220 protein-coding genes, 1 tRNA gene and 1 pseudogene (2 of these 222 running past the window's edge) are annotated in these 227,399 nt (G+C 64.3%); 107 read left to right on the top strand and 115 right to left on the bottom strand.

All coding sequences use genetic code 11. The annotated features are described in order from the left end of the window. Both BN60_RS04450 and BN60_RS04445 read right to left on the bottom strand, forming a co-directional pair. Nucleotides 1-817: the 5' portion of a glycosyltransferase family 2 protein gene (locus BN60_RS04450; RefSeq protein ID WP_020694794.1), read on the bottom strand. The gene continues 224 nt to the left of window position 1, outside the view; 817 of the gene's 1,041 nt are visible here — the first part of the coding sequence; its start codon is at nt 815-817; its stop codon lies off the left edge, out of view. Continuing rightward, nucleotides 810-1,550, bottom strand: coding sequence for a class I SAM-dependent methyltransferase (locus BN60_RS04445; protein WP_215905880.1), 741 nt, complete (start codon nt 1,548-1,550; stop codon nt 810-812). The genes BN60_RS04450 and BN60_RS04445 overlap by 8 nt, the downstream gene beginning before the upstream one ends. A gap of 60 nt (nt 1,551-1,610) precedes the next feature. Between BN60_RS04445 and BN60_RS04440 the strand changes: the two genes are divergently transcribed. Next, nucleotides 1,611-3,188 carry a hypothetical protein gene (locus BN60_RS04440; protein ID WP_020694792.1) on the top strand — a complete coding sequence of 526 codons (1,578 nt, stop codon included), beginning with the start codon at nt 1,611-1,613 and terminating at the stop codon, nt 3,186-3,188. Nucleotides 3,189-3,194: 6 nt separating this feature from the next. Here BN60_RS04440 and BN60_RS04435 read toward each other — a convergent pair whose 3' ends face one another. The 4 genes from BN60_RS04435 to BN60_RS04420 are packed head-to-tail and all read right to left on the bottom strand — an operon-like array spanning nt 3,195 to nt 5,419. Next, nucleotides 3,195-3,671 carry a PaaI family thioesterase gene (locus BN60_RS04435; protein ID WP_020694791.1) on the bottom strand — a complete coding sequence of 159 codons (477 nt, stop codon included), beginning with the start codon at nt 3,669-3,671 and terminating at the stop codon, nt 3,195-3,197. Further along, nucleotides 3,668-4,111 (bottom strand): acyl-CoA thioesterase, encoded by a 444-nt coding sequence (locus tag BN60_RS04430; protein ID WP_020694790.1) that lies wholly within the window; start codon nt 4,109-4,111, stop codon nt 3,668-3,670. Before BN60_RS04430 ends, BN60_RS04435 begins: the two co-directional genes overlap by 4 nt. 7 nt (nt 4,112-4,118) lie before the next feature. Beyond that, complete coding sequence (locus BN60_RS28560) at nt 4,119-4,964, bottom strand: VOC family protein (protein WP_020694789.1); 846 nt, start codon at nt 4,962-4,964, stop codon at nt 4,119-4,121. Further along, nucleotides 4,961-5,419 carry a MaoC family dehydratase gene (locus tag BN60_RS04420; RefSeq protein ID WP_043284783.1) on the bottom strand — a complete coding sequence of 153 codons (459 nt, stop codon included), beginning with the start codon at nt 5,417-5,419 and terminating at the stop codon, nt 4,961-4,963. Before BN60_RS04420 ends, BN60_RS28560 begins: the two co-directional genes overlap by 4 nt. Nucleotides 5,420-5,506: 87 nt before the next feature. Here BN60_RS04420 and BN60_RS04415 point away from each other — a divergent pair, with 87 nt between their 5' ends. Then, entirely contained in the window at nt 5,507-7,153 is a 1,647-nt protein-coding gene (locus BN60_RS04415) for an adenylate/guanylate cyclase domain-containing protein (protein ID WP_020694787.1), read from the top strand. 7 nt (nt 7,154-7,160) lie between these two features. On the opposite strand, the gene BN60_RS04410 is transcribed toward BN60_RS04415, so the two are convergent. Further along, entirely contained in the window at nt 7,161-8,321 is a 1,161-nt protein-coding gene (locus tag BN60_RS04410; RefSeq protein ID WP_020694786.1) for an acyl-CoA dehydrogenase family protein, read from the bottom strand. 25 nt (nt 8,322-8,346) lie between these two features. Between BN60_RS04410 and BN60_RS04405 the strand changes: the two genes are divergently transcribed. Together BN60_RS04405 and BN60_RS31780 are read left to right on the top strand one after the other, a co-directional pair. Beyond that, complete coding sequence (locus BN60_RS04405) at nt 8,347-8,781, top strand: acyl-CoA thioesterase (protein ID WP_020694785.1); 435 nt, start codon at nt 8,347-8,349, stop codon at nt 8,779-8,781. Between the two features lie 74 nt (nt 8,782-8,855). Then, nucleotides 8,856-9,074 (top strand): (2Fe-2S)-binding protein, encoded by a 219-nt coding sequence (locus BN60_RS31780; RefSeq protein ID WP_215905879.1) that lies wholly within the window; start codon nt 8,856-8,858, stop codon nt 9,072-9,074. 13 nt (nt 9,075-9,087) lie between these two features. On the opposite strand, the gene bfr is transcribed toward BN60_RS31780, so the two are convergent. Then, nucleotides 9,088-9,573, bottom strand: coding sequence for a bacterioferritin (gene bfr / locus BN60_RS04400; RefSeq protein ID WP_020694784.1), 486 nt, complete (start codon nt 9,571-9,573; stop codon nt 9,088-9,090). A gap of 312 nt (nt 9,574-9,885) precedes the next feature. Here bfr and BN60_RS04395 point away from each other — a divergent pair, with 312 nt between their 5' ends. Continuing rightward, nucleotides 9,886-10,500 (top strand): superoxide dismutase, encoded by a 615-nt coding sequence (locus BN60_RS04395; protein ID WP_020694783.1) that lies wholly within the window; start codon nt 9,886-9,888, stop codon nt 10,498-10,500. Nucleotides 10,501-10,561: 61 nt separating this feature from the next. On the opposite strand, the gene BN60_RS04390 is transcribed toward BN60_RS04395, so the two are convergent. Together BN60_RS04390 and BN60_RS04385 are read right to left on the bottom strand one after the other, a co-directional pair. Beyond that, entirely contained in the window at nt 10,562-11,644 is a 1,083-nt protein-coding gene (locus tag BN60_RS04390) for a lipid A deacylase LpxR family protein (protein WP_020694782.1), read from the bottom strand. 35 nt (nt 11,645-11,679) lie between these two features. Continuing rightward, entirely contained in the window at nt 11,680-12,930 is a 1,251-nt protein-coding gene (locus tag BN60_RS04385) for an MFS transporter (RefSeq protein WP_020694781.1), read from the bottom strand. A gap of 297 nt (nt 12,931-13,227) precedes the next feature. Here BN60_RS04385 and BN60_RS04380 point away from each other — a divergent pair, with 297 nt between their 5' ends. Together BN60_RS04380 and BN60_RS04375 are read left to right on the top strand one after the other, a co-directional pair. Beyond that, complete coding sequence (locus BN60_RS04380) at nt 13,228-15,036, top strand: B12-binding domain-containing radical SAM protein (protein WP_020694780.1); 1,809 nt, start codon at nt 13,228-13,230, stop codon at nt 15,034-15,036. 56 nt (nt 15,037-15,092) lie between these two features. After that, complete coding sequence (locus BN60_RS04375) at nt 15,093-16,286, top strand: adenylate/guanylate cyclase domain-containing protein (protein WP_020694779.1); 1,194 nt, start codon at nt 15,093-15,095, stop codon at nt 16,284-16,286. Between the two features lie 7 nt (nt 16,287-16,293). On the opposite strand, the gene BN60_RS04370 is transcribed toward BN60_RS04375, so the two are convergent. Beyond that, entirely contained in the window at nt 16,294-17,172 is an 879-nt protein-coding gene (locus BN60_RS04370) for a TauD/TfdA dioxygenase family protein (RefSeq protein WP_020694778.1), read from the bottom strand. A 102-nt stretch (nt 17,173-17,274) separates the two neighbouring features. Here BN60_RS04370 and BN60_RS04365 point away from each other — a divergent pair, with 102 nt between their 5' ends. Further along, on the top strand, nt 17,275-18,063 hold the full coding sequence (locus BN60_RS04365) for an NAD kinase (RefSeq protein ID WP_043283628.1): 789 nt from the start codon (nt 17,275-17,277) through the stop codon (nt 18,061-18,063). Continuing rightward, entirely contained in the window at nt 18,060-19,148 is a 1,089-nt protein-coding gene (locus BN60_RS04360; RefSeq protein WP_020694776.1) for an AbrB family transcriptional regulator, read from the top strand. The genes BN60_RS04365 and BN60_RS04360 overlap by 4 nt, the downstream gene beginning before the upstream one ends. On the opposite strand, the gene BN60_RS04355 is transcribed toward BN60_RS04360, so the two are convergent. Together BN60_RS04355 and BN60_RS04350 are read right to left on the bottom strand one after the other, a co-directional pair. Beyond that, the gene (locus BN60_RS04355; RefSeq protein WP_020694775.1) at nt 19,145-19,960 is read right to left on the bottom strand and encodes an SDR family NAD(P)-dependent oxidoreductase; all 816 of its coding nucleotides are present in this window, start codon (nt 19,958-19,960) and stop codon (nt 19,145-19,147) included. The two genes, BN60_RS04360 and BN60_RS04355, sit on opposite strands and share 4 nt — an antisense overlap. A gap of 99 nt (nt 19,961-20,059) precedes the next feature. Further along, nucleotides 20,060-20,503, bottom strand: coding sequence for a DUF1801 domain-containing protein (locus BN60_RS04350; protein ID WP_020694774.1), 444 nt, complete (start codon nt 20,501-20,503; stop codon nt 20,060-20,062). Between the two features lie 92 nt (nt 20,504-20,595). On the opposite strand from BN60_RS04350, the gene BN60_RS04345 reads away from it, so the two are divergent. After that, complete coding sequence (locus BN60_RS04345; RefSeq protein WP_020694773.1) at nt 20,596-21,549, top strand: Bug family tripartite tricarboxylate transporter substrate binding protein; 954 nt, start codon at nt 20,596-20,598, stop codon at nt 21,547-21,549. A gap of 14 nt (nt 21,550-21,563) precedes the next feature. Continuing rightward, nucleotides 21,564-22,313 carry a class I SAM-dependent methyltransferase gene (locus BN60_RS04340; RefSeq protein WP_020694772.1) on the top strand — a complete coding sequence of 250 codons (750 nt, stop codon included), beginning with the start codon at nt 21,564-21,566 and terminating at the stop codon, nt 22,311-22,313. Here the strand turns inward: BN60_RS04340 and BN60_RS04335 are convergent. Genes BN60_RS04335 through BN60_RS04325 form a run of 3 tightly spaced genes read right to left on the bottom strand, consistent with a single transcriptional unit; the run spans nt 22,282 to nt 25,887 of the window. Further along, nucleotides 22,282-23,661 (bottom strand): MFS transporter, encoded by a 1,380-nt coding sequence (locus BN60_RS04335; RefSeq protein WP_020694771.1) that lies wholly within the window; start codon nt 23,659-23,661, stop codon nt 22,282-22,284. The genes BN60_RS04340 and BN60_RS04335 overlap by 32 nt on opposite strands. Nucleotides 23,662-23,680: 19 nt before the next feature. Continuing rightward, nucleotides 23,681-24,337, bottom strand: a complete 657-nt coding sequence (locus tag BN60_RS04330) for a dienelactone hydrolase family protein (protein ID WP_020694770.1) — start codon at nt 24,335-24,337, stop codon at nt 23,681-23,683. A 29-nt stretch (nt 24,338-24,366) separates the two neighbouring features. Next, nucleotides 24,367-25,887, bottom strand: coding sequence for an AMP-binding protein (locus BN60_RS04325; RefSeq protein ID WP_020694769.1), 1,521 nt, complete (start codon nt 25,885-25,887; stop codon nt 24,367-24,369). A gap of 63 nt (nt 25,888-25,950) precedes the next feature. Here BN60_RS04325 and BN60_RS04320 point away from each other — a divergent pair, with 63 nt between their 5' ends. After that, nucleotides 25,951-27,084 carry an NAD(P)/FAD-dependent oxidoreductase gene (locus tag BN60_RS04320; protein WP_020694768.1) on the top strand — a complete coding sequence of 378 codons (1,134 nt, stop codon included), beginning with the start codon at nt 25,951-25,953 and terminating at the stop codon, nt 27,082-27,084. Nucleotides 27,085-27,495: 411 nt separating this feature from the next. Here the strand turns inward: BN60_RS04320 and BN60_RS04315 are convergent, their stop codons facing one another. Then, nucleotides 27,496-28,020 carry an L-2-amino-thiazoline-4-carboxylic acid hydrolase gene (locus BN60_RS04315; protein WP_043284773.1) on the bottom strand — a complete coding sequence of 175 codons (525 nt, stop codon included), beginning with the start codon at nt 28,018-28,020 and terminating at the stop codon, nt 27,496-27,498. Between the two features lie 52 nt (nt 28,021-28,072). Further along, nucleotides 28,073-28,954, bottom strand: a complete 882-nt coding sequence (locus BN60_RS04310) for an NAD(P)H-dependent oxidoreductase (protein WP_020694766.1) — start codon at nt 28,952-28,954, stop codon at nt 28,073-28,075. A 252-nt stretch (nt 28,955-29,206) separates the two neighbouring features. On the opposite strand from BN60_RS04310, the gene BN60_RS04305 reads away from it, so the two are divergent. Continuing rightward, the gene (locus BN60_RS04305) at nt 29,207-29,587 is read left to right on the top strand and encodes a winged helix-turn-helix transcriptional regulator (protein WP_051150083.1); all 381 of its coding nucleotides are present in this window, start codon (nt 29,207-29,209) and stop codon (nt 29,585-29,587) included. Between the two features lie 28 nt (nt 29,588-29,615). On the opposite strand, the gene BN60_RS04300 is transcribed toward BN60_RS04305, so the two are convergent. After that, a complete protein-coding gene (locus BN60_RS04300) occupies nt 29,616-29,849 on the bottom strand; it encodes a hypothetical protein (protein ID WP_020694764.1) in 234 nt (77 codons plus the stop codon). 438 nt (nt 29,850-30,287) lie between these two features. Between BN60_RS04300 and BN60_RS04290 the strand changes: the two genes are divergently transcribed. Continuing rightward, nucleotides 30,288-30,375 (top strand) — tRNA-Leu (locus tag BN60_RS04290). A gap of 70 nt (nt 30,376-30,445) precedes the next feature. Here BN60_RS04290 and BN60_RS04285 read toward each other — a convergent pair. The 5 genes from BN60_RS04285 to BN60_RS04265 are packed head-to-tail and all read right to left on the bottom strand — an operon-like array spanning nt 30,446 to nt 36,144. Then, nucleotides 30,446-31,444 (bottom strand): ABC transporter ATP-binding protein, encoded by a 999-nt coding sequence (locus tag BN60_RS04285; RefSeq protein WP_051150082.1) that lies wholly within the window; start codon nt 31,442-31,444, stop codon nt 30,446-30,448. After that, nucleotides 31,432-32,445 carry an ABC transporter ATP-binding protein gene (locus BN60_RS04280; protein WP_020694761.1) on the bottom strand — a complete coding sequence of 338 codons (1,014 nt, stop codon included), beginning with the start codon at nt 32,443-32,445 and terminating at the stop codon, nt 31,432-31,434. The genes BN60_RS04285 and BN60_RS04280 overlap by 13 nt, the downstream gene beginning before the upstream one ends. Then, nucleotides 32,417-33,367 (bottom strand): ABC transporter permease, encoded by a 951-nt coding sequence (locus tag BN60_RS04275; RefSeq protein ID WP_020694760.1) that lies wholly within the window; start codon nt 33,365-33,367, stop codon nt 32,417-32,419. The genes BN60_RS04280 and BN60_RS04275 overlap by 29 nt, the downstream gene beginning before the upstream one ends. Beyond that, on the bottom strand, nt 33,333-34,295 hold the full coding sequence (locus tag BN60_RS04270) for an ABC transporter permease (protein WP_020694759.1): 963 nt from the start codon (nt 34,293-34,295) through the stop codon (nt 33,333-33,335). Before BN60_RS04270 ends, BN60_RS04275 begins: the two co-directional genes overlap by 35 nt. Before the next feature lie 58 nt (nt 34,296-34,353). Further along, complete coding sequence (locus tag BN60_RS04265; protein WP_020694758.1) at nt 34,354-36,144, bottom strand: peptide ABC transporter substrate-binding protein; 1,791 nt, start codon at nt 36,142-36,144, stop codon at nt 34,354-34,356. Nucleotides 36,145-36,276: 132 nt separating this feature from the next. On the opposite strand from BN60_RS04265, the gene BN60_RS04260 reads away from it, so the two are divergent. From BN60_RS04260 to BN60_RS04225, 8 genes are all read left to right on the top strand, one after another. Continuing rightward, nucleotides 36,277-36,594 carry a DMT family transporter gene (locus tag BN60_RS04260; protein ID WP_020694757.1) on the top strand — a complete coding sequence of 106 codons (318 nt, stop codon included), beginning with the start codon at nt 36,277-36,279 and terminating at the stop codon, nt 36,592-36,594. Nucleotides 36,595-36,606: 12 nt separating this feature from the next. Continuing rightward, nucleotides 36,607-37,365 carry an SDR family NAD(P)-dependent oxidoreductase gene (locus BN60_RS04255; protein WP_043283626.1) on the top strand — a complete coding sequence of 253 codons (759 nt, stop codon included), beginning with the start codon at nt 36,607-36,609 and terminating at the stop codon, nt 37,363-37,365. A gap of 1 nt (nt 37,366) precedes the next feature. Further along, nucleotides 37,367-37,972 (top strand): NUDIX hydrolase, encoded by a 606-nt coding sequence (locus BN60_RS04250; protein WP_020694755.1) that lies wholly within the window; start codon nt 37,367-37,369, stop codon nt 37,970-37,972. Between the two features lie 77 nt (nt 37,973-38,049). Further along, the gene (locus BN60_RS04245) at nt 38,050-38,439 is read left to right on the top strand and encodes a DUF2946 family protein (RefSeq protein WP_020694754.1); all 390 of its coding nucleotides are present in this window, start codon (nt 38,050-38,052) and stop codon (nt 38,437-38,439) included. Nucleotides 38,440-38,500: 61 nt separating this feature from the next. Then, complete coding sequence (locus BN60_RS04240) at nt 38,501-40,681, top strand: TonB-dependent receptor (RefSeq protein WP_020694753.1); 2,181 nt, start codon at nt 38,501-38,503, stop codon at nt 40,679-40,681. Beyond that, complete coding sequence (locus BN60_RS04235; RefSeq protein WP_020694752.1) at nt 40,681-41,868, top strand: sialidase family protein; 1,188 nt, start codon at nt 40,681-40,683, stop codon at nt 41,866-41,868. Before BN60_RS04240 ends, BN60_RS04235 begins: the two co-directional genes overlap by 1 nt. Next, entirely contained in the window at nt 41,865-42,350 is a 486-nt protein-coding gene (locus tag BN60_RS04230; protein WP_020694751.1) for a TlpA family protein disulfide reductase, read from the top strand. The genes BN60_RS04235 and BN60_RS04230 overlap by 4 nt, the downstream gene beginning before the upstream one ends. A 54-nt stretch (nt 42,351-42,404) precedes the next feature. Beyond that, on the top strand, nt 42,405-42,875 hold the full coding sequence (locus BN60_RS04225) for a copper chaperone PCu(A)C (protein WP_020694750.1): 471 nt from the start codon (nt 42,405-42,407) through the stop codon (nt 42,873-42,875). A 24-nt stretch (nt 42,876-42,899) separates the two neighbouring features. Here the strand turns inward: BN60_RS04225 and BN60_RS04220 are convergent, their stop codons facing one another. The 6 genes from BN60_RS04220 to BN60_RS04195 form a co-directional block, all read right to left on the bottom strand. Further along, nucleotides 42,900-43,295 carry an MAPEG family protein gene (locus BN60_RS04220; RefSeq protein WP_020694749.1) on the bottom strand — a complete coding sequence of 132 codons (396 nt, stop codon included), beginning with the start codon at nt 43,293-43,295 and terminating at the stop codon, nt 42,900-42,902. A gap of 24 nt (nt 43,296-43,319) precedes the next feature. After that, entirely contained in the window at nt 43,320-43,958 is a 639-nt protein-coding gene (gene upp / locus BN60_RS04215; RefSeq protein ID WP_020694748.1) for a uracil phosphoribosyltransferase, read from the bottom strand. A 15-nt stretch (nt 43,959-43,973) separates the two neighbouring features. Beyond that, nucleotides 43,974-45,149, bottom strand: a complete 1,176-nt coding sequence (locus tag BN60_RS04210; RefSeq protein ID WP_043283625.1) for a URC4/urg3 family protein — start codon at nt 45,147-45,149, stop codon at nt 43,974-43,976. Beyond that, entirely contained in the window at nt 45,146-46,381 is a 1,236-nt protein-coding gene (locus BN60_RS04205) for a GTP cyclohydrolase II (RefSeq protein WP_020694746.1), read from the bottom strand. The genes BN60_RS04210 and BN60_RS04205 overlap by 4 nt, the downstream gene beginning before the upstream one ends. 101 nt (nt 46,382-46,482) lie before the next feature. Continuing rightward, nucleotides 46,483-46,872 (bottom strand): c-type cytochrome, encoded by a 390-nt coding sequence (locus BN60_RS04200; RefSeq protein ID WP_202949782.1) that lies wholly within the window; start codon nt 46,870-46,872, stop codon nt 46,483-46,485. A 3-nt stretch (nt 46,873-46,875) separates the two neighbouring features. Then, nucleotides 46,876-48,051, bottom strand: a complete 1,176-nt coding sequence (locus tag BN60_RS04195) for a molybdopterin-dependent oxidoreductase (RefSeq protein WP_020694744.1) — start codon at nt 48,049-48,051, stop codon at nt 46,876-46,878. A gap of 315 nt (nt 48,052-48,366) precedes the next feature. Between BN60_RS04195 and BN60_RS04190 the strand changes: the two genes are divergently transcribed. The 3 genes from BN60_RS04190 to BN60_RS04180 all read left to right on the top strand — a co-directional run bounded on the left by BN60_RS04190 (nt 48,367) and on the right by BN60_RS04180 (nt 49,558). Further along, the gene (locus tag BN60_RS04190; RefSeq protein ID WP_148283324.1) at nt 48,367-48,675 is read left to right on the top strand and encodes a hypothetical protein; all 309 of its coding nucleotides are present in this window, start codon (nt 48,367-48,369) and stop codon (nt 48,673-48,675) included. A 52-nt stretch (nt 48,676-48,727) separates the two neighbouring features. After that, entirely contained in the window at nt 48,728-49,180 is a 453-nt protein-coding gene (locus BN60_RS04185) for a cupin domain-containing protein (RefSeq protein WP_020694742.1), read from the top strand. Between the two features lie 72 nt (nt 49,181-49,252). Then, on the top strand, nt 49,253-49,558 hold the full coding sequence (locus BN60_RS04180) for a hypothetical protein (protein WP_020694741.1): 306 nt from the start codon (nt 49,253-49,255) through the stop codon (nt 49,556-49,558). 3 nt (nt 49,559-49,561) lie between these two features. Here BN60_RS04180 and BN60_RS04175 read toward each other — a convergent pair whose 3' ends face one another. Together BN60_RS04175 and BN60_RS04170 are read right to left on the bottom strand one after the other, a co-directional pair. Next, entirely contained in the window at nt 49,562-51,259 is a 1,698-nt protein-coding gene (locus tag BN60_RS04175) for an N-acyl-D-amino-acid deacylase family protein (RefSeq protein WP_020694740.1), read from the bottom strand. A gap of 273 nt (nt 51,260-51,532) precedes the next feature. Next, entirely contained in the window at nt 51,533-53,017 is a 1,485-nt protein-coding gene (locus BN60_RS04170) for an SGNH/GDSL hydrolase family protein (protein ID WP_148283323.1), read from the bottom strand. Nucleotides 53,018-53,104: 87 nt separating this feature from the next. Here BN60_RS04170 and BN60_RS04165 point away from each other — a divergent pair, with 87 nt between their 5' ends. Together BN60_RS04165 and BN60_RS04160 are read left to right on the top strand one after the other, a co-directional pair. Further along, entirely contained in the window at nt 53,105-54,169 is a 1,065-nt protein-coding gene (locus BN60_RS04165; RefSeq protein ID WP_043283620.1) for an LLM class flavin-dependent oxidoreductase, read from the top strand. Nucleotides 54,170-54,184: 15 nt separating this feature from the next. After that, nucleotides 54,185-55,156, top strand: a complete 972-nt coding sequence (locus BN60_RS04160) for a polysaccharide deacetylase family protein (RefSeq protein WP_020694737.1) — start codon at nt 54,185-54,187, stop codon at nt 55,154-55,156. Nucleotides 55,157-55,165: 9 nt separating this feature from the next. On the opposite strand, the gene BN60_RS04155 is transcribed toward BN60_RS04160, so the two are convergent. From BN60_RS04155 to BN60_RS30715, 8 genes are all read right to left on the bottom strand, one after another. Beyond that, on the bottom strand, nt 55,166-56,326 hold the full coding sequence (locus BN60_RS04155) for a phytanoyl-CoA dioxygenase family protein (protein WP_020694736.1): 1,161 nt from the start codon (nt 56,324-56,326) through the stop codon (nt 55,166-55,168). Between the two features lie 12 nt (nt 56,327-56,338). Next, a complete protein-coding gene (locus BN60_RS04150) occupies nt 56,339-57,535 on the bottom strand; it encodes an ABC transporter substrate-binding protein (protein WP_020694735.1) in 1,197 nt (398 codons plus the stop codon). 85 nt (nt 57,536-57,620) lie between these two features. Beyond that, nucleotides 57,621-58,826: a hypothetical protein gene (locus BN60_RS04145; RefSeq protein WP_020694734.1), complete on the bottom strand. Its 1,206-nt coding sequence runs from the start codon at nt 58,824-58,826 to the stop codon at nt 57,621-57,623. A gap of 101 nt (nt 58,827-58,927) precedes the next feature. Further along, nucleotides 58,928-60,517, bottom strand: coding sequence for an ABC transporter substrate-binding protein (locus tag BN60_RS04140; protein ID WP_020694733.1), 1,590 nt, complete (start codon nt 60,515-60,517; stop codon nt 58,928-58,930). Nucleotides 60,518-60,649: 132 nt separating this feature from the next. Next, nucleotides 60,650-61,093 carry a DUF3617 domain-containing protein gene (locus BN60_RS04135; RefSeq protein WP_020694732.1) on the bottom strand — a complete coding sequence of 148 codons (444 nt, stop codon included), beginning with the start codon at nt 61,091-61,093 and terminating at the stop codon, nt 60,650-60,652. A 39-nt stretch (nt 61,094-61,132) separates the two neighbouring features. Then, entirely contained in the window at nt 61,133-61,468 is a 336-nt protein-coding gene (locus BN60_RS04130; RefSeq protein ID WP_020694731.1) for an STAS/SEC14 domain-containing protein, read from the bottom strand. Nucleotides 61,469-61,522: 54 nt separating this feature from the next. Further along, nucleotides 61,523-61,897, bottom strand: a complete 375-nt coding sequence (locus BN60_RS04125; RefSeq protein ID WP_020694730.1) for an STAS/SEC14 domain-containing protein — start codon at nt 61,895-61,897, stop codon at nt 61,523-61,525. A gap of 54 nt (nt 61,898-61,951) precedes the next feature. Then, nucleotides 61,952-62,584, bottom strand: a complete 633-nt coding sequence (locus BN60_RS30715) for a creatininase family protein (RefSeq protein WP_020694729.1) — start codon at nt 62,582-62,584, stop codon at nt 61,952-61,954. A gap of 109 nt (nt 62,585-62,693) precedes the next feature. On the opposite strand from BN60_RS30715, the gene BN60_RS30710 reads away from it, so the two are divergent. Next, on the top strand, nt 62,694-63,629 hold the full coding sequence (locus BN60_RS30710) for a hypothetical protein (protein ID WP_020694728.1): 936 nt from the start codon (nt 62,694-62,696) through the stop codon (nt 63,627-63,629). Here BN60_RS30710 and BN60_RS04110 read toward each other — a convergent pair. Genes BN60_RS04110 through BN60_RS04095 form a run of 4 tightly spaced genes read right to left on the bottom strand, consistent with a single transcriptional unit; the run spans nt 63,605 to nt 67,543 of the window. Next, complete coding sequence (locus BN60_RS04110) at nt 63,605-64,291, bottom strand: aspartate/glutamate racemase family protein (protein ID WP_020694727.1); 687 nt, start codon at nt 64,289-64,291, stop codon at nt 63,605-63,607. The genes BN60_RS30710 and BN60_RS04110 overlap by 25 nt on opposite strands. Nucleotides 64,292-64,301: 10 nt before the next feature. Next, nucleotides 64,302-65,690 carry an amidase gene (locus tag BN60_RS04105; RefSeq protein ID WP_020694726.1) on the bottom strand — a complete coding sequence of 463 codons (1,389 nt, stop codon included), beginning with the start codon at nt 65,688-65,690 and terminating at the stop codon, nt 64,302-64,304. Then, nucleotides 65,674-66,777, bottom strand: coding sequence for an AbrB family transcriptional regulator (locus BN60_RS04100; protein WP_020694725.1), 1,104 nt, complete (start codon nt 66,775-66,777; stop codon nt 65,674-65,676). The genes BN60_RS04105 and BN60_RS04100 overlap by 17 nt, the downstream gene beginning before the upstream one ends. 4 nt (nt 66,778-66,781) lie before the next feature. Then, nucleotides 66,782-67,543, bottom strand: a complete 762-nt coding sequence (locus BN60_RS04095) for a competence/damage-inducible protein A (protein WP_020694724.1) — start codon at nt 67,541-67,543, stop codon at nt 66,782-66,784. 113 nt (nt 67,544-67,656) lie between these two features. Between BN60_RS04095 and map the strand changes: the two genes are divergently transcribed. Beyond that, nucleotides 67,657-68,538 carry a type I methionyl aminopeptidase gene (gene map / locus BN60_RS04090; RefSeq protein ID WP_020694723.1) on the top strand — a complete coding sequence of 294 codons (882 nt, stop codon included), beginning with the start codon at nt 67,657-67,659 and terminating at the stop codon, nt 68,536-68,538. 3 nt (nt 68,539-68,541) lie between these two features. Here map and BN60_RS04085 read toward each other — a convergent pair whose 3' ends face one another. Beyond that, nucleotides 68,542-69,954, bottom strand: coding sequence for a serine hydrolase domain-containing protein (locus BN60_RS04085; RefSeq protein WP_020694722.1), 1,413 nt, complete (start codon nt 69,952-69,954; stop codon nt 68,542-68,544). Nucleotides 69,955-70,265: 311 nt separating this feature from the next. Between BN60_RS04085 and radC the strand changes: the two genes are divergently transcribed. Further along, nucleotides 70,266-70,991: a RadC family protein gene (radC, locus tag BN60_RS04080; protein ID WP_043284754.1), complete on the top strand. Its 726-nt coding sequence runs from the start codon at nt 70,266-70,268 to the stop codon at nt 70,989-70,991. Nucleotides 70,992-71,045: 54 nt separating this feature from the next. Here the strand turns inward: radC and BN60_RS04075 are convergent, their stop codons facing one another. Continuing rightward, a complete protein-coding gene (locus BN60_RS04075) occupies nt 71,046-71,945 on the bottom strand; it encodes an HNH endonuclease (RefSeq protein ID WP_020694720.1) in 900 nt (299 codons plus the stop codon). A 204-nt stretch (nt 71,946-72,149) separates the two neighbouring features. Here BN60_RS04075 and BN60_RS04070 point away from each other — a divergent pair, with 204 nt between their 5' ends. Both BN60_RS04070 and BN60_RS30705 read left to right on the top strand, forming a co-directional pair. After that, entirely contained in the window at nt 72,150-72,944 is a 795-nt protein-coding gene (locus BN60_RS04070) for an adenylate/guanylate cyclase domain-containing protein (protein ID WP_020694719.1), read from the top strand. Between the two features lie 124 nt (nt 72,945-73,068). After that, nucleotides 73,069-73,227, top strand: a complete 159-nt coding sequence (locus BN60_RS30705; RefSeq protein WP_020694718.1) for a hypothetical protein — start codon at nt 73,069-73,071, stop codon at nt 73,225-73,227. 63 nt (nt 73,228-73,290) lie between these two features. On the opposite strand, the gene BN60_RS04065 is transcribed toward BN60_RS30705, so the two are convergent. The 3 genes from BN60_RS04065 to BN60_RS04055 all read right to left on the bottom strand — a co-directional run bounded on the left by BN60_RS04065 (nt 73,291) and on the right by BN60_RS04055 (nt 76,679). Next, nucleotides 73,291-73,485 carry a hypothetical protein gene (locus BN60_RS04065; protein WP_020694717.1) on the bottom strand — a complete coding sequence of 65 codons (195 nt, stop codon included), beginning with the start codon at nt 73,483-73,485 and terminating at the stop codon, nt 73,291-73,293. 133 nt (nt 73,486-73,618) lie between these two features. Beyond that, the gene (gene cueR / locus BN60_RS04060; protein ID WP_020694716.1) at nt 73,619-74,110 is read right to left on the bottom strand and encodes a Cu(I)-responsive transcriptional regulator; all 492 of its coding nucleotides are present in this window, start codon (nt 74,108-74,110) and stop codon (nt 73,619-73,621) included. Between the two features lie 22 nt (nt 74,111-74,132). After that, on the bottom strand, nt 74,133-76,679 hold the full coding sequence (locus BN60_RS04055) for a heavy metal translocating P-type ATPase (protein WP_051150081.1): 2,547 nt from the start codon (nt 76,677-76,679) through the stop codon (nt 74,133-74,135). Nucleotides 76,680-76,807: 128 nt separating this feature from the next. On the opposite strand from BN60_RS04055, the gene BN60_RS30700 reads away from it, so the two are divergent. Next, nucleotides 76,808-77,011 carry a heavy-metal-associated domain-containing protein gene (locus tag BN60_RS30700; protein WP_020694714.1) on the top strand — a complete coding sequence of 68 codons (204 nt, stop codon included), beginning with the start codon at nt 76,808-76,810 and terminating at the stop codon, nt 77,009-77,011. A gap of 36 nt (nt 77,012-77,047) precedes the next feature. Here BN60_RS30700 and BN60_RS30695 read toward each other — a convergent pair whose 3' ends face one another. After that, the gene (locus tag BN60_RS30695; protein ID WP_177324759.1) at nt 77,048-77,551 is read right to left on the bottom strand and encodes a GFA family protein; all 504 of its coding nucleotides are present in this window, start codon (nt 77,549-77,551) and stop codon (nt 77,048-77,050) included. 249 nt (nt 77,552-77,800) lie between these two features. Between BN60_RS30695 and BN60_RS04045 the strand changes: the two genes are divergently transcribed. From BN60_RS04045 to BN60_RS04000, 10 genes are all read left to right on the top strand, one after another. Next, a complete protein-coding gene (locus BN60_RS04045) occupies nt 77,801-79,999 on the top strand; it encodes an amylo-alpha-1,6-glucosidase (RefSeq protein ID WP_020694713.1) in 2,199 nt (732 codons plus the stop codon). A 63-nt stretch (nt 80,000-80,062) separates the two neighbouring features. Then, nucleotides 80,063-80,584 (top strand): PRC-barrel domain-containing protein, encoded by a 522-nt coding sequence (locus BN60_RS04040; RefSeq protein ID WP_020694712.1) that lies wholly within the window; start codon nt 80,063-80,065, stop codon nt 80,582-80,584. Nucleotides 80,585-80,602: 18 nt separating this feature from the next. Further along, nucleotides 80,603-81,859 carry an MFS transporter gene (locus BN60_RS04035; RefSeq protein ID WP_020694711.1) on the top strand — a complete coding sequence of 419 codons (1,257 nt, stop codon included), beginning with the start codon at nt 80,603-80,605 and terminating at the stop codon, nt 81,857-81,859. A gap of 64 nt (nt 81,860-81,923) precedes the next feature. Then, entirely contained in the window at nt 81,924-82,898 is a 975-nt protein-coding gene (locus BN60_RS04030) for an NADPH:quinone oxidoreductase family protein (RefSeq protein WP_020694710.1), read from the top strand. A 40-nt stretch (nt 82,899-82,938) separates the two neighbouring features. After that, a complete protein-coding gene (locus tag BN60_RS04025) occupies nt 82,939-83,679 on the top strand; it encodes a DUF72 domain-containing protein (protein ID WP_020694709.1) in 741 nt (246 codons plus the stop codon). A 164-nt stretch (nt 83,680-83,843) separates the two neighbouring features. After that, nucleotides 83,844-84,263, top strand: a complete 420-nt coding sequence (locus BN60_RS29445) for an ArsR/SmtB family transcription factor (protein WP_083855946.1) — start codon at nt 83,844-83,846, stop codon at nt 84,261-84,263. Then, complete coding sequence (locus BN60_RS04015) at nt 84,173-84,604, top strand: SRPBCC family protein (protein ID WP_020694707.1); 432 nt, start codon at nt 84,173-84,175, stop codon at nt 84,602-84,604. The genes BN60_RS29445 and BN60_RS04015 overlap by 91 nt, the downstream gene beginning before the upstream one ends. 85 nt (nt 84,605-84,689) lie before the next feature. Continuing rightward, nucleotides 84,690-85,424: a DUF899 domain-containing protein gene (locus tag BN60_RS04010; RefSeq protein ID WP_020694706.1), complete on the top strand. Its 735-nt coding sequence runs from the start codon at nt 84,690-84,692 to the stop codon at nt 85,422-85,424. 46 nt (nt 85,425-85,470) lie between these two features. Then, nucleotides 85,471-85,920, top strand: a complete 450-nt coding sequence (locus BN60_RS04005) for a VOC family protein (RefSeq protein ID WP_020694705.1) — start codon at nt 85,471-85,473, stop codon at nt 85,918-85,920. Then, the gene (locus BN60_RS04000) at nt 85,917-86,867 is read left to right on the top strand and encodes a dienelactone hydrolase family protein (protein ID WP_020694704.1); all 951 of its coding nucleotides are present in this window, start codon (nt 85,917-85,919) and stop codon (nt 86,865-86,867) included. The genes BN60_RS04005 and BN60_RS04000 overlap by 4 nt, the downstream gene beginning before the upstream one ends. 2 nt (nt 86,868-86,869) lie before the next feature. Here BN60_RS04000 and BN60_RS03995 read toward each other — a convergent pair whose 3' ends face one another. Both BN60_RS03995 and BN60_RS03990 read right to left on the bottom strand, forming a co-directional pair. After that, nucleotides 86,870-87,346: a gamma-glutamylcyclotransferase family protein gene (locus BN60_RS03995; protein ID WP_043284748.1), complete on the bottom strand. Its 477-nt coding sequence runs from the start codon at nt 87,344-87,346 to the stop codon at nt 86,870-86,872. Continuing rightward, complete coding sequence (locus tag BN60_RS03990; protein WP_020694702.1) at nt 87,331-88,614, bottom strand: adenylate/guanylate cyclase domain-containing protein; 1,284 nt, start codon at nt 88,612-88,614, stop codon at nt 87,331-87,333. Before BN60_RS03990 ends, BN60_RS03995 begins: the two co-directional genes overlap by 16 nt. 63 nt (nt 88,615-88,677) lie before the next feature. Here BN60_RS03990 and BN60_RS03985 point away from each other — a divergent pair, with 63 nt between their 5' ends. Both BN60_RS03985 and BN60_RS03980 read left to right on the top strand, forming a co-directional pair. Next, nucleotides 88,678-89,739 (top strand): alpha/beta hydrolase, encoded by a 1,062-nt coding sequence (locus BN60_RS03985; protein ID WP_020694701.1) that lies wholly within the window; start codon nt 88,678-88,680, stop codon nt 89,737-89,739. 12 nt (nt 89,740-89,751) lie between these two features. Beyond that, on the top strand, nt 89,752-90,384 hold the full coding sequence (locus BN60_RS03980; protein ID WP_020694700.1) for a TetR/AcrR family transcriptional regulator: 633 nt from the start codon (nt 89,752-89,754) through the stop codon (nt 90,382-90,384). A gap of 53 nt (nt 90,385-90,437) precedes the next feature. Here BN60_RS03980 and BN60_RS03975 read toward each other — a convergent pair whose 3' ends face one another. Further along, nucleotides 90,438-91,310, bottom strand: a complete 873-nt coding sequence (locus BN60_RS03975) for a fumarylacetoacetate hydrolase family protein (RefSeq protein ID WP_020694699.1) — start codon at nt 91,308-91,310, stop codon at nt 90,438-90,440. A gap of 103 nt (nt 91,311-91,413) precedes the next feature. On the opposite strand from BN60_RS03975, the gene BN60_RS03970 reads away from it, so the two are divergent. After that, nucleotides 91,414-92,049 (top strand): LamG domain-containing protein, encoded by a 636-nt coding sequence (locus BN60_RS03970; protein WP_020694698.1) that lies wholly within the window; start codon nt 91,414-91,416, stop codon nt 92,047-92,049. On the opposite strand, the gene BN60_RS03965 is transcribed toward BN60_RS03970, so the two are convergent. After that, nucleotides 92,046-92,843 carry an HAD-IIB family hydrolase gene (locus BN60_RS03965; RefSeq protein WP_043283616.1) on the bottom strand — a complete coding sequence of 266 codons (798 nt, stop codon included), beginning with the start codon at nt 92,841-92,843 and terminating at the stop codon, nt 92,046-92,048. The genes BN60_RS03970 and BN60_RS03965 overlap by 4 nt on opposite strands. A gap of 85 nt (nt 92,844-92,928) precedes the next feature. Here BN60_RS03965 and purB point away from each other — a divergent pair, with 85 nt between their 5' ends. Next, nucleotides 92,929-94,254, top strand: a complete 1,326-nt coding sequence (gene purB, locus BN60_RS03960; protein WP_020694696.1) for an adenylosuccinate lyase — start codon at nt 92,929-92,931, stop codon at nt 94,252-94,254. Between the two features lie 24 nt (nt 94,255-94,278). Here the strand turns inward: purB and BN60_RS03955 are convergent, their stop codons facing one another. Continuing rightward, nucleotides 94,279-94,605, bottom strand: coding sequence for a DUF1476 domain-containing protein (locus BN60_RS03955; RefSeq protein WP_020694695.1), 327 nt, complete (start codon nt 94,603-94,605; stop codon nt 94,279-94,281). 108 nt (nt 94,606-94,713) lie between these two features. On the opposite strand from BN60_RS03955, the gene BN60_RS03950 reads away from it, so the two are divergent. The 5 genes from BN60_RS03950 (at nt 94,714) to BN60_RS03930 (ending at nt 98,321) form a co-directional block, all read left to right on the top strand. Further along, on the top strand, nt 94,714-95,562 hold the full coding sequence (locus BN60_RS03950) for an HTD2 family dehydratase (RefSeq protein ID WP_020694694.1): 849 nt from the start codon (nt 94,714-94,716) through the stop codon (nt 95,560-95,562). Continuing rightward, complete coding sequence (locus BN60_RS03945; protein ID WP_020694693.1) at nt 95,559-96,104, top strand: hypothetical protein; 546 nt, start codon at nt 95,559-95,561, stop codon at nt 96,102-96,104. Before BN60_RS03950 ends, BN60_RS03945 begins: the two co-directional genes overlap by 4 nt. Before the next feature lie 8 nt (nt 96,105-96,112). Then, nucleotides 96,113-97,150 (top strand): glycosyltransferase family 2 protein, encoded by a 1,038-nt coding sequence (locus BN60_RS03940; protein WP_020694692.1) that lies wholly within the window; start codon nt 96,113-96,115, stop codon nt 97,148-97,150. An 18-nt stretch (nt 97,151-97,168) separates the two neighbouring features. Next, entirely contained in the window at nt 97,169-97,873 is a 705-nt protein-coding gene (locus BN60_RS03935; protein WP_020694691.1) for a methyltransferase domain-containing protein, read from the top strand. A gap of 64 nt (nt 97,874-97,937) precedes the next feature. Further along, entirely contained in the window at nt 97,938-98,321 is a 384-nt protein-coding gene (locus BN60_RS03930; protein WP_020694690.1) for an endonuclease domain-containing protein, read from the top strand. On the opposite strand, the gene BN60_RS03925 is transcribed toward BN60_RS03930, so the two are convergent. Further along, nucleotides 98,318-99,445 carry a ferritin-like domain-containing protein gene (locus tag BN60_RS03925; RefSeq protein WP_020694689.1) on the bottom strand — a complete coding sequence of 376 codons (1,128 nt, stop codon included), beginning with the start codon at nt 99,443-99,445 and terminating at the stop codon, nt 98,318-98,320. The two genes, BN60_RS03930 and BN60_RS03925, sit on opposite strands and share 4 nt — an antisense overlap. Nucleotides 99,446-99,585: 140 nt before the next feature. Here BN60_RS03925 and purC point away from each other — a divergent pair, with 140 nt between their 5' ends. The 6 genes from purC to grxD all read left to right on the top strand — a co-directional run bounded on the left by purC (nt 99,586) and on the right by grxD (nt 104,217). Next, nucleotides 99,586-100,350 carry a phosphoribosylaminoimidazolesuccinocarboxamide synthase gene (gene purC / locus BN60_RS03920; RefSeq protein ID WP_020694688.1) on the top strand — a complete coding sequence of 255 codons (765 nt, stop codon included), beginning with the start codon at nt 99,586-99,588 and terminating at the stop codon, nt 100,348-100,350. 35 nt (nt 100,351-100,385) lie between these two features. Next, nucleotides 100,386-100,628 (top strand): phosphoribosylformylglycinamidine synthase subunit PurS, encoded by a 243-nt coding sequence (gene purS / locus BN60_RS03915; protein WP_043283614.1) that lies wholly within the window; start codon nt 100,386-100,388, stop codon nt 100,626-100,628. Then, nucleotides 100,628-101,317: a phosphoribosylformylglycinamidine synthase subunit PurQ gene (gene purQ, locus BN60_RS03910; protein ID WP_020694686.1), complete on the top strand. Its 690-nt coding sequence runs from the start codon at nt 100,628-100,630 to the stop codon at nt 101,315-101,317. The genes purS and purQ overlap by 1 nt, the downstream gene beginning before the upstream one ends. After that, the gene (purL, locus tag BN60_RS03905) at nt 101,314-103,557 is read left to right on the top strand and encodes a phosphoribosylformylglycinamidine synthase subunit PurL (protein WP_020694685.1); all 2,244 of its coding nucleotides are present in this window, start codon (nt 101,314-101,316) and stop codon (nt 103,555-103,557) included. Before purQ ends, purL begins: the two co-directional genes overlap by 4 nt. Nucleotides 103,558-103,567: 10 nt before the next feature. Then, on the top strand, nt 103,568-103,804 hold the full coding sequence (locus BN60_RS03900; protein WP_020694684.1) for a BolA family protein: 237 nt from the start codon (nt 103,568-103,570) through the stop codon (nt 103,802-103,804). Nucleotides 103,805-103,875: 71 nt separating this feature from the next. Beyond that, complete coding sequence (gene grxD / locus BN60_RS03895; RefSeq protein ID WP_020694683.1) at nt 103,876-104,217, top strand: Grx4 family monothiol glutaredoxin; 342 nt, start codon at nt 103,876-103,878, stop codon at nt 104,215-104,217. Between the two features lie 18 nt (nt 104,218-104,235). Here the strand turns inward: grxD and BN60_RS03890 are convergent, their stop codons facing one another. Next, the gene (locus BN60_RS03890) at nt 104,236-105,000 is read right to left on the bottom strand and encodes a DODA-type extradiol aromatic ring-opening family dioxygenase (protein ID WP_020694682.1); all 765 of its coding nucleotides are present in this window, start codon (nt 104,998-105,000) and stop codon (nt 104,236-104,238) included. A 73-nt stretch (nt 105,001-105,073) separates the two neighbouring features. Between BN60_RS03890 and BN60_RS03885 the strand changes: the two genes are divergently transcribed. The 4 genes from BN60_RS03885 (at nt 105,074) to BN60_RS03870 (ending at nt 109,585) form a co-directional block, all read left to right on the top strand. Then, on the top strand, nt 105,074-106,657 hold the full coding sequence (locus BN60_RS03885; RefSeq protein WP_051150080.1) for an ABC transporter substrate-binding protein: 1,584 nt from the start codon (nt 105,074-105,076) through the stop codon (nt 106,655-106,657). A gap of 147 nt (nt 106,658-106,804) precedes the next feature. Further along, entirely contained in the window at nt 106,805-108,379 is a 1,575-nt protein-coding gene (locus BN60_RS03880) for an ABC transporter substrate-binding protein (RefSeq protein WP_020694680.1), read from the top strand. A gap of 286 nt (nt 108,380-108,665) precedes the next feature. Next, nucleotides 108,666-109,070: a winged helix-turn-helix transcriptional regulator gene (locus tag BN60_RS03875; RefSeq protein ID WP_202949780.1), complete on the top strand. Its 405-nt coding sequence runs from the start codon at nt 108,666-108,668 to the stop codon at nt 109,068-109,070. A 23-nt stretch (nt 109,071-109,093) separates the two neighbouring features. Continuing rightward, the gene (locus BN60_RS03870; RefSeq protein WP_148283322.1) at nt 109,094-109,585 is read left to right on the top strand and encodes a hypothetical protein; all 492 of its coding nucleotides are present in this window, start codon (nt 109,094-109,096) and stop codon (nt 109,583-109,585) included. A 3-nt stretch (nt 109,586-109,588) separates the two neighbouring features. Here BN60_RS03870 and BN60_RS03865 read toward each other — a convergent pair whose 3' ends face one another. The 12 genes from BN60_RS03865 to cimA form a co-directional block, all read right to left on the bottom strand. After that, nucleotides 109,589-111,151 carry an ABC transporter substrate-binding protein gene (locus BN60_RS03865; protein WP_020694677.1) on the bottom strand — a complete coding sequence of 521 codons (1,563 nt, stop codon included), beginning with the start codon at nt 111,149-111,151 and terminating at the stop codon, nt 109,589-109,591. Between the two features lie 138 nt (nt 111,152-111,289). Further along, a complete protein-coding gene (locus tag BN60_RS03860) occupies nt 111,290-112,330 on the bottom strand; it encodes an amidohydrolase family protein (protein WP_020694676.1) in 1,041 nt (346 codons plus the stop codon). 27 nt (nt 112,331-112,357) lie between these two features. Next, nucleotides 112,358-112,777, bottom strand: coding sequence for an AtzH-like domain-containing protein (locus tag BN60_RS03855; protein ID WP_020694675.1), 420 nt, complete (start codon nt 112,775-112,777; stop codon nt 112,358-112,360). An 8-nt stretch (nt 112,778-112,785) separates the two neighbouring features. Next, entirely contained in the window at nt 112,786-113,973 is a 1,188-nt protein-coding gene (locus tag BN60_RS03850; RefSeq protein ID WP_020694674.1) for an amidase, read from the bottom strand. 31 nt (nt 113,974-114,004) lie between these two features. Continuing rightward, nucleotides 114,005-117,127 (bottom strand): efflux RND transporter permease subunit, encoded by a 3,123-nt coding sequence (locus BN60_RS03845; protein WP_083855945.1) that lies wholly within the window; start codon nt 117,125-117,127, stop codon nt 114,005-114,007. Between the two features lie 25 nt (nt 117,128-117,152). Then, nucleotides 117,153-118,388, bottom strand: a complete 1,236-nt coding sequence (locus BN60_RS03840; RefSeq protein ID WP_083855944.1) for an efflux RND transporter periplasmic adaptor subunit — start codon at nt 118,386-118,388, stop codon at nt 117,153-117,155. Nucleotides 118,389-118,537: 149 nt separating this feature from the next. Then, nucleotides 118,538-119,152 carry a 30S ribosomal protein S4 gene (rpsD, locus tag BN60_RS03835; protein ID WP_020694671.1) on the bottom strand — a complete coding sequence of 205 codons (615 nt, stop codon included), beginning with the start codon at nt 119,150-119,152 and terminating at the stop codon, nt 118,538-118,540. Between the two features lie 218 nt (nt 119,153-119,370). Continuing rightward, nucleotides 119,371-119,793 carry an OsmC family protein gene (locus BN60_RS03830; protein ID WP_020694670.1) on the bottom strand — a complete coding sequence of 141 codons (423 nt, stop codon included), beginning with the start codon at nt 119,791-119,793 and terminating at the stop codon, nt 119,371-119,373. 2 nt (nt 119,794-119,795) lie between these two features. Next, entirely contained in the window at nt 119,796-120,560 is a 765-nt protein-coding gene (locus BN60_RS03825; RefSeq protein ID WP_020694669.1) for an RNA methyltransferase, read from the bottom strand. A 17-nt stretch (nt 120,561-120,577) separates the two neighbouring features. Continuing rightward, nucleotides 120,578-122,086 (bottom strand): DHA2 family efflux MFS transporter permease subunit, encoded by a 1,509-nt coding sequence (locus BN60_RS03820; RefSeq protein WP_020694668.1) that lies wholly within the window; start codon nt 122,084-122,086, stop codon nt 120,578-120,580. Nucleotides 122,087-122,090: 4 nt separating this feature from the next. Then, entirely contained in the window at nt 122,091-123,149 is a 1,059-nt protein-coding gene (locus BN60_RS03815) for an HlyD family secretion protein (protein WP_020694667.1), read from the bottom strand. A 200-nt stretch (nt 123,150-123,349) separates the two neighbouring features. Next, entirely contained in the window at nt 123,350-124,957 is a 1,608-nt protein-coding gene (gene cimA, locus BN60_RS03810; RefSeq protein ID WP_020694666.1) for a citramalate synthase, read from the bottom strand. Between the two features lie 44 nt (nt 124,958-125,001). Between cimA and BN60_RS03805 the strand changes: the two genes are divergently transcribed. Beyond that, on the top strand, nt 125,002-126,120 hold the full coding sequence (locus BN60_RS03805; RefSeq protein ID WP_020694665.1) for a mandelate racemase/muconate lactonizing enzyme family protein: 1,119 nt from the start codon (nt 125,002-125,004) through the stop codon (nt 126,118-126,120). Here BN60_RS03805 and BN60_RS03800 read toward each other — a convergent pair. Genes BN60_RS03800 through BN60_RS28555 form a run of 4 tightly spaced genes read right to left on the bottom strand, consistent with a single transcriptional unit; the run spans nt 126,110 to nt 130,052 of the window. Continuing rightward, entirely contained in the window at nt 126,110-126,895 is a 786-nt protein-coding gene (locus BN60_RS03800; RefSeq protein WP_020694664.1) for a class I SAM-dependent methyltransferase, read from the bottom strand. The genes BN60_RS03805 and BN60_RS03800 overlap by 11 nt on opposite strands. Beyond that, nucleotides 126,892-127,752, bottom strand: a complete 861-nt coding sequence (locus tag BN60_RS03795; protein ID WP_020694663.1) for an ATP-grasp domain-containing protein — start codon at nt 127,750-127,752, stop codon at nt 126,892-126,894. The genes BN60_RS03800 and BN60_RS03795 overlap by 4 nt, the downstream gene beginning before the upstream one ends. Nucleotides 127,753-127,755: 3 nt before the next feature. After that, nucleotides 127,756-128,817, bottom strand: a complete 1,062-nt coding sequence (locus BN60_RS03790; protein WP_020694662.1) for a M48 family metallopeptidase — start codon at nt 128,815-128,817, stop codon at nt 127,756-127,758. Between the two features lie 20 nt (nt 128,818-128,837). Next, nucleotides 128,838-130,052, bottom strand: coding sequence for a YjgN family protein (locus tag BN60_RS28555; RefSeq protein WP_177324758.1), 1,215 nt, complete (start codon nt 130,050-130,052; stop codon nt 128,838-128,840). A gap of 102 nt (nt 130,053-130,154) precedes the next feature. Here BN60_RS28555 and BN60_RS03780 point away from each other — a divergent pair, with 102 nt between their 5' ends. Then, entirely contained in the window at nt 130,155-132,179 is a 2,025-nt protein-coding gene (locus BN60_RS03780; RefSeq protein WP_020694660.1) for a protein meaA, read from the top strand. A 209-nt stretch (nt 132,180-132,388) separates the two neighbouring features. Here the strand turns inward: BN60_RS03780 and BN60_RS03775 are convergent, their stop codons facing one another. Beyond that, on the bottom strand, nt 132,389-132,766 hold the full coding sequence (locus BN60_RS03775; protein WP_020694659.1) for a hypothetical protein: 378 nt from the start codon (nt 132,764-132,766) through the stop codon (nt 132,389-132,391). A gap of 30 nt (nt 132,767-132,796) precedes the next feature. Here BN60_RS03775 and BN60_RS03770 point away from each other — a divergent pair, with 30 nt between their 5' ends. Both BN60_RS03770 and BN60_RS03765 read left to right on the top strand, forming a co-directional pair. Then, a complete protein-coding gene (locus tag BN60_RS03770) occupies nt 132,797-133,672 on the top strand; it encodes a DUF4743 domain-containing protein (protein ID WP_020694658.1) in 876 nt (291 codons plus the stop codon). Between the two features lie 70 nt (nt 133,673-133,742). Beyond that, nucleotides 133,743-134,132 (top strand): hypothetical protein, encoded by a 390-nt coding sequence (locus BN60_RS03765; protein WP_020694657.1) that lies wholly within the window; start codon nt 133,743-133,745, stop codon nt 134,130-134,132. A 23-nt stretch (nt 134,133-134,155) separates the two neighbouring features. Here BN60_RS03765 and BN60_RS03760 read toward each other — a convergent pair whose 3' ends face one another. Beyond that, nucleotides 134,156-135,136 (bottom strand): Bug family tripartite tricarboxylate transporter substrate binding protein, encoded by a 981-nt coding sequence (locus BN60_RS03760; RefSeq protein WP_020694656.1) that lies wholly within the window; start codon nt 135,134-135,136, stop codon nt 134,156-134,158. A gap of 84 nt (nt 135,137-135,220) precedes the next feature. Here BN60_RS03760 and BN60_RS03755 point away from each other — a divergent pair, with 84 nt between their 5' ends. From BN60_RS03755 to BN60_RS03740, 4 genes are all read left to right on the top strand, one after another. After that, a complete protein-coding gene (locus tag BN60_RS03755; RefSeq protein WP_148283321.1) occupies nt 135,221-136,630 on the top strand; it encodes a tetratricopeptide repeat protein in 1,410 nt (469 codons plus the stop codon). Continuing rightward, nucleotides 136,627-138,036, top strand: a complete 1,410-nt coding sequence (locus tag BN60_RS03750) for an amidase (protein WP_020694654.1) — start codon at nt 136,627-136,629, stop codon at nt 138,034-138,036. Before BN60_RS03755 ends, BN60_RS03750 begins: the two co-directional genes overlap by 4 nt. Further along, nucleotides 138,036-139,457, top strand: a complete 1,422-nt coding sequence (locus tag BN60_RS03745; protein WP_020694653.1) for an amidase — start codon at nt 138,036-138,038, stop codon at nt 139,455-139,457. The genes BN60_RS03750 and BN60_RS03745 overlap by 1 nt, the downstream gene beginning before the upstream one ends. A 78-nt stretch (nt 139,458-139,535) precedes the next feature. After that, nucleotides 139,536-140,090, top strand: a complete 555-nt coding sequence (locus tag BN60_RS03740; protein ID WP_020694652.1) for a hypothetical protein — start codon at nt 139,536-139,538, stop codon at nt 140,088-140,090. Here the strand turns inward: BN60_RS03740 and BN60_RS03735 are convergent. Genes BN60_RS03735 through gluQRS form a run of 5 tightly spaced genes read right to left on the bottom strand, consistent with a single transcriptional unit; the run spans nt 140,068 to nt 145,238 of the window. Next, nucleotides 140,068-141,234, bottom strand: coding sequence for an MFS transporter (locus BN60_RS03735; protein ID WP_020694651.1), 1,167 nt, complete (start codon nt 141,232-141,234; stop codon nt 140,068-140,070). The genes BN60_RS03740 and BN60_RS03735 overlap by 23 nt on opposite strands. Nucleotides 141,235-141,241: 7 nt before the next feature. After that, nucleotides 141,242-142,438: a 5-methyltetrahydropteroyltriglutamate--homocysteine S-methyltransferase gene (locus BN60_RS03730; protein ID WP_020694650.1), complete on the bottom strand. Its 1,197-nt coding sequence runs from the start codon at nt 142,436-142,438 to the stop codon at nt 141,242-141,244. Next, complete coding sequence (locus BN60_RS03725; RefSeq protein ID WP_202949779.1) at nt 142,435-143,220, bottom strand: SDR family NAD(P)-dependent oxidoreductase; 786 nt, start codon at nt 143,218-143,220, stop codon at nt 142,435-142,437. Before BN60_RS03725 ends, BN60_RS03730 begins: the two co-directional genes overlap by 4 nt. Further along, nucleotides 143,217-144,374 (bottom strand): aromatic ring-hydroxylating oxygenase subunit alpha, encoded by a 1,158-nt coding sequence (locus tag BN60_RS03720; protein ID WP_020694648.1) that lies wholly within the window; start codon nt 144,372-144,374, stop codon nt 143,217-143,219. The genes BN60_RS03725 and BN60_RS03720 overlap by 4 nt, the downstream gene beginning before the upstream one ends. A gap of 9 nt (nt 144,375-144,383) precedes the next feature. Further along, nucleotides 144,384-145,238, bottom strand: coding sequence for a tRNA glutamyl-Q(34) synthetase GluQRS (gluQRS, locus tag BN60_RS03715; RefSeq protein WP_020694647.1), 855 nt, complete (start codon nt 145,236-145,238; stop codon nt 144,384-144,386). Between the two features lie 45 nt (nt 145,239-145,283). Here gluQRS and BN60_RS03710 point away from each other — a divergent pair, with 45 nt between their 5' ends. The 7 genes from BN60_RS03710 to BN60_RS03680 all read left to right on the top strand — a co-directional run bounded on the left by BN60_RS03710 (nt 145,284) and on the right by BN60_RS03680 (nt 152,453). Continuing rightward, nucleotides 145,284-145,958 carry a DNA-3-methyladenine glycosylase family protein gene (locus BN60_RS03710; protein ID WP_020694646.1) on the top strand — a complete coding sequence of 225 codons (675 nt, stop codon included), beginning with the start codon at nt 145,284-145,286 and terminating at the stop codon, nt 145,956-145,958. Then, nucleotides 145,955-146,620: an alpha/beta hydrolase gene (locus tag BN60_RS03705; RefSeq protein WP_020694645.1), complete on the top strand. Its 666-nt coding sequence runs from the start codon at nt 145,955-145,957 to the stop codon at nt 146,618-146,620. The genes BN60_RS03710 and BN60_RS03705 overlap by 4 nt, the downstream gene beginning before the upstream one ends. Next, nucleotides 146,617-147,849 carry a serine hydrolase domain-containing protein gene (locus BN60_RS03700; RefSeq protein WP_020694644.1) on the top strand — a complete coding sequence of 411 codons (1,233 nt, stop codon included), beginning with the start codon at nt 146,617-146,619 and terminating at the stop codon, nt 147,847-147,849. The genes BN60_RS03705 and BN60_RS03700 overlap by 4 nt, the downstream gene beginning before the upstream one ends. A 36-nt stretch (nt 147,850-147,885) precedes the next feature. After that, nucleotides 147,886-149,148, top strand: a complete 1,263-nt coding sequence (locus tag BN60_RS03695) for an MFS transporter (protein ID WP_020694643.1) — start codon at nt 147,886-147,888, stop codon at nt 149,146-149,148. A 103-nt stretch (nt 149,149-149,251) separates the two neighbouring features. Beyond that, complete coding sequence (locus BN60_RS03690) at nt 149,252-150,682, top strand: carotenoid oxygenase family protein (RefSeq protein ID WP_020694642.1); 1,431 nt, start codon at nt 149,252-149,254, stop codon at nt 150,680-150,682. A gap of 33 nt (nt 150,683-150,715) precedes the next feature. Then, nucleotides 150,716-151,381, top strand: a complete 666-nt coding sequence (locus BN60_RS03685; protein WP_020694641.1) for a glutathione S-transferase — start codon at nt 150,716-150,718, stop codon at nt 151,379-151,381. A 70-nt stretch (nt 151,382-151,451) separates the two neighbouring features. Then, entirely contained in the window at nt 151,452-152,453 is a 1,002-nt protein-coding gene (locus tag BN60_RS03680) for an NAD(P)H-dependent flavin oxidoreductase (RefSeq protein ID WP_020694640.1), read from the top strand. A gap of 12 nt (nt 152,454-152,465) precedes the next feature. On the opposite strand, the gene BN60_RS03675 is transcribed toward BN60_RS03680, so the two are convergent. Continuing rightward, complete coding sequence (locus BN60_RS03675) at nt 152,466-153,668, bottom strand: NADH:flavin oxidoreductase/NADH oxidase family protein (protein ID WP_043283609.1); 1,203 nt, start codon at nt 153,666-153,668, stop codon at nt 152,466-152,468. A 48-nt stretch (nt 153,669-153,716) separates the two neighbouring features. Here BN60_RS03675 and BN60_RS03670 point away from each other — a divergent pair, with 48 nt between their 5' ends. Genes BN60_RS03670 through BN60_RS03660 form a run of 3 tightly spaced genes read left to right on the top strand, consistent with a single transcriptional unit; the run spans nt 153,717 to nt 155,378 of the window. Next, the gene (locus BN60_RS03670) at nt 153,717-154,298 is read left to right on the top strand and encodes a YqaA family protein (protein ID WP_020694638.1); all 582 of its coding nucleotides are present in this window, start codon (nt 153,717-153,719) and stop codon (nt 154,296-154,298) included. 10 nt (nt 154,299-154,308) lie between these two features. Then, nucleotides 154,309-154,812 carry a disulfide bond formation protein B gene (locus tag BN60_RS03665; protein WP_020694637.1) on the top strand — a complete coding sequence of 168 codons (504 nt, stop codon included), beginning with the start codon at nt 154,309-154,311 and terminating at the stop codon, nt 154,810-154,812. 2 nt (nt 154,813-154,814) lie between these two features. Next, entirely contained in the window at nt 154,815-155,378 is a 564-nt protein-coding gene (locus BN60_RS03660) for a demethoxyubiquinone hydroxylase family protein (protein ID WP_020694636.1), read from the top strand. Here the strand turns inward: BN60_RS03660 and BN60_RS03655 are convergent, their stop codons facing one another. The 3 genes from BN60_RS03655 to BN60_RS03645 form a co-directional block, all read right to left on the bottom strand. Beyond that, on the bottom strand, nt 155,379-156,155 hold the full coding sequence (locus tag BN60_RS03655; RefSeq protein WP_020694635.1) for an SDR family NAD(P)-dependent oxidoreductase: 777 nt from the start codon (nt 156,153-156,155) through the stop codon (nt 155,379-155,381). A gap of 3 nt (nt 156,156-156,158) precedes the next feature. Next, the gene (locus BN60_RS03650; RefSeq protein WP_020694634.1) at nt 156,159-156,722 is read right to left on the bottom strand and encodes an HNH endonuclease; all 564 of its coding nucleotides are present in this window, start codon (nt 156,720-156,722) and stop codon (nt 156,159-156,161) included. Between the two features lie 140 nt (nt 156,723-156,862). Beyond that, nucleotides 156,863-158,083, bottom strand: a complete 1,221-nt coding sequence (locus BN60_RS03645) for an MFS transporter (protein ID WP_020694633.1) — start codon at nt 158,081-158,083, stop codon at nt 156,863-156,865. Between the two features lie 107 nt (nt 158,084-158,190). Here BN60_RS03645 and BN60_RS03640 point away from each other — a divergent pair, with 107 nt between their 5' ends. Further along, nucleotides 158,191-158,919 carry a hypothetical protein gene (locus tag BN60_RS03640; RefSeq protein ID WP_020694632.1) on the top strand — a complete coding sequence of 243 codons (729 nt, stop codon included), beginning with the start codon at nt 158,191-158,193 and terminating at the stop codon, nt 158,917-158,919. On the opposite strand, the gene BN60_RS03635 is transcribed toward BN60_RS03640, so the two are convergent. After that, nucleotides 158,916-160,445 (bottom strand): hypothetical protein, encoded by a 1,530-nt coding sequence (locus BN60_RS03635; protein WP_020694631.1) that lies wholly within the window; start codon nt 160,443-160,445, stop codon nt 158,916-158,918. The genes BN60_RS03640 and BN60_RS03635 overlap by 4 nt on opposite strands. A gap of 103 nt (nt 160,446-160,548) precedes the next feature. On the opposite strand from BN60_RS03635, the gene selD reads away from it, so the two are divergent. Further along, the gene (selD, locus tag BN60_RS03630; RefSeq protein WP_020694630.1) at nt 160,549-162,780 is read left to right on the top strand and encodes a selenide, water dikinase SelD; all 2,232 of its coding nucleotides are present in this window, start codon (nt 160,549-160,551) and stop codon (nt 162,778-162,780) included. Nucleotides 162,781-162,791: 11 nt separating this feature from the next. Then, nucleotides 162,792-163,187: an OsmC family protein gene (locus BN60_RS03625; RefSeq protein ID WP_020694629.1), complete on the top strand. Its 396-nt coding sequence runs from the start codon at nt 162,792-162,794 to the stop codon at nt 163,185-163,187. A gap of 9 nt (nt 163,188-163,196) precedes the next feature. On the opposite strand, the gene BN60_RS03620 is transcribed toward BN60_RS03625, so the two are convergent. Then, nucleotides 163,197-163,916, bottom strand: coding sequence for a ribonuclease activity regulator RraA (locus BN60_RS03620; RefSeq protein WP_020694628.1), 720 nt, complete (start codon nt 163,914-163,916; stop codon nt 163,197-163,199). 64 nt (nt 163,917-163,980) lie between these two features. On the opposite strand from BN60_RS03620, the gene BN60_RS03615 reads away from it, so the two are divergent. Then, nucleotides 163,981-165,222 carry a CinA family nicotinamide mononucleotide deamidase-related protein gene (locus BN60_RS03615; protein WP_020694627.1) on the top strand — a complete coding sequence of 414 codons (1,242 nt, stop codon included), beginning with the start codon at nt 163,981-163,983 and terminating at the stop codon, nt 165,220-165,222. Nucleotides 165,223-165,382: 160 nt separating this feature from the next. On the opposite strand, the gene BN60_RS03610 is transcribed toward BN60_RS03615, so the two are convergent. The 3 genes from BN60_RS03610 to BN60_RS03600 all read right to left on the bottom strand — a co-directional run bounded on the left by BN60_RS03610 (nt 165,383) and on the right by BN60_RS03600 (nt 167,939). Next, the gene (locus tag BN60_RS03610) at nt 165,383-166,477 is read right to left on the bottom strand and encodes a COG3904 family protein (protein WP_020694626.1); all 1,095 of its coding nucleotides are present in this window, start codon (nt 166,475-166,477) and stop codon (nt 165,383-165,385) included. Nucleotides 166,478-166,560: 83 nt separating this feature from the next. Beyond that, nucleotides 166,561-167,238 carry a CBS domain-containing protein gene (locus BN60_RS03605; RefSeq protein ID WP_020694625.1) on the bottom strand — a complete coding sequence of 226 codons (678 nt, stop codon included), beginning with the start codon at nt 167,236-167,238 and terminating at the stop codon, nt 166,561-166,563. A 173-nt stretch (nt 167,239-167,411) separates the two neighbouring features. After that, nucleotides 167,412-167,939 carry a hypothetical protein gene (locus BN60_RS03600; protein WP_020694624.1) on the bottom strand — a complete coding sequence of 176 codons (528 nt, stop codon included), beginning with the start codon at nt 167,937-167,939 and terminating at the stop codon, nt 167,412-167,414. An 89-nt stretch (nt 167,940-168,028) separates the two neighbouring features. On the opposite strand from BN60_RS03600, the gene BN60_RS03595 reads away from it, so the two are divergent. Next, on the top strand, nt 168,029-168,850 hold the full coding sequence (locus BN60_RS03595) for an alpha/beta fold hydrolase (protein WP_020694623.1): 822 nt from the start codon (nt 168,029-168,031) through the stop codon (nt 168,848-168,850). A gap of 100 nt (nt 168,851-168,950) precedes the next feature. Further along, nucleotides 168,951-169,751, top strand: coding sequence for an enoyl-CoA hydratase/isomerase family protein (locus tag BN60_RS03590; RefSeq protein WP_020694622.1), 801 nt, complete (start codon nt 168,951-168,953; stop codon nt 169,749-169,751). A 10-nt stretch (nt 169,752-169,761) separates the two neighbouring features. Here BN60_RS03590 and BN60_RS31395 read toward each other — a convergent pair whose 3' ends face one another. Both BN60_RS31395 and BN60_RS31775 read right to left on the bottom strand, forming a co-directional pair. Then, nucleotides 169,762-169,947, bottom strand: coding sequence for a hypothetical protein (locus BN60_RS31395; RefSeq protein ID WP_245539807.1), 186 nt, complete (start codon nt 169,945-169,947; stop codon nt 169,762-169,764). A gap of 543 nt (nt 169,948-170,490) precedes the next feature. After that, nucleotides 170,491-170,637 (bottom strand): annotated as a pseudogene (locus BN60_RS31775) (J domain-containing protein); the annotation flags it as partial. 42 nt (nt 170,638-170,679) lie between these two features. Between BN60_RS31775 and BN60_RS03580 the strand changes: the two are divergent. Next, entirely contained in the window at nt 170,680-172,785 is a 2,106-nt protein-coding gene (locus BN60_RS03580) for a hydantoinase/oxoprolinase family protein (RefSeq protein WP_020694620.1), read from the top strand. After that, the gene (locus tag BN60_RS03575) at nt 172,782-174,506 is read left to right on the top strand and encodes a hydantoinase B/oxoprolinase family protein (protein WP_020694619.1); all 1,725 of its coding nucleotides are present in this window, start codon (nt 172,782-172,784) and stop codon (nt 174,504-174,506) included. The genes BN60_RS03580 and BN60_RS03575 overlap by 4 nt, the downstream gene beginning before the upstream one ends. Here BN60_RS03575 and BN60_RS03570 read toward each other — a convergent pair. Genes BN60_RS03570 through BN60_RS03525 form a run of 10 tightly spaced genes read right to left on the bottom strand, consistent with a single transcriptional unit; the run spans nt 174,503 to nt 186,145 of the window. Beyond that, a complete protein-coding gene (locus tag BN60_RS03570) occupies nt 174,503-176,131 on the bottom strand; it encodes a N,N-dimethylformamidase beta subunit family domain-containing protein (protein ID WP_020694618.1) in 1,629 nt (542 codons plus the stop codon). The two genes, BN60_RS03575 and BN60_RS03570, sit on opposite strands and share 4 nt — an antisense overlap. 55 nt (nt 176,132-176,186) lie before the next feature. Next, complete coding sequence (locus BN60_RS03565) at nt 176,187-177,590, bottom strand: amidase (RefSeq protein WP_043283603.1); 1,404 nt, start codon at nt 177,588-177,590, stop codon at nt 176,187-176,189. A gap of 20 nt (nt 177,591-177,610) precedes the next feature. Beyond that, nucleotides 177,611-178,606, bottom strand: a complete 996-nt coding sequence (locus BN60_RS03560; protein WP_020694616.1) for an ABC transporter ATP-binding protein — start codon at nt 178,604-178,606, stop codon at nt 177,611-177,613. Further along, entirely contained in the window at nt 178,603-179,592 is a 990-nt protein-coding gene (locus BN60_RS03555; protein WP_020694615.1) for an ABC transporter ATP-binding protein, read from the bottom strand. Before BN60_RS03555 ends, BN60_RS03560 begins: the two co-directional genes overlap by 4 nt. After that, entirely contained in the window at nt 179,593-180,480 is an 888-nt protein-coding gene (locus BN60_RS03550) for an ABC transporter permease (RefSeq protein ID WP_020694614.1), read from the bottom strand. It lies immediately after the preceding gene. Then, nucleotides 180,473-181,420 carry an ABC transporter permease gene (locus BN60_RS03545; RefSeq protein ID WP_020694613.1) on the bottom strand — a complete coding sequence of 316 codons (948 nt, stop codon included), beginning with the start codon at nt 181,418-181,420 and terminating at the stop codon, nt 180,473-180,475. Before BN60_RS03545 ends, BN60_RS03550 begins: the two co-directional genes overlap by 8 nt. Before the next feature lie 39 nt (nt 181,421-181,459). Beyond that, nucleotides 181,460-183,031, bottom strand: a complete 1,572-nt coding sequence (locus BN60_RS03540; RefSeq protein ID WP_020694612.1) for an ABC transporter substrate-binding protein — start codon at nt 183,029-183,031, stop codon at nt 181,460-181,462. Further along, the gene (locus tag BN60_RS03535) at nt 183,031-184,041 is read right to left on the bottom strand and encodes a transketolase family protein (protein ID WP_020694611.1); all 1,011 of its coding nucleotides are present in this window, start codon (nt 184,039-184,041) and stop codon (nt 183,031-183,033) included. Before BN60_RS03535 ends, BN60_RS03540 begins: the two co-directional genes overlap by 1 nt. Beyond that, nucleotides 184,038-184,901, bottom strand: coding sequence for a transketolase (locus tag BN60_RS03530; protein ID WP_020694610.1), 864 nt, complete (start codon nt 184,899-184,901; stop codon nt 184,038-184,040). The genes BN60_RS03535 and BN60_RS03530 overlap by 4 nt, the downstream gene beginning before the upstream one ends. Then, nucleotides 184,898-186,145 carry an aminotransferase class III-fold pyridoxal phosphate-dependent enzyme gene (locus tag BN60_RS03525; protein WP_020694609.1) on the bottom strand — a complete coding sequence of 416 codons (1,248 nt, stop codon included), beginning with the start codon at nt 186,143-186,145 and terminating at the stop codon, nt 184,898-184,900. The genes BN60_RS03530 and BN60_RS03525 overlap by 4 nt, the downstream gene beginning before the upstream one ends. A 135-nt stretch (nt 186,146-186,280) precedes the next feature. Between BN60_RS03525 and BN60_RS03520 the strand changes: the two genes are divergently transcribed. Then, on the top strand, nt 186,281-187,018 hold the full coding sequence (locus BN60_RS03520; protein WP_020694608.1) for a GntR family transcriptional regulator: 738 nt from the start codon (nt 186,281-186,283) through the stop codon (nt 187,016-187,018). A 146-nt stretch (nt 187,019-187,164) separates the two neighbouring features. Further along, nucleotides 187,165-188,760, top strand: a complete 1,596-nt coding sequence (locus BN60_RS03515; protein WP_043283601.1) for an ABC-F family ATP-binding cassette domain-containing protein — start codon at nt 187,165-187,167, stop codon at nt 188,758-188,760. Here the strand turns inward: BN60_RS03515 and BN60_RS03510 are convergent. Then, nucleotides 188,746-190,800, bottom strand: coding sequence for a molybdopterin-containing oxidoreductase family protein (locus BN60_RS03510; protein ID WP_020694606.1), 2,055 nt, complete (start codon nt 190,798-190,800; stop codon nt 188,746-188,748). The genes BN60_RS03515 and BN60_RS03510 overlap by 15 nt on opposite strands. A 68-nt stretch (nt 190,801-190,868) precedes the next feature. Then, the gene (locus tag BN60_RS03505) at nt 190,869-191,588 is read right to left on the bottom strand and encodes a TetR/AcrR family transcriptional regulator (protein ID WP_148283319.1); all 720 of its coding nucleotides are present in this window, start codon (nt 191,586-191,588) and stop codon (nt 190,869-190,871) included. A 679-nt stretch (nt 191,589-192,267) separates the two neighbouring features. Between BN60_RS03505 and BN60_RS28545 the strand changes: the two genes are divergently transcribed. Beyond that, a complete protein-coding gene (locus BN60_RS28545) occupies nt 192,268-193,338 on the top strand; it encodes a helix-turn-helix transcriptional regulator (protein WP_020694604.1) in 1,071 nt (356 codons plus the stop codon). After that, complete coding sequence (locus tag BN60_RS28540) at nt 193,305-194,510, top strand: helix-turn-helix transcriptional regulator (protein WP_148283318.1); 1,206 nt, start codon at nt 193,305-193,307, stop codon at nt 194,508-194,510. Before BN60_RS28545 ends, BN60_RS28540 begins: the two co-directional genes overlap by 34 nt. Nucleotides 194,511-194,536: 26 nt before the next feature. On the opposite strand, the gene BN60_RS03490 is transcribed toward BN60_RS28540, so the two are convergent. Beyond that, nucleotides 194,537-195,028, bottom strand: coding sequence for an Lrp/AsnC family transcriptional regulator (locus BN60_RS03490; RefSeq protein WP_020694602.1), 492 nt, complete (start codon nt 195,026-195,028; stop codon nt 194,537-194,539). Nucleotides 195,029-195,130: 102 nt separating this feature from the next. Between BN60_RS03490 and BN60_RS03485 the strand changes: the two genes are divergently transcribed. The 11 genes from BN60_RS03485 to leuD all read left to right on the top strand — a co-directional run bounded on the left by BN60_RS03485 (nt 195,131) and on the right by leuD (nt 205,671). Further along, nucleotides 195,131-196,336, top strand: coding sequence for a diaminopropionate ammonia-lyase (locus BN60_RS03485; protein WP_020694601.1), 1,206 nt, complete (start codon nt 195,131-195,133; stop codon nt 196,334-196,336). Nucleotides 196,337-196,352: 16 nt separating this feature from the next. Further along, complete coding sequence (locus tag BN60_RS03480) at nt 196,353-196,916, top strand: hypothetical protein (RefSeq protein ID WP_020694600.1); 564 nt, start codon at nt 196,353-196,355, stop codon at nt 196,914-196,916. A gap of 391 nt (nt 196,917-197,307) precedes the next feature. Next, the gene (locus BN60_RS03475) at nt 197,308-198,363 is read left to right on the top strand and encodes a class I SAM-dependent methyltransferase (RefSeq protein WP_020694599.1); all 1,056 of its coding nucleotides are present in this window, start codon (nt 197,308-197,310) and stop codon (nt 198,361-198,363) included. Between the two features lie 233 nt (nt 198,364-198,596). Beyond that, nucleotides 198,597-199,583 carry an ABC transporter substrate-binding protein gene (locus BN60_RS03470; protein ID WP_020694598.1) on the top strand — a complete coding sequence of 329 codons (987 nt, stop codon included), beginning with the start codon at nt 198,597-198,599 and terminating at the stop codon, nt 199,581-199,583. Then, nucleotides 199,580-200,431, top strand: coding sequence for an ABC transporter ATP-binding protein (locus BN60_RS03465; protein ID WP_020694597.1), 852 nt, complete (start codon nt 199,580-199,582; stop codon nt 200,429-200,431). Before BN60_RS03470 ends, BN60_RS03465 begins: the two co-directional genes overlap by 4 nt. Next, nucleotides 200,428-201,177 carry an ABC transporter permease gene (locus tag BN60_RS03460; protein ID WP_020694596.1) on the top strand — a complete coding sequence of 250 codons (750 nt, stop codon included), beginning with the start codon at nt 200,428-200,430 and terminating at the stop codon, nt 201,175-201,177. The genes BN60_RS03465 and BN60_RS03460 overlap by 4 nt, the downstream gene beginning before the upstream one ends. Nucleotide 201,178: 1 nt before the next feature. Beyond that, nucleotides 201,179-201,952, top strand: a complete 774-nt coding sequence (locus BN60_RS03455) for an ABC transporter permease (RefSeq protein WP_020694595.1) — start codon at nt 201,179-201,181, stop codon at nt 201,950-201,952. A gap of 4 nt (nt 201,953-201,956) precedes the next feature. After that, entirely contained in the window at nt 201,957-202,757 is an 801-nt protein-coding gene (locus BN60_RS03450; RefSeq protein WP_020694594.1) for a GntR family transcriptional regulator, read from the top strand. A gap of 11 nt (nt 202,758-202,768) precedes the next feature. Beyond that, on the top strand, nt 202,769-203,638 hold the full coding sequence (locus tag BN60_RS03445) for an isocitrate lyase/PEP mutase family protein (RefSeq protein WP_020694593.1): 870 nt from the start codon (nt 202,769-202,771) through the stop codon (nt 203,636-203,638). Nucleotides 203,639-203,650: 12 nt separating this feature from the next. Continuing rightward, nucleotides 203,651-205,057: a 3-isopropylmalate dehydratase large subunit gene (gene leuC / locus BN60_RS03440; RefSeq protein ID WP_020694592.1), complete on the top strand. Its 1,407-nt coding sequence runs from the start codon at nt 203,651-203,653 to the stop codon at nt 205,055-205,057. Between the two features lie 11 nt (nt 205,058-205,068). Further along, on the top strand, nt 205,069-205,671 hold the full coding sequence (leuD, locus tag BN60_RS03435; RefSeq protein WP_020694591.1) for a 3-isopropylmalate dehydratase small subunit: 603 nt from the start codon (nt 205,069-205,071) through the stop codon (nt 205,669-205,671). Between the two features lie 268 nt (nt 205,672-205,939). Here the strand turns inward: leuD and treY are convergent, their stop codons facing one another. From treY to BN60_RS03400, 7 genes are read right to left on the bottom strand one after another with little or no spacing between them, the layout of a single operon-like run. After that, on the bottom strand, nt 205,940-208,501 hold the full coding sequence (gene treY, locus BN60_RS03430; RefSeq protein WP_020694590.1) for a malto-oligosyltrehalose synthase: 2,562 nt from the start codon (nt 208,499-208,501) through the stop codon (nt 205,940-205,942). Next, the gene (malQ, locus tag BN60_RS03425; protein ID WP_020694589.1) at nt 208,498-210,528 is read right to left on the bottom strand and encodes a 4-alpha-glucanotransferase; all 2,031 of its coding nucleotides are present in this window, start codon (nt 210,526-210,528) and stop codon (nt 208,498-208,500) included. Before malQ ends, treY begins: the two co-directional genes overlap by 4 nt. After that, nucleotides 210,525-212,291 carry a malto-oligosyltrehalose trehalohydrolase gene (gene treZ, locus BN60_RS03420; RefSeq protein ID WP_020694588.1) on the bottom strand — a complete coding sequence of 589 codons (1,767 nt, stop codon included), beginning with the start codon at nt 212,289-212,291 and terminating at the stop codon, nt 210,525-210,527. The genes malQ and treZ overlap by 4 nt, the downstream gene beginning before the upstream one ends. Further along, nucleotides 212,288-214,423 (bottom strand): glycogen debranching protein GlgX, encoded by a 2,136-nt coding sequence (glgX, locus tag BN60_RS03415; protein WP_020694587.1) that lies wholly within the window; start codon nt 214,421-214,423, stop codon nt 212,288-212,290. The genes treZ and glgX overlap by 4 nt, the downstream gene beginning before the upstream one ends. Nucleotides 214,424-214,425: 2 nt before the next feature. Next, nucleotides 214,426-216,621, bottom strand: coding sequence for a 1,4-alpha-glucan branching protein GlgB (glgB, locus tag BN60_RS03410; RefSeq protein WP_020694586.1), 2,196 nt, complete (start codon nt 216,619-216,621; stop codon nt 214,426-214,428). Further along, nucleotides 216,618-219,899 (bottom strand): maltose alpha-D-glucosyltransferase, encoded by a 3,282-nt coding sequence (gene treS, locus BN60_RS03405; protein ID WP_020694585.1) that lies wholly within the window; start codon nt 219,897-219,899, stop codon nt 216,618-216,620. Before treS ends, glgB begins: the two co-directional genes overlap by 4 nt. Continuing rightward, nucleotides 219,896-222,763 carry an alpha-1,4-glucan--maltose-1-phosphate maltosyltransferase gene (locus tag BN60_RS03400; protein ID WP_177324755.1) on the bottom strand — a complete coding sequence of 956 codons (2,868 nt, stop codon included), beginning with the start codon at nt 222,761-222,763 and terminating at the stop codon, nt 219,896-219,898. Before BN60_RS03400 ends, treS begins: the two co-directional genes overlap by 4 nt. 78 nt (nt 222,764-222,841) lie before the next feature. Here BN60_RS03400 and BN60_RS30690 point away from each other — a divergent pair, with 78 nt between their 5' ends. Beyond that, complete coding sequence (locus tag BN60_RS30690; RefSeq protein ID WP_020694583.1) at nt 222,842-223,099, top strand: hypothetical protein; 258 nt, start codon at nt 222,842-222,844, stop codon at nt 223,097-223,099. Nucleotides 223,100-223,322: 223 nt separating this feature from the next. Here the strand turns inward: BN60_RS30690 and BN60_RS03390 are convergent, their stop codons facing one another. Further along, nucleotides 223,323-223,772, bottom strand: coding sequence for a hypothetical protein (locus BN60_RS03390; protein ID WP_020694582.1), 450 nt, complete (start codon nt 223,770-223,772; stop codon nt 223,323-223,325). A gap of 302 nt (nt 223,773-224,074) precedes the next feature. On the opposite strand from BN60_RS03390, the gene BN60_RS03385 reads away from it, so the two are divergent. Beyond that, nucleotides 224,075-224,467, top strand: a complete 393-nt coding sequence (locus BN60_RS03385; protein ID WP_020694581.1) for a PRC-barrel domain-containing protein — start codon at nt 224,075-224,077, stop codon at nt 224,465-224,467. 2 nt (nt 224,468-224,469) lie between these two features. Further along, the gene (locus BN60_RS03380) at nt 224,470-225,006 is read left to right on the top strand and encodes an MgtC/SapB family protein (RefSeq protein WP_020694580.1); all 537 of its coding nucleotides are present in this window, start codon (nt 224,470-224,472) and stop codon (nt 225,004-225,006) included. A 195-nt stretch (nt 225,007-225,201) separates the two neighbouring features. Here the strand turns inward: BN60_RS03380 and BN60_RS29440 are convergent, their stop codons facing one another. The 3 genes from BN60_RS29440 to BN60_RS03370 all read right to left on the bottom strand — a co-directional run bounded on the left by BN60_RS29440 (nt 225,202) and on the right by BN60_RS03370 (nt 227,182). Then, a complete protein-coding gene (locus BN60_RS29440; protein WP_177324754.1) occupies nt 225,202-225,495 on the bottom strand; it encodes an H-NS histone family protein in 294 nt (97 codons plus the stop codon). A 234-nt stretch (nt 225,496-225,729) separates the two neighbouring features. Next, nucleotides 225,730-226,281 (bottom strand): hypothetical protein, encoded by a 552-nt coding sequence (locus BN60_RS03375; RefSeq protein WP_148283317.1) that lies wholly within the window; start codon nt 226,279-226,281, stop codon nt 225,730-225,732. 253 nt (nt 226,282-226,534) lie between these two features. Further along, nucleotides 226,535-227,182 carry a TetR/AcrR family transcriptional regulator gene (locus BN60_RS03370; RefSeq protein WP_020694578.1) on the bottom strand — a complete coding sequence of 216 codons (648 nt, stop codon included), beginning with the start codon at nt 227,180-227,182 and terminating at the stop codon, nt 226,535-226,537. A gap of 75 nt (nt 227,183-227,257) precedes the next feature. Between BN60_RS03370 and BN60_RS03365 the strand changes: the two genes are divergently transcribed. Next, nucleotides 227,258-227,399, top strand: partial view of a sulfatase family protein gene (locus tag BN60_RS03365; RefSeq protein ID WP_083855938.1) — the beginning only. 1,595 nt of this gene lie beyond the right edge of the window; the window shows 142 of its 1,737 coding nt (coding positions 1-142); the start codon lies at nt 227,258-227,260; its stop codon lies beyond the right edge, outside the window.

Here is a 227,399-nt window from a genome sequence, read left to right as displayed (position 1 = left end):
TCAACGACGCCCAGCCCTGTGGCGGCCTGTCGGAAATGATTGCTTCGACCACGACGATCACGGCCGCCAAAGCACCCAGCGCGCCGAAGCCCAGGCCCAGCAGGGTGGCGAGCCGAAGCGGCATCACCGAGAAGTTCAGGAACATCGAAAGCCACAGCCGGATCAGGCGGCGCAGCGTATAGTTCGAGCGGCCTTCGGCGCGCGGCAGATGGCTGACCTGCAGGCGGCCGACATTCTGCGTCACCTGGAAGACCAGCCCGTCGACGTAAGGATAGGGCCCCTCGTAGCTCGCCGTGATGCGTTCGCGCACGAAGGCCGAGATACAGCGGAAGCTCGACAGGTAGAGCCCCGGTGGTTTGTCGATCAGCCGGTCGGCACACCAGTTGGTGAACCGGCTGCCGAGATTGCGCCACGCTGCATGCTTCTTCTCTTCGTAATAGGTGTAGACCGCATCGTAGCCACCGTCGCGCGCATGCTCGAAGAGACGCTTCACTTCCTCCGGCGGATTCTGCAAGTCGTCATCCATCGTGATGGCGAAGGCGCCACGGGCCCGCGACAGGCCGGCCATGACGGCGTTGTGCTCGCCGAAGTTGCGGCTGAGCGACAGGACGATGACGGGCGCGCCGGGTTCCTGAGCCAGCCTCTTGCAGACGTCGAGGCTGTTGTCGGGGCTGCCATCGACGGCCAGCACGATCTCGAGGCCGCCCTCGATGTCCAGCGCGCGCAACGCCTTGACCAGATCTCCGACCGTTGCCGCACCGTTGTACACCGGCACGACAATCGACAGGGCCGGAGCCGGCAGAGCTGATTCACTCATTGCGCGCCGCCACGACGATCAGGGAACCGCCGAACGGCAGGTTGAGACCCATTCCAATGAGGGCACGCTCAACCGCGAGGGCAGTCGAAAAGATCGCATCGAGCCAGGCCGGATAGTCGCGCACGTCGCTTTCGGCGTCGTCGCGTTCGATCAGTCGATGAAGAAGCATGAGAGGAAACAAGAAGGTGTTCCAGTAGCTCGAACGAAGGACACGGAAACCGTGCGCGGAAAGCAAGGCCCCGACCTGGCCTCGCGTGAAGCGACGGACATTGTGTACGCGCTTGTCATGCGCAGACAACATCCAGCCATAGGCCGGCAAATTGAAGACGGCGATCGCGCCGGGCCGAAGGCAGCGATGCGCCTCTTTCAGGGCACGCCCCGGCTCGACGCCACCATGACACAGCACATCGAGCGAAACGTAGCCGGCCAGCGTGGCATCCCCCAGTGGCATTTCGTTGACCGAACCCGAAGCCACGGGGCGCCCCGCCTTGGCTGCCGCCAGCGATGCAGCGATTGCGTCATATTCCAGCCCGAACGTCGGCCGCCCTCCTGTGGTTGCCCCCAAAACGCGCAACATGCCGCCCGTACCGCATCCCGCATCGAGGACGGGGCCAGCCGCCGCCGAGCGCGCCAGGGCCCGCGCGAGTTCGCTCGCCGCCAGCGCCCGCAGGCCGCGATACCACCACATGCGGTCCTCGACCGCGTGCATGCGCTCGTATTCAGCCCGCTCCACGCCGTGAAGCCCCTCCGGAAGTCTCGTCTTGTCGCCTGCTTATGATATCTTCGCCGGGCCTTGCCAACCGCTACGACCAAACCCCCGACCATTCCGCCGCGCATCGAGAGACTGCTGCTGGCGCCCTTGTTTATCCTGCCAGTGCTGTGGCTGACCGGATATTTCTTCCCGCCGATCAACCACGACGTCGCTGCCATCCTGGACGTGTCGACACGGTGGATCGGCGGCGAAAAGCTCTATGTCGAGGTCCTCGACGAAAACCTGCCGCTGACCTTCGTCATTCATGGCCTGCCGGTCCTGACGGCGAAGATCCTGCCCGGAACGGTGGCTTTCTGGTTCACGGCCTGGGTGGTTGCCGGTATCTTCGCCTCCTTCTGGGCGTGCCGCCGCCTCGTGCATCTGGTGCCTTCGGCGGACCATGCACTCACCGAAGCCCTGCTGCCGCCGGTGCTGCTGTTCTTGTTCTCGGTGCTGCCCAACGAGCATTTTGGCCAGCGCGAACACATCATGTTCGTGGCCTGTGCCCCCTATCTGATTGCCTCGATGGCACGCGCCGAAGGGGTGAGCCCGACCCGAACGGCCAGCATCGCCGTCGGCATCGTCGCCGGCCTGGCACTCGCGATGAAGCCGCACTATCTCGCCATTCCAGCGACGGTGGAGCTCTATCTACTGACACGCCGGGGCTGGCGCGCCACGCTGACTGATCCCATTCCCTGGGCCATCGGCCTGTTGGCGGTGGCGCATCTCGTGTCGATGTACACGCTGTTCCCCGACTTCGGCCGGTTCGTCCTGCCCCTGGCCATAGAGTCCTATGCCCCGATCGGTGAGTCGGGCTGGCGCGAGGTGCTGACCAGCAATGTGCTGGGCCCCACGTTGCTGGCGCTGCTGATCTTCGGCCTGCTAGCCACTCTGTTCACCAAGACTGTCGCAGCCCGCGTGCTGGTCGTCTTCGGCATCGGCGCCGCGCTCTCGGCCATCGGGCAGGCCAAGGGTTGGCCCTATCACGTGCTGCCGGCGCTCTCGGCGGCGATCCTGCTGGCTGCTCTCACCGTCTCGCAGACCGTCGACCGTTACCTCCCGATCAGCCGCAGCGCCCACCGCCTGCCCGTGGCGGTGATCTGCGCCACTCTGATGGTTTTGCTCTACTTCCAGGCCGCGCTCTACACGCCGCCCTTCTACAAGCAGCGGCAGTTCGAGGAGTCGATCGGCGGCCGGCTGCAGCACATCATCGAGCAGAACGCACCGCACCGCACGTTCCTGGTCCTGTCGCCGGGCATCTATCCATTCTGGCCGATGGTGAACTACGTCAACGGCCGCATGACCACGCGGTTTCTCACCATGTGGGTGCTGCAGGGCGTCTACGCGACCTGCGACGACTTCCCTGCCCTTTACAATCCGCCCGATACGATGGGCGATTCCGAAAAGTTCGTGTTCGATACGGTGAGCGAGGATTTCGCCCGCGAGCATCCGGATCTCTTGATCGTCGACCGCATCGCCGGCGTGCCGCGCTGCCAGGGCAAGGAGTTCGACTACCTCGAATACTTTCTGCAGAATCGAGTGTTCGCTGACGCCTTCGAGAACTACGAACACCTCATGGACTTCGACCGTTACCGGATCTACCGGCGGAAGAAGAAATAGCGTCGGTCAGATCTTCCAGGGTGGCGACAGCGCCGCGGTCTGGAACTGCTCGGGGATCTTGTCGACGTCAGGCACTTTGAAGACGCCGGACGACACCAGAACGATCTCGCCACCGCAAACGAGGTCGCAGCTTGCAAAGCAGAAATTGACGGTACGCCGTGCAATGCGCGCCTTGCCTTCCAGCCACTGGCCGAGCTTGGCGCCGCGCACGAATTCGCTGGTGAGCGAAATCGTCGGATGCGGCCAGTAAATCCCCGTGGCGAAGCCCGAGCCCAGCCCCATGACCATGTCGGCCACCGTGACCAGCAGCCCGCCATGAGCCCAGCCCATTGGATTGCCGTGGCGATCCTCCAGCGGCAGGCCGACCCGCAGGCCGTCGGCTTCGGCCTTGACCCAGAGCGGCCCCGCCAGCGCCACAAATTGATCGGGCACCGCGAGCCTGCGGAAGCCCTCTGGAACACCGGCGGGAGCTTCGGCTGTCATGCGGTCAATCCATCCCTGGAGGCGGCGAGCTGGTCGATCATGGCGCGTACCGCCGGCTCGAAGGGCGTGCTGCGATGGGTCTTCTCATCGAGCGACACCATGAGCACGCGTTGGACGGCCGTGCAATTCCCCTCGCCGTCGAACAGTCCCTGCCCAATCACGCACTTGCGCTCGTGCGACTCGATCAAGCGGGCGCAGGCCGTCGCGACGCCCGGGTAGAACATCTGCCGCTTGAAATCGGCTTCGATGCGGCCGACCACCATCCGGAAGCGCGGCAGGCCCGTACGAACGATCTGGCGCAAGTAGGAAACGCGGGCATTCTCAAGCAGTTCGAGAAAGGAGCCATTGTTGATGTGGCCATTGGCATCCACATCGGCGAAGCGGAGATTTTCAGAGGTCGAGAAACCGTAGATGCCGCGATCGGCAAGATCGAACGCCATTGAAAGACTAACGCTCCGCAAATTCGAGAGTGAGATGGGCAGCCTCCGACGGCGGCACAATGAGGCGTCCGGAATCGGGCTTCAGAAATTCGACGCCGTTCTTCTGCAGCAAGGCTTCGCAGGCCGCGAGATTCTCGACCCGCACGCTCAACAGCGCCGGATGGTCGCCGGGCCTGACCGGCGTGATGCCCGGATAGCGCGCCATGTAGTCTTTGCGCGAAAGGTAGTGGATCGGCTGGGTCCCCGTATTGGCCACCAGCCCCTCGCCCTGCCGCTTCGTTGAGCCTTCGCCGAAGTACTTCTCGAGTTCGGGTGCCCACTTGGCAGGCTGCTCGGCGATCACCGTCACGCCCAGGATGCCGCGAGCGCCGTTGGGGTGTTTTGCCCATTCCGGCCGGTAGACGAATTGCGGCGTGAGGTGATCGCAGACGAAAAAGCCGACCACCGGCATGTTGGTCTTGGGTATGCGGACCGTGCGGAACTTGGCAAGCTCCGTCTTGCCGTCGATTTCGACGGCCCGATCAAACGACAGCGGCTCGTCGGGGTTGAGTCCGGCAGCCTTGAAGGCCTCGAACGCGAGATCGGCGCCGTCGGTCGCCAGCGCCACATTGGCAAGCCCGCCGCCGGCCTTCAGCCACTCGCGCCGCTCGGCGTTGAATTCCGTGTCTTCGACGATACCGAGGATCTCGAAATAATCGGTGTCGAAGATCATCAGATGGTTGGCCGTGCCGAGCTTCTTGTGAAAGCCACGTGGCTGAACCTGGAAGCCGAGCTTGGTATAGGCCGCCTCGGCAGCATCGATGCCGTCGACCATCACCACGACATGGTCGAGGCCCTTCACTGGCTGCTTCATGCCGGCCTCCGGCGCACCATGTTGATCCCCTTAGCTGTCATTACCAACTCACCGTTCTGATTAGTGGCGCTCCAATGCTCATGGATGACGCCCATGCTGGGGCGGCTCTTCGACGGTACCTTGGATGCGCATTCGACCCACGCGGTCAGCACGTCGCCGGGCCGTACCGGCTTCAGCCAGCGCAATTCGTCGAGGCCGGGCGAGCCCAGCGCTGTGCGCTTGTCGACGTAATTGTCGACGAACAGCCGCATCAGTTTTGCCGCTACATGCCAGCCCGAGGCCACCAGACCACCGAACAGCGACGCCTTGGCGGCCTCGGCGTCGACATGGAAGCTCTGCGGATCGAACTGGCGAGCGAACTCGACAATTTCGTCGGCTGTGAAGCTGGTCGAGCCCAAGGGATACTTCGTGCCGACGTCGTAATCTTCCCAATAGCGGGGGTTTTCGGACTGCATGGCCCCGGTCTTCGCAGAGCCGCGGCCGCCACGCAAGCATGTCCTCCGCCGCCCGCTGTGGTAGCCTGCGAATGGAGCACAGAACCGATGAGCGATACCAACCTTGTCCGGCGGCTTACCACGATCATTGCGATCGATGTCGTGGCCTTCAGCACCATGTCGGCACGCGACGAGGAGCATGCGCTTGCGCTGCTCGGTGCCCGCATGGATATCGCCGGCATGCTCATCCGACATCATCGTGGCCGCGTCTTCAAGTTGACCGGCGACGGACTGCTTGCCGAATTCGCAAGTCCTGTCGAAGCGGTACGCGCTGCACTCGAGATCCAGGAAGCAATGCGCTCGGCCAATGCGACGGCCGGCGAGGACGAGCAGCTCAACCTGCGCATCGGCATCAATCTCGGCGACATCGTCGAGAGCGGCGACGATCTGATGGGCGATGCAGTCAACGTCGCCGTGCGGCTGGAATCGATCGCCACCACCGGCGGCATCTGCGTATCCTCGTCGGTCTACGAGCAGATCACCGGCAAGCTGATGCTGGGCGCCGAAGACATCGGCGACCAGCACGTCAAGAACATCCCGCGACCGATCCATGCCTACAGGTTGACCCTGGATGGCAGCAAGCCTGCCCCCGCTCATCCCGCGCGAGGGGCGGCCAAGGCAAGCCCGCGCTCGCGCCTGCTGCTCATGAGCGGCATCGTTGCGGCCTTGGCTGTCGCCGCAGTCGGCGGCACCTTCTATCTGCGCCAGGGGCCTGCCTCCGGTGCAGTACAGATAGCCGAGCCGACCTCTGCGACGCCGACCACGTCTCCCCCCGCCGTCGCCGCCGGAGCGGCGCCTCCTGCCGCGACGCCGCCTGCAGCTTCTGCCGCACCTCCAGCGCCGCGGCCGACCGCTCCCGCTCAGCCGCGCCTGTTTGTCCCCAAGGAAGTGCCGTTCGTTCCCGACTTCCGGTCGCGGGCGCTCGAAAACTATGCCAGCGCCGCCGATTCCAAGGCGTTCGCGCTGAATGTCCGCGGCATCTTCGCCATGGCGACACGCCGCATCGACGATGCCACGGCCCGGCGTGTTGCCCTCGAGGAGTGCAACAAGGCCGTGCAGCGCGACGTTCCCCTCGTGCGCGACTATGACCGCTGCATGCTTTACGCCGTCGGCAACAATGTCGTCTGGTCGTTCCGACCGCCGGCCATGCCGCCCGCACCCTACATTCCGGCCCTGCGCCCCAACCCGCCGATCCCCTTCGATCCCACGACGGCGCCATTGCTCCATACGCCGGCACGCAAGAAGCTCGAGGAAAACTATCTGAAATCGGATCGCAGCCGGGCGCTCGTCCTGGGACACGGCCGCTTCGACTGGTGGACGCCGAGCCAGAACAACGAGGATGCCATTCGGCGTAATCTGCAGATCTGCGGCCACCTGACGGGGCGGCCCTGCGTCGTCTACGCCCTGAACAACGAAACGCTCGTACGTACGCCGCAGACGATGCGGCCCGTCAATGTCTTCGTCCCGCAGGATCTCGCGAACATCACGCCCGATCAGCGTCAGGCGCTCGACCAGTATCTGATCGCCAACGACTGGCGGGCCGTCGCGCTTTCGGGCAATGGCCAAGTGGGAATCGTCAGCGGCAAAGAAAGCGAAGGCGAAGCAAAGGCCGAAGCCCTGCGTATCTGTACCCAATCCGGCGGCATCGACTGCGCCATCAGCGCCATCGGGCCGTTCCAGGTCGCCCCGAACTAGACATTCCTCAATCGGCCAGCGCAGCGCCGAAGCGTTTGGCGATCTCTTCCAGCATGACCTCCGAAGCGCCGCCGCCGATCGCCTGGACGCGGGCGTCGCGCGACATGCGTTCGACCGGCGTCTCGCGCACGAAGCCCATGCCGCCGTGGAACTGTACGCAGTCGTAAAGCACCTCGTTCACGAGATCGCCGGCCAGCGCCTTCACCATCGACACCTGCGCGACGCAGTCGGTGCCCTGGGCATCGAGCCAGGCCGTGTGATGGACAAGCTGTCGTGCCGCTTCGACCTCGGCCAGCCGGCGCGACAGGCGTTGACGGATTGCCTGCTTGTCCCAGAGCGGCTTGCCGAAGGCGATGCGCTGGCTGACATGATCGAAGGTCAGGCGAATGGCCTCCCGCGCTTCGGCCATCGCCATCGCGCCGATCACCAGCCGCTCGGTCTGGAAGTTGGCCATGATCGAATAGAAGCCGCGATTCTCCTCGCCCAGCACGTTCTCTGCCGGTACACGGCAATCCTCGAAAATCAGCTCTGCCGTATCGGAGCTGCGCCAGCCGGTCTTGTCGAGCGCGCGACCGACCTTGAAGCCCGGCATGCCTTTCTCGACGATGAAGATGGTGATGGCGCGCGAGCCCTTGGCCTCGGGATCGGTCTTGGCGGCGATGAAGTAGAGATCGCCATGGACGCCGTTGGTGATGAACATCTTGGCGCCGTTCAGGACGTAATGGTTGCCGTCGCGCACGGCGCGGGTGCGGATGCCGGCGACGTCCGATCCGGCGCCGGGTTCGGTGACGCCGACGGCGGTAATCGTCTTCCCGGCGATGATGCCAGGCAGGTACTTTTCGAGCTGCCTCTTGGTGCCGAAGCGGACGAGGTGCGGGCTCGCCATGTCGGTGTGCACCAGCACGGTGATGGCGAAGCCGCCATGGGTCGATCGTCCGACCTCCTCGGCCAGCACCACCGATGCCCGCGCATCGAGGCCCGCTCCGCCCAGCGCCTCGGGGACGCGCAGGCCGAAGAAGCCAAGCTCGCCCATTTGCGCCAACACGTCGCGCGGCACGAACCCCGCCTCTTCCCACTGGGGCCCGTGCGGCTTCACCCGCTCGTCGACGAAGCGCCGCAGCTGGGCGCGGATGAGGTCGTGCTCTTCGGTGAAGATCGGGTGTGCCATGGCGGTGAAATGCTACACTTCGCCTATGTCACGCGACAAACGTTTGCAGGATCGATCGATCTATCCGCACTGGTGCAGCGACACCGTTCGCTTCTCCGACCAGGATGCCGCCGGCCACATCAACAATGTGGCGCTCTGTGCCTATCTCGAAACGGCCAGACTCACCTTCAGCCGCGACATGGGCATGATGCAGCGCGGCGAAGACGGCGTGCGCGGCATCTCGGCCGGCATGACGGTGAGCTTCCTGGCGGAATCGCATTGGCCGGGCCAGATCGCGCTGGGAACAGGTGTCCTGAAAGTCGGCACCAGCTCCGTCACGGTCGCCTCTGCCGCCTTCAAGGACGATCTGTGCATCGTCGCGGCCGAGATGACGATGGTCCGACTCAAGGGCAAGACCCCCCATCCGATCGAGGATGCCTTGCGGGAAAAGCTGGAAAAGTACCGCCTAAAGGGCTTTTAGGCGGCCTTTCCGGGCGGGCTTGACCGGCCCGGGGCGGCACCCTATCTTTGCGCCTGCGAGTAAGTCGCAAGAGCATGGGAACGCCGCCAGGCATGTACATCTGCATCTGCAAGGCCATTCGGGAACGCGAAGTCGACGCTGCTGTCCGGGCGGGAGCCCGTCGCCCCTCCGATGTCTTCCGTGCCTGCGGCAAGAGCCCCCAATGCGGGACCTGCGCCTGCGACATGCGCGAGCGTATTGCCCACACGATCGCCCACGAACGGACGACCCAGACTCTCTTGGCTGCAGACTGACGAGCGCGGCTCGTCAGTCCGGATCCTTGCCTTCGCCGATCTGCGTCTGCAGATAATTCTGCTCGCCCACCTTCTCGAGCAGGCCGATTTCCGTTTCCAGAAAGTCGATATGCTCCTCGGCATCCTCGAGGATGTCGACCACGATCTCGCGGCTGACATAGTCCTTGGCCGTCTCGCAATGAGTTACCGCCGCGACCAGTGCCGTGCGCGCCGCGGTCTCGAGCTTGAGATCGGCCTGCAGGCACTCGGGCACCGTCTCGCCGACCGCCAGCTTTCCGAGGTCCTGCAGATTGGGCAGGCCGTCGAGCAGGAGAATGCGCTGGATCAGCTTGTCGGCGTGCTTCATCTCGCCGATCGACTCTTCGTAGATCTTCTTGCCGAGACGCTCGAAGCCCCAGTGCTTCATCATACGGGCGTGGAGGAAGTACTGATTGATCGCCGTCAGCTCGTTCTTCAGGAGCTTGTTCAGTTCGGCGATGATCTGTGGATTGCCCTTCACGGCGAACCTCCTCTTTGATGAGTAGGTTCTTACAGATACTCATGAAAACAACCGACGCAACCGAAGAGTGCGCAAGTAATAACCGTTCGCTGGAAAAACGGCGCGCGCGCGGATGTACCTGCCGGAGACTGCCCCCGGCCCGGCGAAATTCCGCATAAAACCCGACCCGCAATATGGCAAACGCGACCTTTTCACCCAGGTTGCGGTAAAAACCGCAACGTCATCGCCACCCGCGACGTCTTATGATTCAGAACGTTCATATCGAACGCCGCCCGCCCGGGAGATTCCGGGCTAGCCGTAAGGATACGCGTCATGCCACTCGACAAAGCCAAGCCCAATTTCACCTTGCCGCCGCTGCCCTACGCTGACGACGCACTGGCGCCGGTCGTTTCCGCCAACACCATTTCGTTCCATTACGGCAAGCATCACAAGGCCTATGTCGACAAGCTGAACGAGCTGGCAGCCGGCACGCCCTACGCGGAGATGTCCCTTGAGGACGTCATCAAGAAGTCGGCCAAGGACGAGAAGGGCAAGGCAATTTTCAACAACGCCGCCCAGATCTGGAACCACACCTTCTATTGGGATTCGATGGCGCCCAAGGGCGGCGAGCCCACCGGCAAGATCAAGGCCGCGCTGGACGACAGCTTCGGCGGCCTCGATGCCTTCAAGGCTGCCTTCAAGGCGGCGGCCGTCGGCCAGTTCGGCAGCGGCTGGGCCTGGTTGGTGAAGGGCAAGGACGGCAAGCTCAAGATCGAGACGACGGCCAATGCCGACACGCCGATCGCTCATGGCGGCACGCCGCTCCTCGTCGCCGACGTTTGGGAGCATGCCTACTACCTCGATTTCCAGAACCGTCGCCCCGACCACATCCAGGCTTGGCTCGACAAGCTCGCCAACTGGTCGTTCGCCGAAAAGAACCTCGGCTAACAAGCTGCAGCGCCCGGTCGGTGACCCGCAAGGGGCTCCGACCGGGCTTATTCCTCTAATCTCAGTATCGAAAGGTCAGGTTGAGCGACCCGAACTGCTGGAAGCGGTCGCGTTCGAAGAACTCCGGGGTCCGCAGCACCTGCGTGTAGGACAGGCGCATCCCACGATAGAGAATAGCGAGCCCGAACTGCAGCTCGCCGACGAACGGCCGATGCGAGACACGCAGGCTGTTCCCGTCCGTATTGCCGTCGAGGAAGATGTTCCGGGCAACGGCCGTACCGTCGAACCCGGCAAACAGATACCAGCCGAAACTGCCATCGCCGATGAACGCTTCGGAGCCCGGCAGGGCGGGCCGGGCGCGCGTCGGACCGAAGTCGTCGCGCAGATTCTTGCCGATGCGCGCCGTGCCCCCGACACCGGCGTAGGTAGCGACATTGCCAAGCGACGCGCCGATACGCGGAATGAAATCGACCTCGAGCTTCGGGTCTTCGATCAGCACGGCACGGCCGGTGCGCCAGCGCCGCTCGAAAGTGAGCCCAAGCGTCGGCTCGTTGTGGAGCTGATTGGCCCAGCCGTAGCTCTGCGAAACACCGATCAGGGTGTGGAAGTTGTTCTGCACGAACTCTCCGCCAGCCGCGGGACCAATCACGCCAACGTCGAGCTGCAGGGTGTCGAGCCGGATCGGCTCGTCGACGCCCGTCTTCGAATCGTGCCGCTTGTAGGTGTATTGCAGGGCAAAGCTCGCATAGAGCCAGGCGGCATAGGGCCGATCATTGTAGATCGGCTGCGACGTAAACACGTTCTCGGGCGTATACATCGCCTGGCCGACAGAGAGCGCGAAGCGACGGATTACCGAGTCGGGCTTGGCCTCGCCAAGGAAAGTCGGCACGGTCGTGAGGGCCACGAAGCCTGGCGACATTTCGGTGATCGCAGGAGATAGCCAGCCGACCCGTACGCCGCTCGTGTAGTCGCGATCGGAAGGCCAGAGGCGATTGAAGACGTCGTTCTCGATCTGGATCGTATAGATGCTGCGCCGTTCGTCTTCGGTCGCGGAGGGCGGAATAGACTGGCCAACCGCGGGAGCCGCGGTCGCAGCTAAAGCAACCAGCATTAGCAGCGCGACATTGACGAAATGGCGTTTCATCCCGGGAAAACGCCCCGCAATCCGGCAGGTTGCCCCTACCGTTCGTTCACGGGCGCAGCGCGATCCCAGAGTTCGGCTCGCCAGTAGAAGCCGATGGCCAGGGTGAACACGATGCCGAGCGCACTGTAGAGCGTGCCGGTGACGGCGAAGCCCGCGCGCTCGACGATCGGCCCCGACAGCAGCAGGCCCATCGGCAAGCCATAAACGGCAAGCATACGCACGCCCATGACGCAGCCCCGCAACGCGGGATTGGTGACCCTGAGCAGGATCACCGCCATGGGGATCATGCAAAAGCTCTGCGCGAATCCTGCGACGAAGAGAACCGCCTCACCGGCAAGCGGCGTCGTGGTCCACGAGAAGGCCAGATTGAGCGAAAGCCAGATCACTATGCAGACGAGCATGGTGCGTGCCGGTCTGACGTGAGCGCCATACATCGAGATGGTGATCGAGCCGGCGAGTGCGCCGCCGGCGAAGCTTGCGATCAGCCATCCCAAGCCCGTCTGGTCGAGGCCATAGACGTCCTTCGCGACGTAGGCCAGCAGCGAGCCAACCAAAGGATAGGCCGCAAAGTTCACCAGGAAGGCCAGCAGCATCACCGACCGCACGACCGGCGTCGACCAGACATAGGCGAAGCCTTCGCGCAGGGCACGCAGCGGTGAGAGCATCACCTCGTTCTCTCCGAGGACACGCAGACGCCGGATGCCGACACCGAAGGTGAGCGCAAGGCAGAGCGCATAGACGCCGCAGACCGCGATATAGGCCTTGCCAGAGCCCAGGGCCGCGACCAGGGCCGCACCGGACAGAGCGCCCACGACACGCGCCGAATCCGCCGTGGTGCGGGATACGCCCATGGCGCGCATCAGATAGTCGGCCGGCATGGTCTCCCCGACGATCAGGTTGCGCAGGGTGATATCCGACGGGCGCACCAGCCCCATGATCGTGGCCAGCACGAACACCGGCACCGGACTGGCCAGGTCGGTCAGAAACAGAACCATCAGGGACGATGCCAGCACCAGGTAGGTGAAGCGCATCAGCAACAGGACCGACCGATTGCCGATGCGGTCGCCCGCCATGCCGAACAGGGGCGAAATCAGCGTGCCCAGGAACTGCAGCGAGCCGAACACCGCCAAGGCCAGAACCGAGTCTGTCGCCACCAGGACGAACCAGCCCAAGATGACGGTTTCCATTTCGAAAGCCCAAGAGGCCAGGAGATCGGAAGGCCACTGGAAGCGGAAACTGCGGATCCGGAAAGGCGCCAACGCCGGCACGCGCGCGATGAGGCTCACGTCTTGTTCGTTCCCCTCCCCTGAGCTTTTGTCTTGTGGCCTCGGGGCTAGGGCAGGCTGCGCTTTCAGGTCACAGACTGCAATAATCTCCTCGGTATGCCCCTTAGGCACTAATGGGCAGGCTCAGGGGCCTCATAACCCTAAAGCTAGTGGTTCTATTGAATCACTACTCGGTGTGAAACTGCGTTCTCGCAGTTGCGTTACGAAGCAGCTGAGCGCATTGTGCAACGGGATGCCGTCAAGCGGTAAAAGCGCAAAGTGGACCGCACGCGGGGTTTTGCCTTGGAGAAGTCCGCGATGGGCGGTGTCGTGAAGCGTACTACCTTTCAGCTAATCCTGATCAAGCCGACGCACTACGATGATGATGGCTATCCCATCACGTGGCTGCGGTCGCATATTCCGTCCAACACGTTGGCCGCCCTCTATGGTCTCGGCGACGACTGCCGACGGCGCCAGGTTCTGGGCCCTGATGTCGACATCGTCATCAAACCCTTCGACGAGACCAACACGCGTGTGCGCGCGGATCGCATCATGCGCGATATCGAACGCAGCGGTGACAGGGCCCTGATCTGCCTGGTCGGCGTACAGAGCAACCAGTTCCCGCGCGCAACCGATCTCGCCCGTCAGTTCATCAAGGGCGGCTTCTCGGTCGCCATGGGCGGCTTCCATGCCGCCGGCTGCCTTTCGATGCTCCCCGTCATCCCGCCCGAGATCCAGGCGGCGATGGACATGGGCGTCTCGATCTATGCCGGCGAAGCCGAGGAAAGCCGGCTCGACGAAGTTCTGCGCGACGCCTGGAACGGCACGCTGAAGTCTCTCTACAACTACATGGACGATCTACCGGGCATCGAAGCAGCGCCGACGCCGCATCTGCCGCCGGCGGCGCTGGCGCGCAACGAGGGCCGCAAGTCGAGCTTCGACCTCGGCCGCGGCTGCCCGTTCCAGTGCTCGTTCTGCACCATCATCAACGTGCAGGGCCGCAAGAGCCGCTTCCGGACGCCCGACGACCTCGAGGCGATCGTTCGCGAGAACTACAAGCAGGGCATCACGTCGTTCTTCATCACCGACGACAACATGGCCCGCAACAAGCATTGGGAAGCCTTCTTCGACCGGCTGATCGAGCTGCGCGAGAACGAAGGCATCTGCGTGTCGCTGATCATTCAGGTCGACACCCAGTGCCATCGCATCCCCAACTTCATCCACAAAGCGCGCTGGGCCGGCGTCTATCGTGTGTTCATCGGGCTCGAGAACGTCAACCCGGACAATCTTCTGGCTGCCAAGAAGCGCCAGAACAAGATCACCGAATATCGCAAGATGCTGCAGGCCTGGCACACCAGCGGCGCCTCGACCTGGGCCGGTTACATCCTGGGTTTCCCGGGCGATACGCGCGAATCGATCCTGCGCGACATGGAGATCATCAAGAAGGAGCTGCCGCTCGACATCCTCGAGCTGTTCATGCTCACGCCGCTGCCGGGTTCCGAAGATCACCAGACGCTCTGGAAACAGGGCGTGTGGATGGACCCGGACCTCAACAAGTACGACCTCCACCACCGCGTCGTGCATCATCCGAAGATGAGCGATGCGGAGTACGACCAGACTTATCGCGACGCCTGGCGCACCTACTACACGCCCGAGCACATCGAGACGGTGGCCAAGCGCCATGGCTCGATCCCCGGCCGCAATCCGGCCGAGCCGGCTCAGTTCATGACCATGTTCAAGATCATGTTCGAGGCCGAGGGAATCCACCCGCTCGAAGGCGGCGTGGTCCGCATGAAGTACCGCCGCGACCGCCGCTACGGCATGCCGATCGAGCCTATCGGCGTGTTCCACTGGAAGCTGGCCGTCGAGACCGTGCGGAAGCTCAAGATCTATGGCCGCCTGGCCTGGCAGGGCTGGCGCATCGGTCAGCGCGTCAAGAACGACCCCAAGCGCCACGAGTACACCGACCTCGCGCTGCAGCCTGTCATGGACGACGACATGGACAAGCTCTCGCTGTTCGCCGAGACGGCGGGCGGCGGTGCCGCCGTCAACAAGCGCCGCGGCGAGGATCTGGCTCGCGCCAAGATCGCCGCCCAGCAGAACCAGCGCCTCGCCGCAGCGGAGTAGACTCGGCTCTTCGCCATGCCCGTAGGCCCGCTCTTCGGCGGGCTGTATGATAGGCCATGGACGAAGAGACCCTGTCCCGCGTCTATGACGATCCACTGGCTCACTGGTTCGTCACCGAAGCCTATCGGATATCCGACACAACTGAACTGATCGCCGCCACGGGCGAGCAGATTGTGGCCGCTGGACTGCCGCTCTACCGGCTCGCCTACTTCCAGCGCACGTTGCATCCGGAATTCTCGGGCAAGGGCTATTTCTGGCGACGGGACCGTGGCGTGGAGGTGGGTTCGGTACCGCACGGATTCCAGGACGGAGCCGACTATCTCGACAACCCGCTGCCGGCCGTCTACCAGCACCGCAAGATCGTCCGCGTCCGACTGGAGGGTGAGGAGCTGCAGGCTCCCGTGCTGCGCCAGCTCAAGAGCGAGGGCGCGACGGACTACGTGGCGCTGCCCCTCTTCTTCACCGGCGGCCATATCGACGCGCTCAGCATCGTTTCCGACCGGCCGGGCGGCTTCACCGGCAGCGACCTCGATCGCCTGTACCTGCTGCACTTCGCCTTCACGCGCATCGTCGAGACGCATTCCCTGCGCGACATGGCGACCAACCTGCTCGACGCCTATGTCGGCCGCGCCGCCGGCGAGCGCATCCTCGCCGGCGAGGTGAAGCGCGGCGAAGGTCAGACGATGGAGGCGGTCATCTGGTACTGCGACCTGCGCGGCTTCACGCGCACGTCCGACGTCCTGCCGCGGGACTCCGTCATCTGCCTGCTCAACGACTATTTCGGCGCCATGGGGGCGGCCGTCACGTCGGCCGGCGGCGAGATCCTGAAGTTCATGGGCGACGCCATGCTGGCGATGCTGCCTGTCCCCGATCCTGCCGGGCGGGCAGCGACCGTGGGCCGTGCGGTACATGCAGCCTCCGCGGCCGCGCAATCGATTGCAGCGCTGAACGGCGGCCGAGTCGCCGCCGGCGAGCAGGCCTTGAGGTTCGGCTTGGCGCTCCACCTCGGCGAGGTGATGTTCGGAAATATCGGCGCCAGCCAGCGTCTCGATTTCACGGTGATCGGGCCTGCGGTGAACTACGCCGCGAGACTGGAAAAGATCGCAGCCGTCGCAGGCTGCCCGATCGTGCTGTCGCAGGCGGTCGCGGAGTTGCTGCCCCGCGAGGCCGTTCGGCCGCTTGGGCGGCATCTGCTGAAGGATATCGACCAGCCGCAGATGGTCTATCGGCTGGGCGACACGCCGGACTGAGCCGCCGCTAGTGCATGACCGGCGGCTTCACTTCGCCAAGGCCATCCGCCTCGGTCGCGGAAATGGTGGTGCGCACCATCGAGCGTTCCTTGGTGTAATCCCAAGGCCGGCCGCGATGAAGCATGGCGCGATTGTCCCACATCACGGCATCGCCGGTCCGCCACTTGTGGGTGTAGACGAACTCCGGCCGCGTCGCTTCGTCGAGGAGCTGCGCCAGGAGCTGACGCGCATCGCGATCGTCCATGCCGTCGACTGCATAGGCGTGGCTGGCGACATAGAGCGCGCGCCGGTCGTTGCTCGGGTTGCGCCAGTTCATCCGCCAGCGCACCGGCGGCAGCGCCTTGCGCTCCTCGGTATTGGCGAGGTCGGGATGGATCTGGTCGCGGCTGTTGGCATAGGAATGCGTGGCCACGGCATCCTTGAGCCGGTTCTGCAGATCCGCCGGCAGCCGCTCCCAGGCCAGCCGAGTCGAGGTGAACTCGGTATCGCCATCTTCGCCCGGCAGGACACGTGCCGTCAGAACCGAGGCCAGCGCCGGCGTCTTCTTGAAGGACGAATCGGTGTGCCAGAGGGCATTCGCCTTGGCGACCAGCACCTGGCGATGGTCGAGCGGTACGATCTCGCCCTGCGGCCCGACATTCGTCAGGCGCGAATAGAAGCTGTTGGCGCCCACCGAAGCCACCTTGGTCAGTTCGAGCGGCCCGAAAGCACGGCTGTAGGCCACCTGGATGTCATCGGCGATCGTCTGATTCCGAAACACGAGAAGGGAATGCGTCTCGAAGGCCGCACGCACGGCCTTGTAGGCTTCGGCATCGGTGGCGACATCCAGCAGGCTGACGCCCTTCACCTCAACTCCGAATCCGGGTCCCAGCGGAACCAGTTCCATCGCGTTCCTCCTCGCGGTTATCTTTCTGGCAGGGATTTTATCGCAACGCGCCAACGCCCCGCTATAGTAAGAACTCTGCATCCTAGGCATTGCTGACACCCGATGGCCGTTCGCCCCTCTTCGTCTCCCCCACCCCGTCTCGCCTTCGTCAGCGCTGCCACCCCATCCGCCCGGGAAGCCAAGGCGCGGCTGGAAAAACGCTATGGCAAGGTGACGACGGCCGACGCCGATATCGTCGTGGCGCTGGGCGGCGACGGCCTGATGTTGCAGGCACTGCATCACAACATGCGCCGGTTGAAGCCGATCTACGGCATGAACCTCGGCACGGTCGGCTTCCTGCTCAACACCTTCAGGGAAACCGGCCTCTTGGAGCGCCTGCGGAAAGCGCGGCAGGTGATGCTGAACCCGCTGCGCATGATCGCAGTCGACACGCGCGGCAAGGCCACCGAGGTTACGGCAATCAACGAAGTGTCGTTGTTCCGTTCGAGCCGGCAGACCGCTCGCATCGCGGTCGCCGTCGACGGCAAGAAACGCCTGCCGGAACTCCATTGCGACGGCGTTCTGGTAGCGACACCCGCGGGCTCAACCGCCTACAACCTCTCCGCCCATGGCCCCATCCTGCCGCTGGGCGCGGGCCTGCTGGCGCTGACGCCGATCAACGCCTTCCGGCCGCGGCGCTGGCGGGGGGCGTTGCTGTCGCGCACCAGCCGTGTCGAATTCACCATCCTCGACCCACGCAAGCGGCCGGTCGCCGCCGCCGCGGATTCCGTCGAGATCGCCAATGTCGTCAAGGTTACGGTGACAGAGGCGACCGACATCCGTCTTACCCTGCTGTTCGATCCCGAGCACGACCTCGAGGAGCGCATCCTCAAGGAGCAGTTCGTTCCTTGAGTGCCAAGGACGCTTCCTTCAAGCCGGAAAAAAAGACGACGATCGGCCACGATGGCTATGGCCCGCTGGTCCTGGCCATAGCCATTGGCACAGCAGGCGGCTTCGTGTTCGATTGGCTCAAGATGCCGCTCGCCTGGATGCTGGGAGCCTGCGTCTTTGCGACGATGGCAGCCTTCTTCGGCCTGCAAATCGGCATGAAGGTCCGGCTGCGTCAGGGCATGATCATCGTCCTGGGCGTTCTGCTGGGATCGGGCTTCACACCGGAACTGGTGCAGCGACTGGGCGAGTGGGCGGTCAGCCTCTGCGTGCTCACCGGCATGACCATGACAGGCGCCACGCTCTGTTACGCGTGGCTGCGCCGGACGACCGACTGGGACAAGCCGACCTGCTACTTCGCCGCCATGCCGGGCGGGCTCAACGACATGACGATCATGGGCGGCGCCATGGGCGGCGAGGAGCGCGCCATTGCCCTCGCCCACGCGCTCCGCATCCTGACGGTCGTCCTCACAATCCCCGTCTGGTATCGGCTGGTGAACGGCGCACAAACCAGTGTGCTCACGATGGTGCACGGCCCCAGCGGCAACGACTGGAAGGACTACGCCGTTCTGATCGCCTGCGGTGTCGTGGGCGCCGCCGTGGGCCGCCTGCTGCGCCTGCCGGCGAGCTTCATGATGGGCCCCATGATCGTGAGTGCGCTGGCCCATCTCGGCGGCCTCACCGATTCCCAGCCGCCGGGTTTCCTGGTCGCCGCCGCGCAGGTCGTGGTCGGCACCGCCATCGGCTGCCGCTTCGTCGGCGCAGCGCTGGACCGGCTGCACAAGGAGATGGCGGCCTCGATCGGCGCCGCCCTCATCCTGATCGCTTGCGCCGTGATCTTCGCCAAGATCACCGTGGCGCTAACCGGCCTCAACCTCGACGCCACCGTGCTGAGCTATGCACCCGGCGGCTTCGCGGAAATGAGCCTGATCGGACTGGCTCTGGGCATCGAGATCGCCATGGTGGCGACCCATCACCTGTTCCGCCTGTTCCTGATCATCTTCACCGGCCCGCTGGTCTTCAGGACGTTGCTGAAGCGCGACCATTAGGCCCGCACGGTGATCCCGCCGTCGACGACCAGAAGGTGGCCGTTGACATAGGCCGCCTCGTCGGACGCAAGGAACAACGCGGCATTGGCCGTATCCCATCCCGTGCCCATCTTGCCGGTGGGCGACGCGCGATCGCGGATGGCGATCATCTTGTCGTAGGCCTGATTATGGTCCTTCTCGCCTTTGGCATACTGCTCGGCCAGGAAATCGATCATCGGCGTGTGCATCAAGCCGGGCAGGATCGCGTTGCAGCGGATGCCTTTCTCGGCGTACTGGGACGCGATGGCCAGGGTCAGCGAGTTCACCGCGCCCTTGCTGGCATTGTAGGCGATGTAGGACACGCCCTTGGGGCTGCGGATCGACGCGATCGAGCTCACGTTCACGATCGAGCCCTTGCCCTGCTTCTCCATCACCGGCAGCACATGCTTGGCCGTCAGGAAGAAACTCTTCACGTTGACGTCGAAGACGAGTTGCCACTCATCTTCTGACAGTTCGACCGGACCGCCGGTCGAGCCGATGCCGACATTGTTGTCGAGCACGTCGATGCGGCCCCATTTGGCGACGCAGGCATCGACCATCGCCTTCACGCTGGCATTGCTGGACGCATCCGCCTCGAAGGCCACGGCTTCGCCGCCTTCCTTGGCGATCAGACCAACCGTCTCCTCGGCAGCAGCGCGCTTGCGATCGACGCAGAAAACCTTGGCACCTTCGCGTGCAAAGGTCACGGCCGTGCACTTGCCATTGCCCCAGCCCGGCCCGCTCGACCCTGCGCCGACCACGATCGCGACCTTGTCCTTCAACCTGCCAGCCATTGCATTCACTCCCTTTGTTGCCAACCTAGCATGGGCATTGGCTTCGACATCACCGGCCGAGCGCTCGTCATATCGCCTCACGAACCCACGTTCGGAAGCTCAGCCGGCTAAAGGACGATCGCCGCGATGGGCTTTCTTCTTTCGGGAATGATGGGTGAACGCCAGGCCGACGCAGTGGCGTAGTTCACGCACCGGCAGACGCCGACCGGCGGCGAAATGCAAGGCACGTTCGCCTTCGACGTCGAACTTGCCGGGATAGAGTTCGCGGAACTGACCAACCAGACCGCTCTGGCAATGGAAGTAGACGGCGTAGCCGTCTTCCCTGCCCTTTGCCTGGTCGATGCGCACGGTGGAGCCGCTGCCGGTTTCCTCCGTCAGGTAACTGGGCTGTCCCCACTTCAGCGTCTCTGTGAGCTTGCCGACGCCGGGGGTCGCCGCCGCGACGTCGAACATCAACTCGCGCAATCTCATCAGATCGGATCGCACGGTCGGGGGATAGCTCTTGAAAACGGCCGCCACCCTGGCGTCGTCGAAGCGTCTCATGATCTGAGCCTAACACGCCGCTGGCGGTGTGCGAGCTTGCATGGAATGCTTGGCTCGAAAGACAAGACAAAGAAAAATCAGGAGGAGCGTTCATGCGTCGTCGAGCGTTCACGGCCTCAGCCCTGGCGGCCTTGGCCACACCGGCAATCGCCCAGCAATGGCCGACCAAGCCGCTCCGCCTGGTCATCCCCTACCCACCCGGCGGCCCATCGGACGTTTCCAGCCGCATCGTCATGGAACGCGCGGCGCATATCCTCGGCCAGTCGATCCTGTTCGACAACAAGGCCGGCGCCTCGGGCATGATCGGGGCGGAGTTCGTGAAGAACCAGCCGGTCGACCATCACACGTTCCTGACGACCACGACCGCAATGGTCTGCATCACGCGCCACCTGCAGCCGATCCCCTTCGATCCGGACAAGGACATCGTTCCGGTGTCGCGCATGACGACCTCGTGGGGCGCCTTTGCCGTCCATCCCTCGGTGCCGGCCAACACGGTTGCGGAGTTCGTGGCTTACGCCAAGGCTAACCCCGGCAAGATCAACTACGGTTCGGCCGGGCTTGCCACCATCACCCATCTGTTTGGCGAGATGCTCTGCCTCGAAGCCGGCATCAAGATGACTCATGTACCCTATCGCGGCAGTGCGCCGGCGACCAACGCGCTGCTGGCCGGCGAGATCCAGGCGCAGTTCGACCAGACGACGCTGCCGCATATCAAGGCCGGCAAGCTCAGAGCACTGGCCATGCTCGCCGAGGTGCGCCATCCCGACTTTCCCGATGTGCCGACCTTGCGGGAAACGGGTTATGGCAAGGAAGGTGGCGATTCCTGGTTCGGCATCCTCGCTCCCGCCGGCACCTCGCCCGACGCCATAGCTCGGCTCGACAAGGCCATTGCCGAGGCGCTCCGAGCGCCCGACATCGTCGAGAAGACCCACAAGGGCGGGATGCGCGTGACCTACCTCAATCCAAGCGATTTCCGGTCGCAGATCGGCAGCGAGAGCCGGATGTTCGCCAACATCATCCAGAAGGGCAACATCAAGCTCACCTGAGCCAAGGTCCTGTCATGCCGTCCAAGCCACTGCAACATGCCGAGTACGACGATATCGCCGACGAGTATGCGGCCTCCAAGCAGCTCCCCTTTCGTACCGCCGTCGAAGCACCGACCCTTTTCAATCTGGCGGGCGACGTGCGGGGTCTCGCGGTGCTCGACCTGCCCTGCGGCGACGGCACCTACTCGCGCGCCCTGGCGCGTCGCGGAGCAGCCCCCATCCTTGGCATCGACCTGTCGAGTGCGATGATCGAAAGAGCCAGGGCGGCCGAACGACAAGCTCCGCTTGGCATTTCCTACCGGGTCGGCGACGCAGGCGGTCTGGGCATCGTCGGCGCCTTCGATCTCGTCGTGGCGAGCTACCTCTTCAACTATGCGCAAACCCGAGCACAGCTCCTGGTCTTCGCCCGCGCCATCTACGCCAACCTGAAACCCGGCGGGCGGCTCGTCGGCGTGAACGACAATCCGCGCACATCGCTCGACCGCTATACCTCCTACGCGGCTTACGGTTTCCTGCGCGAGATCGAACGACCGCGGCGCGAAGGTGCCCGAATTCGCTACTCTTTCTTCAGGCCGGACGGCACGAGCTTCGGCTTCGATAATTTCTGGCTGGCGCCGCAAACCTACGAAGAGGTCTTCGCCGAGGCGGGCCTTGCCGGCTTTCGCTTCGTCGACGCCATTGCGTCCTCGTCGAAGGGCGAGGACTGGAGCGAGTTCCTACGCGATTGCCCGATCACCGGGTTCGAGGCGCATCGTCCCGGCTAGACCAGACTCGTGGCCACAGGCAGGACAGCAACAGCGCCACCAGCAGCCCTCCTCCCGCCGCCACGAAGGCGAAGCGATAGCCGGCGAGAAAGCCAGCCATACCGGCAAATCCTTCGGCACCACGGGCCTGCAGCGCCGTCAACACCGAGGCTCCGCCCACGACGCCCAGGGTTCGCGTCAGCAGCGAAAGACTGCCGGCGACACCCCGGTCGCGCGGCGGCAAGGTTGCGGTCACGATGTCCGTGTAGGCGACCGTGAGCAGACCCTGCCCGATCCCTTCGAGCACCAACAGGGATGCCACAAGCAGCACGGGCGTATCGATGCCGGTGAAGCCCAGCGGCAATAGGCCTAGCCCCACAAACGCCACGCCGGCAAAGACGGTGGGGCGCTGGCCGATGCGGCGGACGAGGAAGGCGGACAGGGGTGCGCCGGCTAAGCTGCCGGCAAAGGCCATCGCAAGCACGATGCCGCTGCCCACTGCCGTCAGCTTGAGCACGTTCGTCAGGTAGTAGGGCGTCAGCAGCAGGATCGAAAAGCCCGCCAGATTGGCAAGCACATTGAGCACATTGGGAACGGCAAAGCGCGCGTCGGCGAACAGTGCGGGCCGGATGATCGGCTCGGGCACGCGGCTTGCGTGGCGCACATAGAGGGCCAGCAGGATCAGTGCGATCGCCAGAAGGCCGAGCGCCCAGGCCCCGGCGACTTCGCGGCGCTGCGAGAGCACCAGCGACAGCAGCAGCGTGCTCATGCAGGACGCCAGCAGGACGGCCCCCAATGCATCGAATGGACGTGCATCCAGCTTCGGCGATGGCAATAGGCCGGTCAACGCCAACGTCACGAGCGCAATGGGCACGCGGACCCAGTAGACGGCCGGCCAGCCCCAGACCTCGACCAGTACGCCCCCCAGGAAGGGGCCAACGGCTGCGGCCAGTGCCATGGCACTGGCGAAGCCCGCCAGAGCCTGGGTGCGCTGGCTTTCGGGAAAGAGCGAGGTGGCGAGCGCCGGCGTGCAGGCGAGCGCCAGCGCCGTGCCGATCCCCTGGCCGGCCCGCGCCCACAGGAACAACGGCCAATCGGGCGCCGCGGCGCAGGCCGCGCACCCAACGGCGGAGATGAGGAGACCGATACGGAAGAGCAGCCGGTGACCGAACAGGTCGCCGAGCTTGCCGGCGACCAGCATCAGCGAGCCGTAGACCAGCACGTAGCAGATCACCAGCCACTGCACGTCGCCCAAGGCGAGCTTGAAGTGGCCAGTGATCGCCGGCAGCGCGACGTTGACGGCAATGTCGAGCGGCGCCAGCGAGGCACCGAGCCCGACGATGACCAGGCCGACTTGCGGGCGCGTCACTTTCGACGCGCGCCCGTCATCAGAGATGCTTGCCCAGGAAGGCCAGCATGCGCTCCCACGCGGCGTTGGCCGACTTCACGTCGTAGGCCTCGCTGCGCTCGTTGGAGAAGGCATGGGCGGCGTCGTAGCGGAAGATTTCCGGGTTCTGGCCGGCGCCCTTCATCGTCTTCTCAAGCTCGTTGACCGCGGCCGGTGTGCACCAGTCGTCCTTGTTGGCGAAGTGGCCCTGCAGCGGCACCTTGATCTTGGCGGGATCGGCGAGCTGTCCCGGCGGGATGCCATAGAACGGCACGCCGCAAGAGATGCCGCCGATACGGGCACAGGCCGCAATGGTAAGCGCGCCGCCCATGCAGAACCCCATCACACCGACCTTGCCGCCGAAGCCGGCCAGATGCTTGACCGCTCCGGCGATGTCCTGGTCCGAGGCGCCGACGAAATCGAGGCCGCTCATCATGTGGTTGGCTTCGTCGGGCTTCTGCGTCACGCGGCCCTTGTAGAGGTCCGGCGCCAGCGCATTGTAGCCTGCGCGCGCGAAACGATCGGCGACGCCGCAGATCTGGTCGTTGAGACCCCACCATTCCTGGATCACGACGATGCCGGGCTTGCCCTTACCGGCCTCGGCCAGATAGCCCTTGCAGGTCGAACCGTCGGGCCGCTTGAAGTCGATCATCGCCATGTCTTTTCCTCCTCGCTGAGGCGCAGAGCTTAAAGGAGCTTGCGCAGTTCCGTCTTGAGAATCTTGCCGTAATTGTTCTTCGGCAGGGCTTCAATGAACTTGTAGTCCTTCGGCCGCTTGAAGCGCGCGATGTTGTCGAGGCAGAGCTGGTCCAGCTCGGCCGGCGCCAGCGCCTCCGCTCCACGCTTCACGACGAAGGCCACGACCTCCTCGCCCCATTCGGGATGCGGCCGGCCGACGACCGAGCACTCGGCGACGGCGGGATGGAGGTTCAAGACATCCTCGATCTCGCGCGGATAGATGTTCGACCCGCCGGAGATGATCATGTCCTTGGAACGGTCCTTCAGCGTCAGCAGCCCTTCTTCGTCGAAGGCGCCGACATCGCCGGTCCACAGCCAGCCGTCGCGCAGCGACCGCGCGGTCGCCTCTGGATTGTTCCAGTAGCCCGCCATCACAGGGTCGCCCTTGCAGATGATCTCGCCGACTTCACCGACGGGAAGCTGACGCCCCTCCTCGTCGACCACTCTCACTTCCATGCAGGAATCCGCGCGGCCGGCCGATGCCAGTCGTTGCTCCCAGCGCGGATGCCGGCGGTCCCAGTGATACTCCCTGGAGAGATGCGTGATGGTCATCGGGCTCTCGCCCTGGCCATAGAGCTGCATCAGCTTGTTGCCCAAGAGGTCGAGTGCGCGCTTGAGGTCCGCCACATACATCGGCGCGCCGCCATAGGTGATCAACCGGAGCGCCTGCGGCTGGAGATCGGCGACGCTGCCATGCTCGATCAGGCGCTTCACCATCGTCGGCGCGAGGAAAATACTGCATTCGGGCCAGCGATTCATCAGCTCGACCGTCTCTGGCACTTCGTACTTGCCGCTCTCGGGAAACACCTGGACCGAGCCACGCCCGACCATGGGGAAGTTCCACAGGCCGGAGCCATGGCTGATCGGTGCGGCATGGACGATCGAACCGCCGGGTGGTGGCCGGTCGACATCGGCGTAGTAATTCAACGTCATCGCCAGAAGATTGCGATGCGTGAGCGTCGCGCCCTTGGGCCGCCCCGTCGTGCCCGAGGTATAGAACAGCCAGGCGGGATCGGTCGGCTCGGCCGAGACCAGAGGGCTGGGATCGCCTACTTCCATGAAAGTGTAGGAGCGCGTGGTGACGTCGACGATCTCCTTGAGGTCCGGTGCCTCCTTGGCGGCCTCGGCGATCGTCTCGAACAGATCGGGGGTCACGAAGCAAAGCCTGGCGCCGGAATTCTCCAGGATGAAGGCGAATTCCCGGGCGTGCAGCTTTGCGTTCATGGGCACGGCGCAAAGGCCGGCGTGCCAGACCGCGTACATGACCTCAATCGCTTCGACGCAATTGGCCATGGCGAACGCCACTCGGTCGCCGCGCTTCAGCCCGAACCGGCCGGCGAGATGCGTGCTCATCACCGAGACCTTCCGCCACAGGTCTCGATACGTGAGGTAGGGAGTCGTGCCCCGCGCCAACGCGGGCAGGTCGCGGAATTCCTGCGCAGACCCCAGCAGCAAATGGGCAATATTCATGCAGACTAATCCTCAGGCGCGTGACTATTGCAGGCACGGCAGCAACCTTGCAATGTGCCCCTCATGCAGGATTTCGATTTCGCCATCATCGGCGCCGGCATCGCCGGGGTTTCCGCCGCCTATCATCTCGCGCCCCATGCGAAAGTGATCATTCTCGAGCGCGAGCATGTCGCGGCCTATCACACGACCGGCCGCTCCGCGGCGCTGCACTCGGAGACCTACGGCAGCGTGGAAATCCGGGCCATCACCGTGGCCTCGGGCCGCTTCTATCGCCAGCCCCCGCAAGGCTTCTCGGATCATCCGCTGCTCACGCCGCGGGGCGCGCTGATCGCCGGCCGGGTCGACCAGACGGAAGCCTTGCAGAAGGCCGCAGCCGATTATGCACGGCTGGTGCCGAGCGTGCGCTGGCTCGATCCCGCCGAAGCCACGCGCATTCAGCCGCTGTTCAAGCCCGAGCATGCCGCCGGTGGTGCGATCTTCGAGCCCGAGGCCGACGACATGGACGTCGCCGCCATCCACGGCGGCTTCCTCAAGGGCGCCCGGGCCGCCGGCGGCGTCCTGCGGCTCAATGCCGAAGTCGCAGCGCTCGAGCGCAAAGACGGACGCTGGGCGATCCGTCTCGGCGACGGCGAGACGATTCACGCCGCCAACATCGTGAACGCGTCCGGCGCCTGGGCCGATGTCGTCGCCGGTCTTGCCGGTGCGAAGCCTGTCGGCTTGGTACCGAAGCGGCGCACCGCCTTTACCTTCGATGCGCCGCAGGGGCTCGATCTGACGAAGCTGCCGATGGCCATCGACTTCGACGAGACCTGGTACATCAAGCCCGAGGTCGGACAGTTCCTTGCCTCGCCGGCCGACGAAACGCCGTCGGAACCTTGCGATGCGCAGCCCGAGGAGCTGGATATCGCCATCGCCGTCGATCGCATCGAGACGGCGACCTCGCTGCAGATCCGTCGCATCAAGAACAAGTGGGCGGGGCTCAGGAGCTTCGTCGCCGACAAGAATCTCGTTGCCGGCTACGACCCCAAGGTCGAAGGCTTCTTCTGGCTGGCCGGCCAGGGCGGCTACGGCATCCAGACCGGCTATGCCGCCGGCCAGCTCGCTGGCAGCCTGGCGCTCGGCAAGGGCCTGCCCTCCAGCGTCGCCGAACTCGGCGTGACCGAAGCGGCTCTTTCGCCCGCGAGGTTCGCCGCTTAAGGTCGCGCCCGCGATGCCCGCTTGATGGAATTGATAGATACGGGACTTAGGATCCGATCTCGTTGCCTTTCAAAACATCAATCAGTACTGGCTGATCTTACGGTCTTGGAGACCCGCACATGATAGCCTCCTGTTAGAAAGGAGTTTGGCGACCAACAAGGCCGGCGACGGTCACAAGCGGATTGCGGCCTGTTCCACGACTTCGACGAGCTGCCAGTGGCGGAACGTGTCAATGATGGCCTGAGCCTCAGGCTCTCTCAGATACCTTTCACGCGCCTCGCCTTCTCATTCGCGCTCAATGGAGGGCTTCCTGGGAATCGCTTCGATACCCTCCGCGTACTTGAGCATCTTCTCGTTATGTAATCATTTCGCTATGAATTCTTGCGATTCCATCAGGGATCGCCATGGCTGCTACTCTTCACGTGTAACTTTCTCATCATCTGCGACGCTAAACTGATAGCGAAAATCGCAGCAGCGCCCACCCTGCATGAGGGTCTGCGTGCGCGTGAATTTTACCTCATCGGCTCCGGCCGCAGCGACATCGATATCGGCTGAACAAAGCAGCAACGCACCGAGCTCCGGCTCACCTAGTGCGTGGAAAAACTCAGCGTACTTGCAAGACGTGACGTCAAACTCCAGTCCGCCGGGATCATTGCGGAGCGTTTTCGCAACAACCTTGGGAATCGCCGCTGCGACAAGTCCACCATGCATAGCAGACCATTTCTGCCGCGGCGTGCCATCGATCCTAGCCCCGATCGTCGAAAACAACCCGGCCGACCAGGCGCGAAGTGCGCTCCGCACGAGATTGTTGGCCTTAGCCTCGCCGAGCTCGGTACGAAGCGCGCGTACCACCGGCACCAGCACCTGCGCCTGAATATTGACTTTGGTCAGCAGGTCGACTGAAGGATCAACCAGATAAGCGTCGACTGCAGTCATGTTGATACTCCCAGCGCGCATTGGTTCGAAAAAGCGCCTATTTCTACCGTTACTATTCCGCGAGCCTCGCTGCTTGGCGATTGTCTACGATACCTTTGTCCCGAGATTCGCTATCGCATCCGGCGCGGTCTCGCTCCCGACCTCCAGCGGTTCGAGCTGATCGGATGTGCATCGCGAAACCCCGAGAATGATCATCGAGACCTGGCTTTAGCGTCAGCGCCGGAAGCTCATAGTCGCCACCGTTTTGCGTTCGATAGGCAATGGGTTCCGTGGTGGCCAGCGTGAGTAGCCGTTGCTGAAGCTGCGCGGTGAGAGCCGCATAGCGCTCGGCATTGGTGCGGTGCGCCTTGTAAACAACAAACGGCGGCAGAACATCCATACCTGGGTAATAGAGAATGCCGTGCTGAATCGGGAACAACAGATCGTCGATTGGTCCGTCGATCCCGCGTGGGCTGTAGTGGGACTCGTGACTGCCAACCGTGACAAGCAGCATACTCCGCTTGCCCTTCAGCATGCCCTCTCCGTAACGGTCGCCATAACGCTGTTCATTATGTTCGCCGACGCCGTACGCAAACCCGTAAGCAAACACGCGATCTATCCATCCTTTGAGAATGGCCGGCACCGAAAACCACCATAGCGGAAACTGAAACAACACAACGTCAGCCCGCTTGATTTTTTCCTGCTCTGCGGCGACGTCAGGCGCCTGTGTGCCGGTGGCGTATGCCTCGCCCGAGGCGGCTGCATAGACAAGACGCTCCGCCTGATCTCGCTGAGGAAAATCAAAACCGTCGGCGATGGATTTCCATCCCATTTCATACAGATCAGAAACGACGACCTCATGTCCTGCGCGCTTGAGCACGCCAACCGAGACATCTTTGAGGGAACCGTTCAGAGACCGAGGTTCAGGATGAGCGTAAACGATCAGGATGTTCATGCTGCCACAATGTCCTTTGATTCAACTTGGTCGACCCAGCTCGCTGGTCACAGCGCTGAATGAAGCCCAACGGTAGACATCTGCGAGAAAAATAGAAGTACTAATAATAATATGATATAGTATGTATTTTCATACTTAGGCACTTCTTGGATTTCTCGACCCAAGAATGGTGCTGATCTCTGAAGCTTGATCGGATCGGGGTACTAGTGATTCTACGATGTAGTATGCTTGATCATCCCAAGAGGACTGGCGATGCTTGAACTCACGCGCCCAGATGGCAAGACGGTAACGTTCAATTGTCCTGTCGAAGCTTCACTTTCGGTAGTCGCCGGAAAGTGGAAGCTCGTGATCTTGTGGTATCTGCGGAGTAGCATCTTGCGATTTAGTGAACTCCGCAGGGCAATGCCCGATGTCACGCAACAGATGCTGACAGCACAACTGCGCGAGCTTGAGGCCGATGGAGTGGTTAAGCGCAGGGTCTATCCCCAAGTACCGCCGAAGGTAGAGTATTCGATAACGGAGTTCGGGCGGACGCTCGACCCGCTAGTGGATGAGATGTATCGATGGGGTGGGGTATACATCGCACATATGCGCGGACATGCCGAGAAGCGCTCACGGCGCCAAAAGCGATAAATTGCTTTGGGAAATGCTCTGCGATTGGTCAAACCAGAAATATAGCCGCTCCGGCGATCTCGTCGGGCTCGCCAATTCGTCGGTGTGGCACGTGAGAATTGGTTTCTTTCAAGGTTCCCGGTTTGCCCGCAATGCGCTTGGGCACTGAGGCGAGGAGCATTTCATCCAAGATGTCTACAGCGTACTTCATAGCGATATCGCCCGCCAACTGCAGCACTGCGTTGAGAGCAGCGTGATCCGAGCGGACGTACAGCGGCGGCAATCAATCGCTATTGGATGCCCTCGCTTCTTGAAAGTCTGAGTGCCGCGCCAGCCAGAACACCCTTGAGAGCCAGGGCGGCCGATACCTCAGGCTCCAGCAAGTGCGGGAATTTGATAGCGATGGCCTTGCGGGTTGGCTCTCCGGCCAAGAAGGGGCCATAAATGCACTCACCCCCTCAGCCGCCGCCTCAACCTTCCCCACCATCAAACGCGCTGAATACGGCGCTTCGTCTTCTGTATCTCGGCTCTTAGCCTTGGCGATCTCTGCCTTTAGCTTCTCAGCACTAGCCCGGATCATATCTTTCTCCAGAGCATACTGGCGCTTCATAGGATCGTTTACGATCTCCACGTGTTCTCCTAATGCGGGACTAAGTCCGCGTGTGTTATTGGGTGCCCGACTGTGTGATAGAAGGCGTGACAGATCGCGCCAAACGTGACTGTCGGGCTGGCGGAACTGGTAGACGCATGGGGCTTAAAACCCCAAGTTTCATTGAAACGTGAGGGTTCGAGCCCCTCGCCCGACACCATTCAGGCCGGACTTGGAATCCTGAGGCCACAAGGCCGTGCCTGTTCGAGTCCGGTAGCGGGTACCAACCTTTAGCCTCTGTAGTGACAGGACACCCAATGGCCGGGCTTGCTCTCGCGCAGCTCGGGCACGCGCTGGGCGCAGTCAGGCTTGGCGATCGGACAGCGCGTGTGGAAGTGGCAGCCCGAGGGCGGCCGGATCGGATTGGGCACGTCCCCCTCCAGCATGATGCGCTTGCGCTTCACCGTCGGATCGGGGATCGGCACGGCCGAGAGCAGCGCTTCGGTATAGGGATGCAGCGGGTTGTCGTAGAGGTCGCGCGACGGCGCGATCTCGACGACGCGGCCGAGATACATCACCGCCACGCGCGTAGAGATGTGCTCCACCACGCTGAGATCGTGGGCGATGAACAGATAGGTGAGGCCGAACTGCTCCTGCAGGTCCTCGAGCAGGTTGATGACCTGCGCCTGGATCGACACGTCGAGCGCGGAGACCGGCTCGTCGCAGATCACCAGCTTGGGTTCGACGGCCAGCGCACGGGCGATGCCGATGCGCTGGCGCTGGCCGCCCGAGAATTCGTGCGGGAAGCGCCGCATGTGGTCCGGCTGCAGCCCCACCGTCTCCAGAAGCTGCACGACACGATCCTCGAGCGCCTGCCGCGACGCCGCGAGGTTATGGATGATGAGCGCCTCGCCGATGATCGCGCCGACCGTCAGACGTGGATTGAGGGACGCATAGGGATCCTGGAAAATGATCTGCATGTCGCGCCGCAGAGCGCGCAACGCATCGGTCTTCATCTTGGTGACGTCGGCGCCCTGAAACAGCACCTCGCCCGAGCTGGGCTCGATCAGGCGCAGGATACAGCGGCCGGTCGTCGACTTGCCGCAGCCGGATTCGCCCACCAGACCCAGCGTCTCGCCAGGGGCAATATCGAAGCTGACACCGTCGACGGCATGGACCTTGTCGACGACGCGCGAGAATACGCCACCCGTAATCGCGAAGTGCTTGCGCAGATCGCGGACCGACAGCAGCGTCTCGCCGCTGGGCTGCGGGCCGCTCACAGCACGCACCGTACGAAGTGGCCCGGCCCGACTTCCTTGAGGGGCGGCATCGCCCGGGTACAGACCTCCATGGCGTGCTTGCAGCGCGAGGCAAAGCGACAACCCGGCGGCGGATCGAGCAGGCTCGGCACCGTGCCCGCGATCGCTTCCAGACGCTGCTTCTTCTCGGCCGCCCGGTCGACGCGCGGAATCGAGCGGATCAGGCCCTGCGTGTAGGGATGCCGCGGATTGCCGAACAGCGCTTCGACCGGCGCTTCCTCGACCACCTTGCCGGCGTACATCACCGTCACCCTCTGGCAGGTCTCGGCCACCACGCCCATGGCGTGGGTGATCAGCATGATCGCCATACCGAACTTGTCCTTCATCTCCTGCATCAGCTCCAGGATCTGCGCCTGGATGGTGACGTCGAGTGCCGTCGTCGGCTCGTCGGCGATCAGGAGCTTGGGCTGGCAGGAAAGCGCCATGGCGATCATCACCCGCTGGCGCATGCCGCCGGAGAACTGGTGGGGATAATCGTGCACCCGGCGCTGCGGATGCGGGATGTTGACCAGACGCAGCATATCCGCGGCGCCAACCAGCGCCTGCTTGCGCGACAGTTTCTGGTGCAGCTCGATCACCTCGGCGATCTGGTCGCCGACGGTGTAGACCGGGTTGAGCGAGGTCATCGGCTCCTGGAAGATGATCGCGATTTCCCGGGCGCGGATCTTGTTCATCTCCGTCTGATCGAGGGGGATCAGGTTCCTGCCCCGCCACAGAATTTCGCCGCCCTCGAAGCGGCCCGGCGGCATGTCGATCAGCTTCAGCACGGAGCGTGCCGTCACCGTCTTGCCGCACCCCGACTCGCCTACGACGCCCAGCGTCTCGCCGCGATCGATATGGAGATCGACGCCATCGACGGCACGCACCATGCCGTCATCGGTCTTGAACCAGGTCTTGAGACCGCGGATATCCAGCAGAGGTTCAGCCACGCATACGCTCGCGTCAGAGGACTCGGCGCGGGTCGAGCGCATCGCGCAAGCCGTCACCGATGAAGTTGATGGCAAGCACGGCCAGGAAGATGGCGGCGCCGGGGAACAGCGCCCAATGCGGCGCGATATCGAGATAATCCTTGGCGTCGCGCAACACACTGCCCCAGGTCGGCACGTCGGACGGGAAGCCGAGGCCGAGAAACGACAGTGTGGATTCGGCGATGATGGCGGCGGCGACGTCGATGGTGCCGGCCACGATCACCGGCCCCAGAGCGTTGGGCAGGATGTGCTGGACGACCTGACGCGTCTTGGAGGCACCTAGCGCGCGGGCAGCCTCGACGAACTCTTTTTCGCGCAAGGAGAGGAACTGCGCACGCACCAGACGCGCTACCGGCATCCAGCGCAGGCCTCCGATCACCACCACGATCAGGATGAAGGCGCCGCCCTCGACACCGAAAATCCCTTTCATCGTGTCGCGGAAGAGGTAGATCACCAGCAGCAGCAACGGCAGCTGCGGCAGCGACAGGAAGAGGTCGGTAAGCCACATCAACACGGCATCGACCCGTCCGCTCGACATGCCGGCCAGCGCACCGACCAGGATACCGACGACGACGGCGACGACCATGGCCGCCAGCCCGACGGCCAGCGAGATGCGGCCGCCATAGAGGAGCCGCGCCAGAAGATCCTGGCCGAGATCGTCCGTGCCCAGCGGATGGGCCCAGGACGGCCCCTGCAGCTTCGCGGCAAAGTCGATGTCGTTGATCGGCACCGGCCAGATGACCGGCCCGAGCGCCACGGCCGCGAACATGACGATCAGCACGATGCCGCTCACCACGGCGAGCCTGTGCCGGCGGAAACGCCGCCATGCCTCGCGGGCCGGCGTAACGGGCCGGCTCTTGCGAGCGGCTGCCGCGGCGACGCGCGGTGCTTCAGCGGAAAGCGATGCGGGGGTCGAGCCAGCCATAAAGGATATCGGCGATAAGGTTGAAGAGGACAACGAGACAGGCGAACACGAAAGTCACGCCCATGACGACGGGCGTGTCGTTGGCGAGCATGGCCGAGATCAGCAGCGAGCCGATGCCGGGAACGCGGAAGATCTGTTCCGTGACGATAGCGCCGCCGAACACGATCGGCATCTGCAGCGCCACTAGGGTCACGACTGGGATCAGCGCATTGCGCACGACATGCTTGGTAATCACCTTGCGCTCGCCGATGCCCTTGGAGCGCGCAGTGGTCACATAGTCCAACCGGATGACGTCGAGCACCGAGGAGCGTACGTAGCGTACCAGCGAGGCGCCCTGGAACAGGCCCAGCACCGCCACCGGCATGATCGATTGTTTTATGTGCTCCCAGTAGAACAGCCAGCCTTTGGCTTCTATGTCGGTGCGATAGACGAAGGGCAGCCAGTCGAGCTGGATCGAAAACACCAGGATCAGCAGCAGGCCGGTGAAGAAGGTCGGCAGCGAAAAGCCGATGAAGGCCAGCGTATTGGCGATCTGGTCGAACACCGAATAGGGCCGGGTCGCGGCCAGCACGCCGACCGGCAGCGCCACCAAGATGGCGAGAATCTGCGAGGAGCCGATCACGATCAGCGTCACCGGCAGACGTTGCAGGATCAGCTGGTCGACATCCATGCGGCTGGCGAAGGAAAAGCCCCAGTCGCCCTGCAGCATGGCGGCGAGCCAGTGCAGGTAGCGCGTCCAGATCGGGTCATCGAGACCGAACTTGGCCCGCAACGCCATGCGGACCTCGGGCGGCACCGCAGGGTTGGTGGCAAGTTCCTCGAAGGGATCGCCCGGCGCCATGGCGAGCACGGCGAACAGGACGACGCTGATCCCGAGCAGACTAGGGATGGCGATCAGCAGGCGACGGATAATGTACTGACGAGACATTGGCGGGCCTTACGCCCCTCCCCCACAGAGCGAGGGAGGGGTCCTAACTGGCTGTGTCTCAGGCTTCCTTGAACCAATCCGACAGGTCGGATGTATTGTTGTCCCAGCCGCTGATCTGTGCCTTGAGTTTGAGCGCCTGCGCAGAGACCGTCGGCCGCTGCACGACGCCCAACACGATGTGATTCTGAATCGCCAGGTCGTTCATCTTGATGAACATCGCGGCCCGCTTGACGGGATCGAGTTCCGACTCCGATTCCCGATAGAGCTTCTCACACTCCGGACTCTGCCAGCGCGTGATGTTGCGGCCCTGCCACTTGTTGTCCTTGGAAGCGGCCTCCCAGGGGACGAACTGAAGCATGTGCAGCGCGGGATCCGGCTGCGTCATGGTCGTCGTGTACATCTCAAGGTCTGTATAGAACTTGGTGTAGGTGTCCGGATTGGCGACGTCGGACGAGAAGAAGACCGATGCCGTCACCGATTTCAGTTCGATATCGATGCCGGCCTTCTGGGCAGCCTGCTTCACGATCGCCTGCGTCTTCTGACGCGGCTGGTTGATCGAAGTCTGGTAGACGAACTTCAGCTTCTTGCCATCCTTGGCACGAATGCCATCGGGCCCCTTCTTCCAGCCGGCTTTCTCGAGAATGTCGTTCGCCTTGTCGACATTGAACTCGATCGGATTGTTCTTGGAACGGAAGCGTTCCGGATTGTAGAGGAAGTCGCGGGTCGCCGGGCCGGTACGCCCGTAGATGTGCTGCTCGATCGACTTGTTGTCGACTAACAGCGCCATCGCCTTGCGCACTTCCGGATCGCTGAGCGTCGGGTGCTTGGTCTTGAGGCTCGACCGCTCGCCGTCGACCTCGGTCCACGGATCGGTCTGGTTCATCAAGAAGAACTCGATGTTGCCGCCCGGCGTGACCTGGACGCGGCCCTTGCCGCCCTTCTCCAGTCGCGACAGAATCTCGTCTTCGACCTGCATGTTCCAGGCGAAGTCGTATTCGCCGGTCTGCAACACCGCACGCGCCGCCGACACCGCATCGCCGCCGCCCTTCATTTCGATCGCATCGAAATAGGGCTTGTTGGCCTGGTGGTAGTTCGGATTGATCACGCCGGAAACCATGTCGCCCGGCTTGAAATCCTTGAACATGTAGGGGCCGGTGCCGACCGGCTTCAGATTGGTGGGAGCGTCGCGCGACTTGGCGCCGATGTAGTCGGCAAACAGATGCTTGGGGATGAGCTGTCCGCGCGCACCGACGAACGCATCGGCCCAGAACGGCGTCGGCTTCTTGAACTTCACGACCACGGTGTACTGGTCAACCTTTTCGGCAACGACGTCCTGATAGGAGCCGATCGTGTAAGCTGCCGTCGCCGGGTCCTTGGCGTACTCCCAATTGAAGATGACGTCGTCGGCCGTGAACGGCTTGCCGTCATGCCAGGTGACGCCCTGCTTCAGCTTCCAAGTGACCGACTTGCCGTCGGCGGCGACGCCGCCATTCTCGCGGGTCGGGATCTCGGCTGCCAGTTTGGGCTTGAGATTGCCTTCCGTATCCCAGGCAGCCAGCGGCTCATAGAAGAGGCGCGAGCCGTCTTGATCCTTGGTGCCGACCGCGAAATGTGGGTTCAGAAGGGTAGGCCCCTGCCACCACAGGACCTTCAGCGTGCCACCGCCGCCGCGCTTCGTCGGTTTGTAAGTCGATGGGCTCTGCGCCATCGCAACGCCCGACTGCATCAGAAGCAGGCTGGCCGTCGGTGCGGCAATGCCAACCGCCATCATGCTCCGGACGAAGCCTCGTCGCGACAGCTTGCCGGCCTTCACCTTCCCAATGAGGCCACGCAATTCACGTTCGTTCATCGTTACGCTCCCAAGTCTTGGATGTCCGTCCCCGAGCCGCCCTCGCTATGCTGCAAGATGCGTGCAATTCTCTGATCGTTACAGGCTGTCACGCTGCAGTCAATGACAGCTCGAATTCTTGGGGGAGATTCCATGGCATGGCTTTATCTGGTTTTGGCAGGGATTTGCGAGATCGGCTGGCCGGTCGGCCTCAAGCTCGGCTGGACCGACGAAGGCGCCCGTCCTTGGTGGATCGTATTCGCGATCGTCGCCATGGCAGCCAGTGGCGCGCTGCTTTTGTGGGCACAGCGGGTCATTCCGATGGGCACCGCCTATGCGGTCTGGACCGGCATTGGTGCCGTCGGCGCCTTCACGGTCGGCATCCTGGCGTTCGGTGATGCCGTGTCGACCATGCGGATCGTCTCGATTGGCCTTATCGTCGCCGGCATCATCGGCCTCAAGCTCGCGTAAGGATGCGTACCCATGCGTATGAAAGGGAAAGTCGCACTGATAACGGGTGCGGCGAGCGGCATGGGTGCCGCAACCGCCCGTTTGCTGGCGCGTGAAGGCGCCAAGGCCGTGGTGCTCGCCGATGTCCTCGACAAGGAAGGCGAGGCCGCCGCTGCCGAGATCACGAAGGCAGGCGGCACGGCACATTATGTCCATCTTGACGTCACCAACGAAGATCAGTGGCAGAAGGTGATCGACGGAATTGTCGCCGCCCATGGTGGCCTGGACGTGCTGGTGAACAATGCCGGGATCTCCGGGTCGGCCGAGCAGGACCTCTACGATACGGATGCCTGGAACCGGCTGATGGGCATCAATGCGACCGGCGTCTTCCTCGGAATGAAGCACGGCATCGCGGCGATGCAGAAAGGTAAACGCCACGGCTCGGTGATCAACCTGTCCTCGATCTCGGGCATCGTCGGCCAAGCCTACATCCATGTCGGCTACAACGCCTCCAAGGGTGCCGTACGACTCCTAACCAAGGCAGCCGCCGCACAACACGGCAAGGAAGGCATCCGGGTCAACTCGGTACATCCGGGCCTGATGCCGCCGATGCGCACGTCGGGGCGTACGGCCGATCCCGAGCAGCGGGCCAAGACCCTGAAGGGCGTGCCGCTCGGCCGCGCTGGGGAGGTCGACGAAGTGGCCTATGCCATTCTCTTCCTGGCTTCCGATGAATCCTCGTATGTCACCGGCGCCGAGCTGGTGGTCGACGGCGGCTGGACGGCGGTCTGACATGAAAGACGAGAAGCAGGGCGCCACGGTCGCTCCCTGGAAAGTGCTGGAGTCCCGGTACGCTTACCGCGACCGTTGGATCGCTCTCCGGTCGGACAAGGTGGAGTTGCCCAACGGCCACGTCCTCGCGCCCTATCATGTCATCGAGCAACCCGACTGGGTGACGGCCCTGGCTCTGACGCACGACGGCAACATCATCCTGATCGAGGAATATCGCCACGGTTGCCAGCAGACCGTCGTCGAACTGCCGAGCGGCATCCACGACAAGCCGGATGAGCCGACTATCGAGGCAATGAAACGCGAGCTTCTCGAAGAGACGGGCTTTGCCTCCGAGGAATGGCATCCCCTGGGCACGTTCTTCGCCAATGCACCGCGGCTCAACAACCGCGTTCACTGCTTCCTGGCGCTGGATGCTCGCAAGGTGGCCGATCCCAAGCTCGACGATGGCGAGGTACTGGTGCCGCGCCAGGTCCCCTTCGCCGAATACATCGCCGATTTGCGTGAAGGACGACGTACGCTGCACGGCTTCCAGGGCGGCGCGATGTGGCTGCTGCATCTCCATGCCGCGAAAACCGGCGACCCGCGGCTTGCCCCTTTGCGCTTCTGACTCCTGCAACCCTGCTGCGACACTATGAGAAACAGCGTCGGCTTGTGATTGGCCGACGGGCCTGCCAAAAATTCACCATGATCCGCAAACGTCCCGATTCGGGTTGGCGCGCATCGGCATTTGCCGTTGCGTTGTTTGCGATCACGCTCAACTTCCTGCAGCCGATGGCACACGCTGCCATGCTGCGCGATGCGGGTCCGCTCGCTGCCGCCAAGATGTGGGGCGCTTTCTGCCTACCCAGTGCAGGCCAAGACGACTCCCCGTCGTCCACGCCGGCGGAAACCCAGAACCACGAATGCTGCCTTGGCCTCGCTCACGCGCCGGTGCTGGCCGAGCCCTCCGCCGCATTCATTCGTATCGAGCCTGTCGTCACGACGATCCGCGTCGTGGCCGCAGTCGATGCACACTCTCCCGTCGGCATTCGCGACGGGCCCAGTCAACCCCGCGCGCCACCTTCCCTCGTCTGACTCCTGAAGCCGCGACGCGCTCACCCGCGTCGCGTTCGTTTGTCATTCGTGGGGAGAGTTCATGTTTTCCGTTCGCGCGGCGACGTTTGCCGCCTTTACAGCCTTGGGGCTGGCTCCTGTACTGGCCAAGGCGCAGGTCTCATCGACAGCGGACCCTCCGGCAGCACCACCGGCGGCGACCATCAATCTGCCGCCGATCACCGTCAGCGCCGGCCGCGGTTCCGACCTCGAGAAGCTCGATGTCAGCACGACCGTAGTCACGCGAGAGCAGATCGAGGCCATGCCGGAGACCGGCGTCGACCAGATCGTGAACCGCATCCCCGGCGTCTGGCTGCCGACGATCCCGACCGGCCAGCTTCATCCGACGGCCCAGCCGGTCAACATTCGCGGCTTCGGCACCACCACGACCATCAACACGCTGGTGATGGTGGACGGCGTGCCGATCAACGACCCCTATTTCAGGACCATCAACTGGAGCGCGATCCCGAAGAATTCGGTCGACCGGATCGAGGTCATCCGCGGCGGCGGGGCGACCAGCCTGTGGGGCAACATGGCCATGGGCGGCGTCATCAACATCGTGACCCGCGAGCCCACCAAGACTGGCGTGGCGGCCGACGTGAGCTACGGCAGCTTCAACACCTCGACCGCCGAGATCTCGACCAGCCTCGCGGTGAACGACAAGCTGAAGGTCGGTCTTTCCTACAACCACACCCAGAGTGCGGGTTACAACACGACGCCCGCCCAGTATCGCAACGTCAACCTCGTCCCGACCGCGTCGAAGGCCGACAATGTCGCCTTCTCCGCCTTCCTGACACCCAGCGAGAGTCTCAAGCTCTACGCAAAGGCCTACTTCAACCAGACCTACGAAGATGGCCTGACCTGGGCCTACGCCCATAACAACTGGTCGACCTATCGGCTGCTGCTGGGCGGCTCCTATCGGCTCGACGAGAAATCCTCGATCAACTTCAACGCCTGGGCTGGCGGCGGCTCGTTCGGCACCATCAACGTGGCGAGCGGCGCCTATACGCTGAACAACACCAGCGCCACGAACCAGTTCGTCAGCCAGATCGAGACGGCACCCAATTCCGAGCAGGGTGGCTCGATCTTCTACGAGGCGAACTTCGGACCGATCCGCGACGTCAAGATCGGCGTCGACGCACGCCGTATCGTCATCTCCGACTACAACAACCTCTACGCCAGCGCGACCGCCGCCCCCACCAGCTTCGTCGCCAATGGCGAGCACCGGCTGCAGGGCATCTTCGCGCAGGGCACCTATCGCGTGCCGGGCATTCCGCTCGATGTCACGATCGGCCTACGCGGCGACTTCTGGCAGGCGCTGAATGCCAATGTGTTGACCGTCAATTCCGGTACCAACAATCCGGTCGCCAACTCCAGCGCCTCGAGCTTCGATCCGCGGCTCGGACTGAAATTCCATGTTACCGACGAGCTGGTGCTGCGTGGCGCGATCTATCGCAACTTCTCTGCGCCGGGCATGAACCAGATGTACCGCAGCTTCGCCAGCGGCACGTCCTACACGGCCATCAATCCCAACCTGCAGCCCATGACCAACTTCGGCCAGGAGATCGGCTTCGACTTCCAGTGGCGCGAGTTCAACCTGTCGGGAACCCTCTTCAACAACAACCTCGACAACTTCATCGACTTCGTCACGGTCTGCAATGCCAGTGCGGCGTGCGCTGCTCCCTTCGTCTCGGCGGCAGGGCTCAGTCCGGCCTTCACGACGGTGCGGCAGTACCAGAATGTCGGCAACGCCACCTTCCGAGGCGTCGAGATCATCGGCGGCTGGCAGCCGACCAAGGAACTGAAATTTGGCGCGAGCTTCGTCGCCACCTCGGCCTATCTCACCAGTTCCAACTTCCCGACCCTGATCCGGACCGGCGTACAGCTCGGGCAGGTACCGACCACGATGGTGACCGCCAGCGCCGAATGGCGGCCGATTTCGGAGCTGGTGCTGACGGCGTCCTTGAAGTCCTTCCCCGCCTACTGGAACGACACGGGCCACACCCAGCTCAACGAGGGGGCAACCCTGATCGATCTCGGCCTGACCTATTCGCCGGTCAAGGATGTCGACATCTACGCCAGCGTGCAGAACCTCACGAACGTGCAGTATCTCGCGTCGGGCTATACCCTGACCTCGTTCGAGGGTTCGACGGTCAACGCCTCGGCTATTCCCGCCCTGGGGATGCCGCTCACCGCCACCGCCGGCCTGCGAGTGAGGTTCTGATGCGCCTGTTCCTTGCCTTCCTGGCGACCCTTCTGCTGGCTGGCCCCGCTGCCGCCCAGCACCACAATCACGGCAAGCCGGGCGCTGCGCCTGAAGCCTTCACTGCCACACCGGCCTTCGGTCCCGACGGTACGCTATGGCTGGTGCGCGCGTCGGCCGACAAGATCGCCGTGGTGAAATCGACCGATCTCGGCAAGACCTTCTCCGAGCCCGTCGCGGTGACGCCCGAGGCGATGAACCTCGACTGGGGTCCCGATGCGCGCGCGCGTATCGCGGTCGATCCAAAGGGTGGGGTTATCGTCACCTTCGCCATCTTCCAGGACAAGAACTTCAACGGCCGCGCCTTCTTCGCCCGCTCCAACGACAACGGGGCGAGCTTCACACCGCCGCGGCCAATCACTACCGACAAGACCAGCCAGCGTTTCGAGACGGTGGCCGTCGATCCCTCGTCGGGTCGCGTCTTCGCGGCCTGGCTCGACAAGCGCAACGGCCCCAGGGCGCGCGCCGCAGGCAAGCCCTATCCTGGCGCCGCCCTGGCCTATGCCTGGGAGGATGGCGACACCGGCTTCGGCAAGACGGAGATCGCGCTCGACAACACCTGCGAATGCTGCCGGCTGGGCGTCGCCTTCGCAAGATCGGGCCGGCCTGCGATCGTGTTCCGCAATATCTTTCCCGGTTCGGTGCGCGACCATGCCGTCGTCACCTTCACGGACGCGACGACACCCGGTCCGCTGCGCCGGGTCAGTGCCGACGACTGGAAGATCGAGGCCTGCCCGCATCATGGCCCCACCATCGCCATTGCGCCGGACGGGTCCTATCACGTCGCCTGGTTTACCGATGCGCCGTCGCGCAAGGGCCTGTTCTATGCCCGCGCCGATAATGGCAACGTTCCCTTCAGCGCACCGCGTGCCCTGTCCTCTCCCAACCGCCAGCCGGCCCGGCCCTATCTTCTATCGGACGGTCAGGCCCTGCATCTGGTGTGGAAGGAATTCGACGGCACGAAGTCGGTGGTGCGTTGGCAAGTGAGCCGCGACAGCGGCCGCCAATGGACCGACGCCCGTACGATTGCCGAAACCGCCGATGCCTCGGACCATCCGCTGCTCGTCGCCCATGGTGGCCACGCCTATCTCTCGTGGCTGACCAGGGTCGAGGGCTATCGGCTGATCCCGCTGGAGAACCAGCCATGAGAAAGACCGCCATCCTTGCCCTGCTGCTGGCGCTGGGACCCTTTGGCCAGGCCCACGCCGCCGATCCGCAGCCGTTCGAGCGGGGCAGCTGGTCGAGGCTCATGGCTGCCCATGAAGGCCAGCCGACGATCGTACATCTCTGGGGGCTCACCTGCGCGCCCTGCCTGACCGAGCTGCCGCATTGGGCCAAACTTCAGAAGGAGCGTCCGGACATGCGGCTGGTGCTGCTGGCCGCCGACCCCGTGCCGCAGCCGCCGGCGCGCGTCGAGGAAATGCTAACCCGCACGGGCCTCGGCGAGACAGAAAGCTGGAGCTTCGCCGACCGCTTCAACGAACGCCTGCGCTATGAGATCGATCCCTCCTGGTCCGGCGAACTGCCGCGCACCCTGATGATCGACCGCGAGGGCAAGGTAACGACCCTGCTGGGCGTTGCCGATCTTGCCGAGGTCAAAGCCTGGCTCGACCGACAGCGCCAACGTTGAAGCTGGCTTCTGCTCCGACCATATCCACCCCAACTCCTTGAAAGGAATAAAACCATGACTCTCCGTCGCTGGCTCGTTGCCACCGTCATCGCGATCTTCGCCCTGCCGGCGTTCGCACAGGACTACAAGGTCGGCTCCCTCGAGATCGTCAATCCCTGGACACGCGCGACGCCGCCCTCGGCACAGAGCGGCGGCGGCTTCCTCACCATCACCAACAAGGGCACGACGCCCGACCGGCTCGTCGCCGTGCGCAGCGCAGCTGCCAACAAGGCCGAAATTCACGAAATGAAGATGGACGGCAACGTGATGCGCATGCGCGAGCTGGAAAAGGGACTGGAGATCGCGCCCGGCGCCACCGTCGAACTGAAGCCCGGCAGCTATCACCTGATGTTCATGGAGTTGAAGGCGCCCTTCGCCAAGGACGCCAAGATCCCGGCCACGCTGGTCTTCGAAAAAGCTGGTTCGGTCGATGTCGAGCTGAGCGTCGCCGCGATGGGTGCCGCATCGCCCGCCATGAAACACTGAGGCGGGCGACGCGACGATGAGGAGCTATATCGCCTTCAGGAGTTCCCAGGCGATCATGGCCATGCCGATCACGGACACGAACCAGGCGAGCGTACGCAGCCAGGCGATGCCGGCGACATAGATCACGGCATAAGCGAGCCGAGCCCAGAAGAAGATCATGGCGCCCATCGCCGTCATGGCGCTGGCCTTGCCGGCCACTGCTGTGATCAGGACCAGGGCCGCGAACAGCACCATGTTCTCGATCATGTTGAGGTGGGCACGCTTGGCGCGGCCCGCCCAACCGGGAATCTCGCCAAGGCCCTCGCGGTTACCGGCGAGCGTGTTGAGACCGACCGCTTGGTTGGCGCCGATTGCCGCCACCAGCACTTGCACGAACGTCAGGATCGTAGAGAAGAGGAGGTATTTCAGGTCCGGAGACATTGCGTTGCTCCTGCGCTTCTTGGGCTATTTGGTCCCGAAGAGACGGTCGCCCGCATCGCCGAGCCCAGGAACAATATACCCGTGATCGTTGAGTTTTGCATCGATTGCTGCCGCGAACACTTGCACATCTGGATGAACTTCGGCGAAGGCTCGTGCGCCCTGCTCCGAACCCAGAATGCAGATGAACTTGATCCTTTTGGCACCTGACTCCTTCAAGCGGTCGACGGCGGCGATCGCGGAGTGCGCAGTGGCGAGCATGGGATCGCAGACAATGACGTCGCGGTCCGAGATGTCCTGCGGGATCTTGAAGTAATACTCGACCGCCTGAAGCGTGCGTGGATCGCGATAGAGACCGACATGGCCCATGCGTGCCAGCGGCACGAGGTCGATAATGCCCTCGGCAAGCCCGAGGCCCGCGCGCAGGATCGGCACCACCACCAGCTTCTTGCCGTCGAGCAGCGGCGCTTTCATCGCTTCAATCGGCGTTTCGATGTCGCGCTCGACCAAGGGCAGGTCACGCGTGGCGTCGTAGCCCAGCAGCAAGCCCATCTCGCGCAGCAGCCGGCGGAAATTCGTGCTCGACGTCTCCTTGTCGCGCATCTTGCTGAGCTTGTGCTGCACCAGCGGGTGGCTCACGACATGGATCGAATGCGGCAATGACATTGATGAAGACTCCCCTCAAAACACCGTGCCGTCGCTTTCTATGGCGATCGGCGGCCCCCCGCCCGGGCGACGCTCCGCCGCGAGCCTGCGTCCGGCAAACCAGGTACCGGCCTCCAGCACTTTGACCAACGGCAGACGAGCGGCATCGAGGCCGAGATGGCCGCGCACATGCTCGGCGATGCGGTCGAGCAGCATCACCGTCAGCGCCCGCCATTCGACAATGGCCTCGTCGCCGGGCTTGAACGCCTTTTCCAACAGCGCGCGCTGTTTGGGGCGCAAGGCACCGGCATCGACCAGGAGCCCGCCGTTGCGATACTCGGGCAGGCCGGTCAACGCATCGAGCGCGACGACGCGCAGTCCCGCGCCTTCGATCGGCTCGACCAGCGAATAGCTCATCCATTGCGAGAGCTTATGGAATGGGACCAGCCCCGCGGCTGGATGCTCCCAGACGTCACCGAGCTTGGTCGGCCAGATCGGCGAGAGCTTGTCGAGGACCGCCGCCAGAATCGATTCGGCCTTCACCTCGCTGCTGCCCGCGACGATATCGAACAGCGCGCCCGGCCGTTCGAGCCCCGTGCCGCCCAGCTTGCGCAGCAGCTCGGCGCGACCTTCCAGGCCGAGCAGCGGATTGTGCGCCTTTACCTGAAAGCCCATGGCGATATCCATGGGCGTCAACGCCGCGAGACGCTCGGCATCGACCCGCAGAGGGTCGCCCTTGGCGTCGCGGCTGAAAGCGCCATGGGCGAACATGTGCAGGCTCGCCACGCCGAGCCCTTCGGAGCGCGCGTAGGTTTCACCCGTGCCCGGCTCGCGATAGCTCCAGGCGGTGCCGGCACCGGCGTCGAGCAGCACCGACACGACCGCGAGGTCGATGCGGCGACGCGCGATCTCTTCGGGCGGCAACCCCTTCAGTCGCTCAGCCAACGCGCTCCAGCGATCGCGGCCGCCGACTTCAAAATGCCGCCAGCGCGAATGGAAAGGGATGGCTGCCGGATTGGGAAAGCGCTCCCGCGTCACGGCAAGCGTCGCCTGTACCGCCGCTTCCAGCCCGTCGCCCGACAGGGAAAACCAATGCGACTGCCCGTCCTCGACATGCTTCAGCACCCTGGCCGACCGCTCGCGAATGGCCGCTGGTGTGCGGAGGTAGGCAATCGAGTCAGTCGTTGGACGAGTGCGCCCCAATGACGTCATTCGTCCAACCCCCTGCCCTTGGGCCTAGCCAGCTCCTCGACGGCAGGCTTCTTCGGCGTGAAGTAGCCGGCGGCCTTCTTGGCATCCATTTCGACCTGGGCGTCTGCAGGAATCAGTTCATCGGGAATCGGCACCTGTTCGACCACCTCGATCCCCTGTTCACGCAAGGCATCGGACTTCATGTTGCTCATCGACGCAAAGCGGTCGATCCGCGCGATGCCCAGCCAATGGAACAGGTCGGGCATCAGCTCCTGAAAACGCATGTCCTGTACGCCGGCGACGCATTCGGTGCGGTTGAAGTACTGCGCCGCAGAATCGCCGCCCGGCTGGCGCTTGCGCGCGTTGTAGACCAGGAACTTGGTCACCTCGCCCAGCGCCCGGCCCTCCTTGCGATTGTAGATGACCACGCCAACGCCGCCCTTCTGCGCCATCTCGATGCAGATCTCGATGCCATGCGCGAGGTAGGGCCGGCAGGTGCAGATGTCGGAACCGAACACGTCGGAGCCGTTGCACTCGTCGTGGAGGCGGCAGGCGATTTTGGTTTCCGGCTTGCCGAGCTTCCGCACGTCGCCGAAGAAATAGATCGTAGATCCACCGATGGGCGGCAGGAAGAGTTCGAGATCCATGCGCGTGACGAGCTCGGTGTACATGCCGCCGGTCTGCTCGAACAGGGTGCGGCGCAGATCGGTTTCCTTGACGCCGAAACGCTCTGCGATCCCGGGCAGCCACCATACCGGCTCGACCGCAGCCTTGGTGACCTTCACATCGCCCGACGAACTCAGGATGTCGTTGTCGGGTTTCAGCCGCCCGGCCGCGATGGCATCGCGGATTTCCGGCATGTGCACATGCGCCTTGGTGACGGCGATGGTCGGGCGGATGTCCCAGCCCGCCGCCAGCTTGTCGGCGAATACTTCGGCCACCATGTGGCCCCAGGGATCGAGCGACACGATCTTCTTCGGGTCGAACCAGCTTTCGAACGGGCCGATAGGCTCGGCAGGCGACGTATTGGTAAAGTCAGGCCGATGTCCGGCCTTCAGCTCCTGCGCCGCGATCGCCAAAGCGCGATAGATGCCGTAGCTGCCGGAATGCACGCCGATGGCATTGCGCCGTGCAGGATCCGCCACCGTGCCCACGACGGGGCCGCGAATTGCCGGATCGCGCGCGCCCCAGACGACCGGAGGCGCGGCCTGGCCGCCCTGGCTGGGATGGGTATTCAGTCTGATATGAGCCATGTGCCTTCCAGATCCCTCGGAGCGGGAAAGCGAGGCAGTGTAGTCCCTGTGGATTACGAAGGAAAGAATCTCAGGAAGGGCGGAAAGTCGGGGAAATCCAACTACTTGGCGCCCCTGGTCGCCTGCAGATAGTCGACGATGGCCGCGACATCGGCCTCTGCTACCGGCGCCTTGTAGGCATGGATCATCTTCTCGACGATGTCCGTCCACACGGCCCGGGTGAGGTCGGGCTGGGTCAGCACCATGCCGGCGGAGTGGCAGGACAGGCAGTTGGCGGCAACCGCATCCGCCTTCGCGCCGCCGGGGAAGGCCACGTCGCTGACCGGCAGCTCTACGGACACCGACTTCAAAACAAAGCCCGCGGCCGGCGACGTAGAGGCGGCGACCACAGGCGGCGGCGGAAGCTGGACTGCGGGATGGCCGATCAAGGCAAGCACCAGACCCGCCAGGATCGGAACGGCAAAGCCAACCACGCCCATGGAGATTTTCATCGGTCAGGCCACCTTCGCGCGCACCGTCTCGATGCCATTGTGCATGAACCCGCTGGGATTCCAGTTGTTCGCCCGCGGTTGAGCGAGCCCGTCGTCGTTGGTGCAGCGGACCATCAGTGCGAGATCGCCGGCGGCCGGCGTCACCTCGGCCTGCCATTGCCGGAAGCTGTACTTGCCTTCGTCGCGGCCGAGAACCGTCGGCAACCAGGTGGTGCCGCCATCCATCGAAAGATCGACCGACCTGACCCCGGTCGCACCGCCGAAGGCGATGCCACGCACTAGGTTCTTCAGGCCGGCCTTCAAAGGCTCGCCAGCCCTGATGTTGGTAATGAAGGAGCGCGGCACCATTTTCGTGATTGGCACCATCGCAACGCCAGTCTGGCCCGGCTTCATGTCCGCAGCTGGCGTATCGGGGATCAGGTACGCGCTCTTGGTCCAGAAGTTCTCATCAGGTGTCGACAGCACTTCGATGCGGTCGAGCATCTTCACCCAATAGGTCGAGTACCAGCCCGGCACCACGAGGCGCAGGGGAAAGCCATTCAACAGCGGAAGCTGTTCGCCGTTCATGGCGTAGGCGATCATCACTTCGCCGTCGCGCGCATGATCCAGCGAGAGCGACTTCATGAACTTCGGCGCGTCACCCACCACGGGCTCGTCGAGCCCAGCGAAGCGCACGGCGACGGCGCCGGGCTTGATGCCGGCACGATCCAGCACGTCGCGAAGCTTCACGCCCATCCACTTGGCGTTGCCCATGGCGCCGTTGGCCCACTGCGCGCCGGCAACACGCGGCTCTGTAAAGCCGCGCGAATTGCCCGAGCATTGGTTGACCGCCGCCAATTCCACGCGTGGCAGGCCGTCGACGATCTCCTTCAACGACAGCGACAGTTCTTTGTCGACATGGCCCTGCACGGAGAGCCGGAAGGTGTCGACGCCGATCTCGGTCGGAATGACCGCCCAGTGCCAACGCACGTAGAAGGCATCGTTGGGCGTAAAGACGCCGCGGTCGAAGACTTCGAACGGTGTTTCGAGCAGCGGCGGGCGGGTCCGCTGCAGGATCATCGGTCCCTTCTGGGGAAAGGCCTTGGTGACAACCCGCTTGTCAGGACCGCCCGGCAAAGGCAGTGCAATCGTGGTCGGAGTCGCCGGACTTTGCGCCCAGGTGGCGCCCGACACGAGCATGAGGCCGCCCGTTCCGGCTTGCGCCAGAAAGGCCCGTCTCGATGATGTTTTGCTATTCACGGCGCCCTTTTGGACGATTGGGAGTCAATCCGAAAGCTAATTGGATATATCGCAATATAACTGCACCTTTTTAGTTGCGCTGTTTCGCCTCGGCTGCACTCCCGAAATCGTGTTCGCGTTTCCACTGCAGTAATGTGTATATATCATGACGTGTGTGGGAAGGAGCTCCTGCTGGCGGACTGCTTTTGGGGAGCATCTGTCAGGCGGGAGATCTCCGTTGCTGTTGTCCGATGGACGCTTCGATGGGGTTCTAAGATGAAGTCGTTGGGTGTGGGTCTTCTACTGGTTGCGATGGCCGCGGGACTGGCCTGGGCCCAGCAGGCGGCGGCACCGCCGCCTGCTCAACAGCTGCCTTCGAAGATTTGTCTCTCGCAGTACACGCCGATGCCTGGCCAGTCGGCCGCGGGGCTGATCACAGCAGGCTATGACATCAAGGCGGCCGTGCCGGGCGGTCTATGGGTGCAGAAGGATCGCGAGGTCTACTACTGCAACTCCGGACGACCGCTTGAGACCGAACCGCTATGCTGGCGTCTGCGCGAGCCGAGCGCCGGCAACTTCTGCTGACCGGGGGACTTAATAAGGGCATGCTCGCGTCCAACGTCAGACGGAGGATGGCATGCCTGACCTGTTCCCCACGACCGAAGAGGTCACGCAGGAGAAACTGAAAGACGATGCCGCCACGGGTGGGCCGAGCATCGTCAATCACGTCGGACCGGACTCGTTCAAGAAGGACGGACTGCGACCGTTCTTCGAGTACCGTCCGCTCGGCCTCAAAGAACTGACCGGCGGTAAAGTCGGCGCACACGTGATCCGTGCGGTTCCCGGCCAGCACCCCGACGCCCCCCGTCACAGCCACGCGCTCGAATTTCAGTTCGTCTATGTGCTGAAAGGTTGGGCAATATTCGAGTACGAAGGGTACGGCCAGCATAAGCTGGTTGCGGGTTCGACCGTCTATCAGCCGGCGGGCGTGAAGCATAAGGAGATCGACCATTCGGACGATCTCGAACTGATTGAAATCACAATGCCTGCAGACTTCGAGACGTCGATCGAAGACGAGGCTTCTTCCTGAAGACCACCCCGGAGTCGTTGCACCGGAATCGCCATTCCCCTAAGTTTCCCTGCGCTTTTTTGGGGGAAACTCATGAAATTGCTAGGCACTCTCGGCCTGGCCTGCCTGGCGTCAGGGGTTGCTTTCGCGCAGCAGCCCGGTGGTCCTCCGTCTACCGGATCCAAGCCCGCCTCCTGCCAGTCGCAGTATGCTGAAGCCCCTGCCTATTCGTCGGCTCTGCTCCTCAGCACCGGCTTCGAGATCAAGGCCGCAGTTCCCGGTGGCCTGTGGCTGCAAAAGCAGAAGGATGTTTACTTCTGCAACTCCGGCCGCGCTGCCGACGGCGAGATATTGTGCTGGAAACTGCGCGTGCCGGTGAAGGGCCAGCCCTGCCAGTAACCTCTAGGCGCCGTGCCGCAACAGCCGGCCCGAATGCGTATTGGTCGGCTTGTCGTCGCGCATCGTCACCTGGCCGTTGACCAGGATGTACTTGTAGCCTGAGGCGCGCTGCACGCGACGCCATTCGCCGCCCGGCAGGTCATGCGCGATCTCGTCGGGCAGCACTTTCAACCCGTCATAATCGTAGATCACGATATCGGCCGGTGCGCCCTTCTTCAGAACGCCGCGGCCGCGGAAACCCGCCACTTCCGCCGGCAATGCCGACAAGCGCCAATGCACGTCCTCCAGGCTCAACATCCCGTGCTGACGCACGACCTTGCAGATCGTTTCCGTGGGATAGCGACCAGCCGTCAGGAACTTCGTGTGCGCGCCACCGTCGGAAACGCCGAACAGGATGTAGGGGTCGTCGACTAGTTCCTTCAGATACTCGATGCTGCCGTTGGGCGGCGCGGCGAAGAACTCCGTTTCGAGATTCTCCTCCACGGCCATGTCGAGCATCACGTCGACCGGATGCTTGCCCATCCTCTCGCCGGCATGGGCCAGCGTGTAGTCGAGCCACTTCTTGTTCTTCTCGAGCTTGGGCCCAACGATCGCGATCTGCGGCAACGGACCCGTCGCTGTGATCGGCAGGTTGTCGCGCAAGGCCTGGCGGCGTGCCGGATCAGCCAGCTTGGCCAGGCGCTCCGCGCGCGTGCCGGTCGTGGCATCGCACCAGGCCTGCGAATCGTCGAACAGGTTCCAGTCTTCGAAGGTGAAGGTGAAGCCGGCATCGGTGGTGAGCCCCTGCCCCACGACACGGATACCGCGCTCACGACAGCTCTTCAGCCACGCCAGTTGACGGCGATGAATCTCCGGCCGGTGATCGAAGGCCTGGATCACGTTCATGATCATCGGCCGCCCACTGATGCTGGACAGTTCCTCGTAGAAGGTGCGATCGCGGGCGTTGTCGCCCGAGATCAGCAGCATCTGCATGAAGCCCTCGTTGCGCTGGGCAAGTACGCGGGCGAATTCGCGGCAGGTTTCGTCGTGCATGACGTCCGTCGGCATCGGCGTGCCGTCATAGTCGCGTTGCACCGCGGAGGGGCCGGTCGGCAGCATCCGCTGGGCCGACCAGCCGCAGGCGCCGGCATCCATGGCCTCGTGCAGCAGGCGCTTCAGCTCCGCGTGCTGCTCGGGCGTCGGCAACTCGCCGGCCTTGGCGGCTTCGAAGCCCATTACCCAGATCAGCAAGGGCGAGACCGGCACGTAGGGCAGGATGTTCACGGCCTTGGGCGTGGCGTCGACGCTGTCGAGGAATTCCGGGAAGGTCACCCAGTTCCACGGCATGCCTTCCTTCATTGAGGCCATCGGGATCGCCTCGACCCGGGTCATCGACATCATGGCGCGCTCGCGCTCTGCCGGACGCACCGGCGCGAAGCCGAAGCCGCAGTTTCCAATGACCACCGAGGTGATGCCGTGCCACGACGAAAGCGTGCAGTAGGGATCCCAGAAGAGCTGCGCGTCGTAGTGGGTGTGCAGATCGACGAATCCCGGCGCCACGATCAGGCCGCCCGCGTCGATCACTTCGTCGGCCTCACCGGCGCCGATCTGGCCGATCTCGGCGATCACGCCGTCCTTGATGCCGATGTCGCCGCGGAAACGTGGCAGTCGGCTGCCATCAACGACCATGCCTCCCCGGATTACGCGATCGAAACGCGCCATGCTTCCTCCACTACGCTTTTGCTTCTGTTGCAAAAAGCGTGGGCGGCGCACGAAAACCTGTCAACGCCGACGCCACCGCGTCGCAAAACCACGACTGCTGGCTGGCTTCTGTTCACAGGACCGCAGCTCTAGTGCTTGCGCTTATGCTGCAACTTGACTATGACGCAAGCGTCAGTTGTGGCGCTGGGCAGAACCTCGGGGGAGAGTTCTCGGACTGCGACCGCTGGCTTGTGGTGGGTGTGTGGAGTGCCGGCGGCTTCTCGCCGCCGGCACTCAACCCGCCTTCTTCTTGCAGTCAAATGTAATCTGGCGTGGCTTGAAAGGCTGAACCGCGGGCGCTGGTGGAAAGTCCTTTTTGGGCCACGCGCCATCCGCAAGGTGGTGCTCGATCAGCGGGACCAGAAGCTGGAACATGACCCAGCCGCGCAGGCGCACCCCTTCAGGCGTGCCGTGGATCGCGTCGATGAACAGGTTAGGGTCCCGCGGCATCCATTTCGAGACATCGAGAAAGGCGAGCCTGTGCTCGGCGGCATACTTGGCGAACACGCGATTCTGGAAAGTGGCGAGCCGCTCCAAGTCGCGATAACGGTACGGCGAGTATCCGACATTCAGATACTCGAGAATGCCCCGGTGGCGCTCCGGATCGAGCACCATGCCGTCCGACACAAGCCACACGAATGACGAGAGCGCGAGCTCGCCGCCCAGTCCTGCGGTCACTCCGCGAACGATGTCGAGATCATGCAGAATGGTGGGCAGGTTTACGGGCAGGTCGGTGCGGGACAGGTCTGGATCACGTTCGTCGAGCCCGCTGGGCCAGACGAGCTTGTATTCGGGCTTGGCCCATTCGCCGCCGTCCTTCTTGGCCTCGCGCGAGGCCAGCAAGGCCTGCAGCCGCCGCGCCAATGCAGAGCTGTAGGCGAGGTCGGTCAGGGCGCGCTCGAAGGCAGTCGGCTGCTTCTTTTCCATCAGCTCCGCATAGGACGGCTGCGGCGGCAGGTTCGGCACGAGCGAGCGCAGATTGAACTGGTTGGCGCCTTCGTAATAGACGACCAGATCGGGCGCGAGCGGTGCCACTTCGCCGCGCATGATGGCGGCAATATCGGTCGAGTTGATGCTCTCGCGGCCGGCGTTCAACACCTCGAAACGCACGTCGAATTTCTTGGCCGCCGCCCACTGATTCAACCAGTGCCAGACATACTCCGGATAGGAATACGGAAAATTGTGCGACGCCACCGTCGTCGAGGCACCGACGAAAGCAATGCGAATGGTCTTGGGCTGACGCGCGACCGGCACAGGTGGACCGCGGAAACCGTAGGCATTGGTCACCAGGCCATTCGGCGTCGTCGCGTCGGGCAGGAAGCGGTAAGGCGGCCGCGGCGAACCATCCGGCGGGTCGTAAACAAAGAGACGCCCCGGAGCCTCCTTCAGATAAGGATGCTGGCAGGGATCGCCCACGAAAACGCTGTTCCAGGCCTTGAAGGCATCGGCACGGCGGGTCGCGCCGCTAACGCCGCTCAGGTCGATCTCGCGGTCGAGAGCGCGCCACTCCGCCGGGACGGCATGGCGGTTTGGCAGCGGCGGCGGGTCCTGGGTGAACCACGCGCGCTCGACGCCCGGTGCCAACGGAATCCTGTCGAGATACTGCCGCGCCGACTGATCGTCGCCCGCTTCCAGCCATCGCACCATGGCCTCGGCCGCCGCCGTGCACAGCACGACGGTGACGATAACCAGCAGAGAGTTCTTCAGCACGTTACGCACGTCTGCCTAGTTAGTCCGTCCTACCTCACGATGCCAGACCGCATGCTATAGAAACACGGACCATGCCGAGAGTTCATGGAGAATTCGATGCAGTTTGGTTGGTTGACGCTTGCCATGTCCCCTTCTCCCGACGAAGACGGGGCCCGCATAGATCAGATCGTTGCCCAGGCCTGCGAAGCCGAACGCCTGGGATTCTCCGACGTCTGGCTGACCGAGCACTACTTCACCGGCGAAAGCGTCTACTGCGACTCGCTCATGTTCGCCGCCGCACTGGCGATGAAAACAGAGAAAGTCCGGCTTGGCTTCGCCGTGGTGCAGACGCCCTTCCATCATCCGGTGCGGCTGGCCGTACAACTCGCCCTGCTCGACAATCTCAGCAAAGGCCGCATCGACGTCGGAATCGGCAAGGGGACAGCCTACAACGAATACGAGTTCGTCGGTCACGGCCTGCGCAGCAACGACAGCCGCGAGCGCATGGAGGAAGCTGTCGACATCCTGCAGCGCGCCTGGCGGGAAGCGCCGCTCGACTACGATGGCCGCTTCCACAAGCTGCATGTTCCGGCGATCCGGCCCAAGCCCGTCCAGCTCCCCGGCCCGCCCCTGTGGCGCAGCGTGATCTCGCCGGGCTCTTTCAAGGAATGCGGCAAGCTCGGCGTACCGATCCTGACGGCACGCCTGCCGGTGGAGCGCATCAAGGAGCGCTGGGCGACTTATGCGGCCGGCATCGACGAAGGCGGTCACGACGAACAGACGCGCGCGACGCTGCTCGCCAAGAGCGCACTGTGGCGCAACGTCTATGTCGCGGAATCCGACGCCGAAGCCGAGGATGCGCTGGCCGGCCTGCTGGTCGAGACACGCGCGCACATGATGCATGTGCGTGAAGCGCACAATCCGGCCGATTTCGAGCCCGATCCGGCGGCCCTCAATGCCTGGACCGACCCCAAGGTGCCGGACTCCGAGGCGATCCCCTTCGTGCTGCGCACCGGCTCGCTCTATGGCTCCCCCAAGCGCGTGCGCGAACAGGTGGCCGAACTGCGCGATGTCGGCGTGCGGCACCTGCTTTGCCAGACCGGCTTCGGCGCCATGAACCATGCGCAGAACCTCGCATCGATGCGGCGCTTCGGCGAGCAGGTCATGCCGGCATTCGCGTAACGGGAGGAAAAATCGATGGCCGAGCCCATTTCACCGAACGGACCGATCCGGCTTGCCATCAGCATGGATGACCTTCTGCTGTGGCCGGACATGCCGTTGGCGTCGGGCTACACGCATCTCGGCATCGCGCAGGCGATGACCGACGCCATGAAGCGGCACAAGGTCGCTGGCACCTACGCTTTTTCGGCCACCAGTCCGGCCGAAGGACGGCCCGACCTCCTCCGTACCTTCGATCATTGGGTAGAAGCCGGGCATCACATCGCCAATCACACCCATCATCACGCGAACCTGAACTGGGTGACCGTGCCCAAGTATCTCGCCGACATCGAGCGCACCGAGACCGTGATCCAACCCTGGTCAAGCCGCGTGCCCACGCGGTACTTCCGTTATTGCATGGATAATTGGGGCAACACGCCCGAGAAGCACGAAGGGGTGAAGGCTTACCTCGATCGTCACGGCTTCACGCCCGCGCCGATCAGCATCTGGTTCTACGATACAGAATTCCTGGCGCCGCATTGGCGAGCGTCGAAAGCCGGCGACACCGACGGGTTGAAACTGGTTCGTCGCCTGTTCGTCGAAACGGCCGTGCAGCAGCTTCGCGTACAGGCCGCTGCGGCGCGCGCGATGTTCGGGCGGGACCCGGCACATATCTGGCTGATCCACGGCACACCGTTGGCCGCCGACTGCCTCAGCGAGATCCTCGACCGCTTTCAGGCGGCCGGAGTCGAGTTCATTTCGCTCGAAGTGGCGATGACCGATCCGTTCAACTGCGAGCCGGTGCCGATCGTCACGCCGCGCTTCCTCAATCAGGTGCAGAAATGGGCGGCGCTGAAAGGCGTCGCCATCGAAGATTGCCCGCCGGCAGTCTTCGAGGAGATCGACCGCATCTCGCCGATGCCGGGGCACAGCACGCCCGAAGTCATGGGCCGCGTCTTCCGCGCCATCTCCGACAGCATGGAAGGCGTCTTCATTCCCAAGATGTACTAACCAACTCTCCTAGATCGACAGGTCGAGGAGGTTGTAGTCCTTGATACTTGCCCGGGCGGCGGCGTCCCAGCGATAGGTTTCGTCCGCTTCGGCATGCAGCCGGTAGACATAGGGCGTTTCGGCCGGGAAACGCTGGCGACGGGCATCGATGGCGTAGCCGATCAGCTTGGCACGTTCGTGGATGCGCTCGGCATCGTAGACCGCTGCCTTGTTGTGAACGCCGCCGCCCTTCACGCCCAGCACCGACTTGCGACGATGGAAACCGAAATTCACCGTCACGCGCCAGTCCTTGCTGGTATTGGCAAAGGAACCGTGCAGCGTCTGGCGGTTGGTGATGCAGACATCGCCCGGCTTGCAGACCATCGGCACGGCGTCGGGCAGCCGCTCGCTGCCGGCCTTGGCGACCACCGACTTGATGTCGATCTTGCCCAGCTTGTGCGAGCCCGGCACGACCCAGACGCCGTTGGCCGGCGTACAGCCATAGAGCTGCGCCATGAAATTGAAGCCATGCGCACCTTCGTCCCAATCGGGACTGTCCCAGTGCGTGACACCGTCCTGATGCCAGGCGACGGAAGCACCACGACCCGGTTCCTTGATGAACAGCGCTTCGTTGAAGGGTGCAAAGTCGGGTCCGTTGATGGCCGCCGCAACGGCCAGCAGTTGCGGATGACCGTAGACACGCAGAGCGGCTTCCGAAAACTGCAGCGAGCCCAGGATGAGGTAGACGATCTCCTTGGGAGCATCGGCGGCGGCCTTCGGCTCGAACATCTTCACCTGGTGGCGGCCGTTGGCGAGCGTCGTGCCGCCGAACGGATCGCCGAGCGGCTTGGACCAGAGCAGGTTAGGCGCCGTGCAGTCGACTGCCAGCGCAGGCCGCCCCTTGGCGTCGACCGGCGCGCCTCGCTCGACCGGCAGCCGGTCGAGAATGTCGCGCAGGTCGCGTTCGATATCGGCCAGCTCGTCCGCCTTGAGGACATCCTCGAAGACGTAGAAGCCGCACCGCCAGTAGGCTTCGACGATCTCCGGATGCAGAGCGCCGTCGGCGGTGAAGCGGATCGGACCGCGATTGCCCAGTGCAAAGGCCCGCTTCTCGCCATCACGAAGGTAGGCCTGCATCGCGGCCTCTTCCGGCCCGTAATCGGCCGTGTGATCGAGTGCCGTCTGGCCCATCGCACGCCTCCCTCAGTCGACGTAATCCCAGCTCGTTCCGTTGAAGCGCTGCAGCTTCATATAGGTGATGACGCGATAATCAGTCGGGCTGGTGTTGATGCGACTCTCCGGTAGCAACAGACCAACGCGGAAGTTCTTCAGGTTAGCCGCCTGCGCCATGATGTTCTCGCGCGTGAGATTATCGCCGGCCTGACGCAGCACCTGCTCGAGCGTCTGGGCATATGCGTACCCTGCGGCATTCAGGATGTCGGAGAGTTCAGCGCCCGGCATGTTTTCGTTCATCCAGGCAACCCAGGCCTTGACGTCGGGATCGTCCTTCCATTGCGGGTCGGTGACATCCTTCATAAAGCCCGCCGTCAGGATGCCCTTGGACTTCTCCAGCCCCGCCGGCTTGAAGGTGGCGCCGACGGAGGCTGCGCCGAGGTGCAGATAGGTCGTAGGCTTCCAAGCAAGATCGTCCATCTTGCCGATCGCCTGGGCCGCCTGCTTGGCATAGGTGAAGAGGAACAGCGTATCGGCGCCTGTTGCCTTGAGCGCGATGAGCTGGCTGTCGATCGTCGGATCCGTCGCCTGGAAATTCTGGGTGCCGACGATCATGGTCTTGGCCTTGTCGCCGAGCGCGATCTGCAGGCCATGCAGCATGTCCTTGCCGAAATCGTCGTTCTGGTAGAGCACGGCGATCTTGGCGTTGGGCGTCTTGGCAAGCACATGCTTGGCGTAGAAGGCCGTCTCGGCCTGGAGGTTGGGCTGCCAGCCCATCGTCCAGGGGAACTTCGCCGGATCGTTGAAGGCCGTGGCCCCGGCGGCGATGAAAAGCTGCGGCACCTTCTTCTGGTTCATGTAGGGGCGGATCGCCATGTTGAGTGGCGTGCCCAGCACATTGAACACCAAGGCCACCTGATCGCTCTCGACCAGACGGCGCACGTTCTCGACCGCCTTAGGCGGCGAATAGCCGTCGTCGAGCGTGATGAAGGTAATCTTGCGGCCATTGATGCCGCCTTTGGCGTTCAGCCACTTGAAGTAGGCTTCCTCAACCTTGCCGAGCTGGCCGTAGGCCGATGCCGGGCCGGAATAGGCGATGGTCTGTCCAACCTTGATTTCGGTCGCCGAAGTTCCGGGACCGTATTTCGGCTGCGCGAACGCCGAGCTCGCACCGAGTGAGACGACAGAAAGTCCGGCGACAAGAGCCGCCGTTCTGAAAAACCGCATGCGCTTCCTCCGCTTCCTTATTGGGAGAAAGCCTAGGCCCGCCGACGCAGTGGCGCACGCCCGCTGGCGCCGTCAATTTCGCAAGTCAGATCGACGGGCGGCGACACCGGGCAGACGTCGTCGTGCCACTGGCGACGTCCTTCAGCAGACCAAGCGCCGGCTGCATCAGTGCGCCGGCCAGAACTTCCTGCCCGCGCTCACTGTAATGGGCGCCGTCGGTATAGATCTCCGCAATGTCCGACTGGTCGAAGATGCCGGTGAGATCGACGAAGCGCTCACGATAGGGGCTGCTGGCAATCCCCTGCTTCATCAATTCGTAGAAGCGGCGCATGCGCTTCTCCGACAGGACATCGCTCGCAGGAAGACCGCGGTTGATCGCCGTGAAGCTGCGGGCTGGCTGGACGGCGACTAGGCAGGCCCTGCCATGGGTTGCACAGTCCTCCAGGACCTCGTTCATGTTCTCGAAGTAGATATCGACTGCGGTTGTAGCGTATTGGGCGAAGGCTGCGTCGTCTTCCTCGAGGCGCTGGCGATAGGTCTGAACGACCTGCTTCACCTCGGACTGCAGCACAGCGTTCGCGATGCTGCTGTGCTTGGCCAGCCACCAGATAAAGCCGTCGGTGAAGAATTGTCCGAATCGCACGCCCAGTACAAACGGATCCCCAGGCCGTGTCGCCGAACTCATGGGAACGATGAGATCGTTCTGCGAATTCAAAATCAGGACGGCACGGGCATCGCGCGGAACGGCGGCGAGGTAGTAGGCCATCTTGTCCTGCAACGACAGATATCCGCCCATTGCACCATTGAAGAGATAGAGATCGTCGCGATGAAGCTGCTTCCGCAGCTTGCCTTCGAGAAGAGCATGCCAGGTGGCCTCCTTGCTCTGCGCAGAGTGCCCCTGCGCCACCGATCCACCGAGCACATAAATCGCGGCGGCATTGGGTTGCTCGCAGGCCAGGCGGTCGATGGTGGCGGCGTCGTAACGCGACAGCGTGTGACGGAAGAGGAAATCAGAGAGGTTCGTCGAGGAACGAGGCGTCGGCGTTCCGCCATCGTAGTAGTAGCCGAACAATCCCTCGGCATAGCCATAGGCCAACGGACCCGATGGACCACGCGCCATCTCCGCATTCGTCGACAGATTGTCGAACTCCGCCAGCGTATAGATCGGGTGATAGGGCGTCTGGATGACGAGTGGCTTCAAACCAAACACGGTGCGGGCGACAAACTCCGCTGCAACCAACGACAGAACAACAACGACAAACGTCGAAACGATCGACTTAGACAGCGACATCACAGCTCCGAAAAGTCCTGTGGGCCTGCAGCCCGGAAACTACGCTCCGGGCTGCCGCTGATCCAAATTAGATCGTCTCTTCGTCGATGCCAACAGGCGGTCTATCGCTCGAGCCAGACATCGTCGAAGCGCCAGTTGTTGTAGATGCTGTTGACGTGAAGAGTGACGTTCTTCACGGCCGGCTGCCAACAGCCGGCGATCCGGCCGTAGGAGATGATCGGCCGGGCGATATCTTCCTGCAGCCTGCGATCGATTTCCCAAACCATCTTGAGACGCTTCTGTTGGTCGGTCTCTCGCGACTGCTCCTCGAAGAGCTTGGTCATCTCCGGATTGCAGTAGTTGTTGTAGTTGCGCAGCGATCCGCAGCCATAGTTCTCGAACAAGGTGACATCGGGATCGTCGACCGCGACGCCGCTCAGGTTCAGGGCCACCACGTAGTCCTTCTTGAAGACGCGGTTGTAGTAGACGGTGGTGTCGATGATCTCGAGTTCGCCGTCGATCCAGATCTGCTTGAGCTGGTCGATCAGGATTACCGCGGGATCCTTGAAGGTCGCGATGTTGCGCGTGCTGACCTTGAGCTTCAGCCGCTTGTCGGGACCGAATCCCGCCTGCTTCATCAAGGCGCGCGCCTCCTCCCGGTTCTTCTCGACGTCGCCGTAGCCCACGAAAGTCTTCAGCACCTCCGGGGGCACACCCCAGTTGCCGTCAGGCGGCGGCAGCATCGCCCCGCTCATCTTGCCTTCGCCTTCGCTCAAGATATCGATGAAGGCCTGGCGATCGAGCACCAGGGCCAATGCCCGTCGCACCTTCGAATCGTTGAACGGCGCTACCTCGTTGTTGACGATCAGGTTGGTACTGACGCCGCTCTCCCGCATGGTGCACTGCGCCTGCGGGGCATCGCGTTTGATATTCTTCAGCAGCGGGACCGTGATATCGGCCGGGAAAGTCATGTCGAACTTGCCGGCGATGAAGGAGAGCATACGCGTCGAGCGGTCCGGAATGATCGAGTACTCGATACCGTCGAGATAGGGACGTCCCTTCTTCCAGTAGTCGGGATTCTTCACGAGCTTGATGCCTTCGTTCATCCTGAACTCGGCCAGCTTGAAGGGCCCGGTGCCGACAGGCTTGCGGCGCATGTCGGCAGCAGGAACGTGGCAAGGGTAGATCGGCGAGTAACCCGAGGCGAGCAGCGCCAGCAGCGACGGCTGCGGCTGCTTCAGGTGCAGGGTGACGTCGAAGTCGCCGCCGGCTGTCGCCTTCTCGACGTTGCCCCACCAGGCCGAACGCGGATTGCGACGCAGCTTATCCTCGCCAAGCAGCAGGTCGAAGGTGCAAACCACGTCCTTCGACGTGAACGGCTTGCCGTCATGCCACTTCACGCCTTCGCGCAGTTTGAAGGCGAGTTGCTTGCCGTCGCCGCTCCATGACCAGCTCGTCGCAAGATCCGGCACGATCGACTCGAAGCTGTTCTTGGCGACATTCTGGTCGAACACGACGAGATTGTTGTAGAGTGCCATGAACGGCACGGCGACAGACACGGTCGCTTCTTCGTGGATCGACGCGCTGGGCGGCGTATCCATGTGCTGGATCTTCAGCACGCCACCCGTCTTCTGGCTCCAGCCAGGACCTGGAGCAAGAATCAATGCGGCCGCCGCAGCGGCCAGGGCGAAACTCCCTGCCCTTATCTTCATACAGTCTCCTCCTCACGCAGGCCGCGTTAACGAAGTCACGGCACCATTCAGTTGGCGGGAGTATGAAGACCTGTCTGAATTTCACAAACTCTGCAGAGCGATACCGTATGAACGCTCTGGCGTTTGTGAACGTTACGGGCAGTCGCCGATTCGCTTGCCGCTCAACACGGAGCTGCCCTTGACCGTCGTGCCGGACTTGTCCTTGGCCTCGATCTGCCCCAGCCCCTCGTAGCTCGTGGCGCTGTAGGTAACTTCCGCCTTCGCCGTGACACCTGCAATTGCGTCGGAAGGCGGGCAGGTCAGCGTGGCCGTCAGCACACCTGCCTTCTTGGCGCCCTCCTGGTACGTGCAGCCGTGTTCCTTCATCTCGGCCGGAGTTGGAAAGAACAACCGTTCGAGCTTGGCATCGTCGCCTTTGAGGCAAACCTTCTTCGATGTGGCAGGCGTGGGTTCCAAGCCTTCCATTGTGGTCTTCTCCGTAGCTTCCCACTCACCGGCCTGAATGGCGGTCTCGGCGTGGGCGACACCGACGATCGCCGTCGTGACCAGGATTGCAGTTATTCCAACCAGCTTCATTTCCATCTCCGTCAGTTGGCCGCCACTATACCTGATCGCCTACTGCGGTTGAGCGTCGATCCAGTCGCGGGCAGCCTTGAAAGTCTCGAAGATCTTGGTTCGACGATCGGCAGCCGCCAGGGCACCGAACAGCCGGCCAAGGCTCTGCGTCTTGTCCGCAGCAGCCACGATGGCAAGTGCGCCGGTCTTGCCCTGGCCGTGATAGGTGCGCAGCCGAACGCTCAATACCATCATCTCTTCGTCGGTCATCGCCGACCAAGCCTGGCTGCCATCGAACAGCTTGCGATAAGGCATCGTACCTGCCGCGACGACGGCATCGAGATACTCGACGAGCTCCTTCAATGTGATCTCGCCTTCGGCCGTGGCGAGAAGCATCTGTCGTGACTGATCAACAGACCAGCGGATGGACATGCAAAGTAGCCTTCGACTTTATTTCGGGAAGCTCTCGATCCAGCGGCGCGCCGGCTCGATCGATTCGAAGACGCGCATCGGACGCTTCGCTGCCGCGAGAATGCCAAGGACGCGAGACACCAGCTCGCTCTTGTCGGGTGATATCACGATCGCCAAGGGACCGAAGGCATCGCCCTTGGAATGGCGATCGCGGATCTGCGCACCGATCGCCAGCAGATCCTCGGCACTCATCGACGTATCACCGTTGCTGGCGTCGAACAGCTTGCGATAGCCCATTGCATGCGCGCCATCGAGCACATGCAGGTAATGCTCCATCTCCGCACGCGTCACGTCACCATCTGCGACAGCAACGACGAGATGGTCCCTGGAATCGATCGTCCAATGGAGAGACATGGCGAAGTTTTGTGACAGCCAATGCCGTAAAAGGCCAGAGAATCCGGCATTTCTTCACTCTCCGAGACTCGGCCATTTCGCTTTGAGTGTAATTGCCACGTCGTCGACCCAGGCCGACATCAGACGTTCGCCCTTGAAGGCTGTCGCCTGACCGGGATCGCCGGGACCAGCCGATGGCACCGGACGAACGCTTCGCGGGGCAAGCGCCAGGATGATGGACGTCTCACATTCGCTGGCTGACTCATCGTCGAGACGCTCGATCAATGCTTCGGCAGGAGCACCCATGCTCCCTACTCGCAGCACCAGCGCATCGCCCCAGTCACCTGGAGGTTCTTCGATCGAGGCTCCGACATCGAGAAGGGCGATACGCTTCACGCCCTGAGCGCGAAATCCGCCGACAAGCTCTCGAAGCACTTGTCTGAACGTCTCACGCCGAAGGTGCTGGCTGCCGGCATGAGACTCGTGGGCGGGTTGGACGCCGAAGCCCACCACCGGCGCGACGACGATGGGTAGCCGCTCGATCAGCCTTTGCCCCAGGGCACGAGCTATGAGGGCATCAGTGCCGAGCGGCAGATACCTTCCATGAGCCCGGCTGGCGGCAGCCACAGGAATGACGACCACGTCATCTCGATCGAAGCGAACCTTGGCCTCGGGCCAGGTGAGATCCTCCAGCCAGACGCCCTTCATTCCGACACGCCTCCCGGACACGCATACGACCGACGGATGCGTATCCGGGAAGCTGGGCCTGCGCCAATGCAAAACGTGCCGCGGGTCGGCCTGTGCTAGAGTTTGCCTAATGAATCCCGTCGTCTTCGTCTTGGCGCACATGGGGAGGCGCGCCACCACCCTGCTGCCGTTCTCCCTGCTCCTCGGGCTCCTGTTCCAGGATATCGCTGCGGCAGCACGCCCGCTTCTGATGCCGCTCGCCGTCACCCTGTTGATGCTGGCCCTGGCGCGGGTTGACTGGGACCGGCTCAGCGCCCTGCTGCGCCGCCCCGGCCTGGCCATCGCGCTGTCGCTTCTCAATCTCATCGCTGTGCCGCTGGTCGTCTGGCCGATCTGGCAGGGGCTGGGCCTGTGGCCCGGCCTGGTTGCCGCGCTTTGCCTCAGTGCCATGGCGCCGGGCATCATTTCGGCTGCCACGACGGCGACCTTCCTCAGGCTCGATTCGTCGCTGGCCCTCCTCATTTCCCTGTTCACCAACTTCCTGGTGCCCTTCACCCTGCCGCCGCTCGCGCTCTGGCTGCTGGGGCTCGATCTCAAGATCGGCCTTCTCGACCTCAGCCTGAGGCTCGGCCTGATCGTGGCGCTGGCGCTCGTCGGGGCGATCGTCATCCGTCGCTTCCTCGGGGCCAAAGTCACCGAAGCCGGCCCAGCGCTCGACGGACTGTCGGTTGTGGTGCTGATGATCTTCGCCATCCCGTTGATGGATGGCGTCGTGGCCCGCGCCGTGGCCGAACCCGTAAAGCTCGGAGGCTTCATCGCCGGCGCTTTCGCCGGCATGCTGCTGTGCAACCTCGTCATGGCGGTCGGCATGTTGCCGATCCTCGACCGGCGCATCGCCCTCACGGCCGGCTATTGTTCGGGCGGCCGACACAACGCCCTGCTGATGGCGGTCCTGCCCGTCACCGCCGATCCCGACATCTTCCTGTTCATCGCTGCCGTGCAGTTTCCGATCTACCTGATCCCGACCCTGTTGCAGCCGCTCTATCGGCGTCTGTTGCCGTCCTGACGGGCCAGCTTGGCATAGAAGCCGTTCAACAAGTCGAGCACGTCGTACACTGGCAGGCCAAGGTCGGCTTTGAGAGCCTCCTTGTAGGGCGGCAGATTGGTGCATTCGAGCACCACCGTATCGATCTCGGGATGCCTGGCCACCAGCGCCCGACCGGCCGCAACCGCCTCGCGTTCGACCTGCTCGCGATCGAGCGTCAGGCCATTGCGCAGAAAGGTGTCGGCAAAGGAGCTGTTCTCCGGCAGGCCGACGAAAGGCGTGTCGCCCGGCGCTCCGACGGCCTCGAAATGTGCCGGCGTCAGGTTCTTTGCCGACGCCGTGATGACCCCCACCCGCTTTCCCCCGAGCTGCCGGATGAGAAGCAGCGCCGACGTCGCCACGGGCACCGGCGACACTGCGGCAAGATCGTCCTGATAGAGTGCGAGAAAGCCGCAGCTCGTCGAAATGCCTACCGCTCCCTCGGCCGCCAGCGCTTCGGCATTGGCCTTCAGCGCTGCCAGCACACGCGGCCTATCCGGATGCGTGGTCACGGCGTCGGACGAGCCGATGCCCTCCATGCGCCGGAAGATCACCGGATAGTCGAACGACGCGGCATTCCCGATGTCGCCGACGATGCGCGGAAAGCGCGTGTCGAGCATCAGGATGCCGAGGGGTGCCTTCATGGCGAGGCCGTTACTTCGGCTCCGGCCATTTCTTCTGCGCGCCGCGCGCGGTCTCGAACCAGCGCGAGAGCTGCATCACGCCGAGATCGTCGAAACGATGGCCGGCGATCTGCAGCCCAATCGGCTTGCCTTCCTGCGTGTAGCCGCAGTTGATCGACGCGGCCGGCTGTTCGCTCATGTTGTAGGGCATGGTGAAGGAGATGTGCTCCAGCGGACGATTGACGTCGTTGGTCGGCGTCTCCCATTCCGCCCGATAGGTCGGCACGGGCGAAACCGGCGACAACACGAAGTCGAAAGGCTGTGTCGCGCGCGTCGCAGCAGCGCGGATTGCCATGTAGTTGTTGACGCCGCGAATCACCATGCTGCCCGAGACATCGGCGCCGCCGCGGCACCAGTCGGCAATAAAGGGCAGCACCTTGGCCTGGCGCTCGTGACTCAACGCCGAGAAATCGACCCAGCTGCGAACCCGCCAGAAGAGGTCCTGCAGATGCAGCATGTCGGGCGACAGAAAGGGGGGCACCGGCTCGATATGGGCACCGGCATCGGCGAACAGCTTGGCGGCCGCTTCGACTGCCGCCTTGGTCTCGGCATCGACCGGCAGCCCCGAACCTGCATCGAGATGCAGACCGATCTTGAGGCCTTTGGGATCGCGCGGACCAGCTGCCCAGTCGATGGTCGCCGGCGGCAGGCTCATATGGTCACGTGGATCGGGCTTGGAGAGCTCGGCCATCAGCAGCGCCGAGTCCGCGACCGTGCGCGTCATGGGGCCGATGGCGCGACCGAAGAACGGCGGATCGACCGGGATGCGGCCAAGGCTGGGCTTCAGGGTGAAGATGCCGTTCCAGCAGGCCGGCAGGCGCACCGAGCCGCCAATATCGGTCCCGAGATGCAGCGGCCCGTAGCCTGCCGCCGCTGCGGCCCCCGCCCCCGAGCTGGAGCCGCCGGGATTCCAGGCAAGGTTCCAGGGATTGCGAGTCAGGGGATGAAACGAGCTGCGCCCCGAGGACAGCATGCCGTAGTCCGGCATGGTCGTCTTGGCGAGGATGATCGCTCCCGCCTCACGTACCCTCGCCGATGCCGGCGCGTCCGCCGCGGCGGGCACGAGTTCGGTCGCGGCCGTTCCGAGCGGCACTGGCACGCCCTTGGTCGCAATGTTCTCCTTGATGGTGATCGGCACGCCATCGAGCGATCCCTGCGGCTTGCCGGCCTGCCAGCGTTTCTCGGCTTCCTTCGCGGCCTTGCGGGCCGCTCCGAAGTCCGGCGCATAGAGGGCCTTCAGCTTCGGTTCCCAGGCTTCGATGCGGGCGATGACGGCGTCGGTCGCTTCGACCGGCGACAATTTCTTCGATTTGTAGGCGGCGAGCAGCTCGCCGGCGGTCATGTCATGGATGGCGGTCATTGGGGTAGCTTACACGCTCGGCAATGAATTTGGTCAATACTGGCGCCAGGAACAGCACGGCGAGAAGGCGAACCGTCTGCATCGCCATCACGAATGAAACGTCGCAGTTGGTCGAGGCGGCGATGATGGCAATCGAATCGACGCCGCCGGGGCTGGTCGCGAGATAGGCGGTCAGCGGATCGACGCCGATGGTGACGACCATCAACCAGGCGACCACGCCACAGAGTGCAATCAGCACGGCAGCGCAGGCGATGGCCCGCGGCAGCATGCGCGCGACGTAGAGCAGCAACGGACGCGTAAACCTGAGACCGATGTTCCAGCCGATAAAGGCAAAACTCACCGCCAACGCCCAGGGCGGCAATTCGACCGTCATCAGGCCGACATGCGCCAGCACGATGCAGATCACCAGTGGGACCAGCATGGCGCCGGCCGGGATCCTCAGAACACGCGCGATGAGAGGCCCCACGACGGCGACGACGAGCGTCTCGCCGAACGACAGCCAGTTCGCATCGGGGAACCAGGCGATCGCATCGCCACCGTGCGGCGCGGTCACACCGAACATCTTGGCCACCAGAGCCGCGACACCTGCCACCATGACGACGCGCAGATATTGCATGAAGGCGACAAGCCGGACGTCCGCACCATAGGATTCGGACATGATGGTCATAACCGACGCCGCTCCCGGACTGATGCCCCAGAGCGCCGTCGTACCGGGCAGCATCTGCAGACGGGTCATAAGCCAGCCCAGCAAAGTGCTCGCTCCGATCACGGCCAGAACCCCGACGGTGAAGAGCTGCCAGTGGGCCAGGATGTCGCCGACGATCGACAGCGGCACCATGCGCGCGATCATGCAGCCGACGACTCCCTGGGCGAAGACGAAGGCCGACAGAGGCATCCGGGGTTTGCCGCCGTTCGATGCGACGATGATGCCGGCGATCAGCGGCCCCAGCATGAGCGGCGCCGGCGCACGCAGCCAGATCAGCGACGCGGCGATGCCGGCTGAGATCGCGACGAGCAACACCCATTGCAGGGCCGGTGAAAGCCCGCCCAACCCTTTGGAGGATTTGTCTGCGGGCTCTTCGGTCATCGGGCTACTGTACGAACTCCTCCGCCTCTCCGTTCATCTTGCGGATGGTATCCATCAGCTCCAGAGACGCGGCGACCAGCCTTGCATCATCCGTGCCACGCAATACCAGCGAGACGCTGGGCTTGCCGTTGCGGAACGCGGGATAGGAACCGATATCGAGATCCTCGAAGCGCTTCTGCAAGGCGCCCAGCGGTTCGGCAATGATGCCCTCCGGCAGGTTGGTGCGCACGGTGCGCGAGAGGACTGGCGTGCCGCCGACCAGCCGATGCTTCATCGACTGGAACATCGCCTCGGCAACCTTGGGAATGCCGGCGAAGGTGAAGACGTTTTCCATCTGGAAGCCGGGCGCCACCGACACCGGATTGTCGACCAGCACGCCGCCATGGGGCACGCGCGCCATGCGCCGCCGCGCCGGCGTGAACAGCGCCGGATCGCCGTAGTGCCGGGTCATGCGTGCGACCGCCTCGGGATGCTCGGAGATGCCCACCCCGAAGGCCTTGGCGATGCAGTCGGCCGTGATGTCGTCGTGTGTCGGGCCTATTCCGCCGGTAGTAAAGACATAGTCGAACTTCCGCCGCACCTCGTTCACGGTGGAGACGACGGTCTCCTCGATGTCGGGAATGATGCGGCATTCCATCACCCGCACGCCCAGTGCGCCTAGCTCTGTGGCGAGATACTGGATGTTGGAGTCGCGGGTCCTGCCGCTCAGGATTTCGTTGCCGATCACGAGGATACAGGCGGTGACTACTTTTGCCGGCTCGGACATTTTGGACTCGCGCAATTTTCCCCGTGGTTTCAGTAGATTAGCGGACGTGACAGGGCGGGCCAAGCTGCCGCCACGGTCTTGTTACTGCCCGTATCGCATGCCAAATAGGGCCCATGAGTAATTCCCGAGAGTTCATCGACGACAGCGACGACTATTGGCGTCGCGACGAGCGCACCATCAAGCTTCACGGCCCGGAAGGGTTCGAAGGCATGCGCCGTGCCGGTCGTCTGGCCGCTGAAACGCTCGATTTCATCACGCCCCACGTGCAGCCCGGCGTCACCACCGGCGAACTCGACAAACTCTGCCACGACTACATTCTCGACCACAAGGCGATCCCCGCCCCGCTCAATTATCGCGGCTTCCCCAAGTCGATCTGCACCTCGATCAACCATGTCGTCTGCCATGGCATCCCATCGGACAAGCGGCTGCAGAACGGCGACATCGTCAATATCGACGTCACCGTCATCCTCGATGGCTGGTACGGCGACACCAGCCGGATGTTCTATTCCGGCGATGTCAGCGTAAAGGCCAGACGCCTGTGCGAGGTGACCTACGAAGCCATGATGCGCGGCATCGCCGTGGCCAAGCCCGGCGCCCATGTCGGCGACATCGGCTTTGCCATTCAGAGCTATGTCGAGGCGCAGCGCTTCTCCGTGGTGCGCGATTTCTCGGGCCATGGGCTCGGCCGCATCTTCCACGATGCGCCGAACATCCTGCACTACGGCAAGAAGGGCAGCGGCCCGGTGCTGAAGCCCGGCATGTTCTTCACCGTCGAGCCAATGGTCAATGCCGGCACCTGGCAGGTGAAGATTTTGAGCGATGGCTGGACGGCGGTGACGCGCGACAAGCAGCTCTCGGCGCAGTTCGAGCACTCCGTCGGCATCACCGAGACCGGCGTCGAGTTCTTCACGCTCTCGCCGATGAGCCTCACAAAGCCCCCCTACGATCTCGGCCAGGCTCAACCAGCCGAAGAGCGCCAGGCCGCCACGGCCTGAGGATCACACGTCCTCGGCCACCAGGCTGAGCTTCTGGATCCCGGGCTCCGCGTCAGGGGAGAGGGTGACTGTTCCGCGCAAGCGACCGTGCAGGCAGGCCATCGTGAAACGACCCGCCAGCGCGTGGATGGGTTCGATCCCTTCCAGATGGCCATCGCCGAGGCGCCGCTTCAAGGCGGCAAGCTCGGCATTGCGAAAACGTGCCGGCATGTCGAGCAGCAGGTTCGCGGCAAAGACCGGCGCGGCGGCTTCGATACGGCCTGCCTCGTAAGCGGCAATGATCGCCCGCACGGCCCGGCTAAGAGCCGCCGATGGCTTCGATGGCTCCTGCCTTGGAGCCGCTACATGCAATATCTCTGCGATGCGGAGCGTGAGGCGCGACATAGGCGCATAGGTGCGATTGCCGAAAGCAAAGACACCCCACCCGCGCTGCGGCAGCATGAGGACATGCGAGCCATACCCCGGCAGGCCGCCGGCATGATGCAGTCGGGAACCGAGCAGGCCGTCGGTCGAGTGGACGAGGCCGTATCCATAGGCGCTCGGTGCCGGTTGACGTCCATCGGCAACGGGGTCGGGCAGCAAGGGTGGCGCATGCCAGAGTCCCATCTCCCGGACGGTCGATCGACGCACCGGGCCGACCTCGGGATCGTTGCGCGCCGGCCAGGCACTGAGGAGAAAGGCGACGTAGCGGGCATAGTCGGGCACTGTGGTCGCCAAGCCCCCCATGGCGCCCACTTCACCGTCGGGCTCGATGCGCTCGCGCGACCAGCTGCCTTCGTCCAGACGGTAACCCCAGGCGAAGTCGTCCCGGCTCGCGGCGATGGCGTCGAAGGTCGTCCGGGCCATGCCGAGCGGCTCGAGGATCGTCCGCCGGATGAAGGTTTGATAGGGTTCCCCACTGACGTTGGTCAGCACGCGTCCCAGCAACGCGTAACCCAGGTTGCTGTACTCGAACGCCAGGCCGGGCGGGCGGGCGAACAGCCGTCCGCTCGCGATCAGCGCGTCCAGCTCTGCCGGCGTCATGCCGAGCACGCGATCGCCCCACGGGTCGTCGGTGACGAAGCCCGCAACGTGGGTCAGCAGATCGCGCAGGCTGACCGGACGGCTGTCGCGCGTTGCCGACGGGACCTTCGCAAACTGCGGCACGTACTCCGCCAGCGGCGCATCGAGAGCGAGACGGCCCTGATCGCGCAAGGAGAGGATGGCGAGCGCCGTCATGTTCTTGGTCATCGAGGCGATGCGGAATGCCGTGACATGACCGACTGGGCGGGACGTCTCCATATCCGCCAGGCCGACCGTCGTCGCATGGGCGAGCCGCCCGTCCTGCACAATCCCGGCGACGAGGCCGGGGATCTGTTCCTGTTTCGCAAAGGCCGCGCAGGCGGCGTCGATCTCGGCAAAGGTCGTTTCTGACATCAGCCGATCCTATCAGGTGCACCGTCTCGGCTTCAGCTTGTTCTTGCCTCCTTTCTGCCGCGGTTGCGTAGGACCGTGACGCCATGGGGAAGGCAAAACGCCAGGCACTCGAACCTGCAGCGGACGACAAGGCGCACGTGGCGCTCTTGGCGGCGGGCCTTCACCTTCGGACATCGGAAAATCTCTGGCGCGTCAGCGGCAATACCCTGGCGCATCGTCAGGTGCTGCGCGACATCGGCGGCACCTGGAACAGGCTCGACCAATGCTGGGACTTCGCCGGCGAGGACCCGACCGACAAGCTTGTCGCGGCGATCGAAGCCGCGCCTGCACCGACCGGCCACAATAGCGGCGACGGTGACACGCCCAAGCCGCATTATCACGGCCATCGCGGCCGGGTCCGCGAACGCGTGCTCAAATCCGGCACCGAGCCGTTGGCAGACTACGAACTGCTGGAGTTGATGCTTTTCTACTCAATCGAACGGATCGACACCAAGCCGCTGGCCAAGCGGCTGCTCGAACGCTTCGGCACTTTGGGTGATGTCTTCGCCGCCGAGCCGGAGCAGCTGCGCGAATTCGAGATCGACCAGAGGACGCTGATCCACTTCAAGGCGATGCGCGAGGTCGGCCGCCGGCTGGCCGAACGCAAGGTCAAGGACATGCCCGTCCTCACCAACTGGCAGCAGCTCATCGACTATTGCCATGCCGCGCTTGCACACGAGAAGACCGAGCAGTTCCGCATTCTCTTTCTCGACTCCAAGAACGTACTGATCGCCGACGAGGTGCAGCAGCGCGGCACCATCGACCACGCGCCGGTCTACCCGCGTGAGGTCGTCAAACGGGCGCTGGCACTGAATGCGGCGGCGCTGATCCTGGTGCACAACCACCCCAGCGGCGATCCCAAGCCTTCGCGCGACGACATCGAGATGACGCGCGAGATCAAGGCGGCGGCCGGAGCCCTCGGCATCTCGATCCACGACCATCTCGTAATCGGTCGCAAAGGACACGCGAGCTTCAGGAGCCTTGGACTGTTGACTTGATGCGGGCGAGCGCCGTCAGACTGGCCCATGGTATTCGCAGCAGCCGAACGTCCGTTACTGCTTGAAGGAATGCTCTCTATGCCATTGAAGAAAATGGGGGTGAGGTCGTTCGAGGGGCCTATGGGGTGCTCGGGCGTAGCCGTTCTTGTTGATCAGGGCCCGTACGCTCTCTTGATCGTTAACACGCCTCGAGACGAGAACTTCGAGATCGTCGGAGAGCGAGATTAACCCCCTATCGAACATCCAGTGTGCCGTACCGGAAAGCGCAAGACCATTGCTCACGATATCAGGCCCATTCTTCTCGACAGGTCGGATATGCGCCGCATCGACTTCGGCGCGACCGCCACCGTTTATCAGCCGGAGCCCGGTTATCGCGCATCGCTCTCCATAGGCCCGCAGGACCGTTCGGCGGAAGATCCGGTCCCGTACGGCGCGAGATGATACATAGCTGATGCGTTCCCGAATCTGCTCAAAGACAAAGGGGACTTGCTCCTCGCGCAAGCCAGGCAGCGGATAGGCATCTCCAATCCGCGGCAGCATGGGTGTATCTTCATGTAGACCCATTCCAACGATCCGATCGAAGTCACTCGCCAAGAGAGGGCGAACAGCCGATTGCGCGCGTCCGGAGATTCGGCCCTCGCTATTGAGCAACCCTCGCTCAACGACACCATCCTCGCCACTGAATGGCACTGGATTGGCAAAGTCGAGATAGCTGCCCGGCTCGATGAGAGCGAGGTACATACCGGCGGACTTCGGGTCCGGAATCACCTGCTCAACCCTCGCTATGGCAAAGTAGCCCCGCGTGTCGTCGACCTTGCGTGGCTCATAGTAGACGATCCAATCACCGACACATCGTTCGACGCGTGCCAAATACTGGGGTGGAAACTGGTATCGCTCAGCAGGGCTGTCGTCGTAGATCGAATCCGAACGATGGATAAAGACGCCGAAGCCCATGTCCAATGCTGGTCCTGGATTGCCGCGTGATCGGCGATCACCGAAGCGGAAGGTCGTGCGACGAGAATCTTGCATCGCCAACAACGATGCGGCAAGGGGCACCGTCAGTGTCAGGAGTCCCGCAAGAAAGATCGTTGCCAAAGCGGGGATGCACGATCACATTCCTCTTCGATGCGCCATACGGAATAACCACGCCGCACGCTTATGCCCAAGTTCCTTCGCATCGGCATCCACCAAACGAACGTGTCGGGTTACACGTCAAAGGCATGGGGGATTCGCCGGGTCGGCTCGGCGGTCTTCCTGAAATGGGGAGCGGTCGAGGTCCATGGCGTCGGAGAGGGACGCAAGGTCTACTGGACGATGCCGCCGCGCGAGAAGACGGTGCGTTGCGGCACAGTGCAGCGCGCCGAAGCCTATGTGAGGAATGCGATCGCCCGGCGGCGCAACCATCGCTACGAACCGCTGACAGGGAACATCGCCCTCAAAGGCCGCTCCGCCAATCGTGGCGCCGAATTCGAACAGGTGCTCGCCACGATCCTGTTCGTCGACATCGTCCGATCCACGGAAAAAGCTGCGCGGCTCGGTGACGCGCGGTGGACGCAGGTCATCAATCACTACTACGCGACCGTCCGCAAGGAACTGAAGACATTGCGCGGCAAGGAAGTCGTGACGACAGGCGACGGATTGCTCGCGACATTCACCGCGCCGGCATCGGCGATTGACTGCGCGGCCGCAATCCGCAACGCCGTGCGCACCTTGGGGCTGGAAATCCGGGTGGGGCTGCACGCGGGTGAATACAAGGTGAGCGGGCCCGACGTCGCCGGTCTCGCCTTCCATATCGGTGCGCGCGTCGCCGCAAAAGCGCGAGCCGGCGAAATCCTGGTCTCGAGCTCGGTCAGGGATCTGATGGCATCGTCCGAAATCCCCTTCAAGGATCGCGGCGTTCACCAACTCAAGGGCGTGCCGAAGCGGTGGCGCCTCTACCGAGTCGATCGGTAGGCCACTGTCGATAGCGCGACCGGCGAAATCCCTATGCAGCTTCTATAGACGACAGGATCGGCTCGTCTCGCATTCCTATGGCCGTGCAGCCAAATGACGGGGCCGATTCTGAAGGAGAAGCGTCATGTTCAACCGGATTATTCACCGAGTCGAAGAGGAACCTCCGTCGACAGGAGCGCCGCACCTGTTCGGCAAAGCGAGCCAGTATCTGCTGTACATACTCTGCGCGACGCCTGCCGCCCTGTTCCCTCTTGGCCTCGTCTACAGGCTGATCTTTCCCTGAGCCAGTTGCTTGCAGAAACCGAAAACGGGGCCCTTGGGGCCCCGTCTTCGTTTCGGTGTTCGGCTATTCCTTGTGTCGCCTGGCGTCTGGCGGGCCGCCATCTCCGTGGAGCATCAAGCGTGCCCGGCAATCGAGATTCGCCGTTATTCGCTTGTCCAGCGCGCCTAGAAGACGCAACACCGCCCGCCAGAACCGGGCGAGCGCCGTATCGCCCTTCGACAGCCGATCGCGAGAATCGACGAAATGCATGGCGTTCATGGATCACCTTCCTCGACCTCCATATGGCTGTCGGGCATAGGTAATCCAGATGGACGCATGTCGACGAAAATAGGGATCTCATAAAGATCGCCGAACCATATCCTTTCGTCGTGAAACCGAGCGAAGCGAAAAGTCAGCTTCTCGCAGGCCGTCCGCTGGTGGAGCGACCCGTCGTCAGCCCCGCGGCCATCGGCCCGAAGCGCCGTCGGCCCGACGATGGCCGCGCCGGCTGGCCGGCCTCTTCCGCCAGCTCGGCGATGATCGGGCAATCCGGCCGGTCGTTGCCTTTGCAATGCTCCGCCAGATGCTTGAGCGTACCGCTCATCTCGCGGAGCTCGCGGGCTTTACGCTCCAGCTCCTCGACGTGTTTCAGCGCAATGCGTTTCACGTCGGCACTGGCCCGCTTGCGGTCGCGCCACAGCGCCAGCAGCTCGACCATCTGCTCAACGGTGAAGCCGAGATCGCGCGCGCGCCGGATGAAGCGGAGCGTATGGACGTCGTTGTCCGAATATTCCCGATAGCCGCCCTCCGACCGGGATGCCGCTGGGATGAGGCCGATCGATTCGTAGTACCTGATCATCTTGGCTGAGATGCCGGACTCAGCCGATGCTCTGCCGATATTCATAACCGCCTCCTCTCCTTCCGGCTCATTCTGCTGCCACGGGCTCGGCCGGACGGTCGCGGGTGAGCCCGTCGGAACGCCCGGCCGGCGCCTGGAAAGTCCGCAGGCGCAACGCATTGCCCAGGACGAAGACACTCGACAAGGCCATCGCCCCCGCCGCCAGGATCGGCGACAGCAGAATGCCTTGAACCGGATAGAGCACGCCGGCGGCAACAGGGACGAGGCTCGCATTATAGGCAAACGCCCAGAACAGGTTCTGCTGGATGTTCCGCATCGTCGCCTGGCTGAGGGCGATGGCATTCGCCACGCCGCGCAGATCGCCTGACATCAGCACCACATCGGCGCTTTCGATTGCGACGTCGGTTCCCGTGCCGATGGCCAGGCCAACATCGGCCTCGGCCAAAGCCGGCGCATCGTTGATGCCGTCGCCGACGAAGGCAATCGCACGACCGCCTTGCTTCAACTGCTTGATCGCGTCGACCTTGCCTTCCGGCAGCACCTCGGCCACGACCTTGTCTATGCCGAGCTGCCGGCCGATGGCCTGCGCCGTACGCCGGTTGTCGCCGGTGATCATCACGACCTCGAGGCCCAGCCTCTGCAGCTCCTCGATCGCTTCCGGGGTAGACTCCTTCACCGGATCGGCGACGGCGACGATCGCCGCCAACCGGCCGTCGATCGCGGCATAGAGCGGGCTCTTGCCCTCGTCGCCCAGGCGCGCCGCCTCGGCCGCAAAGGCCGATACGTCGAGACCGACCTTCGCCATGAGGCGATCGGCACCGATCTCGACCCTGTGGCCCCCGACCTCTGCCTGGACGCCGTAGCCGGGCGTCGCCTGGAACGCCGTAACGTCGCCAAGGACGAGACCAGCCTGCTTGGCGGCCTCGACAATCGCGGCGGCGATCGGATGCTCGGACCGCTGCTCCACCGCCGCGACGAGCGCCAGCACCTCGTTTCGGTCGAAGCCGTCCGTCACCGCCAGATCGGTCAGTTCGGGCCGGCCTCTCGTCAAGGTGCCGGTCTTGTCGAGGGCGATCACCCGGGCGGCGCGCAGCGTCTGGAGCGCCTCGCCCTTGCGGAAGAGGACCCCCATCTCGGCTGCCCGGCCCGTACCGACCATGATCGATGTCGGCGTCGCCAGCCCCATGGCGCAAGGGCAGGCGATGATCAGCACCGCGACGGCATTGACCAAAGCGAAAGTCATTGCCGGTTCGGGTCCGAACAGAAGCCAGACAAGGAACGTCGCCGCCGCGGCCGCCATGACAGCCGGCACGAACCAGGCCGTCACCTTGTCGACCAGGGCCTGGATCGGCAGCTTCGAGCCCTGCGCCTGTTCGACGAGACGGATGATCTGAGCCAACACGGTATCGGCGCCAACCTTGGTGGCCCGGAAGGTGAAGGAGCCGCTCTTGTTGATCGTCCCGCCCACCACCTCGGCGCCCATGCTCTTGGCGACAGGCACCGGCTCGCCGGTGATCATCGATTCGTCCACGAAGGACGAGCCTTCCGTTACCTCGCCGTCGACCGGAACCTTGTCGCCGGGCCTTACCAGAACAAGGTCGCCGCTCTGGACCTGATCGAGGGGAATCTCGACCGGCTGGCCGTCGCGCAGGATGCGGGCCGTCTTGGCCTGCAGGCCCATCAACCGCTTGATCGCCTCACTGGTGCGACCCTTGGCCTGCGCTTCGAGGAAGCGGCCGAGCAGGATCAGGGTGACGATCACCGCGGCGGCTTCGTAGTAGACGTTCGCCGTCCCGGCCGGCAGCAGATCGGCGGCAAAGGTCGCAACGACCGAATAGCCCCAGGCTGCCGCCGTGCCGATCGCCACCAGCGAGTTCATGTCCGGCGTTGCGCGCAGGAGGGCCGGAATCCCCTTCTTGAAGAAGCGCAGGCCCGGCCCGAACAGGACCAGGCTCGCCAACACGAACTGAAGGTACCAGCTCGTCTGCAGCCCGATCGTGCCGGCCACGAAATGGTGAAGTGCCGGCACGAGGTGCGATCCCATCTCGATCACAAAGACCGGCAGCGTCAGCACGGCCGCCAGTATCAGCGAGCGCCGGAGCTTGCCCATCTCCTGTTCGCGGGCTTCGGCCTCGTGGTCCGCCGCCCCTGCCTCTTCAAGAGGCCGAGCCTGATAGCCTGCCCGGCGCACCGCCGCCTCGAAGTCCGATGGCTGTGCCGATCCGGTGAAATAGTGCACGGAGGCCTTTTTCGTCGCGAGATTGACGGTGGCGTCGACAACCCCGGGGACAGATTTCAGGGCGGCCTCGATGCGGCCGACGCAGGAGGCGCAGGTCATGCCCTCGATGGCGAGCTCCATCCTTCGCATTGCGGCCTCATACCCGGCGGCCTTCAGCGCGTTGACCACAGCGCCGGCGGCCGATACGTCCGCAAAAGTCACGTCGGCGCGCTCCGTCGCCAGGTTGACCGACGCGGAAGCGACGCCTTCGACGGCGCGAAGCGCCTTCTCGACACGGCCCACGCAGGACGCGCAGGTCATTCCCTCGATCCGGATACCAACCGGCGTACTCACGGAAGCCACAGAGCCTACTCCTTGCCTTGTCACCGCCTGCAAGGTGGGGCTTCCAATAATGGGAAGGTCAAGGGAATGACAGGAAAACTTGTGCTCCATCCTGTCGCGCCCTTGACCTTCCCATCGTTGGAACAACCACGTTCCGCTCGTCGTTTCACGAGGAGGTTGGAATGCTTCGTTTCAAGATCGCTAAGATGTCCTGCGGACACTGCGCCGCATCTATCGAAAGGGCGATAAAGGACGTCGACCCGCAGGCCGCGGTTTCCGTGGACCTCGGTCACAAGGAGGTAACGATCCAAAGCACTGCAGAAGAACGCCTGATCTCCGGCGCCCTCCGATCTGCCGGATATGAAGGGCAGGCTCTCGCCGCCTGATCCCGGGATTTGCCGATCAAGCGCTGCCGCCGACGGTCAGACCGGGCTGACCGCTCGGCGTTGCTTCTTTCGGGATGGGCGTTCCCACACTATTCCGGGAAAACCCTTCAGGGGCACGAGTGGTTCGCCCAGATATGTCCAGTCCTGCAGTTCATCGATGGCGACGTGATAGCGTGGCTCGCGGCCCGTGCGGCTCTTGAAGAGCGCGCGCGGTATGTTGACCATGTGTGCCGACCGAGCGCGCTCGTAAAAGAGCGGCGTCCCACATCGGGCGCAGAAGCTCCTTGCCGTTCCGGTAGCCTCGTCGCGAAAGCGCGTGATGTCTGCCTGACCTCTGGTTATCCGAAATCGACTGCGCCAAGTGCCAACGTAGGTCGCATAAGCGGAACCGTGTGCGCGCCGCGTCGCGCTGGAGTGATCGTGCCATGCCCACCGGGCGGGAAAATCGATCTCGAAGTGCACATTGCCGCAAAGACATTCGCCCGATGCCAATGCTGTCGATGCTTTCGGTGCCTTTACCGTCGTTGCCGCTCCGGCCATGCTGGACCTCATAAAAGGGATCCCTTCCGAATTTCTCTAGCCGACTCGCCATTGGTCAGCAATTCCGAGAAACCTGGCGCTTCACAAGCGTCCTGATTCCACAGAAATCGTCGCAACCTTTGCACAAGCAACCTCGTCGGAAACGCACAGGAAAACCCCAACCGCCTTGGCCATGCCGCAATGAATCGTTGAAGCTCACGCCGAGCATCATAAGTTCATCATGGTGCCAATGAACGGATCGGAGATTTCATGTCGGCCGACCAGACCTTGCATGCCGCGACACCCCACGGCGACACTCACGCCGAGACGCCGTTCTATATTCCCGCAACGGGAACAGCGGCGCGACCGCGCTGCGCTCTGAAGTACGGCGATACATTCGCCATTGTCGACAGCTACGGTGATATCGGCGCTTCGACGGGTGGTTCGGATGGCCTGTTCCACAAGGACACCCGATTCCTTTCCCACCTCGAATTGCGCGTGAACGACCAGCAACTCCTCCTGCTTGGCTCCAACCAGCGCGACGACAACACGCTGCTCTCGGTCGACCTCACCAATCCGGACTTCTTCGTCGACGGCAAGATCGTGCTTCAGAAGGATCTGCTGCACATCGGCCGCACGATGTTCCTCTGGCATGGGACAGCCTATCAACGGCTGGCTGTGCGCAATCACAGCGACAAGCCGATAGAGCTTTCGTTGTCCATCCACTTCGGCAGCGACTTCGCCGACCTGTTCGAAGTGAGGGGTCTGCAGCGCGCACGTCGCGGCACCGCCAAACGGGAGACGATCGGGCCGGATCGTGTCCTGCTTGTCTATCAGGGGCTCGACAGCAAGACGCGCCGTTCCACGCTCACGTTCGACCCGCCGCCGACGGAGCTTGCCGTCGATACCGCGACCTACCGGATGGTTCTCGAAGCGGGCGACATGCAACCCCTCTTCGTTGCCATAGAGTGCGACAAGCCACTGGAGCGACGCGCCACACCCTTCTTCGCCGGATTGCTTGCAGTACATCGAGAACTGCGCAGAGCGACACACGACGCCGCCGCGATCGAGACCTCGAACGAGATCTTCAACGAGATCCTGTGCCGGTCCGCGTCAGACCTGCAGATGCTGATGACGGACACACCGGAGGGTCGCTACCCTTACGCAGGCACTCCCTGGTATTCGACGACGTTCGGACGAGACGGCCTCATCACGGCGCTGCAGATGCTCTGGTGCTACCCGAAGGTAGCACGCGGAGTCCTGCGCCGCCTTGCAGCCCATCAGGCGAATCAAACGGACCCGTTCGCCGATGCGCAGCCCGGCAAGATTCTCCACGAGATGCGCAGTGGCGAAATGGCGGCCCTGCGAGAAGTGCCGTTCGCACTCTACTATGGCAGCGTCGATGCCACGCCGCTGTTCGTGCTGCTGGTTGGCCTGTACGCTGAGCGCACAGGCGACCTCGACACCGTCGCCGCCCTGTGGCCCGCGGTCGAGGCCGCGCTCGGCTGGATCGATGGCCTCGGCGACCCGGATCAGGACGGCTTCGTCGAGTATCGCCGCGCCAGCGAACTGGGCCTTGCCAATCAAGGATGGAAGGATTCCTTCGATGCGGTCTTCCATGCAGACGGGAGTCTGGCCGAAGGCTACATCGCCCTGGCGGAGGTGCAGGGATACGTCTATGCCGCCAAAGTCGCGATCGCCCGCTGCGCACGGCGGATACGCAAGACCGAAACAGCTCGCCGCCTCGAAACTGAAGCCAAGAATCTTGCAGAACGTTTCGAAGCTGCCTTCTGGTGTCCCGAACTGGGAACCTATGCGCTGGCGCTCGACGGCGCCAAGCAACCCTGCCGCATTCGCACGTCAAATGCGGGGCACCTGTTGTTCACCGGCATTGTCCGCGCGGACCGGGCTGCCGCGGTGAGTGCTGGCCTGCTCAGTCCACAATTCTTCTCGGGATGGGGTATCCGCACGGTGGCCAAGGGCGAAGCACGCTACAATCCCATGTCGTATCACAATGGTTCGATCTGGCCACACGACAACGCGCTCATCGCGCTAGGCCTGGGGCGCTATGGCTTCGGCACTGCCGTCGAGCAGGTCTTCAAGGGTCTGTTCAATGCCGCATCCTATATGGAGTTGCGACGCCTGCCCGAGCTCTTCTGCGGATTCCAGCGACAACGCAACCGGGGGCCGACGCTTTACCCTGTCGCCTGCTCGCCGCAGGCCTGGGCGAGCGCTGCGCCGTTCTCGCTGATCCAGGCTTCACTCGGACTCGAATTCGATCTGCGGCGAGGCGAAATCTGCCTGCGCAATCCACGAATGCCTGCGTTCCTGGACGAGGTGACGCTTCGCAACCTGCAACTCGGACCGTCGAGCGTCGACATCAAGGTGCGGCGCCATGGTGAGAAGGTCTCGCTCGAGATGCTGCATTCGCACGGCCACGTGCAGGTTTCGATCGTCTCCTCTCCGTAAGCCAGGGAACCACGCCACCCCTGACGAGTTGACCCTCCGGCGACCGTTACACTGGAGGGGGCAATGGGCGGCAGGCTTCGACTGATCGTGCCGGCGCTGGCACTGCTGATGCTCGTGTCGGCCTCCAAATTGTTGATCGCACAAGACGATCCCGACACTGCCCAGCAGCAACCGACCGCCCCCGCACCTTCTGTCGCGACACCGACTCCGCCTGCACCTCCTCCTGCCCCGCCACCCGTCGCCACACCGTCGGTCACCGTCATCGACGCCCAGGAGGCTCGCGGCATCCTGGGCAACGAAGTACGCAGCGCTGCCGATGAGAACATGGGGCGCATTGTTGACGTGATCGTCGACAGTTCGGGCCGCACACGTGCGGCGATCATCGACTTCGGCGGCTTCCTCGGCGTTGGCAGCCGCAAGATCGCCGTCGATTGGAAGGCGCTTCACTTCGTGCCTGCCGCGAGCAAACGTTACCGCATCGTCCTCGAACTGACCCGCGATCAGGTCAAGCTTGCGCCCGAAGTCAAGGAAGGCAAGCCCATCGTGGTCCTAGGCCCCTCGGGGATCCTCGAGCCCCTTCCCTAGCTGGCCACCGGAATCGCCGTGGCCGAACCCATCTGTACTGCATCTCATCCGTCGAAGCGCAGCCTGCGCGGGCTCGACTGGTTCGTCTTCTTCGTCGCCGACGTGCAGACGGGCTTCGGACCCTTCGTTGCGGTCTATCTCACTTCGGAGAAGTGGACGCAGGTCGATATCGGCCTCGTGCTTACCTCGGCCGGCCTAGTCGGTCTGGTCGGCCAGATCCCGGGTGGCGCGCTCCTGGATGCGGCGCGCTCGGAGCGCTTTGTTGCGGCCATAGCCGTCGCCCTCATCAGCGTCAGCGCGCTTGCCTATGCGCTCTACCCAATCTTCCCAGTGGTCCTCGTTGCCGCTTGCCTGCATGCCGCGGCAAGCTGCGTTCTGGGTCCAGCCATCGCCGCAATTAGCCTCGGCCTTGTCGGCCCATCGGCGATCGGCGAAAGACTCGGGCGCAATGCTCGCTTCGCTTCGATCGGCGCCGGACTGACGGCTGGCGTCATGGGCGTGGTCGGCTATCTGATCTCGCCGAGCGCCGTCTTCTTCGTCACTGCGGCCCTTCTCGTTCCGACCTGGTTGACCCTGCGCACTATCGCACCGCGCGAGATCGACCCGGAGCAGGCGCATGGCAACGCGCCGATGCCGCGCAAGCCGAACAACAGACAAGCCGAACCGCGTGCGCCGCTCGATCTTCGCCGGCTTTTGCTCAGGTCCCCCCTGTTGATCTTCGGCGGCTGTATCCTGCTGTTTCATCTCGCCAACGCCGCGATGCTCCCGCTGATGGGCAGTGTTCTCACGATGCGCCTCAGCGACTGGGCGACAGTGCTGATCGCAGCCTGCATGGTCGGCCCGCAGCTCATCGTGGCGATCTTCTCGCCCTGGGTCGGACGCCAGGCGCAACGATGGGGTCGCCGGCCGTTGCTGATCGCGGGCTTCGCCTTCCTGCCGATCCGCGGCGTTCTCTTCGCGACGGTAAGCGATCCTTACCTGCTGGTCGCCGTGCAACTGCTCGACGGCCTGACAGCTTCCGTCTTCAGCGTACTGGTTCCGCTTACCATCGCGGATCTGACCCGCGGCACCGGGCGGTTCAACCTCACTCAGGGCATGGTCGGCACGATGACGGGCGTCGGCGCATCGCTTAGCCCCACACTCGCCGGCTATGCTACCGATTCGTACGGCAGCTCTGTTGCCTTCCTCAGCCTGGCCACAGTGGCAGCATTGGGTCTAACCGCCGTAACTCTGTTGATGCCCGAGACACGCCCACCACCGGAACCGCCACCGTAGCGGTTTAGGCACGGGCCCTTCTGCGGCTATACAGGTCCAGCAAGTAGCTTTCGGGAGACGCCGCATGAAGTTCGTCCAGGCCTCGACACTCGACTCGATCGCCGACTATCGCCTGTTGGAAGGCGAAACGCCGAAGCCGGGACCGGGTGAGGTCCTTATCAAGGTGGAGGCCTGCGGTGTCGGCTATGTCGACGCATTGGTCGCTCTGGGCCGCTACCAGGTGAAGCCGCCCCTGCCGCACACGCCGGGCAGGGAAGTCGGCGGCTGGGTGGAGGCCGTGGGCGCAGGCGTCGACGGCCTTGCGCCGGGCGACAGGGTCATGGCGTCCGTCCGCGGTGGCTTCGCGCAATTTGCGCTCGCGCTGGCTGCCGACACGGTGAAGATCCCCGAACGGATGAGCTTTGCTCAGGCATCGGGCTTCCGGGTCAATTACCTCACGGCCCTGCACGGCCTGCGCGATCGTGGCGTCCTGGCCGCAGGCGAGCGGTTGCTCGTGCTGGGCGCGGCTGGCGGCGTTGGTATAGCCGCCATCCAGGTGGGCAAGGCGATGGGCGCGGAAGTGATCGCAGCCGCGTCGACCGAGGAAAAGCGCGCCTTCGCCCGCGCCCAGGGCGCCGACGATGTGATCGACACGGCGCCGGAAGGCTGGCGCGACCGGCTGAAGGCCGCCTGTGGTGGCAAGGGACCTGACGTGGTTTTCGATCCGGTCTGCGGCCCGCTTTTCGAGCCGGCATTCCGGTCCCTGGTCTGGGGCGGACGTCACCTCGTCGTGGGCTTTGTCGGCGGCCCGATCCCCGCTCTCAAATCCAATCTCACGCTGATGAAGGGCGCGGCGCTGGTCGGCGTCGACGTGCGCCAGTTCGGGTTGTTCGAGGAGAAGAAGGCCAATGCCCATGTCGCCGAGCTGCTCTCTTGGGTCGCCGACGGTCGCCTCGTGCCCGCTGTGGGTCGCTCCTTCCCGCTCGAAGAGTTCGCACCGGCGATGGAGTTCGCCCTGACGGGACAGGGGCTGGGCAAGATCGTGCTGGAGATCGCCTGACAGGGCTGCCCTCGCCGTCGATTGCGATATACTCGACGCCATGAGTGGTAAAATCTATGTCGGCATCGGCGGTTGGACCTTCGAGCCTTGGCGCGGCCCCTTCTATCCAGAAGGGCTGACGCAGAAGCGCGAGCTGGAATATGCCAGCCGCAAGCTCACCTCGATCGAGATCAACGGTACCTACTATTCGAGCTTCAAGCCCGCGAGCTGGGCCAAGTGGCGCGAGGAAACGCCCGATGGCTTCGTCTTTGCCGTCAAGGCGTCGCGCTTCTGCACCAACCGTCGTGTGCTGGCCGAAGCCGGCGAATCGGTACAGCGCTTCGTCACGCAGGGGTTGGTAGAGCTGAAAGACCGGCTGGGACCCATCAACTGGCAGTTCATGGGCACCAAGAAATTCGATCCTGAAGACTTCGAGGCCTTCCTCAAGCTGCTGCCGCGGGAAGTGGGCAAACTGCCACTGCGCCATGCCCTGGAAGTGCGGCACGACAGCTTCAAGGACAAGCGCTTCTACGACCTGGCGCGCAAGTACAACGCTGCCATCGTCTATGCCCACGACAAGGACTTTCCTGAGATCGATGAGCCGACGGCCGACTTCACCTACGCACGCCTGATGGGCAGCGAGGAGAAGGTGAAGACAGGCTACAAGCCGGCCGACCTCGACAAGTGGGCCAAGCGCAGCAAGGCCTGGGCAAAGAAGGGCGACGCCTTCGTCTACTTCATCTCCGGTGCCAAGGTGCGCAACCCGGCCGCCGCCCAGGAGCTGATCAAGAAGCTGGGATGACCTGGGCACAGGCAGGTGCGTTCTTCGAAGAGCATGAACCACTAGCGCTTGGCGAAATCGACATAGGGCATGCCTTCGGCGCCGGACTTGAGCCGGCCGCCTGCCGATGGATTGGCTCGAGCTACTCTTGACAGGCAGCGTCCTGCGCACTAACACTTAACCCTATGGTTAACTATCAAGCCACCGTCCTCGACCGCACCTTCGCCGCGCTGGCCGACCCGACACGCCGTGCGCTGCTCGCTCGTCTCGATGAAGAGAATGGAATCAGCGTCAGTGAACTGGCGCGCCCCTTCCCGGTATCTCTGCCCGCCATCATGAAGCACCTCGACGTGCTCTCCGATGCCGGCCTGATCGTGCGCTCCAAAACAGGGCGCACCGTCACCTGCCAGCTCAAGGCAGAGCCCATGGAGCAAGCGATGAACTGGCTCGCCCACTACGAGCGCTACTGGACGCAGCAGCTCGACCGCCTCGCCGCCTTTCTGGAGGAAGATCCATGGCCAGCAAGCCCAGCCTCGCCCTCAAGCGACGCCTCAAGGCCCCGCCGCAAAAAGTCTACGAAGCCTGGACGCAGCCGGAAAAAATGATCCGCTGGTGGGGCGTCACCGGCCATGAGAAGACGCCCATCGCCGAAGCCGACCTGCGTGTCGGTGGCCGTTTCCGTGTCCAGTTCTGGACGCCGAACGGCGAGCATCACAGCGTGAGCGGGGTCTATCGCGAAATAGTGCCGGACGAGAAGCTTGTCTTCTCCTGGGCCTGGCAGAGCACACCCGACCGAGAATCGCAGGTGACGGTCGACCTGAAGCCGGACACGGACGGCACGGTCCTCACTTTGACTCACGAGCAGTTCTTCAGCGAGACGGCGCGCGACGATCATCGGCGCGGCTGGAGCGCAGCGCTCGATAATCTGGAGAAGGTGTTTGCATGACGTTCGCCTCCGGCGCGAACCTGTATTCGGCATCACCTTCGATCACATTCGTTGTCGTTCCGAACAGCTCTAGAGAGGGATCGTCATGCAAACGCACAAGATCGTCTCCCGCGAGGAATGGATTGCCGCCCGTCGCGTTCTGCTCGAAAAGGAAAAGGCCCATCTTCGGGCTCAGGATGAGATTGCCCGCCAGCGCCGGGAACTGCCCTGGGTCAAGGTCGAGAAGAACTATGTATTCGACGGGCCAGACGGCAAGGAGACGCTGTCCGACCTGTTCGCGGGCCGCAGCCAGCTCATCGTGAAGCACTTCATGTTCGGTCCGGACTGGGAGGAAGGCTGTGTCGGCTGTTCGTTCGGCGCCGATCAGTCCGACGGCTCGCTGGTCCATCTGATCAATCACGACGTGATGCTGATTGCCGTCTCCCGTGCGCCCTACGCCAAGATCGCGCCCTTCCACAAGCGCATGGGCTGGCACTTCAAATGGGTGTCATCGGCCGGCTCGGATTTCAACTTCGACTACAACGTCTCTTTTACGGAGGCCGACCGCAAGCGCGGCAAGGTGTTTTACAACTTCGTGGAACAAGATTACGCGATCGACGAACTGCCGGGCTTCAGCGTCTTCACCAAGGACGACGCAGGCCGGATCTTCCATACCTACTCCGTGTTCGCCCGCGGCACGGAACATACTGGTACGGTCTACGGCTTTCTCGACATCACACCCAAGGGCCGCAACGAGCCGCCCGGCGGAAATCTCTCCGACTGGGTCAAACACCACGACAAATACGAGCAAAAGGCCGAGAAATCCTGCTGCCACGGCTGAGCCGGAGTGTTGTAAGCTTCTTCCCAGCAAGCTTTGGGAGAAACCAATGCCCGCACTCTCGCTCGACCACTACAACATCTTCTGCAAAGACCTCGATGCCACGGTGCGCTTCTATGAGCGCTACGTCGGCCTAACCAACGGCGACCGGCCGCCATTTCCGTTCCCCGGCGCCTGGATGTATGCCGGCGACAAGGCGATCCTGCATATCGTGTCCGAGACCGGACGCAGCGATCAGGGCAGCGGCGCCATCGACCATATCGCCATCAATTGCTCCGACATCCGTGGCACCCTCGACCAGATCAAGAAGGACAATATGCCCTTCGAGGTCAGGAAGGTGCCGGCACGGCCGTTGCAGCAAGTCTTCGTGCACGATCCCGACGGCGTGATGATCGAGCTCAACTTCTGGCACGAAGAAGACGTCAAGGAGCTCGAAGGCTTCGACCCGATGACCAACAAGGCCGGCGCCAAGAAAGAAAAGGCCGTCGCCGCCCAATGAAGCTGGCTGCGCTCGCGGTAGCTGCCTCTCTGCTGGCCTGCGCCGGTGCGCAGGCGCAGCAACGCGAGACCGTCACCTTCGAGAGCCGCCAGAAAGGCCAGCCAGTTCAGATCACGGCCGAGATCTATTGGCCAGCCCAGACGGGTCCGGTGCCGGCGATGGTGATCCATCACGGCAGCGGTGGCATCAGCGACCAACGCGAAGGGCGTTTCGCGCGCGAGATGGTGGCGATGGGCGTCGCCGCCGTGGTGATCGACTCCTTCAAGCCGCGCGGCGTGACGTCGACGGTGCAGGATCAGTCGGCCGTTACAGGCCAGGACTTCAACTTCGACGCACTCATGGCCCTGAAGGCGCTGAACGACATCGCCCGCATCGACAGAGCGCATATCGGCATCATGGGATTTTCCAAGGGCGGTACCTCGGCCCTGATGGCGTCGCACGAACAGCTCATCGCCGCTGCCGGCATTCCCGCATTCCTGCGCTATGCCCTGCATGTACCGTTCTATCCGGCCTGCTCCGTCCAGTACCACAAGCCCCGGACCACGGGCGCGCCGATCTATATGTTGCTCGGCGGTGCGGATACCTATGTCGGGGCCGAACCCTGCCAGACCTATGCCGAGACGATACGCGCGGCCGGGGGACGGATCGACGTGAAGGTCTATCCGGACGCACCGCACGGCTTCGACGGCGGCCGTCCCTACTTTGTCGCCACCGGAGAGAATTACTCCCAGTGCGTCGTGCAGCAGCAGGCCGACCGTTCGTGGGTCGAACGGAAAAGCGGGATCGTGACGACCGGCGCCGACGGCAAGCCCATCCCCGCCGCGCAGGCCCAGGCCCTTTCAGCCTGCCGCACGCTGGGCGTCAGCGGCGGACCGAACGATGCCGCGGCCCGGCAGTCGATGGAGGATCTCAAGGGCTTCGTGCGTCGCCACCTTCAGGGTGGCTGACGTCAGTCGAGCGTCGAGGTCACGCGTAACGCCTCCCAATAGTCGACGGGCAGCAGGTCGCGGCCAGCCAACAGAAAGCCGAGGTATTCGCGCGTCGGACGCAACCCCTCGCCCACCTTCAGCGCAACATAGGTGATGGCTTCGACGTCGATGCCGATGTCCGGCCGCGCGACACGGACTATGCGCCGTTCGTAGTGACCGCCGACGACGCCCTCGAAACGATCCAGGACATCGAAGCCCTTCGCCGGCAACGCATTCAACGTGCCGTGCACCGAGCTGCCGGCTTGCAGGACGATATTGCCGGCGCCGGCCCCCGCGGGAGTGCGGGCGACCTTGTTGAAGGCGAGTTGCCAGCCGTCGAGCCGGCCGGCGACGCGCTCGCCGGGCATCACCCCTTCGGGCCGCAGGCGCTTCTCGAAGAGCCGGTCGGCGTCCATGTTGGAGCCGTAGGCGAAGTACCAGCTCACATCACCTGCCATACCTGTACCTTCTCATCGTAGCCACGGATCGCCAGCGGTCCCAGGTCGACCGCGCCGTCGGCCGCAACAGCCGCATGCACCGAGTTGGACACCAGCACCTGCGAACCTGTCTCCTTGGTAAGCTGTTCGAGCCGGGCGGCGAGATTCACCGTATCGCCGATCACCGTATATTCTTTACGCCGCGGCGATCCGACGACGCCGGTCACCGCCTCGCCCATATGGATGCCGATACCGACACGCAGCGCCTGCGATGGCCGCTCCTTGTTCCACGCCTCGACCGCTTCGATCATCGCCCGAGCCGCGCCCAATGCATTCTGCGCCGCCGACGGGTCAGCCAGTGGCGCTCCGAACAGCGCCAGAAACCCGTCGCCCAGAAATTTATTGATGATGCCGTGGTGCCGGTCGACGACATCGATCATCTCGGCGAAGAAAGCATTGAGCAACTCTACGGTCTCGGCCGCGGGCCGCTGCCGCGTCATCGCCGTGAAGCCACGAATATCGAGGAAGAGCACGCAGATGGTGCGCAGCTCGCTCGGCGGTTCGGTTTGCGTCGCAAGCAGACGCTCGACGACGGAGGGCGAGACATGCTGGCCGAACAGGTTGGTCACGCGGTCGCGCGCCGCCCCCGCCAGAATGGAATTCTCGAACTGGCGGCGCAGGCTCACGGCGACCAGCCCGGCAACGACGCCGCTGCCGAACAGCACCATGCTGCGACCGATATAGAACAGCGGCATGTTGTCGGCGGCGGCCGTCGGGTCCACGGGCAGCAACACGAGCACCAGCACCATCTGCAGCGCCGCCGCGACAGTGCCCGTCCACACCGAAAGCCAGAAATCGAGCCGCAGGGTCGACAGCAAGATGAAGACGAAGAACAGGAGCGGCGGCCAGAAGGCGAATACGAGCTGCGGCTGCATGTAGCCGCTCAGCACGTAGGTGATCGAAGCCGGCAATGACGTCTCGATCAATGCGTTACCGAAGCGCGCGATGCGGGGAAAGTCCTTACCCTTGGCGGATCGCCATCGGAGGAGGCTGAGCGCGGCCAGCTCGTAGAGAAGATAAGGCCCGATGCCGGCCAGCGGCACCCAGCCCGGTACTTTCTTGTCGAACAGGCGCTCGTCGATCTGCGGGATGAAGTTCAGCACGAGCATCACCGCAACGAGCACCATCGCCAGGATGATCACGATCACCCGCATCCGCTGCTGTTCGCTGCGCATAATTTCGCGGCGAAGCGCATCGGAATAGGTGTCGTCCGCCTCTCTACCGGCCATTTCTCACGCTACCGAGGTCGGCCGGGCTCCACAACGGCGGGGCGCGGTGGTAGGAACGATCCCATGGTTCTGAAGGAGATCGCTCGAGAACTGCAGGGCAAGGCTGCCAATTTGGCCCTGCGCATGCCGATTTCCTGGGTGAATATCATCACCGGGCCGCCGGCGGCCGTCGATGGCCGCACGCTCGACGGCCGGACGCAATGGTTCCTGCAGCTCCTCGCCCGCAGCGGTCAGCCGCCCCTGCACCAGCTCGGTGTCGTCGAGGCCCGGCAGCAGTTCGACGCTTTCATGCTGCTGTTGGGCGGTCGGCCGGCGCCAGTCGGCGAGATCGTCGATCGCACGATGGCCGGCCCAGCAGGCTCCCTGCGAATTCGCATTTACCGGCCAGCGCATTCGGTGGCTCGCCTGCTGCCGACCGTTCTTTACTTTCACGGCGGCGGCTGGGCGATCGGCAGTCTCGAAGGGTACGATCTCGCCTGCCGCTACTTCTGCGCCCGGTCGGGCTGTGCCGTCGTGTCGGTCGATTACCGGCTGGCGCCGGAGCACAAGTTTCCGGCGGCCATCGACGATGGGATCGCAGCCTTTCGCTGGCTGGCGACCGAAGCCGCCGGTCTTGGCCTCGATCCCGACCGCATCGTGCTGGCGGGCGATTCTGCCGGTGGCACCATCGCTGCCGTAGCAGCGCAGGAACTCCGCGGCGAGCCTCGCCCACCCTGTCTGCAATGGCTGGTCTACCCGGCAACCGACCTCGGTGGCGATACGCCGTCGCACAAGAGCTGCGGCGAAGGCTTCCTGCTGACCCAAGCTGATATGGACTGGTTTCGCGGCCAGTACCTCAACACGCCGGCCGAGGTCGACGATCCGCGCGCTTCGCCGCTTCGGGCTGCCGATCTCGCAGGCGTGGCGCCGGCACTGGTCTTTACAGCGGGTTTCGACCCGTTGCGCGACGAGGGCCAGGCCTATGCCAAGCGGCTCTCCGCAGCCGGCGTGAAGACCATTCATCGCGAATTCGATACGCTGATCCACGGCTTTGTCGGCATGCGTGGAGCGCTGCAGGCCGCCGCCCGGGCGATGGACGATATGGTGGCAGGTCTGCGCCACGAACTCGCGCAGTTGGGACGATGACAGGACTCCAGAATGGTTGAAGAGACTGCAGCCCCGGACTCGCGGACCGAACGATCCGGCCGGCGCGAACAGAACAAGGCAGAGAACCGCACCGCCCTGCTGAAGGCTGCCCGCGCAGTCTTCGCGGAGATGGGCTTTGGCGCGGCGAGCGTACGCGACATCGTGCGGCGCACCGATCTCGCATCCGGCACCTTCTACAACTACTTCAAGGACAAGGACGAGATTTTCGAAGCCGTGGTGGGCGAACTCACCGGCGTCCTGCTGCAGCGCCACAATCAGGGCCGCGCCCGTGCCGCGACAGCCGAGGAGTTCCTCCATCAGCACTATTCGGCTTACTTCAATTTCCTGGCCGAAGATCCCGAGCTACTGGCGCTGGCCCGTTCGAGCTTCACCGCCGTGCGCACGCTGCTCGACAAGCCGGATGTGCGCGCGCTCGCCAAGGCCCTGAACGACGACATCCGCACCGCGATCGCCTCGGGCGTCCTGCCCAATGTCGATGTGTCCTATCTCGGGGCGTCGATGGCAGGCGTGGCCTTTGAAATTTCGATGGTGATGGTCACCCGCGACCCCGTCGACCCGGAGGCCGCGACCGACTTCGCCACCCGCCTGATGCTGGGCGGCCTGCACAGGCTGCCGCGGCGGTAGTTCAGTTGAACCCGGAGAGCGCCATCGACATGGCGCGCTCCGGGCCAATCCGATTAGGCGCCTTGAACGACCGGGTTGCGCAGCACGCCGATCTTCTCGATCTCGATCTCGCAGACATCGCCTGGCTTCAGCCAGTTCGGCGGCTTGCGCGCCATCGCGACGCCCGACGGCGTGCCGGTGATGATGACATCGCCCGGATCGAGGGTCATGACCTTGCTGAGTTCATGCACCAGGGTCGGCACGTCGAAGATCAGATCGTCGGTGCTGCTGTCCTGCATCGTCTTGCCGTTGACGCGGGTCATGATGCGGAGCGGCGAACCGCCCGGCGGCAGCTCGTCGGAGGTGACGATGTCGGGGCCGAAACCACCGGTACCGTCGAATCCCTTGCCCAGGGTGAACTGGCCGCCCGACTTGCGCTGCCAATCGCGCAGCGAGCCATCGTTGAAGCAGGCGTAGCCCGCGATCACGCCGAGGGCCTTCGCCTTCGGCACGTTGCGACACTTCTTGCCGATGATGACGGCGAGCTCGGCTTCCCAGTCGAACTGCTTGGAATGGCTGGGGCGCAGAAGCTTGCCGTTATGCGGCACCAGCGTGTTGTTGAAGCGTGTGAACACCAGCGGATAGTCCGGGATCGCACTGCCGGTCTCCTCGGCGTGCTTGCGGTAATTCAGGCCGATGCAGAGGATCTTGCCGGGATTGGGAACCGGCGGCAGGTACTTCGCCGACTTCTCCGAGACCGTCGCGCCCGCCTTGGGCTTGGCGCATGCCTTGAGCACGGCCTGCTGCAGCTTCCTGCCACCCGCGAGGATCTCGACGACCGACTTCGGCCCGCGCGGCATCTGCTTGCTGAGATCGATGATCTTGCCGTTGTCTGTCTTCACGCCCACGACGGCCTTACCGCCGCTCTGGATAGTGCACAAACGCATGCTGTTCCCCCTGACAAATTCGTCCGAAATATGGTCGCGGCGTAAACTCCTCCCTCCCGAACGGCCGGTCAAGCACGACGCATTTTTTTGCTAGGCTGCCGGCATGCGTATCGTTCTTTTTCTCCTACCGCTCCTCCTTGCCACGCCGGCCGCCGCTCAGCTCGTGGTGCCGCTCACGACGCCGGACGGTCGTGTCGGCTGCACCCAGGGCATGACGGGGATCGGCCGTCCTCCGGTTTGGCAGGCCGTCCAGGACAAGGACGGACCCGATGGCTGGGCCCTTACAGAAACGGCCGCCGACGCAACGGACCTGCGCTTCCCGCTCTGCATTTCCGAACAGACCGTCGCGCGCGATTTCGACGCCACGCTGCGCTTCAAGCCGGTCTCGGGCACGCGTGCACAAGTTGGGGGGTTCGCTTTCCGGGCGCAGAGCGCCAACGACTATCTGCTCGTCCGAGCCGATGCACGCGACAACTCCGTGCGCCTCTATCGCGTGGAACGGGGCAAGCGCAGTCAGATCGCCGGCAAGGAGGTGCCGATCGCCCTGGGCGAATGGCATTCGCTGCGCGTGATTGCCGTCAACGACCGCTTCGAAGTGGCACTGGACGGCAAGCCGCTCTTCACGGCGACCGATCGCGGCCTTGTCCAGAGCGGCGCCATGGGCGTGTGGAGCCAGGCCGACAGCATCACCCACTACGGCTCGCTGCTGGTGGCCCCACCAACGCCACCCACGCGCTAGCGTCGGGCGGCGATCAGCGCGTTTGCGAGCTCCACGAAGCCTGCACCCGACCGCGCCGAAGCGATCCAGCGCGGCTTGTGTTCGAGACGGTCGGCGAAGTCGCGGACATTGGCCACGCCCACGGCATTGGGAAAATAGCCGAACATCGGCGCGTCGTTGGGCGAATCGCCTGCGAAGACGTAGCGTGTGCGCTCCGCGGCGATATCGACCCCGAAAAGCTCCGACATCATGGTGCGGCTGGTCGTCAGCTTGTCGTAATCGCCGAACCATCCGTTGACATGGATCGAGCTCACCTTGGCGTGGGCGCCGTGCTTCTCGAAGATGGCCACGATGCGCTGGATATCGGCGGCCGGCAGTGGCGGCACGTCCTCGCAGAAATCCACCGCCAGGTCGGCGGCGCGATAGGGCTGGTCCGAGGCGATCCCCGTGCCGGGCACCTCGCGCAGCACCTCTGCACGCACGGCCTCCAGACGGCGGCGGCCTTCAGCCCGCTCCGCGTCGGACTGGATGAAGCGGGTCCGCATCTTGCCGGCGGCAGGATCGTGCCACATCCAGAAGGCGCCGTTCTCGCCCACCACGGCGTCGACCGGCCAGAAGCGGGCAATGAGATCGCACCAGCCAGCGGGCCGGCCGGTGACGGGGATAACCAGCAGGCCGGCCTTCTTTAGCGCCTCGAGCGCACTGTAGGCCTCGGCCGTCAATTTGCCGTCGGTGGAGAGGGTTTCGTCGATGTCGGTGAGCACGCCCTTGATGGCCATCAGGGTGTCACGGGGGCAGTTTTGCAGCGTTTCCATTGGTTCCAGGCGTATGCAGTCGGCGTGTCTAGCTGCGCCACTTCTAACATGGCGTATCGGGGGTATTGGCGCTAAAAACCCGGCCATGATCCCGCGTTATTCCCGGCCGCAGATGGCGGCCATCTGGGCCCCCGAGAACCGCTTCCGCATCTGGTTCGAGATCGAGGCGCACGCCTGCGACGCGATGGCGGAACTGGGAATCATCCCCAAGGCCTCGGCCAAGGCGATCTGGGACGGCGGCAAGAAGGCCATGGCGGCGCTGCAGGCCGATCCTGCCGGCAACGTCGAAAAGATCGACGCCATTGAGCGGGTCACAAAGCACGACGTCATCGCCTTCCTGACCTGGCTGGGCGAGTTCATCGGCCCGGAGTCGCGCTTCGTCCACCAGGGGATGACCTCGTCGGATGTGCTCGACACCTCGTTCGCCGTGCAGCTCACGCAGGCTGCCGACATCCTGCTGGCCGATACCGACCGGCTGCTGGGGGCGCTGAAGAAGCGCGCCTTAGAGCACAAGGATACGCTCACCATCGGCCGCAGCCACGGCATCCACGCCGAGCCCACCACCTTCGGTGTCAAGCTCGCGGGCCACTATGCCGCTTTCGACCGCAATCGCGCCCGGCTCGTGGCGGCGCGCGCCGAGATCGCGACCTGTGCCATCTCGGGCCCCGTTGGCACCTTCGCCAACGTCGATCCGCGCATCGAAGAGCATGTCGCCAAAAAGCTCGGCCTCACGGTCGAGCCGGTCTCGACGCAGGTAATCCCGCGCGACCGGCATGCCGCGTTTTTCGCGGCGCTGGCGGTCGTTGCCTCGTCAATCGAGAACCTCGCGACCGAGATCCGCCATCTGCAGCGCACCGAGGTCCGCGAGGCCGAGGAGTTCTTCTCCGAGGGCCAGAAGGGCTCCTCGTCGATGCCGCACAAGCGCAATCCAGTGCTGACCGAGAACGTCACGGGCCTCGCCCGCGTCGTGCGCAGCGCCGTGATCCCGGCGCTGGAGAACGTCACGCTCTGGCACGAGCGCGACATCTCGCACTCCTCGGCCGAGCGCTATATCGCGCCCGACGCCACCGGCACGCTCGATTTTGCGCTTAACCGCATCGCCGGCGTCGTCGAGCAGCTCGTGGTCTACAAGGACCGCATGCAGGCCAATCTCGACTCGTTGGGCGGGCTGGTCTTCTCCCAGCGCATCCTGCTGGCGCTGACGCAGAAAGGCATGAGCCGCGAGGCTTCCTACGCTGCCGTACAGCGCAATGCGATGGACGCCTGGAGAGGCAACGCCTCACTGCTGGCGCTCTGCCGCGCCGACAAGGAAATCGGCGAATTCCTGGCAGACGACGAGCTCACGGCGCTGTTCGACATGAGCTATCACACCAAGCAGGTCGATACGATCTTCAAGCGCGTCTTCGGTTGAAGACGCGCTTCCACTGCCCGTAGGTCAGTGGGAGTCCGCCATGATCTGCTTCTTGGCATCGACCAGCAGCCGCTCGGCCTGCTTGAGGATCGTGTGATCCTCGGTCGGCTTACCGACGGCGGCGAGATCCTTCATGATCTTGTGCACGACGTCGGAGTCGCCCGGCTTCTCGAAGTCGGCCAGGACCACTTCCTTAGCATACGCCTCGGCGTCAGCGCCCGTCTTGCCCAGCAGGCCGGCGGCCCACAGGCCGAGCAGCTTGTTGCGGCGGGCCTTGACCTTGAATTGCAGTTCCTGGTCGAGCTCGAACTTCTTTTCGAAGGATTTTTCGCGTTCGTCGAACGTGGTCATCGGCCGCTCCAGTTAACTCTTCGCGCGGGTTTATAGCGACCACGCGCCCGTCTTTCCACCCTGTGCTGGCGGTGGCAAAGTCGCGCCTCGCGAGGAGGATCGACCGTTATGTCCCTGGAAAAGCTCAAGGAATGGATCGGCAGGACGCAGTCCGTGGAGGATCTTGCAGCTCCTTTCCCGGTCCGTGCGCTGGCTGCCACCCTCGACGAGGGCGATCCCGATCCCCGAAATGGCGATCCTCTGCCGCCTCTCTGGCACTGGCTCTATTTCCTGGAGATCGCGCCGCAATCCAAGATCGGGCCGGACGGCCACGCCGAGCGCGGCGACTTCCTGCCGCCGGTGCCGCTGCCCCGCCGCATGTGGGCGGGCAGCCGCTTCACCTTCGACGGCGAGCCAGTCCGCATCGGCGAGACGATCGAACGGCGCTCCACGATCAAATCCGTCGAACCCAAGATCGGCTCGACCGGAGCGATGGTTTTCGTCACCGTGCAGCACACGATCTCGGGACCGCGTGGCGTGTCATTGGTCGAGGAACACGACATCGTCTACCGCGAGGCTGCCAGACCCGGCGAAAAGCCGAAGCCACCGAAGCCGGCTCCGACCAATCCGACCTGGAGCAAGTCCATCGGGGCTGATCCGGTCCTGCTGTTCCGCTTTTCCGCCCTCACCTTCAACGGCCATCGCATCCACTACGACCAACCCTACGTTACCGGCACGGAAGGCTATCCCGGCTTGATCGTTCATGGTCCCCTGATGGGCCTGCTCCAGATGGAACTGGCGCGACGCTCCAACCCCGCTAGAATCGCCCGGCGTTTTGAGTTCCGCGCGCTGTCGCCGGTATTCGCGGGCGGTGCGTTCAGCGTGCAGGCCCGGCGTGAAGAAGATGGCTCGGTAACGACGTGGGTCGCCGACCAGAATGGCGGCCTGGCACAGCAGGGGGGCGCAACTTTCCAATGAACATGCACATCCATCACGGCGGCTGTGGTTGCCTGCAGGCGCTGTCCCGCCGCGGCCTGTTCGGCCTCGGTCTCGGCGCCGCCGTTGCGGCGGCTGCTGCCGTGCCGGCCGCTCATGCCGTCGAGGATACCGGCTACGAGGCGATGTTGATGAAGTGCATCGACCCGCGCTTCACCACGAACACCTGGGCCTATATGGCGTCGCGCGGCTGGCAGAACGCCTACAGCCAGTTCAACATTGCCGGAGGGCCGATCGCCGCCGTGGCGCCGGTCTTCCAGGAATGGCGCGCGGCATGGGAGGCCAACCTCGACATCTCCGTGCAGTTACACAATGTGAAGCGCCTGATCGGCATGACACATCGAGACTGCGGCGCCGCCGTCGTCGCCTATGGCGAGCGCATCAAGACCGACCGGGCCTACGAAACCCAGATGCACACCCAGGCACTCCGGGCCTTCCGTGACCAGGCGAAGAAGCGGCAGCCGCAACTCATCGTCGAGCTGGGCATCATGGACCTCGGCGGCGCCGTCGAGCCTGTGATCTGAGGGCTTTGGTGCCCGAGCAATCCTTCCCCTTCACCACGGCAAAGGATGCTGCGCTGGAGCATCAGCTTGCCGTGCGACGGAGACACCGGCCTGTCGATCCGCTGTTGTCGCTGGTCGTGCCTGTGTTCAACGAGGAAGAGTCCATCGATCTCTTCCTCGACACGGTGATCCCCCTGCTCGAGAAGGTGTCGTTGCGCTTCGAACTGGTCTTCATCAACGACGGTTCGCGGGACGAAACGTTCGCGCGCCTGTTCGACAGGGGCCGCCACGACCGTCGCATCCGCATCGTCAATCTGTCGCGCAACTTCGGCAAGGAAGCCGCCCTCACCGCGGGCATCGATCATGCCAAGGGCGACATCCTGATCCCGATGGACATCGACCTGCAGGATCCTCCCGACCTGATCCAGCCGTTCATCGCGCGCTGGCGGGAGGGTTACGACATCGTCTACGGCGTGCGCACCGCGCGGCTCACGGATACGCGCGCCAAACGCATGTCGGCCGACTGGTTCTATCGTGTGTTCAACTCCATGTCGCCGGTGCGCATCCCGCCCAATGTCGGCGACTTCCGGCTGGTCGACCGGCGTGCCGTCGAAGTGCTGCGCCAGCTTCCCGAACGCAATCGTTTCATGAAGGGCCTGTTTGCCTGGGTGGGCTTCAACTCCATCGGCGTACCCTACGAGCGGCCGCAGCGCGCCGCCGGCATGACCAAGTTCAACTTCTGGCGGCTCTGGAACTTCGCCCTCGACGGCGTGGTAAGTTTCTCGACCGCGCCGCTGCGCGCCTGGTTTTATGTCGGCGTGGTGATCGCAGCCATCGCCGTCCTCTATGCCCTCTTCATCGTGACGCGCGTGCTGATCTTCGGCATCGATACGCCCGGCTATGCTTCGTTGCTGATCGCGGTCCTGCTCATGGGCGCCATTCAGCTTCTTTCGCTCGGCATCATCGGCGAATATCTCGGCCGCCTTTTCCTCGAAGTGAAGGGCCGACCGATCTACGTCGTGGAAGGCGTCTACGAGGACGGCACGTCCGAACCGCCGCAAGCGTGACCGTCGAGACCTGACCTCATGGACCTCAAGGAAGAGGATATTCTCGGCGCAGACATTGCCCGGCATTGGTACTACAGCTCCAAGGCGGCGGCGCTGCGCCGTGCCGTGGCGGGCCTGCGGCCTCGTCACTTGCTCGACGTCGGAGCGGGATCGGGATTTTTCTCCCGCCATTTGCTCGCGGAAACCGCGGCCGAGAGCGCGCTCTGTGTCGATATTGGCTATCCGGCCGACCGCGACGACAGTGCCGCCGGCAAGCCGGTGCGCTATCGCCGCGATATCGGCCCGACGGACTGCGATCTCGTCCTGATGATGGACGTGCTGGAACATGTCGACGACGATCGCAGCCTCGTCCGACACTATGCCGACAGGGTTCCGGTGGGCGCGCACTTCCTGGTGACGGTGCCGGCCTTCTCCTTCCTGTGGAGCGGCCACGACGTCTTCCTGGAGCACAAGCGGCGGTATCGCCTGCGCGAGATCGAGGCGGTCCTGCGCGATGCCGGACTGGAGATCGTGCGGGGCGCTTACTATTTCGGCCTGGTCTTTCCGCTGGCCGCCGCCGTCCGGCTGGCCGACCGCAACACGACCGAGCCCCGCAGCAGCCTCAAGAAGCACGGTGCCTTCACCAACGGCCTGCTCGCCGCCCTCTGCGCCGCGGAGCTGCCGCTCTTCCCGGTCAATCGCCTCGCCGGCCTCTCCGCCTTTGTGCTGGCGAAGAAGCGCTGAAATGAGTGCACATTCCCTCTTCATTCTCCTCTCCCCCGCAGGGGGAGAGGTTGGGTGAGGGGATATGAAGGACGCCCAGATCGCACGAGCACGCGAACTGCGCCGCGACAGCACCAAGCCGGAGAAAATCTGCTGGGAACTGCTGCGCAACCGCAGACTGAGCGGCGTCAAGTTTCGGCGACAACATCCAATCGGACCTTACTTCGCCGACTTCGCCTGCATCTCCGCGAAACTCGTTATTGAGATCGACGGCGAGCATCACGCTTTTCAAATCGAGCGAGATTCACGTCGGACGGCGTTCATGGAACGTCAGGGCTGGCGGGTCTTGCGCTTCTGGGCAAACGATGTGCTCGAAAGCCCTGAAGGTGTTTGGACGGCAATTTGCGCCGCTCTCGCAGCGCCCCCTCACCTAACCTCTCCCCCAGGGGGAGAGGAACATAAGAGCTAGGAAGCTGCTGCGGCAGCGACGTCCTTGCTGACGATGCGTTTGCGCTTGGCATTGATCTCGCGCAGGACGACCAGCATTTCCTCGGCAACGACATCGCCGGGAATGCCATCGCCCTCGGCTTCGAGCTCCTTCATGTCGACCCACACCGCGTAGAGCGGCGCGGTGCGCTGGGTGATGATGCCGGCATGCAGCAGAGTCTTGATCAGGACGCGGAAGATGTTGGTGCTCTCCTTGAGCTGGTCGCGGCGATCGTCGTCGGTAAAGGTCTCCTTCACCGCATCGCGCACCCACTGCCAGTCGAGCCCGTACTTGGCGTAGATCACCTGCTTCTGCTCGGCGTTGATCAAGTTGAACAGCAACGTCTGGAAGATCTGCGCCGACCAGTCCTCGACCTTCTTGTGTTCGTCGGGGCTGAGATGGCGGATCGTCTTGGCGGCCCACAGGCGGCCGAAGCGGTGATGGAAGGCTTCGTCGCTCATGACGAGCTGGACCAGCCGGCGCAGCACGGGATCGTTGGTCTTGGCGTTGAGCGTCGCAAACGAGCCCATCGCCAGTCCTTCGATCAGCATCTGCATGCCGACGATCTTCTTGTAGACTTCCTGCGTGCTCACCAGATCGTCGAGGACGGTGGCGATGGTCTTGCCGACCGGCAGCGGCTCCCCCCAGCGGCAGGCGATGTAGCGCGTGAAACCGGCGACATGGCGGGCCTCCTCGCGGGCCTGGTTGGCGGCATATTCCTGGGCACCCGGGTCAAGCAGGATGTGGCAGAGGCTGGCCGACAGCGACAAAGCGCCCTGCTCGCCATGCAGGAGATTGGAGATCGACCAGTGCATGACGTCGTTGGACAGCTGGATCTTCTGCCGCTCGTCCAGCCGGTCGGCGACGGCACTGCGCAGTTCGACCACCATTTCCTGTGGCACGATCGGCGTCGTTTCCATGTCGAAAGGCTGGTCGAAATCGATGTAATTCTTGTCCAGCGGGTCCCAGAAATGGTCATGGGTGGCCGAAATGATACCGTCGAAGGCGTCGGTCCGCCGGCCGTAGCGTGCTACCTGCAACATCGCCGGAAAATCTTCCGGTGCAACAGTATCGTAGGCCTTGTCATAGGTGATTTGCTGGGCCATTGGGGGCCTCCGTTTCGAGGGTCAATATGACGGTCACGTCACCTTTTTCAATGGATTTTTCCCCAGTACCGGAGCATGGGGTTTCGGCCATAGTCCGGCCCAACGGCGGGCGGCTCAACTCGCCCGCACAGGAGTAAGAAATGTCCCGCCGCCGCCGCATCTACGAGGGCAAGGCCAAGACCTTGTTCGAGGGGCCAGAGCCCGGGACCATCGTCCAGTACTTCAAGGACGACGCGACCGCGTTCAACAACCAGAAGAAGGGTACGATCACCGGCAAAGGGGTGATCAACAACCGTATTTCCGAGTTCCTGATGACCAAACTCGGTGAAATCGGGGTGCCCACTCACTTCATCCGCCGGCTGAACATGCGCGAGCAGCTCATCCGGCAGGTCGAGATCATCCCGCTCGAAGTGGTAGTCCGCAACGTCGCCGCCGGCTCCTTCGCGAAGCGCTTCGGAGTCGAGGAAGGCACGCAGCTGCCACGTTCGATCATGGAGTTCTTCTACAAGAACGACCAGCTCTCCGACCCGATGGTGACCGAGGAGCACATCACCGCCTTCGGGTGGGCGACGCCGCAGGACCTCGACGACATCGTGGCGCTGACGCTCAGGGTGAACGACTTCCTGTTCGGCCTGTTCCTCGGCTGCGGCATAAAGCTGATCGACTTCAAGATCGAGTTCGGCCGCCTATATGAGGACGACATGGTCCGCATCGTGCTCGCCGACGAAATCAGCCCGGATTCCTGCCGGCTGTGGGATCTGCGCACCAACGAGAAGATGGACAAGGACCGCTTCCGCCGCGACCTCGGCAAGGTCGAGGAAGCCTACCAGGAGGTGGCGCGGCGTCTCGGCATCCTGATCGACCAGGGTCCGGGCGATGTGCGCGGCCCCACCACCCTTCAATAGCCCCTGCCCCAGTAGCCCAGCCCCAGCGAGACGACATGAAAGCCAGAGTTCACGTGACCCTCAAGAACGGCGTGCTCGACCCTCAGGGCAAGGCCATCGGGCATTCCCTCAATCGCCTCGGCTTTCCCGAGGTGGGCGACGTCCGTCAGGGCAAGTTCATCGAGTTGGAATTGGCCGAGACCGACAAAGACAAGGCCAAGGCACGGCTCGACGAGATGTGCCGTAAGCTGCTGGCCAACACGGTGATCGAAAACTATTCGATCGAGCTGGTCGGCTGATGAAGTCCGCGGTCCTCGTCTTCCCCGGCTCCAATCGCGAAGGCGATGTGGCGCAGGCGATCGAACTGGTCACGGGCCGGCGGCCGGCGATGGTCTGGCACGGCGACGGCGACTTCGAGAAGGTCGACCTGATCGTGGTGCCGGGCGGCTTTTCCTATGGCGACTATTTGCGCTGTGGCGCCATGGCGGCCCAGTCGCCGGTGATGGCCGAGGTCAGGAAGCGCGCCGCCCAGGGCGTGCCGGTCCTGGGCATCTGCAATGGCTTCCAGATCGTGACAGAGGCAGGCCTGCTTCCGGGTACGCTGATGCGCAACTCGCATCTGAAGTTCGTCTGCTCCGATGTCCACCTCAAGGTCGAGACCAGCCAGAGCCTGTTCACCAATCGCTATCAGGCCGGCCAGGTGATCAAGGTCCCGGTGGCCCACGCCGAGGGCAACTATTTCGCCGACGCCGATACGCTGAAGCGCCTCGAGGATCGCGGACAGATCGCCTTCCGCTACTGCACGCCGGATGGCGTTATCGACGCTACGGGCAACCCCAACGGCTCGATCAACAACATCGCCGGCATCTTCAACGAGACCAAGACGGTACTGGGGCTGATGCCGCATCCGGAGAATGCCGTGGAGCCGATGTTCGGCGGGACCGACGGCAAAGGTTTGTTCGAGGGTATGGTCGAGGCGCTGTCGTGACGATTGCTCAAGAAAAGAACCCGCCGGTCAAGCTCCCCAACGAACCCGCGATCACTCCGCAGATCGTCGCCGAGCACGGGCTGGCGCCGGACGAATACGAGCGCCTGCTGAAGATCATGGGCCGGACGCCGACCATGGTGGAACTCGGCATCTTCTCGGCGATGTGGAGCGAGCACTGCTCCTACAAGTCCTCCAAGGTCTGGTTGAAGAAGCTGCCGACCAAGGCGCCCTGGGTGATCCAGGGGCCGGGCGAGAATGCCGGCGTCATCGACATCGGCGACGGCCAGGCCGCCATCTTCAAGATGGAAAGCCATAATCACCCCTCCTACATCGAACCCTACCAGGGCGCTGCGACGGGCGTGGGCGGCATTCTGCGCGACGTCTTCACCATGGGGGCGCGTCCGATTGCCAACTTGAACGCGCTGCGCTTCGGCGACCCCAACCACCCCAAGACGCGACATCTCGTGTCGGGCGTCGTGGCCGGCATCGGCGGCTACGGCAACTGCATGGGCATTCCGACGGTCGGCGGCGAGACGAATTTCCATCCCGCCTACAATGGCAACATCCTGGTCAACGCCATGACCGTGGGCGTCGCGCCGTCGGATCGCATCTTCTATGCGGCCGCCGCAGGCATCGGCAATCCGCTGGTCTATGTCGGCTCCAAGACCGGCCGCGACGGTATCCACGGCGCCACCATGTCCTCGACCGAATTCAACGAGGACAGCGAGAGCAAGCGGCCGACCGTCCAGGTCGGCGATCCGTTCGTCGAGAAGCTATTGCTGGAGGCCTGCCTCGAACTGATGGCGACCGATGCGATCGTCGCCATCCAGGACATGGGCGCGGCTGGCCTTACCTCCTCGTCGTTCGAGATGGCGGCCAAGGGCGGCCTCGGCGTCGTCGTCGAGCTCGACAAGGTGCCGATGCGCGAGACCGGCATGAATCCCTACGAGCTCATGCTTTCCGAAAGCCAGGAGCGCATGCTGATCGTGCTGAAGCCCGGCCGCGAAGAGCTGGCGCGCAAGATCTTCGAGAAGTGGGAACTCGACTTCGCCGTCATCGGCCATCTCACCGACACCGAGCGCATGGTCCTCTCCTGGCACGGCGACATCGTGGGCAACATCCCGATCCCGCCACTGGTCACCGAAGCGCCGATGTACGAGCGGCCCTGGACCCTGACGCCGCTACCCGCCGAACTGGACGCGGCCAAGGTGCCCGCGCCCAAGGACTGGAACGCTTCGCTTATCGCCCTGATGGGCTCGCCCGACCTCGCCAGCAAGGCGTGGATCTGGAAGCAGTACGACCATCTCATCATGGGCAACACCGCGATCCGACCGCAGGACGGCGACGCCGCCCTGGTGCGCGTGCCCGGTGGCGGTCACAAGGGCCTCGCCATGACGTCCGACTGCACGCCGCGCTACGTGCAGGCCCATCCCGAGACCGGCGGCCGTCAGGCCGTGGCCGAAGCGTGGCGCAACATTACGGCGACCGGCGCCAAGCCGCTCGCCGTCACCGACAACATGAACTTCGGTAACCCGCAGAAGCCCGAAATCATGGGCCAGTTTGCCGGCGCGATCATGGGCATGAGCGAGGCCTGCAAGGCCCTCGACTTCCCCGTCGTATCGGGCAACGTCTCACTCTACAACGAGACCGAAGGCCGTCCCATCCTGCCCACGCCGACCATTGGCGCAGTCGGCGTGATCGAGGATATCGCCACCTCCGTCGGCTCGCGGCTGGTGCAGTCGGGCCTGGCGCTTGTTCTCGTCGGCGAAACGAAGGGCTGGCTCGGCCAATCGATTTACCTGCGTGAACTGCATGGCCGCGAGGAGGGTGCGCCGCCACCCGTCGACCTTGCTGCCGAGCGCCACAACGGCGACTTCGTGCGCGGGGAAATCGTCGGCCGCCGGGCCGTGGCCTGCCATGACCTTTCCGACGGCGGCCTGCTGGTCTGCCTGGCCGAGATGTGCCTCTCTGGTGGGACCGGCGCCACGATCAAGCTGCCGAAGGGTGCCGCGGCGCCTCATGCCTACCTCTACGGCGAGGACCAGGCCCGCTACCTGATCGCGACCGACGATGGTGATGCTCTCGTCGCCGCAGCCACCAAGGCCGGTGTCCCCGCGGTCCTGCTCGGCTATTCGGGCGGCGCCAGCGTGGTCGTCGAAGGTCTGCTTGACCTGCCGCTCGACCACCTGCGGGCGGCCCATGAAGCCTGGCTCCCCAACTATATGAACAGCGCGGTCTGAGGAGACACCCATGCCCATGCACGCCGAGGATATCGTCCGCCTGATCCAGGAGGGCATCCCCGGAGCCGAGGTCGAGATCCAGGATCTCGCCGGCGATGGAGACCACTATGCCGCCACGGTTATTTCGTCGGCCTTTGCCGGCAAATCCAAGATTCAGCAGCACCAGATGGTCTATGGCGCGTTAGGAGGTCGCATGGGCGGCGTTCTGCATGCCCTGAAATTGACCACCATGGCGCAACGGCCCTGACCGCCCTATATTATCGCTAAATCCCGCACCCATCGTGTGGTGCGTCCCACGTCGTGCTTCAGGAGACCGACATGAGCGAACCTCAGGTGTTCGAACGTATCCGTGACGAGATCAGCAAGAACGACGTTCTGCTGTTCATGAAGGGCACGCCGGTCTTCCCACAATGCGGCTTCTCGGCGGCGGTGGTCGACGTGCTGAGCCAGCTCGGCGTCAAGTTCCACGGCGTCAACATCCTGGTCGACCCGGAACTGCGTCAGGGCGTCAAGGAATTCAGCCAGTGGCCGACGATCCCCCAGCTCTACGTGAAGGGCGAGTTCATCGGCGGCTGTGACATCGTCCGCGAGATGTTCGAGACGGGCGAGCTGGAAACGGTCCTGAAGGAAAAGGGCGTGGCGCTGGCCGCCGCGGCCTAGTTTTTCCTCGCCGCCGTCCTACGTGAACGCGTAGGACGCCATCGAGAGGTTTCCCAGAGTAAAGCTGCGATGGAGGGTGCGCCCCTGCGCGCCCTCGCCTGCCGCGCCGAAGGCGACATGCAGCGGCAGGAAATGCTCATCGGTCGGATGAGCTTCGCGGGCATACGGCGCCCGCGCTCGATAGTCGGCAAGTGCCGCCTCGTCCCCCTTCTCCACTGCCTCGGCCAACCAGTTGTCGAAAGCCTGCGCCCACGGCTCGGGCTCGGACGAACCACCGTCCCGCGTCAGCGCCCTGAGATTGTGGATGGCACTGCCGCTGCCCATCACCAGCACGCCCTCCTCGCGAAGCGGCGCCAGTTTTCGGCCAAGCGCAATGTGATGCGCCGGCGTCTGCCCCGGCTGCACCGAGAGTTGGAAGATCGGAATGTCAGCTTCGGGCCAGCCCAGCATGGCCGGCACCCACGCGCCATGGTCGAGGCCGCGATGGTGGTCGTGTGCCGCGCCTGTGAGTTTGGCCACCTTCTCGGCCAACGCCGGAGCGCCGGGCGCGTTGTAACGCAGGCGGTAGAGTTCTTCGGGAAAGCCGTAAAAATCGTGGATGGTGTCGGGCTTGCGTGCCAGCGACACCGCCGGCACGTCGGTGTCCCAGTGCGCCGAGACCGCCACGATCGCCTGCGGGCGCGGTACCTGCCGGCCGAGGTTGGCCAGAAACGCCCGTGCCGGGATGTCCTCCAGGATCAGCGTAGGTGCCCCGTGGGACACGAAGATCGTCGGCATCGACATCGCTTTATTCCTCATCCGGCTCGTGGCAGCCTGTATGCAAATCGGGGAAGCCGATTTCTGGGAGGGGTAAATTATGCATGTAACACGGAAACTGGGGCAGTTGGCCGTCGGCCTGGGCCTGGCCATGGGAGTATCGCTGGCGTCGCCCGCCATGTCGCAGACGACGCTCAAGATGGTCGCGCATTCCGACCTCAAGGTGCTGGACCCGATCTGGACCACCGCCTTCATCACGCGCAACCACGGCTACCTGGTCTACGACGTGTTGTTCGCCAAGGATGCCCAGCTGCGCATCCAGCCGCAGATGGTCGACAAATACGAAACCTCGGCCGACAAGCTCACCTGGACCTTCACCTTGCGCGACGGGCTCGAATGGCACGACGGCAAGCCGGTGACGGCCGAGGACTGCGTGGCCTCCATTCGTCGCTGGGCTGCCCGCGACGCGCTCGGCCAACAGATGATGGCGCGCGTCGGCGAGATGGCGCCGGTCGATGCCAAGACCTTCCGCATCGTGCTCAAGGAGCCCTTCGGCCTCATGCTCGACGCGCTGGGCAAGCCGTCGTCCAACGTTCCGTTCATGATGCCCAAGCGGGTGGCTGAAACCGATCCCGGCAAGCAGATCGACGACTACACAGGCTCCGGCCCATTCGTCTTCAAGAAGGAGGAATGGAAACCCGGCGAGAAGATCGTCTACGCCAAGAACACTAAGTACAAGCCGCGTCCCGAGCCGCCCTCCATGCTGGCCGGTGGCAAGGTCGCCAAGGTCGACCGCATCGAGTGGCTGGCGATCCCCGACCCGATGACGGCGGTCAATGCGCTGATCCAGGGTGAGATCGACATGATCGAAGTGCCGATCCCAGATCACTTCCCCGTCCTCAAGGCCGATAAGAACGTGGCCCTGTTCGGTTGGAACCAGCTCGGCAGCCAGATCATCATGCGGCTGAACCATCTCCACCCGCCTTTCAACAATGTGAAGGCACGCCAGGCTGCGATGCTCGCCATCGCCCAGGAAGATTTTCTGCGTGCCCAGGTCGGCGACGCCGAGATCTACAAGGTCTGCAACGCACCCCTGGTCTGCGGCTCTCCCTACGAGAAGAGCTACGGCGATCTGCTCATCAAGCCCAACCTGGAGAAGGCGCGCCAGCTCCTGAAGGAGAGCGGCTACGACGGCACGCCGATTGTCATGCTGCACCAGACCGACCTGCAGTCGTCGAACCAGCTCCCGCCGGTCGGCAAGCAGGCGCTGGAGAAGGCGGGCTTCAAGGTCGACCTCCAGGCGATGGACTGGCAGACCGTGGTCGCTCGCCGCGCCCGCAAGGAAGCGCCGGACAAGGGCGGCTGGAACGTCTTCTACACGACGACCGTCACGGTCGACGCCGACAACCCGGCCGGCAATTCCTTCACCAGCGGCGGCTGCGACAAGGCGTGGTTCGGCTGGCCCTGCGATCCCGAAATGGAAAAGCTCCGGACCGACTTCGTGAAGGAGAGCGATCCCGAGCGCCGCAAGGCGATCGCGCTTGCCGTCTCCGACCGGGTGATGGAACAGGCGGTCTACATTACGCTCGGCCAGTACAAGGCGTTCGGCGCCTATCGCAAGGATCGCGTCGAGGGCTGGCTTCCGGCTCCCGTGCCGATCCTCTGGAACATCAGCAAGAAGTAGCAACGTACACCGGACCGCGAGCCCTCGGGCTCGCGGTCCGCTCAGCGGCCCCGACGCGAGATTCGGCGGCATGGACATTGCTCCATGCCTCGGGCAGGTGATGCCTCGTCCGCCCAATCCGTTAGCCGAGGAGTCGAAAGAAGTATCATGCATGTAACGCGTAAACTGGCGCAGCTTGCTGCCTGCGTCGGGCTGTTGACGGCGGCGCCCGCCGCCATGGCGCAAACCACCCTGAAGATGGTTTCGCACTCCGATCTCAAGGTTCTCGACCCGGTCTGGACCAGCGCGCTGATCACGCGAAACCACGGCTACATGATCTACGACGTGCTGTTCGCCAAGGACGCGGACCTCAAAGTCCAGCCGCAGATGGCCGAAAAGTACGCAGTCTCGCCGGACAAGCTCATCTGGACGATCACGCTGCGCGACGGTCTGGAATGGCACGACGGCAAGCCGGTCACCGCCGAGGACTGTGTCGCCTCGCTGAAGCGCTGGATGGTGCGCGACTCCTTCGGCCAGCTTCTCGCGGCCGCGACGGGCGAACTCAAGGTTGTCGACGCCAAGACCTTCCAGATCGTGCTCAAGGAGCCGTTCGGCATGGTGCTTGACGCGCTGGCCAAGCCGTCGTCGCTGGTACCGTTCATGATGCCGAAGCGGGTCGCCGAGACCGATCCGTTCAAGCAGATCGACGACTACACAGGCTCCGGCCCCTTCGTCTTCAAGAAGGAGGAATGGAAGCCCGGCGAAAAGGTCGTCTACGTCAAGAACCCGAAGTACAAGCCGCGCCCCGAAGCGCCGTCGATGCTGGCCGGTGGCAAGGTGGCCAAGGTCGATCGCGTCGAATGGTTGGCCATTCCCGATCCCAGCACGGCAGCCAACGCGCTGATGACCGGTGAGATCGACCTCATCGAATCGCCGGTGCCGGACCTCTTCCCGATGCTGAAGTCCGAGAAGAACGTCACGCTCTATGGCTGGAACAAGCTCGGCAGCCAGATCATCATGCGCTTCAACCACCTGCACCCACCCTTCAACAATGTGAAGGCCCGGCAGGCTGCGATGCTCGCCATCGCCCAGGAGGACATGCTGCGCGCCCAGGTCGGCGACCCGGAAATCTACCAAGTCTGCAATGCGCCGTTCGTCTGCGGCACGGCCTACGGCAAGGAATATGGCGACCTGCTGATCAAGCCGAACCTCGAAAAGGCGCGGGCGCTCCTGAAGGAGAGCGGCTACGACGGCACCCCGGTGGCGTTGATGCAGCAGACCGACCTGCAATCCTCCAACCAGGTCCAGGCTGTCGCCAAGCAGCAGCTCGAAAAGGCCGGCTTCAAGGTCGACCTTCTGCCGATGGACTGGCAGACCGTGGTCTCGCGCCGCGCCCGCAAGGAGACGCCGGACAAGGGTGGCTGGAATATCTTCTTCACGACCAACATCACGCTAGACCTCGACAATCCTGGCACCAACTCCTTTGCCTCGGGTGCCTGCGAGAAAGCCTGGTTCGGCTGGCCGTGCGACGGCGAGCTGCAGAAGCTGCGTGCCGCCTTCATCAAGGAGACCGATCCGGCCAAGCGGAAGGAGCTGGGTTTTGCCATCTCCGACCGTGTGATGGACCAGGCGATTTATGCGCCGGTCGGCCAGTACAAGGCCTTCGGCGCTTACCGCAAGGACCGGCTCTCTGGCTGGCTCGAAGGTCCTGTGCCGGTGCTCTGGAACATCAGCAAGAAATGACCAAAAGGAAGGGCGCCCGGCGAGGGCGCCCTTCTTCTTTGTGATGCTGCCGGCCGCCGCGGCACACTGGGGGTGCTTCAAAGGCTACACGTCGCTCGCGGTCAGTCTTGCCCATCGCACCGATTGAAGCGCGACTTTCATAAAAATCAGCAATCCCTTGATTTATATAAAAAATCTAAATTTGTTTCGTCAATTAATCTGATTTCTCAGGGTGACTGGAAACATCAAGGAGGCAAACTATATCTTTACCATCAGGTACCAATTCGTAACCTTGGGAGCATTTTCGATGACCACTCCAGCCAGCCACCCGCCCGCTGCCAAGGCCAAGGAGAGCGTGACCTGTCCGATGGACTTCATTCTGCGCATGCTCATGGGGCCTTGGACGACATACATTCTTTACAATCTGCGCACGCACGGTCCGCAGCGCTTCGGTGAACTGAAGCGACGTGTCGCGGGTATTTCCGCGAAGATGCTAACCGAACGTCTGCGCACGCTCGAAGGCGCCTCGCTGGTGAAGCGCGACTACGAGGCGACGATCCCGCCGAAGGTCACTTATTCGTTGACCCAGCGTGGCCACGAACTCGACGACGTCATGGGACGCCTCGCCGAGATCGGCACGCGCTGGGAGGCCGAGGACGCCGCCAACCGCGCGCTGCGCGCCGCTGCCACGGAACTGAAGGCCGCCGAGTAATCTGCGATCCGGATCGTTCAGGAATGACGTCGATGACCTGCGACGTGCTGGTCATCGGCAATGGCCTGCTTGCGCTCATCGCGACGATGGCTGCCCAAGGCCGCCTCGTGCCCGGTCGGGAAATCCGCCATGTCGTGCGTCGCGGCCGATCGGTCTCCACCGTTATCCTCGACCGTGGCGAGATCGACGCCCGCTTTTTCGTCGACACTTGCGCGAGCCTCTCGCTTGCCGGCCCGCAGACCTTCGAGTCGGTCGCCGGCCGCGAGTATATCGACACGATCGCAGTCGCCGAGGGGCCGGACGGTCGATACGCCCTGCCTTATCGCGCGGCGCTGGCCGCCGGCATCGACAATGCGCTCGTCATCCCGAGCAGCCTGCCGTCCGCACTGGCGATCGCAGCCGCCCATGCTGTCGGCACCGCCGCCGCCCTGCTCGCCCGAACAGGGCAGCCGGCCGACCAACTCGACTCTGCAACCTTGCGCGAAAGGCTGAGGGCGGCCGGGGCACGTCTCTAGGTGCTATTTCTTGCCGATGCCCCAGAAGGTCGTGATCGGCGCCGGCACAGGCCGGGTGACGACATTGGCGCGAACGGCCTGCACGCCATACCATTCACCGAGGGGAACGTGCGTGACGACCTGCAGGGCGTGACGCTGAACCTCTTCGGCAACTGATTTCTTTTCGGCATCGGTCGTCGCCTTGACGAACTTGTCGCGCAGCTTCTCCAGCGCCTCGTCGCAGGGCCAGCCCGATCGCGCCTTGTCGCAGGTCGCGGCGAGAAACGGCGTCATCAGCGGGTCGAGGATGTCGAGCTGCACCCAGCTCGTCCCGAAGGCGTTCCAGCCGCCCTCCGATGGCGGTCCTTTCTTGGCGAGCCGCGCCACCATGCTCTGCCAGTCCATCGGCTGGACCTCGACTTTGAAGCCTGCCTTTTCGAGCTGTGCCTTGGCGACCGGGGCAATCTGCTTGATGACACCGAGGTCGGTCGGCTGCGGCATCACCACGACAGTGCCGTCATAACCCGCTTCCTTGAGAAGCTCACGCGCCTTGGCGGCGTTCCCTTCGATGAGCCCATCCATGCCGACCGTCGAAGCGAGCGGCGAGTCGCAGGTGAACATGGCCTTGCAGACGCGATAATAGCGCTTGTCCCCGATACCGGCTTGCAGGAACTCCTCCTGGTTCAGCGCATACGACGCGGCCTGACGGACCTTCTGATTGTTGAAAGGCGGCTGCAGCCAGTTCATGCGGAAGACGTACTGGTTCGACGCCCTGCCGCGGATGAGGCGGATGTTCTTGTCCTTCTCGAGGATGCCCAAATGGTCGTAGGAAACGCTCTCGATCATGTCGATCTCGCCGTTCAACAGCGCATTGAGCTGCGTTTCGGCGTCGGGGATCCAGACCCACTCGACACGGTCGACGTTCACGACCTTGCCGCCGGCGAGGCCCGACATCGGCTCGGACCGCGGCTTGTATTTCGGGTTCTTCACGTAGACCAGCTTCTCGCCGGGCTTCCATTCATCCTTCTTGAAGATGAAGGGGCCGGAGCCGATGTAGTCGTCGATCTGCTTGAAAGCGTCCACCTCCGCCATCTTCTTGGGCATCATGAACGGAACGACCACCGAGGGTTTTCCGAGCGCCTCGATCAGCGGCCCGAACTTCTCCTTGAGCACGATCTGGAAGGTCCTGGGATCGACGATCTTGTATTCCTGGAGCGACAGAGCGAGCTTCTGGCCCATCGCATCGCGCGCCGACCAGCGTTTCAGCGACGCGATGCAATCCTCCGACGTGACCGGCGTGCCGTCATGCCATTCGAGCCCATCGCGCAACTTGAAGGTCCAGGTGAGTCCATCGTCGCTGGTCGTCCAGCTGTCGACCATCTGCGGCTGGATCTTCAGATTCTCGTCGATCGCGAACAGCGTATCGTAGAGCATGTAGCCGTGGTTGCGCGTGATGTAGGCGCCGCTCCAAATCGGATCGAGCGCCTTCACGTCGGAATGCATCACGACCTTGAGGGTCTGCGCCGGCGCAGCAGAGGCGACGGCAAGCGTTGCTAGGGCTGCGAGGGAAACAACAAAGCGACGCATGTACGGCCTCCAACTATGGTGGCCAAAGTCTAGGGCGGCGCGATCTCTCGTGTCATCCGTAGTGAAGCAAGAAATCCTATCAATGCTGAACGGATTTCGCGTAGCGCCTCGCCGACACGATCCTTGCCATCCGATCCTCTATCCCAGCGCGAGCTTGTAGACGCGCGCCGCCGTCCCCGAAAACAAGGCCGTCTTTTCCGCAGTCGACGCGCCCGCGGCGAGCCGCTTGAACGCGTTCCACAGCACGCCGTAGCCCGAGGTGATCTTGTCGACCGGGAAATTGCTCTCGAACATGCAGCGGTCGGCGCCGAAGATTTCGACCGTCGTTTCGACCCAGGGTTTGAAGGCCTTGGCCAATTCCTCCGAGCCGGGCGGAACGGCCCGCTCATAGAAATCGAACCAGCCCATCGCCATGCCGAGCCCGCCCACCTTCACCGTGACGTTGGGACGGCGCGCCAGCTCGGTCATGGATTTCTTCCAGGTGGCGAAGACCTCGTCGTGGCGGCTGGCGTAGGAGGCATAGCCCAGCGGACCGCCGACATGGTCGAGGACGATCTGGGTATTGGGAAAGGCACTCGCGAGATCGGCGACTTCGCCGATCTGCGGATGATAGGTCCAGCTGTCGAAAGTCAGGCCGCGACGGTCGAGTTCGCGGAAGCCCTCGCGCCAGGTCGCATCGGCCATCAGCCCCGGTGTCGGGTTGGTGCGGGTCGCGCGAATGCCAGGATCCTTGTCGAGGCCGGTCTGGTAGCGGATGCCGCGAAAGCGGCCGTTGCCGGCGGCGATCTGGGCATCGAACACAGCGCCGGCCTTCGCGCCTAGCCGCAGATCGACATGGCTCACGATGCCGGCGCAGGCCCGCAGATTGCCATAGAGGCCGCTGGCACTCATGGCCGCGACTCCGTTGGCGAACTCGGTCTCCCCGAGGCAGCGCAGCTCCGCCGGTCCTTCCTTGCGGTACATCGAATGGCAGTCGACGAACACGGTGGCCACGATGTTGTGGCCAGTTTGCGTGTCGGCCAGCAGGTCGTGGAACATGTAGTCGTTGCCGGTACGCTGCCAGAGATGATGGTGCGGATCGACGATCGGCAGCGCAGGCTCCAGCGCTTCCTCCGTCACTTTGGCAATCCATTCAAGGTTGGGCGCAATGACATTGCCCAGCTTCGGTGATGCGCTCATGGGCGTCCTCTTCGTTTGTCTTGCGTCTTACAGAACGGGTTGCTCGCTGATCATCGAAACGTGCGCCGACACCACTTTCCAGCCGGCATCCGGAAAACGTACCCAGGTCTGGCTCTGCCGTCCGGTCATCTCCTTGCCGCGGACCTTGTAGACAAGGTTCACGGTGGCGATGTCGCGTCCCAAGGTCAGGATATCGACGCGATAGCGCTTCTCCTTGGTGCCGGGCCCCGGCGGCCGCGCCAGCCGGTGGGCATGGATGCGGTCGAAGCCATAACCATGCTCGTTGTTGGCAAGACGGATCGTGTACGGGCTGTTCCAGAAAGTCGCGTCGAGCACGTCGACGTTCTTGTCGATCAGCGCCTGCTCGTAGCGTTCGAACAGCGCACTCACTTCGGCAACGACATCGGGAAGATTGGGCGTCAGATCTTTTGCAGATTCGGCGTTCACTTGGTCTCTCACTGGGCTCCCTCGAGAGCGCGCGCTACCGCCACCAGGCTGGCATCGCTGCCCCTTGCGCCGATGATGGACAGACCGACCGGGAGGCCGTCAACCGTCGCACCCGGAAGGCTGACCTGCGGATGGCCGGCAAGTCCGCCCTGCGCACAGAGACATGTGATGCGATCGCGTAGCGGCTCGAGCACGGAGAGCGGCTGCCCGGTGAGTGGCGCAGGGAACGGCGTCGTCGGGAGACAAAGGATGGTACCGGCCGGCAACAGATACTTCATCCGCGCCCGCGCTTCCTGGCGCATCAGGTTCGCCCAGGCGCGATCCGCTTCGGAGATCATCGAGCCCATCACCAGCGCCCGCGCGACCGAGAAGGCGAAACGCGGATTGCGCTCGTCGAGCCAGCCCTTGAACGTGTTGTAGGCTTCCGCGGGCTGCAGCGTCCGCTGAGTACGCGCCCACACCGAAAGGCCCTGCGGCGCCATCATCTCCTCGCGGCTCGATCCCACGAGGCCGGCAAGCCGCTTCACCATCGGCTGCAGCGCCTCCGCCACATTGGCGTCGGCGAAGCCGAAGGTGTCAACGGCGACGATCAGCTTATTTGGCAGCTTGTCCGGCCGCGCTGCCGGGATGGCCTCTCCCAGCATGACCGACGACACCTTTGCGAAAGTCTCGGCATCGCGGGCAAACCAGCCGGTCGTGTCGGAAGTCGGTGCCTGGGGCAGCATGCCGGTCACGTCGATACGCCCGTGCGTGGGGCGAATGCCGTAGAGGCCGCAGAAACTCGACGGCACGCGCACCGAGCCGCCGGTGTCCGTGCCCAGGGCCGTATCGCAGATCCCTGCAGCGACGGCCGCAGCCGAGCCGGACGACGAACCACCGGGCACGCGGCCGGGCGCCCTCACGTTGCGCGGCGTCCCGTCGAAGGCATTCTCGCCCAGGATACCCAGCGACACTTCGTCGGTGATCGTCTTGCCGATCAGGCTGGCGCCGGCATCGAGCAGGGTCTGCACGGCCCAGGCATTTCGTGTCGGCACAGGACGGCCGGTCGGCCAGTCGTGATTGCCGCCGCCAGTGGGTACCCCCGCCACGTCGAACAGATCCTTGGCCGCAAAGGTCAGGCCCGACAAGGTGCCGTCGGGACAACCGTCTATGCGCGCACGAGCGCCCGGCACGAAGGCGCCGATATCGTCTTTCATGGAACGCTACTCACCTTGTGGGAAGGAACGACTACTCGGCCGGCGTAGCGGGAACGCGCCCCTTGGTGCGCCAACGCTTGGCCCAGCCGGGGCTGAACCTCATGCCGGTCAACTTGTCGAACCACATGTAGACGACAGGCGTGATGAACAGCGTGAGGAGCTGCGACACCAGCAGACCGCCCACGACGGTGACACCGAGTGGCTGACGCAGCTCGGCGCCGGCGCCGTGGCCCAACGCGATGGGCAACGCGCCCAACAGAGCGCAGGTCGTGGTCATCATGATCGGCCGGAAGCGCAGCAGAGCCGCTTCCACGATCGCCTGCTCCGCCGTTGCGCCCTGCCCTCGCCGTTCGATCGCGAAGTCGACCATCATGATGGCGTTCTTCTTAACGATGCCGATCAGCATGACGACGCCGATCAGGGCGATGACGCTCAGATCCATGCCGAACAGCATCAGGGTGATCAGCGCACCGATGCCCGCCGACGGCAGGCCCGACAGGATGGTGAGCGGATGGATGAAGCTCTCGTAGAGGATACCCAGGATGATGTAGATCACCAGCACCGCCGCAAATAGCAGCAGACCCTGGTTGGCGACGGCCTGCTCGAAGACCTGGGCGCTGCCCTCGAAACTGGTGGCGATATTGCTCGGTAGCCCTATCTCCGCCGCCGCGGCGCGGATGTCGGCGGTCGCCTGGCCGAGCGCGACGCCCGGCTGCAGGTTGAACGAGATGATGACCGACGGCAGCTGCGCAATGTGGTTCACCGTAAGCGATGTCGGCTTGTCGACACGCTTGGCGACGGTGTCGAGCGGCACCAGGGCGCCGCTCGGTGTCCTGATCTGCAGGCGCCGCAGCACCTCGTTGATATCGGCGTACTTGGGATCGGCTTCCAGGATCACCTGATACGTATCGTCCGGTGCATAGATCGTCGAGACCTGGCGGGTACCGAACGCCGAATAGAGCAACTGACGGATCTGGTCGACGGAGAGACCCAGGCGCGACGCGGTATCGCGATCGACGTCGATAAGGGCCGAGCGCGCCCGCACCTGCAGATCCGAGTTCACGTCCATGATCGACGGAATCTTCTTCATCCGCTCTTCCATCCGCGGCGCGTATTCGCGCAGCGCTGCGAGGTCGCTGGAGCGCATGCCGAACTGATACTGGGCGCGGGTCTGGGTCGTGCCGATATTGATCGACTGAATCGGCTGGAAGTAGATGTTGATGCCGGGCACCGTCGCCGTCGCACGACGGAACCGGGCAATGACCTGCTGGATCGTGTCCTTGCGCTCGCCCTTGTCGCGCAGGGTGATGAACATGCGGCCCGAGTTGATCGTGTTGGCCGCGTTGCCACCGCCCACCGTCGAAACGACCGACACGACGTCGGGATCGCGCTTCAGGATCTCCGCCAGCACCGACTGCCGGGCCACCATGGCGTCAAACGACGCATCGTCGGGCCCAACCGTCGACGCCGAAATCTGGCCGATATCCTCGGTCGGAAAGAAGCCCTTGGGAATAGCCTGGAAGAGTATTGCCGTCAGGACGAAGGTGCCGAGCGTGATCGCCAACACTAGGCGCGGCATGCCCACCGTGCGCCGCAGCGCCCAGCCGTAGCCCTCCGTCATCCTGGTGAAGCTCCACTCGAAGGCACGTAGCAGGAAGTTGTGCTTCTCGTGGTGGTCGATCGGCTTCAGCATCCGCGAACAGAGCATCGGCGTCAGGGTGAGCGACACGATGCCCGAGATCAGGATGGCGAAGCTGATGACCAGGCCGAACTCGTTGAACATACGGCCGACGACGCCGCCCATGAAGAGGACGGGGATGAACACCGCAACCAGCGAGAGCGTCATGGAGATGATCGTAAAGCCGACCTCTTTCGAGCCCTTGAACGCCGCCTCCATCGGCTTCTCGCCGGCCTCGATATGGCGAACGATGTTCTCCAGCATGACGATGGCATCGTCGACGACGAAGCCTACCGCCAAAGTCAGCGCCAGCAACGATATGTTGTCGATCGAGTGGCCGCAGACATACATGCCCGCAAAGGTGCCGACGACCGAGATCGGCAGCGCGATTGCCGGAATGATCGTGGCGCGGAAGCTGCGCAGGAAGAAATAGATCGCCACGATCACCAGGATGCCGGCGAGCACGAGGGTGAATTCGACGTCCTCGACAGCCTCGCGAATCGACTTGGCGCGGTCGTTCAGCAGCGAGATTTCGACACCGGGCGGCAGCTCGGCCTGAATCTGCGGCAGGATCGCCCTCACCCGGTCGACCACCTCGACAGTATTGGCGTCGGGCTGCCGATAGACGCCGAGCACGATCGCGCGAGTCCCGTTGACCCAGCTCGCCACCTTGTCGTTCTCCACGCCGTCGATCGCCGTGGCGACGTCGGAGATGCGCACCGGCGCACCGTTCTGCCAGGTCACGATCACCGGCATATAGTCGGCGGCCTTGTTGATCGGGCCAGTCGCTTCGAGAATCGCATTCTGCCTGCGGTCGGCGACCGATCCGACCGGCTTGCTCGAATTGGCCGCAACGATCGCGTTCTGCAATTCCTGCAGGGTGAGGCCGCGCACGGCGAGCTGATCGAGGTCGGCACGCACGCGTACGGCATATTTCTGCGTGCCGAAGATCAGCACCTGGGCGACACCGGGCAAGGTCGAGATGCGCGGCAGGATCGCGCGATTGGCGAAGGCGTCGATATCCGACAACCGCGCCTGCGAAGACCGCAAAGCGAGGAACATGACGGCCCAGTCCGCGGGATTGACCTTGCGGAAGCTGGGCGGCGTCGTGAGTTCGGGCGGCAGGCGGCGCATCGCCGACGAAATCGCCGACTGCACGTCGAGGGCGGCACCGTCAATCGACCGATTGAGGTCGAACTGCAGGACAATCGACGTGTTGCCGAGCGACGACGTCGAGGTCATCGCCGTGACGCCGGCAATGGTCGAGAACTGACGTTCGAGAATCGAGGCGACCGAGGCCGCCATCGTTTCGGGGCTGGCACCGGGAAGCTGGGCCGTGACCTGGATGGTCGGGAAGTCGACCCGCGGGACGGCGGCGACAGGTAGCTGCTTGAAGGCGAAGCCACCTGCGAGGAGGAAGGTCGCCATCAGCAGGATGGTCATGACCGGACGACGGATACAAAGCGCTGACAACATCTCCGGCCCTCGACCTCTCCGGCGTCTAGCCCCGCGGTGGTGCCGCGGCCGTCGCCGGATCGCTGGCACCCGGCTTGATGCTCACATTGGCGCCGTTGACGAGGCGAAGCTGGCCGTCGGTGACGACAGATTCGCCCCCTTCGATGCCCTTGCCGATCACCGATTCGCCATTCTGGGTGCGCTTGACGACAACGTTGCGCAGTTCGGCGACGCCATCCTTCACGACGTAGAGGAACGGTCCCTGTGGGCCGAGCTGGACGGCGGCGGCCGGCACTGACATGGCGTCGGCCTCGACGCCGAGCGTGATCTCGACCTTCACGAACTGGCCCGGCCACAGAAGCTCGTTGGTGTTGTCGATGCGCGCCTTCGCCGTCACCGTGCCGGTATTGGGATCGACATTGTTCTCGATGAAGGCCATCACGCCCGACCGCTTCTTCTGATCGTCGACGATTGCGGTAACCTTGACCGGACCGTTGGCCATTGCCGCGCGCAGGTCCGGCAGGATGACCTGCGGAATGGCAAAGCTCACGTAGATCGGGTCGATCTGGTTGATGGTGGCAAGCGTGCTGGTCGCCGTATTGTCGCCGATGCGCACGACCGCGCCGGCCTTGTTGGCGATCGAGCCGATACGGCCGGACACGGGCGCGCGAATCTCGGTGTAGGAGAGAAGCGTCTGCACGCTCGCCTTGGAGGCCTGGTCGGCCTCGAGCTGAGCTTCGGCCGTCTTCAGCGCCGTGCCGGCATTGTCGCGCTGGACCTGCGTGCCGGCATTCTTGGCGAACAGTTCTTCATAGCGCTGCAGGTCGCGCTTGGCCTGCTCCACCTGCGTCTGGTCCTTGCGGATCTGCGCCTCGATCTGCGCAAGCTGGGCGCGGAGCGTGCGGCCATCGAGTTCGAAGAGGATATCGCCTTCCTTCACGAAGGCGCCCTCCTCGACATTGACCTTCATGATCTGGCTGTCCATCCGCGGCTTGATTTGCACCGATGCAATCGATTGCACGGTACCGACGGCGTCGACCACGATGGGCATCGGCTTCTTGGACACGGTCGTAATGACGACCGGAACGGCGCCGGCCGGGTTGGCACGCCCGCGCCTGCCCTGCGGCTGCGCCTGGGCAGCCGGGCTCGCCTGGGCTTGCTCGGCCGCCTTGGCCGTCGTGCCCATACCCAATTGCTGGGCAATCTCGCCTCGATAGATGTAGGCAGCCCCGCAGATCGCAATCGCGGCCGTCGCGATGACTGCCATACGGCCAATTGGCATTTCCTTGCTCTCCAGACCCCAAACCCCGTTGGATTATAGAGGCAGCAAACCTTGCCGGACAGGTGGAAGCAGTAATTCTTGGCGACCCCAATGCAAAAAACCCGCCACAAGCGGGCGGGTTTTTCGTCGAAAATGCGGCCAAGTACCGATCAGCGGCTGTAGTACTCGACGACCAGCGAGGGCTCCATCTGGACCGGATAGGGGACGTCGGCGAGCTTCGGCCCGCGCACGTAAGTGCCCTTCATGTCCTTATGATCGACGGAAACGTACTCCGGCACGTCGCGCTCGGCCGTCTGGGTGGCTTCGAGGACCCGAGCCATTTCCTTGGCCTTGGACGTCAGTTCGATGACGTCGTTGTCCTTCACCAGGTAGGAAGCGATGTTGACCCGGCGACCGTTCACTTTGACGTGACCATGGCTCACCAGCTGGCGGCTGGCGAACACAGTGATGGCGAACTTCATGCGGTAAACGACCGCGTCCAGCCGGCGCTCCAGGATCTCCACCAGGTTCTCGCCGGTGTCGCCCTTGCGGCGCACGGCCTCGAGATAGTAGCGGCGGAGCTGGCGCTCGGAGACCGAGCCGTAGTAGCCCTTGAGGCGCTGCTTGGCCATGAGCTGCAGACGATAGTCCGTCGGCTTCTGGCGACCCTGACCGTGCTGGCCGGGACCGTATTCGCGCTTATTGATCGGGCTCTTCGGACGACCCCACAGGTTGACCCTGAGGCGGCGGTCAATTTTGTACTTCGAATTCTCGCGCTTGCTCACGCGACACTCCTGTTGTTGCGCACCATATGCGGCGCCGTTTGTCCGGATAGGCCTGGATCCAACATGGGTTGGGGCGGGATGCCGACCGGAAGGCCTGCAACCACGTTCTCCGGAGAAGCGCGGAACATACTGGCGAAACCCGCCCAGTCAAGCGCGCGTTCCCACTGGAAAATCAATCACTTACAGACCATTCGCCCGCTCCCCGGGGCCCGAATCACCTAGATTTCGACCAGGACGATCTCGTGGGTGACGTCGGCCGACTTCTTCACCATCGCCGTCGCCGAGCAGTATTTCTCGTCCGACAGGCTCACGGCGCGCTCGATCAACGCCTTGTTCAGCTTCCGACCGCGCACCGTGTAGACGAGCTTCACCGAGGTGAAGACCTTGGGGTGATCGTCGGCGCGCTCGGCGACCAGCGCGACTTCGACCCCTTCGATGTCCTGGCGCTGCTTCTTCAGCATCGAGACCACGTCGATCGCCGTGCAACCACCCATGCCCATCAGCAGCACCTCCATGGGCCGCGAGGCGAGGTTGCGGCCGCCGACATCGGGAGCGCCATCCATGGTGAGGGTATGGCCGCTGCCGCCCTCGGCCACGAACAGGGCACCGTCGACCCAGGAGATCTTGGCGGTCGTGGACATGGCTACTCCTCGTGCTTGCTCTTCGACAGGAACTTGATGACGCCGTGGAAGGTGCGGACTTCCTGCTCGGTCATGGTCGCGCGCTGCAGCAGCGCCCGCAGATTGTTGACCATCGCCGGCCGCATCGCCTCGTGGCGCAGAAAGCCCGACTGATCCAGCGCCCGCTCGAGATGTGCGAACAGATTGGCCAACTCTTCCTTGTCGGCCGGCCGCGCCGAATGGTCGGACATGCGCTGGGCCGGCGTATCGTCGGTCCAGGCCGTCCATTCGTAGGCAATCAGCAGAACCGCCTGCGCCATGTTGAGGGACGAAAATTGCGGATTGAGCGGGATCGAAAGCGCCGTGTCGGCATGCACCATGTCGTCGTTGGTAAGGCCGGTACGCTCCGGCCCAAACAGGATGCCGACCCGCTCGCCCTGCCCGATCCAGCCGTGCATTTCGCCGGCCGCCTGACGTGGCGTCAGGATACGCTGGCTGAGTTCCCTGTTGCGCGCCGTGGTCGCGATCACGCGGCCGAGGTCGGCGACCGCATCTGCCACCGTGTCGAAGACTTCCGCCTTTTCGAGCACGATGTCGGCGCCGGACGCGGCGCGCTGCGCCTTGTCGTTCGGCCAGCCGTCGCGCGGCGCCACCAGCCGCAAGGTCGACAGCCCGCAGTTCAGCATGGCCCGTGCAGCCATGCCGATGTTCTCGCCGAGTTGCGGGCGGACCAGGATCACTGCCGGCGTCACGGCGGCGATGGCGCGGCCCTTCGATGCGCGTCCCATGCCGCCGTATAGACTGGTTAGCGCGCCGGGATAAGGGCCGGTCGCCGCATCAGGACCAGGAGCGGGATCAGCGCGAGCGTGCAGATCATCATGACGCGGAAGTCGTTGAGGTAGCCGATCAGCGCCGCCTGCCGGGTGATCTCGTTGTCCCAGATCGCAAGCATCGTCGGGTCGACACCGGCCGCGCGGCTGCCCAGCGGCCATCCCGGATGGAAGGGCGTGAACCTCTCCACGATATCGGCGCGGTTCTGTTGGGTGTTGCTGGCCAGCATCGAAACCAGGACGGCAATGCCGATACTGGCGCCGAGATTGCGCAGCAACGCGTTGATGGCTGCTCCCTCGGTGCGCAGCCGCGGCGGCAGGGTCGCGAAAGTCAGCACCGTGAGCGGTGGAAAGACGAGACCTAGCCCGAAGCCCAGCAGCACGCCGTTCCAGATGATCTCTGCTTCGCTGACGTTGAGATTGAACAGCGTCATGTCCCACAGCGACAGCGCGGACAGGGCAAAGCCGAAGGCGATCAGAAACCGAGGATCGATGTAGTTGATCAGGCGCGCCACCAGCATCATCGACACCATCATGCCGGCGCCTCGCGGCGCGAGCACGATGCCGGTGGTGAGGACCGGATAGCCTAGAAGCTGCTGCAGGAAGGGCGGCATCAGGGTCGCCGTCACAATGAGCACCAGCCCCGCCAATGCCGTGAAACAGAGGCCGACGCAGAGATTGCGATCGCGGAAGAGATCGCGCGACAGGAACGGCTGACGATCGGTCAGCATGTGGATCAGGAACATGGCGAAGGCCACGGCCGCAATCAGCGTCTCGCCGATGATCTCCACGGAATCGAACCAGTCGAGCATGTGGCCGCGATCGAGCATGAGCTGGAAAGAGCCGATCGCGACGGCCAGCAGGGTGAACCCGAGCAGGTCGAAGCGGCGCGGCGAGCCATGCACGCTGTCGCGCACCAGCGCCAGAATGCCGATGGTGCAAAGAATGCCGACCGGGAGGTTGACGTAGAACACCCAGCGCCAGCTGAACTCGTCGGTCAGCCAGCCTCCGAGCGACGGACCGGCGATCGGGCCGATCATGGTGCCAACGCCCCACATCGCCATGGCCTTGCCCTGCTCTTCGCGCGGGTAGGTATCCATCATGATCGCCTGCGATACCGGCACGAGCGCCGCGCCGAAGCCGCCCTGCAAGGCACGAAACAGCACGAGCTGATCGAGTGACTGGGCAGCGCCGCACATCATCGACACGATGGTGAAGCCGACAACGCAGAACGAGAGCGTGCGGCGCAGGCCGAAACGCATGGCGCAGAAGCCGGCGAGCGGCGTCATGATCGCCGAGGCAACGATGTAGGACGTCACGACCCAGGAGACCTGCTCCTGCGTCGCCGACAGCGAGCCCTGGATCGACGGCAGCGCCACGTTGGCGATCGTGCCGTCGAGCGCATGCATGATGGTGGCGGCCATCACCGTAAAGGTGATGAGGCGGCGGCGGCGCAAGGTCGCCCGATCGACGGCCGGCGCCATTGGACTAGGAGCTGGTACCCGACGACGCGCTCGCCGACGCGCCCGAGAGGCCGAGCCACTTGGCAGCACTGTTCAGCAGCCCGCCCAGGGTACGGCTGTGTCCGGTGTCGATCTCGACCGTGGTGCTCATGCCAACTCTCAGCGACGGATCGCCTTCGCGGCAGGCGACGCTCACACGCACGGGGATGCGCTGCACGACCTTCACCCAGTTGCCGCTGGCGTTCTGCGGCGGCAGCACGGCGAACTCCGCCCCGGTCGCCTGGGCAATGCTGGCGACCGTGCCGCTGCACTGCGAGTCGGGATAGGTGTCGATGTGGACGACCGCCTTCTGGCCCGGTCGCACGCGCGTGAGTTCGGTCTCCTTGTAGTTGGCCTCGATCCAGAGATCGGCGTCGGCGACCACCACCATGACCGGCACGCCGGCGGTGGCATAGCTGCCCGGCACCGGCCGCTTGGAAACCACGCCGTCGAGCGGTGCCTCGATCATGGTGCGGCGAAGCTGAAGCAACGCTTCCTCTCGGGCAGCCATCATCTGCTTCACGCGCGGATGATCGTCGGCGCGAATCCTGCGATCGCCCGCCAACGCGGCTTCGATACGGGTGAGATCCTCCTGCGCTGCCGAAATGCGCTGGCGCGCGACCTCGAGGCCCATCCGTGCTTCCTCGAGCTTCTGGGTCGAGGCGACCTTCTTCTCGGCAAGCTCGGACTGACGGTCGAACTCGGCCTGCGCAAAAGTCTGCTGGCTCAGCGCCGCCTTGATCTCCTCGCGCTTGGTACGCCACTGCGCCCGCAGGCCCCGGATATCGGCGCGCGTCGTTTCGATCTCGGCTTCGATCTTGGCCAGGGCATGACGATAGGACTGGTCGTCGAGGCGAAAGAGAAGCTGGCCACGCGAGACGCGCTGATTCTCCTGAACCGGCACTTCGACGACAATGCCGCTCAGCTCCGTTGCGATCTGGGCGCGATCACCCTTCACATAGGCATTGTCGGTGGTGACGGTGCGTCCGCCGGACAGCCAGATGAACAAGGTGACAGCCAACACGAGCGCCGGCAGCAACCACATGGCGGCACGCGCAAGAACGCGCCCAGCCAGCCGCGGCCGCCGCGTTACGGCCGCCGCGATAGGCGGGGTCTGGGTGTCCAGATGCTCTCCGTCTCGCACAAGAGATATGGTCTGCCCCGACTCATTCTAGGTCAACTGGCAGTCGCAACATGGCTGCTAGGACGGGTTGTGTGAGCTTGCCTCGCTACGCGGACGCCCGCCTATGTCCGTTGTGCGGGTTGAGCGCCGTCGCGAAACAGCTTGTAGGTGATGGCGTCGTAGAGTGCGTTGTAGGATGCGTCGACGATGTTGGGCGAGACGCCGATGGTGCTCCAGCGACGGCCTTTCGCGTCCGCACTCTCGATCATGACGCGCGTCGTCGCCGCCGTGCCGCCGGCCGAATCGAGGATGCGGACCTTGAAGTCGACCAGCCTCATGTCTTCGAGTTCGGGATAGACCGGGATCAGCGCTTTTCGCAACGCAGCATCAAGAGCGTTCACGGGACCATTGCCCTCGCCCACTTCCATCGCGCGCCGGCCGGCGACGTCGAGCTTCACGGTCGCCTCGGACATGGCAATCAACTGGCCGCGCGCGTTCACGCGCCGCTCGGCCAACACCCGGAAGCTCTGCAGGGCGAAGTAGTCGGGCACGGTGTGGAGCTCGTGCCGTGCCAGAAGCTCGAACGACGCATCGGCGCCGTCGTAGGCATAGCCCTCGGACTCCCGCTCCTTCACGATTTCCAACAGGCGGGCGACGCCGGGATCCTTGGGATCGACCTCCAGCCCGATCTGGCGGAAGCGCGCCATGATGTTGGAACGACCGGCCTGGTCGCTCACCACGATGATGCGCTGATTGCCCACCACTTCGGGATCGACATGCTCGTAGGTCTTGGGGTCCTTCTCGACCGCCGAGACGTGCAGGCCGCCTTTGTGCGCGAAGGCGCGCGTTCCAACATAGGCCGCGCTGCGGTTGGTCGGCATGTTGAGGCGATCGTCGAGCAGGCGCGACAGATGCGTCAGGCGCTGCATCGCGCCGTCCTTCAGGCCGGTGTCATAGCCCATCTTCAGCACGAGATTGGGAATGAGCGCGATCATGTTGGCGTTGCCGCAGCGCTCGCCGAGCCCGTTGATGGTGCCCTGGACCTGTCGTGCGCCGGCGCGCACAGCCGCCAAAGAGCTGGCCACGGCATTTTCGGTGTCGTTGTGGGTATGGATGCCGATCCGGTCGCCCGGAATCTTCTTCACCACCTCGCCCACGATGCGCTCGACCTCGTGCGGGAGGGTGCCGCCGTTGGTGTCGCAGAGCACGAGCCAACGCGAGCCGGCCTTCTCTGCAGCGGCGAGACACGCCATCGCATAGTCGGGATTGGCCTTGTAGCCGTCGAAGAAATGCTCGGCGTCGAACATCACCTCATCCATGCGTGTCTTGGCGTAGGAGAGCGAGTCCGAGATCATCTCGAGGTACTCGTTGCGGTCGACCTCGAGGGCGACGTCGACGTGGAAGTCCCAGGTCTTGCCGACCATGCAGACATTGCGCGCCTTGGTCTGCAGGATGGCGGCCAGTCCGGGATCGTTGGCCGCACTGCGGCCGGCGCGGCGCGTCATGCCGAACGCCGTGAACTTGGCGTTCTTGAACTCCGGCGGGTCGGCGAAGAAGCGATCGTCTGTCGGATTGGCGCCCGGCCAGCCGCCTTCAATGTAGTCAATCCCAAGCAGGTCCAGTTCGCGCGCAATCGCGGCTTTGTCGGCAACGGTGAAGTCGACACCCTGGGTCTGGGCGCCGTCTCGCAGGGTGGTGTCGAAGAGGTAGACTCGGTTGGACTGGCTCATGGCGCGCGCATCATAGTGACGGGAAGTGACGGGAGATACGCCTTATGACCACTCCGACCACGATCGTCGAGCTGCGCACGAGCCTGTTGCAGGTGCCGTGGCGAGGCGCCGCGCCGGCCGCCGGCATCCTTTCCGAGCCTCACCGCGAGATCTTCGTGCTGGAAATCGAGACGCAAGGCGGCCTGGTGGGCATGAGCTATCTAATGCCGTTGCGCGGTGGCCTGCACACGCTCGATGCCTGCATCAAGGAGCTGATTGCACCTCATGTGATCGGTCGCGACGCGACGGAGGTCGAGGGCATCTGGCAGACCTTGTACCGCAGCAACTTCTGGCTGGGCCGCATGGGCGTCACCGTCTTCGCCCAGAGCGCCGTCGACATGGCGCTGTGGGACATCGTGGGCAAGCGGGCTGGTCTGCCACTGTTCCGTCTATGGGGCGCCGCGCGCACCGAAATACCGGCCTATGGCTCCGGCTGCTTCCGTGGCCTCGGCCGCGACGGCATGATCCGCCGGGCCAAGGAGTTCACGGCCCAGGGCCTCAAGGCCATCAAGATGCAGGTGGCCCATATCCGGCCATGGCGGGAGGACGTCGAGAACGTGAAAGCGATGCGCGACGCCATGGGTGGCGGCATCGAGATCATGATCGACGTCAACATGGGCTGGGATGCCGACACCGCTATCCAGGCCGGCCACCGCATCGACGAATTCGATCCCTACTGGCTCGAGGAGCCGGTCGTTGCCGAGGACTTTGCCGGCTACCGCCGCATTGCCGCGGCCCTGAAGACACGTGTGGTGGGGGGCGAGAGCCATTTCACGCGGAACGACCTGCGTCCGTTCTTCGAGACGCCGTGCGTGCCCATTCTGCAGCCCGACCCGATGCGTGGCGGCTATACCGAGCTGCGCAAGATCGCGGCAGCCGGCGAACCCTGGGGCATCCGCCTCGCCCCACATCTCTTCCACGAAACCATGGTCCATCTGCTGGCCTCGATCCCCAATGCCAGCTACCTCGAATACATGGACTGGAACGACGATCTCTGGATCGAGCCCGTATTGCCTTCGAAGAACGGCACCATGAGCCCGCCCGAGCGGCCGGGCCACGGGCTCGCCTTCCGGCCGGAGATCCTGAAGGACCATCGGGTCGGCGGACAGCGCCTCAAAGGCTGACTCTGTCGACCCGAGCTTCGAAAGTGATGCTCCCGCTGTCGCGGCTCGGTGCCACGCCGCGGCGGTAGTCGGCGGAAACGATGGGGTCGGCGAAACCCGCCACGCCGAGCGCCTCCTCGAACTCCGCGATGCCCCACCAGCGCAAGCTGAAGAGTTCCTCTTCGGCGAGGATCAGCCGGCCATGCCGACGATGTTCGTAGGTGAGCAGCGAGACCGTCGTCTGGCCTGCTGCATCGGTTTCGAGGCGGCGCTCCTGCAGGGTGAGCAGATCTTCACCGGCCCGCCAACTCCGTTGCCTGTCCGCCGTACTGCAGAAGGCGGAGACGGGATCGAGATCGACGATCAACCGGCCGCTCGGCGTCAGGGCCTCGCGAAACCGGCGCAGAACGTCGCGCGCGACCGCGGCATCAACGATCAACTGGAACGACCCAGCTGGCAGGATGATGGCGTCGAACGCCGCCTTGGCCTCGAAATCCTCGAATCTCATCAGGTCCAGCACCGGCGCAAAACCCCGCATGGCGCATTCACGGCGACAGTGGTCGAGCATCTCCGGCGAAGCATCGAAGCCGTGCATGTCATGCCCAGCTTCCAGCAGCGGGATCAGGACCCGGCCATTGCCGACTGCTGGTTCGAGGATGGGGCCGCGGCACCCCTTCAGCCCTTCGCGGTAGAATTCGATGTCGCCGATGGAACGGGCAGAATTGCCGAAAGAGCGACCGATCGGCTTGTCGAGGTGATAGACCCAGGCTGCCAGCGAGCCGTAGCGGTTGTTCACGATTGCAACCGGTTGAACGTCGCTGCGGCGAAGCGGTCGGCCGAAGGTGGGTCGAACTCCATGAACAATGCCGGCTCCAGCACCTCAACTTCGATCACGATCAACGTGCCGTCGCGTACGATTCCGTCGACGCGGGCGTAGAGCGGCCGCTCCGGCAAGACGGCAAGGCAGGCTGCTCCCTGCTCTATCACCGCGGCCGCAGGCGTCTCGGCAGTGCGAATCGGCTTGTAGCGCGAGTTGGAGCGGAACTCGCCGGGCGGCGGCCGCTTGCGGATGGCGTGGCTGAAGGCACCGTCGAAATAGATCAACGACAGTTCGCCCTCGGCGATCTCGGGCAGGAACTCCTGCACGACGACGCCGGAGGAACGCGCTTCGTCGGCGAGAGCGGCAACCTGTTCCGCCAGCGTCGCGCGTTGCAGAAGTTCGACCGAATGACCCGAGGCGCCAACGGCCGGCTTCACAACGGCGCGGTCCCAGCCTTCTTCGGCAAAGACCTTCCCGATGACGGCAGCATCGCAGGCAACGACACGAGATCGTGGCACCCGAATACCCGCCGTTTCGAGCTTGCCGACATAGTCCTTGCGCAAATTCCAGCGAATGAGGTCGATGGAATTGAACAATCGCGTCCTGGAGGCCATCGCCTCGGTCCACTCATGAAAGGCCTGGAGTGTGCGGTAATAGCCCCAGGTCGCGCGGATAACGACGGCATCGGCGCCCGAAAAAGCGCTGCGTGGCCCATCCCAGGGGGCTGCTGTCACGCGGCAGCCACGACGTTCCAGCGCTTCGGCGTAGAGCTGGTCGGATCGCATGAGGTCGGCGCTCTCGAGCGCCGCCGCGAGGACGATGCGGGCCGTCATGATCTACTTGCATACATTCCGCAGCGCCTGCCATTCGGCAGTGCTGAAAGCCGGCCGGCCCGTTGCGGGACGCTTGGTCGCCTCGATGCGCTCGGCAGTCGGCGGATGGCTCGACCAGATACCGGCTGCCGCCGCGGCATCCTTCGGTTCCTTCTCCATGAGCTGCTGAAAGAAGGTGGATACGCCATCGGCGCGCAGACCGCGCCGCTCCAGCAAATCGACTCCCGTCGAATCGGCTTCGCGCTCGGCGGCACGGCCGTTGCGCAGCGCCAGCAGCAGACTGCCGCCGCCGCCCACGGTGCTCATCATATCGGAATAGCCACCGCTTACGAGCTTCAACAGCAAATCCATTCCGTAAGCGCGCACCAGCCCCTTGGTCGGATGATAGTGGACGACATGACCGATCTCGTGCGCCACGACACCCGCCACCTGCGAACTGTCCTTCGCCTGGGTAATCAGGTCGGAATAGAAAACCAGAATGCCGCCGGGAAGAGTGAAGGCATTGACCGGCCCGCCTTCGACGATGTGCACCGTGATCGGGTGACGATAGCCCGCCTCCTGTGCAAGGTCGTTGGCCAGTCGATTGATGGCCGCCAGTCCCGCCGTGCCCTCGCACTCCTCCTTGTCGGCCAGAAGATCGTCGAGCACGGTTTCACCCAGTTGCTCCTGCAGGCGATGCGGCAGAAACGGCGCGGCATATTCCGTCCCGTAGTCCAGCGCGGCCCAAAACACGCCGACGAGTGCGACGATGGCCGCAGAGAAGATGGCAATGCGCCGCCCGACCGCCACGGGCTGCGGCACCAGCGGTTGCAGCGCCGGCACGAGCGAGGCGAGATGGCTGCGCACCTGCGGGTCCTCGATGATCAGCCTGGCGTCGCTGCCGCGTCGCACGACCGGCGGCGCCGCCTCGTGCTGAACGTCACCTAGCACGGCGACTTCGCCGATCGGCCAACGGGCAACGACTTCCGCGCCGGCCGGCCTGTAGATCACCAGCTCGTTCGTGGTGACGCGCACCGCGACGGAATGCACTTCGGCGCTTTCGCCGTCGAAGTACCGGATGCTCATCGGAGAAGCGGTCGCCACGCTCAAACCCCGCTCACGTCGAACATGTCGAGCAGCCCTTCGCCGTAGCCCGGGCTGCGATCGGTCGGCTGGCGAATTTCCTGACCGTTCGGCTCGCCGTAAATCCAGAGCTGGGCGGAGATCAACTTCATCGTGCGATGCATCACCCAAGGCCAGCCGATGCCGAGTGTCAGCAAGACGATAAGATAGTTCAGCACCAGGAAACCCCACATCTGGCGCGTCGTGATCGCCGTGGTGAAGAGCACGTTTCCGGCGCGGCTGTGGGTCACGAGGTAGCGCATCAAGTAAGCCTGCCACCAGCAGCGCAGGGGCAGGATCAGCAGTCCGAAAACGATGTAGGCGGCGAAGGCGAGGACCAGGACCAGCAACACCGTGTTCAGGCTGGGCTTGGACAGGAGCTTCAGGAAATCGTCGGACGAAATACCGAGGCTTTCGATCGTGCCGCCGACGGCAGCAAATACGGCGATGCCGGCGACGATCCAGGCAACGATGTTCAGGAAGTAGTAGCCGATGTAACGGCCGTAGATATCACCCGCCCGGCCAGCAAAGAGGAACGGCAGGGTGCCGACACGCGTGTTGGAGATGCGCGGCCGTGCGAGGCTCACCGAAACCAGCGGAGTCAGCAGATAGGCCGTCGTGGCATTGGCAAAATGCAGGCCCGTCGCCAGCGCGCCATAGCTCCAGGCCGAGCCCGCCATGCCGCAGCGAATGCCGCGCCAGCGCGTACGGGAGAGCTTGTAGCGCAGCCCGGCATAGTGCCCGACATAGGCGAGCGGAAACCCAATCAGGGCGACCGACAGCGAGAAGAGATCGAACATGCCGAAGCTCGCGGCCGGCTTCTCGTGAAAGACATAGAGCCAGACCAGCCACATCAGGCCAATCCACACCGCGACCAGCAGCAGGGCGAGCAGGAAGCCGATCAGAAGTTCACGGCCACGGCCCCGATACTCGAAGCGATCCCCCAGGACGGCGAGGTGGCTCCAGACATAGCGACGGATGTTGGTGCGCCCCCAGAAGCGCGACCAGCCAAGCGTCACCAGCATCAGGAAGAGATGCCGGAGGTAGATCGCATAGAGCTCGCCCAGCCGCCCGTCGTAAACGGGTCGCGTAGGCCTCGGCGCGGGCGCCCAGGGCGCTCCGGGTGGAGTACCCGACGGGGTGTTCTGACCTGTCGTCTGAGGGGCTGATTGCGTCCAAGGAGAGGAAGTATTGCTCAACGGGCCCCTATCTCCTTGGCTGCGCTGCAAAATTTTCCATGCTGCGGCGCAGCATCTATTGGTGTAGGCAAGTTTACGTCAACCTCGCCGCGAACCGCCACAATGACAGCACCTGCCCGCGACAAAGCCCAGAAGAGCCCTGTTCAAAAGAGCCAGGCCACTAAGGATCGGCCCTGGCTGATCCGCACCTATGCCGGCCATTCCACGGCTGCCAAGTCCAACGAGCTCTACCGGACCAATCTGGCCCGCGGTCAGACCGGCCTGTCGGTGGCCTTCGATCTGCCGACGCAGACCGGCTACGACAGCGACCATCCGCTCGCCAAGGGTGAGGTCGGCAAGGTCGGCGTACCGATTTCGCACCTCGGCGACATGCGCACCCTGTTCGACGGCATTCCGCTCGACCGCATGAACACGTCGATGACCATCAACGCCCCGGCGGCGTGGCTGCTCTCGCTCTATATCGCGACGGCCGAGGCGCAGGGCGTTTCCCGGGACAAGTTGCAGGGCACGACACAGAACGACATCATCAAGGAGTATCTCTCGCGCGGGACCTACATCTTCCCGCCGGAGCCGTCGCTCCGCCTGACCGCCGACACGATCGGCTTCACCTATCGCGAAGTTCCCAAGTGGAACCCGATGAACGTCTGCAGCTACCACCTGCAGGAAGCCGGCGCGACGCCGGTGCAGGAACTGGCTTTCGCGCTGGCCAACGCCATTGCCGTACTCGACGCGGTAAAGGCGCGCGGCCAGGTGCCGGAAGCCGACTTCCCGCAGGTCGTGGGCCGTATCTCCTTCTTCGTGAATGCCGGCATCCGCTTCATCACCGAGATGTGCAAGATGCGGGCCTTCGCCGAGATGTGGGAGGACATCACTCTCAACCGCTACGGCGTCACCGATGCCAAGCAGCGCCTGTTCCGTTACGGTGTACAGGTGAACTCGCTCGGCCTCACCGAGCAGCAGCCGGAGAACAACGTCTACCGCATCCTGCTCGAGATGCTGGCTGTGGTGATGAGCAAGAATGCCCGCGCCCGCTCGGTGCAGCTTCCGGCCTGGAACGAAGCGCTCGGCTTGCCGCGACCATGGGACCAGCAATGGTCCCTGCGCCTGCAGCAGATCGTCGCCTTCGAAACCGACCTGCTCGAATACGCTGACATCTTCGACGGCAGCAAGGAGATCGCGGCCAAGGTCGAGTCTCTGAAGCAGGAGGCGCTGGCTGAGATGGGCCGCATTGCCGACATCGGCGGCGCGGTGGCTGCCATCGACGCCGCCTACATGAAGCAGCGCCTGGTCGAATCGAACCTCAAGCGCCTCGCCGCCATCGAAGCGGGCGAACAGACCGTGGTCGGCGTCAATGCCTTCACCGAAGGCGAACCCTCGCCGCTTTCCGGTGGCGAAGGCTCGATCCTGACGGTAGACGCCTCCGTCGAGCGCGAACAGATCGAACGGCTGAACGCCTGGCGCACCGCGCGCAATGGCGGCGCTGTGAAGAAGGCACTGGCCGAGTTGGCGGCTGCCGCCAAGGAAGATCGCAACGTCATGCCCGCGTCGATTGCCTGCGCGCAGGCCGGCGTCACCACCGGCGAGTGGACGGAAACGCTGCGCGCAGTGTTTGGTGAATATCGCGCACCGACTGGCGTGGCGCGCGCGGCCGGCGTCAGCGACGGCCGGCTGGAAGCCACACGCCGCGAAGTCGACAGCGTGTCGCGGCGGCTGGGCCGGCGCATCAAGATGCTGGTCGGCAAGCCCGGTCTAGACGGGCACTCCAACGGCGCGGAGCAGATCGCCGTGCGCGCCCGCGACTGCGGTATGGAGGTGGTCTACGAGGGCATCCGTCTGACGCCCGAACGCATCGTCAATGCGGCGATCGAAGAAAGCGTGCACGTGGTCGGCCTCTCGATCCTCTCCGGCGGCCATGTCTCTCTGGTGAGTGACGTGTTGCAAGGCATGCGTGCGGCGGGCATCGCCGACGTGCCTGTCGTCGTCGGCGGCATCATCCCGCCGGCCGACGCCGAGGCGCTGATCGCCGCCGGCGTGGCGCGCGTCTACACGCCCAAGGATTTCGACCTGACGCAGATCATGCGCGATGTTGTTTCGGTCGTGGATCACGCCTGGAAGAACGCCGCGTAGACGCGATAGTCTTCGCCAAGGATCCCGGCGCAGACGGCAAGATCAAGGCGGAGATCGAGGCTTCGCAAGGACCTCTCCGCCGAGGACGGCCCGCAGTATTACGTCATCAAGTCTAGAGATTGCTGTCGGCCGTTGCGCAGGGCTTATAGGAGGACGCGCACCTGATCTTCCCAGGCCAGAAGTCACACCCGCCAGCCTGAACACGCCTCTCATTCGGCTCGCGACCGCGACAGGCTTGCGGTCGCGTGCAGCATCGGCTCGACGACGGCGTGGCTGAACAGCCACGCTTCCGCGTGAAGGCTTGGCCCGTCTCGGCGAATGATCCGCGACAGGGCAATCACATCCGCCTGTTGCGCCGGGCGCAGGACGGTAACGGCGAGGTGCGTCAGCTTCGCGGTCACCCCCGCCGCCGCGCGCAGCGACGTGTCGACGAGAGACAGGAGCGCCGCCGACGTCCAATTGCTGCCGGCCACTGGTGAAAAGCGCAGGCGCACTTCCTGATCCTGACATTCCTCGACAAACAGGCCATGGAGATCGGTCGCCGGCAGGGTCCGCTCGAGGAGTGCTTGCAATTCGTCTTCGGTCATCGGCCGCACTCTATGCTATCTCGGCGTCCGATGTCCTTCCTCGACCATATCAGGCGCTGCAACAATGCAGACCTGAGGCAGTTCGAACCCTGGTTCATCGGCCAGGATCGCACGGGCTTCCTCCATCGCGACTTCGCCGCTGACGTGGTGGGCGGGTCCGGCCTTTTCACGCATCACGAGAAGGGCTGGCAGCTCGATCCCAGTCTCGATACGCCGGCCCGTCGAACGGCGGCGATGCGCACCTTCCTGCTCTCGTTGCGCGAGCGTGGCCACTTCAATGGCCTGTGGCGTGAAGAGGAATACGCTGTAGCACCCCTTACCGGCACGCCGGTGCTGATGGCCATGGAGCGCTCCGCCGTGCCCTGGTTCGGCGTGCGCGCCGGGGGCCCCCACATGACGGGCTATGTCCGCCGCAAGGACGGGCTGCACATCTGGGTGCCACGGCGCGCCTACGACAAGCCGACCTTCCCCGGCGAACTCGACAACACGGTGGCCGGGGGGCAGCCCGCTGGGCTCGGCCTGCACGAGAATCTGATAAAGGAATGCGGCGAGGAAGCGTCGATCCCGCCCGAACTTGCGCAACGCGCCAAGGCCGTCAGCATCGTGGCCTACTGGAACCAGTCGGGCCAGCAGCTCAAGCCCGATGTCATGACCTGCTTCGATCTCGAACTGCCGGAGGAATTCACACCGCGTGCGAACGACGGCGAAGTCCATTCCTTCGAGCTGTGGCCGGTACGGCGTGTCTTCGAAACGGTGCGTGACACCGTGGAGTTCAAGTACAACTGCAATCTCGTCCTGATCGACTTCTTCGTGCGTCACGGCCTGCTCTCGGCCGACGATCCGGATTTCGTTCCTATCGTCCAGGGCTTGCGGATGATGTACACTTCATCGAGCGGGATCGGTTGAGCAACGGCATCCGCAACCTCCAGGAGGCCCATTCGTTGCCCCGCTGCCCCGACAACATGGGAGCGGAGCCATGTCCTTCTTGGCATCTGTTCTGTCTCTGGCCTTTGCCCTCATGGCTATGACCCTGGCCGGTGTCTGCGCGCCGGTCCTGGCGCAGGACCATTCCGGCCACTACGGACAGGGTCACGCAGAAAACCACGACTGGTACGAGAAGCTGAAGCAGCCGGGCTCGAATGCCTCGTGCTGCAATGGCACAATCAACGGTGTCGAAGGCGACTGCCGGCCGACGCGCGCCTATCAGAAGGATGATGGCGTTTGGTATGCGCTGCTCAACGGCCGGTGGGTGCCGGTGCCGCCGCGGGTCGTCCTGCAGCAACTATCGCCGGACGGCAACAGTCACATCTGTGCCGGCAAGAGCGGCGTGATCTTCTGCTTCCTGGGCGGGTCGCCCAAGTCGTAGATGAACCCACGGACGGCTTCATCTCAGCCCGGCGGCGTGATCTTGGCTTCCTTGATCACCTGACGCCATTTCTCAGTTTCCATGGCGATGCGCTTGCCGTAGTCGGCGGAGCTGCCCCCCACCGTGACGAAACCGAGATCCACCAGCCTCTTATTGACTCCAGGATCGGCGATCGCGTCGCCAAAGGCCGAGTTGAGACGCACTACCACAGGCTCGGGGGTGCCGCCCGGCGCCATGACGCCGAAGAACACCGCTGCCTGCATGCTTGCGGGCAGTCCAGCCTCGATCACTGTCGGGACGTCGGGCAGCATCGGCGTGCGCTTTGCAGCCGCCACCACGAGACCGCGCAGTCGGCCATCCTTTACCGCGGCCCCGGTCGGCAGCAGCGTGTCCGAGAAGAGCATGACGTGACCGCCCAGCACATCCTTCAGAGCATCGGCGCTGCCCTTGTACCCGATATGCTCGAGCCTGAGTCCGGCCTGCGACCGAAGCTGTTCGCCCCATAGATGCGGGATGCTGGCATTGCCCGGCGAGGCGTAGCTGACGGGCTGCGGCTGCTTCTTCGCGTAGTCGATCAGTTCGGCAACCGTCTTGAAGGGCGCTTCCTTGTTGCAGGCGAGAAGCAGCGGCATGTCGACGTAGCCGATCACCGGCGTGAGATCCTTGGTCGGATCATAGGGCAGTTTCAGACCGAACGAGCTGTTGGTGGCGATGGTGCCCGGCGAAAGCAGGATCGTGTAGCCGTCGGGCTTGGCCTTGGCGACGATGTCGGTCCCGATGATGGTGCCGCCGCCTGGCTTGTTGTCGACCATCACCTGCTGGCCGAGCTTGTTGGAAAGATACTCGGCGGCAATACGCGCCGACGTGTCGGTCGCGCCGCCGGGCGCATAGGGAACGACGAAGCGAATCGGCTTGTCGGGGAAAGCCTGCGCGCGCGACGCCCGTGACGTGGGGATCAGGGCCGCCGATGCAATCGTCCCGGCCAAGATATGGCGACGTTTCACTTTTTCCTCCCGGTCTCGTTCTTGTCGTTTTGCCCAACGTCGCATGGCATGCGAAGCTTACGCAACGGCAATAGGGAGCAAGACGTGAGGCGCGACGGGCAAGGGTTGGAGTTGAGCAATGCCGACGAGAGTGCGGTCGCGGCGCTCGATTTCGTCAGGCAAGAGTGGTTGGCCTTCGGCAACCGCTTCGCGACGTTCATTGCCGCCGCGGACAAGGAAGAAAAATGCCTGATGCTGCCGCTGGTCGCGGCCGGCCTGATGCTGACGATGTATTCGGACGAAAGCCATGCCGCCGCCCAGCGCTACCTCGCCCGCGCCAAGGCAATGGCCGCAGGCGCCAACGGGCGCGAACAGGCCTGGGTTGCCGCCATCGAGAGCTGGATCGACGGCGATCTCGATCACAGTGCGGATACGTTCGAGAAGATCGTAACCGAGTGGCCGCGCGATCTGCTGGCCGCCAAGCTCGCGCAGATTCATGCTTTCAATCGCGGCGACTCCGAGAGCCTGCTCCGCATCGGCGAACAGCTCACGTCCGCCAACGACAATCGCTTCGTCCTGGCAATGCATGCTTTCGGGCTGGAAGAGTGCAATCGCCTCGACGAGGCAGAGGCCCTCGCCCGCAGGGCCGTCGCCCTCGATCGCCACGACCCGTGGGCCCACCACGCCATTGCCCATTGCCTGGAAGCGCGCGGCAAGATGCTGGAGGGTGTGGCCTTCCTGCAGTCGGTGTCTGACACTTGGGCGGGCTGCAACTCCTTCATGGCCACCCATAATTGGTGGCATCTCGCCCTCTTCCTGATCGACCTCGATCGCACCGACGAAGCGCTGGCGCTCTACGATCAGCGCGTGTGGGGCGTGTGGAAGGAATTCTGCGAGGACCAGATCAACGCCATCTCTCTGCTGGCCCGCCTCGAATTGCGCGGCATCGATGTCGGCAGCCGCTGGGCCGACCTCGCGACCTACCTCAAGCCGCGCCTGCACGAGCACTACTCGGCTTTCCACGACGTTCAGTATCTCTACGGCCTCGCTCGCGCCGGCGAGCAGAGCGCCGTCACCGAGATGCTGGCGAGCCTCGAGGATCGGGCTGAGCGCGCCAAGCCTTTCGAGCGGGAGACCTGGGCGGACTGTGCCGTGCCGCTGGCGCACGGCCTTGCCGCACATGCCAAGGGCGAACATGCAAACGCTGCCCGCCTTCTCGGCCGGGCCATGCCGCATCTGCGCACTCTGGGCGGTTCCATCGCCCAACGCGCCCTGTTCGGCGCCATCCATCTCGACGCGCTGACCCGGTCGGGCTGGAACGACGCTGCGCTCGCCATCCTGCAGGCCGACGAACGCGAAAGGCCGTCGGTCGCCGCGACCAAGCGGGCGCTGGCCGATCTCTACAAGAAGGTCGGCCGCACCGAGCAGGCGCTGGCCGCCGAGTACCAAGCCGAGCAACTCGCGCGCCGCTACAGGGCCGCAGCTCAACGAGGAATGACGGGGGAAACGGCATGACCACGGATCTCACTCAAACGAGCGCGGCAAAGCTCGCAAAGCTCTACCGCAAGGGCAAAGCCTCGCCGGTCGAGACGATGAAGGCCGTCCTGGCGCGCGCTGATCGACTCGCCCCGACGATCAACGCCCTCTGCCGGATCGACGCCGACCGCTCGCTGGTCGCCGCACGCCAATCCGAGAAGCGCTGGCAGAAGGGCAAGCCGCTGTCGCCGCTCGACGGCGTGCCGGTCTCGATCAAGGAGCTGGTGCGGGTGAAGGGCTGGCCCGCCTCGATGGGCAGCAAGCTCACCGACAAGACGCCTGCCGACGCCGACGCGCCCGCCGTCGCGCGCCTGCGCGAAGCCGGTGCCATCGTATTCGCGCAGAGCACCAGCTCCGAGTACGGCCACAAGGGTGTCACCGACAGCCCGCTGCACGGCATCACGCGCAACCCGTGGAACCCCGAGCGCACGCCGGGCGGTTCCTCCGGCGGTGCAGGCGCTGCCGTCGCCGCCGGGCTGGGGCCGATCGCCATCGGCACCGATGGCGGCGGTTCGGTGCGCATTCCCGCGAGCTTCACTGGTCTGGTCGGGCTCAAGGCCACCTTCGGACGTGTGCCGGCGTGGCCGCCCTCGATGACCGGCGATCTTTCCAACACCGGCCCCATGTGCCGCACGGCCCTCGACTGCGCGCTGATGATGAACGTCATCAGCCGGCCCGACGCACGCGATCCTCATACCCTGCCCGAAGATGATACCGACTACGCAGACAAGCTCGGCAAGAAGCTGAAGAACCTCAAGATCGGCTTCGTCTTGCGCTTCGGCGATCATCCGGTCGACATCGAAGTTGCCGCCATGGTGACCCGGGCCGCGCGCCAGTTCGAGAAGCTCGGCTGCACCGTCGAGCAGGTCGAAGCGCCCTTCCCCTTTGCCGATGCCAGCCGCAGCTTCGTGGTCCACTGGCTCTCCGCCCTGCAACGACTGCTGCAGCTTTTCCCGGAGGAGCGGCACCATGAGTTCGATCCCAACCTGCTGGCAGGCGCCAAGGCCGGCCTGCGTTACACGCTGCAGGATGTCGTGAACGCTCAGGTGACGCGCCGGGAGCTCGCCATCGCCTGGAACCTCTTCTTCGCCAAGTACGATCTGCTGCTGTCGCCGACTGTCGCCGTGCAGCCCTTCGAAGTCGGCAAGAACCTGCCCGACGGCCCGGACGGCAAGGCCAACGTGATGTGGTCGCCCTACACGCCGCAATTCAACCTGACGCGCCATCCCGCGGCTTCTGTCCCCTGCGGTCTGTCGCGCCAGGGATTGCCGATCGGCCTGCAGATTGCTTCGGGCCATTACAAGGACGCGCTCGTCCTGCGCGCGGCCGCAGCCTATGCCGCGGCGCATCCCCTCAAGTTCACTGTCCTTCCGGAGACCAAGTAATGACTGCCGACCTTGCGATGATGCCGGCCCACGAGCTGGTGAAACTCTACAAGGCCCGCAAGGCCTCGCCGGTCGAGGCGACCAAGTCGGCACTGGCGCGCGTCGACGCGTTCAATCCGCAGCTCAACGCCTTCCAGCATCTCGACCCCGACTCGGCATTGCGTCAGGCGCGCGCCTCCGAAAAGCGCTGGAAGAAGGGCGGCAAGCGGCTTTCCGACATCGACGGCGTGCCGATCACCATCAAGGACATGGTGCTGACCAAGGGCATGCCGACGCGCATGGGCAGCCTCGCCACCGATCCGGAAGGCCCCTGGACGGCCGATGCTCCTGTAGCGCAGCGGCTGCGCGAGGCCGGCACCGTGCTGCTCGGCAAGACCACCTCGCCGGAATACGGCTGGAAGGGGGTCACCGATTCCGGCCTCTACGGCGCCACGCACAATCCCTGGAAGATCGGCCGCACGCCGGGCGGTTCGTCGGGCGGCGGCACGGCGGCCGAAGCCGTCGGCATGGGCAATCTTGCGGTCGGCACCGACGGCGCGGGCTCCGTCCGCATCCCCTGCTCCTTCTCCGGCATCTTCGGGCTGAAGCCCACGCAGGCGCGCGTGCCGCTCTGGCCGCCGTCGGCACAAGGCACGCTCTCGCATATCGGGCCGATGACGCGCACGGTGCGCGACGCGGCCATGATGATGAACGTGATGGCGCGGCCCGATCCGCGCGATCCCTACGGCCGGCCCGACGATGCCGAGGATTACCTCAAGGGCTTCGACAAGGGCGTGAAGGGCCTCAGGATCGCCTATTCGCCCAATCTCGGTTTCGTCGAACGCGAGAAGATCGACCGCGATGTCGCCCTGGCCGTCGAGAATGCCGTGAAGGTGTTCAAGACGTTGGGCGCCAAGATCGTCGAGGACTCGCCCGACCTGATGGGCCTCGACCCGCGGCGCATCCTGAATGCGCATTGGCAGTCGAATGTCGCGATCCTCGCCCGAAGCTTCAGCGATGAGAAGCGCGCGCTGATGGATCCGGGCCTGCTGAAGGCCGCCGAAGTCGGCGCCAACCTTGGGCAGGAGGCGGTCGTCACTGCCATCCACCAGCGCCAGACCGTGGCCGCGATCATGAATCAGTTCATGGCCAAGTACGATCTGCTGCTGACGCCGACCATGCCGATGACGGCCTTCGCGGTGAACGAAAACGCCGCCTGGGGCGGCGACGGCGTCGACATCGGCTGGACGCCCTTCACCCTCACCTTCAACCTGACCCGCCAGCCGGCCGCCACCATCCCCTGCGGGCTCGACCGCGAGGGCATGCCTATCGGCCTGCAGATCGTGGGCGGCCATGCCCGCGATGCGCTGGTCCTGCGGGCGGCGGCGGCCTACGAGCGCGTGCGGCCGATCCCGGCGCCGCCGATGGCACATCAGATCTGACCCGCATCGGGTGACGCGCTATAGTCGGGGCATGGCAGACGATGCTCCGACGGAACTGGGGGCACCGGCGCGAAGGCCATGACCAGCCGCCGGCGTACCTTGATCTATGCAGGCGTGGTTGCAGCCCAAGTCGGCGCCCTCGCCTACGCGGCGCGCTGGGCCGAAGATAGGGCAGCGCTCGGCCATACAGACCCGCTTGGCTGGCGGCCTTTCCCCTGGCCTTTCCCGCCTGAGCCGTGGCCGGCGGGCCGCGCCTGGACCGGCGACGACCACGACGTCTATGTGCAGTTGAAGCCCGGCCTCTGTGGCGATTGCCAGACCGAAGTGCTGTCCGACGAAGCACTGGATCTCGCCGTCGACATCCGGCGGCTCGATCCGCGCTTCGAGCCCGTAGGGCCCGGCAGCCGCATTCGCATCACCGACCTATTCGGCCGCGCACGAACTTACCGCCACAAACGACGCAACGGCTCCTTCCGCTATGCAGAGGGCGTCGCCTTCACCTACAAGTGCGATCTCATCGTCGCGATCGTCGACGGCAATGTTTCCGATCCCCAGAAGCGCAAGGCCGGACGCGACTTCCTCGAATCGAACACGCCGCAAGTGTGGCTGCTCAAGCAGCTCGAGGGACGGTGACGGCGAAGAGGGCGAAAAGGCCAAGCGCCATCGCTGCCGCCGTAAGCATCAACGGTCCGCTCATTGAGACTTCGTACAGTGCCGCGCCGGCCAGGGGGCCGATGATCCAGGCGGCAGACACGGCCGCCTGAAGCTGCCCTGCGACCCGTCCCTGCCGGTTGCCATTGCTCGCCAACGAGGCCCCCGCGGTCAATCCCGATTGGCTGGCCGCAAAGCCGATGCCCATCACCCCGAAGGAGAGCATCAACCAGCTGAAATCGGGCACCAACAGACAGGCGACACTGGCCCCGCCACAAACCACAAAGCCGGCCGACAGCAGCATGCTCGGCGACCACTTGAGCAGGCGCACGGCAAAGACCTGGAAGGCGAACGACGAGGTGGCGAAGGCCAGGCTGACCAGGGTCGCCCGTTGCACCGCCTCGATCGTGTCGACCTTGAGGGTGTCCTGAATATAGAAGGCGTTCGTCGCCTGCAGCCCGGCAAAGGCGAAATGAAAGACGAAGGCGAGCGCCAGATAGGGCGTGATCCTGCCGGTGCTCGCCGTTGGCGAAGATGTGCTCATCGCGGCCGTGGGCGGCACCTCACGCAGGAGGGCGACGACAATGATGGCGGTCAGCACCGTCAAGAAACAGGCTACCAAAGGCGCCACGGCAAAACCGTACCCGACCAGAAGCGCCACCAGCACGGGACCGACCATCGTTCCCAAGCCGAAGGCCGCGCCGACCATGGCCACACCAGCCGCCCGGTCGCAATGGTTCGTGATATCCGCCATGTACGCAGTGGCCGCAGGCTGCACACCGCCGCAAAGGAGACCATAGATCGTCCGCGCGCCGAGAAGAGCCAGGAAAGCGACGAGAACGTCGGTGTCGCCCCTCTTCAAGGTGAACAGGGTGCCGAACAACAGCAGGGACACGGCTGCGCCGGCCAATCCCCACAGGATTACCGGACGCCTCCCTCGCTCGTCGGCGGACCGGCCCCAGTACAACGAAGTAAGTACGAACAGCAAAGCCGACGAGGCGATGATAACGCCGACCTGGAATTCGCTGAGCCCGATGCTGCGGCCGAACAATCCCACGGTCGCGTGGATCGTCACATTGCCCAGCGTCATGACGAAAACGGCCAGAAGAACGACGATGGACGCCATCGCACGACTATCGCTGCTTCGCCGAAGCGAAGTGAAATGACAAATGATTGCTCGGTGTTACAGACGCCTTCGCGGCGTTACAGGCCGGCACCGGCGGCCGCCACCACCCCCACATTTCCTTCGCCACCTCGACACAGCGTGCGAGCTTGGCCCACTGCTCCTGTTCGGCGAGCAGATTGCCTTCTTCCGTACTGGCAAAGCCGCATTGTGGCGACAGACAGAGCTGGTCGAGGTCGGCGAACTTCGCCGCTTCGTCGAGGCGGCGCTTGAGCACGTCCTTGTCCTCCAGCGCTCCGGTCTTGGAGGTCATGACCCCAAGCACGGCGAGCTTGTTCTTGGGCAGCATGCGCAGCGGCTCGAAGCCACCGGCGCGCTCGCTGTCGTATTCCATGAAATAGGCATCGACGCCCATCTTGTTGAACAGCACGTCGGCCACGGGTTCGTAGCCACCCTGTGCCATCCAGGTCGAGCGGAAGTTGCCCCGGCAGAGATGCATGGAAATGGTCATGCCGGGCGTGCGGCCCGAGACGGCGGCATTCACCAGATCGGCGTAGATGTGGAGTAGCCTGTCGGGGTCGTCGCCGCGGCCGCCCAGATAGTCGCGCTGAGCAGGATCGCAGAGATAGGCGACGAAGACCTCGTCGAGCTGCAAGTAGGTGCAGCCTGCTTCGCCGAAAGCACGCACCGCCTTGGCATAGGCCCCGCCGAGATCCTCGAAGAATGGCTCCATCTCGGGATAGACCGACCGCTCGATCGCCGCCCGGCCGCCGCGATAGTGCAACGCCGTCGGCGATGGAATGGTCATCTTCGGCACGGCCTTCGCGACCGACTTCAGGAATTTGAAGTGCTCGATCATCGGATGATCGGTGAAGTCGATCTTGCCGTGGACATGCAGCCCCTCGGCCTTGGTCTCGGTCCCCTTGAACTGCAGGCCCTGCGCCACGCTCACCAGTTCGACTCCGTCGAGACCGGCGAGAAAGTCGTAATGCCACCAGGAACGGCGGAACTCGCCGTCGGTCACGGCCTGCAGGCCGATCTCTTCCTGCTTGGCGACCAGTTTCCGGATCTCGGCATCCTCGACCGCCCTCAATTCAGCTGGCGTGATCTCGCCCGTGGCGCGCTTGGTGCGTGCCGCCTTGAGCGGCGGGGAACGCAGGAGGCTACCGACCTGGTCGGCACGGAACGGCGGCTTGGTCCGCTTCACAAGGCATACCCTCCGTCGACCATCAGGGTCTGGCCAGTGATCCATCGCGCGCGGGCAGACGCCAGAAACACGACACCCTCGGCCACTTCCTCCGCCGTACCCAGCCGCTTCAGCGCTTTGGCTTGCCGCGAGGCTTCGAGGAAACGTTCGTCGAAGTCGCCGCGCTCGACCAGCGCGTGGTAAAGGCCGTCGGTGATCACGCCAACGCCGACGGCATTGGCCCGCACACCGAAGCGGCCCTCTTCGGCGGCGATGGCTTTCACGATCTGCTCGATCGCGGCCTTTGGTGCGGCGCTCAGGATATCCTTGGTGGCGTAGCGACGGATGGCCGGCGTCACGATCGCCGTGAAGCTTCCCTTGGTGGCCCGCAAATGAGGAAGAGCAGCTTGCACCAGGTGGTAGCAACCGAAAGCATCGTGCTCCATCACCTCTCGGAAGGTCGCGGCCGGCTGCTGGCTGACGAAGCGCATGGGAATGTAGGGACCGGCAGCGTAGATCGCCGTATGCACGCTGCCGAAATGCTGTCCAGCTTCGTCGACGAACTGCTTCAGCAGGGCTTCATCACGCAGATCGACCTGGCCGACATGGACCTCGCGGCCGGCGCGGCGAACGCGGGCTGCCGTTTCTTCGGCGCCGCCGACATTGCTGAAATAATTGAGCGCGATATCGCAGCCGCGCTCGGCAAGTTGCAGGGCAATGGCGCGGCCGATCCCGCCCGATCCACCGATCACGACGGCGCAGCCGCTCCTAGGGAAGTCGGGCAGCCTTTCGGAGGCGGTCACGCCGCGACGCCGAGGGCGCTGCGGATGGAGCTGTGGAAGTGTACCAGCGACGGCTCGTTGCGGCCGTAGATCACTTCCTCCGTGGCGCCCGATTCGAAACCGATCTGCATGCGTTCCCCCAGCGGGAAGTCTTCTTCCATGACCGTGCGGATCGCGATGTCGCGGTTCTTCTCCCAGTAGGCTGCCGGCCGATCGCTATCGGCAGGCATGTAGAGCGTGAACTCGACTTCGCAGCGGCCAGGGTCGTCGCGATCCGGAAAGGCCCGCCAGATCTCGATATGGTCGACCTGCCAGACGATGATCGTGTTGGGGAAAAGCTGGTAGATCGCAATCACATGCGGACGGAAGTTGCGCTCGTTTTCCGGCAGTGACCGCACGCCGTCGATCGAGGTCCTCGCCACACACATACGACCGTGCCGGCCTGCCCCGTCGAACGTCCCGCAATTGCCGATGAAGTACGGCGCGATGGTTTTCCGGTGCAGATGCGGGATGTGATAGCCTTCGAGGAAGGTATCGACTGCGAACTTCCAGTTGATGCGCGGCGTCACGCGATCGACCGAAAACATCGGATAGGTGTTCAGTTCGAGCGCGGCGAAATCCAGAGCCATCGCCCCCAGTGTCGTATCGACATCGATGTCTACGCTCTCGCCTTCCTGCACCGGCGTCGCGCGCATGAAAATCATACCGTGCTTCTCGCCGACCGGCAGGCGCACGAGGCCATGCGCACCGAGATCGAGACCAGCGAAGCCCACCTTGTCGGTAACACCGAGCAGCTTGCCTTGTCCGTCGTACGTCCAGCCGTGATAGGGACAGACGAAGGCGCGGGCGTTGCCGCAACCTTGCGCGACCGGCGCGCCGCGATGACGACAGATATTGGCGAAGGCCCTGATCGCTCCGTCGACGCCGCGCGTCATCAGCACCGGCATGCCGGCGACGTCCTCCGTCACATAATCTCCGGGCTTGGCCAGCCGCGACGACAGGCCCATGAAGAGCGGCAGGGCGCGGAACAGCGCATCGCGCTCTCGCGCGGCCCGTTCGGTGCTCGAGTAGGCGTCGACCTTGTTGCGGAACAGAGCGTCCGCAAGATCGGTGGTGCGGCCGTCGATATGGCCGAGCAGCCGCCTCCCGACGGCAAGTTGTTCATTCCGGTCCATAGCGAAATGTTATGCCTTCGACGGGAAGGCAGCAATCAGGGCGAATACGTCGGCCGGCGTCTTGCCGGCCTCCCGCAGGGCGCGGATGGTGAGGTCCCTGTCTCGCTTGGCGAAGCGACGGCCCTCTGAGTCGGTCAACAGGCGGTGATGCGCATATTGCGGTGCAGCGTAACCCAGCAGCTTCTGCAACAACCCATGGACATGGGTCGAGGGCAACAGATCCTCGCCGCGCGTCACCAACGTGACGCCCTGGAGGTGATCATCGACCGTGACAGCCAGATGATAGCTGGTCGGTGTATCCTTGCGGGCGATCACGAAGTCGCCCATCAACAAGGGCTGTCCTTCGATGCGCCCCCTGGTCTCGTCGACGAAGGAATAGGGCCCCGCTTGCTCGGCCGCCCGCGCCGCATCGAGCCGCATGCAGAGTTCGTGGCCGGCGACAATGCGATGGCGGCGCTCCTCGTTCGACAGGGAACGGCAGGTGCCGGGATAAAGCGGGCCGTCGGGCCCATGGGGCGCGCTGGCCGCCGCAGCGATCTCTCGGGCAATGTCGGCGCGGGTGCAGAAGCAGGGATAGATCAGCCCGCGCGCATCGAGCTGGTCCAGCACCTTGCCATAGTCGGCAAAATGATCGGACTGACGCCGCACCTCGCCATCCCAGTGAAGCCCCAGCCAGCGCAGATCGTCGAGGATGGCGGTCTCGTATTCGCGGCGGCAGCGGCGAATGTCGGTGTCCTCGATGCGCACCAGGAAAGTCCCGCCGGCCTCTCGTGCCCGCTGCCAGGCGATCCTGGCGGAGTAGACGCTGCCGAGATGAAGTTCGCCTGTCGGGCTGGGGGCAAAACGCGTGACGACGGTCATCATCCGACGTTACAGCGCGCCCTCGCCGCGTGCTATGGCGGGTAGGCCATGGCCAAAGTCGCGACCCGCATCGTTCTGGACAAGAAGACCCTCAAGAAGGCGCTGCGCGAGCTGGCGGATGCCGATCCCGACATTGCCCGTGCGCTTGAAGAGGCTGGTACGCCGGAGCTGCGCGACATGCCGACCGGCTATGGCGGGTTGATGCGGTCGATCGTCGGCCAGCAGGTCTCGGTACATGCCGCGCGCAGCATCTGGCTGCGGCTCGAGGCGGCGGTGCCGTCGATGGAGCCGGCGGCGTTCCTTGCGCAGACCGACGAGCAGCTTCGCGCCGTCGGCCTGTCGGGCGCCAAGATGAAGTACGGCCGCAGCCTCGCCACCGACATCGTCGAAGGTCGCATCGATTTCGCGTCGCTGGACGATCTCGACGATGCAGCGGCCATCGCCATGCTGACCCAGGCCAAGGGCATCGGCCCCTGGACGGCGGAAATCTATCTGATGTTCGCACACGGCCGCCCCGACATCATGCCGGGCCTCGATCTCGGCCTGGTGGTGGCCGCGCAGCACCTCAAGAAGCTGCGCACACGGCCGGACGCCAAGCGGCTGCTCAAGATCGCCGAAGCCTGGCGTCCCTGGCGCAGCGCCGCCGCGCTGGTGCTCTGGCACTATCGCCGCAACATGCCGGACTGGAGCGCCCGGGAAAAGAACGGAGAGAAAAAGACATGACCAAGCTCGACGGCCCTCGCCACGGCCCGCATGGCGGCGGCAAGCCCGGCCATCTCGTCGTGCTGCTGCATGGCTACGGCGCCGACGGCAACGACCTGATCGGGCTGGCGCCCCTGCTCGGCCAGTTGATGCCTGACGTGGTGTTCCACGCGCCCAACGCGCCGCAGCCCTGCGAAGGCAATCCCTTCGGCTATCAGTGGTTCGGCATCTCCCGGCTCGATCCCACGATCGCGCTCGCCGGCGTGCGCACCGCTGCGCCGCTGCTCGATGCCTATCTCGACGAAACCATGGCGGCCTACGGGCTAGATGAATCGAAGACCGTCCTGGTCGGCTTCAGCCAGGGTACCATGATGGCCCTGCATGTCGGGCTGCGGCGCCGGAAGCAGCTCGCCGGGATCATCGGCTTCTCGGGCATGCTGGCCGGCGCCGAGCTGTTGCAGTCGGAGCTACAGAATAGGCCGCCGGTCCTGCTGATCCATGGCGACAGCGACGAGATGCTGCCGCATACATTGACGCAACGCGCTGCCGCAGCATTGACCGGCGAGGGTCTCCAGGTCGGCGTGCATATCGCCCCCGGTGTCGGCCACAGCATCGACGAGACGGGCCTTCAGCTCGCCGCGCGCTTTCTCCTCAACGTCTTCGACCTGCCGGAGCCGAAATGACCACCAAGGAAATCGGGGGAACGTGCAAGCCGGGCTTCGAGCGCGTCGCCGAAGCCTTCAAGGCGAACTTCGACAGCAAGGGCGAGATCGGCGCCTCGGTCTGCCTCACGGTCGGCGGTGAGACGGTCGTCGATCTGTGGGGCGGCACGGCCGACCAGAAGACCAAGGCGCCGTGGACACGCGATACGCTGTCCATCGTCTTCTCCTGCACCAAGGGCGCCACGGCACTTTGCGCCCATGTGCTGGCCTCGCAGGGCAAGCTCGACCTCGATGCGCCGGTCCGCGAGCTGTGGCCGGAATTCGCCCAGCACGGCAAGGGGCATGTAACGACGCGCATGATGCTCGACCACTCCTCGGCCGTGCCCGCGGTGCGCGCCAAGGTGAAGGACGACGGCCCCTACGACTGGGATTACATGACGGCGCGTCTCGCCGACGAGGAGCCGTTCTGGCAACCCGGCACGCGCAACGGCTATCACGGCTTCACCTTCGGCTGGACGGTGGGCGAGATGGTGCGCCGCGTCTCGGGCAAGTCGCTCGGCACGTTCTTCCGTGACGAGATCGCGGGTCCGCTGGGCCTCGACTTCTGGATCGGCCTGCCCGAGGAGATGGAGCCGCGCGTCGCGCCCATCGTGGCCCATGTCTACAAGGCAGCCGATGCGGTGACGCCGTTCATGCGCGATCTCGCGACCAACAAGGAGTCGATCCCCGCCCTCTTCTACTTCAACAACGGCGCCTGGCGCTCCGGCGGCGCCAACACGCGCGCCGGCCATGCCGCCGAGATCGGCGCGGCCAACGGCATCACCAACGCGCGCGGCCTTGCCGGCATGTACGCACCGCTGGCGAAAGGCGGCGGAAAGCTCGTCGATGGCAAGACGCTCACCCGCATGGGCGAGGTCTCGATGGCGACGCACGACGACGCCACTTTGCGCATTCCGACACGCTTCGCCCTGGGCTTCATGAAGTCGATGGACAACCGCAAGCGCAGCATGGCCGCGAGGCTGTGGGGCGAGGATTGCGACAGCGTGATCATGGGCAGTGCCGCCTTCGGCCATGTCGGCGCCGGCGGCTCGCTGGGTTTCGCCGATCCAATAGCCGGCCTTTCCTTCGGCTACACCATGAACCGCATGGGCCCTGGCCTCTTGATGAACGAGCGCGGCCAATCGCTGGTCGACGCTGCCTATCTGTCCCTCGGCTACAAGAACAAGGATGGCGGGGTGTGGGTGAAGTGACGCCTAGCGCAGCTTCATGATTCTGGGCGTTCGTTCATGATTCCCGTCTTCCGGCCGCTCAAGGACCCTGCCGTCGCTACCGTCTGGTCGGGGTTGGCCGCCTCGACCATCGGCGAAGACCTCTTCCGGGTGGCGGTCGTCTGGATCGCGGCGGAGCAGATCGGCAACGCTGCGGGCTACGTCAACGCCACGCAGTATGCCGCCATGCTGGTGGTCGGCCTGTTGGGCGCCTCGGCTTTCGATCGCTGGCGCCCCGACCGCGCCATGATCGGTTCCAAATACGCCAGCGCCGTGATGGCGCTGCTGCCCGTGATCGGCTTCTACATCTGGGGCGTCTCGATCCCGCTGCTGGTCGCCTCGGTCATGGGGCTGGCCGGCCTGCGCATGGTCTTCACGCCGGCGTTGCAGTCGGCCGTGCCCGTGCTAGTGACGGACCGCAGCGCCATGCAGGCGATCAACGGCCTGTTCGACGCCACCTGGCGGCTGGCACGCCTGATCGGCCCCATGATGGCAGCGATCCTCAATACGCTCCTGCCGGTAATCCATTTCCTGACGATCACCGCCGTCGGCTTCGTGCTGTCGGCGCTCGCGATCTGGGCCGTGCGCGACCGCCTGGTCGATCCCGCCGCCAGGCTGCGGCCCGGACGCGGCGGTTGGCGCGGCGCCTGGGATGCCCTGCTCGACGGCGCGCGCCTGATGCTGCGCGAACGTACGACCGGTGCGCTGCTGCTGGTCAACGCCTTCGCCAACGGGCCATGGAGCGTGGCGCTGCAGCTCTGCATTGCCCTGATGGTGTTCGAGCACGACCCGCACTTGTTCGGCTTCCATGGTCTCGCCTCGCTCGGCCTGATCGTCGGCAGTTGCGGCGTCGGCGACGTGCTGGGCAATCTGATCGCCGGCAGCGTACGCTTCCGCCGGCCGCTCTCCACCATGTTCCTGGGCTATGTCGCCATGGGTGCGGGCTTCGCGCTGATTGCGCTGGCCGCCTGGGGCCTCGACAATCCCTACAAGCTGCCAGCGATGATGGCAGCCGGCCTGATCGCGGGGCTGGGCGCGCCGTTCTTCTTCATCCCGATGATCACCCGCATGCAGACGGTCTTCAAAGGCGCCGAGATTGCCCGCGTCTTTCGCCTGCGGCTCGCGATCATGGCGGGCTCGATGCTGTTCTTCAATCTGGTGGCGACACCGCTGTTCGACCTGATCGGCCCGACCCACACCGAGTTCTATCTCGGCCTGCTGCTGTTGGCCCTGGGGCTTAGCGGTTACCTCTACTACCGGCGCCAGGAAAATAATCCCTAGACCGCCCCTTGCGGGAAACAGTGTGTATTGATAGCGTTCGATAGATACACAGCGTTACCGTTACCGTCCCCGCCTATCTCCCGCCCGACGACAGGAGCGCGCCATGGCCAAAGCCTTCCCGACCGACAATCCTTTCCTGCGCGGCTACTACGCCCCGGTGAACACCGAGGCCGACGCGGCCCACCTCCACATCACCGGCGAGATGCCGAAGGAGCTGTGCGGCACCCTCTATCGCAACGGCCCCAATCCGCAGTTCGCCCCGCGTGGCCCGTACCACTGGTTCGGCGGCGACGGCATGATCCACGCCTTCCACATCGAGAACGGCAACGTCTCCTACAAGAACCGCTGGGTCCGCACGCCGAAGTGGCAGATCGAGAACAAGGAAGGCGAAGGCCTCTCCGGCACCTTCGGCAATCCCCGCTACACCGACCCTCGCGTCTTCGCGCTGAACTCGACCATCGCCAACACCAACATCGTCTGGCACGGCAACAAGCTGCTGGCGCTGGAAGAGGCTCATGCGCCCTTCTCGCTCGATCCGGCGAGCCTGATGCCGGTCGGACCGAAGGACGGCTACGAGACCTACGGCGACAAGCTCTGCGGCCCCTTCACCGCGCATCCGAAGACTGATCCGACGACGGGCGAAATGGTGTTCTTCGGCTATTCCGCCAAGGGCCGCTTCACCAAAGAAGTGAGCATCCAGAGCGTGACGGCCGACGGCAAGATCACCCGCGCCGAAATCCTCGACGGCCCCTATCCGTCGATGATCCACGACTTCGCCGTGACGAAGAACTGGATCGTGCTGCCGGTCTTCCCGCTCACCTCCTCGATGGAGCGCGCCATGGGCGGGTTGCCGCCGTTTGCCTGGGAGCCGGACAAAGGCAGCCACATCGCCTTCATCCCGCGCGGCGGCACCGTCGCCGACGTGAAGTGGATCAGCGCACCGCCCTGCTACGTCTTCCATCCGATGAACCATTTCGAGACGGCCGACGGCAAAGTCGTGGTCGACGTCATGAAGTACGACGTGGCGCCGCTCTTCCCGCTGCCCGACGGCTCGCCCTCCACCACGGAGGCGCCGGCGGCGCGGCTGTTCCGCTGGACCTTCGACCTTTCGGGCCACGCCAACACCTTCAAGGAAGAGCAGCTCGACGACCGCGCCGGCGAGTTCCCGCGCTTCGACGAACGTTTCACCATGAGCGACTACCGCCATGGCTGGATCGTCTCGGGCAACGTCGTCGAAGCCGGCGTCCGGCGCAGCGAGGGCATCACTCACTACGATCTGCAGACCGGCCGCAACGTGACCTGGAATGCCGGCGTCGACGATCGCTTCGGCGAGCCTGTGTTCGTGCCGCGTACCGAGGATGCGGCGGAAGGCGATGGCTGGGTGCTGTCGGTCATTTACCGCTCCGAGGAAGGCCGCAGCGACCTCGCCGTCTTCGAGGCGACCGACATCGCCAAGGGGCCGGTGGCGCTGGCCCACTTGAGCAGCCGTGTGCCGGCAGGCTTTCATGGCAACTGGCGGCCGGGCCCGCTCTGACGAAGGCGGACGAAGGCGCCCCAGGAGGCATCAATGATCGTCGTCCATCATCTGAACAACTCGCGCTCGCAGCGCATCCTCTGGATGCTCGAGGAGCTTGGCCTCGACTACGAGATCAAGCGCTACGAGCGCGAGCCTTCGATGATGGCGCCGGCCTCTTTGCGCGCCGTGCATCCGCTCGGCAAGTCGCCGGTGATCAGCGACGGCGACAAGACCCTGGCAGAATCGGGCGCCATCCTCGAATACCTGTCGCTGACCTATGGCGGCGGCCGTTTCACGCCGGCAGCCGGCACGCCCGAATGGCTGCGCTACACCTACTTCATGCACTACGCGGAGGGCTCGCTGATGCCGCTCCTGTTCATGAAACTGGTGTTCGGGCGCCTGCCGACGCGCGTGCCGATCTTCATGCGGCCAGTGGCACGCGCCATCGCCTCCGGCGCCGACAAGACGCTGTTGGGGCCACAGATCGCGAACCACTTCGCTTTCCTCGAAGGTGAACTTGCCCAGCGCGACTGGTTTGCGGGCAACGAATTTACCGCAGCCGATATCCAGATGAGCTTCCCGATCGAAGCTGCGGCAGCACGCGCCGGCCTCGGAGAGCGCATGCCGAAGCTGCAAGCCTATCTCGGCCGCATTCATGCCCGGCCCGCCTACAAGCGCGCCCTCGAAAAGGGCGGTGCCTTCGAGCTGCTGAAATAGACGACGGCCGCCGCGGCTTCATGCTACGTCCGACTCAACCCAGCGAATAATCATTTCAAGGAGCGAAACCATGGCCCTTCCTGCCCTGCTGCGTGACAACCTTTCGATCCCGGTGGTCGGCGCGCCGCTGTTCATCGTGTCCAATCCGGATCTTGTGATCGAGCAGTGCAAGGCGGGCATCGTCGGCTCCTTTCCGGCGCTGAACGCGCGGCCGAAGGAAGTGCTGGAGGAGTGGCTGCAGCGCATCACGACGGAGCTGCGCGAATATAAGGCCAAGAACCCGGACAAGAAGGTAGCGCCCTTCGCAGTCAACCAGATCGTGCACAGCTCCAACGACCGGCTGCAGCACGACATCGACCTTTGCGAAAAGTACAAGGTGCCGATCCAGATTACCTCGCTGCGCGCACCCGACGACGTGGTGAAGTCGGCCAAGCGCTACGGCTGCCTGGTGTTCCACGACGTCACCAACGTCACCCATGCCAAGCGTGCGCTGCAGGCCGGCGTCGATGGCTTGATCCTGGTGTGCGCCGGCGCGGGCGGACATGCCGGCCGGCTCTCGCCCTTCGCGCTGGTGCCGGAAGTGCGCCAGTTCTACGACGGCACGATCCTGCTCTCGGGCTCGATCTCCAATGGCGCCTCGGTGCTGGCGGCCCAGGCGATGGGCGCCGACCTGGCCTATCTCGGCACGCGCTTCACCGCCAGCAAGGAAGGCAATGCCTCCGAGGGCAACAAGCAGTGCATCATCGACTCGACCGGCGAGGAGATCGTCTACACCAACCTCTTCACCGGCGTGCACGGCAACTACCTGAAGCGGAGCATCTCTGCCGCCGGGCTCGACCCCGATGCGCTGCCCGAAGCCGACAAGAGCAAGATGAACTTCGGCTCCGGCGGCAACACCAAGGCCAAGGCCTGGCGCGACATCTGGGGTGCGGGTCAAGGCGTCGGTCAGATCTTCGACGCGCCGCCGGCCGCCGAAATCGTGGCTCGTCTCAAGGCCGAGTACGAAGCGGCCCGCGCCGCCCTGTTCGCCGGCGAGACCGTGCCGACGCAATTGAAGCAGGCCGCCGAGTAACGCTGAAGCTAATCAGCGGCCGACCAGCGCGGCCGCTGTCTTCTCTTCGTTGGCGACGTAGCCCCTGATGGCATCGTCGCCGCTCAGCGTACGGTCGGGATCGCGACCGTCGCCATGGGCGATGAGCTGCAGGCAGAACCAGCCGAGCCCCGCCTTCGCCGGAACGATCTGGTCCTCGTAGGCCTCCGCGCTGTTGGTCTCGCCGGACAGAAGGCGATTGGGCAGGTCGGTGTCGACGCACATCGGCCGGCCGAGGCCGATGACATCGCAGGCCCCCTCGCCCAGCGCCGCTTCCATGGCAGCCTTCGACCGAAAGCCGCCGGTCAGCATGATCGGCACAGGCGCTGCCTGCTTGATGAGCTGGGCGTACTCCAGGAAATAGGCCTCGCGGCGGACCGTGCTTTCCTTGGCGCCGCTGCCCATCATGGCCGGCTTCTCGTAGTTGCCGCCCGAGATTTCGATCAGGTCGACCGACGCCTCGCCCAGCCACCTCACGACCTGCAGGCATTCCTCGTTGGAAAAGCCGCCCTGCTGGAAATCCGACGAGTTCAGCTTCACGGAAATGCAAAATCCCGGCGCGGTGGCGGTCCTGACGGCACGCACGACCTCAAGCAGAAGGCCAGCGCGCGCCGCGAGGTCGCCGCCCCAGCGATCTTCGCGCTTGTTGACCAGCGGCGTCAGGAACTGGCTCAGCAGATAGCCGTGCGCGGCGTGGACCTGCACGCCGGTGAAGCCGGCTTCGCGCGCGACAGCGGCGGTGTGCGCAAAGCGACGCGGCACGTCGGCTACCTCTTCCGCCGTCATGGCGCGCGGCGGCGCAAAGGCGCTGGCCGGCAGGGCAAGCGGCACGGCCGACGGTGCCACCGGATGATCACAGACCCGGCGCGGCGTCTGCCGGCCGGGATGACTGATCTGCATCCAGAGTTCCGTCCCATTGGCGGTGCCGGCTTTGGCGTAGGCACGCAGTTCATCCATGCCGCCATTGCCGTCGATGACGACGTTGCCGGGGCGCTCGAGATAACGGCGATCCACCTGCACATTGCCTGTTACGACGACGGCCGCACCGCCTTCGGCCCATCTTCGGTAGAGACTGACATGGCGGGCTGTCGCGCGATTCATCTCATCGGCGAGCCCCTCGGTCAGCGGCGCTTTGCCGATGCGATTCTTGAGGACGACGCCGTTCGGCAGCTTCAATGGTTGGGCGAGGAGTGACATGAGGCGACTTTGCCAAACCTCGTCCCTGCCTGCTAGGGAACGGCCTGCATGATTCGTAGCCTCTATGACTGGGTGATTCGCCTCGCCCGACATCGCCATGCGATCCCCGCCATGGGCGCCGTCTCCTTCATGGAGAGTTCGTTCTTTCCGATTCCGCCCGACGTGATGCTGGTGCCAATGATATTGGCCAATCGCGAGAAGGCGTTTCAGATCGCGCTGGTCTGCACCATCTGCTCCGTGCTGGGCGGCCTGCTTGGCTACACAATCGGCTACTACTTCTTCGAAACGATCGGCGAATGGGTCGTCAGGACCTATGGCCTGCAGTCGGGCCTCGCCGCCTTTCGCGCGGGCTTCGACGAGTACGGAACCTGGATCATCCTGATCAAGGGCCTGACGCCCATTCCCTACAAGCTGGTGACCATCGCCTCGGGCGCAGCACACTTCGATCTTTTCACCTTCGTGTGGGCGTCCATCTTGACGCGTGGCGCGCGCTTCTTCCTCGTGGCAGCGTTGCTGTGGAAGTTTGGCGAGCCGATCCGCACTTTCATCGAGAAGCGTCTGACCCTGCTCACCTGGCTTTTCCTGATTGCGCTGATCGGCGGCTTCGTCGCCTTCCGCTACATGTTCTAGGGATCACGCCATGGCTTCGTTACAACGCCTGCCCCTTCCCAGCTTGCTCGGGCTGCTGGCGGCGTTGGGCAGCGGCTTCCTGCTGGGCTGCGCACTCTTCTTCCAGTACGGGATGGGACTTGCGCCCTGCGAGATGTGCCACTGGCAGCGCTGGCCGCATATCCTGGCCATCCTCGCCGGCCTCGGCGCCTTCGCCGCCTCCTCGAACCGAAGGCTCGCCCTGGGTCTGCTGCTGGTCGCGATCGTGGCCATCGCCACCACGTCGGCACTCGGTGTCTTTCACGCCGGTGTCGAATATCGCTGGTGGGCCGGCCCTCAAGCCTGCTCGGGCACCATTCCCACCGGCCTTTCGCCGGAGGAACTGAAAAAGTATCTATTCGGCGCCAAGATGGTCCGTTGCGACGAACCTGCCTGGAAACTGGCGGGGATCTCGATGGCGGGCTGGAACGCCATCCTCTCCGCCGCGTTGGCCATCGTCCTCGCTTCGGGCATCTCCAGACGGGCAAGGTCCTAGACATGAAAACCGGCGACATCCGCAATCCTGGCGATCCCGATGCCCGCGACCTGGTAGAGCGCACGATCCGTGTCGACCAGGCGGGCGAGTTCGGCGCCGTACGCATCTACGAGGGCCAGCTCGCGGCACTGCGCTGGACGGGCCGCGCCAACAGCGAGGCCGGCCGCAAGATCGCCCACATGGCGCGCCAGGAACGCGAGCACAACAAGGTCTTCGACCGGCTCCTCGTCGAACGCCGTGTCCGGCCGACCGCACTGTCGCCGCTCTGGAACGTCGCGGGCTTCGCCTTGGGGGCCGCCACGGCGCTGATGGGCGACAAGGCCGCCATGGCCTGCACGGTGGCCATCGAGGAGACGATCGAAGAGCATTATGCCGGACAGGCCGCCAAGCTCGGCGACGAGGAGGCCGACCTCAAGTCCACGGTCGAGAAGTTCCGTGCAGAGGAGATGGAGCATCGCGACGAGGCACTGGCTTCCGGCGCCGAACAGGCGCCCGCCTACGAAGCGCTGACGGGAGCGATCAAGGCCGGCTCGCGGCTGGCCATCTGGCTGTCGACAAGAATCTGATCAGCGCGCGGCAAAGCCGCCGTCGACCACCATCTGCGCGCCCGTGACGAACTTCGATTCGTCGCTGGCGAGATAGAGCACGGCATTCGCGATGTCGCGCGGTTCCCCCAGGCGGCCGAGCGGCTCGCTGGCCGTCAGCCGCGCCCGGGCCTCCTCGGGTTCGCGATAGGCGGCGATCACGCCCTGCAGCATCGGCGTATCCATGTATCCCGGATGGACGGAGTTCACGCGGATGTTGGTCTTGAGTAGGGCGAACTCCAGTGCCGTAGCCTTGGTCAGCTGGGTCACGCCGCCCTTGCTCGAACAATAGGCCGATGCCGCCTCGGCGATGCCGACGATACCGGCCACCGAAGAGATGTTGACGATCGAACCGCCACCGGCCCGCTTCATCGCTTCGGCGCCATGCTTGATGCCGAGAAAGACACCGTCGAGATTGATAGCGTGGATCTGCCGCCAGCGCTCCAGAGTGAGCTTGTGAATCCAGGTACCGTCGGCGGTGCCGGCATTGTTCACCAGCACGTCGAGCTTGCCGAAGGCCAGCTCGGTGGCCTCAACAGCGGCGATCCAGTCGGCTTCGCTGGTGACGTCGAGCTTCATGGCCTGCGCGCGTTGGCCTCGAGCGGAGATGGCAGCGCCAACCTCCTTGGCGGCTTCCGCGCGGATGTCACCGATGACGACCGCTGCGCCCTCTTCCGCAAGACGCTCTGCCGTTGCTTTACCCAATCCCGATGCCGCGCCCGTGACAAGCGCGACCTTGCCCGCAACTCGATCTGCCATGTCTCAACCCTGATCGAGTTCGCTGTCCCAGTAAAGAAAGTCGCGCCAGCTTTCGTGCAGGTAGCCCGGCGGAAAACCGCGGCCATTCTCCTGCAGCAGCTGCGTCGAGGGCTCGGCCGGCGCGCGACGCAACGCAAGACCGCTCTCGCTCAACAGCCGGTTGCCCTTCAGAAGATTGCACGGACTGCAGGCAGTGACGACGTTGCTCCAGCTCGTCCGGCCGCCGCGCGATTTCGGCACGACATGGTCGAAGGTGAGTTCGTTGGTCGCGAAGTCGCCGTTGCAGTACTGGCAGGTGAATCGGTCGCGCAGGAAGACGTTGAACCGCGTGAAGGCCGGCCGGCGCGCCGCCGGTACATATTCCTTGAGGGCGATGACGCTGGGTAGCCGCATCTCGAAGGACGGGCTGTGGATCATGCGTTCGTACTCGGAAATCACGCTGACGCGGTCGAGGAACACCGCCTTGACGGCATCCTGCCAGGACCAGATCGACAGAGGGAAGTACGACAGAGGCCGAAAGTCGGCGTTGAGCACCAGCGCATGGCAGGACTCAAGGCCCGGCGTCACGGCTAGGCCCGCCGCCGCAGAGAGGGACTACTCGGAAAATCGATCCGATCGACCATGCCGCGCATTGTGGCAAGCTTTTCCGGAAACACAACATGTCGATGGGATAGTCATCGAGATGCCTTGAAAGCATCACCCCGCCGTCACGGCTTCGGGCGGCTGAGGCGCTCGCGGGCCCCCGCTTCCGAGCCCAGAGAGGCAGCGGCCAGCGCGAGGGCTGCAACGGACAGTACCATTACCGCCGCGTAACCATCGGTGAGATCATGCAGGACGCCACCGATCCAGGCGCCGAAGAAGCCGCCGAAGCCCATGCCCATGCTGATCAGGCCGTAGATGCGGCCAAAATGAGCGCCGCGGTAGCGCAGCGTGGCGAGGGTAGAGATCATGGGGCCACGCGAGCCCATGCTGCCGCCAAAGAGCAGGACATACAGCCACAGCCAGAGGTCGTCGCTCGGTCCACGCACCAACGCGAGCGCGCCAACGCCTGCGATCGACGAACCATAAGCGAGCAATGCCGCAAGGCGCCGACCACCGCGATCAGCGAGCCAGGAGAAACCGACCATGCCGAGCGGCATCAGGACCCCGGCGACGGCCAATGCCTGGGCCGCGTAGGCCCCCTCGAAGCCACGCTCCAGGAGATAGATCATGACCTGGGGGGCGAGCGAAAAGATTCCGATCGAGGTGAGGCCGAACGACACCGTCAACGCCCAGAACGGCCAATCGCGCAGCGCTTCGCCAACTGTCGGTCCGGCATCGCCGGCAGCACGCAAGGGCACAAGTCCTAGCGCGCCCCGCTCGATGCGTCGCCACGGCAGGAACATCAGGAGCGGGATGAACACCGCGCTCGCGCAAGCGAAAATGAGGTACGCGCCACGCCACCCCTCGGTCGCAATCAAGTGCTGGGCAATCGGAATGGTCGCCATGGCACCGACACCCGACGCGGACCACGAGACGCCGATTGCCACACCCAGCCGGTTGGGCGGAAACCAGCGGCCGAGCAAGGTGGAGCTCAACACGCCGGAAAGCGCGGCACTGCCGAAGCCCATTACGACGCCGAGGCCGAGATGGAGATGCCAGACGTTGGTTGCCTGAGACGCGCCGGCCGTCGCCAGCGCCGCGGCTGTCATGCCGACCATCGTCAGCACGCGAAGGCCGAAGCGGTCGGCGATCCAGCCGGCAATCGGGGCGGCCGTACCTCCGAGCAACAGGGAGAAACCGTAGATCAGTGTCACCGATCCACGGTTGGCGTCGAACGCTTGCTGTATCGACGGGACAAAGACAGCGAAGGTTTCGCCAATCGACCGACTGGCAATGCCGAGGACGAAGCAAAGCGCGACGAGCGCCCACGGCACAAACCGATTCATCGCCTCAACCTCGACGAGGTCCTGATGGTGTGCAAGTCACCTTGGCCGACCGGCAGGCTTGCATTCTCCGCATGCACACGCCACGTTCCGCGCCGCGGAGGAGTAACGTGGACAATACGATCATCATCGAGCGTGGCTTCAATGGCCCGCGCCTGTCGGGCAACGGCGGTTATGTTGGCGGTGTGCTGGCCGATCGCTTCACGCGCGCCTTCGGCGGCGACGGCGCCGTCGAGATCACGCTGCGTGCGCCGATCCCGGTCGAGACCAGCCTGCAGCTCGCGCTCGAAGGCGATGCGCTCATGCTACGCGAGAGCGAGACGCTGATCTGCGAGGCGCGCGCCGGCAAGGTCGATCACCTCACGCCGCCGCCAGCGCCCACTGACTGGGCCGACGTGATGCGACGTGGCGAAGAAGGCGGCAGCCCCGAGGACAGCGACTTCCATTGGTGCATCGTCTGCGGTCGTGGTCGCGCCGAGGGTGATGGCCTGCGTGTGTTCGGCACGCAGGGACCGGAACCCGGCTATTCCCTCTCCTGCTATGTGCCACATGCCAACCATGCAGACGCGAGCGGCGCTATCCGCCCCGAGTTCCTGTGGGGCGCCCTCGACTGCCCCGGCGCCTGGGCCGCTCAGGATCCCGACGACTGGCGGCCCGCCCTCACCGGCCGCATGACCGCAAGGGTACTGGACCGGCCGAAGGTCGGCGAGCGCTGCGCTGTAGTCGGCTGGCGCATCGGTGCCGAGGGCCGCAAGCTTTACTCGGGCACGGCGCTCTACACCGAAAGCGGCCGCCTCTGTGCCATCGGCCACTGCACCTGGATCGTGCTGAAGACCTAGCGACTGCGGACGAAGATGACGGCGGCCTCGTCGGCATAGGCCTGGCGCCAGCCGGGCAGGCGCGCGAGCAGCTTGTTGGCCGGCTGGTCGGGCGGCAGCAAGGTCCACTCGATGCGATAGCGATCCAGCACTTCATCGAGCGGATCGTTGCTGCGCAGGCTCACCATCTCGGAATAGCGCTTGATGAAGTCGCCGCCGTAGAGTTCGCCGCGGCCGTCGATGAACGTCGGCACGCCCGCGTGGATCAGGTAGCCGCCGAAATTGTAGTGGTTGAGCACACGACCCGTGAGGCCCGCCTGTTTGGCGAAGGCCATCGCGACCGACGGCATGGTCTGCGGCGGCGGCGCGATCGCCGCATGGCGAACGACGAAGGCGGCAAAGAGCGTGCAGCAGACGACCGAAACGGCAATGGCCGCGGTACCTGCAGGCTGCGTCAGCGCCGCCGCCTGAGCCGCCAGCGAGGAGCCCTTACCATCCGATGCGTTGGGCCTGAGGGACGGCCACTGACGCGCCAGCAGCGGCGCGATGGCGAGCGGCGCCAGCATCGCCAGCAGCTCGGCATTGCGTGCGTAGCGCAGGTAGAGATGCAGGAGACCGAGCACGATCAGCAGGCGCAGCAGCGGCAGCTTCAATCCGCGCGACAGGGCAGCATAGAGCGCAATCAGGAGGATCAGCTCCTGCAACGGTTGCTTCTGGAAGTCCGGCGATCGCCATTCCGAAATCGTCGCCAGCGTGTCGCCGATGCCGAAGATACGCAGGGTCACCAGGATCGGCTCCGGGCCATAGGGCGTGATGCAGGACACCAGCAGCGCCCCTGCGCCGAACTTCGCCCAGCCGGCGAGGAGCGTCTTGCGCTCGACTGCATCGCGCGCGCCGATCACGGCTTCGAGGGCGAAGGCGCCCGCGAGCAGCAGTCCCAGCGTGAAGCCGCCATGCAGATTGGCCCACAGCAGCATGGCGAGCAGCAACAGAGGCTCGGGAGCACGACGCTCCTCGACGGCGCGCACGAGGCCCGCCACCCAGATCAGCATGAACGGGAAGGCAAGCACATGCGGCCGCGCCACGAAGTGCGGCGCCGTCATCACGATGGCGGCAATGGTGAACAGCGCAGCCGGCACGGGTTTGATGTCGCGCAAGACCAGCCGCATCATCAGCGCGAAGCTCACGCCCAAGGCACCGGCCGCCAAGGCCGTAACGCCTCCCCATCCGCCCAGCTTGAACGCCGACGCCATCAGGAGCTGCGACAGCCACTCCTTGGCGATCCAGGGCTGGCCGAGGAACGTGAACGAGAAGGGATCGACGGTCGGCGCGGCGCCGTGCGCCATCATCCAGTTGCCCACGGCGATATGCCAGTGCGTGTCGGGATCGCTGAGCAACGGCATGCCGCTGCCGTTGAAGAGGCCGATGAACAGGAACAGGCCGAGGACCATCGGCCACGACAGCGACCAGGCGGAGCGCGAGCTGGCAAGAGCCGTACCGGCCTCGGGAACATCGGGGGAAACCGAGAGGCCAGACGTGACGGCCATAGGGGAACTCCAAGACGACTCGAAAGAAATTCCGTAATATATTGATATACAATATTATTTGCCGACATACCAGCGGCCATTCCAATACGTTATAGGAAAGACGATGCAGGCCGCTCCCCTCCTCAAGGATCTCGTGCTGGTCGGCGGCGGCCACGCCCATGTCCATGTCCTGAAGAGCTTCGCCATGAAGCCGATGCCGGGCGTGCGGCTGACCTTGATCGGGCGGGACATCGAGACCCCCTATTCCGGCATGATCCCGGGCTTCGTCGCCGGCCACTATTCCTTCGACGAGTGTCATGTCGACCTCGCCCGGCTGGCCGCCTGGACCGGCACGCGACTGATCCACGCCGAGGCGACCGGGATCGACCGGAATAATCGGCAGATCCTGCTCAAGAACCGCCCGCCGGTCGCCTACGATTTTCTCTCCGTCGACGTCGGCTCCTCGCCCAGCGTCGAGGCACTCCCCGGCGCCGCCGACCACGCCACACCCGTCAAACCCATCGCCGAACTTGGCCGCCGCTGGCTGGCCTTCCTCGAACGCGTGAAGGACTGGCAGGGCTCGCTACGCATCGCCGTGATCGGCGGCGGCGCAGGCGGCGTCGAGCTGGCGCTGGCGATCGATCATCGGCTGCGCGCCATCGCGCACCATGCCGCGGTCGCGGTCACCCTCGTCACCAAGGGCGAAATCCTGTCGGGCCAGGCCGTCGCAGCGCGGCGGAAGATTCGGGCGATCTTCCACCAGCGCGGCATCCGCCTGATCGAGAACGTTGCGACCACCCGGCTCGAGGACGGCGCGATCCTTCTGGCGAACGGCGAGCGCGTCGCCGTCGACGAAGCCTTCGTCGTTACCGAAGCGAGCGCCGCCAAATGGTTCGCCGACACCGGCCTCCCTCTCGACCCGCGTGGCTTTTTCGCCGTCGAACCGACGCTGCGCTCGACCGGCGACGAGCGCATCTTCGCCGTTGGAGACTGCGCCAGCGTGGCCGCCCATCCTCGGCCGAAAGCCGGTGTGTTCGCCGTGCGCCAGGGTCCGCCGTTGGCGGACAATCTTCGCCGGGCCCTGCTCGGCCAGCCGCTACAGCCCTTCACGCCACAAAGCCGCTACCTCTCCATCCTGGGCACGGGCGATGGCCGCGCGATCGCAACGCGCAGCGGATGGGCCATCGAAGGGACTTGGGTCTGGCGCTGGAAGGACCATATCGATCGCAAGTGGATGCGCATGTACCGCGAGCCGCCGGCCGGCCCGATGGATATGGCCGCCCGCAACGCACCGCCCGATCCGGCCCTGGCCGATGCCGAGGCCAAACGCCTTCTCGCCGACATCGGCATGCGTTGCGGCGGCTGCGGCGCCAAGGTGGGCGCCAACGTCCTGACGCGCGTGCTGGGTCGGCTCGCCCCGTCGCCCGTGTCCAACGTCACCATCGGCCTCGATGCGCCCGACGATGCCGCGATGATCGACGTCCCGGCCGGTCAGGCGCTGGTGCAGTCCGTCGATTTCTTCCGAACGTTCGTCGACGATCCCTTCGCCTTCGGTGAAGTGGCCGCCGTCCACGCCCTGGGCGATGTCTGGGCGATGGGCGCCAGGCCGCACAGCGCACTGGCGCTCGCGGTCGTACCGGCTGCAGCCGAGCGGCTGATGGAGGAGGATCTCTTCCAGATGCTGTCGGGCGCACGCCGCGTGCTCGATCGTTCCGGCTGTGCGCTCATCGGCGGCCATTCGGGCGAAGGACCGGAAGCGGCACTCGGCTTCTCGGTGAACGGCTTCATCGTCGCCGCCAAAGCCTTGCGCAAGGGTGGACTGCGGCCGGGCGACAAACTGGTCCTCACCAAGAAGCTCGGCACCGGCGTGATCTTCGCGGCGGCCATGCGCGGCGCCGCGCGCGGCCGCTGGATCGCCGACGCCCTCACCTCCATGCGCACGCCCTCGGACGAGGCTGCAGCGGCACTGCTTGCCGCCGGCGCCCATGCCTGCACCGACGTCACGGGCTTCGGTCTTGCCGGCCATCTCGCCGAGATGATCCGCGCCACCGGCCGCGGCGACGACGTCTCAGTCGATCTCCATCTCGATGCCCTCCCGGCCCTCGACGGCGCCGTGGAGCTGTTCGCTCAGGGTCTGGCGAGTTCACTGCAGCCAGAGAATTTGCGCGCGCGTCATCTGATCGACGGGATGGACCGTATGGCCAGCCATGCGAAGCTGCCGCTTCTGTTCGACCCGCAGACGGCCGGCGGCCTGCTCGCAGCCGTTCCGGCCGAAGCTGCAGGAAAGATCGAAGGCGTCGTGATCGGCGAGGTGCGCGCGCGTACCGCGGAACGATCTTTCATTCACTTGGTTTAGGGAGACGAGCCATGGCGCATGCAAAGGCAAGCATCGGCACGACCAACTACGAGACGACCATCGCCACCGGGCACGGCGGTCATCACAAACTCAAGGCCGACGAAGGCGCCGAACTCGGCGGTAAGGATGCAGGTCCCGCGCCCTACGATCTGCTGACGTCGGCATTGGGCGCCTGCACCGTGATCACGCTCCGCATGTATGCCGAGCGCAAGAAGTGGCCGGTCACGGCCGTCCACGCCGACATCCACTTTTCGCGCGACGGCGACAAGCAGCGGATCGACCGTGTGCTCACCATCGAAGGCGCCGTCGACGAGGAACAGAAGAAGCGCATGGCCGATATCGCCGAGCGCACGCCCGTGACCCTCACCCTGAAGACCGGGCTCGAGATCCTGACGAAGCTGGCCTAACGTGGCAGTTCAGCCTTTGCCGCCGCACTTCTTCCACGCCTCGTAGTCGCGCTTGGCCTCGTCGCTGGCGACGGGGAACAGGCCCTTCAGCGAGCGGCCGCGCGCCACCTCGGCCTCGGCGAACTCTTCGTAGTGGTAGGTGTTGAGCGCTTCCTCGGCCACTGCTTCGACGATGCCGGGTGGAATGACGAGGACGGCATCGCGATCGCCCACGATAACGTCGCCGGGATAAACGGCGACCCCGCCACAGGCGATGGGCAGGTTGAGATCGACCGGCCGATGGGCAATCGGGCTCGGCGGCGAGGACGGCCGGCGGTGATAGGCCGGCAGTCCCGTCTTGAACACCCCGTCGGTATCGCGGAAGCCGCCATCGGTGACGATGCCGGCCGCGCCGCGCGCCTTCAGGCGGCCGACATAGAGGTCGCCGGCCGAGGCGGCCCTTGAATCGCCCCGGGAATCGATCATCAGCACATAGCCCGGCGGGCATTCCTCCATGGCCTGTGGCTGGACCAGCGACCGGTTGGTCGAGGTCGGGCCGTCCATGTCCTCGCGCGAGGGAATGAAACGCATGGTGAAAGCCAGACCGACCATGCGCGGTTGTTCTGGGCGCATCGGCCAGACGTCGTAGAGTGTCATGCTGCGCAAGCCCCGGCGGTTCAGGACACCGGTGAGCGTCGACGTGCCCACCTTGGCCAGCGCCTCGCGCAGATCGGATGAAAGCGACGTCATGGCGATCTCTCCCTCGATTTTCCTGCTCTCGATTTCTGGCCGACGTTAGCCGATAATCCCGCGAATGCGCGTCGAAATCCTCTGTACCGGCGACGAGATCCTCACCGGCAAAACCGTCAACACCAACTACAGCCACATCTCCCGGCGGCTCGTCGATGTCGGGCTCGGCGTCCATTGGGGCACCACCGTGGGCGACGATCGGGAGAGCCTGCTGCAGGCCTTCCGCCAGGCCGGCGAGCGCGCCGATGCGGTGATCGTCAATGGCGGGCTGGGCCCCACCGTCGACGACCTCTCGCAGGAAGTAGCGGCACAAGCCGCCGGCGTCGACCTGGTGCTGAGCGACTACTGGCTGCAGCGCATGGAAGAATCCTATGCGCGACGCGGCCGGGTCATGCCGCCCAACAACCGCAAGCAGGCGATGCTGCCGGCCAACGCGGAGTTCATCGACAATCCCATCGGCACGGCCTGCGGCTTTGCCCTGACCATAGGCAAGGCTCGTTTCTTCTTCACGCCGGGCGTACCGCGCGAGATGCGCCGCATGCTCGACGAACAGGTCATCCCGCGCCTGTTGGCACTGAGCGGCATCAAGGGTGTGGCCAGGCTCAAGCGCTTCCACACGTTCGGCATCGGCGAATCGCGCGCCGACCAGATGCTGGGCGACATGGAGGTCTTCAGGGACGGCGGCGGCATCAAGCTCGGCTTCCAGGCGCACTACCCGCAGCTCGAAACCAAGCTCGCCATCCGTGGCGAGGACGAAGCCGATCTGGCGGCCAGGCTTGCGCCCATCGAAGCGGAAGTTCGCCGCCGCCTCGGTAATTTCATCATTGCCGAGGACGAGCAGACGCTCGAAGGGGTGATCCTCGCGAAGTTGCTGGAACGCGGCGCCTCGCTGGCGACAGCGGAAATGTTCACCGGCGGCCATCTCGCGGCGCGCCTCGCCCCGCTCGCCGGCGCCGAACGCGCCTTCCGGCGCGGTCTCGTTGCCCGCGACCTCGGCGAACTCGAAGCGACGGGCGTCACGCCCGAAGCCGCCGCCTCGGCCGCCCGGACCCTGCGCGAGAAGAGCGGCGCCAGCCATGCGCTGGCTGTGCTGATCGATCTCGACGAGGGTGCCGACCGGCCCGATCTCGGCGGCACGATCTGCATTGGCCTCGCCGACGCAGGCGGCACGGTTGCCCGTCAGGCCCGTCTGCTGGGTGGGCGCGACTGGGTACGCGTCGGGGCGACGGAGCTCGGCCTCGATTGCCTGCGCCGCCACCTGCTCGGCCTGCCGGTCGACGAGCGGATCGACTTCGAGCGGCGTTGACGCTCGGTGTAGAGCGTCGGCCGCTCTTGCGCCTGCCGTATCAGACGCAGCCGGCGATCAGCGCAGCTCACACCTTCACGGACGGCCCTTCATTGCCCGAACCTATGGCCTTTGTGTCTGGACGTGAAGGCTGGCGCTTTCTTGCCTGCCCTCGCTCGTCTCAGCGCCGGGGGGGAGAAGAGAGGTTGATCAGCTCGTCCGGTGCATGGAGAAACAGTTCAGGGCAGCCTGCCGGCGCGGCGTTCGGCGGAGGCATGATGCCTCGCGAAGTGATCAGAACGACACCATAGGCCTCACCGTGCGTCGAGAGGCTGGCCAGGCATTCGAGCGTACGCGGCCCTAACCTCACATCCTCCATGTGGAAGGTCTTGTCGTGCAGGGACGGCAAGGAAACCCCGGCTGCAGCGAGCTCGCCATAGACGAGGTCTTTCGCGGTCTCGTTGCCCGACCGCATGATCTCCTCCAGGCGGGTGCCCAGCCCCTTTTTGACGTCGGCGGCCGTAATACCGCGACCAACCTCGCCCAGCAGGAGATTGCGCGCCTCGCGGGCCGTGTATTCGTACATCCGGTCCGACCACCGCACCACCAGTCCCGCGGTTGCATTGCTGCAGAGATTTGCGGCCTGTTCGGCCAAGGTCAATTGCGGACGGGCGAGCCCTACCGGGCAGGCATTCAGCGCGAGGAACTCGCTCACGCTGACGATGTATGTGATGTCTTCCGGCGGGCGCACCAGGGCGCGCGCCAGCAAACCCGGATCTGCGCCCATCTCCGCGGCGTAGGCGATGATCATTGCGGATGCGGCCCGGCCTTCGGCGACACCCCTGGCGCGGCTGCCCGTGGCATCGACCGATCGTTCCCCCTGGCCGGCATAGAAGGCATGAAAGCCCAGTTGCCCGCCGATCTCGAGCCGCCGGCTCGGAACAATTTTGGCTGCGGCGACCGTCGCGCCACCGAGAAAGGCAAGGGCGCAAGCCGACAAGCATTGGGCATTCTTGCGAACGATCGTCGTGACGCTGAATTGCCGGAACAGGCGCCCCATGCGAAGCCCTTCTTCCAGAGCGCCGCCGCGACTGTCGAGTTCGATGGTCGCCAGTTCGCCAGCGTCGCGCCCGACCGGCGCCAATGTCTTCAGAACGTCGCGCAGCCTGTCGCTGTCGCCGGGTTCCAATGGCCCGGTGAGCTTGAGGCGATGCTGGAAGGAATGGACATTTCCGCCGGCACGAGGCAATTCAATCGTCTCGACCACGAGCGTCATGGCCGAGGCGCGGGATGTCGTACTCCAGGTTATCGCGAGTGCGACGACAATGGGGACCACAAGAGAGCCCACGGCGTGCAAGCCTAATGCCGCCGTTGCCGCCAAGCTACGACCTGCATGTGGCTCATGACCTCGACAACACCGGGTACGCCAGCGGTAGCCTGCCGGCAAGCAGTCTCCTGTTCCTGGTCCGCCACCTGTCCCCACAGGTGAACGATGCCGTTGCGCACCACGACATCGAACGCCGCACCCAGCGGCAGGCCGAGCTTGTGAATCGCCGCGACGACGTTCTCGCGTACCGCGTCGCTGCCGGAGGCCGGCGCGGCGTCCTGTCCCGCACCCTGGGGAGGCCCGGGGGAGAGCATGGCTTTGATGAGATCGAGCCTGCTGATGATGCCGACCACGGATCGGCCGCGCACGACCGGAAGATGTTTGACCCGGTGCTTCACCATCAGGTTGGCAACGTCTGCCAGCGTTTCCTCTTCCGTCGCCACGACGACGTTCTTCGTCATGACACTGGAGATCAGTGCAGAAAGCGTCCCGCCAGTCTCACTGGCTCCCCAGGCGCGGCCTGTCAGGCCTTCCGCCGTCTCGTGCCCAAGCACATCGTGCTCGCTCAGGATGCCGACCAGCCCGCCGTCACCATCGGCGACAGGCAATATGCCGACACGGGCATTCACCATCATCCGGGTGGCTTCGAGCAAGGTCGCCGTGACCGCGACCGTCGTCACGTCCGTACTCATGACGTCCCTGGCAAGCATCGGCACGCCCCTCTGCTTCGTCTCCCGCTGTGACCATCGTCATTCCGGCGTGGCCAACGTTCTGTCGTTGCGGAGAATCTAGCCGAGGGCCGAGGCGGCGGCGTTGACAGATATCAAGCACCGGCACGACGCCCGGCATCGGATGGCGCCACCTTGTGCCGGCAGGACTGCCGCTACTCGCCTTTGTTGTCGCGGCGCGCCTGAGCGACTCGGGTGGCCTGCGAAATGCTGCCAACAGCCGAGCCTGGGACGATATCGGCCCCCTTGGGGTTCTCGATGGACCGCGCGCCGGAACCCGCCCGCCGGCCGGCCGTCGGGTGATGGATGCGCGCAGCACGTTTGCGTGCTAGGGCTTCGGCCATGCGCGCGCCCATGGCAGCACGCTTCTCGTCCGCCAGCACGCGATCGAGGCGGGCATTGGCTCGCTTGAGGGCGCGGGCGAACACCTGTTTCTTGGCCGCGATGCCGCGCTCGCTCGACTCGGCCGCGGCGGCCGCTCGTGGTTCGGCTTTGCCGCGTTGCGCACGATGGCGGCGCTCCACCTGACTGCGGAACTTTGCCCGCCGTTCGCGCAGCCAACGCACCAGGTCGACAAGCTCTTCGCGGTTCAATCCGCTCAATGCCGGATAGTGGCTGCGCACCACCGGCTCGTATTCATCGGCAGTAAGAAGGCGACGCTCGTCGGCAATGGAGGTGCTCATGATACCCCTCTATACTTTCGTGCAGGTTGCTCATCCTGATCGTTGAGGCATTCTCCCGGCCCGGAGTTCCACTTACCGAGGAATAGGCCATGCCAACCATTAAGACCCGTGACGGCACCGAAATCTACTACAAGGATTGGGGCAGCGGTCGGCCGATCACTTTCAGTCATGGTTGGCCGCTGACTGCCGATGCCTGGGAAGACCAGATGGTCTTCCTCGCCAGCCACGGCTATCGCGTCATCGCCCACGACCGTCGCGGGCACGGCCGTTCGAGCCAGCCGTGGGATGGCAACGAAATGAATACCTACGCCGACGATCTCGCCGAGCTGTTCGACAAGCTCGACCTCAAGGACGCCGTCATGGTCGGCCACTCCACGGGCGGAGGTGAGGTTGCGCGTTTTATCGGGCGGCATGGCACCAAGCGTGTCGCCAAAGCCGTGCTGGTCGGTGCCGTTCCGCCCCTGATGCTCAAGACCGCCGCCAATCCCGGCGGCTTGCCGATCGACGTGTTCGACGGCATCCGCAAGGGCGTCGCCGACGACCGCTCGCAGTTCTTCAGGGACCTAGCCGTGCCGTTCTATGGTGCCAACCGCGACGGCGCGAAGGTGAGCCAGGGGCAGCGCGATTCCTTTTGGCTGCAAGGCATGATGGGTGGGTTGAAGCCGCTGCTCGACTGCATCAAGGCTTTCTCGGAAACGGATTTCACCGAGGACCTGAAGAAGTTCGACATCCCGACCCTGCTCATTCATGGCGACGACGATCAGATCGTGCCAATCGACGCTTCGGCTCACCAGTCCGTCAAGCTGGTGAGGGGCGCCACGCTCAAGGTCTATCCCAAAGGCAGCCATGGGCTGGCATCGATCCAGAAGGATCAGGTCAACGCCGACTTGCTTGCCTTCATCAAGGGCTAGGATCGGTTCGCTCTGAGATGGCAGCGCCGTCCATCTCTCTCGCGCCAGGCAGCACCGGACTGTAGGCTCCCCGCGGTAAATTTCCCGCGAGGAGCAGAACATGGCCGTCGTCGAAACCGAAACCCACGGACAAATTCTCGTCGTCCGGATGAACCGGCCGGACCGGCTGAATGCGCTCAATCACGAAATGAGAACGGAACTTTCCAAGGTCTGGAACGAGTTCCGCAAGAGCAAAGCGCTCGAAGTCGCCATCTTCACCGGCGCGGGCCGAGGCTTCTGTGCCGGCGAGGACATGAAGGAGTCGTTGAAGGACGGCGCACCGGGTGGTCGGAGACCGGAGATCGAGGACCCGTTCATGTCGGGCAAGCTCGAAAAGCCGGTCATCGCCGCCATCAATGGCTTTGCCATGGGCGGTGGCTTCATGCTGGTCGAGCGGACCGACCTGCGCGTGGCCGTGCGCGAAGCCATCTTCGAGGTCTCCGAGGCCAAGCGCTGGCTGCTCGGCGGCTACAATCACGGCCACATTGCGAACCTTCCCTACCCCGTCGCCATGGAAATGGCGCTGGGCTTCCGCTTCACTGCGCAACGCTTCTACGAAATCGGCTTCGTGAACCGGCTGGTGGATGCGGCAGACCTCATGCCAACCGCGCTCAGCATGGCGGAGCACCTCCTGACCCTGCCGCCGGCCTCGCGGGTCAATACGGTCCATATGATGCGCCAGATGCGGCCTGCGCCCGGGCCGGACATGGAGCGGCTCGCGGCGGCATTGCACGAGCATGGCGCCAAGAGCGACCTGATGGAATCGCGCGCAGCCTTCGCCGAGAAGCGCAAGCCTAACTTCAAGGGTTGGAACGATCCCGAGGATCGCTACCGTCTGCCGACGCTCGACACGGCAAAGTGATTTCGCTCTGTCAGTAGGCGAGGCCTACGCACTGTGCCGGCACGGTGCGTATCAGCTTGCCGCCACTGTCGGCATGGAACACCAGCGCACCGGCCGCCTCGCCGCGCAGGACGCTGATGATGATCGAATCATCTGGAACGATGCCGGTCAGCACCATGAAGCGCTTGCCGGCATGCTGGATGGAGGCGTGGACCACGGGATCACCGTTGTAGGCGACACTGACTTCGCCATTGCGATTGACGATACCGAACCGGACTCCATCGGCAGCAACGCATTGTATCTGACCCGCCGGTCCTTCGAGGCGAGTTCCCTGCTGCGCTGTCGTCCCCGGTCTGGCCATCGGGCCAAGCATGGCCTGTCGCGGAGACACGGACTGGCTGGCCTGCCTGCCCTGGGCGATGACCAGTCGCTCCTGTTCCCGTCGCTTCGCTTCTTCGTCGTCGGGCTGCGACGCAATCGAGACCGGCTGATCTGCGAAATATCTCGAGAGGAGGTATCTCGTCGCGAGGAACCCGCCGACGAGAACAATGGCACCAGCGACCACGGCCAGGCCCGTCTGGCGACCGCCATGGAAGAGGGCAGCGAAATGCTCGAGGCCTCTTCGCAGCCTTGTGGGCGGACCGGGCTCGGCCGGAACAACGACGCGCGCCAGCATCGTTTCGGCCTGCTGCGCCTTTCGATCATAGATCGCGCGGAGGTCCGGATCGGAGAGTGTTTCGTATGCCTCCTTGATCAGCCGGAAGTTCGCCGCTGCGAGTTCTGCGTCGCCGATTGCGACGTCGGGGTGGTAGCGCTTGGCGAGGGCAACGTAGGCTGCACGAATGACCGCCGGGTCGGCCGTTCGGGGCACACCCAAAATCAAATAGTGGTCAACATCGACTCTCATCTCGCCCGAGCTTCCGCCCACGGCTAAGCTCGTGTCAACGCAATGGTTGATTCTCCTGTTTCTCTCGTCGCTCCCTGGCGCATCGGCGTCGACGTGGGCGGTACCTTCACCGACATGGTCCTGCGCGATGCCGCCGGCGCCGTGCGAATCTACAAAGCTCCGTCGGTTCCGGCCGACCCGAGCGAAGGCGTGCTGGGCGTGCTGCGGCTCGCCGCGCAGCAGCTCGACCTGCCCCTTTCCGCCCTGCTGCGTGACTGCGCGCTGTTCGTGCACGGCTCGACGGTGGCTACCAACACCATCCTCGAGAAGAAGGGTGCCAAGGTCGGCCTGCTGACGACCGACGGCTTTCGCGACTCGCTCGAAATCCGCCGCGGCATCCGCGAGAACCAGTGGGATCACCGCGCGCCCTTTCCGCAGGTCCTGGCGCCGCGCTATCTCCGCCTGCCTGTCCGGGGTCGCATTGGGGCCGACGGTCGCGAGCTGCAGCCGGTCGTCGCTGAAGATGTCGACAAGGCCGCCGAGATATTCGCGGCCGAGGGCGTCGAGTCCGTGGCGGTCTGCCTGTTCAACAGCTTTCTCGACGGCAGCCACGAGCGGCGGGTCGGCGGCCAGCTCGCGAAGAGCTGGAACGGTCGGTGGGTCTCCCTGTCGAGCGATGTCATGCCCACCATGGGCGAGTACGAACGCAGCTCGACTGCCGTGGTCAATGCCTATGTGGCTCCCAAGGTCACGAGCTATCTCAAATCGCTCGACGAGCAACTGCGCCAGCTCGGCCTGCCGCGCTCCCTGCTGATGTTGCAGAGCAACGGTGGCGCCGTTTCCGTCGACCAGGTGGCCACGCGCCCTGTGATGCTGGTCCTGTCCGGTCCGGCGGCTGGCGTCGGCGCACTCAAGGGCTGCGCGGCACCCGGCGAGAAGGCCAATCTGATCTCCATGGAGATCGGCGGCACGAGCTGCGATGTCATGGTGATGGCGCGCGGCGACGTGCCCGTGGCCGATGAACTGGTGATCGACGGCTATCATCTCACCACGCCGTCAGTGGAAATCCATACGGTCGGCGCCGGTGGCGGCACCGTTGCCTGGGTGGACGATGCCGGTCTCCTGCATGTCGGCCCGCAAGGCGCCGGTGCCCGGCCCGGCCCTGCCGCCTACGGGCTGGGCGGCGAGAACCCCACCGTCACCGACGCACAGCTCGTGCTCGGACGCCTGCGCCCCGGTCCACTGGCCGGCGGCGCCGTCAATCTCGATAGCGCGCTCGCGCATCGCGCAATCGAAACCAAGCTGGCCAAGCCGCTCGGCCTCTCGGTCGAGGATGCGGCCGCCGGGATGATCCGCCTGCTCGAACAAAATCTCCTGCATGCGGTCGAGCGGCTTAGCATCGAGCGCGGCCACAATCCGTCGACATTCACGCTGGTCGCTGCCGGCGGCGCGGGACCGATGCACGGCTCGTCCGTGGCGCGCGCGCTGGGTTGCCGGCGCGCCCTGCTCCCGCGTGCTGCCGGTGCGTTCTGCGCCATGGGCATGCTGCAGTCGGATGTTCGCCAGGATTATCTGCAGGTGTTCCTGGCCGATCTCGACAAGGTCGAACCCGCCGCGCTCGAAGCAGGCTTCGCCGAGATCGAGGCTCGCGCTCGCGAAGCGCTCCTGCGCGATGGCTTCGAGGGCGAAGCGGCCGCGACCGAGCGACAGGTCGATCTCCGCTACGATGGCCAACAATGGCCGGTACGCGTCTCCATCGGCTCCTCGGGTTTCGACGCTGCTGCCGCGCGCCGAACCTTCGAAGCCGAGCATCAGCGTCTGTTCGGCCATATCCAGCCGGGTGGCCGCATCGACATCACCGCCCTGCGCATCGTCGGCCGCGGCCGGCTCGACTGGACTCCGGCAGCAGCGCGTTCGCCGCAGTCGGCGCCGCCGAAGCCTCGCGAGACGCGCAAAGTCTGGATCGACCCGACACATGGCTGGCGCGAGGTGCCGGTCTATGACGGCGACGACCTGCGACCGGGCTGCAGCCTCGCCGGCCCTCTGCTGATCGAGGAGCGCACGACGACCGCCTTCGTCGGTCCACGCGATCTGCTCGAAGTCGACGAGCGCGACGACTTCCTGGTTCACATCGACGCCCAGGCCACAGCAAGAGAGGCCGCCCAATGAGCCCTGCCCTCGATCCTGTCACGCTTGCTCTGGTGCAGAACCGGCTCGATCACATCTCGCATCAGATGGGCTGGGTGATGACGCGCACGGCGCGGTCTCCCATCTTCAGCCAGAGCCACGACTTCTCCTGCTTCCTGGCCGATGCACGCGGCACCTTGATCAGCCAGGCCGACGGCATCCCGATTCACACGGGCGGTGGCGGCTTTGCCGTGCGCGCCGTCCTGCGCGACTTCAAGGACGCTATCGCGCCGGAAGACGTCTTCCTGCTGAACGATCCCTACACGGCCGGCGGCAATCACCTGCCGGACTGGGTGATCGCTCGGCCGGTCTTCGTGGGCACAAAGTTGGTCGCCTTCGCCTGCAACCGCGCGCATCAGGCCGATATCGGCGGCGGTGCGGCCGGCACCTACAATTCCGCCGCGACCGAAATCTTCCACGAAGGCATTCGCCTTCCGGTCTTGAAACTGATCGAAGGCGGCCGAACGCGCGACGACCTGTGGCGGCTCCTGATGCTCAACACCCGCCTGCCCGAAGCGCTCGACGGCGACCTGCGCGCCATGATCGGCTCGACGCGCATCGGCGCGGAGCGGCTGATCCAGCTCGTCGAGGAGCTGGGCGTCGAGCGCGCCGACGATTTCTTCGAAGGCGTGCTGGCCCATGCCGATCGCCGCTTCCGCACCTGCATCGACCGCCTGGCCGAAGGCGTGTGGCGCGGTGAGGAACCCGTCGACAACGACTGCTTCGAACCGATAGACGCCAAGATCGTCGTGACGATCACGGTGAAGGACCGGCGGCTGGTCGTCGACTTCGCCGGCACCTCGCCGCAGATTCGCGGCTTCAAGAACAGCTCGATCGCCAATTCGACGTCGGCCGTGTTCATGTCGCTGGCGTCATTCTTCGAGCCCGACCTGCCCAAGAACGAAGGCGCTTTCCGCAGCGTCGAGATCCGCCTGCCCGAAGGCACCTTGGTGAACGCCCGCGCACCCGCCCCTATGACGATGAACACGGTGTTCGTAGCGCACGAGATCATCCACGCCATGTGGAAGGCCCTCGGCCAGGCGCTGCCGGAGCGCGCCTCTGCCGGCTGGTCAAAGGCTGTGCATGCGGTGACGGCGGGCCTGAAGGACGATGGCGGACGTTACGTGATGTACCAATGGGCGGGTGCGCCGGCCGGTGGCGGTGTCGAAGGCCGCGACGGCTTCCACCTCATCGGCCATCTCATCACCCTGGGCGGTCTCACCCTGCCCAACCTGGAGACCTACGAGCAGCTCTATCCGGTGCGCTTCCATCGCCAGGAGCTGCGTTGCGACACTGCCGGCGCTGGTCGTTTCCGCGGCGGCGCCGGCTGCGACTACGAAGTCGAGATGTTCACGCCGGCCGACTATGCGTTCCGCGGCGAAGGCGTCGGCGCGCCGTCGAGCTTCGGGGCCGCGGGTGGACGTGCCGGAGCCGGCGGCGAGGTCATCCTCACCCTGGCCGATGGAAGCCACGTCCAGGCACCGAAGTATGGCGTCCAGCGCCATGGTGCCGGCACCTACCGCGCCCTCTCACCCGGTGGCGGCGGCTATGGCGATCCGAAGACGCGCGCGCCGGAGCGGGTCCTGCGCGATGTCCGCGACGGCGTGGTGAGCCGTGCCAGCGCCGAGCGCGACTACGGCGTCGCCATCACCGGCGACGGCCGTAGCATCGACGCGGCGCGAACCGCGGAACTCAGGCGTTAGGCCTTACCCAGGAAGCGGTTCAGCACGTTGCGGGTGACCTGCTCGGTGGTGAAGTCGCCACGAGCGAGGCCGGTCAGCCATTCGCAGCTTCCGGCGCAGAAAACCTCGCCCTTGCCCTTGGCCATCGAGACGATCACGCCCGAGCCGTAGCGTTGCGGGTCCGGGCCTTCGGGCGGCGTCGGGCCGGGCGTCGTGCGGGTGCTGGAGTTCGTCTTGCCGTTGCCGAGATAGTAGCGGAAGCCCTCGTAGTCGTGCTCCTCCTCAACGCGGACGGCGGGCGACAGAGCGAGAATCTCGATCGATGTCGGGGCGCCATCCTCACCTGTCGGATACGGCAGGCCCTTGCGGAAGGTGTAATCGAGGCCGTCGACCTCGTAGGCGAAGATGCCGGCCTCGTCGCCGATCACGTCACCGTAATAGGTGTCGGCGCCCGCGAAGGCCCAGTGGTTCGGCCGGTAGACCGTGAAGCCGCGGCTGCCGCGCGGCGACAGTCCGCCCCAGGAGGCATAGACGCCCTGCAGGCCGTTCACACCCATCGTGGTGGCGCCGGGCCAGTTGATGTCGGGATTCTCCCAGGCCGTGGTCAGCAGATGCGCCTTGTCGGTGCCGCGCACCGGATCCTCGGCCTGCGCCCGCGCCTTGTAGCAGACCTGCCGCTTGCCCTCGTCCTCGAGCCGGACCTGCCAGAGGAAGTTGCCGGCGAAGCGCGCGAGGTTGCCGCCGGCTTCGACGAAGGCATCGACATGGTTGCGCATCTCGCGCGTCCAGTATTCGTCGTGTCCCACGATCACGGCGGCCTTGTAGCGATTCAGGATCTCCGGCCGGTAGTGCAGGTCCGTCTGGGTGATCATGTCGAAGGCGTAGCCCTGGCGCTCCGCCCATACGACGAAGTGCCGGTCGAACTGCGCCCAGCCCGCCGAAGCGAAGAACTGCGCGAAGCCGTTGGTGAAGGCCCACTCCTTGGTGGTGTAACGCGGCGCATCGAGCGGCCGGCGCTTCGGGATATCGCACAGACGCGGCGCGCCGGGCGGCAGCCAGACGAGACCGCGGGTCCAGGGGCGCTCGATGCTGAGATCGGGCGAGAATTGCGCACCGTTCTCGCCATCGATTCCGTCGTAGGAGTTGGCACCGCCCCAGTCGTTGTAAGCGAGCCAGGTCGAGGTCGGCAGGATCAGCAGGAAGCGCCCCTCGGGCTTCGGATTGCTGGGCGTCACCACGAAGAAGTGGTGCTGCACGAACTTCGAATCGTTGCCACGGTCGCAGGTCGACACGACACGATAGAAGCCCGAGGCGATGTCGCCCGGCAGGCGCCAGCGATGACCGACCGGCCAGCCGCAGCCCTTGCGGTAGGCCTGCTTCGGCGCCGTATGAAAGTGGCCTTCGAGGTCGCGTGCTTCATGGACCAGCACCGGCTCGTTGCCGTCGCGATAGACCTGCAGGGTCCAGCGCGGCGCCGTGGCGCTGGTATGGAAGCTGACCTCGCTGCCCGGCGCATAGGACATCGCGTCGGTGTAGGTGTAGACCTCAGGCGACTGCGGATCTTCGCGCGGCATCTCGTACCAGTGCGAGAGATGCCAATTGTTGTCGACGTGCATGGCTACCGACGGACGCGGCCGGATGTTCATGCGGCCGAATTCCGGCCGCCACGACCTCTGATCGTTTGTCACGCGCTTGATCCCCCTAGAGTGCCGCTGCGAGCGACGGACGCTTGTGCGCCCAGGGCCGGGCGCTCTCCAGCGCCGCCCCTACCCGCATTACTTCCGTGTCGTGCCACCACGGCCCAATGATCTGAAGGGCCGTCGGCAGACCGTCATCGCCGAAGCCCGACGGGACCGTCAGGGCCGGATTGCCGGACTGATTGAACGGATAGACGCAGGCGTTCCAGCCGTCCGCCCAGGACCCGGTCATGTCCTTTGTCCGGTCGAAGGTGATCGCGGTTTCCTGCAATGTCGGCGACACGAGGAAATCGTAGGTCTCGAACAGCTTCTGGATGCTGCGATAGAGCCGCGAACGCGCGAGCTGCGCCTTGCGGAAGTCGACCGTGCCAAAGGCGCGGCCCAATTCAATCCAATGCACCAGCAGCGGATCCATCTTGTCCCGCCACTCGTCCATGTGGTGGCCGAAATAGACGTTGAGATTGCCGAAGTACATGGTGCGCGCCTGCTCGGCCATCCAGTCGATATCCGCACCGGCCTCCTCGACGATGGCGCCCATGCCTTCGAGGGCTTGCAGGCAGGCCTTGGTATTGGCCGCAACGTCGTCGGTAGGCCTTCCGAGGCTCGACAGGAACCCGATGCGCATGCCCGAGAGGTTTGCGGGCTTCGCCGCAAACGGTTCCAGCGGCGGCGCGCGCAACGACCAGGGGTCGAGCGGCGACGGTCCGGCGATGGTCTCGGTCATCAGCGCGGCATCGGCTATGGTGCGGGTCAGCGGACCGGCCACGGCATAGTTGAAGAACGAGTCGGAGGTCTGCTCGTAGGGCAGCAATCCGGTCGTGGGCTTCAGGCCGACGACGCCGCAGGCCGCGGCAGGAAGGCGGATCGAACCCGCGCCGTCGGTGCCGAGACCGAGCGGACCAAGACCGGCGGCCGCCGCCGCACCGCACCCGCCGCTGGAACCGCCCGCCGTGCGGTCGAGATTCCAGGGATTGCGCGTCATGCCGAAGGCCGGTCCGGTCGTGTGGCCGTTGTGACCGAACTCCGGCGTCGTCGACTTGCCGACCATGATGGCGCCGGCCGCCTTGAGCCGCGTCACCAGCACGTCGTCTTCGGCCGGAATGGTCTTGGCATGGATTGCCGAACCATACGTCGTGAGCACGCCGGCCGTGGGAAAGAGATCCTTGATGTTGACGGGAATGCCGTGCAGGGGGCCGAGCTTCTTGCGATCCATCACCGCCTGCTCGGCGGCGCGCGCTTCCTTCCTCGCCGCATCGCCCGTCACGGTGACGAAGGCGTTGACGGTCGGCTGTGTCGCCTCGATGGCCTCCAGGACGGCATCGACATAGTCTACCGGCGAGAGCTTGCGCTTGCGGATCAGATCCGCCGCCGTGGTCGCTGGCATAAACAGCAGTTCTTGATGACTCACGACGCTCAACTCCTGGGAATTTAGACTGCGGACGTCCCGCTTCCGCCGGCTTCGTGGAGATGGCAGGCGACCGCATGCCCTCCTTCGACCGGATTTAACCGTGGCTTCTCGATCCGGCATCGATCGAAAGCGAAGGGACAGCGCGGATGGAAAGCGCAGCCTTTCGGCGGGTCGATCAGGCTCGGCAGCTCGCCGGCAACGCTGGGAGCGCGCGCGCGACCGGGCACCGGCCGCGGCACGGCTGCCAGCAATGCCTGCGTGTAGGGATGCTTGGGCGCCGCGTAGAGGTCGCGCTTGGGCGCCATCTCGACGATGCCGCCAGCATACATGACCGCGACGCGCGTCGAGATGTTGCGCACGACCGCAAGGTCATGGGCGATGAACAGGTAGCTCAGGCCCAGCTGCTCTTGCAGGTCGAGCAGCAGGTTCACGATCTGCGCCTGCATGGAAACGTCGAGCGAGGAGACCGGCTCGTCGCACACGATGAAGTCGGGACGCAGGGCCAGGGCTCGGGCAATCCCGATACGCTGCCGTTGCCCGCCGGAGAACTCGTGCGGAAAACGATCGCCGCAGGACCGTGGCAAGCCCACCAGCTCCAGCAGCTCCTGGACGCGGTCGTTGCGCGTCTGACGGCTCAGGCCACCCGCGACGTCGAGGGGTTCGGCAATGGCGTCGCCAACGCGCATGCGCGGGTTGAGCGAATTCTGCGGGTCCTGGAAGACGAACTGCAGCCGCGAACGCACCTTGTTCAGCGCACCCTTCTCGGCTCCCCCGGCGATGTGATGGCCGAAGAGCTCGACCGTGCCGGAGGTCGCCGAGATCAGCCCAACCAGCATACGGCCGGTTGTCGACTTGCCCGAGCCGGACTCGCCCACCAACCCCAACGTCTCGCCGCGCAGGACATCGAAGCTGACGCTGTCGACCGCGCGCAAGGTACGCTTCGGCTCTCCGGGACGTCCCCGGACCGGAAAGGTCTTAACCAGGTCGCGGACGGTGACGATGGGGACGTCGGTCATGCGACTCCTCGGGCGGCGGCGCGCGGCGGACAGCGTGAAAGATGGTCCGGTCCGACCGGCAGCAGCGCCGGTGCGTTGCGCCGGCAAACGTCCATCGCCTCGCGGCAGCGTGGATTGAAGCGGCATCCCGGAATCACTGTCGCGAGATCTGGAATGCTGCCCGGGATCGTCGTCAGGCGATGCAGGTCGCCGTCGAGCTTAGGAACCGCGTCGATCAGGCCGTCGGTGTAGGGATGCATCGGCCGGTTGAACAAGGCCTCTACGGGGGCCTGCTCGATGACACGCCCGGCATACATCACGAGGACGCGCTGCGCGAACTCCGCGATCACGCCGAGATCGTGAGTGATCAGAACGACCGACATGCCGATCTCGCGCTGCAGGTCGCGCAACAGCTCCAGGATCTGGCCCTGGATGGTGACGTCGAGTGCGGTCGTCGGCTCGTCGGCAATCAGCAGTTTCGGCTGACAGGCAATCGCGATTGCAATCATCACCCGCTGGCGCATGCCGCCCGACAGCCGGTGAGGATACTCGTCGATGCGACGGCCGGCATCGGCAATGCGAACCATCTCCAGAAGCTCGATCGCGCGGCGGCGGGCGGCGGCTGCGGAGAGCCCCTGATGAAGTTGCAACGGCTCGACGATCTGCTCGGCGATGGTGAGTACCGGGTTGAGCGACGACATCGGGTCCTGGAAGATCATGGCGATATCGCCGCCACGCACTTTCCGCAGCTCGCGCTCCGACATCGACAGCAGATCGCGGCCGCCGAACCGTATGGCGCCCGACGCATAGCGTGTGTTGGCACGGGCATGCAGGCGCAGGATCGACAGTGCACTCACGCTCTTGCCGCTGCCCGATTCGCCCACGATCCCGAGATTCTCGCCGGCTCCGATCTCGAAGCTGACATCCTCGATGGCCGTGACCCAGCCGCGATCGCCGCGGAACTGCACGGTCAGGTTCTCGACGGAGAGAAGAGGCACGCGGGTCATCTAGCTCTCGATCTTCAGGCGGGGATCGAGCACGTCGCGCAGCCCGTCGCCCAACAGGTTCATGCCAAGGGCCGCGAGGCTGATGGCGATGCCGGGAAACAGCATGATCCACCAGGCTTCGACCGCGTGGTCGCGGCCTTCCGCGATGATGTTGCCCCAACTCGGCGCCGGCGGCGGCGGGCCGATACCGAGGAAGCTCAGCGCAGCCTCGGCCAGTATGGCGTAGGCGAAGACAAAGGTAAGCTGGACGGTGAGCGGACCGAGGCAGTTCGGCAGGATATGTTTGACGATGATACGCAGATTGCCGGCGCCGCTGACGCGCGCTGCCTCGATATACTCCATCTCGCGGATGACGAGCGTCGAGGCACGCACCACGCGCGCCGTGCGCGGCACGTAGGCGACGGCGAGCGCGACCACGATACTGGTGGCCTGCGGCCCCAGCGCGGCGCCGATGCCGATGGCGACCAGAATGGCCGGGAACGCCAGCAGAGCATCCATGACGCGCATGAGATAGGCGTCGAGCGCCCGGAAGTGACCCGCCACGACACCCACGATCGTGCCGGCGATCCCCGAGAGCAGCGCCACGAAGAAGCCGATGCCGAGCGAGAGCTGGCCGCCGTACAGCACGCGTGTCAGCACGTCGCGGCCGTAATTGTCGGTGCCCATGAGGAACTGCTCCGACGGCGGCTTGAACTTGTTGCGGATGCGCATGCTCGTCGGATCGATGCCGGTCAGCCACGGGCCGATGAAGGCCGCCAGCACCAGGACCGAAACGATCAGAAGCCCGATCTTGAAGGAGCGATGCGCGGCGAGCTTGCGCAACGCCAGGAAACGCCGCCGTTCGGCCAGTTCGAGCGGACGATTGGGGCTGAGCGCGAGATCAGTCATAGCGCACCCGCGGATCGACCCAGAGGTAGATCAGATCGACACAGATGTTGATGACAACGAAAGCAAAGCCGAACAGCAGCATCGTTCCCTGGATCAACGGATAGTCGCGGGCCAGGATCGCCTGCACGACGAGCCGGCCGATGCCGGGCAGCGCGAAGACCTGCTCGATCACGACCGAGCCGCCGATCAGCAGGCTGAGGATGATGCCGGCCACCGTCACCACGCCGACCAGCGCGTTGCGGAAGGCGTGGCGGCCGACGGTGCGCCATTCGCTGACGCCCTTGGCGCGCGCCGTGCGGATGAAATCCTGATCGAGCACGTCGAGCATGCCCGACCGCGTCATGCGCGCGAGAAAACCGATCTGGAACAGACTCAGGATGAAGGCCGGCTGGATCAACGACGACAACCAGGCTCCCGGACCGTCGGCCAGCAGGGGCGCATACCCTGCCGACGGGAACCATCCCAGGGTCACGCTGAACAGGATGACCGACAGGATGCCAATCCAGAAGGCCGGCACCGACACGCCGACCAGCGCGAGCGTCATGACGGCGGCATCGATCCACGAACCGCGGAAGTAGGCCGCGAGGATGCCCAGGAACACGCCGACCGGCAGCGTGATCACGAGCGACAGCAGCGCCAGCGACATCGTCACCGGCAGCCGCTCGCCCACGGCCGACAGCACCGTCTGGTTGAGGACCAGCGAGCGGCCGAAGTCGCCGGTGCCGAGATTGACCAGCCAGTTCAGGAGCTGTTCCAGGATCGGACGATCCAGGCCCAGCTCATGGCGGATACGCTCCACCGCCGCCGGACCGGCATCCGCCCCGGCGATCACCACCGCCGGGTCACCGGGAATCAGGTGCATCAGGATGAAGGCCATCACTGCGATCAGCAGCAGCACGGGGATGGCCTGAATCAACCGGATGACAACGATACGGAGCATGCGTCCTTTCCTGGCAGGTCTGCTGGGAGCCGGTCGGCGCTACTTGGCCGAAACGTTCCAGAACCGCACGAGATAGTAGGGCGTGAAGTTCTCGATCTTCTTGTTGTTGAACGCACGCATCGCGCCAGTGTCGGCGATCTTGATCATATACGCCTGCTCGATGACGCGCTTCTCGATGTCGGCCCAGGCGGCGACGCGCTTGGAGAGATCGAGCGAGCTGTAGAATTTCGCATAGGCAGCGTCGAGCACGGCGTCGTCCTTGACCTGCGGGAAGGTGTAGAACATCACGCGCCACTGCTGCGGCCCGAGCAACGGGTTGGAGCAGAAGCTGGTCGTCGACACGTTCCAGGTGCCGGTGCCGCGCTGCATGTTGCTGGCATTCGTGGTCCAGTCGACGACGTCGACCGAGACGTTCATGCCCGCTTCCTTCATCAACTCAGACAGGACGAGGATGGCGTCCTTCATGTTCGGGTAGTTGGAATTGGTCTGTAGGGTGATCTTCTCGCCGTTGTAGCCGGCCTGCTTCAGAAGCTCCTTGGCCTTCTTCGGGTTCTTCTGGTCGTAGTAAGGCTTCATCGCGTCGCCCTGGTAGTAGGGGCTCGACGCATACACCAGCGAATGGCTGGGTTTGGCGACCGCGTTCATCGCGCCGATGATCTCCTCGGCATTGACGGTCGCCAGGATCGCCTGCCGTACCAGCGGGTTGCGCGTTGCACCCTGCTGCGTGTTCACGACGTAGACCTGCATGCAGTACGGGAAAATGCGCAAGGTCGTCAGGTCGGACCGGCCTTCGAAGCGCTTGGCGAGTGCCACGGGAATGTCGTTGATGACATCGGCGCCGCCCGACTGCAGGGCCGCAACGCGTGCGTTGGCTTCGGGCACGAAGTTGTAGCGGACCTGGTCGAGATAGGCAGTCTTGCGGCCGGCGAGACCGTCCGGACCGGGCATGCTTTCGTCGGCAACATAGTTGTCGAAGCGCTTGATCACGAGATGGCTGTCCTTGACCCACTCGCCGAGCGTGAACGGGCCGGTGCCGATGATGTCGATCTCGCGACCTGCCTTGTCCTTCTGGTCGGCCGGCAGGATGGCGAAGGGATAGACCGGCGACTTCAGCACGTCGATGAAGACGGCGTTAGGGCTCTTCAACTTCACGACGAACGTGTAGGGATCCGGCGCCTCGAGCGACTCGACGTCGGCCAGTACGCTAGCATTCGGGCTCACCTTCTTGTAGCGCTCGAAAGACGCCAGCACGTCGGCCGACGTCATTTCCTTGCCGTTGTGAAACTTCACGCCCTTGCGCAGCGTGAAGGTGAAGGTCTTGGCATCGGGGCTTGCCGTTGCGTTGGAAGCCAGGGAAGGCCGCGTGTTGTACTTCTCATCCATCGCGACCAGCGTCTCGAAGAGATGATGGATGACTTCGAGCTCGACCATGCTGGAGGCGACATGCGGATCGAGCGTGCCGGGGCCGGAAATGTAGGCGTAGGTCGCGGTGCCGCCGCGGCGCGGTTCGGCCTCGGCGCGATGCGGCGCGACGGCCGCGACGGAAAGCGCCACGAGGGCGGTGCCGACCAGAGCGGCGCGGCGAAGCAGATGTGAAAGATTCTTGGTCATTATGCTCTCCCTTTCTCGATGGCGTGACGCTGCGCGGCGGCGCGGCCGTAAGCAGCAACGATGTCCTTGGCGCCGAGGCCGTATTTGGCTTGCAGGTAGGGCGTGGTGCCGCCCTCGGCGAACGTGTCCCGGATGCCGACGCGGGCGAAGCCTGCGGACACACCGGCCTCCATCAGGGTCTCCGCGACGGCCGATCCCAGTCCGCCGATGATCGAATGGTTCTCGGCGGCGACCACGATGCCGGTGCTCTCTGCCAGCTCGACGACGAGTGCCGTGTCGAGCGGCTTCACGGTCGCGATGTTGACGACCGACACGTCGCGACCGTCCTTGGCCAGGGTCTCCGCCGCTTCGAGCGCGGCCGCGACCGAGAGGCCCGAGGCGAAGATCGTGCCGTGCGGGCCGCGGCGCAGCACCTCGCCGGCACGCAACAGCGGCTTGGGCGCAATCCCCGCCGACGCAGCGTCGCCGCGCAGCAGGCGGAGATAGACCGGCCCCGGTGTCTCTAGGGCCGCGGTGACGGCACCGGCCAGTTGCTCGGGGCCGCTTGGCTCGATCACCGTCATGTTGGGCAGGGCACGCATCAGGGCGATATCGTCGATCGCCTGATGGGAGACACCCAGCATGGTGGTGAGTCCGGGCAGGAAGCCTACGATCTTTACCGGCAGCTTCGGGTACGCGACCTGGTTGGCGACCTGGTCGTAAGCGCGGCGCGTGACGAACACGCAGAAGGAATGGACGAACGGGATCTGGCCCATCCGCGCAAAGCCCGCGGCCATGCCGATCATGTTGGCCTCGGCGATGCCCGCCTCGAAGTAGCGGTCGGGCAGCTCGGCCTGGAAGAGATCGGTCTCGGTCGGTCCCGGCAGGTCGGCGCACAGGGCGACGATGCGCGGGTCCTTGCGGGCGGCGGCGACCAGCGCATCGCCGTAATGGCGCGGCAGCGGGCCGGTGGCGCCGCGGGCGATGAAATCGCTGACCGTCTGGTCGGCGGCTGACGACGTGCTGCTCATGCGAGTTCTTTCAGCGCCCTGGCAGCGAGGTCCGCCGGCAGCTTCATGTTGTGGCCCAGGATGCCTTCGAGGCTGGGTGCGCCCTTGCCGACCAGCGTGTCGGCCACGATGCAAGTCGGCGCTTCGGTGTGAGCGCGTGCCCGCGCGAAGGCGCCGACAACGGCGTCCATGTCGTTGCCGTCGATCGTCTCGACGCGAAAGCCGAAGCTCTGAAACTTATCGGCGACCGGCTCGAGGCCGACGACATTGTCGACATGGCCGCCGACCTGCATGCGGTTGTAGTCGAGGATCAGACAGAGGTTGGAGAGCTTGCGGGCGCCGGCCATGAGGGCGGCTTCCCATACCTGCCCTTCCTGCATCTCGCCATCGCCCAGGATGACGTGGACGCGGGCGTCGCGCTTTTGGTGACGCAGCGCCATCGCCATGCCGACGGCAACCGACAGGCCCTGCCCCAGCGAACCGCAGGTCGCCTCGATCAGCGGGCCGATGCGCTCGGAAGCGTTGATCTCCAGCGGCGAGCCGTCCTTGCAGTAGTCGGCCAGCATCGCCTCGGGCAGGCAGCCGCGCGCGGCAAGCGTTGCGTAGAAGATCGCCGTGTTGTGGGCCGTCGACAGCAGGAAGCGGTCGCGGTCTGGCCAGGCCGGATCGGCGGGATCGAGCCGAAGCTCGGAGAAGAACATCGCCGTGAATAGATCGGCCGCGCCCAGGCCCTGCTGCACATAGCCCTGGCCTGTCGGCGCGACGAGGCGCACGACCTGGCGTCGCAGCTCCTGCGCGATGCGCTTCAGCTCCGTCACGTCGGTGAGGCGCGGCGCCGGCTGACGTTCGCGCGCGTCGGCGCGAGACTTCGTCGTCGTCACGAAGTCTGCTCCGCCACGGCCTTCAGGGCGCCGTCGGTGGCCTGCAGGACGCGGTCGACGTCGGCCTCGGTGTGCGCGGCCGACAGGAACATGTTGTGCCAGGGGTGCATGTAGACGCCGCGCTGCAGGGCGGCGAGCACGAAGCGGTTGCCCATCACAAAGTCAGGGTCGTTTGCGAACAGGATCTGCGGCATCTGCACCGGGCCGGTCTGGCTGATCTGCAGGCCGTACTGCTTCGCCTGTGCGTCGAGACCCTCGCGCAGGCGCGTGCCGACAGTGCGCATCTTGGCGATGGCGTCGATCTCTTTCATTTTTCTGATCGTGGCGACCGCGGCGGCCATCGGCGTGGCGCCGCACCAGAACGAGCCCGTGACATAGACCTGCTGCGCAGCCTCGCGGAAGCGGTCGGTGCCGGTGACGGCGGCCAGCGGATGGCCGTTGGCGATTGCCTTGCTCCAGCCGGCGAGGTCCGGCTTGATGCCAAGCGGTTCCCAGCTGCCCCCCATGTCGATGCGGAAGCCGGCACGCACGTCGTCGAGGATCAATGCGGCGCCGGTCTGGTCGCAGAGGCGGCGGACGGCCGCGGCGAAGGCGGGCGTCGGCAGCTCCTGGGCGCGGCGCACGTCGTGGCGGAAGGCCGAGACCAGGATGGCGGCAAGGTCGTCGCGCACCGCGTGGACCGCCTCTTCGAGGCTGGCGACGTCGTTGTATTCGAAGTGCGCGATGTGGGCGCGGTCCTCGGTGGTGACGCCGGCAACCGACGGTGTGCACCAGGGCGCGGCGCCGTGATAGGCGCCCTTGGCGACCAGCACCTTGCGCTTGCGCGTCGCGGCGCGGGCGATGGTGACGCAGGCGGTCATGGCATCGGTGCCGTTCTTGGCCAGCACCGCCCAGTCGGCATGGGCCACCGTCTCGACCAGCAGCTCGGCCAGCTCGACCTGGATCTCGGCCGGGCCGGTCATCAGCTCGCCCTTGCCACGCTGGCGCTCGACCGCCTTCTCGACGTCGGGATCGCCATAGCCCAGCACGATCGGGCCGTAGCCGCACATCAGGTCGATGTATTCGTTGCCGTCGACGTCCCAGAGCCTGCAGCCCTGTGCCTTCTCGAAATACTGGGGATAGCCGTCGGGCAGGCGGGCGACGTTCATGTGGCCCCACATGCCGCCCGGGATCACCCGGGCCGCGCGATCCCGTAGCAATTTGTCCCGCGAATTCGGAAGAAGCGTGTTCTGAGAGGACGACATCCGACCTGCCAAATGAAATTTTCTTTTCCGATATAATATATGATATATCAAATCGTCAATTCTTCCCCAACCGGCGAAGTTCGCACCCCGGTACAAAAGTCGCTAAGTCGTGCGCATGGACCGCGTGAAAGCCCGATGGAAACGCCGCTGATCTCTCGCCCGACCGACTATCACCAGCCGGAAGCCGACATGGCCTCGGTCGCCCGCGACAACCTTACTGCCCGCGTCTATCAGGAGCTGCGCCAAGCCCTGATGGAGGGCCGCTTCCGCCCGGGCCATCGCTTCAAGATCCGCCAGCTCGCCCAGTCGATGGGCGTCTCCGAGACGCCGATCCGCGAGGCGCTTATGCAACTCGTCCGCGAGCGGGTGCTGGACATGCGGGCGGCGCGATCGATCGCGGTGGCGCGGCTCACTTCAGCGCAATACCAGGAGCTGCGCGCCATCCGCCTGCTGCTCGAAGGCTTCGCCGCCGAGCAGGCCGCCACGCGCATTACCGATTCGGCAATTGCCGAACTCAGGCACCTTCATCGGGTTCTTACCGACGCCGAACGAGATGGCGAATGGCGGAAGGCCGTCGAAGCAAACTGGCACTTCCACAACACAATCTACCGTGCGGCCGGATTGCCGGAGCTGCTGGGCATGATCGAGACCATCTGGCTGCGCAACGGCCCGCTGCTCAACATCCTCTATCCGCGCGCCGTGCCGACCTACAGCGAGCGCCACCAGCACCTCAACGTGATCGATGGACTCGTTGCCCGGGACCCCGTCGCCGTGAAGCGCGCGATCCAGGCCGATCTCATGGAAGGCGGCGCCAAGCTGATCGAACTTCTCGACGCGATAGACCAGGGCAAGGCCCCTCTCTATCCGGAGTGACGAGGGCAAGGCAGCCGCCTTGAATATAGCGCACGCAAAGCCTACTTTCCGATCCGTCCCGAACTTCAACAGGATGCGTACACCGATGGATTTCCACCCGACAGCCGCAGCACCCATTCGCTTCGTCCTCGGGGAAATCCGTCTTCATGTCCGCTTCGATCACCCTATCCGGTCTTGCCTGGTCCACGCCTGACGGCCGACCGCTCTTCTCGTCTCTTGACCTCAGCTTCGTAACCGACCGTACCGGATTGGTCGGACGAAACGGCGTGGGCAAGACCACGCTTCTCAAGCTGATATCCGGCGATCTCGCACTTCAGTCGGGCAAGGTTTCCGTGAACGGCACCTTGGGCGTCCTGCGCCAGGCCGTTCAGGTAACTCCAGACGAAACCGTGGCCGACCTGTTCGGCGTGCGCGACAGCCTTGCCCTGCTGCGCCGCGCAGAGGAAGGAAATGCCGGCGTCGAGGAACTCGCGACCGCCGACTGGACGCTGGAAACCCGCCTGGCCGCGGCGCTCGGGCGTCTCGGCCTGGATGTGCAATCGGAGACTCCGTTGACGACATTGTCCGGCGGCCAGCGCACGCGGGCCGGGCTGGCGGCTCTCGTTTTCTCGGAACCCGATTTCATTCTGCTGGACGAACCGACCAACAATCTCGACAGGGAGGGTCGACGGGCAGTCGTCGACCTTCTGGCGAGCTGGCGGTCGGGCGCCATCGTGGTCAGTCACGATCGCGAATTGCTCGATACGCTGGATGCCATCGTCGAGCTGACGTCGCTGGGCGCCACGCGCTATGGCGGCAACTGGAGTCACTATCGCGAGCGCAAGGCAATCGAGCTTGAGGCTGCGCGACACGACCTCGCCGATGCCGAGAAGCGCGTCGAGGAGATCGCCCGCCGCACGCAGGAGAAGGTCGAGCGCCAGGCACGCCGGGATCGCGCCGGCCGCGCCAAGAAGGAGAAAGGCGACATACCGCGCCTCGTCCTGAATGCGCGAAAGGAACTCAGCGAGAATACGAGCGGCGGAGCCGCCCGCCTCGCCCAGCGGCAGCGTGCGCAAGCCCTCGAAGACACGGCATCCGCTCGCCGGCGCATCGAAATCCTGCAGCCTCTGTCCGTCGTGCTGCCGTCGACGAACCTGCCGGCGAGCAAGGTGGTGCTCCGGATCGACGATGCCAGCGCCGGTTTCGAGCCGGGCCCACCGATCTTCCGCAACCTCTCCTTCGCAATCACTGGCCCGGAGCGCGTGGCCGTCGTGGGTCCGAATGGCTCCGGCAAAACCACGCTGCTGGCCTTGATCACCGGACAGCTGACACCATGGGAGGGAACGGTACGGCTCGCGACCGGCTTCGCCCTGCTCGACCAGCGGGTCAGCCTGCTCGATCCGTCGGCGTCGATCCGGGACAACTTCAAGCGCCTCAATCCGCAGGCCGACGAAAATGCCTGCCGCGCCGCCCTCGCCCGCTTCATGTTCCGCGCCGATGCAGCGCTTCAAACCGTCTCCAGCTTGAGTGGCGGCCAGTTGCTGCGCGCGGGGCTTGCCTGCGTTCTGGGAGGCGCCACACTTCCCCCACTCCTGATCCTCGACGAACCGACGAACCATCTCGATATCGATGCAATCGAAGCCGTCGAAGCAGGCTTGCGCGCCTACGATGGCGCCCTGCTCGTCGTCAGCCACGACGAGGCTTTCCTGCAGGCGATCGGCATCACCCGCCGCTTCGACCTCGGCGGTTCAGGCGGCGCGTAGCCAGATTGCAGTGTCGTGGAATGCCGCACCGCCGCTCGGCGGCACGGGGTCGGCGCCAATCAGGACGTTGACGCCGACGCGACCCGGATAGGCATCGCTCGGCCAGTTGCCTTCGACCACGACAACACCGGGCTTGGCCGTCTCCAATGGCCGCGCGCGCAGGCTCACCTCGCCGCGCGCGTTGCCGATCCTGACGAGCGTTCCTTCGACGACGCCGAGGCGTGCCGCATCGTCGGGATGGATCACGGCGCGCGGCTCGACTTCGCGCACGATCGAACTCGGCGTCTCGGTGAAGGTCGTGTTGAGGAAGGTCCGGGCTGGCGGCACGATCAACCGAAACGGGAATTCCTCCGTTGCCTGCTCGACATTCTCGCGATGCACGGGAAGCGCCGTCATGCCCGCGTGATAGGGACCGACCGCCGCCCAGTTCGGCTTGAAGTGGAAACGGCCATCGCTCGATGGGAAGCCGTCGAGGAAATGCTCCTTCTCGAAGCTCTGGGCGCAGTCGATCCAGCCGCACTCCTTCGCTTCTTCCCAGGTGCCCCTGCCGGACGCGCGCAGGGTCGCATCGAGCATGTCGACGGCACTCATCTCGAAGCTCGGATGGTTGGCGCCCAGCCGCTTCGCCAGCTGGCAGATCAGCTCGTGGTTGGTGCGGCACTCCTCGTACCGATCCAATACCCGCGGACCGACAGTGATGTGCGTCTGCCCATAGGCCAGGTAGAGGTCGTCGTATTCCAGAAACATCGCCGCCGGCAGCAGGATGTCGGCGTACTTCGCTGTCGCCGTCATGAACTGCTCGTGCACGCACAGGAACAGGTCCTCGCGGCCCAACCCCTTCGCCACGGCCGCGCTGTCCGGGGCGACATTCGCCGAGTTGGCGTTCTGCATCAGCATCGCCATCACCGGCGGCCCGCCGGCGAGTGCCGTCTGGTCGCCGCACAGGATCGGACCGATGCGCGACTGGTCGAGCACGCGCGTCTCGGGATTGAGGAGGTCGAGTCCCCAGGCGAGCTTGAGGTCGAGGTTCCAGATGTCCCAATTGATGAAGAAGGCGCCGCCGCCCGGATGCTTCCAGGCGCCGGTGATCGCCGGCAGACAGCTCACCGCGTGCATCGCCGAAGACCCGTTGCGTGAGCGCGTGAAGCCGAACCCAAGACGCAAGAAGGAACGTTCGGTGCGTCCGTAGAGCCGCGCGAAGTCGACGATCTCCTCGACCGAGAGGCCGGTGAGCGCCGCCGCCCATTCCGGCGTCTTGTCGGCAAGATGGGCCTCGACATCGGCGCCAAAATCGGTGTAGCGCGCGAGATAGTCCCGATCGGCAAGGCCTTCCTTGAGGAGGACATGCATCATCGCCAGCGCCAGCGCGCCGTCGCTGCCGGGACGCAGCACCAGGGCAATGTCCGCCGCTTCGACAGTGGGTGTGCGATAGACATCGACCACTGCGAGCTTGGCGCCGCGCTGTTTGCGTGCCTTGGCGATATGCGTCATTGCATTGACCTGTGTGGAGACCGGATTGCCGCCCCACACCACGATCAGGTCGGACTGCGCCATCTCGCGCGGATCGGGACCCATGAGCTTGCCCACGCCAGCGCGCCACCCGGCTTCGGCCGGCGTCATGCAGATGGTGCTGTGCTGGCGGGAATAACCAAAGGCATGACGCAGCCGGTCGATGCCCCAGCGCTGGACCACCCCCATCGTGCCGCCGGAGTGATAGGGCCAGATCGCCTCGCTGCCGTAAATCTGCGTCGCCCGCACGAAAGCGTTGGCAATTTCGTCGAGAGCCGCATCCCAGGAGATCGGACGGAACTCGCCAACCCCCTTCTCGCCGACCCGCTGCAGCGGCTGCTTCAGACGGTCAGGGTGATGGGCACGCTCCGAATAGCGCGCAACCTTGGCGCAGACGACGCCGTCGGTATAGCTGTTGGCCGCAGCACCGCGAATGCGGCCAATCCGGGTCGACGACAGGCGCTCGACCTCGAGCGAACAACCGCTCGGACAGTCGTGCGGACACGCGGACTTCCAGAACTCCTTGCCCATGGACGCTCCTCCCCACAACCGGGCGGAACGTAGCACGCCCGTCTAGCCTGCTGCGAGCAAGGGACGCATCACCGCGCAGCCATAGCCGCGCCAGGCTCCTCGACACCGGAAAGCGCCGCGGTAAGGATCCGGTCGACATACCAGACCCACTGCTCGTGAACCTTCTCGACTGGAAGAAGCTCGAAGTAACGGTGATACTGCCAGCTCTCCAGGCTGGTCGTTGCGTTCAGAAGCTGCAGCCAGTTCGCACGATCAGCCTCGCTGCTGCCGGCGAGTTCGCTCCGATAAAGCTCCACCATGCGATCTCTCAAGACTCTGTGCCGAATCTGGTCCAGACGGACTTTGACGTCCGGCAGATGCTCGTGCTGCATCAAAAAATGCCACAATGGCGCCCACTGTTCGTACTCCTCGACTTGGAATCCGACGATCGCCTGCAGGCGGAGTTGGCGGCCGAGGCCGTGCAGCCGGACGTCGAACTTCCGCAGGGTCCCGTTGATCGCGTGATCGAGTGCCGCCAGCCGCAGAGTGTGCGTGTCGGACATGCGTTCATAAACCGATCGCAAGGCACAGCCAGCAACCTCGGCGACTTCCCTCATCGAGGGCTCACGCAAATGGAGCCTTACGAGGGTCAGATAGGCTGACACGATCTTGTGCTTGGTGCGCTCGCTTCGCCGCAGGCGACCGTCGGCTGCCATCGCCTGCCCCTGTTCGGGTTGGCGCGGCTTGGCTTTATTCATAGAGAATACTCCGGTGGCAGCGACGGGATGTGCCTTGCCTTTGCTGTCCAACCTGGATGCTGCAGAGGCTTCGAAATGGGTGAAAGATGAGGGATCATCGCCGCCACCGCGCACCCTGCGTTTTCACGCCGTCGCTCGGCCTCCCCACCGCCATCACGGCGCCACCGCTCGCTCGCTCCACACCGCTCGGCACAGAAACCCCACACACAAGCCGCCGCAGAATGCGAGCCAGCGTCGATCAGGGACGACGGACGCTTCCCAAGTTGACCACCGCAGTCGCGAAGCAGCTACGGTCGGGTTGTAGCGCTGCCTTTTTTCATCATCTGCCCGTGATCGGATCAGAATGCCCGTGGTCGGCAGCTTTCTTGTCGTGGGCGTTGTGCCGGCAACGCCCTCGGCAAGCCCGAGGTAAATTCTCTCTCAGTGCTAATACGACAGGAAAGAACCCAAAAGATGATAACAGCACAACAATCGAGTTCTTCGGGCGTGGAGACCTCTCTCGGCAATCCAAGGTTCGGCAAAATCGGCCAAACGAGAGAAGTACGAAAATGGTCCACAGACCGACATATCGCACTTGAACTGCTGAATGAACTTGTCCTGTCGACGGCAGAAATCGAGGCGGTACGATCCTCCGAAAGGAAGCAACAAATCGATGAAGACGTCCCTCCTGCTGCAAGCAACTGATCGTACCGTCGTGATCGAACGGGCAAGCAGCGCGACGTAGGAGACGATGACGACGCCCATCCTGCTACGGGCTATCGACCGCTTCGTCTCGACTGCAAGGGACAGGAGCGCCGCCGACTCAAATGGCAGGTTTCGCCATTTCGTCCTTGGCGTCTCGAACAGCGCTCCGACCGTCGTCGACGACGCGCCGAGCCTGATCCGCGCCCTCTCGACCAGCAATGCGCCCACCCAGCCGAGAGGCGAAGCCTATGTCCTGAGGGCGGGTGGCGTCCGGCTTACCTACTTCGCGGCCGAAACGCCCTTCGAAGTCGAGACGGAACCCGAGCCTGACCATCTGTCGGTGCGCTATGTCATCCACGGCCAGAGCACTTACTCAATGGGAGATTCCGTCATCGCGACGGCGGGATCCGGCGATTATACTTTTCGGTTCAGCAAGAGCCCTCTCATACGGCTGTCGGCATCGGACAACTACAGCGCCCTTCTGCTTTCCATCCCAATACCGACCGAGCGGCGCTTCTCGATCGACGTCCGAGAAGAGACCAACCAGCATATCAAGCAGTATCTGGAAAACGGCTTCATCGCCGTCAGCCAGTCGAGCTTGTGGAGCGCGCACCTTGCCTATGTCCTCCACTATGCCCTCGAAGACGTCTGCTCCGGCATCAGCGCCTGCACCCCCAATTTGGTCCTGAACGAATTTCTCTATCTGCTTTGTACGCGGGAGCTGGCAGCTCAAGTGCAGAGCCGCGACGTGAACCAGCAATACACGGTCATTCCCCTCAAGCTGAAGATCGCCGAGAACTTCGTGATTGCGAACGCAGCCAAGGCGCCTTCGGTCGAGGATGTAGCGGCCGTGGCCCGGCTGAGCGTGCGCAGCCTCCATACGCTTTTCGTCAAGTTTCGTGGCGCCTCACCCAGCGCGTTCATTCGCGAGCAGCGACTGACAGGAATCCGCAGCGCTCTGTGCAGCGCCAGGAACGGCGCCACCGTGTCGGAAATCGCCATCGCGTGGAATTATCAGAACTTCGGAAACTTCGCGGCCACGTACAGGAAGCGCTTCGGCGAACTTCCATCGGAGACGCTGGGTTGCGCGGAGCGTCGAGCAGCGGCCCATCGGTAGTCCGGCAGACCCATTACAGCCGCGTTGCCAGTGCAGAATGTTCGCGCAAAGCTAAGGGAGGGGTTGCCAGGTGCGTTGATGGTAGTGGCCATGCGTTGCGAATTGCTGCGGGAAACCTGCGGTCGATGACACCCTACCTGCAGCAGGCGATCGACCGTTTCATCCTGACAACCAGGGAAAGGAACAACGGAGGCGAGAAAGGTCCGTTCGTCCATCGCATCACGACGGCGCAGCAAGGACGACAAACCATCGTCGAGGGTGTTCCTGGCGAACCTCGCATTCTGACGCCTCAGGATGGGACTTCAGACCTCACAGGCGAGGTCTGCGCCTTGGCGGCCGGCGGCGTGAGGTTTGTCCACTTCGCCTACGATGGTCGCGGCGTTGCCGAGTTCACGCTCGACTCGGAGTATCTGGGCGTCCACTACACAAGCCGAGGGGAACGGACCTATTCGGTAAACAATTCGATCATCGCGCGGGCCCGGGCCGGCGACTACGTCTTTGCGATCAACAAGAGCCCGTTACTCAAGCTTTCCCTATCGGCAAACTTCGCCGGTCTATCGGTATTTATTCCGATTCCGCCGGCACAGCGCTTTTCGCTCCGGAACAAGCCTGATCCCCAAGAGGGCCTCAAGCCGTATCTCGAGCATGGTCTGGTCGTCTCAGGTCCCTCGAATCTATGGGGGACACACCTTGCCTACGCCCTGGACCATGCTGTCGCATCGTCCTCGCCTGGAGTCGACGCAAAGGCCACCGGCCCACTACTGGACGAGTATCTGTATCTGATCTTCTGTCACGAGCTGGCACCTCAGGCGACGCTGCGCGACACGGACCAGCAGTATGTGGCCATTCCCCTCAAGCTGAAGACCGCCGAAGCCTTCGTCATCGAGAATGCCGTCCGAGCACCGTCGGTCAAGGAAGTCGCACTCGAGGCCGGGCTGAGCGTGCGCAACCTTCATACTTTGTTCGTCAAGTTCCGCGGCATGTCACCTGGCGAGTTCATCCGCGAGCGTCGATTGATCGGGATGCGCAATGCGCTGCGGAATGCCAAAGGCAACACGACCGTATCGGAGATTGCAACACTCTGGGGCTACCACAATTTCGGAAACTTCGCGGCCGCCTACAAGAAGCGCTTCAGCGAGCGGCCGTCCGAAACGCTGGGCCGTACGGAGTGACGAGCCAGCTGACATAGAGACCAACATCAGCCGGATATTGGAACGGTGAGCCCGACCTTCACGCGATCCATAGCAACGAAGGTCCGGAACCGCTTGACGTTGTTGTTTCCGAAGAACAGGCGCCGTGTGGCGGCCTCGTAGGCTGCCATCGTCGGCACCAGCATGATGAGGATGAAGTCTGCCTCGCCTGTCACGTAGTAGCATTGCTGCACTTCCGGGGCGGCGGTGAACTCACGCTTCGCTGCATCAATGAGATCCGCGCGTTCGCTCTCCATCTCGACCTCGACAAAGATGGTGATGGGGTGGCCAACCATCGCCGGATCGATCACCGCGACATGGGCCTGGATCACGCCTGCCTCCTCCAGACGCTTGATGCGCCGCTGCACGGCCGGCGCCGACAGATTCACCGCCTCGCCTATGACGCGCTGCGACGTCGTATTGTTCTTCTGCAGAACGGCGATGATGGCGAGATCGAAGCGGTCGAGCGAAACAGCGTTGGAGGGTGGCAGGGTCAACATCCGCTCCTGGCGAACCAAACTTGCAATCGGATGGCCAGAATACAGCGCTTCTTTCGCATCTCGAGCAATAGACTTACACCATTCGGCCATGTGCGGAGTGTCATGTTCCTCGTCAATCGCCATCCTGACTATCGAACCCGGCTCGCTTCCATCGATGCGGAAACCCTGGGAATTGCGGCCGCCCGCGAAGTCGACCGCTTCCTCGGCCATCGGGACAATCACACCGAAACCCCGCTGCAAACGCTGCCCGGCCTCGCTGCGGAACTCGGTCTCGCCGAACTCCACATCAAGGATGAGGGCTACCGCCTTGGCCTTGGCAGCTTCAAGGCGCTCGGCGGGTCCTACGCCGTCATCCGTCTGGTCCTCGAAGAGTCGTCGCGCCGGTTGGGACGCACGATCGACGTCGGCGAGCTGCATGACGCAGCCGTCAAAGCCATTGCGGCCACCATGACCTTTGCCTGCGCCACCGACGGCAACCATGGCCGTTCGGTCGCGCAAGGCGCCGCGCTCGTGGGCGCACGTTCGGTGATCTTCGTCCATGGCGGTGTCAGCGACCAGCGCGTCGCCGCAATCGCCCGCTTCGGCGCCGAGATGGTTCGCGTGGATGGCACCTACGACGACTCGGTGGTCGAAGCGGCGCGCGTCGCCGGCGAGAAAAGCTGGACGATCGTGTCCGATACGTCCTGGCCGGGCTACGAGCGCATCCCTTTGCTGGTCATGCAGGGCTACACAGCGATCGGCCACGAAGCGCTGCGCCAGCTTGCCGAGCCGCCGACGCATGTCTTCGTGCAGGCCGGGGTTGGCGGCATCGCGGCCGCCGTCGCAGGCCATCTCGCTCTGGTCCTTGGCGATAGACGACCTCTATTCGTCGTGGTCGAACCCGCGCGCGCCGCTTGCCTTCTCGAGACCGCAAAGGCCGGTCACATCGTAAAGGTCGCGCATGGCGAGCCGACGGTGATGGCGATGCTCGAATGCTACGAGCCGTCGCGGGTAGCCTGGCGCATACTGGCACGCGCCGCCGACGCATTCATGACTGTCGACGAGGACGAGGCAATTGCAGCGATGAATCGCCTCGCGCGCCCGGTGGCGCAAGATCCCGCCATCGTGGGCGGCGAGAGCGGCGTCGCGGGCCTCGCCGGCCTGATGCGAGCCGCCACGACGGCCGATATCGGCGCGAAACTGGCGCTCGATCGTTCGTCGCGTGTCCTCGTCATCAACACCGAGGGAGCAACGGATCCAGTGCGCTATACCGAGCTCGTCGGGCTGGACCCGGCTACGCTTCGACCTTCGAGCGGCCAGACAGGATGATCTGGCGATCGCGGCTTTGAGCCCGGCGGCAGAGACCACGTGCGGCGCGCATCTCGATCATAATTTCGCAATGACGGCGGTTGGCATTCTACCCGTTTTGGAACGGTTTCCGCTGGCCTGGGGTAGACCACGCTGGCAGTACGAACGCCCCGTTTTCAAATACGCGCTCCCCTCGCTCATGGCCTTCGACTGGGTAATCGACTCAAGAAAGAAACTGATCATCGTTAGTGGCGAGGGTGAGTTCACATTTGCTGAAGTATGGGACTATCTGGCGGCCGTCGCGGGAGCAAATGCCCTCACTTACCGCCAGCTGCTCGACCTTTCGCAGGCCTTTACCGAACTCACACCGGCCGAGGCCATGGAACTCGGCGTACGCATGCGGATGCAACACGGCCAGTCCGTGCCAGGTCCTGTTGCTGTGGTAATGCCCCGGCGACAATCCGATTCGGTCGCGCGGCTGCTCGGCATCATGGCGACTGCAGAGCGGCCGATGCGCTTGTTCAATGAATTCGAGCCGGCGCAGCAATGGATCGACAGTCTCGTCCGCACGCCATCCGCCGACGAAAAACCACGCGTTTGATCTGAGCGGACCTGACTGCCGCGGCAGAGAGACGGGTCGCCGACACCTTTCCTACTCTGCTGTTGTCAAAGCTGGGGACTGGTGCCCTAATTCCATCGGGACAAGCGGTCGAGTTCTCTTCCCGCGTATCTCCAGTTTTCCGCATCAATGTTGTTCGCGTTTCCCGGATCAGATCGGCTGGCCGGCAACCGCCTCAGGCTTGCGGACCACCTTCACGTTGACCGGGCTTCCTGTCGCTTCCGTTGGAACCGTACCGCTTTGCCCCCGACCGGGGTGTTCAGTCCTTCCTGCATCGTTCGACGTGCCTCCGGCGGATCGTCCTCTAATCGCGTTCGCAGTTTACGGGTCCTTGCCGCGTAGCCGCTCCGGACCGTCATCGAAGGAGGAAGCAATGGTGGACGAAAGCAAACTCAACGAATTCATCGGACAGATGCTGGGAGACCTCGGCGGCGCAGCCAGCATCGCCATGGTGCGCATCGGCGACGGGCTGGGCCTCTACAAGGCACTGCAAGCGAAGGGGCCGATGACCTGCGCCGAGCTGGCCAAGGATGCCTCAGTGAACGAGCGCTACTTGCGCGAGTGGCTGTCGCACCAGGCTGCGTCGCACTATCTGAGCTACGATCCCTTGACGAGCAAGTTTGCCTTGCCGCCCGAACAGGCGATGGTGTTCGCGATCGAGGACAGCCCAGTCTACATGATGGGCGGCTTCGATCTCATGGTCGCTCTGATGGAGAACCAGGCAAAGGTACAGGCAGCTTTCAAGTCAGGCGGCGGCGTGGCCTGGGGCGACCAGGCTGGATGCATGTTCTGTGCCGTCGCGCGCTTCTTTCGACCTGGTTATCAGAACAATCTGATCCAAAGCTGGTTGCCTGCTCTGGATGGTGTCGTCGCCAAACTGGAGCGCGGCGCGACGGTGGCCGATGTCGGCTGCGGTCACGGCTGGTCGACCGTGCTCATGGCCAAGGCATTCCCGAAATCGACATTTGTCGGCTACGACTTCCATCCGGCTTCGATTGCGGCGGCAGAAGCTCATGCGCGCTCTCACGATGTGGCCGCCAACACACGCTTCGAGGTCGCAAAGGCCAAGGAGTATCCTGGCAAGGACTTCGACCTGGTGACCTGCTTCGATTGCCTGCACGACATGGGCGATCCGGCAGGGGCCGCCGCGCACATTCGAGGGTCGTTGAAGCCGGATGGCACCTGGATGGTTGTCGAGCCCATGGCGCGGGATCGGCTCGAGGACAACATCAATCCGGTCGGACGTCTCTTCTATGCCGGCTCGACCATGATCTGCGTGCCGACATCGCTGTCGCAGGAGGTCGGAGCGGCGCTGGGTGCACAGGCCGGAGAGGCGAGGCTCAGGGAAATCATGGGTGGCGCGGGATTCGGCAAAGTTCGCCGCGCTACGGAGACGCCGTTCAACATGATTCTCGAAGCGCGGTCTTAGCCACTTCGCATTGCCGCCATGACACGCGCCGCCGTCCGATCATGCGACGGCGGCCGGCAATCCCGAATATCTCACCTGCCTTCGCCAGAATTCGCCGGTCGGCAGAGCAGTCTCTGCCTGGAGAAACCAAGCTCGTCGCCCTAGTTTGACTCGCCAAATCTTAATGTCCTAATGTCATAACAATACAAGATCAGACGCAGAAGCGTCAGTCACCATAGCCCCGGGAGGGAACGATGAAGCGTCTCAAGACTGCTGTCCGCGGGTTTGCGCTCGCCTGCCTGAGCTTTGCTTCACTGTCGGCCGCCCGGGCCGAAGACATCGTCGTTACCCATTACGGCTCCCTGTTGTACGGCGTGCCCTACGCCATCGCGATGGAGAAGGGCTACTTCAAGGAGGCCGGCGTGGACATCACCGGCATCCTGACCTCCAAGGGCGGCGGCACTTCCGTGCGCAACATGATGGCGGGCGAGACGCTGTTCGCCGAGGTTGCCCTGCCCGCGGCGTTGAGCGCCATCAAGGAAGGCTTCAACATCAAGATCATCAGCGGCGGAACCGACGGCCGCAGCAGCTTCTGGGTCACGCGCCCCGGCGAGAAGATCGACAAGCCCGAGGATCTCAAGGGTAAGCGCTTCGTCTACTCCCGGCCGAAGTCGGTGAGCGAGAGCATTACGCTCGCCGTCCTCAAGTCGTGGAATGTGCCCGCGACCGATGTGAAGATGGTGGCGATCGGCGACTTCGGCGCAGGGCTCACTGCGCTCGAGCACAACAAGATCGACGTAGCGATCATCCCCGAGCCGATCTACTCCCAGAAGGAGAAGGCCGGCGTGAAGTACAAGATCCTGCCGTGGCTGGACGAAAGGCTGCCCGCTTATGCCCAGACGGTGGGTATCGCGACCGACGAGGCCATCGCCAAGCAGGGGCCAAAGCTGAAGGCGGTCATCGAGGCGCGTCGCAAGGGTGTGGAGTTCCTCTATGCCAACCCCAAGGAAGCCGCCGCGATCGTCGCCAAGGCCTACAACTTGCCGCCCGATGTCGCCACCAGTGCCATCGGGAATGTGCTCAAGATGAACCCGACCTGGTGGGGCCGCGGCGACCTCAAGCAGCCTCTGATGGAGGCCATGGCCGAAGCCCTGGGATCGGTCGGCGCGCTACAGCTTCCGGTGGACTGGAAGGCCGCGACCAACGACAGCTTCGCCCCGCCGTCGGCCAAGACTCAATGAAGACCGGCGCCACGCGGCTGACCGCCGTCGCGACGGCGGCACAGCCGGACATCCATGCGCGGCTCGAGGGCGTAACGCGCATCTACCCGCCCCGCGCCGGACATGGTGAAGTACATGCGCTGGGTCCGATCTCGCTGGACCTGCGGGCGGGCGAATTTTTCAGCGTGGTCGGACCGTCGGGCTGCGGAAAGTCGACACTCCTCGACGTGCTGTCGGGCCTCGCGGTACCGTCGGCCGGCACGGTGGAGTTCGAGGGCAAGCCAGTGCGCGGCGAAGTACCGGACGGTGTCGGCGTCGTGTTCCAGGAAGATGCAAGCTTCCCTTGGCTGACTGTCGAAGACAACGTGTCCTTCGGCCTGCGCCGTTCCGGTGTCGACGGCACGGAAACCAAACGGCGCGTCGACTTCGCGATCGGCTTCATGGGCCTGCGCGATTTCCGGCGGGCCTATCCCAGCCAACTGTCGGGCGGCATGCGCCAGAGAGTCTGCATCGCGCGCACCCTGGTGCTGCAGCCGCGCCTGATCCTACTCGACGAACCGTTCGGCGCGCTCGACCAACAGACCCGCCTGTTGATGGGCGACGAATTGCTGCGCCTGTGGCGCGAGACCTCCGCCACGGTATTGCTGATTACCCATGCGCTCGACGAGGCCAACCTGCTTTCGGACCGCATCGGTGTGATGTCGGCACGGCCTGGCCGCTTCATCGAGATCGTCGAGACCGGCTGGCCGCGCGAGCGTGATTCGCGACTGGCCGAGCGCCCGGATTTCGGCGCTGTCACCGCCCGCCTCTGGTCGTACCTGCGGGCTGAATCGATGCAGGCCCTGGGCCAGGGGAGCATGGCCCGGTGAGCAAGGCGACCTGGATCCGAACGGCCGTCCTGATCGGCGCCGTCGGCGCCCTGGAGATTGCCTGCCGCAGCGGTGCCATTGCGGCCAGCATGGTCATCGCCCCCTCGGCAATGGTCGTCGCTCTGGTCGAGACCTTGCAGTCCGACGACATCGGCGCCCATCTCAGCCAGACCCTGTCCGCAGTCGCCATCGCCATGAGCCTGTCGATCGTCGGCGGTTTCGTCATTGGCTTCATTCTGAACTGGGTGCCGTTCCTGCGGCGGGCCTTCAGCCCCTTCCTCGCCGCCTACTACGCCATCCCGCATTTCGCGTTCTATCCTCTGCTGATCGTGATCTTCGGCCTGGGCTCGACGCCGCTGATCGTGCTGGCGACGCTCTTCGCCATGGTCGCCATGATCCTGGCCACCATGGCCGGCCTCGACCGCGTGCCGCGCGTTCTGCTCAAGACCGCACGCATCCATCGCCTGTCGCTGCTCGACGAAATCTGGCGTATCCGGCTGCCGGCCGCGGCACCACATCTCCTGTCGGGCCTCAAGCTCGCGGTCGCCTACTCCTTCATCGGCGTGATTGCCGGCGAATTCATTCTGTCGACAAGCGGCATCGGCCACGAGATCGCCTTTGCCTACGACAATTTCGACAATCCGCGCATGTATGCCCTGATCCTGTTCGTGCTGGCGATCGTCACGACGTTCAATATGGCGGTCTACGCCTACGAACGGCGCCTCATGCGCCGACGCGGAGCGTGAGATGGCTGGCATGTTTTCCTTCCGCGCGCTGCGCGATCCCATCCTGGTGGCGATCTCGCTGGTCGCCTTGTGGCAGGTGCTGCACCATATGGCAGGCGACGTCGCCGTCACTGCGCCCGTGCCCACGCTCGCCCATCTCTGGGAGATGATCGGCCAGGCCCGTTTCCTGCCGCACCTCAGGGAGACCGGCCTCGCCTTCCTGCAGGCACTGGCGATCGCCTGCGGGGGCGGCGTCCTGATCGGCGTTGTCCTGGGCGGTCACAAGCTCACCGGCGAAGTCGCCGAGCCGATCCTCGTGGGCCTCTACTCGATCCCCAAGATCACGCTCTACCCGGTGATCCTCCTGCTCTTCGGGCTGGGCATGCCGGCCAAGGTCGCATTCGGCGCATTGCACGGGATCATTCCGGTGGTGCTGTTCACCATGAATGCCGTGCGCAACGTCAACCGAACCTATCTTCGCGCCGGCCGAGCCATGCGGCTTACCCCGATGCAGACCGGCTGGCATATCCTGGTCCCCGCCACCCTGCCGGAGATCTTCTCCGGCCTGCGGATCGGCTTCTCGCTGACGCTCCTCGGCACCATGCTCGGCGAGCTCTTCGCCTCGCAGCGCGGTCTGGGCTTCCTGCTGATGACGGCTATCGACCTGCACGACGTGAAGACGATCCTGGCCATCGCCGTCCTGATCTCGACCTTCGCCATCCTGGCCAACGCCGCCCTGCTCGCTATCGACAAGCGCCTGCATCGCGGAGCGGCGCCGGACACTTCGGGAAAATAGCGCCATGGATCGCGTTCCCCTCCAGCGCGAGATGGGCGCGCCGCTTCATCACCAAATCTATCTCGTCCTGGCCGACGGGATATCGGCGGGAAGGTATGGAGTCGGCGAGCCGCTGCCTACCGAAGAGCAGCTCACCCAGATGTTCAGCGTGTCGCGCATCACCGTGCGCCGCGCCATGACCAGCCTGCAGGCCGCCGGCCTGATCGAGCGCGGCGCCGGCCGGCGCACCATCGTTCGGCGCCAGCTCGGCCAACCTCTGGCCGTGCCCGCCGCCTCGGCGATCGAGAACATCGCGGCCTATGGCGCCGAGACCGTGGCGACGGTCCTGGAGTTCGACTACGTGCCGACGCCATCCTTCCTGCAAGCCGATCTATGGGACTCACGCGACAAGCCGGTACAGCGCGCCGTTCGCGTGCGCCGCCAGAATTCCGATCCCGTCATGTACCTCACCAGCTACGTTCCCGAGGCGCTGGGCCGGACCTTCACGCGCGGCGAGCTGAACCGCATTCCGATGTTCCAGCTTCTCGGCCGCGCCGGCGCCCATATCAGCGGCGGTGAGAAGATCGTGTCGGCGACGCTCGCCGATCCGCTGGTGGCCTCCCGGCTCGAGATCAAGGTCGGCGCACCGCTGCTGGAGATGCGCAGCATGATGCTCGACCAGCATGGCCGCGCCGTCGAGTACGTCAAGATGCTGGCCATTCCGGACCGGCTGAAGCTCCGCCTGCAGGTGCGGGGCGACGGCATGGCGCCACTGCCGTTTTCGCTGCGGCCAAAGCCCCAATCTTCGAGAAAAGCCAGGAAGTGAAGGAGACGATCATGTCCAACGCCGCCAAATTTCGTACGCTGCTCGCAGCCAAGAAGATGATCGTGGCGCCGGGCGCCATCGACTGCATCACCGGCCGCGCCATCGCCCACGCCGGCTTCTCCGCCGCCTACATGACCGGCGCCGGCACTTCGGCGACGCTGGGCTATCCCGACTACGGCCTGATCACCATGAGCGAGATGGTGGGCAACGCTTCCCGCATCGTGAACTCGATCGACATTCCCCTGATCAGCGACAGCGACACCGGCTTCGGCAACGAGCTCAACGTCTTCCGCACCGTGCAGGAGTTCGAGCGCGCAGGCGTCGCCGCAATCCATATCGAAGACCAGGTGTTTCCCAAGAAGTGCGGCCATCTCGACAACAAGGAGCTGGTGAGCCGCGAGGACTTCATCGCCAAGATCCGCGCCGCTTCCGCTGCCCGCAAGTCGAAGGACTTCTGCATCATCGCCCGCACGGACTCACGCGCCGTAGTAGGCCTCGAGGAAGCCGTCGAGCGTGCCAATGCAGCCCTTGCGGCCGGCGCCGACGTGGCTTTCGTCGAAGCGCCGCAGACCATGGCCGAGATCGAAGCGGTGCCGAAGCGCGTCAAGGGACCGTGCCTGCTCAACATCGTGCGCGGCGGCAAGACGCCCGAGATCGAGCTCGAGACCGCCGAGCGCATGGGCTACGCCATCTCCATCGTCCCCGGCCTGTTGCTGGGCGGCATCATACAGACCTGCGACCGGCTGCTGGGCGACCTCAAGCAGGGCAAGTTCCCGCCAGTCACCGGCTCGCCGGGCAAGACATTCGCCCGCTTCGGCGCCGCCGAATGGGATGCGCGCCGCACCGCCTTTCGCGATCCGATCAAAGTCGCAGCGGAATAGGGAGTTCGTACCATGGCCGCCGCAGCGCGAACGATGTTCGAGAAGATCTGGCAGCGTCACATCGTCGTCGACCGTCCCGACGGCTATACGCTGCTCTACATTGATCGCCATCTCATGCACGACGGTTCGGCGGCGGGCTTTGCCCGGCTGCGCGAACGCAAGATGAAGTTGCGCCGGCCCGATCGCGGGTTTGCAACGCCCGACCATTATGTGCGGAGCGACAGCCGGTCCATCGCGGACATCGCCGATCCCAATCATCGCAAGCTGGTCGAGCAGATCCGGACCAACACGGCGGAGAGCGGCGTCACCCTGTTCGATCTCGGCGACGAACGGCAGGGCATCGCACACGTCGTTGGGCCCGAGCAGGGTGTGACCCAGCCCGGCCTTACGCTCGTCTGTGGCGACTCCCACACCTCGACGCACGGCGCACTGGGTGCGCTCGCCTTCGGCATCGGCTCGTCGGAAGTGGCGCACGTCATGGCCACCCAATGCCTCTGGCAGCGCAAGCCCAAGGCGATGCGGGTCAGCGTCGACGGCACGCTGGGCGCCGGCATCACCGCCAAGGACGTGATCCTGGCGATCATCGCCAAGATCGGCACCGCGGGCGCCGTCGGACATGTCCTGGAATATGCCGGCAGCGCCATACGCGATCTGTCGATCGAAGGACGGCTCACCGTCTGCAACATGTCGATCGAGGCCGGCGCGAAGGCCGGCATGGTGGCGCCGGACGACAAGACCATCGCCTATCTCGAAGGACGCCCCTTTGCGCCCAAGGGAAAGGAATGGGATAAGGCCGTCGCCTTCTGGCGCGGCGTCGCCAGCGACGAAGGCGCCGCGTTCGACCGCGATGTCAGCCTCGACGCGGCCGCCATCACGCCGATGGTGACCTGGGGCACCAGCCCCGAAGACGCGCTCCCGATCACCGCGCGCATCCCCGAGCCCTCGACCGCGCCCGATGCCGCCAAGAAAGACAGCATGGAGCGCGCGCTCGACTATATGGGCCTGACTCCGGGCACGCCGCTCGAAGAGGTCCCGGTCGATCGAGTCTTCATCGGCTCCTGCACCAACAGTCGCATCGAGGATCTTCGCGCCGCCGCGAAGGTGGCCGAAGGCCGCAAGGCGGTGATCCCCTCGTGGGTCGTCGCCGGCTCCGGCCTGGTGAAGAAGCAGGCCGAGGCAGAAGGGCTGGACAAGATCTTCCGCGCGGCGGGTTTCGAATGGCGCGAACCGGGCTGCTCGATGTGCGTCGGCATGAACGGCGACACAGGCAAGCCCGGCCAGCGCATCGCCTCGACGTCCAACCGCAACTTCATCGGCCGCCAGGGCCCGGGCGTACGCACGCATCTCGTAAGTCCGGCGATGGCCGTGGCGGCCGCCGTATCGGGCCATTTCACCGACGTGCGCAAGCTGCTGGCTTAGGAGGGATGACCATGGAACCCTTTACGACGCTCGATGCGGTCGCGATCCCGATCGACCAGCCCAACCTCGACACCGACCAGATCATCCCGGCGCGCTTTCTCGGCAGGCCACGCGACACGCAGGTCGAGGCGCTTTTCCACGACCTGCGCTATACGCCCGAGCGCGTGCCGCGGCCGGAGTTCGTCACCAACATGCCGGCTTTCGCAGGCGCCCGGATCGTCGTGGCGGAACGCAACTTCGCCTGCGGGTCATCGCGCGAAAATGCCGTCACGGTGATGGTCGACAATGGACTTAAAGCCTTCATCGCACCGAGCTTCGGCGACATCTTCTTCAACAACTGCTTCCAGAACGGCGCACTACCGATCCGGCTGCCTGCCCCGCGCGCGGCCGAACTCCGCGCTGCTCTGCACGCCCATCCCGGCGCCAGGATCAAGATCGACCTTGCCAGTCAAACCGTGGTCGGGCCCGACGGCAAGACGGATCGCTTCGAGATCGATTCCTTTCGCAAGGACTGCCTCCTGAACGGCAAGGACGAAGTCAGCCTGACGCTGGGCTACGAGAAGGAGATCGCGGCCTTCGAGGCCAAGCAGCGGCAGGAGATGAGCTGGCTGTAGGACCAGCGAAGCGTGGCCCGACCCTCGGCTGGCCTCGAACGGTGCTGAAGAATCCTCGCGGGCCGGTCGCCACTCCGGCTGGCCATGTTCAGTTACCTACGCACCGTGAGGTCATGGCCGCTGTCTTCGGATATCCGCTCTTGGGCTTGCCCCCGCTTCCGTGGGCCCTCCCCCGGCTCCCGTGCGTATAGCTGCGTGTCTGCATTCCACGCCGCCGCGAGTGGCGAAGGGCTTACACGGGCGCTGGAAATCTGGCCAGCGTCTGTTTTCAACAGTCACGCGGAAGGTCGGGCGCCACCGTCGACACCAGGGCCAGCGGAAGCGTCCCGCAAAGCAGGTCGAGGTCGATGCGGCGGTCCAGCAATTCCACGACCCCACCACCCAGCCAATCGTAAAGCGCCAGGGTTAGCGGTGCGGCGTCGAGCGTTAAGCTGAGCCCTTTCCAGGCATCGGGCGACAGGCCGAGCCCGCCATCGGGCGACAGCTTGCCGAGCATCAGACGCGGGGCAACAACCAGCATCCAGTCCCGCTCGGTGCGCCGCAGAAAGGCAATGGCCGACCGGGCGCCTTCACCCTCAATGCATAACGGCGTGTAGTCGCCTGCAGCGAAGAGTTCGGGCATCTGCCGGCGCAGAGCGAGCGCGCGCCGGACTAAATGCTGCTTGATCCGCCCATCGCGCCAGGAAGCGGCCAGCCCGGCAAGATCGTCCAGCCTGCTGCCCCGAGCGCGCAGATCGAAATCGACTGGCCGGCGATTATCAGGATCGACGAAGCTGAAGTCCCAGAGATCGCAGCCTTGATAGAGGTCGGGCACGCCCGGCACCGTGAATTTCAACAGACACTGTGCCAGGCCGTTGATGGCGCCGGCCGGTGCGATGCGGCGGATGAACTCCACGATCTCGCCCAGCATCTCGGGCAAGGCCGCCTCGGCCACTAGGCGGCGCGTGAAGGTTTGCGCCGCCGCTTCGTACGCGACGTTGATGTCGGCCCAGTCGGACTCGAGCTTGGCTTCACGCAGCGCCTTTTCCTGCCAATGAACCAGACGCTCGGCAAAGGCAGCCCGTCCTGCGACGTCGCCGGGATCAAGGTCGAGCGGCCAGCCGCCCACCACCATCTGCAGCAGCATAGCGATGTCGCCGGCGCTCGGCGCGAACTCGTCCCCGACCTGCGTACGCAGCGCATTGCACGAGGCAAGCCAGCGTGCGAGCAGCGACGTCCATTCCGGCACGCATTCGCTGAGCGTCGCGAGACGGGCGCGGAGATCCTCGCCGCGCTTGTGATCGTGCGTCGCCGTTGCCAGCATCGCCTGCGGAAACGTCGCTTGGCGCGCCGCGACGCGTGCATGGAAGTCGGCCGGCTCGATACCCAGTACCGTCGTATCGAAGCCCACGTCGTTGCGCGAGAGCAGCCGGCCGAAACGATAGAAGCCCGTATCCTCGACGGCCTTGGCGGCAATCGGCGCACTGAGCTGCTGCAGACGCGCCATTGCCCTGTTCCAGAGCCGAACGTCCTCCGGCACTGTTGGGGGCATGCACATGGACGCGATCAACGGGGCGACCGCCCAGCGATCGGTGGCGAGGCAGCTTCGATGCGCGGCTTTGCCGACCTGCGTCAGCAGGGCGGCATCGGTCGGCGCCAAAGCACCGTGTGCGGCATAGGTCCGGTACACCGGCAAATGGATCAAGAACTCGGTCAGCAAGCGACGAAGCGTCGGTCGCGGTACGGTGCGCGCGAGGAGCACCTCGAAGGCAAAAGCACAGGCTTCGAGCTGCGCCGAGAAGCTGCGAGCGACGATCTCGCGCCGCGCCCACCGCTCTTCCACCTCGAAGTTGGCCGGTCGGCCGCTCAGCGTTGCCCAGGCTTCACCCAGTCCGGCGGCCTGGCCGCCATCGTGCTGGAGCGCGCTGACATCGTTCATGAAGTCGTAGCCCGTGGTGCCATCGACGTTCCAGTCCGCCGACAGGGTCTCGTCCTTGAGAAGAATCTTCTCGATCACCAGCCAGGCATTCGGACGATCATGGGCCGCTGCAACCGATTGCAGCCGCATGCGCAGGGTACGGCAGTAACCAGCCGGATCGGTCAGGCCATCGACATGATCGATGCGCAGGCCGTCGACGATGCCCTCGGCAAAAAGACGCAACGGCAGGGCGTGCACCGCCTCGAAGGCGGACGGCTCCTCCATGCGCAGGCAGACGAGTTCGTTGATGTCAAAAAACCGCCGCCAGTTGAGACGATCCCCCGCGACGCGCCAAAAAACCGGGCGATAATGCTGCCGTGCCCGCAGGGTGCGCAGATCGAGCCGATCGTCGGCATCGCCTGTCGTCAGGGGATAGAACTGCGCGCCATAGCGCAGCGCCGGCCGGCCCTCCCCGTCCCGCTCGACCTTCAGCTCGCCCGCGGCGATTGCCTCGTCAAGCGACCTGCCCAAGATCGGCAGCAACAGCTTGCCGTCGGCCCACGGCGCATCCCAGTCGATATCGAACCACGAGGCGTAGCGGCTCGCACGACCGTGCAGCAGGACATCGCGCCACCACGGATTGGAGGGATCGGCGGCCATGTGATTGGGCACGATATCGAGGATCAGCCCCAGGCCGGACTGGCGTAGCGAAGCAGCGAAGGACCGCAAGCCTTCCTCGCCGCCCAGCTCGGGATTGATCCGCGTCGGGTCGATGACATCGTAGCCGTGAGTCGAGCCGGCCCGCGCCGTCGTGAGCGGCGACGCATAGATATGGCTCACTCCAAGTGCTGCGTAGAAGCCGACATGCCTGGCAGCATCGGCGAAGGTGAAGCCGCCATGGAACTGCAGCCGCAGCGTCGCGCGCGGCGTCATGTCCGATGCCGACCAATCAATGCGGCCCGGCGCTTAACCTGCGGCTGGTGCATCAAATCCGCCGCCAGCGGCGCCAGACGCCGTCGCCAGTTCGGATGCTGGTCGATCGTGCCCGGCAGGTTGGGCTGGTCGCTGACACCGAGCAGGTCTTCGACTGGAGCCAACATCAGTGGCGCCGGCGAGGTTGCAACGAAGCCAAGGGCTGCATCGACGGCAGTGTCCGGCGCATCGGGGGGCGGGGCCGTGGTTTCGAACGTGACGCCGGCGCGGCGGAAAGCCTGCCACAGACGGCGACGATCGCGGCGACGCCCTTCCTGCTCGTCCTCCTGAGCCAGGCCAGCTTCTTGGCGAGCCTCGATGTCGGTACCGCGCCACCAGCCGGCCACGGTCGGCAGGTCGTGCGTCGTCGTCATCGACACCGCGTCCGGCCGCCAGCGGGCCGGGGTACGGAAGCCCGAACGCGTGCGCATGAACCACATCACATCCATGCCGGCGACGCCGGCCTTGCGCAGCCGCGTGCGAAAGCCCGGCGGCACGGTGCCAAGGTCCTCGCCGATGACGACGGCGCCGTGGCGATGCGATTCGAGCGCCAGCAGCCTCAGCAAGTCGTCCAGCGGATAGGTGAGATAGGCCCCCTGGGCTGGCGGCGCACCGTCGGGGATCAGCCACAGTCGCTGCAGCCCCATGACATGGTCGATGCGCACGCCGCCGGCATAGCGCATTGCGGCCCGGACCGTTGCGAGAAAGGGCTCGAAGCCACGTGCGGCCAACGCATGCGGAGAGAAGCCGACCAGACCCCAGTTCTGGCCCAGCCGATTGAAGGCGTCCGGCGGCGCGCCGATCGACAGCCCAAGCAGGAGGTCGGATTGCCGCGACCAGGCGTGGCTGCCCTGCGGATCCATGCCGATCGCGAGATCGGCGATCAGGCCAACACGCATGCCCGCTTCCGTCGCCGCCCTCTGTGCTGCCTCGAAGGATCGCGCGGTGATCCATTGCTGAAAAAGGTGGTAGCGGGTCGAAGGCGCCCCACTCCCCCCTGGCTCGTCGGTCGCTTGCACCGGCCAGCTACGCCAGTTGCTGCACTGTGGCGTGGCGGCGCGCCACTGGGCGTGGAGCGCCTCGAATGTTGCATGGTTCTGGAGCGTTTCGCCGCCGGCCTCGACGAAGCGGATGAAGTCGGCCGCGAGGGGGGTCGCAGCCACAATGTCATGCACTTCAAAGTCATCAAACAGGCGACGGAACAGCGCGAACTTCGCCGAGCTGGCTGCGCGCCAGTCGATCAAGGCGGCGCTCTCGAGATCGTGGGCATCGACACGATGTCGGGCGACGCGTTCCTCGCCAAAGACGACGGCAGGATCGGCCAGCAGGGGATTGAGGAAGAGCCTACTGGATGGCGAATAGGGGCTGTAGAGGCCCGGATCAGCGGCGAACAGGCTGTGGGCTGGGCTGAGCGCGACCGCATCTGCGCCCTGCCCTGCTGCGGCTTGGGCCAGCTGTCGTACCGCACTCGCATCGCCGATGCCACAATCACCTCGCCGGCGCAGGGAGTAGATCTGAGCGGAGATTCCCCACAGGCGACGGCCATCGCCGCATTGCGCCAGCGTCAGGCAGCGCGGCGGCGCCACCGCCACGGTTATTTCGCGACCAGCAAGCCGCAGGCGGTGGTAACCGACCCGTTCCATCACCGGGCCGACGGTGCGTTGCCCCCGGACGGCGAAGCGCACCGGCATGACCTCACCGGATTCGAGCACCAACTCGCCCATACCATTTGCCGACCTGGCCTTCGCCGGCAGGGCGAGTTTTTCGCCCACGGTCACACTGACGAGCGGTGGAATCGCCTCCTTTGCTCCCTGCAGACGCCGGTGGCTCTCGGCAATTTCCGACGGCGTGGTCGCAGGATAGCCAAGGGAAGCAAGAATGGTGCGCGCGGCGTCGAGATCGATGTGCTGCGCGCCTCCCGACGCGTCCGTCCAGTCGACGGCCAGACCGGCAGTGCGCGCGAGATCGAACACCGCCTCGTCGCTCACGACGGCGGCTCCAGCAGCGCAACGGTCGATCCTGCCATCAGTGTGCCGCGTCGAAGACTTTCCGCCGCGTCGTTGCGGGACTCGAACAGAAGATTGCCTCGAAGGCGCTCGCAAGTCGCATCGTCGCGACCGAGATTAGTGGCGATCATGAGTATCGCGCCATCGCCCAACCGCCAACGCGCGATCACGGAGGCTGGTCCCGCCGCGACGGCCGCCAGCGCGCGCGTTCCTTTCAATCGCGGCACAAGCGCGCTCGACCGCTGATCGAGAAGCCGACGATAGAGCTCGAGACGTGCCTCACCATACCTTGCCTGAGGCCGAGGACAACTGTGGTCGAACGTCGAGAAGCTGTTCGGATCGGGAAGCTCGGCCTTTTGCCCCGCGCCGAAGCCATGGAAACCCGCAAATTCCCGCCGCCGTCCCTCGCGAACGGCGTCTGCGAGTTCGGGTTGATGATCGGTGAAGAACAGAAAAGGCGATTCGCTTGCCGTCTCCTCGCCCATGAAGATGAGCGGAATCTGCGGCGCAAGGAGCTGCAGCGCGATGGCGGCTTCCAGAGCATGACGGTCTGCGAGCGTCGTCAATCGCTCGCCGAAGGGTCGATTGCCAATCTGGTCGTGGTTCTGCAGAAAGAGCACGAACGAGGTTGGCGCGAGATCGGCGCTGGGCGTGCCACGCCGCGCTCCCTTGCGATAGGCCGAGACATCGCCCTGGTAGACGAAGCCCTGTTCGAGGGCCCGCGCTAGCCGAGCTGCCGGCCGGTCCGCATAGTCGGCATAGTACCCGTCGCTCTCGCCGCTCAGCAGGACATGGAGCACATGGTGGGCATCGTCGTTCCATTGCCCATCGAAGTCGCGACGCAGATGATCGGCGACGTTGCCGTCGTGCTCCAGCACAAGGTGAACCTGGCGTCCCGACTCGACCGTCCGTCGTACCGTGGCCGCCATCTCGTCGAGCCAGTCGGACTCGGAAATGGCGTGTACCGCATCGAAGCGCAGGCCATCGAAGCGATATTCCTGCAGCCAATAGAGCGCGTTCTCCGTGAAGAAGCGGCGGACCTCGGGCCGACGGAAATCGATGGCGGCGCCCCAAGGCGTTGCGATGTCGTCGCGAAAGAAACCTGGCGCGTAGGCGGCGAGATAATTTCCGTCGGGGCCGAAGTGGTTGTAGACCACGTCGAGGAACATCATAAGTCCCATCCCGTGGGCCGCGTCGACCAGCGCCTTGAGATCGTCTGGAGAGCCATAGCTACGATCGGGCGCAAATGGCAGAACGCCGTCATAGCCCCAGTTGCGCGTGCCAGGAAAGTCGTTGACCGGCATCAACTCGATCGCCGTCACACCGAGGCGGGCAAGCTCCGGCAAGCGCGCCCGGACGCCGGCAAAGCCGCCGAAAGCGCCGGCATGCAGCTCATAGAGGACGGTCTCCTCCCAAGGCCGGCCCTTCCACGCGCGATGTTCCCATGTGTAGGCGCGGGGATCGACGACCAGGCTCGGACCATGCACGCCTTCCGCTTGGGCACGCGCCGCCGGGTCGGGCACGGCAAGACCATTGCCCAGCCGGAAGCGATATTTCGCCCCAGCTCCGCACGGGACGGTCGCCTCGAACCAACCTCCGCCGGTGGCGGTCATAGAGGCTGGAGTCATGCCTTCGATCTCGACGTGAACGTCCTTGGCCGCCGGCGCCCATAGCCGAAAACGTGTAAGACTGGGCGATAGCAGCGTCGCACCGAAGGGCAGCGCATGGCCGTAGCGGCCGTTCATGATTGCCCGACCGAGCGATCCCGCCGCGCGAGCACCACCACCACACTGCGCGAGGCGACCAGAATTTCGATCCCTTCCTTGGTCTCCGCGAGATCGCGCTCCGGTGCATCGGGATGCGCGCTGTCGAGGATGATTCGCGCCGGCCAATGCGGTGGCGGCAGATGAAAGCTGTGATCCTCGGCGCTGGAATTGAAGAAAGCCGTAAGCAGCGTCACCGCGTCGTCGCCATTCTGCCGTGCCAGGCGCAGCACGAGCCGGCGCTCTTCCGCATCGTTCCATGAATCGCTGGAAACCAGCTCGCCGGACGCATCGAACCAGGCGATATCGCTCACTCCATCGGCAGGCATCTCCTGACCGTGCAGAAACATCGGTGCCCGCAGGATCGGTTGGCTCTGCCGCAGCGCCGCGAGGCGGGCGACAAAGGCCATCAGCGCATTGCCGTCCGCCCGTTCGAGAGGCGACCAGTCGATCCAGGAAACATCGTTGTCCTGACAATAGGCGTTGTTGTTGCCAGCTTGCGTGCGGCCAAATTCGTCGCCGCCCAGCAGCATCGGCGTGCCTTGAGCCACGAAGAGGGTTGCCAGCAAGGCGCGCTGAAGCCGCTGGCGGATGTCGAGGATCGATGGATCGTGGGTGGCGCCTTCGACGCCCCAGTTGGCAGAGTAGTTCTCGCCATGACCATCGTTATTGTCCTCGCCGTTGGCCTCGTTGTGACGCTCGGCGTAGGCCACCGTGTCAGCGAGCGTGAAACCATCATGTGAGGCGACGTAGTTGATCGACGCCCACGGCCGGCGCCACCGCCGGTCGAAGAGATCAGCCGAGCCGGCCAGCCGCGCCGCGAAGTCGGCGCGCTGCCCGGGATCGCCTCGCCAATAACGACGCACCCCGTCGCGAAAACGGTCGTTCCACTCGGCAAAGCCCGGTGGGTGGTTGCCGAGCTGATAGCCACCCGGCCCGATATCCCATGGTTCAGAGATCAGCTTGACCTTCTGCAGCACCGGATCCTGCCGGATCGCATCGAAGAAACCCGATCCCTGGTCGAAGCCGTGCGCTTCGCGCCCCAGCGTAACACCGAGATCGAAGCGAAAGCCGTCGACATGGAAGGACGTTACCCAGTGGCGCAACGAATCCATCACCATCTGCAACACGCGCGGTGTCGAAAGGTTCAGCGTGTTTCCGGTGCCGGTATCGTTGATGCAATGCCGCGGATTGTCGGGGTTGAGGCGATAGTAGCTCGCATTGTCGAGGCCGCGAAAAGAAAGCGTGGGCCCGAGCTCGCTGCCTTCGGCGGTGTGATTGTAGACGACGTCCAGGATCAGCTCGATGCCTGCCGCATGCAATCGACGGACGGCGATACGCAGCTCGTCGGCACTGCCGTCCGACAGGTAGCGCGGCTCCGGCGCAAAGAAGCCGATACTGTTGTAGCCCCAGTAGTTCCGCAGCCCCTTTTGCAACAGAGAACGGTCCTGCACGAAGGCATGGATCGGCAGGAGCTCGATCGCGGTGACTCCCAGGCGACGCAGATGATCAATGAAGACAGGATCGCCGAGCGCAGCGAAGGTCCCGCGCTGGTTGGGCCGCAGGTCGTGGCGCAGCATGCTGAGGCCGCGAACATGCGCCTCGTAGATCACCGTCTCAGACCATGGCACCGCCGGCGGGCGGTCGTCGCCCCAGGTAAAGCTCTCATCGGCGACGACCGCCTTCATGACCCCGGGGGCGCTGTCGCGTCGATCGAAGGAGAGATCGGCACGCGGAGAGTTGATGCGGTAGCCGTAGAGCGCGTCGGCATTGCGCCATTCGCCGTGCAGCCGTCGCGCATAGGGATCGAGTAGAAGCTTATGCGGATTGAAACGATGCCCGGCCTGCGGTTCGTAGGGACCGTGGGCGCGAAAGCCGTAGATCAGCCCGGCTCGGGCATTAGGAAGGTAGCCGTGCCAGACTTCGTCGGTGCACTCCGGTAGGTCGTAGCGCATGATCTCGCGCCGCCCCGAAGGATCAAACAGGCAGAGTTGCAGGCGCGTGGCATGGGCGGAGAACACCGCGAAGTTGATGCCCAGACCGTCCCACGTCGCCCCCAAGGGCCAGGGTGCGCCGGGAAGCAGTCGATCGGGCCAGGGCGACGACAATGCCATGTTCACGCCTCGGGTCGCAGCATCACCGTCGACAGCGGCGGCAGGGTGAGTTCCAGAGAATAGGGTTGGCCGTGCGCGGCGTGGCCTGTCGCATGCACAGCGCTGCCGTTACCCTGGTTGCTACCGCCATAGAACTGAGAGTCGGTATTGATGGCCTCCTGCCATTTTCCGGCACAGGGCACGCCGATGCGATAGCCGTGACGTGGCACAGGCGTCATGTTGCAGACGACCAGAACGGGAGATGCCTTGCCGTCGGCCAGCCTCAGAAAGGCGAACACCGAGTTGGCGCGATCATCGCCGATCAGCCAGGCGAATCCCGATGCCTCGGCATCGCGCCGATGCATTGCGGGACAATCGACGTAGAGGCGGTTCAAGTCCCGTACGAGCCGTTGAACGCCGGCATGTGCCGGATCGTCGACAAGTCCCCAGGGTATCTCGGCATCGTGGTTCCACTCCTGGCGCTGGCCGATCTCGCACCCCATGAAAAGTAGCTTCTTGCCCGGGTGGGCCCACATGAAGCCGAGATAGGCTCGTAGATTGGCGAGGCGCTGCCAGTCGTCCCCCGGCATCTTGCCCAACAGCGACCCTTTCCCGTGCACGACCTCGTCGTGCGAGATCGGCAGAACGAACTTTTCGGAGAAAGCGTAGAGCAGGCCGAAGGTGATGTCGTCGTGATGGTAAGCGCGATGCACAGGCTCGTGCTCGATGTAGCGCAGCGTGTCGTGCATCCAACCCATATTCCATTTGAAGCTGAAGCCGAGGCCGTCCGGCAGCGCCCCCGTTACGCCGGGCCAGGCCGTCGACTCTTCGGCAATCATCAAGGTGCCTGGCCGACGTTCGGCAACGACAGCATTGAGGTGCCGCAGAAAGCCGATCGCCTCGAAGTTTTCTCGACCGCCCTGCGCGTTGGGTATCCAGGCGTCGTGCGGCCGACTGTAGTCCCGGTAAAGCATGGACGCGACGGCATCGACGCGCAGTCCATCGACATGGAAATGTTCGAGCCAGTGCAATGCGCTGGCGATCAGGAAACCCTGCACCTCGCGCCGGCCGAAATTATAGATGTAGGTGTTCCAGTCTTGATGAAAGCCTTCGCGCGGATCGAGATGCTCGTAAAGCGCCGTGCCGTCGAAGCGGGCAAGGCCGTGGCTGTCGGTCGGGAAATGCGCCGGCACCCAGTCGAGGATGACACCGATGCCCATGCGGTGTGCGGCATCGACGAAGCGGGCGAATGATTCCGGCGAGCCGTAGCGCGCTGTCGGTGCGAACAGCCCAAGGGGCTGATAGCCCCACGATCCACCGAATGGATGTTCGGTGACCGGCAGCAGTTCGACATGGGTAAAGCCCATGTCGGAGACGTACGGCAACAGCTTATCGACGAGAAAGTCCCATAGGGACCGTTCCGACACCGTATCGTGCATCCACGAACCGGCGTGGACCTCGTAGATCGAGATCGGCGCATGCTCGTCTTGCCGCGTGGCACGGGCTTTCATCCAAGCATGGTCTTGCCACGGAAACGCCTCGGGCGATGCCACGATCGAGGCGGTACTGGGCGCTGCTTCGGCCTGCTTGGCGACCGGGTCCGCCTTGTCCGGCACGTGTCGGCCGTCAGGCCCCATGATGTCGAACTTGTACCGAACGCCGGCCTCAAGCCGAGGGACGAAGAGTTCCCAGATGCCCGAGGGATAGCGCAGCCTCAGCGGATGGCGCCGGCGATCCCAGCCGTTGAAGTCGCCGATGACTGCTACCCTTTCGGCATTGGGCGCCCAGACGGCAAAGCGCACCCCCGGAACACCGTCAAGTACGACCACATTGGCACCAAGCGCCGACGCAAGCTCGAAATGGCGACCTTCGTTGAAGAGATGCAGATCGAGTTCGCCGAGCGCAGGGCCAAAGGCATAGGGATCCTCGGTCTCCTGGACGCCGCCCGGCCACTCGATCCGCAAGAGATAGGATCCGCGGTCCGTCAGTACCCCCTCGAACAAGCCGTCGACGCAGCCGCGCCGCAGATGGCCGATCGGACGATGCCCGGCCCGGGCCAACGCTTCGACACTTCTGGCTCCCGGCACGAAGACCCGCAGGACCCGCACACCGCCCTCGTCGTGCGCGCCGAGCACTTGGAACGGATCGCAATGCCGCCCTGCCGCGAGGGCTTCCGCGTCGCCACGGCCCAGCGCCGCAAAGGTTGATGCGGCACTCATGTCGACTCCCTGAGGAGACGTGCGGCGATGCGCGAAAGGCCGTTCAAGGGAATGGGTGTCCAGGTTGGCCGATTGGCCGCTTCATAGGAGATTTCGTAGGCAGCCTTCTCGATCATGAAGAAATCGAGCAGCGAACTTCGATCGAGCCCGGGCAGCTCAGCCGTGCTCTCGCGCCACGCAGCCAGGAAGGCACGCTGCGCGCCCTGACGCAACCGTGTCACCAGCCGTAACCGACGGGCGGGCGGCACGCGGCTGGCCATGATATTCGATGAATCCAGCGTCGAGGCCGCCGCATAGTCGATCGAGCGAAGCAATCCCGCGACGTCGCGGATGGGGCTGCCCTTTCGCCGACGCTCCTCCAGCGGCCGGGCCGGCTCACCTTCAAAGTCGATGATGTAGGCATCGCCAGTCGCAACCAGAACCTGACCGAGATGAAAGTCGCCGTGAATGCGCGTCATCAACGAGCCGATGCCACTCTCGCCGAGTTGGCGGAGCGTCGCCAGCAAAGTATCCCGCGTTTGCGTCAATCGATTCGCGTCCGTTTGCGCCTGCTCGCTTTCCCAATCGCTCCGGTCGGCCACGCAATCGAGAGCGCGTGCAACGAGCCCGGTCGCGCGATTGATCCAGACGTCGACATCGGCGGCCGTCGCCAGGCGGGGTGAGAAGGCTTCATTGTCGGTCGGCTGCGCCAGCACGGCATGCATGACACCGAGCTGCCTGCCGATGGTAGCGGCGAAGGCGATGTAGTCTTCGATGTTGTCGTCACGCGCCTCGGTCGTGGCTTCGCGATTGGCGAGGTCGTCGAGCGCGCGGTTGAACTGGTGGATGGTCCATGCCCAGGCATCGCCCTGATTGCGAACGAAGGCCTGCGCCACCGCCAGCGCGTGGCGCCTGCCGTCGGGATCGATACGCGCTACCTCGCCGAGCAACGCCGGCACGTTGGCAAAGTTCTGGGCCGTCAGATAACGACCCATTTCCGCCTCCGGATGCTCACCGGGCTGGATGCGACGGAAGATCTTCAGCATCACGGCATCGTTGATCGTGAGGGAGCTGTTCGACTGCTCGGCCGTCAGCCATTGCAGCGGCGCGTCCGAGGGCTGATCGAGAAGTGCGGCCGACTCCGGCGGGCTCTCGAATACGACCGTACCCTCCGCAGTTTCCAGGCGGGCATTGGTGCGCAAGCCCTTGAGCATGCCGCGCGCGAACTCGGGGAGCGAGAAGGCATCCGTCAACAGCCCGACCCGACGGCCGCGGCGCACGCGCGCGAGCGCAAGCTGCTGCGGGAGGGCCGTCGATTGTTCGTCTTCCCAACTTATACCCAGCGGCAGCAACCAACGGCTCGTCGCGTCTCCCGCTGTGACCTCGATCTCGCCGAGCAGCATTTCGCGGCCTTCGTCCGGCAAGCCGGTGATATAGGCCATCTGCGCTTTCTGCAGCACCTTGTCCTTGACCCCGAACCAGCGACGCTTCGGCAGGTAGGCCGGCAAGACCTCACGCTCGATGTCGGCAGTCCCGGCCTGCACGCCTTCCGCAAGACCGCGCCGCAACACAATGGTCACGTACTCCGGCATCGGCTCGGGGGCCGGCGTATGCCACGAAGGCGCCTTGCTCTCCTCCGTCAGGATGAACCAGTAGAAGCCGTAAGGCGGCAGGGTAAGCAGGTAGGTGAGCTGGCCGACTGGTGGAAAGAGCGACCCGCCGCTCAGTTCGACCGGGACCCGGCCCTGGAACTCCGAAAGGTCGAGTTCGACGGCCTGCGGCGAGCGCGCCACGTTCGCGACGCACAGAATGACCTCGCCGTCGAACTCGCGCAGATAAGCCAACACCCTGCGATTCTTGGGATAGAGGAAACGCAGGCTGCCGCGACTGAAGGCGGCGTGGCTGCGACGCACGGCGATCATGCGCCGCATCCAGTGCAGCAGAGAATGCGCGTCGCGCGTCTGCGCCTCGACATTGACGATCTCATAGCCGTAGAGCGCGTCCATGATCGTCGGCAGCGCAAGCGCGGCGGGATCGGCGCGCGAGAAGCCACCGTTGCGATCCGGCGACCATTGCATCGGCGTGCGTACCCCGTCGCGGTCGCCCAGCCGGATATTGTCGCCCATGCCGATCTCGTCGCCGTAGTAGATGACGGGAGCGCCCGGCATGGAAAAAAGCAGGCAGTTCATCAGCTCGACACGGCGCCTATCGCGTTCGAGCAGCGGTGCCAACCGCCGGCGAATGCCGAGATTGAGGCGGGCCCGGCGGTCGGTCGCGTACGTCTCCCAGAGATAGTCCCGTTCCGAATCAGTCACCATCTCCAGCGTCAGCTCGTCATGGTTACGCAGGAAGATTGCCCACTGGCATTGGTCGGGGATCTGCGGTGTCTGCCGCATGATATCGGTGATGGGAAACCGATCCTCTCGCGCCAGCGCCATGTACATGCGCGGCATCAAGGGAAAGTGGAAGGCCATGTGGCATTCGTCGCCCTGACCGAAATACTCCTTGGTGTCTTCCGGCCATTGATTGGCTTCCGCCAGTAGCATGCGGCCGGGATAGGCAGCATCGATTTCGGCCCGGATTCGCTTTAGCACTTCATGCGTCTCGGGTAGGTTTTCGTTACTGGTGCCTTCGCGTTCAACGAGATAGGGAACCGCATCCAGCCGTAGACCGTCGATGCCAAGATCGAGCCAGAAGTGCATGACACCCAGCACAGCTTCCAGGACCGCCGGATTGTCGAAATTGAGATCTGGCTGGTGAGCATAGAAGCGGTGCCAATAGTAGGCCTTCGCCTCCGGATCCCAGCTCCAGTTGGAACGCTGCGTATCGAGGAAGATGATCCTCGTGCCGGCGTACTTCTGATCGTTGTCCGACCATACATAGAAGTCTCGCTCCGGCGATCCCGGGGGTGCGAAACGAGCGCGCTGAAACCAGGGATGAAGATCGGATGTGTGATTGATCACCAGCTCGGTAATGATACGTATGCCGAGGCGATGCGCCTCGTCGATCAAACGCTTGACGTCTTCGAGTGTGCCGTATTCAGGATGGACCGCGGTGTATTCGGCGATGTCGTAGCCGTCGTCGCGGCGTGGTGAAGGATAGAAGGGCAGCAACCAGATCGTATTGATGCCGAGGCGCGCCAAGTAAGGCAGCTGGGAGATGAGCCCGGGAAAGTCGCCAATGCCATCGTCGTTGGAATCGTAGAACGACTTCACGTGGAGCTGGTAGATGACGGCATCCTTGTACCACTGCAGATCAATCGCGACTGGATCGACAAGATCGGCAACGGGCGCGTTCATGGCAGGTCCTCCGGCGCAAGCCGCCATAGCGCGAACGGCAGGACATCTGGATCGAGGCGCAGATTCTGGATTTTGCCCCGCCACACCGTAGTCCCGCCCCTCACCAGATCTTCGACGCTCAAGGCGCCGTCATCCGGAAAGCCCCACTCCCACAGCGGAATCTCGAAGGCGGCCTGCTGTGGCTTGTGTGGATCGAGCGAGACGGCAATCAAGACCAGCTCGCGACTGCCGGGCTGACGCTTGCCGTAGACCAGAACCTGGTCGTTGAAGGCGTTGTAGAAGGTGACGCCACGGTGACTCTGCAGGGCCGGATACATCCTGCGAAGGCGATTAAGCAGCGTGATCTCGGGCACGATGTTGCCCGGCGCGCCGAAGTTTCGCCGTCGCAATTCGTACTTCTCCGAGTCGAGATACTCTTCACGGCCAGGCAGCGCAGCTGCTTCGCAGATCTCGAACCCCGAATAGACCCCCCATAGTCCGGACAGAGTGGCTGCAAGGCAGGCTCGGATCAGGAAGCCCGGACGCCCCGAGCTCTGGAGAAAGGTCGGATTGATGTCCGGTGTGTTGACGAAGAAGTGCGGGCGAAAGAAGTCGACGACTTCGGTCCTCGTGAGTTCGTTCAGGTAATCCCTGATCTCGGCCTTGGTGTTGCGCCAGGTGAAGTAAGTGTAGGACTGCGAGAACCCGACCTTGGCCAGCTGATACATCATCTTGGGCCGCGTGAAGGCTTCGGAAAGGAAGATCACGTCGGGGTGCTGGCTACGGATATCGTCGATCATCCACTGCCAGAACGGCAATGGTTTGGTGTGTGGATTGTCGACGCGGAAGAGCCGAACGCCCTCACCTACCCAGTGCTGCACGACATCCCGCAACGCCAGCCACAGATCGGGAATCGCGGCGTCTCCATAGAAGTCGACATTGACGATATCCTCGTATTTCTTCGGAGGATTCTCGGCGTACTTGATGGTCCCGTCCGGCCGGCGCCGGAACCACTGCGGATGGTCGCGCAGCCAGGGATGATCGAGCGAACATTGAATGGCGAAATCGAGAGCGATCTCGAGCCCATGCTCGCGGGCGGCGGCGACCAGCCGGCGAAAGTCGGCGGCAGATCCCAGCTCCGAATGGAGAGCGTCGTGGCCGCCGTCCTCGCCACCAATGGCATAGGGGCTGCCGGGATCCCCGGGCAACGCCGTCAGGCTGTTGTTGCGCCCCTTGCGATTGGCCTTGCCGATGGGATGGATGGGCGGAAAGTACAATACATCGAACCCCATTGCCTGAATGCGCGGCAGGGCAGCTATAACGTCGTCGAATGTCCCATGCCGGCCGGCATCGCCGAGCGAACGCGGGAAGAGTTCGTACCAGGCGGCGAATTCTGCCTGCGGCCGTTCGACCTCAACCGCAAAGGCGCCGGTACGCGCCGGCAGATGGCGCTCGGCGAGCCCAGCCACCAAGGCACGTGCCGCTTTGGACGTGAGTTCGGCTACCGCCGCGGCACGGGCCGGATTGGCCGCAGCAGCGATCAGTCTCTCGATTTCCGGCTTCGCCGGCAGCGCTCGCAGGTGCAGTACCGCCTCTTCGAGTTCGACGGAGATGTCGACACCGGCGAGGTGCTTGACCTCCAGCGCGTGGCAGAGCGAGCCGTATTCATCGCGCCACGCTTGAACGACGAACGAATGGCGACCGATGCGACGCGGCATGACTGCAGCCCGCCAGCGATCGTTACCCAGCGGAAGCATCGGTACAACGTCTTCGCCATCATCGTCGCCAGCAGACCAGATGACTTCGGCGGCTAAAACATCGTGCCCGTCGGCGAAGATATCGGCCTCGACCTCGATCGGTCGCCCCACGATGGCCTTGGCCGGGAAAGGACCACCCGCCACGCTGGGCCTGACCTGCTCGATGGCAACAGGCGAGCGCCGCGCGGCCGCCCTTACCGAACGCCGGTCGGCCTGCTTGCTGCTCTCTCGACTTTCAACGACGGGCTGCCGGGCGGAAACGTCCATCAATCGAATCTCCCCCGGCTGCAAAACCTGGCGCGACAGATCGCTGTCGCCGCCCATGGCGACGCCCGCTTCGGCGGGCAATGCGTGAAGATCGAGCGGCAGGGCGTGTGAACGGTCCAGGTCCGTATTGACGGCGACGGCAACACCGGCGGCGGCGGAACGTACATCGGCCGAATCGACCCGAAGCAGAACGGTGACCGGCTGTCCGAGCAACGTGAGGCTGCGCAATTCGCCGCTTAATTTTCTGTGCGCAAGCGCATCCACGATCTGAACGGCCTGACCGATGTCGGCCGGACCTTGAAGTATGGGCCCGGGCACGAACAGTCCGTCGGTCGTCGCTGCCGCAAGCAGCAAGTGCCGATGGGACAATCTGGCATCGGGCGTATCGCGGGCATATGGCTCACCAACAGCCCCCAGGACCGGCGCGACGCGTTTCAACGCCCGGTGTTCCTCGACGTACCAAGGCGACTTGCCGTCCCACCAGCAGGTGGAGGCGAAGACGGCGGCAATGCCCGAGCCTTTCAGTTCGTCAAGACGGGGCCAATCGAGGCCCGGCGTCCATGCCCAGTTGGAAGCGTCGGGTGCCGCGCGGCAAATCGCTGAGACGAGCGGACCGAGCACGTCCGACGGAAGGCCGGCCAATCCGAGGAGGCGAAAGCCATGCGCGCCGCCCGCTGCGAGCTCGGCAGCCAGGTCCGCCCACCACGCGCAAGCATTCTGTCCGGCGCCGGGGCGCAACGTTGCAGCCTTGATCTCGCTCCGCGTCAGGCGCGGATCCAGCGGATTGAGATTGGGCGGGCGCTCATAGATATCCCGAAGCTTCAGTGCCGACCGGCCGCCGATACCGATCCGGTCAAGCACCAAGTCGACCATAAGCTCCAGGCCGGAGCGGTCGCAAACCTCACGGAAGTACGGAAGAACCTGGGAGGGCTTTTGCCCATGCTTCAAGCCCTGGAAGACCTGATCGTGGTCGACCACCAGCGTAGGACTGTCGATATCGGCCACCTCGAACAGTGGCCCGAGGCTTACATGCGAGAAGCCCAGCCGGGCTGCCCGTTCAGCAAAACCCGCGAATGCCTGCAGCTCGGCAAGCTGCCTGAAATCTATGTGACAAACCTTTGTCGCGCGCCCGTCACCGCGCGGGGGCGACGAGACAGGAATCGGCGCGACATGAGTCATGCCTTCTTTAACACTTGAAGGCCAACGATGTTCCCCCGGATCAGTACGATTGCCGCGCGAAACGTAGCCAGAGGCGGCAGGTTCCTTGCTCCCGGATCAATTAGAAGCCCGATTTTCGACATTGAACTCTATCGACATGGTAGAGTTCGCCTTCTGTTCGCGACGCTCGAATGCGAGATGTCTCTGCAGCTCGAACTCCACCCTTCATTTCCACAGCATGGGCTGCTCTGTGGCAGACTTTCTAGTGGACCAGATCGGGGCGACAAACTTCCTCCAGCCAGACTCTGCAATGCCTACCATCCATGTGTCCGGCCCACTCGTCATGGTCTACGCTGAAGCCCGCGCGCCGAAGAAGCTCCACGGCCGAACTGTCCTCCGGCCGTACAAGGTTCTCGAGGCGGCGAAAATCGACCAGCATCTTGTCGGCAACGACCTTAATCGCCTCGACGACTGCGCTCCGCTCGTCCTCCTCCGGTCCCAGAACGACCAGCCAGACGTGACCTGTATCCGGCATCTCCGGGATCGGCACTGCGCCCATGAAGGCCAGCGGACGATTGGACAGGTCGGTCGCAGTCCACGCATGGCTACTGAGGACGCAAACCTCGAGAAGAGTTTCGAGCACGCTCTCCAACTCTTCGTCCCGTTGCTCAGGCCAAGTCTCTGCCGTGGTTGCAAGGTCAGCGGCAGTCATGGGGCGGACGGTACAATGCATCAAAGCTCCTCAACTGATCCGTCTTTCTGATCGGATCAACACGACGATGAATGCGGCGACGTGCGTTCTCGTCGCCGTCACGAATGGAGGCCCACCGAGGTCACCCCTTCTGGACGACTGCCTTGCCACGTGCCTGGCGGTTCCCCACCGACCAATCTTCAATCTCAATGAGCCAACCGGAGATAGGTTGCGCGTGTCCGCGCAGCTTGACGCGATTCCGACGGAACACAGCGCAGGCCCCGCCCGTTGTCGGGCGTCGTCAGCAATTTCCGGAGATTCCGATGCGACTCCTGCTTGTCATCACAACGCTCGCCGCTGCCACCGCCCTCGCCGCTCCCGCCTTCGTGCTTGCTCAGGGCACACCCCAGACCGTCCAGCTCGCGAAACTCGACGTGATCAAGGTCGCGACCGGATACCGCGCCAGCAAGGTGATCGGTACCTCGGTCGTCAACGATGCCAACGACACGGTTGGCAAGATCGACGACATCATCATCGGCCAGGACGGCAAGGCGCCCTTCGTCGTACTATCAGTCGGCGGCTTCCTTGGCGTGGGAGATAGACTCGTCGTACTGCCCTACGACCAACTGCGGACGACAGGCGGCAAGGTCGTGTTACCTGGCGCCACCAAGGATGCCCTGAAGGCGCTTCCAGAATTCAAGTACGCCTCGCGCTGACGATGGGCGCGCTGGCGGAAGAACTCGTTCATCCGACGTTTCTCGGCTTTCCGGTCATCGCCGCGCGGCTCTTGTTCGCGGCGATCCTGGGAGCAGCGATCGGATTCGAACGTGAATGGCGACAGCGGCCCGCCGGGCTGCGCACCCACATCCTTATCTGCGTAGCGGCCGCAACGTTCGGCGTGCTCACGATCGAAATCGTGCACACCTCGGTTTTTGCTCGCGAAGCGGTCGTGGTCGATCCGATCCGCGCCGTCGAAGCGGTAACAGCGGGCGTAGCTTTCCTCGCAGCTGGCACCATTCTCTTCGCGCGCGGCGAGGTTCAAGGGCTAACGACCGGCGCGGGCATGTGGCTGGCCGGTGCAGTCGGCCTTTCCAGCGGGCTGGGTCTTTGGCAGATCGCAGGCCTCGGGACGCTCCTGATTCTGATCGTGACGGGTCTGATGCACACTTTCGAGGTCCGTATGGGCATCGCCGCAGACAAGAAAGATGATGCAAGCCGAGATCGATCACGCGCCATCGAAGGGCCGACGGAGTAGTACGGCGTGGCTTAAAAAGGTTCGCGTGGAGTATTTAGGAGCCACGCCAGTCCGGTGCCGCTGTGAGGCGGCCTCCATCAAGGCCTAGTGAACAAAGAATGCCGAATGCTCGGGCTCAAACGGAGTCGAGGTCTGGTCCCATCCGGTGATCGGTGGAGCGGAACGAAGTCGAGCGCGCCGCCCCTCCGGTTACCTTTAGCGTATTGCGAAGCTCTCCAATTTCTTGCCCTGCTTGAGGGCTGCCGCCAACCATCTCGGTTTGTTACCCCGCCCGGCCCAGGTCTCCAGGCGGTTCTTGGGGTTGCGATACAAAGCGGGCAACTTCTTTCCCTTCAGCGCGTGCGGGCCACGTGCGCTCCTACCATTTGGCCCTGGCCGAGAGTCGACTTGCCTCAATGCAGCAATCAGATTTCGCCTCTCTTGCGCTGCATGAAGTTCTATCGCCGCTTCAATCTCCGCCCTCGTCTTGACCAATTCTTCAAAGGACATCGATCGAATATTCTTCATATCTAAGCTACCTCGCGCCGTTGCCGAGCCTGTGGTGTGCAACTTTACACTTTTAGATGAACAAGTAGCCGAGATGAGTCAATTGCGCAAAGTGGTAGGCGATTTCATATAAGCCATACCATCATTCTTACTAGTCGGCGCATTCGGTACTGGGCAGGCCATTATCCTTTTCACATTCCAAGATTAGTACCTATGCAACTATCTACCGTGTGACTTTCAGCCGAAAGTTCCGTAACTGTCCGCAATCGCAACCCGCGCCTCGACAGGAAACTCGCTTGCGAAGAAAAGCTCGATCGAATCACTTTCAAGAAGCCCGTTCGCTTCCAGCAGTCGCGCACCAAGTGCGGCAATTATTGGCCACAGTCGATTGACGAGCTGGGCAGAGGCTCGCCGCCCTTCGACCATACGTGACGCCGCTGCGCATTCGGCCGCTAGCTTGTCTTGATCGTGATCGAGTACACGGACCGCCAACCAGGCTTTCCGCTGATCGTCTGCTGATCGCAGACGCCCAATGCCATTGTAGAGAGACCAGCCGGCAGGATCTGCGCGCCTCTGCGCAAGCTCGCCGGCCAGCAACACCAGCAGATCCCGCCGCCATTCGTCGGGCGAGAAGCCAGTCTCAAAAATGGCACCGCCCTGCCATGTGCGCAGATCGATCTCTACGCGCCTGAGGCGCAACCCGAACAACACTCCCAGAACAGCATGAGCTGCCTCGTGAACCGCGAGCGGCCAGCAGCGATGGGACTCTATTCCTGCCGGGTTTGCCATTTCCGCCTTCGATGCTGTCGTTCCGATTCTGAGTGCGGCGGCGGAACATCGGCCGATTCTCGGGTTCTGGAGATTTCCTGTCCTGAAGCCCCTAGTCGCGTGTCCGACCGGCGAAGGGAACAGGCATAGCTGCCCCCACGACCGAGGACAATCAACGTCGGTGCTTCGCCGAGGAACATGCCGGGAACCGCGGCCCCCGATTGCTGGTGAAACGAATGGCCCGCGACGTTGTCACGAACGCAGCCCCTTTTGATCAGGCGGCAAACAACGGCAACCGCTTCATCGAAATCCGCCGGGCACGGGCAGGAGCAACTCCAAGGCCACGCAATATACTGACCGTCACCGCAGCGGCATGCTGTCTGTGAGTACGGCCAAGAGCGATCCGACGCATGCCTTCCATGGTGGTACCAATAATCAAGTCCAGAGCCGCAGCTTCACTGGCGACGGAAAACTCCTTCCGTCTCAGGCCGCGGCGAAGCTCGATCTGGACGAAGCTCGCGATGGTCTTGCGGAAAGTCGGGTCCACGGATGCGACATCCAGGACGAGGAGCGCCCAGGCGGGGCTACCCTGGGCGAGATCGAGGTATCGACGACAGCCGGCCGCCATCTGCTCGGCACCTGACGCGAGAGCGGCGCGCGCAGGCTTGCTGCGCTCGCGGATGGTCTGCGCGATCGACAGGGCGACGGCCTGCACGATGTCCGCCTTCGTCGCGAAATGATTGTACACGGTGCCCTTCGTCATCCCCGCCACGACTGCAATTTGCTGCAACGTCGTGTCGGCCACGCCGTGTCGGGAAAAGGCCGCGATGGCAGCGGCGACAAGCTGGCGCCGGGTACGTTCCCTCTTGGGAAGGCGCCACGGTTCGTCACGCGTTTGCAGGATATCGGGTAGGGGTTTCATAATTACACTTGTCGTTCAAATTTGGATGGTTGATACAATAATGAATCCTATACACCTTGGCGACTTAGGGACAGCATGACCGACCACACTTCCGGACCGAGACGCCGTCAGCTCCTGAAAGGCGTAGCGTCGGCCTCTCTTTTTGCCAGCGTGATGTTCGGATCAGCGCGCGCCAGGACGGCGCAACGTGAGCCCAACATTCTTTTCGTCTTCACCG

The organism is Reyranella massiliensis 521 (genome assembly GCF_000312425.1).
In the GTDB taxonomy this organism is placed as follows: domain Bacteria; phylum Pseudomonadota; class Alphaproteobacteria; order Reyranellales; family Reyranellaceae; genus Reyranella; species Reyranella massiliensis.
This window is presented reverse-complemented; position numbering and strand designations above follow the sequence as displayed.

Coding starts and splice junctions, on each gene's coding strand:
- BN60_RS04365 (WP_043283628.1), top strand. CDS start 17,275: ATGGCCGTTCGCCCCTCTTCGTCTCCCCCACCCCGTCTCGCCTTCGTC.
- BN60_RS03705 (WP_020694645.1), top strand. CDS start 145,955: ATGACCAAGCTCGACGGCCCTCGCCACGGCCCGCATGGCGGCGGCAAG.
- BN60_RS04390 (WP_020694782.1), bottom strand. CDS start 11,644: ATGAAACGCCATTTCGTCAATGTCGCGCTGCTAATGCTGGTTGCTTTA.
- BN60_RS04125 (WP_020694730.1), bottom strand. CDS start 61,897: ATGTCTCTCCATTGGACGATCGATTCCAGGGACCATCTCGTCGTTGCT.
- BN60_RS30710 (WP_020694728.1), top strand. CDS start 62,694: ATGAATCCCGTCGTCTTCGTCTTGGCGCACATGGGGAGGCGCGCCACC.
- BN60_RS03780 (WP_020694660.1), top strand. CDS start 130,155: ATGACAGCACCTGCCCGCGACAAAGCCCAGAAGAGCCCTGTTCAAAAG.
- BN60_RS03600 (WP_020694624.1), bottom strand. CDS start 167,939: ATGAGCACCTCCATTGCCGACGAGCGTCGCCTTCTTACTGCCGATGAA.
- BN60_RS04100 (WP_020694725.1), bottom strand. CDS start 66,777: ATGACCGAAGAGCCCGCAGACAAATCCTCCAAAGGGTTGGGCGGGCTT.
- purS (WP_043283614.1), top strand. CDS start 100,386: ATGAAAGCCAGAGTTCACGTGACCCTCAAGAACGGCGTGCTCGACCCT.
- leuD (WP_020694591.1), top strand. CDS start 205,069: ATGGAACCCTTTACGACGCTCGATGCGGTCGCGATCCCGATCGACCAG.
- BN60_RS03885 (WP_051150080.1), top strand. CDS start 105,074: ATGCATGTAACACGGAAACTGGGGCAGTTGGCCGTCGGCCTGGGCCTG.
- BN60_RS04130 (WP_020694731.1), bottom strand. CDS start 61,468: ATGCTTCTCGCCACGGCCGAAGGCGAGATCACATTGAAGGAGCTCGTC.
- BN60_RS03520 (WP_020694608.1), top strand. CDS start 186,281: ATGGAAACGCCGCTGATCTCTCGCCCGACCGACTATCACCAGCCGGAA.
- BN60_RS04310 (WP_020694766.1), bottom strand. CDS start 28,954: ATGAACATCCTGATCGTTTACGCTCATCCTGAACCTCGGTCTCTGAAC.
- BN60_RS04270 (WP_020694759.1), bottom strand. CDS start 34,295: ATGTCTCGTCAGTACATTATCCGTCGCCTGCTGATCGCCATCCCTAGT.
- BN60_RS03880 (WP_020694680.1), top strand. CDS start 106,805: ATGCATGTAACGCGTAAACTGGCGCAGCTTGCTGCCTGCGTCGGGCTG.
- BN60_RS03465 (WP_020694597.1), top strand. CDS start 199,580: ATGAAGACCGGCGCCACGCGGCTGACCGCCGTCGCGACGGCGGCACAG.
- BN60_RS04085 (WP_020694722.1), bottom strand. CDS start 69,954: ATGTCAGAAACGACCTTTGCCGAGATCGACGCCGCCTGCGCGGCCTTT.
- BN60_RS04175 (WP_020694740.1), bottom strand. CDS start 51,259: ATGGCGCGTTTCGATCGCGTAATCCGGGGAGGCATGGTCGTTGATGGC.
- purQ (WP_020694686.1), top strand. CDS start 100,628: ATGAAGTCCGCGGTCCTCGTCTTCCCCGGCTCCAATCGCGAAGGCGAT.
- BN60_RS04410 (WP_020694786.1), bottom strand. CDS start 8,321: ATGGCACACCCGATCTTCACCGAAGAGCACGACCTCATCCGCGCCCAG.
- BN60_RS03775 (WP_020694659.1), bottom strand. CDS start 132,766: ATGACCGAAGACGAATTGCAAGCACTCCTCGAGCGGACCCTGCCGGCG.
- BN60_RS30705 (WP_020694718.1), top strand. CDS start 73,069: ATGTTCAACCGGATTATTCACCGAGTCGAAGAGGAACCTCCGTCGACA.
- BN60_RS04280 (WP_020694761.1), bottom strand. CDS start 32,445: ATGCGCTCGACCCGCGCCGAGTCCTCTGACGCGAGCGTATGCGTGGCT.
- BN60_RS03490 (WP_020694602.1), bottom strand. CDS start 195,028: ATGTTGACCCTGCCACCCTCCAACGCTGTTTCGCTCGACCGCTTCGAT.
- BN60_RS03570 (WP_020694618.1), bottom strand. CDS start 176,131: ATGAACATCCGGCCGCGTCCGTCGGTAGCCATGCACGTCGACAACAAT.
- BN60_RS03980 (WP_020694700.1), top strand. CDS start 89,752: ATGGTTGAAGAGACTGCAGCCCCGGACTCGCGGACCGAACGATCCGGC.
- BN60_RS03555 (WP_020694615.1), bottom strand. CDS start 179,592: ATGACCCGCGTGCCTCTTCTCTCCGTCGAGAACCTGACCGTGCAGTTC.
- BN60_RS03720 (WP_020694648.1), bottom strand. CDS start 144,374: ATGGACCGGAATGAACAACTTGCCGTCGGGAGGCGGCTGCTCGGCCAT.
- BN60_RS04405 (WP_020694785.1), top strand. CDS start 8,347: ATGTCACGCGACAAACGTTTGCAGGATCGATCGATCTATCCGCACTGG.
- purC (WP_020694688.1), top strand. CDS start 99,586: ATGTCCCGCCGCCGCCGCATCTACGAGGGCAAGGCCAAGACCTTGTTC.
- BN60_RS03930 (WP_020694690.1), top strand. CDS start 97,938: ATGAAGGACGCCCAGATCGCACGAGCACGCGAACTGCGCCGCGACAGC.
- BN60_RS03820 (WP_020694668.1), bottom strand. CDS start 122,086: ATGGCGCCGGCCGTCGATCGGGCGACCTTGCGCCGCCGCCGCCTCATC.
- BN60_RS04105 (WP_020694726.1), bottom strand. CDS start 65,690: ATGACCGCCATCCATGACATGACCGCCGGCGAGCTGCTCGCCGCCTAC.
- BN60_RS04065 (WP_020694717.1), bottom strand. CDS start 73,485: ATGAACGCCATGCATTTCGTCGATTCTCGCGATCGGCTGTCGAAGGGC.
- selD (WP_020694630.1), top strand. CDS start 160,549: ATGCAGGCCGCTCCCCTCCTCAAGGATCTCGTGCTGGTCGGCGGCGGC.
- BN60_RS04250 (WP_020694755.1), top strand. CDS start 37,367: ATGAAAGACGAGAAGCAGGGCGCCACGGTCGCTCCCTGGAAAGTGCTG.
- BN60_RS28560 (WP_020694789.1), bottom strand. CDS start 4,964: ATGAAGCAGCCAGTGAAGGGCCTCGACCATGTCGTGGTGATGGTCGAC.
- BN60_RS03675 (WP_043283609.1), bottom strand. CDS start 153,668: ATGTCACTCCTCGCCCAACCATTGAAGCTGCCGAACGGCGTCGTCCTC.
- BN60_RS04375 (WP_020694779.1), top strand. CDS start 15,093: ATGGACGAAGAGACCCTGTCCCGCGTCTATGACGATCCACTGGCTCAC.
- BN60_RS03580 (WP_020694620.1), top strand. CDS start 170,680: ATGGTTGATTCTCCTGTTTCTCTCGTCGCTCCCTGGCGCATCGGCGTC.
- BN60_RS04430 (WP_020694790.1), bottom strand. CDS start 4,111: ATGGCGTTCGATCTTGCCGATCGCGGCATCTACGGTTTCTCGACCTCT.
- BN60_RS03965 (WP_043283616.1), bottom strand. CDS start 92,843: ATGGAAACGCTGCAAAACTGCCCCCGTGACACCCTGATGGCCATCAAG.
- BN60_RS03935 (WP_020694691.1), top strand. CDS start 97,169: ATGGACCTCAAGGAAGAGGATATTCTCGGCGCAGACATTGCCCGGCAT.
- BN60_RS04230 (WP_020694751.1), top strand. CDS start 41,865: ATGAGAAAGACCGCCATCCTTGCCCTGCTGCTGGCGCTGGGACCCTTT.
- map (WP_020694723.1), top strand. CDS start 67,657: ATGAGTAATTCCCGAGAGTTCATCGACGACAGCGACGACTATTGGCGT.
- treZ (WP_020694588.1), bottom strand. CDS start 212,291: ATGAACGGCCGCTACGGCCATGCGCTGCCCTTCGGTGCGACGCTGCTA.
- BN60_RS03670 (WP_020694638.1), top strand. CDS start 153,717: ATGATTCGTAGCCTCTATGACTGGGTGATTCGCCTCGCCCGACATCGC.
- BN60_RS04370 (WP_020694778.1), bottom strand. CDS start 17,172: ATGGAACTGGTTCCGCTGGGACCCGGATTCGGAGTTGAGGTGAAGGGC.
- BN60_RS04220 (WP_020694749.1), bottom strand. CDS start 43,295: ATGTCTCCGGACCTGAAATACCTCCTCTTCTCTACGATCCTGACGTTC.
- BN60_RS28545 (WP_020694604.1), top strand. CDS start 192,268: ATGACGACGCCCATCCTGCTACGGGCTATCGACCGCTTCGTCTCGACT.
- BN60_RS03550 (WP_020694614.1), bottom strand. CDS start 180,480: ATGACTGATCTCGCGCTCAGCCCCAATCGTCCGCTCGAACTGGCCGAA.
- BN60_RS04210 (WP_043283625.1), bottom strand. CDS start 45,149: ATGACGTCATTGGGGCGCACTCGTCCAACGACTGACTCGATTGCCTAC.
- BN60_RS04180 (WP_020694741.1), top strand. CDS start 49,253: ATGAAATTGCTAGGCACTCTCGGCCTGGCCTGCCTGGCGTCAGGGGTT.
- BN60_RS03890 (WP_020694682.1), bottom strand. CDS start 105,000: ATGTCGATGCCGACGATCTTCGTGTCCCACGGGGCACCTACGCTGATC.
- gluQRS (WP_020694647.1), bottom strand. CDS start 145,238: ATGATGACCGTCGTCACGCGTTTTGCCCCCAGCCCGACAGGCGAACTT.
- BN60_RS04075 (WP_020694720.1), bottom strand. CDS start 71,945: ATGGGCTTCGGCGTCTTTATCCATCGTTCGGATTCGATCTACGACGAC.
- leuC (WP_020694592.1), top strand. CDS start 203,651: ATGGCCGCCGCAGCGCGAACGATGTTCGAGAAGATCTGGCAGCGTCAC.
- BN60_RS04165 (WP_043283620.1), top strand. CDS start 53,105: ATGCAGTTTGGTTGGTTGACGCTTGCCATGTCCCCTTCTCCCGACGAA.
- BN60_RS03510 (WP_020694606.1), bottom strand. CDS start 190,800: ATGGGCAAGGAGTTCTGGAAGTCCGCGTGTCCGCACGACTGTCCGAGC.
- BN60_RS03455 (WP_020694595.1), top strand. CDS start 201,179: ATGGCTGGCATGTTTTCCTTCCGCGCGCTGCGCGATCCCATCCTGGTG.
- BN60_RS04330 (WP_020694770.1), bottom strand. CDS start 24,337: ATGGCGATGATCGACTTCAAGCGGCCCGACGGTTCGACCTGCAAGGGC.
- cimA (WP_020694666.1), bottom strand. CDS start 124,957: ATGAGCCAGTCCAACCGAGTCTACCTCTTCGACACCACCCTGCGAGAC.
- BN60_RS03605 (WP_020694625.1), bottom strand. CDS start 167,238: ATGCTTGCCAGGGACGTCATGAGTACGGACGTGACGACGGTCGCGGTC.
- BN60_RS04355 (WP_020694775.1), bottom strand. CDS start 19,960: ATGGCTGGCAGGTTGAAGGACAAGGTCGCGATCGTGGTCGGCGCAGGG.
- BN60_RS03765 (WP_020694657.1), top strand. CDS start 133,743: ATGTCCTTCTTGGCATCTGTTCTGTCTCTGGCCTTTGCCCTCATGGCT.
- BN60_RS03445 (WP_020694593.1), top strand. CDS start 202,769: ATGTCCAACGCCGCCAAATTTCGTACGCTGCTCGCAGCCAAGAAGATG.
- BN60_RS03660 (WP_020694636.1), top strand. CDS start 154,815: ATGAAAACCGGCGACATCCGCAATCCTGGCGATCCCGATGCCCGCGAC.
- BN60_RS03955 (WP_020694695.1), bottom strand. CDS start 94,605: ATGACCACGTTCGACGAACGCGAAAAATCCTTCGAAAAGAAGTTCGAG.
- BN60_RS03865 (WP_020694677.1), bottom strand. CDS start 111,151: ATGCGTCGCTTTGTTGTTTCCCTCGCAGCCCTAGCAACGCTTGCCGTC.
- grxD (WP_020694683.1), top strand. CDS start 103,876: ATGAGCGAACCTCAGGTGTTCGAACGTATCCGTGACGAGATCAGCAAG.
- BN60_RS30700 (WP_020694714.1), top strand. CDS start 76,808: ATGCTTCGTTTCAAGATCGCTAAGATGTCCTGCGGACACTGCGCCGCA.
- BN60_RS03375 (WP_148283317.1), bottom strand. CDS start 226,281: ATGGCAAACCCGGCAGGAATAGAGTCCCATCGCTGCTGGCCGCTCGCG.
- BN60_RS03805 (WP_020694665.1), top strand. CDS start 125,002: ATGACCACTCCGACCACGATCGTCGAGCTGCGCACGAGCCTGTTGCAG.
- BN60_RS03870 (WP_148283322.1), top strand. CDS start 109,094: ATGACGTCGATGACCTGCGACGTGCTGGTCATCGGCAATGGCCTGCTT.
- BN60_RS03750 (WP_020694654.1), top strand. CDS start 136,627: ATGACCACGGATCTCACTCAAACGAGCGCGGCAAAGCTCGCAAAGCTC.
- BN60_RS03595 (WP_020694623.1), top strand. CDS start 168,029: ATGCCAACCATTAAGACCCGTGACGGCACCGAAATCTACTACAAGGAT.
- BN60_RS03370 (WP_020694578.1), bottom strand. CDS start 227,182: ATGAAACCCCTACCCGATATCCTGCAAACGCGTGACGAACCGTGGCGC.
- BN60_RS03515 (WP_043283601.1), top strand. CDS start 187,165: ATGTCCGCTTCGATCACCCTATCCGGTCTTGCCTGGTCCACGCCTGAC.
- BN60_RS04110 (WP_020694727.1), bottom strand. CDS start 64,291: ATGAAGGCACCCCTCGGCATCCTGATGCTCGACACGCGCTTTCCGCGC.
- BN60_RS03615 (WP_020694627.1), top strand. CDS start 163,981: ATGCGCGTCGAAATCCTCTGTACCGGCGACGAGATCCTCACCGGCAAA.
- BN60_RS04340 (WP_020694772.1), top strand. CDS start 21,564: ATGCCGTCCAAGCCACTGCAACATGCCGAGTACGACGATATCGCCGAC.
- BN60_RS03690 (WP_020694642.1), top strand. CDS start 149,252: ATGGCCAAAGCCTTCCCGACCGACAATCCTTTCCTGCGCGGCTACTAC.
- BN60_RS04015 (WP_020694707.1), top strand. CDS start 84,173: ATGGCCAGCAAGCCCAGCCTCGCCCTCAAGCGACGCCTCAAGGCCCCG.
- BN60_RS03795 (WP_020694663.1), bottom strand. CDS start 127,752: ATGACGGCCCGCATCGTCCTCGCGGCGGCGCTCGAGAGCGCCGACCTC.
- BN60_RS04145 (WP_020694734.1), bottom strand. CDS start 58,826: ATGTCGCTGTCTAAGTCGATCGTTTCGACGTTTGTCGTTGTTGTTCTG.
- BN60_RS30690 (WP_020694583.1), top strand. CDS start 222,842: ATGCTTCAAGCCCTGGAAGACCTGATCGTGGTCGACCACCAGCGTAGG.
- BN60_RS03685 (WP_020694641.1), top strand. CDS start 150,716: ATGATCGTCGTCCATCATCTGAACAACTCGCGCTCGCAGCGCATCCTC.
- BN60_RS04275 (WP_020694760.1), bottom strand. CDS start 33,367: ATGGCTGGCTCGACCCCCGCATCGCTTTCCGCTGAAGCACCGCGCGTC.
- BN60_RS03390 (WP_020694582.1), bottom strand. CDS start 223,772: ATGACTGCCGCTGACCTTGCAACCACGGCAGAGACTTGGCCTGAGCAA.
- treS (WP_020694585.1), bottom strand. CDS start 219,899: ATGAACGCGCCCGTTGCCGATCTTGTCGATCCAGTCGCGATTGATCTG.
- glgB (WP_020694586.1), bottom strand. CDS start 216,621: ATGAGTGCCGCATCAACCTTTGCGGCGCTGGGCCGTGGCGACGCGGAA.
- BN60_RS04320 (WP_020694768.1), top strand. CDS start 25,951: ATGCAGGATTTCGATTTCGCCATCATCGGCGCCGGCATCGCCGGGGTT.
- BN60_RS04345 (WP_020694773.1), top strand. CDS start 20,596: ATGCGTCGTCGAGCGTTCACGGCCTCAGCCCTGGCGGCCTTGGCCACA.
- BN60_RS03655 (WP_020694635.1), bottom strand. CDS start 156,155: ATGGCAGATCGAGTTGCGGGCAAGGTCGCGCTTGTCACGGGCGCGGCA.
- BN60_RS03825 (WP_020694669.1), bottom strand. CDS start 120,560: ATGGGACGCGCATCGAAGGGCCGCGCCATCGCCGCCGTGACGCCGGCA.
- BN60_RS04070 (WP_020694719.1), top strand. CDS start 72,150: ATGCCCAAGTTCCTTCGCATCGGCATCCACCAAACGAACGTGTCGGGT.
- BN60_RS04205 (WP_020694746.1), bottom strand. CDS start 46,381: ATGGCTCATATCAGACTGAATACCCATCCCAGCCAGGGCGGCCAGGCC.
- BN60_RS04380 (WP_020694780.1), top strand. CDS start 13,228: ATGGGCGGTGTCGTGAAGCGTACTACCTTTCAGCTAATCCTGATCAAG.
- BN60_RS04395 (WP_020694783.1), top strand. CDS start 9,886: ATGCCACTCGACAAAGCCAAGCCCAATTTCACCTTGCCGCCGCTGCCC.
- BN60_RS03665 (WP_020694637.1), top strand. CDS start 154,309: ATGGCTTCGTTACAACGCCTGCCCCTTCCCAGCTTGCTCGGGCTGCTG.
- BN60_RS03535 (WP_020694611.1), bottom strand. CDS start 184,041: ATGAGCAGCACGTCGTCAGCCGCCGACCAGACGGTCAGCGATTTCATC.
- BN60_RS03815 (WP_020694667.1), bottom strand. CDS start 123,149: ATGTGGTTGCTGCCGGCGCTCGTGTTGGCTGTCACCTTGTTCATCTGG.
- BN60_RS04045 (WP_020694713.1), top strand. CDS start 77,801: ATGTCGGCCGACCAGACCTTGCATGCCGCGACACCCCACGGCGACACT.
- BN60_RS03995 (WP_043284748.1), bottom strand. CDS start 87,346: ATGGCAGGTGATGTGAGCTGGTACTTCGCCTACGGCTCCAACATGGAC.
- BN60_RS04025 (WP_020694709.1), top strand. CDS start 82,939: ATGAGTGGTAAAATCTATGTCGGCATCGGCGGTTGGACCTTCGAGCCT.
- BN60_RS03950 (WP_020694694.1), top strand. CDS start 94,714: ATGTCCCTGGAAAAGCTCAAGGAATGGATCGGCAGGACGCAGTCCGTG.
- BN60_RS04195 (WP_020694744.1), bottom strand. CDS start 48,051: ATGCTCGTGTCGGGCGCCACCTGGGCGCAAAGTCCGGCGACTCCGACC.
- BN60_RS04350 (WP_020694774.1), bottom strand. CDS start 20,503: ATGAGACGCTTCGACGACGCCAGGGTGGCGGCCGTTTTCAAGAGCTAT.
- BN60_RS03525 (WP_020694609.1), bottom strand. CDS start 186,145: ATGTCGTCCTCTCAGAACACGCTTCTTCCGAATTCGCGGGACAAATTG.
- BN60_RS04190 (WP_148283324.1), top strand. CDS start 48,367: ATGAAGTCGTTGGGTGTGGGTCTTCTACTGGTTGCGATGGCCGCGGGA.
- BN60_RS03710 (WP_020694646.1), top strand. CDS start 145,284: ATGGCCAAAGTCGCGACCCGCATCGTTCTGGACAAGAAGACCCTCAAG.
- BN60_RS03680 (WP_020694640.1), top strand. CDS start 151,452: ATGGCCCTTCCTGCCCTGCTGCGTGACAACCTTTCGATCCCGGTGGTC.
- BN60_RS29440 (WP_177324754.1), bottom strand. CDS start 225,495: ATGTCCTTTGAAGAATTGGTCAAGACGAGGGCGGAGATTGAAGCGGCG.
- BN60_RS03790 (WP_020694662.1), bottom strand. CDS start 128,817: ATGAGCATCCGGTACTTCGACGGCGAAAGCGCCGAAGTGCATTCCGTC.
- BN60_RS03945 (WP_020694693.1), top strand. CDS start 95,559: ATGAACATGCACATCCATCACGGCGGCTGTGGTTGCCTGCAGGCGCTG.
- BN60_RS03470 (WP_020694598.1), top strand. CDS start 198,597: ATGAAGCGTCTCAAGACTGCTGTCCGCGGGTTTGCGCTCGCCTGCCTG.
- BN60_RS03610 (WP_020694626.1), bottom strand. CDS start 166,477: ATGACGCTCGTGGTCGAGACGATTGAATTGCCTCGTGCCGGCGGAAAT.
- BN60_RS03850 (WP_020694674.1), bottom strand. CDS start 113,973: ATGAAAGACGATATCGGCGCCTTCGTGCCGGGCGCTCGTGCGCGCATA.
- purB (WP_020694696.1), top strand. CDS start 92,929: ATGATCCCGCGTTATTCCCGGCCGCAGATGGCGGCCATCTGGGCCCCC.
- BN60_RS04135 (WP_020694732.1), bottom strand. CDS start 61,093: ATGAAGCTGGTTGGAATAACTGCAATCCTGGTCACGACGGCGATCGTC.
- BN60_RS04000 (WP_020694704.1), top strand. CDS start 85,917: ATGAAGCTGGCTGCGCTCGCGGTAGCTGCCTCTCTGCTGGCCTGCGCC.
- BN60_RS03985 (WP_020694701.1), top strand. CDS start 88,678: ATGGTTCTGAAGGAGATCGCTCGAGAACTGCAGGGCAAGGCTGCCAAT.
- BN60_RS04155 (WP_020694736.1), bottom strand. CDS start 56,326: ATGGGCCAGACGGCACTCGATCACACGGCCGATTACGGGCCGGAAGAG.
- BN60_RS03645 (WP_020694633.1), bottom strand. CDS start 158,083: ATGAATCGGTTTGTGCCGTGGGCGCTCGTCGCGCTTTGCTTCGTCCTC.
- BN60_RS03620 (WP_020694628.1), bottom strand. CDS start 163,916: ATGACGTCGCTTTCATCCGATCTGCGCGAGGCGCTGGCCAAGGTGGGC.
- BN60_RS04235 (WP_020694752.1), top strand. CDS start 40,681: ATGCGCCTGTTCCTTGCCTTCCTGGCGACCCTTCTGCTGGCTGGCCCC.
- BN60_RS04420 (WP_043284783.1), bottom strand. CDS start 5,419: ATGCAGTCCGAAAACCCCCGCTATTGGGAAGATTACGACGTCGGCACG.
- BN60_RS03740 (WP_020694652.1), top strand. CDS start 139,536: ATGACCAGCCGCCGGCGTACCTTGATCTATGCAGGCGTGGTTGCAGCC.
- BN60_RS03735 (WP_020694651.1), bottom strand. CDS start 141,234: ATGGCGTCCATCGTCGTTCTTCTGGCCGTTTTCGTCATGACGCTGGGC.
- glgX (WP_020694587.1), bottom strand. CDS start 214,423: ATGGCATTGTCGTCGCCCTGGCCCGATCGACTGCTTCCCGGCGCACCC.
- BN60_RS30715 (WP_020694729.1), bottom strand. CDS start 62,584: ATGAAGGGCGTCTGGCTGGAGGATCTCACCTGGCCCGAGGCCAAGGTT.
- BN60_RS04225 (WP_020694750.1), top strand. CDS start 42,405: ATGACTCTCCGTCGCTGGCTCGTTGCCACCGTCATCGCGATCTTCGCC.
- BN60_RS03545 (WP_020694613.1), bottom strand. CDS start 181,420: ATGCTCCGTATCGTTGTCATCCGGTTGATTCAGGCCATCCCCGTGCTG.
- BN60_RS04265 (WP_020694758.1), bottom strand. CDS start 36,144: ATGAACGAACGTGAATTGCGTGGCCTCATTGGGAAGGTGAAGGCCGGC.
- BN60_RS04255 (WP_043283626.1), top strand. CDS start 36,607: ATGCGTATGAAAGGGAAAGTCGCACTGATAACGGGTGCGGCGAGCGGC.
- BN60_RS03990 (WP_020694702.1), bottom strand. CDS start 88,614: ATGGCCGGTAGAGAGGCGGACGACACCTATTCCGATGCGCTTCGCCGC.
- BN60_RS03840 (WP_083855944.1), bottom strand. CDS start 118,388: ATGCCAATTGGCCGTATGGCAGTCATCGCGACGGCCGCGATTGCGATC.
- BN60_RS04040 (WP_020694712.1), top strand. CDS start 80,063: ATGGGCGGCAGGCTTCGACTGATCGTGCCGGCGCTGGCACTGCTGATG.
- BN60_RS03575 (WP_020694619.1), top strand. CDS start 172,782: ATGAGCCCTGCCCTCGATCCTGTCACGCTTGCTCTGGTGCAGAACCGG.
- BN60_RS04315 (WP_043284773.1), bottom strand. CDS start 28,020: ATGACTGCAGTCGACGCTTATCTGGTTGATCCTTCAGTCGACCTGCTG.
- BN60_RS03860 (WP_020694676.1), bottom strand. CDS start 112,330: ATGAGCGCATCACCGAAGCTGGGCAATGTCATTGCGCCCAACCTTGAA.
- BN60_RS03695 (WP_020694643.1), top strand. CDS start 147,886: ATGATTCCCGTCTTCCGGCCGCTCAAGGACCCTGCCGTCGCTACCGTC.
- BN60_RS03925 (WP_020694689.1), bottom strand. CDS start 99,445: ATGGCCCAGCAAATCACCTATGACAAGGCCTACGATACTGTTGCACCG.
- BN60_RS03975 (WP_020694699.1), bottom strand. CDS start 91,310: ATGCGTTTGTGCACTATCCAGAGCGGCGGTAAGGCCGTCGTGGGCGTG.
- BN60_RS03635 (WP_020694631.1), bottom strand. CDS start 160,445: ATGGCCGTCACGTCTGGCCTCTCGGTTTCCCCCGATGTTCCCGAGGCC.
- BN60_RS04435 (WP_020694791.1), bottom strand. CDS start 3,671: ATGACAGCCGAAGCTCCCGCCGGTGTTCCAGAGGGCTTCCGCAGGCTC.
- BN60_RS29445 (WP_083855946.1), top strand. CDS start 83,844: ATGGTTAACTATCAAGCCACCGTCCTCGACCGCACCTTCGCCGCGCTG.
- BN60_RS04260 (WP_020694757.1), top strand. CDS start 36,277: ATGGCATGGCTTTATCTGGTTTTGGCAGGGATTTGCGAGATCGGCTGG.
- BN60_RS03830 (WP_020694670.1), bottom strand. CDS start 119,793: ATGTCCACGACCGCCAAGATCTCCTGGGTCGACGGTGCCCTGTTCGTG.
- BN60_RS03450 (WP_020694594.1), top strand. CDS start 201,957: ATGGATCGCGTTCCCCTCCAGCGCGAGATGGGCGCGCCGCTTCATCAC.
- BN60_RS04095 (WP_020694724.1), bottom strand. CDS start 67,543: ATGTCCGAGCCGGCAAAAGTAGTCACCGCCTGTATCCTCGTGATCGGC.
- BN60_RS04150 (WP_020694735.1), bottom strand. CDS start 57,535: ATGCGGTTTTTCAGAACGGCGGCTCTTGTCGCCGGACTTTCTGTCGTC.
- treY (WP_020694590.1), bottom strand. CDS start 208,501: ATGACGCCGCGCGCGACGCTGCGGCTGCAGTTCCATGGCGGCTTCACC.
- BN60_RS03540 (WP_020694612.1), bottom strand. CDS start 183,031: ATGACCAAGAATCTTTCACATCTGCTTCGCCGCGCCGCTCTGGTCGGC.
- BN60_RS03900 (WP_020694684.1), top strand. CDS start 103,568: ATGCCCATGCACGCCGAGGATATCGTCCGCCTGATCCAGGAGGGCATC.
- BN60_RS03970 (WP_020694698.1), top strand. CDS start 91,414: ATGCGTATCGTTCTTTTTCTCCTACCGCTCCTCCTTGCCACGCCGGCC.
- BN60_RS03700 (WP_020694644.1), top strand. CDS start 146,617: ATGACCACCAAGGAAATCGGGGGAACGTGCAAGCCGGGCTTCGAGCGC.
- BN60_RS04200 (WP_202949782.1), bottom strand. CDS start 46,872: ATGAAAATCTCCATGGGCGTGGTTGGCTTTGCCGTTCCGATCCTGGCG.
- BN60_RS03770 (WP_020694658.1), top strand. CDS start 132,797: ATGTCCTTCCTCGACCATATCAGGCGCTGCAACAATGCAGACCTGAGG.
- BN60_RS03475 (WP_020694599.1), top strand. CDS start 197,308: ATGGTGGACGAAAGCAAACTCAACGAATTCATCGGACAGATGCTGGGA.
- BN60_RS03745 (WP_020694653.1), top strand. CDS start 138,036: ATGACTGCCGACCTTGCGATGATGCCGGCCCACGAGCTGGTGAAACTC.
- upp (WP_020694748.1), bottom strand. CDS start 43,958: ATGTCATTGCCGCATTCGATCCATGTCGTGAGCCACCCGCTGGTGCAG.
- BN60_RS03625 (WP_020694629.1), top strand. CDS start 162,792: ATGGCGCATGCAAAGGCAAGCATCGGCACGACCAACTACGAGACGACC.
- BN60_RS03380 (WP_020694580.1), top strand. CDS start 224,470: ATGGGCGCGCTGGCGGAAGAACTCGTTCATCCGACGTTTCTCGGCTTT.
- BN60_RS04325 (WP_020694769.1), bottom strand. CDS start 25,887: ATGAATATTGCCCATTTGCTGCTGGGGTCTGCGCAGGAATTCCGCGAC.
- BN60_RS03385 (WP_020694581.1), top strand. CDS start 224,075: ATGCGACTCCTGCTTGTCATCACAACGCTCGCCGCTGCCACCGCCCTC.
- BN60_RS03590 (WP_020694622.1), top strand. CDS start 168,951: ATGGCCGTCGTCGAAACCGAAACCCACGGACAAATTCTCGTCGTCCGG.
- BN60_RS04240 (WP_020694753.1), top strand. CDS start 38,501: ATGTTTTCCGTTCGCGCGGCGACGTTTGCCGCCTTTACAGCCTTGGGG.
- BN60_RS04005 (WP_020694705.1), top strand. CDS start 85,471: ATGCCCGCACTCTCGCTCGACCACTACAACATCTTCTGCAAAGACCTC.
- BN60_RS03845 (WP_083855945.1), bottom strand. CDS start 117,127: ATGTTGTCAGCGCTTTGTATCCGTCGTCCGGTCATGACCATCCTGCTG.
- BN60_RS04030 (WP_020694710.1), top strand. CDS start 81,924: ATGAAGTTCGTCCAGGCCTCGACACTCGACTCGATCGCCGACTATCGC.
- BN60_RS04010 (WP_020694706.1), top strand. CDS start 84,690: ATGCAAACGCACAAGATCGTCTCCCGCGAGGAATGGATTGCCGCCCGT.
- BN60_RS03875 (WP_202949780.1), top strand. CDS start 108,666: ATGACCACTCCAGCCAGCCACCCGCCCGCTGCCAAGGCCAAGGAGAGC.
- BN60_RS04160 (WP_020694737.1), top strand. CDS start 54,185: ATGGCCGAGCCCATTTCACCGAACGGACCGATCCGGCTTGCCATCAGC.
- BN60_RS04140 (WP_020694733.1), bottom strand. CDS start 60,517: ATGAAGATAAGGGCAGGGAGTTTCGCCCTGGCCGCTGCGGCGGCCGCA.
- BN60_RS04415 (WP_020694787.1), top strand. CDS start 5,507: ATGAGCGATACCAACCTTGTCCGGCGGCTTACCACGATCATTGCGATC.
- BN60_RS04245 (WP_020694754.1), top strand. CDS start 38,050: ATGATCCGCAAACGTCCCGATTCGGGTTGGCGCGCATCGGCATTTGCC.
- BN60_RS30695 (WP_177324759.1), bottom strand. CDS start 77,551: ATGGCCGGAGCGGCAACGACGGTAAAGGCACCGAAAGCATCGACAGCA.
- BN60_RS04305 (WP_051150083.1), top strand. CDS start 29,207: ATGCTTGAACTCACGCGCCCAGATGGCAAGACGGTAACGTTCAATTGT.
- BN60_RS04185 (WP_020694742.1), top strand. CDS start 48,728: ATGCCTGACCTGTTCCCCACGACCGAAGAGGTCACGCAGGAGAAACTG.
- BN60_RS03560 (WP_020694616.1), bottom strand. CDS start 178,606: ATGACCGACGTCCCCATCGTCACCGTCCGCGACCTGGTTAAGACCTTT.
- cueR (WP_020694716.1), bottom strand. CDS start 74,110: ATGAATATCGGCAGAGCATCGGCTGAGTCCGGCATCTCAGCCAAGATG.
- BN60_RS03485 (WP_020694601.1), top strand. CDS start 195,131: ATGTTCCTCGTCAATCGCCATCCTGACTATCGAACCCGGCTCGCTTCC.
- BN60_RS31780 (WP_215905879.1), top strand. CDS start 8,856: ATGGGAACGCCGCCAGGCATGTACATCTGCATCTGCAAGGCCATTCGG.